The organism is Lysobacter sp. MMG2 (genome assembly GCF_016735495.2).
GTDB lineage: Bacteria > Pseudomonadota > Gammaproteobacteria > Xanthomonadales > Xanthomonadaceae > Lysobacter_J.
Window position 1 is genome coordinate 1,477,767 of the sequence record NZ_JAERQY020000001.1, and the last position, 226,470, is coordinate 1,704,236.

The following is a 226,470-nucleotide window of genomic DNA, read 5'->3' on the forward strand; positions in this document are numbered from 1 at the left end:
AGAACGCGTCCTCGACCACCCACTGCGTGTAGGCCTCGCGCTGCACGGGCCAGGCATCGGTGCAGCCCAGTTCCGCCGCGACGCGCGCGCGCACCGGCTCGTCAGTGGCCGGCGTGATGCTGTCCACCATCGAACGCGGGAAAGCGCCGTTCTCCGCGATCCAGCATGCGAGGTCGCGGTCCAGTCGCTGCGCGAAGGCCACCACCGCGCGACGCAGCTTGCCGCCGTTGTCGGGCAGGTTGTCGCAGCTGAGCACGGTGTACGGCGGCAGTCGCTGCGCCTTGCGACGACGCAGGCCTTCGACGAGGTAGCCGATCGCACTGACCGGCGTGTCGGGGTAGATCAGGTCGTGCGCGATGTCCGGGTGGCCGAAGTCGAGTTCGTTGCCCGAGAGGCAGTAACCCTTCTCGGTGATCGTCAGCGTCACCAGGCGCACGCCGGGGTCGGCGAGTCGATCGAGCACGAGCGCCCCCTGCTCGCGTGCGGCCAGCACTTCGCGCAGCGCGCCGATCACGCGCAGGCGCGGCTGTTCGCCCAGCAGCGCGAGCGTGTACAGGCCGTCCTGCGGCGCCAGCGCGTCGCGCACGTCGCGGCTGTTGAGCGAGACACCGCAGATGGCCCAGTGCGGGTCGTGCGCGAGCATGTCGTCCACGTACACCGCCTGGTGCGCGCGATGGAATGCGCCGACGCCGAGGTGGACGATGCCGATGGTGGCGGCGGCGCGGTCGTAGGCGGGACGCTGGATGGCGTGCGGAAGGTGCTCGAGAGTGGTGTTGCTGAGGCGTTGCATCGGGAATTCGGTCTTCGTCGTTTCGGGTGGTTCGGGTGCGTTGGTGGTGTTGCTGTTGCTGTTGCTGTTGCTGCTGTTCTTTTCTGTCGTCATTCCCGCGAAAGCGGGAATCCAGTGACCTCCCTCGACCGCCAAGGCGCTGGATCCCCGCTTTCGCGGGGATGACGGACTGTCAGACGGGGCCCGAGAGCCCCGCCCGCGCAGGTCTTACTTCGTTACCGTCAACGTCTTCCTCGCACGGATATCCGCGCTGGAAGCGCCCACCTGCACCTCATACGCCCCCGGATCGACGGCGTACGCCTTGCGCGCCTCGTCCCAGGTGCGCAGGTCGTTGGCCGGCGTGATCGTGAAGCTCACCTCACGCGATTCGCCCGGTTGCAGGTGCACGCGCTGGAAGCCGCGCAGCTCCTTGCCCGCGCGCTCGCGCTGCGGCTTGAGCGGATGCAGGTACAGCTGCACCACCTCGTCGCCGGCGCGCGTGCCGGTGTTCTTCACGTTGAATGACACCTTCACCGGCTGCGTCGCATCCGCGCGTGCGCGATCCAGGCGCAGGCCGTCGTAGGCGAACGTCGTGTACGACAGGCCATGCCCGAACGGATACAGCGGCTCGCCCTCGAAATAGCGGTACGTGCGGCCGCGCATCGCGTAGTCGTCGAACGCGGGCAGCTTCTCGTCGCCCTTGTAGAACGTCACCGGCAGGCGCCCGGCGGGGTTGGCATCGCCGAACAGCACATCGGCCACGGCGTCGCCGCCGCGCTGTCCCGGATACCAGGCCACCACAATCGCCGGCAGGTTCTGCTTGGCCCAGTCCACCGCGATCGCCGAACCCGTGGTCAGCACCAGCACCACCGGCTTGCCCGTGGCGTGCAGCGCTTCAAGCAGCTTGCGCTGCGTTTCGGGCAGGCGGATGTCGGTGCGGTCGCCGCCGGCGAAGCCGGGGTAGTTCACCGTCATCTCTTCGCCTTCGACGTCGCCGGTGAGGCCGCCGACGAAGATCACCACGTCGGAGTCGCGCGCGGCCTGCACGGCTTCCTCGAACGGCGGCTTCGCGCCGGGCATGCGCCACGCCAGGCGCACGCCGGCGTCGCGTTCGCGCTCGTAATACTCCAGGCGGATGTCGTAGGCGCGACCGCCTTGCAGTTCGACCGTCGCGTGTTCGGCGTGCAGGCGGTCGGTGTTCTCCCAGTGGTCGATTATCCGCTTGCCGTCCAGGTACAGGCGGAAGCCGTCGTTGCCGGACGCTTCGATCGTGTAGCTGCCGCTCACCGGCGGCAGCAGCTGGCCGGTCCAGCGGATGCTGAAGTCGTCCGCCGGCACGTCCTGCCCGCCCTGCGCTTCGCCGCGCGCCATCAGGTTGTCGGTGGGCGAACCGCGGTCCCAGCGGTAACCGATCTGCGAATCCACGCGCACCAGCACCGGCTTGCCGGTGAGATCGCGGTTGCGGAAGTACTCGCCGCGCAGGCCGCGTTCGGTCGAGCCCGCCGAGGGGCGCAGGTACTGCGGTTCGATCAGCGGCGTCGCGGCGGGATCGTCGCGGCCTTCCACCAGGTCGACGCCGCGCGCGTGCACCACCTGCGCATTCGGCGCCGCCTCGCGGATGCCTTGCAGGATCGTCACCGGCGCGGCCGGCGTGCCGTAGTAATTGCCCAGCAGCGCCATCGTGTCGTCGGCGGTGGGGCCGACGACGGCGATGCGCCTGATGTCGCGCGACAGCGGAAGGATGCCGTCGTTCTTCAGCAGGACGATCGACTCCTGCGCGACCTTGCGCGAGAGCGCATCGTGCGCCGGCGACTGGTTCACCGAGTACGGAATGCCCGCCCAGCGCACCTGCGACGGCGGATCGAACATGCCCAGGCGCATGCGCGCGGTGAACAGCTGCGTGAGCGCGGCATCGATCTCCGCTTCCGGGATCAGGCCCTTGCGCACCGCGACCGGCAGCGAGGGCATGTACGTGTCGCCGCAATCCAGCTGCGTGCCGTTCTTCACCGCGAGTGCGGCGGCTTCCTCGGGCGTGGCGACGATCTTGTGGTGCTTCCAGATGTCCACGATCGCCCAGCAGTCGGACACGACGTAGCCCTTGAAGCCCCATTCCTCGCGCAGCACGTCGCGCAGCAGGAACTTGCTGGCACTGGCCGATTCGCCGTACACGCGGTTGTAGGCGCCCATCACCGCATCGACATCGCCCTCCTTCACCAGTGCTTCGAACGCGGGCAGGTAGGTCTCGCGCAGGTCGCGCTGCGTGGGCTTGGCGTCGAAGGTGTGGCGGTCGGCCTCCGGGCCGCTGTGCACGGCGAAGTGCTTGGCGGTGGCGTCGAGCTTGCGGTACTTCGGATCATCGCCCTGCAACCCCTTCACGAAGGCCACGCCCATGCGAGACGTCAGGTACGGGTCTTCGCCGTAGGTTTCCTGCCCGCGGCCCCAGCGCGGGTCGCGGAAGATGTTGATGTTCGGCGACCAGAACGTGAGGCCCTGGTAGCGGCCGCGCTGATCGTGGCGGGCGAACTCGTGGTGCTTGGCGCGCGCTTCGTCGCTGATGACATCGGCGGTCTTCGCCATCAGCGGCACGTCGAACGTCGCCGCCATGCCGATGGCCTGCGGGAATACCGTGGCACCGCCCGCGCGTGCGACGCCGTGCAGCGCTTCGTTCCACCAGTCGTAGGCGGGCACGCCCAGGCGCTCGATGGCCGGCGCGGCGTTCTGCATCTGCGCAGCCTTCTCTTCCAGCGTCATCTGCGAGACGAGGCTGGCGGCGCGTTGCTCGAAACTTTGGCTGGTGTCGAGCCAGGGGCGCTTGGCGGGGTCGGCCGCGTGCGCGCAGAAGGTCTGCACGCACAGCACCAGCAGTGCCGTCGTGAGCAGCCCGCGCTTGCGCGATATTGCGCGCGCCCTGCCCTCACCGTCATCCCCGCGAAAGCGGGGATCCAGCGTCGTGGAAGCACCGTGCGAGCCGGAAGGCGCTGGGTTCCCGCTTTCGCGGGAACGACGGAGTCGGGCTGCCGAGCCAAACGTAACGTTCGCGAACTCCATTGCGATCACTCCTCACTGTTCCTGCGTGATACGTGCATACGGCCCCACCGTCGCTCCGATGAAGCCACCCGCGACATCGGTGCTCAGCACCGTGCCGTCCACGTCCTGCTCCGACCACTGCCAACCGCTGCCGATGTCGTAGGCGAAGGCGTACTGGCCGCCGTCGCCCTGGACCTTCAGCGTGATGTTCTTCGCCTTCGCCGGCAGCGTCGTCGTCGCCAGCGTCGTCGTCGCCTCGCCCTGTCGCTTGCGCAGCGTCAGTTGCACGCCGTCGCGCGTGCGCTGGACCGTGTACGCGAACCAGTGCTTCTCGTTCTGGAAGGCGGCCATTCCGGCCTCGGTGCCGCCGGCCGCTGGAATCGCCAGCGCGGTGCTCGCCTCGAACGCGACGTGCTGCTGTCGACGCGCGAGGAACGAAGGATTGCGCAACGTGTCCAGGCCCTCGGCCAGCGGCTGGATCGACAGTTTCCCGGCGTGCGAGCGCAGATCCGCCCATGCCTGCTTCGGCACGCGTGCGAACAGCCATGCGGTGTCGAGCGTGGGTTTGTCGAACTCATCGCGCCAGGTGAAGTTGCCGCTCAGCGGCGCCTGCGTGGCGTCGCGCTGCATGAACGAGGGACCGTCGACGACCTGCGGAATGCGCGTGCCGTGCGCCAGAATCGTCGGCCAGCCGTCCTTCCACGTCACCGGCAGCAGGTAGGTTTCGCGGCCGGTGTTGTAGTGCGTGACGCCGTAATTGCGGCTGCCGAGGAACACGGCCCACCAGGTGCCATCGGTGGCTTCGACGATGTCGGCATGACCCGCGTTGGTGATCGGATCCGGACGGTCGTCAGGGAGATCGCGCTGCGTGAGGATCGGGTTGTGTTCGTACGGCGTGTACGGCCCCCAGATCGAGCGGCTGCGCGCGACCACCTGCGAATGCTGCGGCCCGGTGCCGTCCTCGGCGCAGACGAGGTAGTACCAGCCGTCGCGTTTGTGCAGGTGCGGGCCTTCGATCCAGATCGGCTTTTCCGACAGGTCCATGCCGCCGTTGATGAGCACCTTGCGCGGGCCGATGGGTTGGAGCGTGTCGGGCGCCAGTTCCGTCATCCAGATCGCGCGGTGGCCTTCGTACAGCGGCTTGCCTTCGGGCGCGTCGTTGTTGATCAGGTAGATCTTGCCGTCATCGAAGAACAGCGCCGGGTCGATGCCGTCGATGCTCTTCAGCCAGATCGGGTCCGACCACGGGCCAGCGGGGTTCTTCGCGGTGGCGATGAAGTTGCCGCCCGCGTCCACCGACGTGTTCAACACGTAGAACGTGCCGTCGTGGTACTCGATGGTCGGTGCGAACACGCCGCGCGACATGCCCAGACCATCGAAGTCGAGCTGCGACGGCCGGTCGATGACGTTGCCGACCTGCGTCCAGTGCACCAGATCCCGGCTTTCGAACACCGGAATGCCGGGGTAGTAGGTGAACGTCGAGTTGACCAGGTAGTAGCGATCGCCCGCGCGCGTGATGCTGGGATCGGGATAGAAGCCGGTGAGGATCGGGTTGCGGTACTGACCCGGTTTCAGCGGTTGCTCGAGCGTCGCGTCGTGGCCCTTGTACTCGAACCAGTCGAAGAGGACGGGTTCGGCGGCGTGGGCCGATGTCATGCCCACGGCGCCGAGCAGCAGCGCCGCGATCCATGCCGACGCGCGCGCCGCCTTCCTGCTGTCGTTCCCGCGAAGGCGGGAACCCAACTGTCCGCTCCGATTCCGGCTGACGGAATGCGTGATGCCGTCAGCGTTGGATCCCCGCCTGCGCGGGGATGACAGCTGCTGGAGAAGACCGCGTCCTGGTCGCATCATCGCATCACCAATCCCACATCGCGCCGTCTTCCAGCCGCGCGATCGGCAGCTGCTTGGGCGCGTATGGATACTTCGCGGCGAGCTTCTCGTCGATGTCCACGCCATGACCCGGCGTATCGCCGACATGCAGGCGGCCATCGCGGAACGTGTAATCGTGCGGAAAGACATCGTTGGTCTCCTGCGAGTGGAACATCCATTCCTGGATGCCGAAGTTCGGTACCCACGTATCGAAGTGCAGCGCCGCGCCCATGCACACCGGCGACAGGTCGGTGGCGCCGTGGAAGCCGGTGCGCACCGCGTGCAGCGCGGCGAAGTCGGCGATGCGGCGCACGTGCGTGATGCCGCCGCCGTGCACGATGGTCGTGCGGATGTAGTCGATGAGCTGGTTCTCGATCAGGTGCTTGCAGTCCCAGATCGAATTGAACACCTCGCCCACCGCCAGCGGCGTGACCGAGTGCTTGCGGATCAGTTCGAAGCCCTTCTGGTTTTCGGCCGGCGTGGCGTCTTCCAGCCAGAACAGGCGGAAGGGTTCCAGATCGCGTGCAAGGCGTGCGGCTTCGATCGGCGTGAGGCGGTGGTGCACGTCGTGCAGCAGCTCGACGTCGTCACCGTGGTCGGCGCGCAGGCGTTCGAACAGCTTCGGCGCGACGTTGAGGTACTTTGGCGTGTTCCACACGGTTTCGGCCGGCAGCTCGCTTTCGGCCGGCTCATACGGCTTGCCGCCGGTGGAGATGCCGTAGGCCTTCTTCACGCCCGGCACGCCGCACTGCGCGCGCACGGCGAGGAAGCCCTTCTCTATGTACTTGCCGACTTCGTCGCTGGCCTCTTCGATGTCGCGACCGTTGGCGTGACCGTACACCAGCGCGCCTTCGCGCGAGCGGCCGCCGAGCAGCTGGTACAGCGGCAGTCCCGACATCTTGCCCAGGATGTCCCACAGCGCGACGTCGACGGCCGCGATCGCGGTCATCGTCACCGGGCCGCGGCGCCAGTACGCGCCGCGATGGAAGAACTGCCAGATGTCCTCGATGCGGCCCGCATCGCGGCCGATCAGGTTCGGCACGAGGTGGTCCTGCAAATACGAGGCGACGGCGAGTTCGCGGCCGTTGAGCGTGGCATCGCCCAGGCCGGTGATGCCAGAACGCGTGGTGATCTTCAGCGTGACGAAGTTGCGGCCCGGGCAGGTGACGATGACCTTTGCGTCGACGATCTCGCGATCGCGTGCGGAGCCGTGGCGGTTTTCGGTGGTGGCGGTATTCATCGTGCGTGATCGTCGGTGGAGGCGGTGGGGATGGCGATTTCGAAAGGTCCGGCCGGCAGGTTGGCGCCGTCGAACAGCGTGCATACGGGGTTGTCGCCCCAGCAGTAGCGCACGCGCGTGGCCTGGTGCGCGTCGGGCGTGCGCAGCGTGACGGCGGTGCCGCGCACGCTGGCGCTGGCGAAACGGCAGGTGTCGGGCTGCGCGCCGCACAGCTCGAAACCCAGCGCGCCGTCGCCGCCGAACGCGGTCAGCGCACCGTCCACGTCGGCGAAGGTGACGACGACGCCGTCGTCCACGCGACGTGCCGCCTGCGGAATCGGGCCTGACGGTGCCAGCTTCTCGCCGTACACCACGTGACGCGCCGCGCGCGCGAGGCGGCGGCCGAGTTCCTGCTTGTTCGACGGATGGATGTCGTAGCGATCGCCGATGTCGATGGCGACGACGAGGCCGCTATGCGCATCGGCGTCGGCGACGTGTCGCTGCGATTCGCGCAGCTGCGCCCAGCCGCTCTCGGCCGGCGCACTCTTGGGCATGCCGTAACCGGCGAGCTGCACGATCAGGAACGGGGTCTGCGCGCCGAAGCGCGAACGCCAGTCCTCGCGCAGCACGCCCAGCAGGTCGCGATAACGCTGCGCCTCGAAGGTGTTGGACTCGCCCTGGTACCAGAGCATGCCGCGCAGGTTGTAGGGGCCCAGCGGCGCGATCATGCCGTTGTAGAGCGTGGACAGGCCGGCGGCGGTCTGCCATGGCGCGCGCGGCGGCGTGTCGCTGCCGTCGACCTTGCGGTACTTCCACGCGTTGGCGAGCGGTGCGGTGGTGCCGTCCTTGAAGCGCACCAGGTTCGCCGACGCCGGGCCGGACAGCCCGCCGTCGCGGTAGGTGTCGAGCACGTTGACGACGACGGTGTTCTCGCCTTCTTTAAGCAGGCCCGGCGGCAGCGCGTACTCGCGGCCGCTGCCGGCGCCGTAAGTGCTGCCGACGGCAACGCCGTTCACCCACGTCATGTCCACTTCATCGGCAGGCGCGAGTGCGAGCACCGCCTCCTGCTTCGCCTGCGCCGCGGTGAGCTTGACCGTGGTGCGGTACCAGACCATGCCGTCGAATGCGGCCAGCTCCGGCACGCCCCACTTCTCCCACGCGCCCAGCTCGCGCGGCGCGGTGCGCCAGTCCTTGCCCGGTGCGTAGGTCGCGCTCCACGGCTCGTCGCCGGGCTTCGCTCCGACGCGCGCGTTCCACCAGCGCGTCCACACGTCGCCCCAGCGACCGATCGCGCCGACCTCATCGGTGGCGTACTGCGCGAGCACGTCGAGCTCGTCGTTGTAGTAGCCGGTCTTGCGCAGCGCATCCCCGCTGGTCCACGCCTGGATGCGCGATCCGCCCCAGGCCGCGTTGATCAGGCCCATCGGCACATCGACGGTCTTCTGCAACTCGCGCGCGAAGTAGTAACAAGCGGCGGAGAAGTCGCGGATCGTGTCGGAGTTGGTGGCGGTCCACTTCACCGGCGTGGCGAAGGTGTCCTGCGGGGTGACCGCGCCGTTCTGCGGCACGGTGAGCAGGCGGATGCGATCGCTCGATGCGCCGGCGATTTCCGCGCGTGCATCCAGCGTGCGCCACACCTGCAACTCCATGTTCGACTGGCCCGAGCACAGCCAGACATCACCGACGAGCACGTCACCAACTGTCTGCGTCGCGCCGCCCGCACTGGCCGTGAGGGTGTAGGGGCCGCCGGCTTTCATCGCCGGCAACGCGGCGCTCCATCGGCCATCGGCATCGGCGCGGCCGACGGCGCGATTGCCTGCGAAGACGACGCGCACCTGCTCGCCCGGTGCGGCGCGGCCGAAGATGCGGATCGGTTGGCCGCGCTGCAACACGGCGTGATCCTGGAACATCGTGTGCAGCAGCGGCGCGCTGTCGGCTGCGCTGGCGACGAATGCAGCGGCGGTCATCGCCACGCCGCACAGCGCCCGCGTCAGGCGTCCTTTGAACTTGGTGTGCATCTGCATGGTTCAGCCATTCCCCGGGGCGAACGGAAATTCGAGCGACTCGTAGTACTCCAGCGAATGCGCGGGCGGCGCGTAGCCGGCCGGCAGCGGGCGCTGCGAGAAGGTCTGGAAGTAAGCGATGCTGGCGTCGCGCCACCACTGCGCTTCCTTCTCCTGGATCGCCAGGAAGGTCGCGACCTGTGCGTGGCGCTCCGGATCGATGCGGCCGGACAGGCCGTCCCAGGTCTTGCGCATGCCGCGCACCTGCTCGACGCCGTGCGTGTAGCGCACGACCAGCTCGTCCCACAGCGGGCGGCCGGACTTGGTCGTGTAGTCCCACGGCAGGTGGTGGAACCACAGCAGGAATTCCTCCGGCGTCTTCGCCGCATCGTCGAACTGCGCGGCCACCGGCTTGGCGTATTGCGACACGGCATCGCTGCCGCGCGTGGTGCGGTCGAAGCCGATGCCGTCCTTGGATGCGCGGTGGTAGTACACGCTGGTCCAGTCGGCGCGCGGGCCGCCCTGCACCCACGGGCCCGGGCCGTAGTGGTGGCTGCGACCCATCAGGTGGTGCAGGCCCAGCGGCGTCATGTAGTCCACCACCGCTTCGCGCGAGCCCATCATCATCGCGACGATGGGCTGCACGACATCGGTGTCATTGGAGAACGTCATGCGCGTCCATTCCTCGGCGATGTCGCGCGAGGACGCCTGCGGATTCCATGCGAGCCGGCCGAACACGTACCAGTTGGCCTGGTCGAAGTGCGAGCCGCTCCAGTTGCGGTCGCTGCCGATGTTGGCCACGCCGGCCATGCCGGTGAGTTTGTAGCCGTGCAGCGAGCCGTCGACGACCTCCGCCACGGTGGAGCCTTCGCCGCGCACGCGCGTATCGGCGCGCAGCGTCTCCTCGAACATCGGCCCCAGGTACGCCAGGTGCGTGGCGAAGCCCAGGTACTCCTTGGTGATCTGGAACTCCATCATCAGCGGCGTCTTCGGCATCGCGCCGAACAGCGGATGGAACGGCTCGCGCGGCTGGAAGTCGATGGCGCCGTTCTTCACCTGCACCATCACGTTGTCGCGGAACTTGCCGTCGAGCGGGACGAACTCGTTGAACGCCTGCTTGGCGCGATCATCCGGCGTTTCGTGCGAATACACGAAGGCGCGCCAGATCACCTTGCCGCCGTGCGGCTTCACCGCGTCGGCCATCATGTTGGCGCCGTCGGCGTGCGTGCGGCCGTAATCCTGCGGACCGGGCTGGCCTTCGGAATTGGCCTTCACCAAGAAGCCGCCGAAATCCGGGATGGCCTTGTAGATCTCGTCGGCCTTCGCCTTCCACCACGCGCGGACCTTCGGATCGAGCGGATCGGCGGTGTCGAGCCCGCCGATCTCCTTCGGCGCGCTGAAGCGCGCGCTCAGGAACACGCGGATGCCGTAGGGACGGAACACGTTCGCCAGCGCGGCCGCCTTCTCGATGTACATCGGCGTGAGCTGCTGCGCGCTCGCGTTGACGTTGTTGAGTACGGTGGCGTTGATGCCGATGGACGCGTTGGCGCGTGCGTAGTCGGTGTAGCGCGGGTCGACGTAGTCGGGGAGCTTGTGCCAGTCCCAGATGGATTCACCCGCATAACCGCGTTCGACGTGGCGGTTGAGGTTGTCCCAGTGATTGAGCATGCGCAGCTGCGTGCGCGGGACTTCGCGGATGTCGAGCGCGTCCAGCGGCTGGCGCGTCTGCAGCAGGCGCAGGAAGTCGAAGGCGCCGTGCATCGCGCCGGCATCGTCGTTGGCGGCGATGACGGTGGCCTTGCGGCCGTCGATCTCCACGCTGCGGATGCGATAGCCCTCGCGGCCCAGGTCCTTCGTGGCCAGGCGCGAGCGGGCGATGGCCTTCGACGAAGAAGGGGTGCCGACGATCAGCGCGCCATCGGCGTCGACCGCTTCGGCGGTGGCCGGTGCCGTGCCGAGCAGGCCGCCGAGACCGCGCAGGAGTTCATCGCGCGTGGCCTGCTGCGCGGGCGTGGCGGCCGGGGCGACGAGCTGCGCGATGCGGGCGCGATAGGCGGCGGCCTCGCCTTCGGGGATCGGGCGGTAGCGCAGCCACAGGTCGTAACCGTCCTCGGCCAGGGCGGGACGCGGGAGTAGCAGGGTCGCGAGGAGGAACAGCGCGAGGGCAATGATCCCCAGATAGCCGTAGCCCTTGCCGTCATTCCCGCGTAGGCGGGAGACCAACTGTCCGAACCCACTCCGGCCTCCGGAAAGCATGTTGCGGCTGACGCGGGGATGACGGCCAGAGGTACGGGGATGACAGCAAAGGTCACGGGAATCGCCGCTCGGGAAGCCGTGTACGCTGTCGCCGGGCGCGAGGGATGCCCGTACCATGTGCAAAGCTCTCATGCGCAGTCCTGGTTGAACTTGGAAATGGGGGTCCGTCGCTGCGACGGGCTCCACCCGATGCGGCACCCGCGGCCGCCGGCCGACAGAAGGAACGAACGTTGGAGAAGCCGAAGAAGTCGCTGCGCCGCAAGGGCGATGCCGTCACCATCGACGAGGTCGCCGCGCTGGCGAGCGTTTCGCCGATGACGGTCTCGCGCGTGGTCAACGGTCAGGGCAAGGTGCGCGACAGCACGCGCGAACGCGTGATGCGCGCGGTCAAGGAACTGGGCTATACGCCCAACCTCGCCGCCAGTTCGCTCGCCGCCGCGCAGCACACGCGCATCGCGCTGATCTACACCAACCCCAGCTCGGCCTACCTGCGCGAGCTCCTGGTCGGCGCACTGCGCGGCGCGGCGCGCACCGCGGCGCAGCTGATGATCGACAGCTGGGACACCTACAACGCCGAAGCCCAGCGCAACGCCGCGCGCGAACTGGGCAAGAGCGTGGCGGGCGCGATCCTGCCGCCGCCGCTGTGCGAATCCAAGGCGGTGGTGTCGGAGCTGGTGGCGGCAGGCATTCCGGTGGTGGCGATCGCCTCGGGACGTTTCAGCCAGGAAATCTCCTGCGTGCGCATCGACGACTTCCGCGCCAGCCAGGAAATCACCGCGCACCTGATCTCGCTGGGCCACACGCGCATCGGTTACATCAAGGGCCATCCGAACCAGACCGCCAGCGCGCGGCGCTACGAGGGTTTCCAGGCCGCGCACGCGCAGGCCGGGCTCGAAGCCGACAACGCACTGGTGCAGCAGGGTTACTTCACCTACCGCTCGGGCCTGGAAGCCGCGGAAAAGCTGCTCTCGCACAAGAAGCCGCCCACGGCGATCTTCGCCAGCAACGACGACATGGCCGCCGCCGTGGTGTCCGTCGCGCACCGGCGAGGACTGGACGTGCCGCGCGATCTGTCGGTGGTGGGCTTCGACGATACGTCGGCCGCGACCACGGTGTGGCCGGAACTCACCACCATCCACCAGCCCATCGCGTCGATGGCCGACTCGGCCATCGACATCCTGCTGCGCAGCATCCGCCGCAAGGACAAGAGCACGCGCGTGGTGGTGGACCACGTCATCGCGCACCAGCTGGTGACGCGCGACTCGGTGGCGCCGCCCGCGCCGCCGAAGGGCACGCGCGAGACCTGATTGCGGGAAGAAAGGCCGCGCCCGAGTCTGGTTTGGCAAACCCGGGCGCGGCACGTCGTCAGCCTTCCATCTGCTCCAGTTCCTTGCCCTTGGTCTCGTAGACGTACTTCAGGACAAAGAACACCGACACGATCGCGGCGACGGTATAGATGCCGTACGCGCCGGCCAGGCCGATGCCGGCCAGCAGGATCGGGAAGGTCACGGTGATGGCGAAGTTGCTGGTCCACTGCGCGGCGCCGGCGACGGCCAGGCCCGAACCGCGGATCTGGTTGGGGAACATCTCGCCCAGCATGACCCACATCACCGGGCCCCACGAGGCGTTGAAGAAGATCACGTAGACGTTGGCGGCGATCAGCGCCAGCGTGCCCATGCCATCGGACAGGACCAGCTTGCCGGCAGCGTCGAGCGACGCGGTGGCGAAGGCGAAGGTCATCAGCGCCAGCGACACGGCCATGCCGATCGAGCCGATCCACAGCAGCGGCTTGCGACCGATCTTGTCGATCAGCAGCACCGTCACCAGGCAGGCGCCGATGCTCAGCGCACCTGACAGCACGTTGATCAGCAGCGCGTCGCTTTCGGAGAAGCCCACCGCCTGCCACAGCACCGCGCCGTAGTAGAAGACGACGTTGATGCCGACCAGTTGCTGGAACGTCGCCAAGCCGATGCCGATCCACACGATCGGGCGGATCTTGCCGGTGGCCTTGTTGACCAGGTCCGACAGCTGCGGACGGTGGTGGTCGGCCGACAGCGAGGCGTCGATCTCGGTCAGCTTGTTCTGCGCCTCGGTGGCGCCGTACAGGCGCGTGAGCACCGCCAGCGCATCGTCCTTGCGCTTCTTCACCACGAGGTAGCGCGGGCTTTCCGGGATGATCAGCAGCAGCACCAGGAACAGCGCCGAGGGAATGGACATCATCCAGAACATCCAGCGCCAGGCCTCATGGCCCATCCACAGCGGCTGCGTGGAGGCGCCGGCCGTCTTGGCCAGCAGGTAGTTGCTGAGGAAGGCGCTGAACAGGCCGCCGATGATGGCGATCTGCTGCACCGTCGCCAGCCGCCCGCGATAGCGCGCGGAGGCCACTTCGGCGATGTAGGCCGGCGACATCACGCTCGCCGCGCCGACGGCGAAGCCGCCGATGACGCGGGCGATGACGAACATCGTGGAGCTGCTCGCCGCGCCCGAGCCGAGCGCGGAAATCAGGAACAGCACGGCCGAGATGATCAGCACCGAGCGCCGGCCCCAGCGGTCGGCCAGGCGTCCGGCGAAGAACGCGCCGATCGCACAGCCCAGCAGCATGGAAGCGACCTCGAAGCCCAGGCCGGCCTTGGTCGACTGGAACGCCTGCTGCAGGCCGTCGACCGTGCCGTTGATGACGCCACTGTCGAAGCCGAACAGGAAGCCGCCGATGGTGGCGACGCAACTGACCAGGATGATGAAACGGGTGTTTTCCGCGCTCTTCGCGGACGTGGCACTTTCGAGCATGGCGCTATTCATTCGCTTGCACTCGTCGTTGTGACCGGACCCCTCCGCCGCACATGGCGGCGCCCCTACCACGCGCCTTCCCGCTCCGGCGGCGGGAAGGCACCCGTCACATCATGCTGCTTTCTGCTACCTCAGCGCAGCAGGTAGTGGTTCAGCAGGTTCTCGTAGCGCTCCTGCTTGCCGCTGATCTGCTTGGGCTCGCCGTTCTTGACGGCCAGGGCGTGCAGGTCGGCCAGGCCGAGCTTGCCCTTGGCGAAGTCGCTGCCGGCGCCGTTGTCGAAGCTGGCGTAACGCTCCTTGCGCCACGTCTCCCACGGGGAGTCGTTGAGCAGGCCGTAGGCCACTTCCAGGCCGCGCGCGAACGCGTCCATGCCGCCGATGTGGGCGATGAACAGGTCTTCCATGTCGGTCGACTCGCGGCGCGCCTTGGCATCGAAGTTCAGGCCGCCCACCAGGCCGCCCTGGCGCAGCACGACCATCATCGCGCCGACGGTGTCGTACAGGTCGGTCGGGAACTGGTCGGTGTCCCAGCCGTTCTGCGCGTTGCCGCGGTTGGCGTCGATGGAGCCGAGCAGGCCGTGGTCGGAGGCGACCTGCAGGTCGTGCTCGAAGGTGTGGCCCGACAGCGTGGCGTGGTTGGCTTCGATGTTGAGCTTGAAGTCCTTTTCCAGGCCATGCTGGGCGAGGAAGCCGGCGACGGTGGCGCTGTCGAAATCGTACTGGTGCTTCATCGGCTCCATCGGCTTGGGCTCGATGAAGAAGTAGCCCTTGAAGCCGATGCTGCGGCCGTAGTCGCGCGCCATCGTCAGGAAGCGGCCGAAGTGGTCCAGCTCGCGCTTCATGTCGGTGTTGACCAGCGAGGCGTAGCCTTCGCGGCCGCCCCAGAACACGTAGTGCTCGCCGCCCAGTTCGACGGTCGCGTCGATCGCGGCCTTCACCTGCACCGCGGCGCGCGCGACGACGTTGAAGTCCGGGTTGGTCGAGGCACCGTTCATGTAGCGCGGGTGCGAGAACAGGTTCGCCGTGCCCCACAGCAGCTTGACGCCGGTAGCCTTCTGGCGCTCCTTGGCCATCGCGACCATGTGCTTGAGGTTGGCTTCGTACTCGCCGATGTCCTCGGCGTCCGGCGCCAGGTCGACGTCATGGAAGCAGTAGTACGGCACGCCGAGCTTGGTGATGAACTCGAACGCCGCGTCGACCTTGTTCTCCGCCGTCTGCATCGGCGTCGCGCCTTCCCACGGGAACTTGCGCGTGCCCGGGCCGAACGGATCGTGGCCGGCGTTGGTGAAGGTGTGCCAGTAGCAGACGGCGAACTTCAGGTGTTCGGCCATCGTCTTGCCGCCGATCTTCTTGTTCGCGTCGTAGATCTTGAAGGCCAGCGGGTTGTCGGAATCGCGTCCCTCGAACGGGATGCGGCCAATGCCGGGGAAGTATTCCTTGGCGCCGATGAAGTGAGTGCTCATGTTCGTGGGAATCGCTTTGGTCGGTGGATGGGCGTGCTGCGTCGGTGACGTCAGCCGAACGTATCAACGTGTCGCGGTGGCGTGCGGTGCGTACAGCGAACGCGCGGAATCTAGGTGCTTGAGGAACTGGGCGTATTGCGCCGCATACGCGGCGACGGCCTCGGGGTTGGGACGCGCGGCGGTGGTTTCGTCCACGCGGACGTGATCGCGCGCGATGTCGGCGATCGCCGTGTCGCGACCCTGCGCGCGCTCGAACGCCCACAGCGCCTGCAACGCGCCGCCGAAGGCCGCGCCTTCGGCCTGCTCCGGCACCTGCACGGGCAGATCGAACACGTCGGCGACCATCTGCCGCCACGTCGCGCTGTGGCTGCCGCCACCGGTGAGGCGGATCGAATCGAACGTCATGCCCGCTGCACGCAGCGAATCGAAGCCGTTGCGCAGCGCGTAGGTCGCGCCCTCCATCGCGGCGCGATAGACGTTGCCGGGCGTGAGGTTGCCCATGTCCATGCCGTGCAGACTGGCGCGCGCGTTGGGCATGTCCGGCGTGCGCTCACCGTTGAAGAACGGCAGCATCACCAGGCCGTCCGCACCGGGCACGGTGCCGGCGAGGACGGACTCGCCATCGCGGCTGCTGAAGCCGAACAGCTTGGCGACGTTCTCGGTGGCGACGGTGCAGTTCATGGTGCAGATCAGCGGCAGCCAGCCGCCGGTCGAGGAACAGAACGCGGCCCAGCCGGCGGCCTCGTCAACCACCGGCCGGTCCGCGCAGGCGAACAAGGTGCCCGACGTGCCCAGGCTCATCGTCAGCACGCCCGGTGCGACGTTGCCGGTGCCGATAGCGGCCATCATGTTGTCGCCGCCGCCCGCGGACACGCGCACGTCGCCTCGCAGGCCCAGTTCGGTGGCGATGGACGGTGCGAGCGCGAAGCTGGCATCCGCTTCGACCAGCGGCGGCAGGAAATCGGCGAGGTTCGTGTCGGCGTCGGTGGCGGCGAGCATGTCGCGCGACCAGGTGCGCGTGCGCACGTCGAGCCAGCCGGTGCCGGAGGCGTCGCCGTATTCCATCCAGCGCTGGCCGGTGAGCCAGAAGTTCACGTAGTCGTGCGGCAGCAGGATCGTGGCGAGCTTCGCGTAGACCTGCGGCCGGTGCTTGCGCGTCCACGGCAGCTTGGAGGCGGTGTAGCCGGCGAGAATCGGATTGCCCGCCAGTTCGACGCAGTGCTGCGCTCCACCGGCGGCCGACATGATCTCGTCGCACTCGCCGCTGGTGCTGGTGTCGCACCACAGCTTGGCCGGCGCGAGCACGTTGCCGTCGGCATCCAGCGGCACGAAGCCATGCTGCTGCCCGGACACGCCAATCGCGACGACCGCCTCGCGCTGCGCCGGCTCGAGCCGGGCGAAGCAGGCGCGGATGGCGTCGATCCACCACTGCGCTTCCTGCTCGCGGCTGCCGTCGTTGCCGGCGATCAGTTCGAGGGGCTGGCCGTGCGTGGCGACAATGCGCCGGGTCTGCGGGTCATAGGCGACCAGCTTGACGCTCTGGGTGCCCACGTCGAGGCCGACAAACAGGGGTGCCGCCGGAGTTGCTGCTGCGCTCATGCGCGTCGGGCTCCAGAAAAGTTAGCGCTACCATTCTTGCGGCAGGAGAAATCCGCACTGGAAACATCGACCAGCAGTGACATGGGTGGAAATCGGGATCCCGTAGGTGCGTAGCACTCTACCAGCGATGCGAAAAAAGCCTTGCTGCAGTGCAGAATTCCTTTTCCGACAAGCACTTGCAGGTGGTGCGCCGCAGCGATTCAGGTTCGTCCGGCCAAGCAGACCCGCGCCGCTGTGATGGCGGGCACGATCCCCGCGGCGCGTCCCGGACCACTGCGCATACCGCTAGCGCTACCAACCGCTCATAGATTGCGGAAGACCGAGGCCAGCCAGAGCAGCACGAAGGCCAGCGCTACCAGCCAGAACGCCAGCGGCGCCAGGATCGGCACATAGCCCAGGCGTGCGGCGATGCCGGCGCCACCGGCCAGGGTGGAGATGAAGAACATCGAGATGCTGGGAGGTGTCAGGCCCATCGTGTGTCGCTCCTGAGGAATGGTCGGCGGCTCAGCGTTCGGGCAGGACGTCGCGCGGATCGACCAGGTCGCCGTCGTGGCGAAGTTCGAAATGCACCATGTCGCGCTTGGCGCCGACACGGCCCATCTCCGCGATCACCGCGCCGGCCGCCACGCGCTGCCCTTCCGCGACCAGCTGCCTGCGGCTGTGTGCGTAACTCGAAACCCAGCCGTCGTCGTGCTTGATCACGATCAGCTGTTCGTAACCGGGCGAACCTTCGCCGACATAGAGCACCTGTCCGCCGGCCGCCGCGCGCACGGGAGTGCCCGCCGCGCCGGCGATGTCGAGCGCGCGCACGATGGCGTCGTGGCTGGCCGGCATGTTCAACAGCGTGCCGTTGGCAGGCCATTGCCACTTCAATTCGTCGGACGCGGGAGTTGGCTGCGTCACGGTGGCCGGCTTGGCGGCCTTTGCTGCCTCGGCTTTTGCGGCCGCAGCCTTGGCTTGTGCTGCTTTCGTCGCGGCTGCTTTGACTTCGGCGGCCTTCGCGTCTGCGGCTTCCTTCGCAGCGGCCTTCGCGTCAGCGGCCTTCTTCGCTGCGACCTTGGCTTCTGCGGCCTTCGCTGCGGCGGCTTTTGCTTCTGCCGCCTTGACGGCCGCCGCCTTGGATTCGGCCGCCTTGGTTGCCGCCGTGTCGTTCGCCGCCGAATGCCGCGACACACTCGTATCGGGAAGCGGTTCGGTCCGCACGCTTGGCTGTGTCGCTTGCGTTGACGGCAACTGCACGGGCGCAGGCACCGCGGGCGTCGCGCCCGTCGTCGGCAGATGCAGGCGTTGCCCCGGGTGGATGAGGAACGGTTCCTGGATGGCGTTGGCTTCCGCCAGATCACGCACGTTGACGCCATGGCGCCGCGCGATGCCGTACAGCGAATCGCCCATCTGCACCACGACACCGTCGCCCTCCGCGGCCGCAGCGGCTGCAGTCGGCGCAGCGGGATACACCTTCACCAGCGTGCACGCGCACAGGCACAGACAACTAATGGCGATGAGGAAATGGCGCACGGCGGCCTGCCTTCGTATGTCCGTGCGAATCGCGACCGCGTCGCGCCGTGGACGGGCCGCGAGGATAGGGAGACCCCATGCGCGATGGTATGTGCATCTTTCTTGTTGCCTGCGCGCGCAATGCACTCACCGCCCGGTAACGCGGGACTGCCGACGATCGCTGTGGCCCCGGCCCGACGCGCGCGTACACAACCTTACAAATCCGCCCTGGCCCGACACACCGGCGATACGCCTGGCCGTTGCAATGGACCACCCCAACCCCTGGAGGTCCCCATGACCACCTCACGACTCCTCACCGCCGCGCTGCTTGCCTCGCTCGGCGCGTTCGCCCTGCCCTTCGCGTCGCATGCGCAGGGCGCCGGCATCACCCGCACCGATCTGCAGCGCCACGACCTGTCCGTACCGGGTCGCGAAGCGGTCCAGGTACTGGTGGGCTTCGCGCCCGGCGTCGTCGCGGCCAACCATCACCATCCCGGCGAGGAGATCGTGTACGTCGTCGAGGGTGAACTCGAATACCGCCTGGAAGGCAGGCCGCCCGCGGTCGTGAAGGCCGGCGAAGTCCTGTTCATTCCCTACGGCGTGAACCACGAAGTTCGCAACGTCGGCAAGGGCAAGGGCGCGGAGCTGGCGACCTACATCGTCGAGAAGGGAAAGCCGCTGGTCGTGCCGGCCGCATCGCCGAAGGCCGCTGTCGGCGCGAACCCCGCAGCGGGCCCCGTGGAGGGCAAGACGCGCCATGTCGAACTGACGTTCGCCGACGACGCGCCGCTCAAGCCCGGCATGTTCGATTCGCCGACGGCGTGGGAAGACGAGCCGTGAGCGAGCCGATCGTGTAGCCCGCCTGCGCCCGCGCAAGCGGCGCTTGCGGGCCACGGGACCTGCCCAATGCGCAGTGCCGTGGCCGGCCTGTGGTGACAAAGCCCGTTCTCAGGGACGAGCCGGCCGGAACCGCGGCGAGGCCAACATGGACGGACCCCGAACATGGCCACCCCAGACAAGCGAAAGCACGACTCCCTCCGCCATGACGTGCCGATGCGCCCATGGACGGTACTGGCGCAGGACCCGGGCCTGATCAACCGGGAAGGCGGCCTGGTGACCACCCAGGTCATGGTGCCCGCCGAACGACTTGAACGCGGGCCCAAGGGCCACCGCGTGCACGTCATCGACTACGACGCCTCTGCCGATCTGTTCTACCGCTCGCGCGACATCGAGGTCGACACCGACCACTACGAGAACGTGCACGATGCCAATGCATTGCTCGGCGACTGCTACTTCCACCAGCAGAACGTGTACGCCATCGCGATGGCGACGCTGCACCGGTTCGAATGCGCGCTCGGGCGGCCGGTCCAATGGGGTTTCCGCGACGGCCAGCAACTCAAGATCGCACCGCATGCCTACGCCGACGCCAACGCCAACTACTCGCGCGAGTCCGAAAGCCTGAGCTTCGGCTACTTTCCCGACGACAACGGCACGCTCGTGTACACCTGCCTCTCGCACGACATCATCGTGCACGAGACCACGCATGCGCTGCTCGACGGCCTGCGTCCCTTCTACATGAAGCCGTCCTCCACCGACCAGGCCGGCTTCCACGAAGGCTTCGCCGACATCGTCGCGCTGCTGTCGGTGTTCGGTGCGAAGGAAGTGGTCGAAGAGGCGTTGCGCCCGCTGATCGAAGACGACGGGCGCATCCGCATGGAGAACCTCGCGCCGGACAAGATGGCCGACAATACCTTGATGACGCTGGCCAATCAGATGGGACAGGCGCTGCGTGGCGTCCCCACCGCGGCGCTGCGCGCGTCGCTGAAGATCCAGCCCGACGAGTCGCTCTATGCCAGCGAACGCTACGCCGAAGAGCACGACCGCGGCGAACTGCTCGTGGCCGTCATCATGCGCGCCTTCATGGCGACCTGGTACGCGCGCCTGCTGTACTTCAACAACGAGGACAAGCTGGCCTACATCCGCCCCAAGCTCGTCATCGAGGAAGGCTGCACGGCGGCCGAGCAACTGCTGCGCGTGGTGATCCGGGCGATCGACTACCTACCGCCCGTCGACATGACCTTCCCCGACTACGTGAGCGCACTGCTCACCGCGGACATCCAGCTCAATCCCGACGACAGCAAGTACGGCTACCGCGAGATCCTGCTGAAGCTGTTCCGTGGATACGGCATCGAACCGGCCAGCCGCTCGCGCTCGGACGGCGCCTGGGAGCCGCCGCCGAACGCGAGCTCGCTGAACATGTCCGGCCTGCACCTGGAGCGATTGCAGCGCGAACCTACCGAAGCATTCCGCTTCGTGTGGGAGAACCGGGACGCGCTCGGGATCGACCGCGACGCATTCACGCGCGTCACCTCCGTGCAGCCGGTCGTGCGCGTGGGCAACGACTGGGCGATCCTGCGCGAAACCGTGGCCACCTACGTGCAGACGCTGCGCGTGCGCGCCGCCGAACTCAGCCGCCTGGACATCGATCGTCCGCCCGGCCTGGACGACGACAACTACGAGATCGTCCTGCACGGAGGCGGCACGTTGATCTTCGATGAGTTCGGCCGCCTCAAGTTTCACATCGGCACCGGCGTGCGCAGTTCAAAGCAATCCGCGCGCGTGCGCAGCCTCTGGGAGCGCGGCGAGCTCGACGGCCGGGCGAACGTCGGCGTGCGCATCGCGCGCATGCACCGCGACCGCGTGCTGCGCCGCCCGATCTCGCCCATGGGAGTGTGGTGACATGGCCAAGACCAAGACACAGGCCAAGCCCCGTTCGCTGACCCTGCGCAGCTACGACGTCGGCTTCGGCGACTGCTTCCTGCTGAGCTTCCACTACGCCAGCTTCGATCGCCACGTGCTGATCGACTTCGGCTCCACGCGGCTGCCCACCGGCAAGGCGGTGAAGGGCAACTACATGGAGTACATCGCGCGCTGCATCCATCGAGACTGCGGCGGGAAGCTGACGGCCGTGGTCGCCACGCACCGGCACAAGGACCACATCAGCGGATTCGCGATGAAGGACGGCAAGGGCTCGGGCGCGATCATCGCAGCCCTTCAACCCGATGTCGTACTTCAACCCTGGACCGAGGACCCCAACGCGCCCCGCAATGCGAAAGTGCCCAGCAAAACCCTGCCGGGCAAGAAGGTGCCCGTCGCCACGCTGATGGCCATGCACCTGGACGCCCTGGAAGACATGAACCGCTACGCCGGGTTCGTCCTGGACGCCAGCAAGAAACTCACCGCTCCCGGCCTGAAGTCGCTGCGCGATCAGCTGGAGTTCCTCGGCGACGACAACGAGCTGGCCAATCGCAGCGCGATCACCAACCTGATGACGATGGGCAGCTCGCCTGCGCGCTACCTGTATTTCGGTGCGAAGTCCGGGTTGGAAACGCTGCTGCCGGGCGTGACCACCTACGTGCTCGGACCGCCGACGCTGAAGCAGACGGACACCATCACCAAGCAGCGCTCCACCGACGAGGACGAGTTCTGGCTCGCGCGCGCGGACTTCTGGAAGAAGCGGGCGGCCGTCGCGGCCAGGCCCGGCGTTGCCTTCGAGCCCCTGTTCCGCAACCAGCAGGAGCACCGCATTCCGCTCGACGCACGCTGGTACCGGAACCGTGCGCAGCATGAACAGGCCGAGACGATGCTCTCCATCGTGCGATCGCTCGACGCGCAGATGAACAACACCAGCCTGATCCTGCTGTTCGAAGTGGGCGGCAAGTTGCTGCTCTTCCCGGGCGACGCGCAGTACGAGAACTGGATGTACGCGCTGGACCAGGAGGGCGTGGCCGAGAAGTTGCGGCAGGTGGATTTCTACAAGGTCGGCCACCACGGCAGCCGCAATGCCACGCCCAAGCGCCTGTGGGACGGCTTCGAGAAGCGCTACCCACCGCCGCCGGCCGACGATGACGGCGAACATGCTCCCCACGCGCACGGCGAAGGGTTCGTCACCCTGCTGTCCACCAAGGACCACGTGCACGGCCGCGCGAGCGCCGACACCGAAGTGCCCCGGCAGACGCTGGTGGACGCGCTGGAAACGCAGTCGACGCTGGTGGACACCCGCACCACGAAGGACAACGAGATAGGCCAGTGCTGCACCCTCGACCTCTCCTGATGCACCGTGGAGCCCGACCCGTATGAAACGCATCGTGATCTGCGCCGACGGCACCTGGAACATCCGCGACCAGGTGGACGAGAAGGTCGGCAAGCGTCGTCCGACCAACGTGACCAAGCTGGCGCGCGCCGTGCTCGCGCGCGCGGACGGGATCGATCAGGTGGTGATCTACCACGACGGTATCGGCACCGATCCGGGCATGGACAAGTTCACCGGCGGCGCGTTCGGCCGCGGCATCGAGGAGAACGTGCGCGCGTTGTACCGCTCGATCACCTACAACTACGCGCCGGGCGACGAGCTCTATCTGTTCGGCTTCAGCCGCGGCGCGTTCACCGTGCGCACGCTCGCCGGTTTCATGAACCTGGCCGGCCTGCTGGAAAAGGACGACGACTACTACGTGCCCGATCTCTACGCCTGCTACGAGAAGGGCCAGGGCCCGGGCTCGGCGATGTGGACGCAAGCCAACCGCAACATCAGCGGCACCCTGCCCTGCCCGCAGATCCGCATGCTCGGCGTGTGGGACACGGTGGGCGCGCTCGGCGCACCGGGTTTGATGGGCCAGCTGTTCAACAAGGACAAGTACCAGTACCACCGCATCGAACTCAACCCGCGCATCCAGCATGCCTACCAGGCGCTGGCGATCGACGAACGCCGCAAGCCCTTCGCGCCCGATGTCTGGAAACGCCCCCCCGGCTGGACGGGCGTGCTGGAGCAGGCGTGGTTCCCCGGCGTGCACTGCAACGTCGGCGGCGGCTATACGCCCGATGGCCTGGCCAACGGTGCATTGCGCTGGATGGTGGATCGCGCGAAGGCGTTGGGACTGGGCGTGGACGAGGAGTACCTGCGGCACTTCGAGGAGCACTACGACTCCTACCTCGCCGACTCGATGACCGCGATGTACAAGATGATGGGCAGCTTCGTCCGTCCGGTGTGCAAGACAGACCCGGGATCGGAATCCGTCCATCCCTCCACGCGCAAGCGCATGGCCGATCCGAAGTGCAAGTACAAGCCGCCGAATGTGCCGTGAGGGCCGCTTTCTAGCCGATCCACCTGCGGATCTGGTCGATCTTCTCCGCTGTCAGTCGTAACGCGCGGTTATGGGGATTAGCACCGAGGAGGTGAATCCCCACTGCCATCGCCACCCCATTGATCATCGAGAAGACCGGGCTGCCGCTCTGTCCGCCTCCCGTATCGATCGTGTGATGGACCAGAACGGGGTCCAGTCCCTGGATAGAGCCGGACGCCGCATACAGGCCTGCGCCGCGACTGACGGGGTAACCGGCAAGGGCGAAGGTGTTCTCTGCCTCGCTTGACGTCAGGCTGCGCGTACCAAAATGGCCAAGCGAAGTCCCCGGATCCGACGTCAACTGGATACAGGCAACGTCCGATCCGTCGTCTCCGCGGTCCTGCCAGGCGCGCGGCCAGGTGGCGCTCCCCGCCCGGTACGTGTTGCCGCCCGCGCCGGTAACCGACACCTCGCCGGGACCATGTCCAGGCCGACACACGCAATGGGCCGCGGTAAGCAACGTGCGCGGGCCCACCAGGAACGCCGTGCCGCCCTCCGTGTCGCCGCCCGGCCAACGGATCGAGAGTCGAAAGATGCAGCGGTATGGGTAAGCCCGCAATGCATCGACGGCCCAGCGATCGTCATGGCCAATGACAACGTACTTTCGCACGCTGCCATCTCGCGCGTGCGTAGACGCTGCACCGGCATTTCCCGCGGTATGGGCGGCGCGTCGTCGCCGGGTCAGCGCATCGCCCGCTTCCGCTTCCGCGAGCAGTGACCTCAAGGCTTCATCAGTGTCGTCCATGGCGCTCAATCTACGACCGTGACGTCGGGCGCCTCTGCCGGATTTTCGCTCCAACGCGCGAAGCTTTGATTCAGCTGCGTCTTGACCCGCGTTGTCTCGTGCCACAGGACTTGCCCGTTTGACATGTTGGACAGCACATAGTCCACCGTCGCGGACGCAAGGTAGGAGACCTTCGGCGACAGGAAGAACAGATTGGTTCGCTTGTAGATCGCGCCTCCTTGATCCAGCACGCGCACCGTCAGCAATCGCTTTGCGTCGGTCTGTGCCAGCAACTGCGCGGCTTCTGCGATGGCATTTGGCCGCCCGTCCTCGCCAGACGACAGCTGCCCCTTGAGCGCATCTACGCTGGCGACGATAGCCAGCCCTCGCGACTTCAGCGAACCGCCCATGCCTTGGCTGGCCTCATCGGAGAGTTGCGTGCGGATGCGCTCACCTGCCACGAGCAAGGCTGCATAGGTTTTCAGCAGCTCGCTCATCTCCGGTGCCGCCATCTCCGGCAGGCGCCCGCCCGGGCATTTCTTCACTAGCGCGGAGCGGAGCGAATGCGACGGCAGGCTCACCGTGGCCCCCTTGAACTCGATGTCCGTCCGGAAGTACTTCATGAGGTCCAACGTCTGCGTCACCAGGGACTGCGCGACGGTGAAGCCGCTGATCAATCCTGATTCACGCGTGCCGTCACCGTCCTTACGGCCTGCCTTGGACCTCGCCTCGGACAGCCAGGCATCCGCTTCCCGCTGCAACTGATTCACCGTCTCGTTGATCGCCTTGGCGGCCAGCATCTTCCCGGCGAAGTTGCCCTCGCCGACGATCAGCGTCGGCAGATTCGCCGTGCAAGGCGGATCGTCCTTTGGAAGCAGCTTCGGCAAATTAGCCGACAGCGCCCAGTTCGCCAGGAACGCGGTCTGATCGAACGTCGTCGAGTCGCCATTCTTGACATTGGGCACGGCCACCACGGGAAACTCGGCCTGTTTGACCTCGATCAGCTTCTTCTCGAACGACTGTTGCTCTTCGAGCAACGCGATCTGCTTCTTCCTCAGCGCGATCTGCTCGTCCAGCTCCTTGATGCGGGGATCCGGGGCATCCAGGGGAGAGGCACCGACATCGCCGGACACATCGTCCGCATCGGCGCCCGTGGAACCGCTCGAACCGACGGACCCTTGCGTCCCGGCCTGAGCCATCGCCGGCCCAGCGCATGCAAGCAGGACGACGAACGTCATGGACCTCAACATGTCCGACTCCTTGTGAAATCCGTTTTTGGCGTTCGATCGATGGGGCGCGCGGAGCTCAGTTCTGCTGGATGTCGTGCAACGCCTTCAGGATCGCCGGATGATTGTTTCCGGCATGGGCTTCCTTCAGCGCTTCAAACAAGCTGCGCTTGGCCAGCACCGTATGATCGGTGGTGCGCACGCGCGCCTGGATCACGTAGTCGCCGTAGGAGGTCAGCTCCTCGGAGAACAGCGTGGAGGGATCCGTGGCTTCCCGCCGTGGGTCGTAATAGCTGTCGTCCAGTTCGTAGACGACCCGGTAGGCGTCTTCCGGTGCTCCGTCGACTTGCAGCAGGATCTCGTAGTTTCCGGTGGACCGCCCACGGGGTTTGCCGTCTGCGTCGAGAACGAAGCTGGCCTTGATGACGGGTGTGCTCATGGCTGGTCTCCACTGTCCTGCGGCGGGCGGCGATGTCCTGGACGCTGATCATCGGGCGGTGGCGGGGCCCAGTAGTCGGAGAAGTCCTGGACCAGCGAGTCGCACAGTGCATCCGCTTCGCCGCGGTACTGCGCGAAGACCCCTTGCGTGAACACCCCCTCGGCGACATTCCGAGCCACGAGATCATCGAGCTTGAGCTTGACGTCGTTCAGCGCAGGCATCGGATCCGGACCTGACAGCGCGCTTCGCACCGAAAGCTCGATCTGTCCGCTCTGGCTTATGAAACTGGTGATCAGGCTGCACCGCTTCTCCAGGTTCTCGCGCCGCACGTACACCTTGACCATCAGCCAGATGACCAGTGCGATGACGCCGATGATCCCCAGCCTGCTTTCGAGCAGATAGCCCAATGGGGACTGTGTAGCAGGCTCGGCGGCCTTCGCTTCGCCCAAGAGAAACTTCAGGAGGGGGTTGGACAAGCCAATGCTGGCCAGCACGAGGAACAGCTCGCCTACGTACGCGTTCAAGCGATAGATCCGGTACGGCATCCAGCGATGGATGCATTGGCCTGCCGCAAGATATGGGCACATCTCCCTTCGCAATTTTCGTTCGACTGGATGTGGCATGGCCTCTTCCTCGCTGTCGATGAACAGGAAGCGCAGCAGATCGACGCAGGTCCGTATCTGGCGTTGTCAACGTCCCGCTTCGGCGCTGCAGGACAAGGCCAGCGTGTCCAGCCGGGCTGCCCGCGTGAAGAGTGATCTCGCGAGAGCGCGTCGAGACCTGTTCACGGAAGTGGTTCTGTACGAGTTCCAGACAGCATCGCTATCGCAAAAGCGATGCTTGCGTAAGCCGCGTGCGATTGCTGGTGCCACGTACCTGCCGGCAGCCCGACAAAAGAGACCGAATCCCGCTACACGGACAGCGTGCCTTGCCGGCGTTCCAGACTCACCTCCGAATTGCGAAGCCTGGCCGCGAGGCGGTGGTCACCGCGTTGAGCCCTGTGCCCACCCTTCCGGCTTCATGAAGGCAACCACTCCCCATTCCTGGGGACAGCTCCGCAGGAGTACATCGACATGCCGTCCAAGAAGCGCAGCACCGACGCCCCTCGCGAGACGGGGGAACAGTTGGCCAAGGTCGCGTTGGCCCGCAGGAAGAAGGCACTCAGGCGGCGCAAGGCCGCGATCGCCAAGATGCCCAAGACCAAGGCCGCCAAGTCGGCATCGCCTGCGGTGAAAGCCGGCCAGAGCGCCGGCATCCTCGTCGCGGAGGGCGACTCCTGGTTCGACTATCCCTTCAACGACATCATCAAGAACTTGGAAGACGACCACGGCTTCGACGTCGAAACCGTCGCCCATGCGGGCGATCGCGTCGAGGACATGGCCTACTCGGGCGGCCAACTCGACGACTTCATCCGCCGCATCGAGAAGCTCAAGCGTCGGGGCGAGAAACCCCGAGCCATCCTGCTGTCCGGGGGCGGCAACGACATCACGGGCGAGATCGAGTTCGGCATGATCCTCAACCATGCGCTCTCTCCCATCAATGGCCTGAACCCGCTGGTGGTGGAGGGCATCATCGATCAACGCCTGCACGATGCCTTCTCGACGATCCTCGCTGCCGTGACCACGGTGTGCGAGGAACACTTCGGCGAGAAGATCCCGATCGTGGTCCACGGCTACGACTACGCGATACCCGATGGTCGGGGATTCGCCGGCGGATTCTGGCTCTTGCCGGGCCCCTGGCTTGAACCGGGATTCAACCAGAAGGGCTATCACAACATGGTCGTCCGCAGGCAACTCGTCGAGAAGCTCATCGACCGCTTCAACGAAATGCTGAAGCGGCTGACGGGCACTCCCGAGTTCCGCCACGTCAGCTTCGTCGACCTGCGCAGAACACTGAAGAGCGCCAACTACAAGACCGACTGGGCCAACGAACTCCATCCCACCGCCACTGGCTTCGCGGCCGTCACCGCGCGCATCGCTGCTGCGATTCCGTGAGTTTGGAACCTCTCACCCGGCCAATCCAGGCGACCATCCGACAGGACGTTGTGCAATGCCCATCAACTTCATCCCGAATGATCCACTCGCAAGCAAGTTCAACCGTCCGCAGTCGAGGCTGCAACTGAAGAATCGCAGTGCCGCACGCGCCGGGTTCGAGTTCGGCAACATCGGTAGACCAAAACTGTACGCGGTCAGCGACCTGCGCTTCCTGCAATGGCAGGTGCGGCAGGCCGCGCTTTCGGCGCTGGCAGCCTTCGAATCCATCGACGGGGCGCCATTGAAACGATGGGCATCCGGCAAGACACTGGGCATCCAGTATCTCGCCGGCCGCGACATCAACGCCTACTACAACGGTGAAGATCTGGTGTTCTGCCAGGCGCCCGATGGACCCGGCATACGTTTCACGGGCGCCAGCACCGACGTGGTGGCACATGAAGTGGGGCACGCCATCCTGGATGCACTGCGGCCGGATCTGTGGGCCATCGAGTACCTGGAGGTGGCCGCCTTCCACGAATCCTTCGGCGACTGCCTGGCCATACTCACCGCGCTGGCCGATCCTGAGATCCGCGCACACATCACAACCCACGGAGGACTGGGCGGTGTGAATCTCGTGGAAACCTGGGGAGAGCACCTCAGCTGGCTCGCCGGTGACGCTCCGCGCCAGGCCCGGAACTCAGAGAAGTGGTCTTTGCCCGACAAGAACGACGAGTACCACGACTACAGTCAGATCTTCACGGGCTGCTTCTACGATCTGATCCGCTCCCAGTTCGAGGCAGGCACGCGTAGTGCAGCGAATCTCTGGAAGGCGGCGCAAAGCGCAGGCAAGCTTCTGTTTGTTGCCGCGCGCGCGGCGCCGCCGACCCCGCGCTTCTACCAGGCGGTGGGGCGTGCGATGGCACTGCAGGCAGGACAGGGCACCGCGCTGAAGGCGGCGGTGGACGCCGCATTCGAACGGCACGGAATCACACTGGGCAGTTCGGCGATCACCGCCTCGAAGGCGAAGATCGCCGGTGCGATCAAGAAGGAGAAGTCCAGAAACTTCACGCTCACGCCCGCAGCGATGGCCGACCTGCGCAACCGCATGGGCGCCGATGATGCCGCGCCTTCTTACGTGCGCAAGGTGCGTTTCGGGCCGCACGAAATGGCCGAGGCCCGCTTCACGCGCACGGTCCCGCTGCACCTGCCAAATTTCCCGGCCAACAGCGCGACGAATATCCCCGAGTCGGTTCTGGTGCGCGCCGTCGGTGCAATGCCTGCCCGAGGCAGGGGCGCTTCCGTGGAGCTGATGAGCGCGTTGCCCGACGCGGTCGCCATCGACCAGGAGGTCAATGACTTCGTCGCCAGCCTGCGCAAACGCGGGCAGCTGCAACTCGCGCCCAACGCCACCGTCGCACATCCCAGGAGCTATGCAGCGCGGGGCGCGGTGGCCAGTGGCGGTGGTGGCATCCTTCAGGCGGAAATGCCGGACCCGGGCGTAACCCACCGCCTGATAAAGGGCCAGGGGGGACCGCTGCTCGAGCGGATCAGGTTCTCCTGCGCGTGCCATCGAACACCACGCAGGTAGCGTCTGCGCAGCGCATTATTTTTTCGGCGCGAGCGCCGAGAAGCGCCTGCGCACGAGCACCTCGCCGCCTTCATCGTCGCGCTTGCGCACATGCGTGACGCCCGGCTTCAGGTCTTCGTCGTCCTGGACCTGGCCTGACCGCTCCAGGGATTCACGGAAGGTCGCCACTTCGGCGGCCTGCCCGACGCCGGGCTTGCCACCACGTGCCTTCTTCTTCGGGGGGCGCGGTTGTTGTGTCATCGGAACCTCGAACACGTGCATCCACTATAGGCCACACCTGATCACGACGAAGACCAACAATGTGAACAGGACGGTGGCCGGATCACGCCGGCCCGATCGCAGCCTGCACCGCCGCCACGCTGACCGGCTTCTGCAGCACTTCGTCGAAGCCGCTGTCGCGCAGCGTGGCCATTTCCTCCGGCTGCACCGAGGCGGTGTAGGCGACGATGCGCAAGGCGTCGTGCCGGCGCTTGCGCAGTTCCCGGCAGACATCGCGGCCGTCCATGTCCGGGAGGCCGATGTCGAGCAGCACCGTGTCGACCGGCGCCCGATCGAAACTCGCCAGTGCGGACGCGCCGTCCTCGCACTCTTCGACCGTCCAGCCGCTGCGTTCGAGAATGGCGCGCGCAAGCTTCCGGTTGACCAGGTCGTCATCCACTACCAGTACGCGACGCATGGCGATGGCCTCATTGGGTGGGCGACGTGGGCGGCGCGGGCGGTCCGTCCCGCGGGATCCAGAAGGTGACGTCGGTGCCCTGCCCCTGCGTGGATGCGACCTCGATCCCGCCGCCGTGCAGCGCAAGCAGTTCTTTCGAGAACGCGAGCCCGAGGCCGGAGCCCGCCTGCAGCCGCGACTCCGCGTCGCGACCTTCGCTGAAGGGTTCGAACAGGTGCTGCTTGACCTCATCGCTCATGCCGATGCCGGTGTCGGACACGCGAACCATCACGCGTTCATCGGCCGTGAACAGTTCCATCGACACCTTCCCGGCCCGGGTGAACTTGATCGCGTTGTGCGCCAGGTTGTTCAGCACTTCGCGGATGCGCACACCGTCGCAGAGGACGGTCGCGGGGAAGTCGGGCGCGATCTGCAGGCGGTATTCCAGGCCTTTTCCTTCGGCCACGACCGAATGCGTCCTGGACACGCTGGTCGCGATGTCCTTGAGGTCCACCTCGCGCAGTTGCAGTTGCAGCGTGCCGTTCCGAAGCTTGGTCAGGTCCAGGATCATGTTGACCAGATCCAGCAGGTGGCTCGCGCTGTCGTGGATGTATTCGCCGTACTGGCGCGGCTCTTCCTCGTGCGCGGTGATCTTGATGAGTTCGGCGAAACCCAGGATGCCGTTGAGCGGCGTGCGCAGGTCGTGGGAAATCTTGGCCAGGAAGCTGGACTTGAGTTCGTTCGCCCTGCGTTCGCTCTCGGCCAGTTGCTGCAGGATGCGTCGCTGGCGCCGGGCGAGGATCGCGCCCATCACGGTCAGCAGGCCGACGCCAAGGGTGAACGCCGTCGTGCCGGCCAGGTAGAGCTGCCGGCGCCGTTCGAAACCGCGCAGCACCACGCCGCGCGAAATGCCCACGACGATGGTCGCGTCGTAAGCGCGCAGGTATCCGCCCGACCACAGGCGCGGCACAGCATCGAGGCGGGCGTTGGGTCGCGGCTGGATATCGCCGTTGCGCGTGCGGTAGATGGCCGGTCCCTCCGGCCACCGTGTTGCTGCAAGCGCCGCGCCGCCCAGTCGCACGGCACGCAGGCGTCCGTCCATCCCGAGGATGGCGGCCACATCATCGCGACCCAGCTCGATGCTGCCGAACTGACGCGCCATGGGCCCCACGTTCAAGCGCGGCAGGCTGGCCAGTACCTGCTCCGGCCGCACGAAGACGGCCACGTGTCCCGCCAAGGCACCGTCACGACGCAGAATGGGCCGACTGAAAGCGAGCAGATCGGGGCGGCCGCGTTCGGCGCGCAGTGCCGTGGACAACACAGGCCGGTCCACCGCCGGTCCGTCGTTTCGCTGCGGCATCGCCTTCGCCAGCCACTGCGGCGCATCGGGCCCCTTGCCCGCGATGATCCGGTTGGACGCATCCAGCACCGCCACCTGCACTTGGTGCGACTCGCGGAAGCCGGCCTGCGTCAGCATGCGGGCGATGTCGTCCTCGCGCATGCCGGCGACATAGGCCCTTCGAACCACGCGCACGATCTGATCGAGGTCGTCGAGGTTGTGCCGCGCCATTTCCGCGAAGGAGCGACTCAGGCCGTTGGCTTCGCGATAACCCTCCGCCAGCGCGGCGTTCCGGTCCTTCGAGATCTGGTCGAACGTGACGATCCACGCGAAGCAGATCATCAACGGGCTCACCAGCACCATCACCCACGCCGGCTGGATGCGGTTCGCCCAGCGACGCCATCCGGGTTCGCGAGGGGCCGGCGCGTCGACCATCCTATTGCCACTCCATGCGCCAGCCGACGATCGCGTCGAATTCACCGCCCAGGCTGCGGTGTTCGAAGCCGAAGGTGATCGCCTGCCGCGGCGACACCGGCCACACGCCGCGCACGTGCGCGATGACGTTGGACGGATCGGAACCGTAGCCGACGCCGCCGGTCAGCTGCAGGCGTTCGCGCTCGTAGGTGAAGTCGGCGACATAGGCCATGGTGTCGTCACCGAAGCGGGGCTGCGCGTAGTAGGCGATCAGCGTCGCGTAGGTCCGCTGCGACATCGGCACGCTCATGCCCAGATGCCAGAGGCGATTGTCCAGGCCTGACGGAAACTGGCGGCGCACGCCGGCGAATCCCTGCACCTGGCCGAACAACCGGTGGCCCACGTTGAGTTCGACGCGCTGGGTGTCCTGGATCACGTCATGGCGCCGGTACTCGACGGCGATCTCCCAGAAATACTGCGCGGGCACGCGATGGAGCCAACCCACGCGCAGGCTGTCCAGCGGCGTCACCGCGCGGTCGATCGGATCCTGCGTGAACACTTCGCGATCGTTGTTCTGGTATCTGGCATGGAACTCGTCGCGCGCGTTGGGCGCCATCGTCCATTGCGCTGCGACGCTGTTGGATGCGCCCTGCGGCACATCCTCGCGCCCCACGGCCAGGTCCAGGCGATGACGCCAGCCCAGCGCCAGCTCGGTGAGGCCCGCGCGCACTTCCGGATCGTCGGGCTCGGCGGCCTGCAAGAGCTGCAATCGCGCGCGCGCCTCGTCGTAGCGGTGCTGCTGCAGCATCGCCATCGCAAGACCGGTGCGTGCTTCGCGGTCGTTGGGATCCTTCGACAACAGCGCCTGGTAGATGCGCTCGGCCTCTTCGGGCCGGTACTGCTGGCGCGCCACGCGCGCGAGCCCGAGTTGCGCGGCACGCGACGTGGGGTCGATCTCCAGCGCGCGCAGGTAAAGCGGCTTGGCCTTGCCGGGCTGCTGCTGGAATTCGTAGGTCACCGCCAGCTCCAACATCGGCGACAGTTCGGAAGGCGCCTGTGCGTGGGCGCGCGAAAGCAGGTCCACCGCGTCGTTCAAACGCTTGTCGTCGCGGGCGAGCACGCCGGCAAGCAGATCGACGCGGTAGTCCGTGCTGGCCGCCGCGCGGCATGGGTCGAGCATGCCCTGGATGCGCGCGTCCTGCCGCGGTTGCTGCGCCATCAACTGCTGCGCAAGCTCGATCTCGCACGTCGAAGGCGGTGCGGCCAAGGCGGCGATCAGCGGCAGCAGCACGGGGCTCATCGCCCTACCCAATAGCGCAGCACGGCCAGTGCCAGCAGCAGTGCAAGGAGCACGAGTTCGGCGTACAGCAGGCGCCGCTCGCGCCGCATGTCGGCCTTGAGGGCCGTGGAGAATTCCGTCGCCGCCGTGTCGATGTCGTCGTTCATCCCAGCTGCCTCACCTTGCCGACCTTGACGGTCTTGTCCCACTGACGCTCCGCGCCGCGCCACTCGGCCACGTAGGCGGCGAAGGACACCGCGCACAGCACCGGGCCGTAGCCGACCACGGCGAGCAGGGGTCGCACGATCCAGGCCGGAGCGCCGGCGCGTTCGAGCCGGTACAGCCCCCACGCCGCCGCCATGCAGGCGCCGACCCAGGCGTACAGCAGCACCGCGACGACTGCCCGCCAGTCCCAGCGTCCGTCGAATCCCGGGAACGACGCCAGCAGCGATTGCATCTGCGCCGGAAAGATCGACCACACCATCAACCCCACCGACACCAGCCCCGGGAAGAACACGCCTTCCAGCCACGCGCGCCTGGCCGTCGGCGCATCGATCACGCACGAGAACAGCAGCACGAACAGGTAGACGAAGGCGTTGATCAGCCACAGCACGTGGAATGCGCGCCACGCCCAGCCCTGATGGACGAACAGCAACGTCAGGCCGCCCGCCATCGCGGCGAGCATCAGGATCGGCATCAGCAACGTCGAGAACCAGATCAGCCCGAACATCCATCCGCCGATGCCACGGTGGGAGAACGGCCGAAACCAGGCGTGTCGGAACGCCCACGTCAGTTGCAGGTTGCCGCGTGCCCAGCGCAGGCGTTGCTTCCACAGGCTGGCGAGCGCGTCGGGCTCCTCCGCCCACACGATTGCATTGGCGTCGAACAGCGCGCGCCGCCCGCGCAGTTCGGTGAGGAAGGTGCTGTAGGTGTCTTCCGCCAGGGTCGAGGTGTCGATGGCGCCGCCGATGGCGATGAGGTTTTCGCGCGTGTGCAGCTGCGCGCCGCCGGCCAGGCAGGCCATCACGCCCATGACGTTCTGCGCCCGGCGTGAGGCGGCCTGCGCGGTGATGTATTCGAAGGCGATGGAACGCGAGACGAAACCGCCGGGCGCGCTGCCTTCCTTGATGTACGCCGTGACCGCGCCGACCTGCGGGTCGTGGAGGTGGCGCACCATCTTCGACAGCGCATCGCGCGAGAACACCACGTCGGCATCGGTGATCAACACCGCCTGCATCCAGTCGTCGTCGAGCACATGCGCCAGGCCGTGATTGAGCGTGTGCGCCTTGCCCTGCCCGCCGTTCTCGCGGCGCAGGTGGAAGACCGTTCCCGGGTAGCGCAGCGCCGCGGCCTGGGCGACCTGCGGCGTATCGTCGGTGCTGGCGTCGTCGATGATGTACACGCGCAGGGCATGGCGCGGATAGTCCAGCGACATCATGTGTTCGACGGTGTTGTCGATCACCAGGCCTTCGTTCCAGGCCGGTATCAGCACCGCGACGCGGCAGGTCACCGGCGCGCAGAGCGGGTAGTGGTTGCGCACGCCGTGGACGCCGACGAGCAGGAACTGGAGCAGCGCTGCAAGTTGCGGCGTCGCGCCGAGGAACACCGCGACCACACACAGCCACACCAGGATGTCCAGCATGCGCTTTGGCCTCCGGAACGCCTGCCGGCGGACGCATCGGCGATGACCGGGTCCTGTGTACCACACCCCACGCATGCGCCGGGCGAATCCGGAACGCGTGAAGGCAGCCATCACGACGGAGCGGATAGCTTCCCGACATCCATCCACGAATCGCGAACATGCGCGTTCTGGTCACCGGTGCGGGCGGACCCGCAGCGGTCAGCGTATGGAAATCGCTGGCCGCCGAGCACGAGCTCTTCCTGGCGGACATGGATGCGAATTCCCCGGGGCTCTACCTGGTACCGGCGTCGAACCGGTTCCTGATTCCGCGCGGCGAAGATTCCGGGCTGGTGTCCGCGCTGCTCGAGCTGTGTCGCGCGCAGTCCATCGACGTGCTGATCTCCACCGTCGATCCCGAGCTGGCGCCCCTGGCCGAAGCCGAGGCGGCCTTCACCGCGCTGCGCACACGTGTGCCGCTCTCGCCGGCGGCGGTGCTGCATCGCTGTCGCGACAAGTGGGCCCTGATGTCGCACCTGGCCGGCAATCCGTTCGTTCCCGAATGCGTGCTGCTTACCGACGACACGCGCGCCGGGATCGTCCGCTTCCCGTGCTTCGCCAAGCCGCGCGCGGGCGCCGGTTCGCGCGGCATCGCGCTCATCGAACGCGCGGCCGACCTGGATGCCCTGCCCCGGGACGGTTCCTATCTCGTGCAGGAACTGCTGCCCGGGCCGGAGTTCTCCGTCGACGTGTACGTGAGCCAGCACGGCGAACTCGTCGCGGCCGTTCCGCGCGAGCGCATCCGCACCGATTCGGGAATCGCGATCACCGCGCGCACCGTACACATGCCCGAGCTCACGGATGCCGCCGCCGGTATCGCGCGCGAGGTCGGCATCCGCTACGTGGCCAACATCCAGTTCAAGCAAAGCCGCGAAGGGCCGTACAAGTTGCTGGAGATCAACCCCAGGTTCCCCGGCAGCCTGCCGTTGACCGGCGCGGCCGGCGTCGACATCCCGCGCCTGCTGATGGACGACCTGCAAGGCAAGGCGCTCCCCGCGGGCCCGATGCCGTTCAAGGAAATCCTGATGGTGCGCTACTGGACCGAGCGCTACCTGGATCCATCGGAATGGCAGGCGCTATGCCGCCGATGAGCGTTCACCTGGTGCGGCATGCGCAGACCACCGCCAACGCCGGCGAGGCGACGGACAACCATGCCGACATCCGGTTGACGGCACTGGGCGAACAGCAGGCGCGCGACGTGGTGGCTTCGATCACGCAACCGCCCGACCTCATTGTCGTCTCGCCGTACCGCCGCACGCTCGACACCGCGCGCCCGCTGATCCAGGCGCATCCGCACGCGGCCGTGGAGACGTGGCCGATCGAAGAGTTCTCGTACCTGGCGCCCGCGCGCGCGGACCGCACCAGTCCGGCGCAGCGCATGCCGATGGTGACGCAGTACTGGCAGCGCGCCGATCCTTTCCACATCGACGGCGAAGGGGCGGAATCGTTCGCGCAATTCGTCGGCCGCCTGCGCGCGTTCCACCGCCGGCTGTGGCAACAGGAGGGTCACGTCGTAGTGTTCGGGCACGGGCAGTTCCTGCGCGGTTTCATGATCGGCCTGGATGATGGATTCGCCGATTCGCGCGAAGCGATGCGGCATTTCCGCGAGGCGGAAACCGCGCAGCCCGTGCGCAACGGCGAAATCCTCGCCGTGACGCTGCCGCCACCGGACGCAGCCGCCGATGAAGCATGAGGGCGATCTGGATCTGGAACAGGCGGCGCGCCTGCTGGGTGATGCGGGGCTGGTGCCGTTGGTGGTGGAGACCTTCGCCGAGGCCGCGCAACGCCTGCTGCCGCAGCTCAGGCAAAGCATCCTCGCCAATGAGGAAGGCGAGGTGCGCCGGCATCTGCACCGCTTGACGCCGACACTGGCGCTGCTGGCCCGACGCGATATGCAGGATCACTGCGAACGCGTGTCGGCGATGTGGCACGCGCCGGTTTCACCCCAGCGCGAGCCGCACTCCCTCGCGCTGGTGGATCGCATCCAATCGCTGCTGCGCGAAGCAGCGCAGTCGTCGGCCGAGGGAACGGACGGCGCGGCGTGATCAGGGCCCGCGCTGCCGGATCACTTCCAGCGGTTCGGCCATCACGTAGCCGGCGAAACGGCCCCAATAGCGCGCCGTGGCGACGATCAGATCGGGCGCGAGGTACGCGCGCGATGCCGTCTGGCTCGAATAGGCGTCGATCGCGTCGAGCTTGTGCTGCATGTGGCCGGAGATGTCGATGAACAGCCCGGGCCGGAACTCCACCGTCGCCGACGGCGGCTGATAGCAGTAGACATTGCCCACGCTGCGCGCGGCGACCATCGTGGCGCGATGCGTGTTGCGATGATCCTGATGGGTGTCGTACTGCGAATGCGTGTAGACGTGCGTGGGCTGCACCTCGGCGATCGCCTGCTGGATCAGTTCGATGCTGGTGCCGCCTTCGGGAATCTGCGTGTCACGCAGATCGGCCAGGATCAAGCGTGCACGGAGCAACTCCGCTGCCGCATGCGCCTCACGCGCGCGGATCATGGCGTCACCGCCCTGCGCGCCGTGACTGAGGGTCAGGATGGTCACTTCGTCCTGGTTGGCCGCATGCATCGACAAGGTGCCGCCGCATCCGATCTCCACATCGTCGGGATGCGCGCCCACCGCCAGCACCGAGCGGCGCTCATGCCGGCGACGCGTGAGCGTCTGGCCGGCGAGTTTGTGCACTTCCTTCAGGAACACCTCTTTGCTGAAGGGTTTGAAGAGCAGGCCGTCGGCGTTGTTCTGCAGCGCCGTGCGCGCGTACTCCGCGCTGACCACGCCCGTCATCACCAGCACGCAGGTCCATCGATACGCGGCCTTAGCTTCCTGGATGAGGTCCAGCCCGCTGGCGCCCGGCATCTCGACGTCGGTGACCATCATGTCCCAGTGGCGCGAGTGAATCGCGACGCGCGCCTGCACCGCGTCTTCGGCCAGGGTCACCTGCGCCAGGCCGTCTTCCTCGAGCCAACGCCGGACGATCAGCGCGTACTCGGGGCTGTCTTCCACCACCAGGACCTGCAATGGAAGGCTCAGCTTGGAGGCCATCTCGTGCTCCAGGGGCCAGTGCGCCGATGCGCGGCGAGAATCGCGGCGCCGCGTGCAAGGTTAGCGCATGCGTGATGCGGCGCGTCTCTCCAGACCGCTGCGAACAGCCGCGCCACCGCATCGACACACGCCCAACACCCCGCCTTCACTGCCCATCGGCTAAGACTCCCCCGGCTCGGGGCGCACACCAGATCGGGGGCGTTGGGCGGGAGGAGGAGATCGAGCCATGCCGGTTCCGATGATCGCCTACTGCGGGCCAGCCGCCATTCCCGGCGACGTGTGGACGCGCTGGAATTTCGACCCCTGGCTGATCGCGATGCTGCTGTTCCTCGCGGCGGCGCTTACACGTGCGCGCGCACCCCACAGGCGGGCCGGCTGGAGCGCGATCGCGGTGATGGCCGTCGTGTTCGTCTCGCCGCTGTGCGCACTCTCCTCGGCCCTGTTCTCGGCGCGCGTGCTGCATCACGTCCTGCTGGTCGCCGTGGCGGCGCCGCTGCTGGCGATGGCGTTTCCGTCGACGAAGGCAAGCCGCCTGCCGCTGGCCGCCGTGGTCGCGGCCCATGCCGTGATCCTCTGGCTGTGGCACACGCCCGGCGCGTACACGTGGGGCCTGGCCAGCGTGGCCGCGTACTGGCTGATGCAGGTGACGCTGCTGGCAAGCGCGTGGGTGATGTGGCGCGCGATCCTCGCGCCGTCGACGCCGATCGGTTCGGCGCTGGTGGCGTTGGGCGCGACCATCGGGCAGATGGGCCTGCTGGGCGCGGTGATCGTGTTCGCGCCGCGCCCGCTCTATCTGGTGCATTTCGCCAGCACGTATGCGTGGGGGCTGGATCCGATGTCCGACCAGCAACTGGCCGGACTGCTAATGTGGGTCCCGGCCGTGGTGCCCTATCTGATCGCCGGGTTGTCGATCGCGGCATCGGGCCTGCGTCCGCGCGAGAGCGGCGTATGACCACGCTGCTCAAGTTCATCCACCTGGCCGCCATCGCGGTGTGGTCGGGTGGATTGATCGTGCTGCCGTTCCTGTTCTGGCAGCGGGGCGCGCTTGTGCCCGGCACCGAGTTGAACCGCCTGCACCGCATCGCGCGACTGGTCTACGTGGACCTCACCTCGCCCGCCGCCTACATCGCCATCGCCAGCGGCACGGCGCTGATCTTCCTGCAGGCCACGTTCCTGGAATGGTTCTCGATGAAGATGGTGCTGGTCGGCCTGATGGCGATGCTGCACGTCGTGGCGGGGCTGATCCTGGTGAAGCTGTTCCTGCCCAACGGACGACTGGGCCGTCCCTCCTGCATCGCGCTGGCCGTGGCCTACGCGGTGCTGATCACGGCGGTGATCTGGGTCGTGCTGGCCAAACCGCATCTGGATTCGAACCTGTTCGCGGCCGGCCTGTTCCAGCCGGGCGGACTGCAGCGCTGGCTTCGCTAGTCCCTGGACGACGAAACCAGAATTCCCACGCCATGATCGAAGACGAGCTTGCCGCCGTGCCAACCCGCGAAGCCCACCATCACCGAGGCGAGCAACGACAGCGCCAGCCCATGCGGCAGGACGGCCGCGGGGTCGATCAGGCGCACGCCCCAGTTGGCGGCGGTGATGGCGACCAGCGTCATCGCGGCGATGGCGTGCGACCAGCTGGCTTCCAGCAGGCGGATGCCGCGCACGAGCAGCAACTCGCCGGTGCCGACGATGCTCGCGCCCACGCCCGTCCAGAACGCGACGCCGGCCGCCCACACGCCGGCCCGCTGCCAGAACGGATCGCCCGACCACCAGTAGCACACGTCCGCACCGAGCGTGGCCACGACGAACGCGACCGGGAAGTGCACCATCATCACGTGGATCGGATGCCCCACCAGGGCCACGGCCGATCCCATGTCCAGCCGCAGGTGCTCCAGGAAGACCTCGCTCATCTTCGACGGTCGCTTCGCCATGGCCCGCGTTCCTCGATCCTCGACGGTGACGGCGCGGATCGTACGCGCGGTCGCGTGATCGTCCGGACAGGATGGATGGGCATGGCGGCGCTGGCGCTGAGCGGATGCGACCGGCCCTTGTCGACGCTGGATCCCGCCGGCCCGGCGGCCGATTCGATCGCCACGCTGTGGTGGGTGATGCTGGCCGGCGGCGCTGTGCTGTTCCTGCTGGTGATGGCGCTGTGGGTGTTGGTCATCAAGCGCCCGGGATGGGGATCGAGTCTCTCGCCGACGCGCTGGATCGTGCTGGGCGGGTTGGCCCTGCCGGCGGTGGTGCTGCTGCCGCTGCTGGCCTATGCGCTGATCGCGGGCGAGCGGCTGCTTCCGCTGCCGGGGCGTTCGCCGCTCCAGGTCGAAGCGGTCGCCCGGCAATGGAACTGGACCTTCCGCTACCCCGACAACGGCGGCATGGCGACGAACGGCGTGCTGCACCTGCCGGCCGACACGCCGGTCGACATCAACGTCACCAGCGACGATGTCATCCACGCGTTCTGGGTGCCGCGCCTGGCGGGGAAGATCGACGCCCTGCCCGGCCACGTGAACCGCCTGCGCATCCGCGCCCCCGTGCCCGGCCGCTACGAAGGACTGTGCAACGAGTTCTGCGGACTGGGCCACGCGAACATGCGCTTCACCGTGATCGTCCATCCCCGCCAGGACTACGCCGCCGCGCTCGCGCAGGCGGGCACCGGCCAGAAGGAAGCGCCATGAGCGAGCACGTCGATCCGGCATCGAACGAAAGTCCGGCGCTGCGGCTGCATCGCCAGTTGTCGGCGATCTGGGCGACCGGGCCGGGACTGCAGCGCCTGGCGGCGGTGAACCACTCCGTCATCGGCGTGCGGATGATGGTGACGTCCTTCGCCTTCTTCGCCATCGCCGGCGTGTTGGGCATGCTCACCCGCGTGCAGCTGGCCACGCCCAATTCCGATTTCATGACGCCGGAGATCTACAACCAGGTCTTCACCGTGCACGGGACGATGATGCTGTTCCTGTTCGCCATCCCGATGGTGGAGAGCTTCGCCGTCTATCTCACGCCGAAGATCCTGGGCACGCGCGACTTCGCCTTTCCGCGACTGACCGCCTACGGCTACTGGTGCTACCTGTTCGGCGGCTCGATCGTGACGCTCTCGCTGCTGTTCGGCGTGGCGCCCGACGGCGGCTGGTTCATGTACACGCCGCTGAGCTCCAACGTCTACAGCCCCGGCATCAACGCCGACGTGTGGCTGCTGGGCATCACCTTCGTGGAGATATCGGCGCTGTCGCTGGCGGTGGAGATCGTCGTGTCCATCCTGAAGATGCGCGCGCCCGGCATGTCGCTGGACCGCATGCCGATCTTCGCCTGGTACATCCTGGTGACGGCGATGATGATGATCGTCGCGTTCCCGCCGCTGATCCTCGCCTCGATCCTGCTGGAAGCCGAGCGCGCGTTCGGCCTGCCGTTCTTCGATCCCACGCGCGGCGGCAATCCGCTGCTGTGGCAGCACCTGTTCTGGCTGTTCGGCCATCCCGACGTCTACATCATCTTCCTGCCGATGGCCGCCGTGCTGTCGACGATCATCCCGGTGTTCGCGCGCCGCGAACTGGTGGGCTACCGCGCGATCGTGGTGGCGATCATCGCGCTGGCGTTCCTGAGCTTCGGCATCTGGGTCCACCACATGTTCACGGTGGGCATTCCGCACCTGGCACTGGCGTTCTTCTCCGCAGGGTCGGTGATCGTGGCCGTGCCCACCGCGGTGCAGGTGTTCGCGTGGCTGGCGACGCTGGCGCACGGCAAGCCGCGCTGGGACGTGCCGATGCTCTACATCTTCGGTTTCTTCTTCGTCTTCGTGATGGGCGGGCTGACCGGCGTGATGCTCGCCGTCGTGCCGTTCGACTGGCAGGCGCACGACACCTACTTCGTCGTGGCGCACATGCACTACGTCGTCGGAGGCGCGCTGGCCTTTCCGATGCTGGCCGGCCTGTACTACTGGCTGCCGCTGCTGACCGGACGCGCGGCGGTGGGACGGCTGTCGGTGGTCGCGTTCTGGATCATCTTCATCGGCTTCAACCTCACCTTCTTCCTGATGCACCTGACGGGCCTGCTCGGCATGCCGCGGCGCATCTACACCTACCACGGCTTTGAAGGCTGGAACGGGCTAAACCTGCTCTCCTCGCTCGGCGGCTTCGTAATGACGATCGGTTTTGCGGTGCTGGTGATCGACCTGTTCGTGCAGGTCCGCTACGGCCGTCGCGCGCAACGCAATCCGTGGGGCGCGACGACGCTGGAGTGGGCGATGCGTTTGCCACCGCCGTCGTATGCGTTCGCGTCGATTCCGCATCTGGGCGAGGGCGGCGGTCCCGCCGATGCGGACGAACTGCGCCTGTCGCTGGCGCGCGGCGAAGGCTACCTGGGCTCCACCCGCAACGGCTGGCAGGAAGCGCTGGGCGTGCACGCGACCTCGGGCGAACCGGAGCAGTTGATCGTGCTGCCGCAACCCACGTACCTGCCGCTGGTGACCGGCGTGGCCACGGCCGCGGCGGTGCTGGGCTTCCTGTTCAAGGCGTACTGGCTGTCGCTGGGCTGGGCGATCGTGGTGATCGCGCTGCTGGTGCTGGCCGCGCAACGTTCCGGCCATGCGCGCGACCTGGGCCCGCTGCCGATCGGCAAGGGCCTCAGCGTGCCGCCGCATACCGAAGTCGAAGGTTCGCCGCCTTGGATCGCGCTGGTATGCACGCTGGTCATCGACGGCACGCTGTTCACGTCGCTGCTGTTCGGCACGCTGTATGTGTGGACCGGCTTGCGCGGGACACCGCCGGCGATGCCCGCGCCCGACATGGTGCGTGTGGCGATCCTCGCCATCGCCCTGATCGTCGCCGCGGCGATCGCACGGCGCTCGCTGCGCGCGCTCGTCGGCGGCGCGATGCCGATGGGCTCGGTCGCCATGACAATCCTCGCGCTGCTGGTGGCGATCTTCGCCGGCATGGGGCTCATCGCGCGCATCGTGCCCGCGCCGACCGAACACGCGCTGGGCGCCACGGCTTCGGCGCTGGTCGGCTTCGTGATCTTCCACGCCATTGCCGGGCTGGTGTTCCTCATCAGCAACCTGCTGCGCATGCGCGGCGGATACGTGTCGCAGCGGCGCACGCTGGACCTGCGCCTGACGCGAGGCTGGCTCGACTACACGGCGGTTACGGGGCTGATCGCACTGGGGCTGTTCATCGCGCTGCCGGGGCTCGTCGGCGTGCTGGAGCTGCATCCGTGAACGCGCCGCCGCTGGCGCCACGTCGTCTGTGGTGGCTCGGCGCCGGCTTCGCGTTGTGGTGCAGTGCGCTCGTGGTGCTGTATGCGGTGCACGCGATCGGTTGCCGGTTCGCATGGGCGAGCGGTTCGCTGCGATTGACGCTGGCCGCGCTGCTGCTGGCGCACATGATCGCGATCGGCTGGCTGTGGCATCGCTTCAGCCTGGCCATGCGCGGGCCGGGCCAGACGCCGATCAGCGCGTTCGTGCATGCCGTGATCGTGTGGACGCTGGTCGCAGCGCTCGTCTCGGCGATCATCGCGCTGGCGCCGGCATTGCTGTTGACCACCTGCACCTGACACGCGGGGCCCGCGCCGATGAGCCATCGCGATCTCCCACGCCACGCGCTCTGGATCACGATCTACCTGTTCTTCATCCTGGGCCCGTTGTTCGTGCTGCTGATCGGAGCAATGCCGCCAGCCCGCGATTTCGCCACCGAGTTCTCGGTCGCGCTGGGCTATTCGGGACTGGCGATGATGGGGCTGCAGTTCGGATTGACCGCGCGGTTCCGCCACGTCACACAGCCGTTGGGCGAGGACGTGATCTATCACTTCCACCGCCGCATCTCGCTGATCGCGGTGACGCTGGTGTTCGTGCATCCGCTCATCCTGCTCGTCGCCGGCTCCGAGGCGATGCGGCTTCCCGATTCGCTGATGGAACTGCCGCTGGGCGCGGTGTTCGCGGGCATCTCGGTTTGCTCGTTGCTGCTGCTGGTGGTCACCGCGCTGTGGCGCACGCGACTGAAGATCCGCTACGAGGTCTGGCACGCCAGCCACATCGTCCTGGCCCTGCTGGCGATCGGTGCGGGCCTGTTCCACATGATCGCGTGGGGGTTCTACCTCGACAATCCGTGGAAGCGCGCATTCTGGATCGGCGTGGTCGCGCTGTGGATCGCGCTGTTGCTGTACGTGCGCGTGTTCAAGCCGCTCTTCATGCTGCGCCGCCCGTACCGGATCGCGGAGGTGCGCAAGGAACGCGGCGAGACCACGACCCTGGTGATGCGCCCGGAAGGGCATGCGGGCCTGCGCTTCCAGCCCGGGCAGTTCGGCTGGCTCACGCTGTGGGGCAGTCCGTTCAAGATCACCGGACATCCGTTTTCGTTCTCGTCCAGCGCACAGGCGGACGACGGTCGCGTCGAGATGAGTATCCGGCGACTGGGCGACTTCACCGACGCGGTGCAGTCGGTCGCGCCGGGACAGCGGGTGTACCTGGACGGCCCGTATGGATCGTTCACGGTGCGCGACTCCACCGCCGTCAAGGTGATGATCGCCGGCGGCATCGGCATCACGCCGATGATGAGCATCATCCGGACGTTGGCCGATCGCGGCGACAAGCGGCGCCTCATCCTGATCTACGGCAACAAGGACTGGGATTCCGTCAGCTTCCGCGAGGAGCTCGAGGCACTGCAGGAACGCACGCAACTGACCGTGGTGCACGTGCTCTCGCGTCCGCACGTGGGCTGGACCGGCGAGAGCGGCTACATCGACGCGGCGCTGTTCAAGCGGCACCTGCCGGAGGGCTATGCGGATCACGAGTACTTCATCTGCGGCCCGGGCATCATGATGGACGCCATCGAAGCGGCATTGGGCGAGATGGACGTGCCGCTCAGCCGCTACCACTCCGAACGCTACAGCTTCGTCTAGGAGACCGCGATGCGACGCCTGCTGGCCGACAAGCTGACGATCGTGTCCGCGGTGGCGGTGGTGGCGCTGGCGTTGCTGTTCGCATTCCTGCGCACCGCCTAGGCGTGCGCCGCGCGACTCACTTGATCCGCCGCTTCTCCAGCTTGCGGGCCAGCGTGCGGCGGTGCAGGCCCAGTCGTCGCGCGGCTTCGGAGATGTTGAAATCGCTTGCGGCCAGCGCTTCGTGGATGTGCTCCCACTCCAGCGTCTTGATCGAGGTCGTGCGTTGCGTGAGTTCGACCTCGGTGTCGCCGGCGGCGCGCTGGAAGGCCGCTTCGATGTCGTCCGTGTTGGACGGCTTGGCGAGGTAGTGGCGCGCGCCGAGCTTGATGGCTTCCACTGCGGTGGCAATGCTGGCGTAACCGGTCAACACCACGATGACCATGTCCGGATCGAAGGCATTCAGGCGCTTCACGCTGGACAGTCCGGAGGCGCCACCGGCCAGCTTCAGGTCGACGACCGCGTGCGTTGGAACGAACGACTCCAGCAGTTCGGTCATGCCCTCCTCGCCCACCACGTGACGCACCTGGTAGCCGCGGCGCTCGAAGGAGCGCAGCAGCGTGCGCGCGAACGCCTCGTCGTCTTCGACGATCAGCAATCTTCGTTCATTCTTCGCGGTCATCGTCTTCATCCTCGATGGCAATGCTCGCGATCGGGAGCGTCATGGTGACCACCGCCCCGCCCTGCGGCCGGTTCTTCGCCGTGAGGCTGCCACCCAGCGTACGCGCAACGTTGAGCGAGAGGAACAGCCCAAGCCCGCCGCCGGGGCGGCCCTTGCTGGTGTTGTAGGGCGTGCCCAGTCGCCGCAGGATGTCCTGCGCGAAGCCGGCGCCATGATCGGTGACGGAGATGACGAGCACGTCGTCGTCGCAGTCCGCGTCCAGCGCCACCCAGGCCGGCGAGGCTTCAAGGGCATTGTCGAGCACGTTGAACACCATCTGCCGCAGGCCGGCGTCCGAAACGATGAGCGGGTCCACGCTGCAGCGGTTGTTGTACCTGAACGCGGTCGGGTTGCGGCTGTCGCGCCACTCCTCTGCCAGTTCGTCCAGCATCGCGTGAAGCGTGGTCTGCGTGGGTTCCTCTGCACGCGGTCCGCCGGCGGCGAGCAGGATGTTGGTGACGATCGACTTGCAGCGCGCGACCTGCGCCTGCATCTCCAGGACATCGTTGTGCAGTTCGCCGTCCGACGCGATCGTCGGCAGGTGTTGCCAATCGCCCAGGATCACCGAGAGCGTGGACAGCGGCGTGCCCAGCTCGTGCGCGGCGCCGGACGCGAGCAGGCCCATGCGCACGATGTGCTCCTCCTCCACCGCACGCTGGCGCAGTTCCGCAAGCCGCGCATCGCGCTCGCGCAGGATGCGGGCGATGCGGGTCTGGAACACCACCAGCAACGTCGTGACGAGAAGGAAGCAGATCAGCAGGCCTTGCACGTAGTAATCGGCCAGGCCCCGCTCGGGCTCCACCGGCAGCGCGATCTGCGCATGGACCAGCGTCAGCCCGGTGACGCACAGCGCCGCGGCGGCAGCGATCACCCAGCTCAACGGCGAGCGCAGCACCACCGTGCCCAATCCCACCTGCAACAGGTACAGGAACACGAACGGATTGGTGATGCCGCCGGCCAGGTACAACTGGATCGTCAGCGATGCGACGTCCACCAGCAGCGACACCAGCAGCGCGCCGCTGGACACCTGCTCGCGTCGGCGCCACCACAGCTGGCTGACCAGGTTGAAGGCGACGAGCGCGGCCAGCACGGTGAACATGCGCGCCATCGGCAGCGCGATGTCCAGCAGGTAATGCACGAGCAGGATGGTGGCGACCTGCCCGATCACGGCGATCCAGCGCAACTGGATCAGCTGCTGCATGTTGCGCAGGCCCGCGCTGTCACGGGAACCGTTCACGACGGAGTCCCCGCGTGCCGCCTCGTCGATGGCCTCATTCTGGCTCGTTCGTGCCTGCATGACCGGAGCGCGCGTGGTGTCGGTGTCGATCATGGCGCAACCGGCGCTCCGACGCGACCAGGTACGCCCCCGCCACGAGGGCCAGCAACGCCATGCCGAACCAGGTCAGCGCATAGGACAGGTGCGAATCGCGGAACTTCACCACCGTCATGCCGCCGCGCGGCCAGTCGTTCGACGCGTGATCGCGATCGGCGTCGATGAAGAACGGCGCCACGCGATCCGCCGGCAGCCCGTGCGAGCGGGCGATGGCGGCGACGTCGCGCGAGTACCAGCGGCCCTGTGCGGGATCGTTGCGGCGCAGGAAGCCGCCACTGGGCTCGCTGATGCGCAGCAGTCCCTGCACCGTCACGCGACCTTGCGGTACCTCGCCGGCGGCATCGCCCGTCGGCACGAAGCCGCGATTGACCAGCACGTAGTCGCCCGACTCCATGCGCAGCGGCATCAGCGACCACGAACCCGCGCCGAGTTCCGTCACCGCCTGCGTGCGCGTTTCATTGTCCGGCACGAAGGTGCCGGATGCCCGCACATGGCGGTAGCCGTCGGCGGACTCCGATACGGCCGGCCATTGCGCACGCGCCGGTACGGGAACGGGTGCGGCATGCACGCGCGCATCGACGCGGGCGATCAGATCGTGCTTCCACGCCATGCGCTGGAGCTGCCAGACGCCGAGCGAGACGAAGCCTGCGAACGCGGCTGCCAGCAGCGCGGCGAACGTCACGAACACCCAGGCGCGACGCGTGCGCGGCGCGGGGCGGGAGTCGGCGATCGGCCGGCTCATGGCGCGTTCTTGATCATCTCCTGCATCTCGTGCGCGCCCGGCATCATGTTGGTGTTGAGGTGATGCATGACCCACAGCGAACCGGTCAGCACGATCACCACCAGCACCACCGTGAAGATCAGCGCGAGCGCGTTCCAGCCGCCCTCGGACTTCGCGTTCATATGCAGGAAGTAGACCATGTGCACCACCACCTGCACGGCGGCGAACGCCAGCAACACCAGCAGCAGCGTCGGCGTGGCGACGCCCGGGCCGCCCATCACCAGGGCGAACGGAATGGCGGTCAGGATGACCGAGAGGACGAAGCCGGTCAGGTACTCCTTCTTCGAGACGTGCGGAATGCCGGTCTCGAGGAAGTCGTCGTCGTGGTCGTGGTGTGCGTGGTCACTCATCGCAGCGAGCCCATCAGGTAGACGAAGGTGAAGACGCCGATCCACACGACGTCCAGGAAGTGCCAGAACATCGACAGGCAGGCGACGCGGCGCGTGTTGGCGCGCGTCAGGCCGTGCTTGCGCACCTGCAGGCACAGCACGATCAGCCAGATCACGCCGAAGAACACGTGCAGGCCGTGCGTGCCCACCAGCGCGAAGAACGAGGACAGGAACGCGCTGCGCTGCGGGCCGGCGCCGATGTGGATGAAGTGGTGGAACTCGTAGAGTTCGATCGCCAGGAACGTCGCGCCCAGCAGGCCGGTCACGATCAGCCAGGCGATCAGGCCGCGCTGGTTGCGGGCCTGCATCGAAATCATGGCGAAGCCGTAGGTGATCGACGACACCAGCAGCACCGCGGTGTTCACCGCGACCAGCTTCAGGTCGAACAGGTCCGCACCCGACGGGCCCGCCGCGAAGCTGCGGCCCAGCACGCCGTAGGTGGCGAACAGGCAGCCGAAGATCATCAGGTCGCTGAGCAGGTAGATCCAGAACCCGAGCAGCGAGCCGTTCTCCGGATGGTGACGGCCCTGCGTGTCCAGGAACACCGGCGCGCCGTCTTCACGGGTCAATGCGATGGACTCAGCCACGGAAGGTCTCCAGCTGCACGGTGCGCGCGTGCTCGGTTGCGGCCACTTCCTCGGCGGGGATGTGGTAGTCGCGGTCGTAGTTGAAGGTGTGCCAGATCGCGTAGGCGATCACGCCCAGCAACGAGACGGCGGCCAGCCACCACACGTGCCAGATCATCGCGAAGCCGAACACCGTGCTCACCACCGCCAGCACCAGGCCGGCCGGCGTGTTCTTCGGCATGTGCACGGCGAGGAAGCCCGTGCGCATGCGGGTGAACCCGCGCTGCTTCATGTCCCACCACGCATCGTTGTCGTGGACGACCGGCGTGAAGGCGAAGTTGTACGCCGGCGGCGGCGAGGACGTGGACCACTCCAGCGTGCGGCCGTCCCACGGATCGCCGGTGACGTCGCGCAGCTGCTCGCGCTTGCGGAAGCTGACGTAGATGCAGATCAGGAACGCGGCGATGCCGACGGCGATCAGCACCGCACCGAAGGCGGCGATCAGGAACCAGATCTGCAGCGACGGATCGTCGAAATGGCTCATGCGGCGCGTCACGCCCATCAGGCCCAGCACGTACAGCGGCGTGAAGGCAAACCAGTAACCGGCCAGCCAGAACCAGAACGAGACCTTGCCCCAGAAGTCGTCGAGCTTGAAGCCGAAGGCCTTCGGGAACCAGTGCGTCATCGCCGCGAACAGGCCGAACACCACGCCGCCGATGATCACGTTATGGAAGTGCGCAATCAGGAACAGGCTGTTGTGCAGCACGAAGTCCGCCGGCGGAACGGCCAGCAGCACGCCGGTCATGCCGCCCACCACGAAGGTGATCATGAAGCCGATCGTCCACAGCATCGGCACTTCGAAGCGGATGCGGCCGCGGTACATGGTGAACAGCCAGTTGAAGATCTTCGCGCCCGTCGGGATCGAGATGATCATCGTCGTGATGCCGAAGAACGAGTTGACGCTGGCGCCCGAACCCATCGTGAAGAAGTGGTGCAGCCACACCAGGTACGACAGCACCGTGATGCACACCGTGGCGTAGACCATCGACGAGTAGCCGAACAGGCGCTTGCCCGAGTACGTGGACACGATTTCCGAGTACACGCCGAACAGCGGCAGGATCAGGATATAGACCTCCGGGTGGCCCCAGATCCAGATCAGGTTCACGTACATCATGGCGTTGCCGCCAAGATCGCTGGTGAAGAAGTTGGTGCCCACGTAGCGATCCAGCAACAGCAGCGCCAGCACCGCCGTCAGCACCGGGAACGACACCACGATCAGCACGTTGGTGCACAGCGAGGTCCAGGTGAAGACGGGCATCTTCATCATGGTCATGCCGGGCGCGCGCATCTTGATGATGGTCACCAGCAGGTTCACGCCCGATAGCAATGTGCCTATGCCCGCTATCTGCAACGCCCACAGGTAGTAATCGACGCCGACACCCGGACTGAAGGCCAGGCCCGACAGCGGCGGATACGCCAGCCAGCCGGTCGCGGCGAACTCGCCGAAGAACAGCGACATCATCGTCAGCACGGCGCCGGACACGGTCATCCAGAAGCTGAAGTTGTTGAGGAACGGGAACGCGACGTCGCGCGCGCCGATCTGCAACGGCACCAGGTAGTTCATCAAACCCGTGACCAGCGGCATGGCCACGAAGAAGATCATGATCACGCCGTGGGCGGTGAAGATCTGGTCGTAGTGGTGCGGCGGCAGATAGCCCAGGTTGTCACCGAAGGCCATGGCCTGCTGCAGGCGCATCATCAGCGCGTCGGCGAAGCCGCGCAGCAGCATCACCAGACCCAGCACGATGTACATGATGCCGATCTTCTTGTGATCGATGCTGGTGAACCACTCGTTCCAGAGGTAGCCCCACAGCTTGTACTTCGTGATCACGCCCAGCAGTGCGAGGCCGGCGATCACGGTGCCGATGAAGGTCACCGCGAGGATCGGCTCATGGAACATGGGAATGGATTCCCATGACATGCGTCCGAAGATCGGTGAGGACGGTAGGGTGGCGCTTTCGAGGGACATCGCGGAATTCCGGGGCTTTCAGGCCAAGAAACAGGTCGGCACGACAGGGTGGATCGACGGCGGGACGCTTACTGCGCCTTCATGCCGACGATCGAACCCGACAGGGACTGGGGCACCACGTCGTCGACGGCGCACACCTGCGCCGACACGTACGCGCCCAGGCGCGGATCGCCGCGACGCGGCGTCGCCAGCGGCTTCAGGCCGTCCAGGCCCAGGCCACCGGCGGCGTCGATCGCCATCATCTGGTTCATGCACAGGCGGTCCATGTCGACGCAGCGGTTGAGCACGGCATCGAACAGGCCGTTGTCGACGCGGGCGAAGTGACGCACCGGCTCGCGCTCGGACGGCTTTTCCAGTTCCAGATACGTCGCGCGCGTGAGCGAATCGCCGCTGGCACGCACGTCATTGAGCCAGCGCTGGTAATCGGCGTCGCTCTTGCCATGGAACTTGAAGCGCATGTGCGAGAAGCCCGCGCCGCTGTAGTTGGCCGAGAAGCCGTCGTACACGCCGGGCGCGTTGATCACCGCGTGCAGCTCGCTCTCCATGCCGGGCATGCCGTAGATCATGCCGGCCAGCGCGGGCACGTAGAACGTGTTCATCACCGACGAGGACGTGATGCGGAAGTGCACCGGGCGATCGACCGGCACGGCGATCTCGTTCACCGTCGCCACGCCTTCTTCCGGATAGACGAACAACCACTTCCAGTCGAGTGCGACGACCTGGATTTCCAGCGGTTTCACGTCGGCCGGCACGGGACGGCCTTCCGAGATTCGGTCGAGCGGGCGGAACGGATCGAGCAGATGCGTGCTGATCCACGTGATCGCGCCCAGCGCGATGATGATCAGCAACGGGATGCCCCAGATCACCAGCTCCAGCTGGGTCGAATGATCCCAGTCGGGCTTGTACGTGGCCTCGCGGTTGGACGCGCGGTAACGCCACGCGAACAGCAGCGTGAGCGCGATCACCGGAATGATCACGATCAGCATCAGGACGGTCGCCACGACGATCAGCTGCCCCTGACGGGCGGCGATGTCGCCGGCGGGATTGAGAACCAACAGGTTGCATCCTGACAAAACGGCCGTGCCGAGGAGCAACACGGCGGCCTGCAGGAATCTGCGCGCGATGGACATGTGGGTGGGGGCTTACGGATTGAGCATGATCAATGTATTCCCGACATTACTCCGGGAGAATTGGACGTTTTGTCCTATCGCCCGGCCCGGTTGCCTCTGTCAGGCTATCGTCGCATCCTCCTATGTCCAACCGGCCCTCCTTCCATCGGCCGGTCCATCCGAGTGTCCCGGCGATGACCTCCCTCAGCCCCACCGCTTCCTCCCACGATCACGGCACCAAGGCCCAGCACGACGTCGCCCCGGGCGAAATCGCCGTCGGCGTGGTCATCGGACGCGCGTCCGAGTACTTCGATTTCTTCGTCTTCGGCATCGCCTCGGCGCTGATTTTCCCGGCGGTTTTCTTTCCGTTCGTCGGCAGGCTCGAAGGCGCGTTGTGGTCATTTGCGCTGTTTTCACTGGCGTTCGTGACACGACCGCTGGGCACCGTCCTGTTCATGTCGATCCAGGAACGCTGGGGCCGCGGCATCAAGCTCACCATTTCCCTGTTCATGTTGGGCACCGCGACCGCGGGCATCGCCTTCCTGCCGGGCTACGCCACGCTGGGTACCGCATCGATCGTGATGCTGGCGTTGCTGCGCATGCTGCAGGGCCTCGCACTGGGCGGTTCGTGGGACGGCCTGCCGTCGTTGCTGGCGATGAACGCACCGAAGGAACGCCGCGGCTGGTACTCGATGCTGGGCCAGCTCGCCGCGCCGATGGGCTTCATCGTCGCCGCCAGCGTCTTCGCATTCCTGTATGCCAGCCTCAGCGAGGCCGACCTGCTTTCGTGGGGCTGGCGCTATCCGTTCTTCGTCGCGTTCGCCATCAACGTCGTGGCGTTGTTCGCGCGGTTGCGCATCGTGGTCGCCGACGAGTACCAGAAGAAGATGAGCGAGCTGGAGCTGGAGCCCACGCCCATCCGCGAGCTCTTCCAGGCCAAGGGCCGTCACGTGGTGATCGGCGCCTTCGCGGCGCTGGCCAGCTACGCGCTGTTCCACATCGTCACGATTTTTCCGCTGTCGTGGATCCTGCTGTATTCGCAGAAGTCGATCGTGACCTTCCTGATCATCCAGATCATCGGCGCGTTCATCGCCTGCGGCGGCGTGGTCGCATCGGGCCTGATCGCCGACCGCGTGGGCCGCGCGCGCACGCTGGGCGGCTTGGCGATGCTGATCGCGATGTTCAGCGGTTTCGCACCCACGCTGATGGGAAGCGGCAACGTTGGACAGGCGGCCTTCGTGCTGATCGGCTTCGCCCTGCTGGGCCTGTCGTACGGCCAGGCGGCCGGTGCGGTGACCGCCAACTTCGGCCGCCGCTATCGTTACACCGGCGCGGCGCTCACCTCCGACCTGGCCTGGCTGATCGGCGCCGCGTTCGCCCCGCTGGTCGCGCTGGGCCTGTGCTCGCAGTTCGGTCTGGCCTGGCTGGGCGTCTATCTGCTCTCCGGCGCCGTCGGCACGTTGGCCGCGCTGGGCATCAACCGGGCGATGAACTACAAGAGCTGACGCATTGCGAGCCCGCGCCGACGGCGCGGGCTCACGCACGATGTGATCCATGCGCGCGAAAGCGCGTCGCCTCCGGCGCGCATGGCGCGAGCCCTTCTGCCTTGAAGCCTGCGGGCGCAGACCCCGCCCCGCTTCGGTGTTGACACAATTCGATAATTCCATAATCATGGAATTATGAAGACCGACACCGCCCTCAAAGCCCTCGGCGCCCTGAGTCACGACGCCCGCCTTGCCGCGTTCCGCGAGCTGGTCCAGGCCGGACCGGACGGCCTGCCGGTCGGCGACCTGCGCGATCGCCTGGGCCTGCCCGCCGCCACGCTCACCGCGCAGCTCAACATCCTGCGCAACGCGGCACTGGTCCACGACCAGCGCGAAGGCCGCGTCATCCGCGTGCGGGCCAACTACCTGCAGATGAACGAGCTGATCGCCTACCTCACCGAAAACTGCTGCAGCGGCAATGCCGTCTGCGAGCCCGCCGCCGTGTGCAAGCCGCAAAGCAAAGGAGCATCGAAGTGAACCGCTTTCATGTACATCTCAACGTATCGAACCTTGACGACAGCATCCGCTTCTACTCGCAGCTCTTCGCCCACGCCCCGGTCGTGGTGAAGGCCGACTACGCGAAGTGGATGCTCGAGGATCCGCGCATCAACTTCGCCATTTCCACCACGGGCCGCGCGACGGGTATCGACCACCTCGGCATCCAGGTCGACAGCGCCGACGAACTCGCCGCGCTCGGAACGCGCCTGGATGCGGCCGGCAGCGCGGTGATGCCCGAACCCGATGCCACGTGCTGTTACGCGCGCTCCGACAAGATGTGGACCGAAGACCCGCAAGGCACGCGCTGGGAAACGTTCCATACCTTCGGCGATGCCGTCACCTACTACGCCGCCGACAGCGCCTGCGCCACCGACGGCGCCGCGTGCAGCCCGGCCATGCCCGCTGCACACCAGACGCCCGCCGCGGCCTGCTGCGCACCCGCAGCCGGCTGCTGCTGAGGCGCGCATGATCGTCCGCCCCCTGGCGCATGACGAGGAGCCGCGCGTGCGCGCGCTCCTCGTCGAGGCAGCGCTTCCCGTCGAAGACCTCGATCAGTCGAACGTGCATTTCATGGTCGCCGTGGATGACGACGCGACCATCGGCGCGATCGGACTGGAAGTCTTCGGGCCCGTCGGCTTGTTGCGTTCGCTCGTCGTGCGCCCGGAGGCGCGAGGCGACGGCACCGGCGGCCGACTCGTGGATGCCCTGGAATCGTTTGCGCGCACGAACCGCGTGAGTCAGCTGGTGCTGCTGACGCAGACGGCCGCTGCGTTCTTCGCCCATCGCGGCTACGCCGTGATCGATCGCGCAGCCGCCCCCGCCGAGGTACAGCGCAGCGCCGAATTCCGCTCGCTGTGTCCTGCCTCCGCGACCTGCATGATCAAGGTTCTGGAACAGACCCCATGAACAAGCCCGCCTACAACGCGTTGTTCCTGTGCACCGGCAATTCCGCGCGCAGCCAGATGGCCGAAGCCCTGCTCAACATGATGAGCGACGGACGCTTCCGCGCCTACAGCGCGGGCAGCCATCCGTCCGGATTCGTGAAGCCGCACGCGCTGGAGTTGATCCAGAGCGTCGGGTATCCGACGGATTCTCTGCGCAGCAAGAGCTGGGATGAGTTCACAGGGCCCGACGCGCCGCGCATGGACCTGGTCATCACCGTGTGCGACAACGCGGCCGGCGAAACCTGCCCGATCTGGCCCGGACACCCGGCGGTGGCGCACTGGGGTGTGCCCGACCCGGTGGATGGCGACCCGCACTCCTTCAAGGCCGCCTGGTGGATCCTGCGTCGTCGTGTCGAACTTCTGCTCGCCTTGCCCATGGAGAAGCTGGATCGCCTCGCCCGAGAGCAGCGGCTGAACCAGATTGCCGAAACCACCCAACCCACCGAGACGTCCCAAGCATGAAGCGCGTCCTGTTCGTCTGTGTCGAAAATGCCAACCGCAGTCAGATGGCGGAAGCCTTCGCGCGCATCCACGGTGGCAGCACCGTCGAAGCGCTCAGCGCGGGATCGCGCCCGTCCGGCGTGATCAATCCCAAGGCCATCCGTTTCATGTCCGAGCTCGGTTACGACCTGAGCAAGCACGATTCCAAATCACTCGATCGCATCGAAGGCGAGTTCGACGCCGTCATCACCATGGGCTGCGGCGACAACTGCCCCTGGGTTCCCGCCGTTCGCCGCGAGGATTGGGCCCTGCCCGACCCCAAGCACATGGACGACGACGCCTACCGTGCCGTGCGCGACGAGATCTCCGCGCGCGTGAAAGCCTTGCTGGCGCAGCTTTGATGCCCATCGCCCGCAGACTTCTGGCGGAATTCCTCGGCACCTCGTTGCTGCTCGTGGCAGTCGTCGGCTCGGGCATCATGGCCGCGTCGCTTTCGCGCGGAAACGACGGCGTCGCCCTGCTCGCCAACGCCGCGGCCACCGCCGGCGCGCTCTATGTGCTGATCACGCTGCTCGGCCCCATCTCCGGCGCGCACTTCAATCCGATGGTCACGCTGACCATGCGCCTTCGTGGCGAGTTGTCCACGCGCGATGCAGTCGCCTACATCGCGGTGCAGTTTCCGGCCGCCGTGGCGGGCGTGCTCATGGCGCACGCGATGTTCGGCCTCGAACTGCTCCAACCCGGCACGCACGCGCGCACCGGCCTTCCGCAATGGACCAGCGAAGTCGTGGCGACATTCGGATTGCTGATCACCGTGCTGCTCGGCGCGCGGCAACGTCCTGCATCGATGCCCGCGCTCGTGGCCAGCTACATCTTCGCGGCGTACTGGTTCACGGCCAGCACCTCGTTCGCCAACCCGGCCGTCACCGTCGCGCGCGCCTTCACGCAGACGTTCGCCGGGATACGGCCGGAGGACGTCGCCGGCTTCATCCTCGCGCAGGGCATCGGCACACTGCTTGCGCTGCCGGTCGCCAGGCTGCTTGTGCCCAGAGAAGGACTCGCGACGCAGGCGTGAAGCAACGCGTTGCGTTCCGATCCGCAGAGCGGTGGCGCTGCGCGAGCGCCATCATGGCTCATCGAGAGGCGGCCGCGTATCACCGTGGCCGTACACCCAACGATCGAAGAACGCCGACAGATCCTTGTCGCTGACGCGCTGCATCGCCTGCTGGAAGTCCGCGGTGTTCACCGATCGGCCGTAGTACGCGCGCGTGTACTCGCCGATGCCGCGCCAGAACACGTCCTCGCCCAGTTCTTCGCGTAGCAGGTGGATCACGTAGGCGCCCTTCTGGTACACCACCGCGCGATCGTCCGCCGTGGGCTTGTCCCAGTTGTCGAACACCAGCGCACGATCAGTGCCCGCCGCACGCAACCGTTCCAGGCGCTGCATCCAGCCCTCGACCTGCTTGCGGTACTCCTCGTCGCCAAATCGATGCTGCAGATACGCCGCTGCCATGAAACTGGCGAAGCCCTCGTTGAGCCAGAAGTGCGTCCAGTCTTCGCAAGTGACCATGTTGCCCCACCACTGGTGCGCGGCTTCGTGGGCGATCAACCCCTGCGCGGTGGGCCGTTCCAGCACCTGCAGACCGTAGGACTCGGACATCAGGGAGAAGCCCGCCAGTTCCTGACCGACCGTCCTTGCAACCAGCGCCTGGGTATAGTCGCCACGATACGGACGCCCTGCGCGCTCACCGAAGAAGCGCAGCATGTCGCCCGTGTCGGCGAACACCTGTCGCAACTGCTGCGCGTCCAGGTCCACGGACAGGTAGCGCAGTCGCGCGGGGCCGGCGCGCTCATGCACCTGCGTGTAACGGCCGGCAGCGAAACCGTACACATAGCTGGGCACCGGCACGCTCTGGCGCCAGCGATGCAGGCTCCGCCCATCGGCCAGGCGGCGCACCGGAAGCGCGCGGCCGTTGCCGACGGCCGTCACGTCGGCCGGCAACACCACCGACAGATCCAGCGTCGCCCGCTCACGCGGCGCGTTGATGCACACCAGCCACTGGTCGGTCGAGAAGATCGTGTACAGCTCACCACGCTGCGGCTGGAACTGAAGTCCGAAGCGCGGCGTACCGTGGTAGCCGATGTCCAGTGCATGCCGCTCACCGGGACGCGCGGCACGCGGCAGAGTGATGCGCAACCGGCCGCCTTCCATTGCGAAGGGCAATGCCACGCCGTCCTCGCGCACTGCATCGATCACCAGCTCACCGGCGTCGAATTCCAGCTCCGGCGCCGCGGTCAGCACGCGCAGGTCAATGCGTACTTGGCCATGCAGACTGCCGCGGGCGAGGTCCGGCTCAATTCGCGCCGAATAGCTCCGAACGTCAATCGCTGCGACCTCAGCCGATGGAAGCTGTGAGCCGGCATACGCGGGCAGGACGACGAGCAGCCACGTTGCAAGCAACAGCGACGTGGCACGCGCGATGACGCCGACTTGCAACCCGGGAAGGGTGAAGCGCGCCACCAGCCCAAGCGCTGTCGCACCCAGCGTCAGCGCGATACCGAAGTCCATGAAGCCCCTGCACAGAAGATCGGCCTGCAGCTTACACAGGGCGGCATCACGCTTGGATGGCAGGCGATGCTTACGCATGCAGTCAAAGTCGCAGCTCGCACCCGGATGGTCGTCAACGGGCATCGAAGATGCCGCTGCGCCCTTGTCCCGTCCAACAACCGCGACTCGCATGCGATCCTGCACGCCACCGCAAACGAGCCTGCACGGATGACGCCACGCCTTCGCCCCGTATTCGCGACCTTCGCCGCACTCGTGCTCTGCGCGACAGGGACGCCCGGCGTCGCCGCGCCGCGCGTCGCATACGCTGCACCCACCGGCACCTGCGACGGGTATCCCCGGCTCGACATCGGCATGGCGAAGGGCTTCTGCGCCGGCCTCGTCATCGGCCCCACCGCCGCCGACCGCACGCGGCCGATGCGCCTGCCGCGTTCCCTGCTGCAACTGGACGACGGCTCGTGGCTCGTCACCGACCTGGGAAGCTGGGACGGTGCGAACGGCGCGATCTTCAGGCTCCGCACCGCACCCGGCGGCGTGCCGGCGCTTACGCGTGTGCTCGATGGCCTGCACATGCCGCACGCGATCGCGAGGGGGCCGGACGGCAAGGTCTACGTCGGCGAGATGAGCCGCATCTTCCGCTTCGATCCCGACGCCGTCGACGCCCGCGCAAGCATCGAGCCCGTCGTGACCGGCCTGCCCGACAACCGCCTGCACGACAACCGCCATCCGCTGTCGAAATTCGTCTTCGCACCCGATGGCGCGCTGCTGGTGAACGTCGGCGCACCGTCCGACCAGTGCCTGCGCGCCGACGGCACACCGCCCGGCCGCACCTGCCCGGAAACCGATGGCGACGAACACGCCGCGTCGATCCGCCGCTACGCATTGCAGTCGCCCGGACAATGGAGCCGCGACTACACCGTGCACGCGCGCGGCCTGCGCAACTCGGTCGCGCTGGCGGTGCATGCTTCCGGCACGGTGCTGCAGGGCGAGAACAGCTACGACTTCACCACGCGCTGGTTCCCCTTCGACGAGATCAACGTCATCACCGGCGGACGCCACTACGGCTGGCCCTACTGCGCCGATGTCGCCGCGCCCACGCCGGGCTGGAAAGCCGCCCGCGCGATGGATTGCACGTCGAACGCGCACACGCCGCCCGCACTGCTGTTGCCGCCGCACAGCGCGCCGCTGGACATGCTCTGGTACGACGGCGCCATGTTCCCCGCGCTGCGTGGCCGCCTGCTGATGACCTGGCATGGTTACCGCAGTGTCGGCGGCCGCATCGTCTCCTACGCCACCGATGCCCGCGGCGTTCCCGTTCCAGACCGCAACGCCCGCTATCCCCTGTATGGCGCCAGCTCCCGCGCCTACGGCGCCGCGCCCGCCGCGAACGCCGTGGTCATGACACCGGGCTGGAATCTCGCCGCCGGACGTCGACCGCAGGGATCACCGGTCGGACTGGCCGTGGCGAAGGACGGCGCGATCTGGACCGCGGACGATCGCGCCGGGCTGGTGATCCGGATCGCCGTTGATCGGCCCTGAGTCGCGACGCCGAAGCTCGGCATCGAACGACCTACCCGCGACGCGCCGCCTCGATCTTCGCGATGTCGATCTTGCCCATCTCCATCATCGCCTCGAACGCGCGCTTGGCGGCAGCCGGGTCCGGATCGGTGATTGCGTCGGTCAGGGCGCGCGGCGTGATCTGCCACGACAGGCCCCACTTGTCGCGGCACCAGCCGCAGGCGCTTTCCTCACCGCCGTTGCCGACGATGGCGTTCCACAGGCGATCGGTTTCGGCCTGGTCCTCGGTCGCCACCTGGAACGAGAACGCCTCGGAGTGTTTGAACGTGGGTCCACCGTTCAAGCCCAGGCATGGAATGCCCATCACCGTGAACTCCACGGTGAGCACATCGCCCTGCTTGCCCGAGGGATAGTCGCCCGGTGCGTGGTGGACCGCGTTCACCGCACTGTCGGGGAACGTCTTCGCGTAGAACGTCGCCGCATCCAGCGCGGTGCCGTCGTACCACAGGCAGATCGTGTTCTTGGCGACCATTGCGTTCTCCATTGCTCCAGGGCGGGCATCGGGGCGCTACTGTGCCACCTCGCGCACGCCAACGACGATGCACGATCTTCACAACGCCAAAGCCCCTCTCCGCTTGCACTAGCCCCTCTCGCGCTTGCGGGAAAGGGGTTGAGGTGAGGGGAACAACGATCCCGCTGCCTCCGCGCCCTACTCTTCGCCCGCTGCCGGCGCCTGACGCCGGGGCCGCTGCGCGAGCCAGCGATCGAGCTGATTGGCGAACGCCTGCCGGTCGCGTGCATGGAACGCCGCCGGCCCGCCGGTCTGCACGCCGGCGCCGCGCAGCTCTTCCATGAAGTTGCGCATCGACAACCGCTCGGCCATGTTCTCCGGGCTGTAGCGCTCGCCGCGCGGATTCACTGCCATGCCGCCCTTCTCGATCACGCGCGCCGCCAACGGAATGTCCTGCGTGACCACCAGGTCGCCACGCTGCATGCGTTCCACGATCTCGCTGTCGGCCACGTCGTAACCGCCCTGCACCTGCACCGAGCGGATGTAGCGCGAGGCAGGCACGCGGATCCATTGATTCGCCACCAGCGTGACCTGCACCTGCGCGCGCTCGGCCGCGCGGAACAGGATGTCCTTGATCACGCCGGGGCAGGCGTCGGCGTCTACCCAGATTTGCGGCGGCGGGGTGTCGGCGGTGGTCATGGGCGCGTCGTGGTTGCGTTGCGCGGATTTTCGCTCATTCCACGGCGCCGCGTGCACATCGCTCACACCCCGTGCGCAGGCTGCGTCCTAGAGGAAGTTGTCCTTCACCGGCGGGCTGGCAATGAGCTGCCTGAGCTTGTCCGGGTCGTTCGTGTACTGGATGGTGGCCTGCGTCGGCAGATAGGTCATGCGCATGCTCTCGGCCGACGCCACGAAGACGAAGAAGTTCTGCGCGTTCACCCGGACTCCTATCTTCCCGTAGAAGAACGGTAGGTCCGACAGCTGGCGGAAGCTGATGTCGGGATGCACCAGCGCAACGAGATTGCGCGCGCACTGCCTGCGGATGACATCCAGTGCGCTTCCTTCCGGCACCGCCGCACCATTGACCGCGAGCGCGTAGCCATCGCCCCGTTTGGCGGGCGTCATCTCCACGACCAGAATGTCGCGACTCTCACAGCCGGCGGACCACGCGGGGCCCGCCACGACGACGGCCAGCCAGGACAGTGCGATCACGGTGCGCTTCATGGTCTTCCGCTCCCTTACGAAGGTCCAGTTCAGGGCCGCAAGGCGGTGATCGCTCATGCCCGCTGGCCGTCCACTTCCATCAACCGGCGCAGCATCGATTCTACGACACGCCTTCGAGGTACGTGCCGTCCTCAAGCGCAGCCGGAGCCGGGCAAGTTGCTTCTCATCGGGTTCGACGATGTCGGGCTCGTACACCTCGCCACGCAGCGTGAGGTCCATCACCTCGCGCGTCGGCAGGCGCCTGACCACGTCGAAGTCGGTGGTGGGGAAGAACACGGCGATGTAGACAAACGAACGACGCGAACGCGATGGCGCCGCCGAACATGTACACGAGGGCGGCGCTCAGGCGCAGCAGGGAGTCAAGGCCCGGTGAGAGTGTCATGTCGCTTCCTGCGCAGTGTTGTCGTGGTGTTCGTCGGTGATGCCGTGGACCGGCGATCTTCAGACGTATCCGCCGTCGGCTTCGCGCCCCATTTCGTAGCCTTCCAGTTCATCGAGACAGTGGCACCCGGCTTTGGTGTGGAAGGGCTACGCGATGGGCTGCCCGCAGGCGCCCCGGGTGCGCTTCGCTTACCCGGGCTACGCGCTGGTCGGACGCGGCCTGCTTTGGTGTGGAAGGGCTGTGCGATCGACTGTCCCGCTAAGGACCCGGATCGTAACCATGATCGGCCTGGATCCACTCGCGCGCCTTCTCGTCGGGGTCCAGGCGCCACGCGATGTCCGACTCCGTGACCAGGCAGCCATCGCCCGCCGGTGTCGCGACCACTTTCAAGCCGTTGTCCGGCGAGGTCGACGTCAGCAGCGTGGCCTCTCCCATCGGCTGCCCCTGCACGCCACGGTCGCGCACGTAGCGCTCCACTACGTCCTTGCAAGGCTGCTTCCAATGCCGCGCTTCCGTCCAGGACAGTGCGCACAAGCCGCTGGCGTCAGGCCCGGCCACCCATTGCAGGTGGGCCTGGTCGCCGTTGGGGTAGGTGGTCACGTACAGCCCCATGTAGGGCCTGCGCTTCTCGTCGCCCACCGGATAGAACGCGACGCCCTGCCCTTCGCGATCGCCGAGCGCGTGGATCAGCATGTCTTCCAGGTTGTAGCGGCAGGACGTGGCGCCACGGGCCACCGCTTCCTCGATGATGGCCGGATTCGGGCGATCGTCCGGATAGGTCTTGAGTTCGCTTTCGGCGAAGCCGACGAGCCACGGGAGCGTGGCAAGCAGAGCGATCGTTGCGGGATTGAGCTTCATGCGTTCCCCGGGGCATCCGTCAGAAGGCCAAACGCCCCCTCCCTCGTCCGCGGCCTTGGCGCAGGCCGGCAGGGTCGCAAGCGGCATGCGGCGATGGTACTTCGTGTTGAAGCCGCCCGGGGCGTCCGCGCGGGCGCAGCGCGTAATCGCGCTACGCCGAGAATCGACGAGGGGCGCTCAAGGCGCCCCTTATTCTTTCGTTCGCACTACGGCCTTGCGTGATCGAGCGCTGCGGGCCTTTCGGCTACTCCGGTTCCTGCCAGTTGGTTTCGGCCAGGACGTCGCTCACGTCGTTGGCCAGGCGCTGGAAGCAGGTGACCATGGCGTTGGCGGAAAGCTCCAGTTCGCGTGCGTCGTATTGCACGCGCGCGGCGCACACGCTGGACAGCAGCAGCAGGTGTTCTCGCGCGCGGTACAACGTGTCGCGCGAGGCTTCGCTGATCTTGAACCGCGGGGTATTGAAGGTCGGCGGACGGTGGGACCCGGTACGACGGGGTTTGCTCATGAGTCGCTCCATTGACTGCGGTTGCCCCTGCGGCGAAATGCCGAAGGGGTGTCGGGAGGCTAAGAACCGCACGAAGTCGGTGGGCAGTTTTCCCCTTGCGGGTGTTGTATGACTGCCGCCCTCCCGACGCAGAACGACTGCATCGGATCTTGCGCCCAAAAATGTACAGGCACAAAAAACCCACCGGTTTGTCGGAGGTGGGTGCCGCTTCGTGTGGAGTTCTTAGTCTCCGGCGGCGAGTCTCCTTTCGCCGTGCGCACAAGATCAACACGAAGAAGTCGCGAACGTTCTTCGTAGCCCGGGTAAGCGAAGCGCACCCGGGGAAGCCTTCCCGCATCCACGAAGCGCAACGCTCGGCACGCCGGGCTCCGAGCTCGGACGACGGAGCTATTTGCTCGGCACGCCGGGCTCTGAGCTCGGATGACGGAGCTATTTGCTCGGTGCGCCGAGCTCCGAGCTCGGATGACGGAGCTATTTGCTCGGCACGCCGAGCTCCGAGCTCGGATCACGGAGCTATTTGCTCGGCGCGCCGAGTTCCGAGCTCGGACGACGGAGCTATTTGCCCGGCACGCCGAGCTCCGAGCTCGGATGACGGAGCTATTTGCTCGGCACGCCGAGCTCCGAGCTCGGATCACGGAGCTATTTGCCCGGCACGCCGAGCTCGGAAGCTCGGAACACCTCCCGGTCGCGTCCCACGTCGCCGTCCGGGTAAGGCCAAGACCGCCCCCGGGGAAAGCCGAATTGTCATGTCAGGGAAAGCCCCGGGTCGCTGTCGGCGTTACGGTCGCAGGGGCCCGGTGGCCGGGTTGGCCGGTGCCGTTGCGTTGGGCTGTATACGAGTGCCGGCCGACGCGCCGCCCCCCTTTGTCCGCCGCGCACGCCGGGTCGGCGCGACCACCCCACGCTTTCGGAGAGACACGATGACCAAGTGGACGGCACTGGGAGCCACCGCAGTCCTGGCCTGCGCCTGCGCGGCCGCGGCCCATGCGCAGACCGGGGCGGCCGCCGCGCCGGCGGCCGGAACCGCCACCGCCGACAACCGCATGGTGCTGGCGGACAACGAGTCGTTCCTGATGCCGCTGGACGACATGAAGAACGCCCGGCCGAGCTACCCGGAGACGCTGCTCGCCTCCAACCTGCCGCCGCGCACGGTCTGCCTGATGGTGGGCATCAACGAGAAGGGCGCCGTGACCGTGGTGGCCAAGGCGCAGCCCTCGCCGTACTGCGCCACGGACGCGGAGCGCGAGTTCGTGGCCGCCTCCGAAACGGCGGCCCGGACGTGGAAGTTCGACCCCGCGCTGCGCTGCGTCTTCCGCAACGCGAAGGACAAGGAGCGCGCCCACGCCAGTTGCGACGGCGGCAAAGGCGTTCCGCAGGCGGTCACGCTGACCTACCGGATCCGGTTCGAACAGGTGGACGGGAAGCCGCAGGTGCATGTGGTGGGCGGGTAGCGCGACGCGTGGCGACTGCGCGGCTTCGGCAGCGAGCCTGTTGGTGAGGACCCATGGCGGAGCTGATCAAAACGTGGGCGCCGGTACTGGTTCCATTGCTCGGGCTCATCGCCGGAACTGGATGGCTCCAGTACTTCCTCGCGCGAAGGCGTGAAAAGCGGGCGGAGGAGCTCAAACGCATCGAGGGCTTTCTACGCCCGTTTCAGGCCACGCTCAAAAGCACCGCGAAGCTCGCGGGCCAACTGCGCGAGAACGGCGAGCTTTCCGCGCTTGAGTACAACCCGGCGCACCTGAAGAAGCACTTCGCCAATCTCCCCGCCGGCGATGTGCGCAGGACCGCGTGGAAGGCCTACATCTCGCTCCTGCACGACGAGAACCGTCACGGCATTGCGCTTGTCGAAGCGAACATAGGCACGGCGTCTCCCGAGTTCCGCACTGCACTTGAGGATTACCTCCTGCACGTCAAGAAGTGGAGATACGTGTGGGATGCCCTCGACGCGGACGCAGGGGCAGAAGAACCCCCGGACGAAGCGGGCATGCTGATTGCCGATCCATTTCCAAAGGACGTTGAGCGTCTGTTGGAGACGGAGCTTGAGGCGGCCTTGCGCAAGGTCGGGCGTCGCGGATCGACATAGGCGACGAAAGCTCCGGCGCGCCTTCAGCACACGCGGCGGCGCGCGAACGCCACTACGCGTCCGATCACCGTTCGATGGTGAACGTCCACCCGCCGTCCTCGAAGAGGCAGTGGCCCGTGATCTTGTTGATCGCTTCGTTCGCCCGTGCGGTGCACGAGCCGGTTTCGCCGGACAGCATCTCGAATGTATGCGTGAGGTCGCGCCCGGAAATCGTGCCCTTGCCGGCCGAGATCAACGTGCCGCTGATGGCGGTGTGGCTGTATTCATACGCGTTGCCAGCCTGCGTGAAGTGGATGCGGGAGCCGTCGTCGTCGCGCCATTCACCTGCGATGTCGATGGGCCCGGCGGGCGCCGCCGACACTGGAGCGGACGGCGCATCGGCGCCTTCGCCTGGCACCGATACGGAGGTCGGCGCCTGCGCGGCCGCTGGCCGTGCGGCCGTGGCGCCGGTCGCGGGCGCGGCGCCCTGCGAAGCCACGTCCGTCGCGGGCGCCGCCGAAGATGGCGCGACATGGGGCGGACTTGCCGCCGCGGGCGTGGCGGTTGCCGCGGCGGCGGGCTTCTCGTCGCGGGGGGCCCACTTGTCCACGTTGACGATGAGGGCGGTCAGCAACCCACCCAGCACCGTAATCAACGTCACCCAGATCTGCGTCCTGTTGATCCTGGAGTCTTCGGCCATGTGACGCTCCTTGATGATGCTGCGCGGCGGTCGTGCCGAACCGACGCTGCCTAGGAGGTTCTACGTTTTCGGCGGCCCATCGCGGTCGCCCGGCGCGGCGGTCCGTGTTCACGGTGCGCCCGGCTGCCGTGGGCAGGTCGGAATCTACCCGATTACGGCGCGCAGGGGCGGCGGACACGTCGTATCGCCGCAGGCGGCACCGCGACTTCGACGAAGGCTCATGCGCCTGGCGTATCCAGACTTCGCCGATTACTCGGCCGGCTTCGCCTTCAGAAAGAGCGCATTGAATGCGGGCACGCCCACCGAGGTGACCAGCGTCAGGAGCATGCCGCCATTGAAGATGCCGTGGCTGGCGTAGCGCATCAGACGGAACAGCACGAAGGCCGCCAGCGCCGCATTCGTCCACCGCACGACGGTGGTGAAGATGGGATTGGAAATCCACAGGCTGGCCGCCACGGCCAGCGCGAGCGGTCCGCAGCCGAACAGGAACGCCCCGAAGCGCATGCCGCCCTTGAACCCCACGAACAGCAGGATCACGAACAACACGACCATGTTCACCACGGGCAACAGCGTGGCGCGCTGCGATGACGCGTTCGACCTGGCGGCTTGTCTCGGCACTCGCACCGCAGGGCGGCTGACGGGCGGAACATCAGCCGGCGCTTCGGGCCGGGGCGCGTGCGCGCTTGCGGTGTTGTAGGGGTCGGTCATTTCAGGTCCTTCTGAGGTGGGCGCGCGGGTGGCGTCCGGCATCCTACTTCGTCACGGCGACCCCGGGTGCGCTTCGCTTACCCGGGCTACGTTGCTGCGTCGTCGCGTCAGGGGGCGCCACGCTGGCGCCATCAATCGCACCACTGCTGTTCGCATGGCACGCCGTCGCCGTTACCGTCCATGGCGGTGTGGGGGCAATGTTGAAGGAAGTACTTCGCCTCTGCGCAGGAGTTCATCTGCGAGCACATGGTGCGGCCGTCGCAAGTGAACGCCGGAGACGCGGCGGGTTGTGCCGCTGCCGCGGCGGGTTGTACCGCGACCGTGGCGGGCGCAACGGCCTGTGGTTGTGCGGCGCCATCCAGCTGCGTGTACGCATAGGCGCCAATGGCCGCGATGGCGAGCACCGAGAGGATCGCGGACACAAACCGCGCGGGACGCGCCGGGCGTTCGGAATGTCTGCGAGGACGCGTCGTTGATTGCGCACCCGGCCGCATGACGCTCGTCGCGCGCGGTTTGCCATTGGCATCGCGTTCGATCTCGAACGAAATCAGTTCGCCCAGACGCGGCCGCTGGCCGTCGCGCGGGAATGCGGAAACATGGACGAACACCTTCTCGCCCCCTTGCGCCGCGGCAATGAAGCCGAAGCCACGGTCGTCATTCCATTCCGCCAGGGTGCCGTGTGCGCGCATCGGGAGGTCCCAGAATCCGTAGCCAGGAAGGCTAAAGACTGCACGCGGGAGCGGCGTGTTGTCACGTCGGGGAAACCCCGGGTGCGCTTCGCTTACACGGGCTAGGGTGGCTGCGGGACCTCGCCGAAATGGGCGGTCGACGCCGCGACGGTTCCGCCCCAATCCGCCTCCAACTCACCATTGCGCACGTAACGATGGAAGGAGGAATGCGGCCAATCGATCACGCGCCTGACCAACCCGTGCTTCACCGGATTGAAATGCACGTAGTCCACATGCGCGCGAAGGTCGTCATGGTCCCGAATCGTGTGCTCCCAGAATCGCGGCTGCCACAGCGATGGTCCCGCGACGGGCAATCGCCGGCTGAAGCCCTTCTTGATCTCCTGCCAGAGCCGCGAGTAGTCCGCGTCGGCGTCGGCCATCCGGATGACGGCATGAAGGTGATCCGGGAGTACGACAGCGGCCACGACTTCATGCGGAATGCGCGGCCGCGCGCGTAGCCAGGAGACGCGCAGCAGATCGACATGCCGCACCAGCGCGTCGTCGCGTCGATCGCGAAGTGTCACGGTGAAGAAGTAGGTTCCGCCCGCAACGCGGTTTCGCCGATACCGCACCATCCAGGAGTTACCCACGTCGAAAGAGTGGGATAACCGTAGCCCGGGTAAGGCCAAAGGCCGCACCCGGGGAAGCCGCGTCATGACGTCAGGGAAAGCCCCGGGTGCGCTTCGCTTACCTGGCCTGTGGCATCGCGTTACTGGGCTCGGAAAGAAGGGACATCATTAGCCGCCGACGCCTGATCTCGCATCAACCGTAGCCCGGGTAAGGCCGAAGGCCGCACCCGGGGATGCCGGGCCATCGCGTCATGGAAAGCCCCGGGTGCGCTTCGCTTACCCGGGCTACGCTGGCTACGGTGTCTGCGTTCGGCGACGGAATGAACCACGTCGTGACGCGAATCACTAACCCGGAAGCGGACCTTGCGAGTTGCACGACCTGCGAAGCAGAGCCTGGCGACGAACGGCCGAAAATGCGGCGCAGATGCTGTCCGCCGCGCTCAACCCTTGACGTGCCTTTCCAGTGGGCGACTGTTCGCCCGCAAACAAGGACGACACATGTACCACCAGGTCAGCAGATTCAAGCTATGTCTCAAATGGCTCAAGGGCATGTGTGTGCGGTGGATTTGGATTCCACTCTATGCGGAGATCTGGATCCCTCCGATCCCTCACAATGACCCGCCGCCGGGCCCGCCGCCGTGGTTGGAAGGCGAAGGCATTCCGCGGGAGCTTGCCCGTGATCTCCAGGTTCTCGCGACGATTGATGCATTAGCCGGTGTGCTTTCAGAACGACACCGGGACAGTGTGCGGAAGTTGATCGAAGAACAGTTGAGGACTCTCGAACTCCCCGACGACATGCGTGTCTTCGCTGAACCGATGCCGGGCCGTTCGAGCGCATGAATCTAGGGCGCCACCTGCGCACTTAAGAGCATCAGAAACGTAGCCCGGAAGGCCGAAGGCCGCACCGGGGGAAGCCGTGTTGTCTCGTCAAGGAAAGCCCCGCGTGCGCTTCGGTTACCCGGGCTACGTTGGCTGCCCAGCCGCGTCATGACGTCAAAAACGTAGCCCGGGTAAGGCCAAAGGCCGCACCCGGGGAAGCCGTGCCGTCGCGTCATGGAAAGCCCCGGGTGCGCTTCGCTTACCCGGGCTACGCTGGCTACGCTGGCTGATCTCGCATCAACCGTAGCCCGGGTAAGGCCGAAGGCCGCACCCGGGGATGCCGGGCCATCGCGTCATGGAAAGCCCCGGGTGCGCTTCGCTTACCCGGGCTACGCTGGCTCGGGAAGCGCGACGACGGCCACGACTTCGTCGTGGGAGGCGCGACAGCGCGTGTCGCCAGGATGCGCGCAGTAGATCGACATGCCGCACCAGCGCGTCGTCGCGGCGGTCGCGAAGCGTCACGATGAAGAAGTAGGTTCCGCCGGCAATGCGGTTTCGCCGATATCGCACCATCCTGCAGTCACTCCCATGTCGCAGAGATGACCGTAGCCCGGGTAAGGCCAAAGGCCGCACCCGGGAATGCCGTGTCGTCACGTCAGGGAAAGCCCCGGGTGCGCTTCGCTTACCCGGGCTACGCTGGCTGGAGCGTTTTCTCACACAGCCGACGGTGACCTGAACCCCTTCGCTGCGTATTTGTTCTGGACGTACTCAAAAAATCCCTCAACCGGACTCGTCTGGCAAATCTCAGCGAGCTGCATGCCTGCATTCGTTAGGAGACAGTGTCCCAATGGCAGGAAGTCTTCGGTCGCTGGCTGTACTTCCATAGCCAGCGGACGCCCGCGGTAGTGAATTGCGAACTTCGCGGGAATCTCGTTGCGCTGATATCCACCCAAGTTATCAAGGTGAACTAGGCCAAGGCTTTCAAGATGCGCGAGCCCGGCGAAGTGAATGCCGTTCTGGGAATAAATGCTGTCTTTGAGATCAAAGATCAGCACGGTTGGCCCAGCAATCATCCAACAAAATCTGACTAGGTTCGCGAATAGCTCGGCGTCGCTTTTGTCCAGATCGGAAAGAAGATTGATGGTCCTCTTTGAGAACTTTCCAGGCGAGTTCGATTCGCCTGCGAGAATGCGGGACCAGAGGCCCTGCATTTCATTGTCAGAAACTATTCGTGACTTATCAAAGAAGTTTGCAACCCAGTCATCATCCATTCTCTCGGGCTCCGACTTGTCCTCGAGGAGGGGAATCGCTTGCCTGGTAATCTCTTCGATGTTTGACTGTCGCTTCGACTCTTCGGCCACGAAGCGCTGCATCGCGCGTGCTTGCAGCTCGTTAATCTCGACCTGCGATTGCGCTGCAATCAGGTCAGCTTTGGCTTGAGCGCGCGCCACCCTGACCAGCTGCGTCGGTCGGAATACGCCTCCAATGCCGTCAGCGACCTTCTCAACAAGCGCAGCCCCAACCTTAGAAAGCCCTTTTGCATCAATGTTAACTATTGAGTTGCTGTCGCCCATCCCTGCCGTCCCGCAATTCTGCCCTGTGAGATGTCACGGCATATGCAGTCGCCTTTAGCCGCACTTGCTGTAACCACAATTCAAGCAAGTAGCACACCCATCCATAATCACCACCGCCTTCGTGCTGCACTTGTGGCACATCGTCGCGCTCGGCGGGAAGGCGGCGCCTTCGCCGGTGACTTCGACGTCTTCGCTGCGCGGGGTGTCGGTGACGCGCGGGTCGGGGAACAGGTCGCCGTGGTCGCTTACTTCACTGTTTTTTTTTGAGAGCTGCGCGTAGGCCGCGCGCTTCTCGGCGATCAGCGCGCGCTGCGCGTCGCTCAGTTCCGGGTCGATGATCAGGCCGATGGACTTCAGGTGGTCTTCGACGATCGCGCCCAGCTCGGCCACCAGCGAGGGCATGTAGACGCCGCCCGGCTTCCAGTAGCCGCCGCGCGGGTCGAACACGGCCTTCATTTCGTCGACCAGGAAGGTGACGTCGCCGCCCTTGCGGAACACGGCCGACATGATGCGGGTGAGCGCGACGATCCACTGGAAGTGGTCCATGTTCTTCGAGTTGATGAAGATCTCGAAGGGACGGCGCAGTTCGTGTTCGGTACCGGCGTTGAGCACGATGTCGTTGATGGTGACGTACAGCGCGTGCTCGAACAGCGGCGACTTGATCTTGTAGGTGGAGCCGATGAGGATCTCCGGGCGCTCGATGCGCTCGTGCATCTGGATCACGTCGGCCGTGGGCAGGGCGTCCACGCTGGATGCGACGGGCGCGCTCTTGGCGGCAGCAGCCGAAGCCTTGTCTTCCGGGGTGACGACGCTGTAGCCCTTGATTTTCTTGTCGATCTTGACGGCCATGTGACCCGCTCCTGGTGCGGTAGTGCTGATCTAGTTATGTGTTTAATGCGGTGGCCGCGCCGCGAGGGCGCGGCCACCAATCGGGGCTTGCTGTTACCTGGCAGCTTTCTTCGCAACCTTCTTGGCGGGTCGCTTGGCTGCCTTCTTCGCGACGGCCTTGCGGGCCGGCGCCTTCTTCGCCGTCGTAGCGGCGGATTTCTTCACGGCCTTGCGCACGGCCGCCTTGCGGGTGGCGGTGCGCTTGGTCGCGGTCTTCTTCGCTGCGGCCTTCTTCGTGGCCTTCTTGGCGGCGGCTTTCTTCACGGCCTTGCGCGCGGTGGTCGTCTTCTTGGCAACCTTGCGCTTGGCGGCGGCGACGTCGCGCTTGACCGTGCCCTTGGCCTTGGCGACGGCGGTCTTGCCCGCCTTGCGTGCGGCCTTGACCTTCTTGGCCGCCTTCTTCTTGGCGGCCGTGGCTTCGCGGCGAATGTTCGCCACTTCCTTCTTCGCGTCCGCCGAGGCCTTGGCGAGCTTCTTCTTCGCATTGCCGACGGCCTTCTTCGCCGCCTTCTTGGCGGTGTCGGCCTTCTTGCGCGCGGTCTTCACCGCATCGTCGGCGCGCGCCATGACGGCGCTGCTGAAGCTGGTCACGGTTTCCTTCACGTTCTCGGCGGCCTGCGTCAGGGTCGCCGTGACTCCGTTGCCATTGCTCATGTTTGCCCTCCTGACGGGCGTCTCATTCGTTTGGCGGTTCGGTAATCGGGGTCGAACAAAGCAAAAGCACGTGTTGCGAAGTCGATGCTATACCCGCGGCGGGCCTGAACATGAACGCGGAAGCGGCCCACGGCGTTGAAGCCGGTACTTCTGCGTGGAGGCGGTGGGCCGCCTCCTGCCTTTTCGGTAAAGCTTCCAAAGTCGCTGGAGAGTGCCGCCATTCGGCGGCCCAACTGCCCCCGCTTTCGCGGGAATGACGAGCGAGTTTAGAACTTGCCGTAATAGCCTTCCTTCAGTGCATCGAACAGGTTGGCGGCGGTGTGCATTTCACCGTCGTATTCGATCTGTTCGTTGCCCTTCACTTCCAGCACGCTGCCGTCTTCCAGTTCGAAGCGGTAGGTGGTGTTCTCCAGGTCCGCTTCCTTCACCAGCACGCCCTGGAAGGCGGCGGGATTGAAGCGGAACGTGGTGCAGCCCTTCAGGCCCTGCTGGTGCGCGTAGCGGTAGATGTCCTTGAACTGCTCGTACGGGTAATCCGTGGGCACGTTCGCGGTCTTGGAGATGGAGCTGTCCACCCACTTCTGCGCGGCGGCCTGCACGTCGACGTGTTCCTTCGGCGTGATGTCGTCGGCGGCGATGAAGTAGTCGGGCAGCTGCGCGCCGGCGTCTTCGGCGAAGGGCATGGCCTTGGCGTTGATGAGCTCGCGGTAGGCCAGCAGCTCGAAGCTGTAGACGTCGACCTTTTCCTTGGACTTCTTGCCTTCGCGGATCACGTTGCGGCTGTAGTGGTGCGCGAACGAGGGCTCGATGCCGTTGGAGGCATTGTTGGCCAGCGACAGCGAGATCGTGCCGGTCGGCGCGATGGAGCTGTGGTGGGTGAAGCGCGCGCCGGTCTCGGCGAGCTCGTCCACCAGCTCGGGCGCGACTTCGGCGATGCGCTGCATGTAGCGGCTGTACTTGGCGTGCAGGACGCGGCCCGGGATCTCCTGGCCGATCTTCCAGCCATCCTTCTTCATTTCAGGACGCTTGCGCAGCATCTCGGCGGTGACTTCGAAGCGCTCTTCCATGATCGGCGCGGCGCCCTTTTCCTTCGCCAGCGCCAGGCCCATTTCCCAGCCGGCCACGGCCATTTCCTGTGCGATGCGCTCGGTGAACTCGCACGATTCCTTGCTGCCGTACTTCATGCGCAGCATGGTCACCGTGGAGCCCAGGCCGAGGAAGCCCATGCCGTGGCGGCGCTTGCGCATGATCTCCTCGCGCTGCTGCGGAAGCGGCAGGCCGTTCACTTCGACGACGTTGTCGAGCATGCGGGTGAACACGCGCACGACTTCCTTGTACTCCTCCCAGTCGAAGGAGGCCTTGTCGGTGAAGGCGTCGCGCACGAACTTGGTCAGGTTGACCGAGCCCAGCAGGCACGCGCCGTACGCCGGCAGCGGCTGCTCGCCGCACGGATTGGTGGCGCGGATGTTCTCGCACCACCAGTTGTTGTTCATCTCGTTGACGCGGTCGATGAGGATGAAGCCCGGCTCGGCGTAGTCGTACGTCGAGACCATGATCATGTCCCACAGATGACGGGCACGGATGTGGCCGTAGATCTTGCAGGCCACCAGGCCGTCGTCGCGCACGATGTAGTTGCGGTGCGTGGGCCACTCGCGCCACACGACCTGCGTGGCGTCTTCGATGTCGAGGTCGCCGCGCTCCTTGATGTTCACCGGGAAGACCAGCGGCCAGTCGGCGTCGGTTTCGACCGCCTGCATGAAGCCGTCGGTGATCAGCAGCGACAGGTTGAACTGGCGCAGGCGGCCGTCTTCGCGCTTGGCGCGGATGAAGTCCTTCACATCGGGATGCGCGACGTCGAACGTGCCCATCTGCGCGCCGCGACGGCCACCGGCCGAGGACACGGTGAAGCACATCTTGTCGTAGATATCCATGAAGGACATCGGCCCGGAGGTGTACGCGCCGGCGCCGGCGACGAACGCGCCGCGCGGGCGCAGCGTGGAGAACTCGTAGCCGATGCCGCAACCGGCCTTCAGCGTGAGGCCGGCTTCGTGGACCTTCTCCAGGATGCCGTCCATCGAGTCTTCGATGGTGCCCGAGACGGTGCAGTTGATGGTCGAGGTGGCGGGCTTGTGCTCCAGCGCGCCGGCGTTGGACGTGATGCGGCCGGCGGGAATGGCCCCGCGGCGCAGCGCCCAGACGAAACGCTCGTTCCAGTACTGCTGCTTTTCGGCGGTGGGCTCGGCCTCGGCCAGGGCCTTGGCGACGCGCTGGTAGGTGGCGTCGATGTCCGCGTCCACCGCCTGGCCGGTCTTGGTCTTCAGCCGGTACTTCTTGTCCCAGATGTCCTGGGAGGCGGGCTGCATGGGGACGTCCCTGTTGGGATCGGCCCGATCCGCCGCGGCTGTCTTGACCGCCTCGAGGCGCACTGTGCTCATGCCTGTCCTGTCTCCTTGCTGTGGCGTCGCCGTATCGGTCCGGCACGCCGGTGGATTCTTATGTTGGGTACTGCACCGTCGTGGCCACGTGCCTGGAGGCCGCCGACGGCTATGCCCGCAACCGCGTTTTCAGCGGGCGCGACGGCATGGGTTTTTCTGGAAATCTCCGCTCATCCTGCTCCGCCATGCGCCCTCCCCCGAAAGCGCCGCCAGTCAAGCAACTCCAAGCACGGAACCCCAAATTTGGGTCCTCGCCACCGCCATGACCACTAGATGTAGTGGCGGCAGCGAAGGCTCAAGCTACCCCCGGCCCCGGGAAGTGTCAACGATTTTTTTGATGGCAGTCACATCACTGTGATGGCGGTCAAGCAGCTTGATTCGCACGCTTGCCGCCTCCGTGCAAACGTGCACGACGCACCGTCGGCACGCTTGGATCGGGCCCTGGAGGGGCAAAACTTCATCGCATATTTAATGCCGTTCACGGACACTGACCGTCTCCGCGGTGGGGACGCGGTGCCCCGTTGCCGACGCCTCCCACGCCCATTCACCTTTTCCCAGAACGACGCGATGCGCCCTCTGCCGACCTTGCTCACCCTGTCCCTCGCCGCCGCCTTCGGTGGCTTCGTCGCCATCGCGGTGCGCGACGGCCTGGAGGCGCCCGCCCAGGCCGCCCCGGCGACCGCCGTGACCACGCCGACCGTGGCCGCGCTGCCGGCGATCGTGGGCGGGCAGCCGTTGCCCTCGCTGGCGCCGATGCTGGCCAAGGTGACGCCGGCGGTGGTGAGCGTGCACACCAAGCAGCGCGTGCGGGTGAGCCCGTTCGGCAACGATCCGATGTTCCGGCGCATGTTCCCGGAGCTGAGCCAGGAGCGGATCAACGAGTCGCTGGGCTCGGGCGTGATCGTCGACGCGCAGCGCGGCTACGTGCTGACCAACCACCACGTGATCGAAGGGGCCGATGAGGTGTCCGTGACGCTGGCCGACGGGCGCACGCTCACGGCCGACTTCGTGGGCTCCGATCCCGACACCGACGTGGCGCTGATGCGCATCAACGCTTCGAACCTGACCGCGCTGCCGATGGCCGATTCCAGCGCGTTGCGCGTGGGCGACTTCGTGGTGGCGGTGGGCAATCCGTTCGGGATCGGCCAGACGGTGACGTCCGGCATCGTCTCGGCGGTGGGGCGTACGGGCCTGCGCGGGCTGGGCTTCCAGAACTTCATCCAGACCGACGCGTCGATCAATCCGGGCAATTCCGGCGGCGCGCTGGTGAACCTCAACGGCGAGCTGGTGGGCATCAACACGGCCAGCTTCAATCCGCGCGGTTCGATGGCGGGCAATATCGGGCTGGGCTTCGCCATTCCCACGAGCCTGGCGCGCAACATCATGGGCCAGCTGATCGCCAACAACGGCGTGGTGATCCGCGGCTCGCTGGGTTTGGAGTCGCAGGACGTGGACGACCGCCTCGCCAAGGCGCTGGGCCTGAGCGAGACGCGCGGCGCGGTGGTGACGCAGGTGTTCTCCGGCAGCGCGGCGGCGGCGGCGGGCGTCAAGGTGGGCGATGTGATCCTTGCCGCCAACGGCGAGCGCATCGACAGCCACGACGAACTGCGCAACTACGAAGGCCTGCAGGCCGTGGGCAGCCGCATCGCGCTGGACGTGCGCCGCGACGGCAAGCCGCTGACGCTCAATGCGTCGCTGCGCGAGCAGCCCAAGTCGTTCCAGGGCCTGGAACTGGATCCGCGCCTGTCGGGTGCGGTGTTCGCTGAATTGCCCGAGCGCCTGCGTCAGGCAGGTCTATCCGGCGTGATGGTGGCGTCCGTTGCCAGCGGCAGCCGCGCCGAAGCGAACCGTTTGCGCAAGGACGACGTGGTGATCGCGTCCAACACGGGCAATTTCGATGATCTGCCGGGCTTCCGCGCGAGCTTCACGCAGCGTCCTGCACAGTTGGTGCTCCGCATTCTCCGCAGCAACCGCTCGGCCGACCTGCTGATGCAGTGACGCCGTGGCGGCGGTGCGGATCCGCAATACCCAGTCACACAGGAGCCGTTCGATGAACACCAGCCCCACCGATCCCACCAACCCCGGCGACAACAGCTCGGCAGCCTCCGGCGCCGCGAGCTACCGCGACGGCCTGCGCAGCAACCTCAGCGAGGCCGGCGGTCATGTGAAACAGGCCGCCAGCGATGCGGGCTCCGCGCTGCGCGGTGCCGCCGCGGCAGCGGGCGAAGAACTGCGCGTGGGCAAGGCCCACGTCAAGGCGGACCTGGCCGACAGCGCGCTGGCCGGAATCGCCGCGGCGGAGAACGCCGGCGGTGCCGCGCGCGAGCAGATGGACGCGCTCATGGACAAGGGCCGCGATCTGGTCGACAGCGCCGCCGAACTGATCCGCGAACGTCCGCTGGCCTCCTTCGGCGTGGCCTTCGCGGCGGGATGGATCCTCGCCAAGCTCGCCCGCAGCGGCGACAAGTAAGCCCCCGTGAGCGAGGCCGACGAGCGTCGCGAACACGAAGACCCGGCGGCGCCACCGCCGCCGGACCTGGCCGAGTCGCTGCGCGACATCGGCAGTACGGCAAAGGCCAGCCTGGGGGCGGCGGCCGATTCGGCGCGTGCGTTCCGCACGCTGGTGGCCGCGGACCTGTCGCTGGCACGCAGCGCGCTGGGGCGTGCGCTGACCTTCGCCGGTGTGGCGGTGGTGTTCGGCGCCTCGGCGTGGCTGTTCCTGATGGCCACGCTGGTGGCGCTGCTGCGCAGCTTCGGCATCTCGTGGCTGGTTTCGATGCTGATCGCCGCGGGCCTGAGCCTTGTCGTCACCGTCTACGCCGGACTGCGCGCGGCGCACTATTTCGAATACACACGCATGCAGGCCACGCGCCGTCAGCTGGCGCGGTTGGGCATCGGCGAGCTGGCCGACCTCATGCCCACGCCCGACTCCGCCGAATCGGCGCGCGCGGCGGCGAAGGATCTGCGGCAGGATGCCGAGAAGCTGAAGCACTCCGGCAACGGCACCCACATCACTCCGCCCTGACCATGGCCGACCGCAAGCCCCATAAGACGCTGAGCTTCAAGCAGCTCGTCGCCAAGGTTCACCAGGCCGAGGACGTGCTCGAGGAGAGGGAGCGCACCGTCGCCGCCGACCTGGGCCAGCTCAAGTCGTCGTGGCTTGCGGCGTGGACGCCGTGGCGCATCGTGACGGCGGGGCTGGTGAGCGGCTTCGTGGTCGGTCGCGCCGAGCCGCTGCGTGCGATCGGCAAGAGCGGCGGGCTGATGCAGATGGTGTCGATGGTCGCCAGCCTGGTCGCGGGCGGCAGCGCGAAGGTCGCCGCCGAGGAAGCGACGGAGGCGAACGAACAGGTGCAGGCCGAAGCGGCGGAAACCTCGGCGACCGGGGCCGGTTTCGCGCAGCGCGCGGTGCCGCCCGACGCGGTCGCGCCGCCTGGCGAGGTCGACGAAGCGCTCGCGCTGGCGCAGGCCGAACTACGCATGCGCGCGGCGCGCACCGCCACGGTCGACCAGGTGGCGCCATGAGCGCGCTGCCACCGGCGCCTCCCGCCTCCGACGACATCGTCCACGCCGACGAAGGCGACGAACTTCCTCCCAGTCCCGTCTCGCCGCGTCCGCGCTCCTCGAGCGCGGCGATGGTGCTGGCGACGCTCGCGGTCGGATTCACGTTGTGGGCGGCGCAGGAGCTGATCCTGCCGATCCTGCTGGCGATGTTCTTCGCGCTGATCGGCAACCCCATCCTGCGCGGGCTGCAACGTTTGTACGTGCCGCGCTTCCTCGGCGCGCTGCTGGTGCTGCTGGGCGGATTGGCCGCGGCCGGTGCGCTGGGCAATCAGCTGATCGAGCCGGCCAGCGAGTGGGTGCGCCAGGTGCCGCGCGAGATGAAGCAGATCGCGCCGAAGCTGCGCGACCTGACCAAGCCGATGCTCGATGCGAACAAGGCCGCGCAGAACATCGCGCGTGCGGCCGGTGGCGAAAGCACCAGCAAACCCGTGCAGGTGATCCGCACCGAACTCAACGAGCCCTACAAGGCGCTGACCGCGACGCCGCGACGCGTGGCTTCGGTGCTGGCGGTGGTGCTGCTGACGTTCTTCTTCATGGTCTACGGCCAACAGTTGCAGCGCAACGCGATGGCGCTGCTGCCCACGCGCCAGCAGAAGAAGCTGACGGTGGACATCCTCACTTCGATCGAGCGCGCGATCTCGCGCTACGTGCTCACCATCACCGTGATCAACACCGGCGTGGGCCTGGCGCTGGCCGGTTCGCTGTACTGGCTGGGCGTGCCGATGCAGGAAGCGCTGCTGTGGGGCACGATGGCGGCGATCCTCAACTTCGCACCGTATGTCGGTCCGTTGATCGGCATCGTCATCATGCTGCTGATGGGGTTCGTCGCCTTCGACGAACTGTGGCCGTCGCTGCTGCCGGCGGGCCTGTACCTGGCGCTGCACACGCTGGAAAGCCAGATCATCACGCCGATCGTGCTCGGCCGCAGCATGCGCTTGTCGCCGCTGGTGCTGATCCTGGCGCTGATGGTGTTCGGCTGGCTGTGGGGCATCGTCGGCCTGCTGCTGGCGGTGCCGATGCTCGTGTGCGTGAAGCTGGTGCTGGCGCGCATCGAGGGGCTGACGGGGTGGGCGAAGTTGTTGGAGTGAGCCTCGTCATGGGCCCTATCCCGCGTTGAGCCCCTCTCCCGCTTGCGGGAGAGGGGTTGGGGTGAGGGCTCGGGGAGAGCAATGCAGTGATGCTCGCGGTCAGGCTCCTGCGCTGTGCACTTCACCCCTCCCCAACCCCGCGGCCTCCGGGCACAGCCCGGAGGCGTTCGTCGGGACGCGCGCCAGTGGCGCGCAAACGTCCCTCCTCACCCCTGCAAGCAGGGGAGGGAGCGAAAAACTACAGATCCGGGCACTGCAACCGTTCGATCGTGTACACCGGCGTGCGCACGCCGTGGAAGCTGTAGCTGTTGTCGCAGTGGCCGATCTGCCAGCCCACCGCGTTGCCGGCTTCGTCGTAGAACGTCTGGATGTAGGGCCAACGTCCGGCGCTGGCGGTGCCGGCGAGCACCAGCACCAGCGCGGCGATGCCCAGCAGGCGGGCGAGCGTGGATCGGCGTGGAATGCGCATGACTTTCCTCCTTGAGGCGGCACAAGCCGCCGTGGACCGCGGCGCGCGAGCCGTCCTGGGCGCGCCCGGCGACAGGGCCGTCGGCACGCACGCCGGTGGGCCGGAACGGGCTCCGCGCGTGCCGTGAGCTGGATACACCCCCGCGCACCGGGGAACCGGGACCGCGTCCGCAAACCCCGTCTCGCGGGCTCGCGCATGCGACGAACGGGCGGGCGGCGCAGTAAGGCTAAAATCGGGGAATGGCTTTCCCCGTCCGCGCGATCACCCTCGACCTCGACGACACCCTGTGGCCCTTCGCGCCCATCGGCGCGCGGGTCGAGCGCGTGCTGCACGACTGGCTCACCACGCATTGCCCGCGCACGGCGCAGCGCTTCCCGATCGAGGCCATGCGCGAGCTGCGCGAACGCATCTACTTCGAACGCCCCGACCTCGCCCACGACTTCAGCCTGCTGCGCAAGCTGAGCCTGGTACGCGCGATGGAGCTGGCCGGCGACGACCCGCTGCACGCCGACGCCGCGTTCGAAGCCTTCTACGACGAGCGCAACCGCGTGGAGTTCTACGACGATTCGCTCGATGCCCTCGCGCGCCTGGCCGCGCGCGTGCCGCTGGCGGCCATCAGCAACGGCAATGCCGACCTGGCGCGCGTGGGCATCGGCACGCACTTCGTCTTCCAGCTGGGCGCGCGCGAACACGGCACGCCCAAGCCGGCGGCGAGCATTTTCCACGCCGCCTGCGAGCGTTTTCCGCTCGCGCCCGCCGACGTGCTGCACGTGGGCGACGACATCGAAATGGACGTGCTCGGCGCGCAGCGCGCGGGCCTGCGCAGTTGCTGGATCAACCGCACCGGCGCGCACTGGCCGCACGCGGACGTCCGCCCCGACCTTGAATTCACCACCCTCGCCGGGCTGGCCGACTGGCTGGACGCGGCGCAATCACCGGAAACCGCTGCCGCATGAGCCTGCCGACTGGATTCGTCGACATCACCACCACCGCCGCACTGCCGCTGCACGTCGTCACGCGCGACGGACTGGCCCAGTGGCGCTCGACGCAGCCGGCCGCGGTCGGCGCCTGGCTCGACGCGCAGGGCTTCGACGGCTCGCCGTTCTCCACCATCACCTTGCCTGCGGCCGACGGCGGCATCGCCGCCGCGGTGATCGGCGTGGGCGATCCGCTCGACCCGTTCGCCTACGGCCATGCGCCGTTCGCACTGCCGCCGCGCGCATTTTCGCTGGCGACCGAGTTGCCGGCCGAGGCGCAGGCGGCGTTCCAGCTCGGCTGGGGCCTGGGCTGCTACCGCTTCAACCGCTACCGCACGCCGTTGCGCGCGCCGGCGCAGCTCGCGCTTGCGCAGGGCGATGCGGACGCGTTCGCGCAGTTGGCCGCCTGCATCCGCGTGCGCGATCTGGTCAACACGCCGACCGAGCACATGGGCCCGGACCAGCTGGAACAGGTGGCGTGCGAGATCGCCGAACGCTTCGGTGCGCACATCGAAGTGTTCAGCGGCGACGACCTGCTCACGCACAACTTCCCCGCGATCCACGCCGTCGGCCGCGCCAGCCACCGCGCGCCGCGCCTGATCACCCTGCGCTGGGGCGACGAGTCGCACCCGCACGTGGTCATCGTCGGCAAGGGCGTGTGCTTCGACACCGGCGGCCTGGACCTCAAGCCCGCCGACGGCATGCGCAACATGAAGAAGGACATGGGCGGCGCGGCGCACGCGATCGCGCTGGCCGAGCTGGTGATGACGCAGCGCCTGCCGCTGCGCATCACGTTGCTGGTGCCGGCGGTGGAGAACGCGGTCGGCCCCAACGCGTTCCGCCCGGGCGAAGTGGTGGACACGCGCAAGGGCATCACGGTGGAAATCGACAACACCGATGCCGAAGGCCGCGTGATCCTCTGCGACGCGCTGACCTACGCCGTGGAAATGCAGCCGCAGCTGCTGCTGGATTTCGCCACGCTCACCGGCGCTGCGCGCATCGCGCTGGGCCCTGACCTGCCGGCGCTGTACAGCAACGACGAAGGCGTGGCGCAGCAGTGGCTCGAGGCCGGCATGCAGCTGCGCGATCCGCTGTGGCGCATGCCGCTGTGGCGTCCGTACGTGCGTTACCTGCTGAGCAACGTGGCCGACATCGCCAACGGCGGGCCGTCGAAGATGGCCGGCAGCATCACGGCGGCGGTGTACCTGGACCGCTTCGTCCCGCCCGCGCAGAAGTGGGCGCACCTGGACGTGTACAGCTGGAACGACAGCGATCGCCCGGGCCGTCCGGCCGGCGGCGAGGCGCAGGGGCTGCGCGGGGCGTATGCGTTGTTGAAGCGGCACGCGGGCGTTTGATTCCTGCCTCCCGCCCCACTGCGCCGATGGCGCGATGAGCCCCTCTCCCACCGGGAGAGGGGTTGGGGTGAGGGGCAACGGAGGCAGACGCGCTGGCTCTCGCGCACGCATGTCCGCGCTGCGCTGTTGCTTGGATCAAAGCGAAGGTGGCTTCCAGCTTCGCTGGAATGACGGCATAGGATGCGGACGGCGTGACGGCCTGGGTCCCGGCCTTCGCCGGGATGACGGGTGCGCGAGGCAATCGCCCCTAACGGGACGCCAAGACACTGGCGCCCCTACAACCACCCCTTCTGCCGCGCCAACCGATACGCCTCGATGCGATTGCCGACGCCGAGCTTGCCGATCGATTCGGACAGGTAGTTGCGCACCGTGCCCTGCGACAGATGCAGGCGCGCGGCAATCTCGCCCGCCGTCAGCCCCTCGCCCGCCAGGCGCAGCACCTGGCGCTCGCGTTCGTTGAGCGGATCGGCCTCGCCCCAGGCGTCCACCGCCAGCTGCGGGTCGATCGCGCGGCCGCCGCGATGCACCTGCCGGATCGCCTCGGCCAGTTGTTCGGCCGGCGCGTCCTTGAGCAGATAACCGCTGGCGCCGGCTTCCAGCGCGCGGCGCAAAAAGCCCGCGCGGGCGAAGGTGGTGACGATGATGACCTTCGTCGCCCAGCCGTGGCGCTGCATGCGCTGCGCGAGTTCCAGGCCGCTCAGGCCGGGCATCTCGATGTCGGTGACCAGCACGTCCGGCACGCGGCCCTCGCGCTGCATGCGCTCCAGCAGGCTCCATGCGGCCTCGCCGTCGGTGGCCGTGCCGAGCACGTCGATGTCGGACTCCAGACGCAACAACGCCGACAGCGCGCCCAGCACCATCGCCTGATCTTCGGCCAGCACCACTCCGATCATCGCCTGCGCCTCCAGCGGACTGCGCGCACGTTAGCACTGCGCGCGCAGGTCAGGCCGCGGCGGGCGGCACCTGCGTGCGCAGCGCCGTGGCGTCGGGCGCATCCATCGTCATTCGCGGCAACGGCACCTGCGCCTGCACGCAGGTGCCCTGCCCCGGCGTGGAGTCCACGCGCAGGCGACCGCCGAGCGCCTCCAGCCGTTCGCGCATGCCGCTCAGTCCATTGCCGGGCGCGATCGCGCCGCCGCGTCCGTCGTCCTCGATGTGCAACACCGCTTCCTCGCCCTGCGTGTGCAGGCGAACGCGTGCGTTGCGCGCGCGCGCGTGGCGCTGGATGTTGGTCACCGCTTCGCGCAGCGTCATCGCCAGCACGGTTTCCACCTCGGCCGGCAATGCCATCGGCGCGAACTCGTAGTGGAACACCACGCCGTCCGATTCCAGCAGCAGACGCGCCGACGCCAGTTCCGACGCCACGCCCGCCGCGCGGATGCCGGTCACCGCGCTGCGCACCTGGCCGAGCGCGTCGCGGGCGATGCGCGTCACCTCCGACAGTTCACGCACGGCCGCTTGCGGATCGCGCTCCACCAGCTTGCCTGCGAGCTCCGACTTCAGCGCCACCAGCGACAGCGTGTGGCCGAGCAGGTCGTGCAGGTCGCGGCCGATGCGTTCTCGTTCGGCCAGTGCGGCCAGCCGGCGCACTTCGTCGTGCGAGAGCTGCAGCGCGGCCTGCTTGCGGCGGCTTTCCAGGAAATGGTGGTTTCCGAAGAACACCGCCACCGCGACGATCAGCGTGATCAGGAACACGAACACCGGATAGCGCAGCAGCACGATCTCCACCAGCAGGCCGGCGAGCATCGCCGCCATCCACGCCAGTCGCTGCCACAGCGGGCCACCCACGGTCGCCGCGAAGCCGCACGCGTAGATCAGGTAGGTGTTGGCGAAGGGATTGCTGGGCAGCACCAGGTAACCCAGCGCGGCGATCGCCAGCATGCAGGCCACCTTCCTCGCGCCGATCTGCCGATACGCGGCGAAGTACAGCGGCAGGAACAGCGCGATCGACACCAGCGTCGGCCACAGCTGCGTGCGCCCGCCGAAGACGCGATCGTTCTCGCCGATCCACGCCAGCAGCGTGGGCAGGAACAGGAAGCTCAGGTAGCCCAGCAGGAAGAACGGCGTCCAGCCCAGGCCGAGCGCTTCGGGGATCAGGCGTCCCCGCCAGCGCAGCAACGCCGGTTTGATCGATCCGGACATGGCGCGGACTCCGTCGGTGTGGCGCGTGTTCATGACTGTAGCCCCGGGTTCGTCAGCGCGAAAGACGGCGGCGCGCGAGCAGGAAGAAGACGACGGTGATCGCCGCCAGCACGGCGACGTGCATCACCGCCGATGCGCCGGCATCGCGCCCGACTACCTTCAGTGCGAGCTGCCCCAGGTGCCACGCCGGCCACAGCGGTGCGAGCTGGACGAACACCGGCGGCAGCACGCTCAGCGGCATCCACAGGCCGGACAGGAATGCCATCGGCATGTACACCAGGTTGACCACGGCCGGGGCGCCGCTGCCGCCGACCAGGCTGCCGATGTACAGGCCGATCGCGCAGAACGGCAGCGCGCCGGCGATGTTCACCAGCCACAGCATCGCCCACTGCCCCGGCGCCAGCGACACGCCGCCCAGCGATGCGCCCAGCACCGCGAGCAGCAGCGAGATGATCGCGCAGAACAACGCCGCCATCGCCATCTTCGCCAGAAGGTACGCGCCGGGCGGCATCGGCAGTGCGCGCTTGAGTTCCAGATACCCGTTCTCGCGCTCGATCGCCACGCTCACGCCGAAGCCGAACAGCGCCGCGCCCATGACGCCGAACACGCCGTAGGTCGCCAGCAGGTATTGCGACGCCGCGACGCCACCGCGCGAGCCGGCCAGCAGCACGCCGAACAGCACGTAGAACAGCGTGGGAAACAGCAGCGTCGGCACGGCGAACATCGGCGTGCGCAGCAGGCGCAGGAACTCGTACTTCGCTTCCAGCCGGTAGCTGCGCAGCGTGGTGTCCGGCCTGGATGCAATGCTGGCAAGGGTGTTCATCACGCAGCCTCCCGGTTGTCTTCGCGGGTGAGTTCGAGGAAGGCGTCGGCCAGTCCGGCGCGCGACACTTCCAGTTCGGTAAGCGCCGCGTCCTCGGCGAGCAGACGGCGCACGACGGGTTCGGCGGATTCGGCGATCACTTCCAGGCGCGCGCCGTCGCGACGCGCTTCCATCACGCACGGCCATGTCGCCACGCGCTCGGCGGCCACGGCGCTGAAGCAGCGGATGCGACGCTGGGCGAGATGGCCGCGCAGTTCGTCGACCGATCCCTGCGCGATCACGCGCCCGCGCTGGAGCACGACGACGCGATCGGCCAGCGCTTCGGCCTCCTCCAGGTAATGCGTCGTCAGCAGCACGCCGCAGCCTTCGCCGACCAGTTCGCGGATCGCGCGCCACAGCATCCGGCGGGCCTCGATGTCCAGGCCCGTGGTGGGTTCGTCGAGGAACAGCAGCTTCGGTCGTCCACAGATCGCCAGGGCGAACTGCACGCGCCGCTGCTGTCCGCCGGAGAGGCGGCCGTAGCGCCGGTCCATCAGACCGTCGAGTCCGGCAAGCATCACGCAGTCGGCGACGCTGCGCGGCTGCGCGTAGTAGCTGCGGGTGAGCGCTAACAGTTCGGACACCTTCAACATGTCGGGAATGCCCGCGCTCTGCAGCATCACGCCGATGCGGCGGCGCACGGCGAGTTCGTGCGGCGACGCGCCGAACAGCGACACCGTGCCCGCATCCGCCCTGCCCTGGCCGAGCAGCAGTCCGATCGCGGTGCTCTTGCCTGCGCCGTTGGGGCCCAGCAATGCCAGCATCTGGCCGCCGCGCACCGTGAGGTCCACGCCCGCGAGAGCCTCAATGGGGCCGAACGACTTGTGCACCCCGTCCAGCCGCGCCAGCACCGCGTGTTCGCTGTTCATCGCCTGCTCTCCATGCGGGATCGTCCCGAGTGAAGGCATCCTGCGCGGGTGCGTTCTGGCGCGGCAGTCGCAGCCGTCACGGCGAACACATGACAGACATCAGGTGACCGCGCGGGCCCGCATCGAATAGGCTTGGCGCTGTCCTGGCCGCCCTGGCGGCAGAAAGTTACTTCCGGCCCCTAGCGCAGGCGCGGTCGGACTGCCCACACTTCTCCCCTTTCACATCGTCCGGATCGTCGATGAACAACTCTGCCGACCTGCTGAAGGAATTGCGGATCGACCGCTCGACACCACCGCCCCCGGCATCGCGCCGCGGGCTGTGGATCGCATTGGCCGCCGTGGCCGCACTCATCGTGCTGGTGCTCGTCGCATGGGCGGTGTTCGGCCGCTCACGCGGCGTGGAAGTCCAGACCGCCACCGTCACCGCGATCGGCAACGGCGGCAGCAGCGCGTCGGTGCTGGATGCCACCGGCTATGTGGTCGCGCGTCGCATGGCGACGGTGTCGGCGAAGATCACCGGCAAGGTACGCGAGGTGTTCATCGAGGAAGGCATGCGCGTGGAGGAAGGCCAGGTGATGGCCACGCTCGATCCGCTGGACGCCGACGCCGAACGCACGCTCGCCAGCGCGCAGCACAGCGCATCGCGCAGCCAGGTGGAAAGCGTGCGAGCGCAGCTGTCGGAGGCCGAGGCCAATGCGCGTCGCCTGTCGACGCTGGTGAACCAGCAGCTGGTGTCGAAGGCGCAGTACGACGAGGCCATCGCCGCGCGCGATTCGCTGCGCGCCGAGCTCATCACCTCCGAGCGCAACGCCAAGGTCGCCGGCGACCGCCTGCGCATCGCCGACATCGGCGTGGACAACACCATCGTGCGCGCGCCGTTCGCCGGCGTGGTCACGGCGAAGGCGGCGCAGCCGGGCGAGATCGTCTCGCCGCTCGCCACCGGCGGCTTCACCCGCACCGGCATCGGCACGATCGTCGACATGGATTCGCTCGAGATCGAAGTGGAAGTCGGCGAGGCCTTCATCGGCCGCGTGCAGCCGAAGATGCCGGTGGAAGCCACGCTCAACGCGTACCAGGACTGGAAGATTCCGGCCGAGGTGATCGCGATCATTCCCGCCGCCGACCGCGGCAAGGCCACGGTGAAGGTGCGCGTGGCGCTGAAGCAGAAGGACCCGCGCATCGTGCCCGACATGGGCGTGCGCGTGAGCTTCCTGGAAGCCAGGAAGCCCGACGCGCCGGCGCAGAAGCCGGGCGTGCTGGTGCCGGCCGCGGCGATCGCCTCGCGCGATGGCAAGCAGGTCGCCTTCGTCGTCAACGACGATCGCGCGCAGCGCCGCGAGGTCACCGTCGGCCGCAGCCTGGGCGAGGACCGCGAGGTCACGCAGGGACTCGCAGGCGGTGAGACGGTGGTGCTGGATCCTCCCGAACGTCTCGCCGACGGCGACCGCGTGCGCGTCGCCGCGGCGGACGCCGAGTCGGCGTCCGATTCCGCAAGCGAGTAAGGCCTTACGAACCGCAGGACGCAGTCCCCCTTTCATCGTTTCGAGGACGTCGCAATGGCTACGCTGGTTTCGATCCGCAACCTGAGGAAGACCTATCAACGCGGTCCGGAGAAGGTCGAGGTGCTGCACAGCATCGACCTGGACATCCCCAAGGGCGATTTCGTCGCGCTGATGGGTCCGTCCGGTTCTGGCAAGACCACGCTGCTCAACCTCATCGGCGGGCTGGATTCGCCCACCGGCGGCGAGATCACCGTGGACGGCCAGCGCATCGACACGATGACGGCCGGCCAGCTCTCGCACTGGCGCAGCCAGAACGTCGGATTCGTGTTCCAGTTCTACAACCTGATGCCCACGCTCAATGCGCAGAAGAACGTGGAGCTGCCGCTGCTGCTGACCAAGCTGTCCTCGGCGCAGCGCAAGCGCAATGCGGAGATCGCATTGCAGCTGGTGGGCCTGGCCGATCGCGGCAAGCACCGTCCGAACGAATTGTCCGGCGGCCAGCAGCAGCGCGTGGCGATTGCGCGGGCGATCGTGTCCGACCCGACGCTGCTGATCTGCGACGAGCCCACGGGCGATCTGGATCGCCAATCCGCCGAGGAGATCCTCGCGCTGCTGCAGTCGCTCAACCGCGACCACGGCAAGACCATCCTGATGGTCACGCACGATCCCAAGGCCGCCGACCACGCGCAACGCACGATCCATCTGGACAAGGGCACGCTCGTGGAGCGTGAGCTTGCGGTGGAGCACTGACATCGATTCCTTGCTCCTCCCCCTGCATGCAGGGGGAGGTTGGGAGGGGGTCCGAGGCGCGCAAGCGCCGAGCTCGCCGCTAAGCGGCTCGCAACCCCTCCGCAACCCTCCCCTGCGCCGCAGGGGAGGGAGTGAAATCACCTTGAGGACGCGCAGATGAAATACCTGCACCTGATCTGGGCCGCGCTGTTCCGAAGCAAGACGCGCACCTTCCTGACGCTGCTGTCGGTGGTGACCGCGTTCCTGCTGTTCGGCATGCTCGACTCGGTCCGCGTGGCGTTCAACACCAGCGCCAACGTTTCCGGCTACAACCGCCTCATCACCACCTCGCGCCTGTCGATCACGCAGTCGCTGCCGTACCGGCTGCAATCGCAGATCGAAAGCGTGCCGGGCGTGACGAAGGCGTCCTACGCGACGTGGTTCGGCGGCATCTACCAGGATCCGAAGAACTTCTTCCCCAACTTCGCCGTCGGCCCGGGCTACATCGAGCTGTACCCGGAGTACGTGATCCCCGCCGACCAGCTCAAGGCGTTCTACGCCACGCAGGACGGCGCGATCGTCGGCGAGGCGCTGGCCAAGCTGCACGGCTGGAAGATCGGCGACACGATCCCGCTGCAGGCCACCATCTTCCCGACCAAGGGCAGCAACAACTGGAACTTTAAGCTGGTCGGCATCTTCCGCATGAACGACAACAAGCGGAAGGGCGAAGAAAAGCAGCTGATGTTCAACTGGAAGTACTTCGACGAAGCCAACGACTACATCAAGGGCCAGGTGCACTGGTACGTGGTCGATGTCGCCAAGGCCGACCAGTCCAACCAGGTGGCGCAGGCGATCGACAAGCTCTCCGACAACTCCGACCACGAAACCAAGACGCAGACCGAGCAGGCCTTCAACCAGGCCTTCTTCAAGCAGATCGGCGACATCGGCCTGATCGTCACCTCGATCATGGGCGCGGTGTTCTTCACGCTGCTGCTGCTGACCGGCAACACGATGGCGCAGGCAGTGCGCGAGCGCATCCCGGAACTGGCGGTGCTCAAGACGATCGGCTTCTCCAATCGCAGCGTGCTGTGGCTGGTGCTGGCCGAAGCGACGCTGCTGGTGGTGCTGGGCGGCCTGATCGGCCTGGGACTGGCGGCGTTGATCATGCCGGCGGTGAGCCAGGCCAGCATGGGCCTGATCCAGCTGCCGAACGTGCCCGCCGCGACCTGGGGCCTGGGTCTGGTGCTGATGGTCGTCATCGGCGTGGTCGTCGGCCTGCTGCCGGCGATGCGCGCGATGCGCCTGAACATCGTCGATGCCCTCGCGGGCCGCTGACAGGAGACACGACATGAGCCGTGCAAGAAAGTGGTTGGGCAACACCGGCGTCGTGCTGGCGCTGGTCGCGGGACTGGCCGTGTGGACGATGCTGCCGTGGTACGCGGTGCTGGCGCTCGTCGTCGCGCTGGCGCTCTGGCTGGTGCTCACGCGCACCGGACGCCTGGCGCTGGAGGCCACGCGCATCGGCATCGCCAGCCTGCCGCAGCGATGGGGTGCTTCGAGCGTGATCGTGGTCGGCATCGCCGGCGTGGTCGGCGTGCTGGTGGCGATGCTGGCGATGGGCGCGGGCTTCGAGGCCACGCTCAAGCAGACCGGCAACGACAGCACCGCGATCATCCTGCGCGGCGGTTCGCAGGCGGAGACCAACTCGGTCATCACCCGCGACCAGGTGCCGCTGGTGAGCGCATTGGCCGGCATCGCAAAGGGCCCGGACGGACGTCCGGCGATCTCGCCCGAGCTGTCGCAGGTGGTGAACATGGTCACCCGCGCCGACCACACCGACGCCAACGCGCAGCTTCGTGGCGTGGGCGAAGCGGCGTGGGCGCTGCGTCCGCAGGTGAAGATCGTCGAGGGCCGCAAGTTCAACCCGGGCATGCGCGAGCTGGTGATCGGCCAGGGCGCGCGCAAGCAGTACGTCGACCAGCAGTTCAACGATCTCAAGCCGGGTTCGCAGATCGAACTGGCGAACCAGATCTGGACCGTGGTGGGCTTCTTCGCATCGGGCGATTCGCACGACTCGGAACTGTGGGCCGATGGCGAGACGCTGGCTTCGACGTACCGCCGCAGCGCCTACCAGTCGGTGACGGTGAAGCTGGACGGCAAGGACGGCTTCAACCAGCTCAAGGCCGCGATGGCCGCCGACCCGCGCCTGAAGCTCGACGTCGACACCACGCGCCACTACTACGCCAAGCAGTCCGAAGGGCTGAGCAAGTTCCTGCGCGTGCTGGGCATCGTGATCGGTTCGATCATGGCGGTGGGCGCGGTGTTCGGCGCGCTCAACACGATGTATGCGGCCGTCGCCGGCCGCGCGCGCGAGATCGCGACGATGCGCGCCATCGGTTTCCGCGGCCTGCCGGTGGTGGTGGCGGTGATGCTGGAGACGATGCTGCTGGCGCTCATCGGCGGCCTCCTCGGCGGCGCGGTGGCGTGGCTGGTGTTCAACGGCTACAGCGTGTCCACGCTGGGCAACAACTTCAGCCAGGTGATGTTCCAGTTCAAGGTTTCACCGGCGCTGCTGTGGAACGGCATCATGTGGGCGTTGGGCATCGGCCTGGTCGGCGGTCTGTTCCCGGCGCTGCGCGCGGCGCGATTGCCGGTGACGGAGGCGTTGCGGGCGGCGTGATCGCCACTTGTGGCTGAAGACGGAAAGGCCGCGAGCAATCGCGGCCTTTCTTTCATTCCCGCGCAGGCGGGGTCTTTTGGGCCGCCGTATGGCGGCACCATCCAGGCGTCAGCTGCGCCACCACTGCCGAAGAGCGTCACACGCCTGAATGTTGGATTCCCGCCTTCGCGGGGATGACGGCTTGAACAAGCCGCAGCGGCGACTGCGCCTTACACCACCACCCGCTCCGACTCGATCTTCCCCAGCAACCACTGCAATCCCGCCAGGTGCTGCTGATCATGGCTGCACAGGTAGTGCACGAGGCTGCGCAGCGTCAGCGGCCCATAACCTTCGAACTGCGCCGTGCGCGCCAGCTGCGCCGCGTCCAGCCGCGTGATCGTCTCCACCGTGCGCGCACGCGCATCGCGGAAATCGTGCAGCACCGCATCCGCGTCCGCATCGCCGTAGCGGCGCTCCACGGCCAGCGGTTCGCTGTCGATCGACGGGAGTAGCGGATGCGATTCTTCCAGCGTGCGGCGGATGCGCTCGTGGTAACCCTCGATCTCGATGTCGCGCACGTGGCACAACTGTTCGATCGCAGTGAAGTGCTCGCTGGGAATACCGTCCCAGCTGGGCGGCGTCCAGTGGCGGTATTCGGCCGGAATCGCCTTGTAGTGCGCTTCCAGTTGCAGGGGGAATAGCGCCAGCGCGCTCAGTGTCGTCTTGTCCATGACGTAGCTCCTCTTATGCCGTGGCGGGCAGCGCCGACTGACGCCGCGCACGCCACAGGCCTTCGCCGGCGAAGATCACCAGCGCGATCCAGATGAAGACGAAGCCGGTCGCGCGGTCGCGATCGAAGGCTTCACCGAAGAACAGCACGCCGAGCAGGAACTGGATCGTCGGCGCGATGTACTGCATCAGGCCCACCACCGACAGCGGCACGCGGCGCACGGCGTAGGCGAAGCCGATCAGCGGCAACGCAGTCAGCGCGCCGGCGAAGATCAGCAGCAGGTCCGCGCCCAGGCCGTAACCGCCGACGAAACCGCCGCCGCCGTGCGTCTCGCTCCACAGCAGCAGCGCCAGCGCGGGCAGGAACAGATAGACGCTCTCCACGCCCAGACCGCTGACCGCATCCACCGCGACCAGCTTGCGGATCAGTCCGTACAGCCCGAACGTCAGCGCCAGTCCCAGCGCGATCCACGGCGGCTGCCCGTATTGCCAGGTCAACCACGCCACGCCGAGCCCGGCGAGTGCGACCGACACCCACTGCACGCGGTTGAGGCGCTCGTGCAGGAACACCACGCCCATCACCACGCTGATCAGCGGGTTGATGAAGTAGCCCAGGCTGCTCTCGACGACATGCCCGGCGTTCACGGCCCACACGTACAGGCCCCAGTTGGCCGAGATGAGCAGGCCGCTCAGCCCGAGCATCCACGCCGCACGCGGGCGCGCCAGCGCCGCGCGCAGCCAGCCGCGTCCCTGCTTCCACGCCAGCCAGCCGGCGACGAGCAGCGCGCTCCACACGATGCGATGCAGGACGATCTGCAGTGACGGCACCGCCTTGAGCAGGTGCCAGTACAACGGCATCAGGCCCCACAGGACGAATGAGGCCGCCGCGATCCACAGCCCGTTGCGGGTGGCGTGGGCGTCGTTCATGCCGCCGGCTCCGAGGTCGGCGCCGGTGCGACCGGCCGCGATGCGCGCGCCTTCGCCAGCGTGATGATGACCACGCCGACCAGGATCACCGCCATCGCGCCCAGATCGTGCGCGGTGAAATGCTCGCCGCCGAGCAGCGCGCCGAACATCACCGCGATCGGCGGATTCACGTAGGCGTAGCTGGTCGCCAGCGCCGGGCGCACGTGATGCAGCAACCAGATGTAGGCGGTGAAGCCGAAGATGGAGCCGGCGACGACGAGGTAGAGCATCGCGCCGGTGGCCGACAGCGACGGCATCTGCGTCATGCGCTCGCCGTGGATCATCGCGGCGATCAGCATCCAGATGCTGCCCGTGAGCATTTGCCCGGCGGCGGACATGAAGGGCTGCGGCAGGTCCTGGTCGCGGCTCCAGATGGAGCCCCAGGCCCAGGCGATCGGCGCGATGACCAGGCACACCAGGCCCAGCATCGACGACGACAGTTCGCTGCCCGCGTTGAGCCACAGCACGCCGAGGAAGCCGATGATCAGGCCGACCCATTCGATCTTCGACGGATGCCGCCCGCGCAGCATCGCGAACACGCCGGCGAACAGCGGCATGGAAGCCACCGCGATCGCGGCCAGGCCGGAGCCGACCTCGGTCTCGGCCAGGTTCACCAGGCCGTTGGACAACAGCACCATCCAGATCGAGAGGATCCACAGCGTGCGCCACTGCTTGCCGGTGGGCGACGGCACGCCGCGCGCGCGCAGCACCGCATACATGATCAGCCCGGCCAGGAACATGCGACCGGCACCGAGCAGGAACGGCGGGTAGCTCTCCAACGCGAAGCGGATGGCGAGGTAGGTCGAGCCCCAGAGGATGTAGACCGAGGCCAGGGCGAAGGCGACGGCCAGCGCGCCGGGCGCGGCCCGGTCGACGGTGGGTGCAGCGGTGCTCATGCGGGTTCCGGACGTGGGGGGAGGTGAGGCACTGCAACTGCTTTCGTGAACAGCGGGCCGTCGAAACACAGCGTTGCGGCCCGTCTGCACCGAAGACACCACGGGCACCGCGCTGGTCGGAGCATCCTTTGCGAAGGACGCTGCGCGCGCGGTGCCTGGGGTCGTTCGGATGCATCAAGCGTAACGCCACCGCCCCGCGACATGCTTGATTAATCATGCGCTTGCGCGCAAAAATTTTGCATGCCCGCATCGCCGCTCGCACTGGATGAATTCGACCATCGCCTGCCGGAGCTCCTGCAGCGCGATTCGGCCGCTACGCTGACGACGCTCGGCGAGGCGGTCGGGCTGTCGGCCAGCGCCGTGCAGCGGCGCATCACGCGCTACCGCCGGCATGGACTGATGCGCGAGATCGCGGTGCTCGACCCGGCGCTGCTGGGCACCACCACGCTGGCGACCGTGCTGGTGGCCATGGAGCGCGAGTCGGCCAAGCTGCACGCCGCGTTCCACCATCGCATGCGCGCCGCGCCGGAGGTGCAACAGTGCTACTCACTGGCCGGCGAGTGGGATTACCTGGTCATCCTGTGCACCACGGGCGTTGCGCATTGCCGCGAGATCGCCGATCGGCTCTTCATGGACGAAGGCAACATCAAACGCTACGAGACGCGGATGGTGTTCGACGTGGTGAAGACCGGGCTACACGTGCCGACGCGGGCGCCGGTGAAGCGGAAGCGGTAGCGGGGCGAGGCGCGCTGCGCGTGGACCTCTCCTGCAATGGGAGAGGTCGGGCAATGTCGGCAGGAAACGTTGCTGGGCGCGGAGGCGCCTTCGTCACGCCATCATGCTTCGGCGCGATACACCAGCACGGGAATCGCGGAGTGCGTCAGCACCTTCAGCGTTTCGCTCCCCAGCACCAGCGCCTTGATGCCGCGACGCCCGTGCGAGGCCATGGCGATCAGGTCGCAGCCGCGATCGGCGGCGGTGGCGATGATGGCCTGGTACGGAAATTCGTCTTCCACGACGATCGGCTCGCACGGCACGGCCAGTTCATGCGCGCGGCTGATCACGGTACGCAGGTGGCGCCACGCGGCCTCCTGCGCGCTGCGCCCGTACTCCTCGCCGCTGACGACCAGTTGCTCCGGCGTCACCGCAAAGACGTGCAGCGGCTGGGTCACGCACAACGCCGTCACCCGCGCGTGCAATGCATGCGCCAGTAACAAGGCCTGTTCGACCGCGTGATCGGACAGCGGCGAACCATCGGTCGGGATGCAGATGTGGTGGTACATGGCGCACTCCGGGGTGGATGTACCCCCACCTTCCCGCGGCCTGCGCACCGATGTTTGATCCGGATCAATCCCGCGTCATCGTCGCGACGGACGGCGGGGCACTACGCCGCCTGTTCGCGCTCCAGCACCCGCTGCTTGAGCGGAAGCCCCCAGCGATAGCCGCCGAGCGACCCGTCGCCGCGGATCACGCGATGGCAAGGCACGACGATGGCGACGTGGTTGTTCGCGCACGCGTTGGCGACAGCGCGCGACGCACTCGGATGGCCGATCTGCTGCGCGATCTGCGCATAACTGCGCGTCTGCCCGCGCGGGATCTTCATCAGCGCATCCCACACCTTCTTCTGGAACGCGGTGCCGATCAGGTCCACCGGCACCTGCGCCTGCTTGCCGGCCAGCGCATCGGCGACGGCGCGCAGGCGCGGCGCAAGGAATTCATCGCGACCGGCATCCACGCGTTCGAGCTGCGCCTTGGGGAATTCCTCGTGCAGACGCGCTTCCAGCACCGCCGCATCGTCGCCGAGTTCGATCGTGCAGATGCCGCGCTCGGTGGTGGCGACGAGCGCCTGCCCCAGCGCGGTGTCGGCGATGCTCCAGCGGATCTGCTCGCCCGCACCGCCGGCGCGGTAGCGTGCGGGCGTCATGCCCAGCTTCGCCGCGCCGCCTTCGTACACGCGCGAAGGCGAGCCGTAGCCGGCGTCGTACAGCGCGGCACTGACGTCGCTGCCTTCGCGCAGCGCGCCCTTCAGCGCGCCGAGCTTGCGCTGGGCGAGATACTGCGCCGGACTGAGGCCGAAGCGCGCGGCGAACTGGCGTTGCAGGTGCGAGGCACTGAGGCCGACGGCGACCGCGAGGTCGGCCAGCGTCGGCTCGCCGTCGTCGAGCAGGCGGCGGGCGTGGTCGAGCTTGTCGCGAAGTTGGCGTGCCGTGTTCATGGCCCAAAGCGTAGCGGGCGCCCTGAGGCGCCCGCTATCCGTTCTTTGCGATGTCCGCCTCGGATGCACTGGCGGCCCGCGAGACGTAGCCCCCTGAGTCAGGGGGCGATTCGCGCGCAGCCTGGGAACCCGTCAGTCGGCCCAGTGGCCGGCCGTCGTGGCCGTCGGCAGCACCTGCGCCGAGAGCTGGCGGTCGTTGTTCAACAGGCGCACGGCATCGGCCAGGATCGCGGCCGATTCGCGCAGCAGCGGGTCCGGACGCTTGTCGGCCAGCTTCTCGCGCTCGGCATCCTTGGCGATGTCGCGCTCGTTCGCGGCCAGGCCGTCGTCGTTGTAGTCGTCGGCCAGCGGGTCCAGGTCCAGGCCCAGCGCCTTGCGCTGTTCCTGGCGCGTCTTGCGCTTGGCGTCCTCGTTGTCACGCTCGGCGCGACGCTCGGCTTCGTTGAGGCTCACCCACTTCTTGGCGCGCTCCTCGCGGAACTGCGCGACGTCTTCGCTCCACCACTGGAATTCCTTGTCGTTGGCGATGCGCGTGGTGTGCAGCGTTTCCAGCTTCGGCAGCAGCGGGCTGAAGTTGCCGTAGGTGGTGTGCGGCACGGCCGAGATGCGCGTCCACGGCAGCGCGTTGTCGTACGTGCTCTCGCCGTACTCACTGGCGTCGACCGAAACCGGGAAGGCCACGTCCGGCACCACGCCCTTGTTCTGCGTGGAACCGCCGCTGACGCGGAAGAACTGCGCGATGGTCAGCTTCACCTGGCCGAAGCGCGCTTCTTCGTTGGCCGGCCAGCGGTCGAGGTCGACCAGGTTCTGCACCGTGCCCTTGCCGAAGCTCGTCTCGCCGATGACCAGGCCGCGACCGTAATCCTGGATCGCGCCGGCGAAGATTTCCGATGCCGAAGCCGAACCGCGGTTGATCAGCACCGCCAGCGGGCCTTCCCAGGCGATGCCGGTGTCGCTGTCGCCTTCCACGCTCACGCGGCCGCCGGACTCGCGCACCTGCACGACCGGGCCGCGGTCGATGAACAGACCGGTGAGTTCGATGGCTTCATTGAGCGAGCCGCCGCCGTTGTTGCGCAGGTCGAGCACGACGCCGTCGACCTTCTTGCCGCGCAGCTCTTCCAGCAGCTTGGCGACGTCACGCGTGGCCGAGGCGTAATCGTTGCTGTTCTTCCGGCGACCTTCGAAGTCCTGGTAGAAGCCGGGCAGTTCGATCACGCCGATGCGCTGCTCGGGTGCGCCGTCCTTGCCGGGGATGGTGATGACCTTCGACTTGGCGGCCTGGTCTTCCAGGCGCACCTTGTCGCGCACCAGCACCAGGCGCTGCGGCTGGCTGTCCAGGCCGGCTTCGGCCGGGATCACGTCCAGGCGCACCTTCGTGCCCTTGTTGCCGCGGATCTTGGCGACGACATCGTCGATGCGCCAGCCGATCACGTCTTCCATCGGGCCGCTGTCGCCCTGGCCCACGCCGACCACGCGGTCACCGGGCTTGAGCTTGTTGGACTTGCTGGCCGGGCCGCCGGGCACGATCTCGCGGATCGCGACCACGTCGTCCTGCTTCTGCAGCACCGCGCCGATGCCTTCCAGCGACAGCGACATCGACACGTTGAAGTTGTCGGCCGTCTTGGGCGTGAAGTAGTCGGTGTGCGGATCGACCGAGTTGGCGTAGCTGTTGAGGAAGGTCTGGAACACGTCCTCGCCCTTGAGCTCGGCGATCGACTTGCCCATGTTGGTGTAACGCTTGTCCAGCGTCTTGCGGATCTCCTCCGGCTTCTTGCCGGCGAGCTTCAGGCGCAGATAGTCGTTGCGCACCGACGCCTTCCAGAGCGAGTCCAGCGCGGCATTATCGGTCGCCCACGGTGCGTCCTCGCGGTCGTACTCGTAGCGGTCGCTGCCGGTGAAATCGAACATGTCCTGCTTGAGCAGGTTGCGCGCATAGCCCACACGCTGATCGACGCGCTGCTTGTAGGTCGAGAAGATCGCGTAGGCCGGCGCGAGGTCGCCGCTCTTGATCGCGTCGTCGAACTTCAGCTTGTAGGCATCGAACTTGGCGATGTCCTGCGCGGTGAAGAACTGCTTGCCGCCGTCGAGCGCTTCCAGGTAACGCTTATAGATGTCGGCCGAGAGCATGTCGTCCAGCGTGACCGGGCGGTACGCGTAGCGGCTGTCGGAAAGCAGTCCGTAGACGAGCTTGGCGGCCGTGGTCTGGTCGGCGGTCGCCGCGCGCGGCAGCGGCGACGGTTCCATCGACTTGATGAGGTTCGGCTTCTCGCGCTCCGGCAGTTCGACCTGCGAGGTCTTCTTGTCGGCAGCACTGTCGGACTGCGCGAGCAACGCCACGGGCGTGGTCAGCAGGAAGGCGACGAGGACGGAGGCAGGTGCGGTTTTGGCTTTCATCGAGAGGCTTCGCGCGGCCGAGGAGCAGCCGTCATAGGGGTTGCAGATCAGGAAGAACCTGAGGAGTCAAACGCAGAATGGACGGCGTTTGGACAATCCCACAGTGCCGAAAGTTGCGGCGGCTGTCACCCGCCGTCCACGGGAATTAGCGTGCCGCCAGCCGCATTTCGCCCATTCATGGCTGCGTGTTCAGCTGGGCGACGGGCAGCGGTCAGGCAGGGGTAAGCCTCGGGCTTTCCCGATCAAAGGCGCGTGAGCGGAACAAGGCCGATCAGGCGGCGACGAAGCCGGCTTCCATCGCGGAGCGATCGGCGTGGTACGAGGAGCGGACCAGCGGGCCGGAGGCGACGTGGGTGAAGCCCAGGCTCATGCCGTACTCCTCCAGCGCCTTGAACTCCTCCGGCGTCCAGTACCGCAGGACCGGATGGTGGTGCGGGCTGGGCTGGAGGTACTGGCCGATGGTGATCATGTCCACGTCGTGCGCGCGCAAGTCGCGCAGCGTGGCCTGCACCTGCTCCATGGCCTCGCCCAGGCCCAGCATGATGCCGCTCTTGGTCGCCACTTCCGGGTGCTGCGCCTTGAACTTCTTCAGCAGGGTCAGCGACCACTGGTAGTCGGCGCCCGGGCGGACGTTGCGATACAGGTCCGGCACGGTCTCGACGTTGTGGTTGAACACGTCCGGCGGGTTCGTCGCCAGGATTTCCAGCGCGCGCTCCATGCGGCCCTTGCCGCGGAAGTCGGGCGTGAGGACCTCGATCTTGGTGCGCGGGCTGTGGTGGCGGATCGCCGCGATGCAGTCGACGAAGTGCTGGGCACCGCCGTCGCGCAGGTCGTCGCGGTCGACGCTGGTGACCACCACGTACTTGAGGTTCATGTCGGCGACGGTGGTCGCCAGGCTCAGCGGTTCGGCCGGATCCGGCGGCTTCGGACGGCCGTGGGCGACGTCGCAGAAGCTGCAGCGGCGGGTGCAGACCTCGCCGAGGATCATGAAGGTCGCCGTGCCGTGGCTGAAGCACTCGTGGATGTTCGGGCAGCTGGCCTCTTCGCAGACCGTGACCAGGCGGTTCTCGCGCAGCTTGGCCTTGAGCTGCTGCACCGAGTTGCCGGAGGGAATCCGAACGCGGATCCACGACGGCTTGCGCAGCACCGGCGCGTCGGCGAACTGCACCGGCGAGCGCGCGATCTTGTCGCCGGCGACCTGCTTCACGCCGGGCTGCAACGTGGACGGCGCGGCGTCGCCACTCACCACCGACAGCGGGATGGTCTTGGAAGCGGACTCGGTCATGGCGTGCGTGGATCTCTGGAGCGGCGGCCCCGGTCTGCGGAGCGCGTCGGAATGGGGGTCAGAACGTCGGCGGCGGGGCCGGTTGGACGTCGAGGCCGAACTGGCGGGCGACGTGCTCGATCAGCACCGGCTTCACCGCATCCAGCCCGGACGGGCCGCCCAAGTCTAGCATCGAGGTCACCTGCAGCCCCTGATAGCCGCAGGGGTTGATGCGCTGGAACGGCTCCAGGTCCATGGCGATGTTGAACGCCAGGCCGTGGAAGGTGCAGCCGCGCCGCACGCGGATGCCCAGCGCGCCGATCTTGGCGTCGTTGACGTACACGCCCGGGGCGCCGTCGCGGCGCTGGGCGAGGATGTTCCAGTCGGCCAGCGTGTCGATCATGGCCTGCTCGATCCGGTGGACGTATTCCTTGACGCCCACCTTCAGCCGCTTCAGGTCGAGCAGCGGGTACAGCACGATCTGGCCGGGGCCGTGGTAGGTCACCTGGCCGCCGCGGTCGACGTGGATCACCGGGATGTCGCCGGGAAACAGGACGTGCTCGTCCTTGCCGGCCTGGCCGAGGGTGAACACCGGGTCGTGCTCGACCAGCCACAGTTCGTCGGGCGTGTCCGCCGTGCGCGCGTCGGTGAAGGCTTGCATGGCGTGCCAGACGGGCTCGTAGGCACGGCGGCCCAGGTCGCGCAGGCGGGCCGAGGGCACGGTGGGCGCCGGCTCGGGCGCGACGACGACCGGCTCGCTCAGAGCGTCCACTTCACTTCCGGGTGTTCGCGCAGCACCTGATGCGCCAGGTCGTACTGCTCGCGGCTGGTCGCACGGAAACTGATCCGCACGGACACATAGCGCCCGTTGCTCGACAGCTTCCAGTTGACGGTTTCGTGCAGGACTTCGATGCCTGCATCCAGCAGCAGCGTCGGCAGCACCGTTTCCAGGTCCTTCTCGGCCGCGCCCATGGCGCTCAACTCGAACGTGCCGGGGAACTGGAAGCCGTGTTCCGGGTTGTCGGATTTGATTTCCATGGCGGTCATTATGGGTCTGCCCCCCGGCAAACCCAACCCGGTTTCCGGCCTGCACAGGCGTTGCAGCGTCAGGCCGCCAAGCGCACTTCCTGTTCATCCGGACGAAGACGGACACGTGCCGACCGCCCCTCGTTCGCGACGCGGCGCCTGCCTCGCGGCCTCTTCAGACTTCGTCCTATTTCGACGGACGGCGCGCGCGCCGAGACTTCGCGGGCTCGAACACCGGCCCGGCCCATGACCCCTGCGTTCTCCCACCGCGCGCTGATCGCGCTGCTGGCCGTCCACACCTCGGCCCTGGCCGCGCTGGCGCTGATCCTGTCGCTGATGGTCGCCGGCTATGGCGAGACCGGCACGGCAGACGCGCTCGCGATCGCGGCACCGTGCATCGCTTTGTTGTACGCCCTGGCCATGGCGACGTACCTCGTCACCGCCCGGCTGCTGCGACAGGGCCGCCACAGCGCGGTGATCGGCTGGCTGTTCGGCTACGCCTGCGTGCCTTTGCCGATGCTGGCCGCGATGCTGCTCTGACGCCGGTTCCACGCCCAACAAGACACGCCCAACAAAAAAGGCCGGCTTGCGCCGGCCTTTTTGCTATGTGAGTGCGAGGTCGGATCAGTCCGACTCCCACCACATCCAGAACTCGTCCCACAGGCGCTTGAAGAAGCCGCCCTGCTCGACCGCGTTGAGCGCGACCAGCGGACGCTGCGAGACGACCTTGCCGTCCAGCATCACCTTCACCGTGCCGATCTTCTGGCCCTTGGTGATCGGCGCGACCAGCGTCTTGGGCACGTCCATCATCGGCTTGAGCTGGTTGTACTTGCCGCGCTGCACGGTTACCAGCAGCGGTTCGTCGACGCCCAGCTGCACTTCGTCGGACGCGCCCTTCCACACCTTCTGCTTCGCCACGGCCTTGCCGGTGTCGTAGAGCTTGTGCGTCTCGAAGAAGCGGAAGCCCCAGTTGAGCAGCGCCTGGCTGTCGTTGGTGCGCTGGTCGTCGGACGTGGAGCCCATGACGACCGAGATCAGGCGCTGGTCACCGCGCTTGGCCGACGCCATGAGGCAATAGCCGGCGCCGGAGTGATGGCCGGTCTTGATGCCGTCCACGGTGGAATCGCGCCACAGCAGGCGATTGCGGTTCGACTGGGTGATCGGGCCGACCGTGAATTCCTTGATCCGGTTGTACGAGTACGCGACCGGGAAATCGTGCACCAGCGCGCGGCCCAGCAGCGCCAGGTCGCGCGCGGTGGAGAAGTGCTCCGGATCCGACAGGCCCGTCGGGTTGACGAAGTGGCTGTTCTTCAGGCCGATGCGCGCGGCGTACTGATTCATCAGCGCGGCGAAGGCGTCGGTGCTGCCGGCGACATGCTCGGCCAGCGCGATGGCGGCGTCGTTGCCCGACTGCACCACCATGCCCTTTTCCATCTCCAGCAGCGGCGCGGTCTTGTTGACCTCGAAGCCGGAGTAGCTGCCGTCGGTGCCGGCGCCGCCGACGCGCCAGGCGTTCTCGGTCATCATGACCTGGTCGTCGCCCTTGACCTTGCCGGCGGCCATTTCCGCGGCGATCACGTAGCTCGTCATCACCTTGGTGATGCTCGCCGGCTCCAGGCGGGTGTCGTAGTTCTCGCCGGCCAGGATGTTGCCGCTGGCGGCGTCCATCAGCACCCAGGCGGTGCCGGTGATCTTCGGCGGCGGCGGCACCGGCAGCGATTCGCTGGCGGCCGGCAGCGCGGTGCGCGGCGCGGGCGTGGTCTGGGCGAGCGCGAGGCCGGCCACGAGGGTGGCAGCGGCCGCGACGACGGCGGCTCTGGCGAGAGCGGGGACTTTCATTTTCGGTACGGCTCCGGGCGCCGGCGTCAGGCCGGCCATTGGCAAGAGTGGGAAGAATTCTAGTCGCGGACGCGCTGCGGCTGCCCGAATCCCAGACCGGCGATGCGGGCGGCGAGTTCCGTGGCCTGGGCGGCCTGCAGCGGACCGACGCGCAGGCGCCAGATGGTCTGGCCGTTGGCGCTGGCGTCGCTGAGCTGGGCGGTGTCGATGCCGGCCTCGCGCAGGCGGGTCAGCGCGCGGTCGGCGTTGGCGCGGGCGGTGAAGCTGGCGACCTGGAAGACGACCTTGTCGCCACCGGCCGACGCGGGGGCCGCGACCGGCACCGTGGCGGCGGGGAGGGCGATGGGCGCGGTGACGGCCGGGCTCGGGGCAGCGGACTGGACCGATGCGACGGCGCCGGCAAACTTGCCACCGTTCGCGTTCATCGGCGTGGGCTTGCCGGTGGCGATGCGCACGCCCGGAGGCAACACGGCGGCGCCGGCGGTGCCGACCGGGATCGCGGCGACAAGGCGGTCCATAGCGCTGGGCGACTTCTGCGGTGCGGGGGGCGTGGGCTGAGGCGTCGGCTGGGCAGTCGGCCGCTCCGGCGCGGAGGCGTAGATCGGCGCGTCGTCGCCCGGCTTCAGCGCACGCACTTCGACCTTGCCCGTGCCCTTCTGGGTGATGCCCAGCTTCACCGCGGCGGCGTAGCTGAGGTCGATTACGCGCCCTTCGTGGAACGGGCCGCGGTCGTTGACGCGCACCACCACCGACTTGCCGTTGTCGAGGTTGGTCACGCGCGCGAAGCTCGGCAGCGGCAGCGTCTTGTGCGCGGCGGTGAAGGCGTACATGTCGTACACCTCCAGGTTGGACGTGCGGCGTCCATGGAACTTCTGCCCGTAGTACGAGGCCGTGCCGCGCTCCACATACCCCTTGGTGTCGTCCATCACCTTGTAGGTCTTGCCGAGCACGACGTAGCTGGGGCGATTGCCCACGGCCGAACGCGGTTCGTTCGTGACCTCGGGCTCGGGGATGGAATCGACGTCGGGCACGTAGTCCGGCGTGGTGTCCTTCACGCCCGGCTTGTAGAGCCCGCCGGCGGTGTAGTGGCCGCGCGTGTTCGGGTCTTCCTGGGCCGGGGCGTAAGGCGATTTCTTCTTGCTTCCGGGAAGCGGTGCGTGATGCACGCCGCCACGATCCGGCGCGGCTGTGGGCCGCGAAGCAGACTTCTTCGGCGAACTCGCGCAGGCGGCGAGACAGACCACCGCGACCGCCAGGAGCGTCCGGGCGGCCACGGTGCCGAGGGCAGGCAGGCGCATCATGCGGACGGCTGTCCTGCGGGTGCGGCCGCGACCGGCGCATCACCGTTGCCGGCGATCGCCTGGCTCAACTGGTACACCGCCATCGCGTAGTGCTTGGAGATGTTGTAGCGGGTGATCGCGTAGAAGTTGCGGAAGCCGAACCAGTACTCCGGCCCGGCATCGCCGTCGAGCTTCACCACCGTGGCGTTCTGTTCCGGCGGCGTCACCGGCTGCAGCGGGCGGAAGCCGCGCGTGGCCAGGTCGCTCATCGTGTACAGCGGATCCAGGCTTTCCGGCTCGATCGGCTGCGCATTGGCCGACGCATTGGCGCGCACCGTCACCGGCCCGCCGCGCACCCAGCCGCCCTTCTGCACGAAGTAATTGGCGATGGAGGCGAAGACGTCGTCGAGGTTGTTGAACAGATCGCGCTTGCCGTCGCCGTTGCCGTCCACCGCGAACTCGCGGTAGCTCGACGGCATGAACTGGCCCCAGCCCATCGCGCCGGCGTAGCTGCCCTTGAGCGCGGTGATGTCCAGTCCGGTTTCCTTGCCCAGCGCGAACAACTGGGCCAGCTCGCCGCGGAAGAACGCTTCGCGGCGGTTCTCGCGATCCAGCTTGGCCGGATCGCCGCTGCGCGGATAGGCGAAGGCCAGCGTGTACAGCGCATCGAGCACCGGATAGGAACCGGTGTTGCGGCCGTAGTTGGTTTCCACGCCAATGATGGAGACGATCACTTCGGCGGGGACGCCGTACTTCTCCTGAGCGCGTGCGAGTTCTTCGCGGTGCTCGGCCAGGAAGGCGCGGCCGCCGTCGATGCGCGACTGGGTGATGAAGATCGGCCGGTAGTCGCGCCACGGCTTGGCTTCGGCCGGTTTGGACATCGCGGCGACGATGCTGTCGCGGATCTGCGCCTTCGCCAGCACCGATTCGATGTAGGCCGGGTCGATTCCGTACTGCGCGGCGGTCTCGCGAACGAACGCGGCACGCGCGAGGTCCAGCGGCTGCTGCAGCACCGGATCGGGCAGCGCAGGCGTGCCCGGCACCGGCCTGGCCGGAGCGGCGGGGGTGGAAGTCTGCGGAACGGGCGCGGAGGCCTGGGTGGCGCAACCGGCCAACGCGAGAAAGGACGCGCTGATCACGGCGCTACGGATTAAGTGGCGTCGGGTCATCGACGCGAGGGTAGCACGCGCTCCGGATGGCCAGAACCGCACGTTCATGCAGGACAGGGCATCGAGTCAGGTTCGCGCGGCCCTGCCCTGCACGATGAACAGGTGTGTCAGCGCGCGTAGATCGGCCGGTGCGCGCGAACGGCCATCACCACGCCCAATCCCGCCAGCAGCGAGACGGCCGACGTGCCGCCGTAACTCAACAGCGGCATGGGCACGCCGACCACCGGCAGCAGGCCGGAGATCATGCCGCCGTTGACGATCACGTACACGCAGAACGCCAGGCCGAGCGCCCCGGCGATCAGTCGCGAATAGCCGTCGCGCGCCTCCGCCGCGATCCACAGGCAGCGGCCGATCACGAACAGGTACAGCGCCAGCACCGTGCCCACGCCGATCCAGCCGAACTCTTCGCTCAGCACGGCGAAGATGAAGTCGGTGGTGTGCTCGGGCAGGTAATTGAGGTGCGACTGCGAGCCCTGCCCCCAGCCCTTGCCGGTGAGGCCGCCCGCGCCGATGGCGATCTTCGACTGGATGATGTTCCAGCCGGTGCCCAGCGGATCGGACTCGGGATTGAGGAAGGTGAGGATGCGGTCCTTCTGGTACGGGCGCAGCAGCCAGAACCACGCGACCGGCGCCACGGCCGCGACCGCGCCGAACGCCATGCCGAACCACCACCACGGCAGTCCCGCCAGGTACAGGGCGAACGCGCCGCTGGTGGCAACCAGCATCGCGGTGCCGAAGTCGGGTTGGAGCAGGATCAGGCCGGTCGGCACGGCGATCAGCACGCCGGCGATCAGCACCGTGCGGAACCGCGGCGGCAACGCCTGCCGATCGAGGTACCACGCGACCATCATCGGCAGGCTGAGTTTGAGCAGCTCGGCCGGTTGCACGTAGACCACGCCGAGGTTGATCCAGTGGCGGCCGTGCTTGCCGGTGCCGATCAGCAGCACCAGCACCAGCGGCAGCAGCGAGGCGCCGAACACCAGCGGCGTCCAGTTGCGCAGCTGGTTGGGCGGCACGCGCGAAAGCGCCCACATCACGCCCAGACCGGCGACGAAGAACGCACCCTGGCGCACGACCAGCCCCATGGCGTGATCGGCGGCGCTGTACAGCACCGCCAGGCCGATCACCATCAGCGCCAGCAGCGCGCCGAGCAGCGGCAGATCGAGCGTGCGCGCGAAGCGCACGAGCAGGTCGAACAGCCAGCGCAGGATCAGCCTCATCGGGTGGGTTCCTGCGGTGGGGTGGGTTGCGGTGGCTGTTGCGACAGCGGTTGCGATTGTCCCGGCTGCGGCGCTTCCCTTCTCCCGCTTGCGGGAGAAGGTGCCCGGAGGGCGGATGAGGGCAAGGGCGCCGGCGGCGTTGAAGTCACCACGGCCGCTTCGTTCGCCCTCACCCCTCTCCCGCCAGCGGGAGAGGGGCTCGATACAGCCGTGGCGCCCGCCGCGACGGGCGTTCCCGCCACCGGCAGCAACGTCGGCACCGGACCGGCCGCCGTGCCGGCGACCGCAGTCACCGGCGCCGCATGCGGCTGGGCCGGGCGCGTGTACTTGGGATCGGTCGGCACCGGATCGGGCATCTTGCCCAGCAGCCAGGCATCGAAGATCTTGCGCGCGATCGGCGCCGCGGTGCTGCCACCGAAGCCGCCGTGTTCGACCGAGATCGCCACCACGATGGTCGGGTTGTCGGCCGGCGCATAGCCCACGAACAGCGCCTGGTGGCGCAGGTGGTAGGGCAGCGAATGCGGATCGAAGCTCTGGCTGCCCTTGCGGCTGATCTTCTGCGCGGTGCCGGTCTTGCCGGCCATCATGTACGGCGCGCCGATCGCCATCGCGCGGCCGGTGCCGCCGGCGCCATGGATGGTCTGGATCATGCCTTCCTGCACCGCGCGCAGGTTGCTGGCGTTGTCGGTGATGCGCGATGGCGCGGGCTGCGGCAACGGCACCCACGGCGTGTCGTAGCCGTCGCGGCGCTCCGAGACCAGGTGCGGTCGCATCAGGTCGCCGCCGTTGGCGATCGCTCCCGTGCCGCGCACCAGCTGCAGCACCGTGGCGATCCAGTAGCCCTGGCCGATGCCGGCGTTGACCGTCTCGCCCGCGTACCACGGCTCCTTGGTTCGCTTGCGCTTCCAGTCCGGCGACGGCACCACGCCCTTGTTCTCGCCCGACAGGTCGATGCCGGTGGGCGCGCCGAATCCATACTTGCGCATGTATTCGTCGAATCGCTCGATGCCCATCTCGTAGGCGAGCTTGTAGTAGTAGAAGTTCACCGACGCGGCGATCGACTTGCGCAGGTCCGTCCAGCCCGCACCGCCGTGCGCGTCGCGCCAGCCGCGCTTCTGCCCGGGGATGTAGAACGTGCCGGTGGAGAACACCTTCGACTCGGGCGTGCGCAGCCCGCTGTCCAGGCCGGCCAGCGCGATCAGCGGCTTCACCGTCGAGCCCGGCGGGCCGCCGCCGAGCACGTTGCGGTTGAACAGCGGGCGCGACGGGTTGTCCATCAGCGCGCGGTAGTCGACGTTGGAGATGCCGTTGACGAACAGATTGGTGTCGTAGCCCGGCAGGCTGACCATGGCGAGGATTTCGCCGGTGCGCGGGTCCATGGCGACGGCCGAGCCGTCCATGTCGCCGAACGCCGTCACCATCGCCTGCTGCAGGTCCAGGTCGATGCTGAGCTTGAGGTCGGCGCCCGGCGTGGCCGGAACATGCCCGACCTGGCGCATCGGCCGGCCGTCGACGTTGGTCTCGATCTGCTCGTAACCGACCTTGCCGCGCAGCGCTTCCTCGTAATAGCGCTCCAGGCCGGTCTTGCCGACGTGGGTCAGCGCGGCCCCGCCCTCGCCCAGGTCCTTGAGGTCGTCGGCGTCGATGCGGCCGACGTAGCCGATCACGTGCGAAAGCAGTTCGCCGTAGGGATAGCGCCGGTTGAGGTAGGGCACCAGGTCCACGCCGGGGTAGCGCCAGCGGTCCACGGCGAAGCGCGCGGCCTCGTCCTCGGTGACGCGCAGCTTGAGCGTGATCGGCTTGAAGCCGCGCGTGGCGCGACGCTCGTCCTCGAACCGCGCCTTGTCCTCGGGCGTCAGCGCGATGATTTTCGCCAGCGAGGGCAGCCAGGTGTCGGTCTTGCCGGCTTCGAACGGCGTCACTTCGATGCGGTACGCCGGCACGTTGTCGGCCAGCACGCGGCCCTTGCGGTCCAGGATCAGCCCGCGGCCCGGCACCACCGGACGCAGCTTGATGCGGTTGGCTTCCGAGCGCGTGGCGTAGTCGGCGTGCTGCAGGACCTGCAGGCGGAAGTACCAGAAGCCCAGCCCGGCCAGCGCCGCCAGCACGCAGATGAAGGCGATCGCGGAGCGCAGGCGGAACTGGTTGGCTTCGGCTGCGCTGTTCTTCAGGACGCGACGACGCGGGCCCATCTCAGCGCGCCCTCCAGCGGCCGTGACGGAGGGAATCCAGGCCAACGTACACCAACGGCCACAGCAGCAGGCCCGTCAGCGGCGACAGCCAGGTCAGCGGCAGCGGCGTGCGTTCGCCGACGGCGAGGTGAATCGCCGCGATGACGATGCAGTCGTTCAACAGCAGGCCGCCGATCGCCAGCGCCTGCTGCGACATCGGGAAGAAGCGCAGCCGCGCGCGGAAGCGCTGCAGGATGTAGGCCATCACGACCAGGCGCAGCGCGTGTTCGCCGAACAGGCTGCCGTACACCAGATCGCCCAGCAGCCCGACGATGAAGGCGACGCCCAGGCCGACGTGGTCGGGGTCTTCGATCACCCAGTAGGCCAGCACGAGCGCCAGCCAGAACGGCCGCAGCGGCTGCAGGGCCGGCGGCAGCGGCAGCAGGCCCAGCATCAGCGCCACGACGATGCTGAGCGGCAGCACCCATTGCGGACGGACGCGGCTCATCGGCGGGCCTCCGGCGGCGCGTTGGGGCGCGGCGGTTGGACCGGCGCGGACGCGGGCGCATTCGGTGCGGCCTGCGTGGCCGGCCCGCTGGACGGGGTCGGGGTCGCTGGCGCGGTTCCGCCCGTCGCAGCAGGCACGACCGGCGACACCGCCGTCGCGGCTCCGCCCGCGGCAGGCGCTGCGCCGGCATCCGACGGGGTGAACGCCGTGGCGGCCGGCAGCGGGTTCGGCATCGACAGCAGCACCAGCACCTCGCGGCCGCGGTCGAGCTGCGCGGCCGGCGTCACCTCGCCGACGAGGAAGGCGCGGCTGTCGTCGGGCTTGAGCGAGGCGATCGTGCCGACCGGGAACCCCGGCGCGAAGCGGCCGCCCAGGCCCGAGGTGACCAGCACGTCGCCGACCTTCACGTCGCTGGAGAGCGGCACGCTGGTCAGGCGCAGCCGGTCGCTGCGCCCTTCGCCGTACACCACCAGCCGCACGCCATTGCGCGCCACGGCCACCGGCACCGCGTGCGAGGGATCGGTGAGCAGCAGCACGTTCGCGTACATCGGCGTCACGGCGATGATCTGGCCGAGCAGGCCGCCGGAGTCGATCACGTTCTGCCCGACCTCCACCCGGTCGCGCGTACCGGCATTGAGCACCAGTCGCTGCCGCGTGGGGTCCAGGTCGATGTCCAGGATCGGCGCCAGCTTGACGTCGAGGCGACCGCGCTCGGCGGCGTCGAGCAGTCCGCGCAGGCGCGCGTTGTCGGATGCCAGCGTCTGCAGGCGGGCCATGCGCGCCTGATTGAGCATCAGGTCGTTGCGCAGGCGGCGGTTCTCGGCGGTGAGCTGGGTGAGCGTGCCGGCATCCTCGCTGATGCGCTCCACCACCTGCCCGGGCCAACCGGCGACCATCCACAGCGGCTGCACGAGCAGGGTCACCTGCTGGCGCGCCTGCGCGAGCCAGCCGCCCCGGTGGTCCAGGACGATCAGCACCACCGCCAGCGCGAGGTAGGCCAGCAGCTTGAGCGTGCCGGCCACGTCACCGGGACGTGCTGAGGTGGGTGGGCCGGCGTAGGTGGGCATGGGGCCGGGAATGGGGAATCGGGAATGGAGAGTAGGAGAGCGTCGCGCCTGTGCGCTTGCCATGCCGGCGGAGCACCCCGCCCCGCCCGGCATGCTTGTACTGGGACCAGGCCGGGAACGCCGCAGCGCAGCCGCAACGATTCCCGATTCCCGATTCCCCTTCTGCGGCTTATTCCGGCGCGAAGAACTCGTTGCCGTGCATGTCGACCAGTTCCAGCGCGCGACCGCCGCCTCGGGCCACGCAGGTCAGCGGGTCGTCGGCGACCTGCACGTGCAGGCCGGTTTCCTCGCTGATCAGGCGGTCCATGTCGCGCAGCAGCGCGCCACCGCCGGTGAGCACGATGCCGCGCTCGGCGACGTCGGCGCACAGTTCCGGCGGGGTCTGCTCCAGTGCCAGCTTGATCGCCGAGACGATGCCGGCCAGCGGCTCGCGCAGCGCTTCGAGCACTTCATTGGAGTTGATGGTGATCATCTTCGGCACGCCCTCGGCGAGGTTGCGGCCGGAGACTTCCACCGTGGCGGCCTTCTGCTGCGGGTAGGCGCAGCCGATCTCGAGCTTGATGCGCTCGGCCGTGGCCTCGCCGATCAGCGTGCCGTAAGTGCGGCGCACGTAGCTGATGATCGACTCGTCGAAGCGGTCGCCGCCGATGCGGACCGAGGCCGAATAGACGATGCCGTTCAGCGCGATGACCGCCACTTCCGTGGTGCCGCCGCCGATGTCGACGACCATCGAGCCGCGCGCCTCGGTCACCGGCATGCCGGCGCCGATGGCGGCCGCCATGGGCTCCTCGATCAGGTAGACCTCGCGGGCACCGGCTTCTTCGGCCGATTCCTTGATCGCGCGGCGCTCGACCTGGGTCGAGCCGCAAGGCACGCAGACCAGCACGCGCGGGCTCGGGCGCAGGAAACGGCTCTTGTGCACCTTGCGGATGAAGTGCTTGAGCATCTCTTCCGTATAGGTGAAGTCGGCGATGACGCCGTCCTTCATCGGGCGGATGGTCGTGATGTGGCCCGGGGTGCGCCCGAGCATCATCTTGGCCTCGCTGCCGACCGCGGCGACGGTCCGGTTGCCGCCGATCAGGCGGTCCTGGCGGACGGCGACCACCGACGGCTCGTTCAGCACGATGCCCTGGCCGCGCACGTAGATAAGGGTGTTGGCCGTGCCCAGATCGATGGACAGGTCGTTGGAGAACATGCCGCGAAACTTCTTGAACATCGAGGATCGGCCGTGGAATGAGGGGCGAGCGAGGGGTTCGCTAGCCTAACAACGCCCCCCTTGTCGAGCAAGGAAAAAACCCGGATTTCCCGGTACTTCCTGCGCCTTCAGTCACCTTTCGGATATGTCCTAGGCCAGTTCGCGGTGGCGGGCCGCTCCCGGCGGCTGGCCGTGGACGCCCCCAGCGGCTACCCTAGCGCCCGCGCGGCACTGGGCCGCCTCCCGCGATTTTCTCGCAACCGCCGTACGCCGCCTGCGCGGCCGGCCTCCTCGACCTGGGTACTTCCGATGTCTGCACTGATCTGCGGATCCATGGCCTACGACACCATCATGGTGTTCCCGGACCAGTTCAAGAACCACATCCTCCCGGACAAGGTGCACATCCTGAATGTGTCCTTCCTCGTGCCGCGGATGCGCCGCGAGTTCGGCGGCTGCGCCGGCAACATCGCCTACAACCTCAAGCTGCTGGGCGGCAACCCGATCCCGATGGCCACCGCCGGCCAGGACTTCGGTCCGTACCGCGAGCACTTCGAGCAGCAGGGCATTCCGCTGGATCACGTCAAGATCATCCAGGAACTGTTCACCCCGCAGGCCTTCATCACCACCGACCACGACAACAACCAGATCACCGCGTTCCATCCGGGCGCGATGATGCGGTCGTACGAGAACCACGTTAAGGACGTGAAGGGCGTGACGTTCGGCATCGTCAGCCCCGACGGTCGCGAAGGCATGCTGCAGAACGCGCAGGAATTCGCCGACGCCGGCATCCCCTTCATCTTCGATCCGGGCCAGGCGATGCCGTTGTTCAACGGCGAAGAGCTGCGCAACTTCATCGAGCTGGCGCAGTACGTCACCGTCAACGACTACGAGTCCAACCTGCTGCAGGAACGCACCGGCTGGAGCGAGGGCGACATCGTCAAGCGGGTGAAGGCCTACATCACCACGCGCGGCCCGAACGGCTCGCAGATCCACACGCCGGAGAAGACCTTCGACATCCCGCCGGCGCACGAGCGCCGCGTGACCGATCCGACCGGCTGCGGCGACGCGTTCCGCGCGGGCCTGATCTTCGGCATCGAGAAGGGCTACGACTGGCTCACCATCGGCCGCATGGGCAACCTGATGGGCGCGCTGAAGGTCGAGCATCCGGGCACGCAGAACCAGCGCTTCGACTTCGACGAGTTCAGCGAGCAGTTCAAGCAGCAGTTCGGTTACGCGCTGTAAGGCCGGGATTCGAGAATCGGGATTCGGGATTCGCAAGAGCAGCGCTTCTTCGAATCCCGAATCTCCAATCCCAAATCCCGACGCCGCGAAGCGGCGTCACATCATGTGCGCCAGCCAGAGCATCTCCGGCGCGGCCAGGCGCTCGAACTCGCGATACGGCATGCGCACCACTTCGGTGTGGTTGCCGGCGTTGAACGCGATCTCGTCCTGGTGCGCCAGGCGCGAATCGACGTACACCGGCATGCCGTACAGATGCCCGAACGGCGGCATCGCGCCGGGCTCGCAGTCGGAGAACGCCTCGCGGAACTCGCTCTCTTCGGCCAGTTCCACCGGCACGCCGCCCAGCGCCAACGACAGGCGGTAGAGATCGGCCCGATACGCAGATGGCATCACCACCATCGCCAGCCGTCCATCGGCCTTGATCATCACCGTCTTGGCGAAGTGATTGGGCTCCACGCGCGTGGCCGATGCGGTCTCGTGCGCGGTGACGGTGCGCGGGTGCGTCAGCGTCGTGTAGGGCGCCTGGCCCTGGTCCAGCAGATTGTGCAGACGTGGGGAGAGCATGGCGTCCTCCACCCAATGCGATGCCGCGCCGACTGCGATCCGATCGCGTCGCATGCGGCTGGCGAACCGGCGCGGGCTTCCGTGCTCGCGTCGCCCGATACACGGCACATGGCCGGCATCGGGGAGGAGCTTACGAATGCAGCGCGTAAGGCAGTGTGGAGACGCGGACCTTCAGCCGCGCGCGTCACGCGACGCCGCCAGCGCGATGCCGGCGCGTTGCAGGATCGCGTTCAACGCCTTCTCGTCGCCCATCGTAGGTCTGGTCGGCTTCCAGCGCCACGGCTCCATCGATGACGATACCGACCTGCCCGCAGCCGTAGCAAAGCAGGACTTCGTAGCGGTGGTCATGCGCCTGGAAAGCGATCGCATGGCGATACTCGGGGATGCAAGCGGCCGCATAGCTGGGGACCTTGGACAACGACGCATGCAGCGCGTCCCGAACGGCCGCCGCATCCGCCGCACCAACGACTGTCCTGCCCAGGATCTTGTTGCGATCCAGACACGCATCGCGCGTGCACCACTCCTTCTCGCTGCGTCGCCACGCGGCGGTCTGCTCGCGATCGAAGATCTCGCGCTGCGGCGTGCCATAAGCGGGCGGGGGGCCCGCCGGTGCAGGCGGCTGCCACGGTTGCAGCGAGTACAGCTCGAACCTCTCGGCCTTTGCCATCGCCTCCAGCGCCTGCGCGCGCGGCGAGCCGGGCTCGGGCGCGGACACACGGGTTTCGGGCAGGACCGCGGGCTCGTCGGAAATGCGCAGCCCCGCCACGACGTCCTCGGGCGCCGCGGATCGTCCGGACTCCCGGCACCCGGCCAGCGCGACGAGCAGCAGCGCCAGGCCCAGCGCACTGGCCGAAGCCTTGCGCCTGCTCAGTTCCACTTCGGCATCCGCGACGAATCCAGCCCAGCTACTTCGAACACCGCCGTGCGCGTGCCACCCGCCTTCACCGGGAATTCGATCGCGATGACCTTCGCGCCTTTGACCGTCTTCCACAGCATCTTCTCGTCCTCGATGAACATGGCGATGGCCTCGTCGGTCTTCGGGCGGCTCGCGTCCACCGGCTTGGGCGCGGCATCGTCGACCTTCAGCTTCACCTTGCAGCCGCCGTAGCAGTCGAAATCGCCCTTCTCCAGCACGAGGTAGCTGCTGCGGCCCCAGTCGGGCCGGTCGCGGAAGATCAGCTGCACCGGACGCGGGCCGCTGCCGTCGGTGTCGACGTGATCCTTGGCGTAGATCGACGCCGAAACCTGCTCGCCCTTCTCCACCGGCTGCGTCTGGTACGTCCACAACGCGGCGGTGCGGCGCTGCTCGCGTTCCTGCGCGGCCTTGTCCTTCACCTCGCCATACCGCGCTTCGATGCGGGCGAACGCGGCACTGGCGGGATACTTCGCCGCGAGCACGTCGCCGTGCGCGCGTGCCAGCGCCCAGTTCTGCTTTCCGTATTCGGTCTCGAAGGACTTCGCCATTTCCTCGGCCGCCTGCTCCTGCGCGGCGGCCTGTGCGGCGGCTTCGGCCTTGGGATCGGCCGCCGGCTGGCACGCGACGAGCGCGCCGGCGAGCGCGAGAACGGACAACTGCAATGCAGCGTGCTTCATCGTGATGTTCCTTGTTCGATCAGCGCGATCACCGCACGAGCGACCGCGTCGGGTTGTTCCAGGATCGACATGTGGCCGCAGCCGTCGAGCATGACGCGTTGCGCCTGCGGAATGCGTCGGGCGTACAGCTCCAGTGCGCTGGCGTCGATCACCGCGTCCTGGCGGCACCATAGCAGCAGCGTCGGCTGGCGGATGCGCGCGGCGTCTTCGCCGGGCAGGAAGCGCTCGCTGCCGCGGCCGATGCGATCGAGCACGTGCTGCTCGAAGGCCGCGTCCGCCCGGCGGCGTTCGATGTAGATGCGATCCACCGGCCACGGGATCACCGGCTTGGCTGCATCGTCGAAGAACACCGTGTCCAGGTAGCGTTCGAGCGTGCGTGCATCGCTGACGCCGAACGGATTTCGTCCGGCCAACACGTCCAGGCCGAAGCGGTTGTCGGCGAAGCGCACGCCGGCCGCGTCGATCAACCCCACGCGCGCGACCTTCCCCGGATGCCGCGCGGCCGTGAGCGCGGCGATGCCACCGCCCATCGAATGCCCCAGCAGCACGACGCTGCGCTCCGGCGACACGGTATCGATGAAGCGCGCGACGCGTTCGCTCTGGGCGAGGAAGCCGTAGTCCGCGCGCTCGATGCGCCGGCTTTCGCCCCAGCCGGGCAGATCGGGAATGACGAGTCGGTACTTCCCGCGCAGCCTGCGCGCGACGGAATACCAGTTCTCCTTGCTGCCGGTGAATCCGTGCAGCATCACAACGGTGGGTGCATCGGCCGGCGCGTCGTCGCTGTAGGCGTAGACCCAACGTTCCTCGCCGATCTGCACGCTCGCCTTCGACAGGCCGGCGATGACGCGCTGACGCGTGAAGTCGCCGCTGATGAGGGCGTAGGGGTTGCGCCAGAGGAACGCGGCGGCGGCGAGCAGCAACGCGAGAAGGACGATGGCGAATGTACGCAGCGTTCGACGGCGCAAGCGCGACCTCCCTCCCATCCTCCCCCTGCGAGCAGGGGGAGGGGCAAACGCACGGCTTCGAGCCGCTTACGACTTCGCCGGCTGCTTCGCCTTGGCGATCGTCTCTTCCACCGACTGCGTCGTGATCGGGTGGTAGCCCGCACGCGCCTTGGCGAAGGTGTCCTCGGCCAGCTTCAGGCCTTCGGGCGTCTTCACCAGTTCGACGTAGGTCGGCATTATCAGCTTGCGACGGCCGACGCGGCTGATGAACTCCGCCGCTGCCGCGTTCGCCTGCGTGTAGCCGCTGCGCACCGCCAGCGGGTACCAGCGCTGCGCGATCTCGCCGTTCGGCGTGCCGGTGAACTTGAACGCCGCATCCAGCGCAGCCAGCTGCTCGGGCTTGAGCGTCTGCGGCATGCCGTCGATGAAGTGCACCCACTCCTGCGTGCTCCACTTCGCCGTCGCGCCCGATGTCGGCAGCGTGCCGCCGTCCAGCCACGCCTTGCGCGCGGCATCCACCGCGTCGAAGCGCGGCGACACGGTCTTCGGCGCGCTGTCCGGCACGCCCGGCTCGTAGATCCACTGGTCGAGCTCGGCTTCGGTGACCTTGCCCGGGTACTTGGCGAGCAGGTTGGCCTTGGCGTACTCGATGAACGTCGTGGTCGGGATCGACTGGAACGCGAAGTGGTTGAAGTATTCCTTCAGGAACGGATCGAACGCTTCGCGACCGTAGCGCTCTTCCAGGAATTGCAGGAACCACGCGCCCTTGGTGTAGACGGTCGAGCTGCTCTGGCCGTCCGGATCGGACAGCGTGCCCGGTCGCAGCGCCATCACCTGCAGCTTGGGATCCAGCTCCTTGTACTCGGCGGCCAGCTCGTTACGCGAGATCACCTTCTCCATGTCGGCCGCTTCCTTGCCGTACAGGTCCTCGACGATGCGGTTCTCGACGTAGCTGGTGAAGCCTTCGTTGAGCCAGCTGTCCTTCGGCGTGGAGAACGTCACCAGGTTGCCCGACCAGCTGTGCGCGAGTTCATGCGCCACCAGCGAGACCAGCGACTTGTCGCCCACGATCACCGTCGGCGTGGCGAACGTCAGGCGCGGGTTCTCCATGCCGCCGTACGGGAACGACGGCGGCAGCACGAGGATGTCGTAACGCTCCCAGCGGTACGGACCGTACAGGCGTTCGGCCGTCTGCATCATCTTGTCTGTGTCGGCGAACTCGGCGGCGGCCTTCTTCACCATGCCCGGCTCGGCCCACACGCCGGCGCGCTCGCTGATCGGCTGGAACGTGAGGTCGCCCGCGGCGATCGCCAGCAGGTACGACGGGATCTTCTGCGGCATCTTGAAGCTGTAGTCGCCATCGCGCGCGGCCTTGGGATCGTTGTCGGCGCTCATCAGCACCATCGCGTCCTGCGGCGAGGTCACGTGCGCGGTGTAGGTGAAGCGCACGCGCGGCGTGTCCTGCAACGGCACCCACGAACGCGCGTGGATCTGCTGCGACTGGCTGAACATGAAGGGCGTCTTCTTGCCCTGCGTCATCTCCGGCGTGAGCCACTGCAGGCCCGAGGCTTCCGGCGAGGTGTGGTAGGTCACGCGGATGCGCGCATTGCGCTGCGGCGATTCGATGGTGAACTTGTTGCCGAGCACCTTGTCCTTGTCGGCGACCGTGAACTTCAGGTCTTCCCACTTGCCGTCGCTGCGCTCGCCGACGACCTTCTCGACGGTGATGTCGCGCGTGTCCAGGATGAGCTGCGTCGCCTTCGGATCGAGCCAGTCCAGCGTGTAGGTCGCGCTGCCGCCGAGTTCCTTCTTGTCGAAATCGACCTTGAGTTCCAGTGCGAGGTCGTTGATGCGGACCTTGTCGGGTTCGGAGTACGAGTACTCGTCCACTTCGGCGACGTTCTTCTGGTCGGCGGCGGCGGTCACGGCGGCATCCTTGTTGGCGGTGTCGGCGGGCGGCGCGGCATCGCGCGAACAACCGGCGGCAAGGGCAGCGGCGAGGCACAGGGTCAGGATCGAATAACGCATGCGTGGAACCGTTCTGGCGGGTGAGCGGCCGAGTTTAGCGCCTCCGGGAGGGCTCACGGCAGGACCGCGGCGGTCTTGCGGCATGCCGTACGGCAGCCGATGCCGTATTCACTCTTCCCATTCCCGGCCAGGCGCCAAACCGGCAGTGTCGGACCTTAGGCAAAACCAACGCCCTGCCCACTCGGACGCAGCGGTCCCTTTGGGGCGCGACATGCGGGGAAAATAACCAACTGCACGGCACGGCGGCAGAGACTAGCCTGCGCCCCTTCGTCGAGATCGTAAGGAAGGCACCGTGACCCACCTCATCGCCATCGCCGCCACCGCTCGCGCCAAGGCGAACCGATCGGAAGAACTTGGCGCTGCGTTCATGGCGCTGGTAGCGCCGTCCAGAGCAGAGCCCGGATCAATCGTCTATGAGTTGCATCGCTCGACGCAGGACGCGGACCTGTGGATGGTCTACGAGGTCTGGGCGAGCCAGGAGGCCTTCGACGCCCACCTCGCTACTGCGCACCTCCAGGCGTTCCTCGGCCGGGCCCCCGAGCTCGTCGAGGGGGACATCGACATCCAGCCCTTCGTTCCGCTGACTCGCGCCCCGTAGGCAGAACAGCTCCGATCCTTCCGGGCCCGACTCCGCCGAAATCCGGCTACCTCGGGTCCGAAAGGAACATGACGGCTTACACCTTGTACCCGGTATGGATCGCCACGATCCCCGCCGACAGATTGCGGTAATCGCAACGCGCGAAGCCCGCCGCCTGCATCATCGATTTCAGCTCGTCCTGCGGCGGGTGCTTGCGGATGCTTTCGGCGAGGTACTGGTAGCTGTCGGCGTCGTTGGCGAACAGCTTGCCCAGGCGCGGCAGCACCTGGAAGGAATGGAAGTCGTAGATCGGCTTGAACCAGTCGGCCTTCACTTCCGAGAACTCCAGCACGCGCGCCTGGCCGCCGACCTTCAGCACGCGGTTCATCTCGCGCAGGGCGGCGTCCTTGTCGGTGACGTTGCGCAGGCCGAAGGCGATCGTCACCAGGTCGAACGTGCCGTCCGGGAACGGCAGCTTCTCGGCGTTCATCTGCACGTATTCGAAACCGCCAACCTTGCCCATGTCGGTCATGCGGTCGCGCCCGGTGCGCAGCATCGCGCCGTTGATGTCGCCCAGCACGATGCTGCCCGATGCGCCCACGCGGTCGCGCAGCAGCAGCGCGATGTCGCCCGTGCCGCCGGCCAGGTCGAGCACGCGGTCGCCGCGCTTCACCTGCGCCGTGCCGACGAAGTAGCGCTTCCAAACGCGGTGGACGCCCAGCGACATCAGGTCGTTCATCAGGTCGTAGTTGCGCGCGACCGACGAGAACACCTCGCCGACGAGCTTCTGCTTCTCGCCCGTGGGCACGTCGCGGAAACCGAAGTGGGTCGTGCCGGAGTTGGCGTCTTGCTTCTGGCTGGGATCGTTCATGCGGCGATTATCGCACCCCGTGCCAAACTGCGCCCCACCGGCCGCGCGCATCGAGGCGTCCCCGCCGGCCCCGCGCCCAGGGAGGACCACCGCGCCCATGAGCCGTTACGCGCCGCGCGACTGGCTGCCGCACGAGCGGCCGACGCTGCCCGGATCGCCCTCGACCCCGCTGCACACGCCGGCGCGCCGCGTGGCCTTCGGCCTGGTCGGCTTCCTGGTCGCCATCACGGGCGGGCTGGGCAATGCGCTGGTCACGGCCAACCTGCTGAACCTGCAGGGCGCGATCGGCGCGACCTCGGCCGAGGTCCAGTGGCTGCCCGCCGCCTACGTGATGACCAACGTATCGGCGAATTTGCTGCTGGTGAAGTTCCGCCAGCAGTTCGGCCTGCGTCTGTTCACCGAAGTGTTCCTGGGCCTGTACGTGCTGCTGACCTTCGCGCATCTGTTCGTGCACGGGCTGGGCTCGGCGATCGCGGTGCGTGCGGCGCACGGCATTGCCGGCGCGGCGCTGAGCACGCTGGGCCTGTACTACATGATGCAGGCCTTCCCGGCCGCGCACCGGCTGCGCGGGCTGGTGGTGGGCATCGGCGTGGCGCAGCTGGCCACGCCGCTGGCGCGGATTTTCTCGGCCGAGCTGCTGGAGTTCGGCGAATGGCGCGGCCTGTACCTGTTCGAGCTGGGGCTGGCGCTGATTTCGCTCGGCGGCGTGCTGATGCTGCGGTTGCCGCCGAGCGACCGCATGAAAGTGTTCGAGAAGACCGACTTCCTCACCCTGGCCTTGTTCGCGCCGGGCATCGCGCTGCTGTGCGCAGTGTTGTCGCTGGGGCGCATCGACTGGTGGTTCGATGCGCCCTGGATCGGCTGGGCCCTGGCCGGTTCGATCGTGCTGCTGACCGCGGCCATCGCGGTGGAGCATTTCCGCGCGAACCCGCTCATCAACACGCGCTGGCTGGCGAGCGGGACGATGGTGCGGCTGGGCGTGTCCGTGCTGCTGATCCGCTTCGCGTTGTCGGAGCAGAGCACCGGCGCGGTGGGCTTCATGCAGGCACTGGGGTTGAACAACGACCAGATGCACAGCCTGTTCGCGATGGTGGCGCTGGGCTGTGCGGCGGGCATCGTCGCCAGCGCGATCACCATCCGCCCCAACCGGATGATCATCCCCTCCTCCATCGCGCTGGCCTGCATCGCCATCGGCGCACTGCTGGATGCGCAGTCCACCAACCTCACGCGCCCGCAGAACATGATGCTGAGCCAGTTCCTGATCGGCTTCGGCAGCACCTACTTCCTCGGCCCGGCCATGGTGCTGGGCATGGGCCAGGTCATCGGCCAGCCGCGCAACCTGATCACCTTCGTCGTGCTGTTCGGCATGGCGCAGAACCTGGGCGGGCTGATGGGCACGGCGGCGCTGGGCACGTTCCAGACGGTGCGCGAGAAGTTCCACTCCAGCCAGCTCGTCGAGCCCCTCACGTTGCAGGACCCGCTGGTGGCCGCACGCGTGCAGGCCGGCGCGTCGGCGTATTCGCGGGCCATCACCGACCCGGCCCTGTTGAACCAGCAAGGCGTGCGGGCGCTCGGCGCGGCCGCTTCACGCGAGGCCAACGTGCTGGCCTACAACGATGTCTTCATGGCGATCGCCGCGATCGCGCTGCTCACGCTGGTCTGGATGCTCGTGCATCGCCTGCGCCTGCTGCAGCGCGACCGCGCCGCCGCCCGTGCCGCCTCCCCCTCCACGCCCGCCGCCACTGCCGCTCCATGAACACACCCGCTCCAACTCCCGCCGCGCCCGACCCGTCCGCCTCGCGCCGGCGCCGGCGGCGCTGGCAGATGGCGGCCTTCGCCGGCGTTGCCCTGGCAGGCGTGCTCGTCGTGCTCTACGCCTGGCGCCTGCCGCCGTTCCGCAGCGCCATCCAGAGCACAGAGAACGCGATGGTGCGCGGCCAGGTGACGATCATTTCGCCGCAGCTCGGCGGTTACATCACCAAGGTCGCGGTGCAGGATTTCGACCATGTGCGGCGCGGCCAGCTGCTGGTGCAGATCGACGACCGCATCTACCGGCAACGTTTGGAGCAGGCGCAGGCGCGGCTGCAAAGCGAACGCGCGGCGCTGGCCAACGCGACCCAGGCGCGGCGCAGCGCGGAGGCGTCCGTGGTGCAAAGCGACGCCGCCGTGCGCAACGCGCAGGCGCTGGCGCAGAAGACCCAGGCCGACCTGCGCCGCATCGATCCGCTGGCGAAGCAGCAGCTGCTCTCGCAGGCCGATCGCGACCAGGCCCGCGCGGCCAGCACGCAGGCGCAGGCCGGCGTGAGCGAGGCGCTGGCCGGCGTGGAGATCGCGCGCCAGAGCGTGCGCAGCGTGTCGGTGAACATGGCGGTGCTGGAGGCGGCGGTCGCCAATGCGGAGGCGGCGTTGCAGCTGGCGCGCATCGACCTGGACAACACCCAGGTTCGCGCACCGCGCGACGGCCAGCTCGGCCAGGTGCAGGTGCGGCTGGGCGCGTTCGTCAATCCCGGCACGCAGTTGATGGCGCTGGTGCCCGAACGCATGTGGGTGGTGGCCAACATGAAGGAAACGCAGATGGAGCACGTGCGCATCGGCCAGCCGGTGACGTTCAGCGTCGACGCACTGGGCGGCGCGCGCCTGCGTGGACGCGTGGAGGAGATCTCGCCCGCCACCGGCTCGGAGTTCAGCGTGCTCCCGCCCGACAACGCCACCGGCAATTTCGTCAAGATCGCCCAGCGCATCCCGGTGAAGGTGTCCATCGACGCCGACCAGGCACCGGCGGCGCGGTTGCATCCGGGCATGTCGGTGGTGGTGAGCATCGACACGTCGGGCGACCGCTGAGGCGCGCGCTGGCATCATGCGCGCATGACCGCTCCGCTCAACGCCCTGCGCTGGCAGGCCCGCCTGTTCCGCGAACTCGACGCCGGCACGCTGTACGCGCTGCTCAAGCTGCGTTCGGAAGTGTTCGTCGTCGAGCAGCAGTGCGTGTACCTGGATCCCGACGGCAAGGACACGCATCCGGACACGGTGCATGTGTTCGCGACCGACGACGACGGCGCCATCGCCGCCTACCTGCGCATCCTCGCGCCGGGCCTGAGCTACCCGCAGGTGAGCTTCGGCCGCGTGCTCACCGCGCCGGCCTGGCGCGGCCGCGGCCTCGGCGATCCGCTGGTGCATCAGGCGCTGGCGCAGATCCAAGCGCGCTGGCCCGGCTGCGACGTGCAGATCGGCGCGCAGGCGCATCTGCAGCACTATTACGCGCGGCACGGTTTCGTGCCGTCTTCCGAACCCTACCTCGACGACGGCATCGCGCACATCGACATGCTGCGTGCCGCTGGAGCTTCCGCATGATCCACACGCCCGACTACCGCGCCCTGCTCGCCACCGCCGTCGAGGAAGCCCGCAAGGGGCTGGCCGAAGGCGGCATTCCGATCGGCGCGGCGCTGTACCACGACGACGGCCGCCTGCTCGGCTGCGGCCACAACCGCCGCATCCAGGAGAACGACCCGTCGGTGCACGGCGAAACCGACGCCTTCCGCAAGGCCGGCCGCCAGCGCCGCTACCGCGACACCATCATGGTCACCACGCTGGCGCCGTGTTGGTACTGCAGCGGACTGGTGCGCCAGTTCAACATCGGCACGGTGGTGGTGGGCGAATCGGTGAACTTCCGCGGCGGCATCGACTGGCTGCGCGAGAACGGCGTCAAGGTGATCGACCTGGAAGACGCGCAGTGCATCGGCATGCTCGGCGATTACATCGCCGCGAACCCGGACGTGTGGAACGAGGACATCGGCGAGGATTGAGCGCATGCCGGCGTGGTCCTGCCCGAACTGCGGTCGCGTCTTCAACCGCGCCAACGTGAAGCACAGCTGCGGCACGGGCGACCGCGCGGCGATGCTGGCGAACAAGCCGGCGGCACTCGTGGCGCTGTACGAGGAACTGGAACGCACGGTGCACGGCTACGGCGACGTCGAGATCGTGCACAAGGATCGCTACGCGCTGCTGCGCACCACGCGCATCTTCGCCGACGTGGTGTTCATGAAGGACGCGTTGCGCCTGGCGTTGCAGCTGGACCGCGAGTTCGACCACCCGCAGTTCTTCAAGACCGCGCGCGATGAACGCGGCCGCGTGCAGCAGGTCGCGAAGCTGCGCGATGCGGCCGACCTGCGCGCCATCGAACCCTGCCTGCGCGCGGCCTGGCAGTTCGCCGCCGGCTGAGGGTTTCAACCCGGCGCCGCGCTCGTGCATCCCAGGACGGGCTGACTTCCGCCACTGGCCCGTTCCGTCCCGCGTCCCTCAGGATTCCCGCATGCACGCCCACGCCGGTTTCGAAACCCGCCATGACGCCCGCGACGTGCTCGGCACGCACCGGCACGGCGGCGCGTACGCGGCACTGGTGATCGACGGCAGCCACGTCGAGGCCAGCCCCGACGGCCCCATCGCCTGCGAACCCGGCACGCTGGTCCTGCACCCGCGCTGGCATGCGCACGGCAACCGCTTCGGGCGGCTCGGCGCGACGGTGGCGAACCTCGACCTGGCCGATGCCGCCGCGCCGGACACGCTGCGCGTGCTGCGCGTACCGGACGCAAGGCAAGCACGGGCGGTGTTCACCGATGCGCCGCAGCGGCTGGGCGAACTCATCGCCGCGTGCACGCCGGTGCGCGCGCCCGAGCTGCATGCGTGGCAGGCGGAGTTCCTGCGGGAGCTGGAGCTGGGCGAGCTGGACGTCGCCACGCTGGCGCGCCGCGCGGGTGTCTCGGCCGCGCATGCCTCGCGCGTGTTCGCGGTTTCGCACGGAATGCCGCCTCAGTTGTTGCGCCGCGAACTGCGCTGCCGCCGCGCTCTGCGCCTGCTGGCCGATGGCCTGGCACTGGCCGACATCGCCGCGCTCGCCGGATTCGCCGACCAGGCACACCTCAGCCGGACGCTGCGCGCCGCCACCGGCGCCACGCCGTCGCGGTTGCGGGGGCAGATCAAATGCGTTCAAGACGCCCCGCCCCGCCCCGCGCTGCAATGAGCGTGAAGACGGCCGCCGGCCGTCGACCGAACGGATTCCCCATGCCCCACGCCATCCGCATCGCCCCACTGTTCCTCGCCGCACTGTTGCCGGCCGCGTACGCCGCCGAGCCTGAAACGTCCACGCCGGCCGCGACCGCCGCGATCGCCGAGTCCACCAACGCGATCCTGCAGGGCGATGGCCCGCGCGCCGTGCGCGCACTGCGCGAATCGCCCATCGACGGCTTCCGCGGCAAGGACGCCGTCTACCGGGCCTGCATGCTGGCGCGCCACGCGGATGCGCCGGTGTTCGCCACCGACGCCATCACCGACGACTTCGCCCGCGGCGTGCTGCACGATTACCAGGACTACTGGTGGCACGCGATGAAGTCGCCGTCGCAGCGCGCGGCACTGGAAGGAAAACTGCTGGAAACCCTGCGCAAGCGCATCGGCGCCGATGCTGCGGGCGCGAAGGACATGGACGCGCTGGAACCGATCCTGCAAGGCCAGCTGCTCGCGCACGGCTACCGCGCGCAACTGGGCCGCACCCTGCCGCTGCGCGAGCTGATGATGTGGCGCAAGCAGGACACCCGTCCGTACAACGTGGAACTGCCGGAAGGCCCGTACACCGTGAAGGTGGAGCTGCTGGACGACTGGGTCAGCCGCGGCTGGACGTCGTACGGCCGTTGCGAGCGCGGCTCCGCCGGTGGCTGGGCGACCGCCGAAGCGCTGTACGCCGTGGTGCCCAGCTACAGCGAAGGCCTCGACAGCGAAGCGTTCCGCGTCGTGTTCCTCGGCCACGAAACGCAGCACTTCGCCGACCAGAACGCGTTCCCCGGCATGGCCTCGTGGGAACTGGAATACCGCGCCAAGCTGGTCGAACTGGCGCAAGCGCGCGAAGTCAGCGCCAAGCGCCTGGGCTCGTTCATCTCCGCGCAGAGCGACGACATGGATTCGCCGCATACGTACGCCAACAAGCGCGTCGTCGCCGACCTCACCGCGCGGCTGGGCGAATCGCCGGACAAGGTGAGCATCGAGCGCCTGCAACAGGCCGCGCGCGATCAGCTCATCGAGGACACGCGCCGGCGCAAGGCCGCAGGTGCGCACGCCGATCCTGTCGCCCGCTGAGCGCGCTGTGGCATGGTGGCGGCCCGCCCACACGGAAGCCGCCGCCATGTCCGAACACCTCGCCTCGATCCGCTGGACCCGCAACGGCCAGCCGTTCGACTACGAGCATTACCCGCGCGATCACGAGGTGCGTTTCGAACGCGGGCAACGCATCACCGGCTCGGCGGCGCCGGCCTACTTCGGCAGCGCGCAGGGCGTGGATCCGGAGGAGATGCTGGTCGCGGCGCTGTCGTCGTGCCACATGCTGACGGCGCTCGCGATCGCGGCGAAGAAGGGCTGGACCGTCGATGCCTACGAGGACGATGCGGTCGGCACGCTGGGCAAGAACGACGAAGGACGCGCGGCGGTCACGCATGTGACGCTGCGTCCGCGCATCGTGTTCGCCGACCAGGCGCCGAGCGCGGAAGAGCTCAAGAAGCTGCACGAGTCCGCGCATCGCAATTGCTTCATCGCGAGCTCGGTGAAGACGGTGGTTGCGGTGGAGCCGCGCTGATTACAGCCCCTCCCCCTGCTTGCAGGGGGAGGTTGGGAGGGGGTCGAGGCGCGTCAGCGCCGAGCTCGCCGCGATGCGGCTTCGCCACCCCTCCCCACCTGCGCGCAGGGGAGGGAGCATTCGTGGAGTTTGGGCTTACAGAATGTACCGGCTCAGATCCGGATCCTGCACCAGCTCGCCCAGGTGCTGGTCGACGTAGGCGCGGTCGATGCGCACCGCCTGTCCGTCGCGATCCGGCGCCTCATAACTGAGTACATCGAGCAGACGCTCCAGCACCGTGTGCAGGCGACGCGCGCCGATGTTTTCCTGGCGCTCGTTCACCTGCGCTGCGATTTCCGCCAGGCGCTCCACCGCGTCCGGCGTGAATTCCAGGCCTACGCCTTCGGTGCGCAGCAGTTCGATGTACTGCGTCGTCAGCGCGGCCTTGGGCTCGGTGAGGATGCGCACGAAGTCGTCCTTGCGCAGCGCGCTCAGTTCCACGCGGATCGGGAAGCGGCCCTGCAATTCGGGGATGAGATCGCTCGGCTTGGCCAGATGGAACGCGCCCGACGCGATGAACAGGATGTGGTCGGTCTTCACCGGGCCGTACTTGGTGCTCACGGTGGAGCCTTCCACCAGCGGCAGCAGATCGCGCTGCACGCCTTCGCGGCTGACGTCGCCGCCGCTCAGGCCCGCTTCGGTGCGCTTGGCGACCTTGTCGATCTCGTCGATGAAGACGATGCCGTGCTGTTCGCAGGCCTCGATGGCGGCCTCGCGCACTTCGTCTTCGTTGACCAGCTTGCCGGCTTCCTCTTCCGTCAGCTGCGAACGCGCGGTGCGGATCGGCAACGTCTTCTTGTGCGTCTTCGCTCCGGCCACCTGCGAGAACATCTGCCGCAGCTGCTGGCCCATTTCCTCCATGCCGGGCGGCGCCATGATGTCGACGCCGACGTTCACCGCCGTCTCGATCTCGATCTCGCGGTCGTCCAGCGCGCCGCTGCGCAGCTGCTTGCGCAGCTTGGCGCGGGTTTCGTTCTCCTGCGACGAGGGTTCGTCCTTCGCCGCTTCTTCGGCATTGAAACCGAACACGGTCGTCGCACCCTGGCGGCGCGGCAGCAGCGCATCGAGGATGCGCTCCTCGGCGCGCTCTTCGGCCTGCGTGCGCACGCGGTGCTTGGCCTGCTCGCGATACAGCTTCACCGCCGTGTCGGCCAGGTCGCGCACGATCTGCTCCACGTCCTTGCCGACGTAGCCGACCTCGGTGAAGCGCGTGGCTTCCACCTTCACGAACGGCGCGTTGGCCAGCGTCGCCAGGCGGCGTGCGATCTCGGTCTTGCCCACGCCGGTCGGGCCGATCATCAGGATGTTCTTGGGCATGACCTCGTTGCGCAGCTCGGCCGGCAGCTGCATGCGGCGCCAGCGGTTGCGCAGGGCGATCGCGACCGCGCGCTTGGCCGAATGCTGGCCGACGATGTGTCGATCCAGCTCCTGCACGATCTCGCGCGGCGTCATGGTGGCGTTGGAGTTATCAGGCTTGATGGGCATTTTTCGGGATTCGGGATTCGGGAGTGGGGATTCGCAAAAGCAAGGCGGGACGGGCTTCGAATCCCGAATCCCTAATCCCGGCTCTACAGTTCTTCCACCACCACGTTGCGGTTCGTGTAGATGCACACGTCGCCGGCGATGTTGATCGCCTCGGTGGCGATGGTGCGTGCGTCCAGCTGGGTATGCGCGATCAGCGCGCGCGCGGCGGACAGTGCGTACATGCCGCCGGAACCGATGGCGATGATGCCGTCCTCGGGCTCGATCACGTCGCCCGTGCCGCTGATGATCAGCGAGGTTTCCCTGTCGGCGACCGCGAGCAGCGCTTCGAGCTTGCCCAGGCGTCGCTCGGTGCGCCAATCCTTGGCCAGTTCCACCGCTGCACGCGTGAGCTGGCCATGCTTCTCCAGCTTGGCTTCGAACAATTCGAACAGGGTGAAGGCATCGGCGGCGGCGCCGGCGAAACCGGCCAGCACCTGGCCGTCGCGGCCAAGTCGTCGCACCTTGCGTGCGTTGGCCTTCATCACCGTGTGGCCAAGGGTGACCTGACCGTCGCCGGCGACCGCGACGCGACCGTCGCGGCGCACCGACACGATGGTCGTGGCGTGGAAAACGTTGGGGTTCTGACTCGGATCCATGCGACCTCCGGGGGATTCCCAGTGGGTGGGGGCATGGACGGGCGGGTTCAAGCCGGCGGGTTGCGCGACGATGCCGATGCGCATGCGTGAAGACGCACGCGCGCGACCGAATGCCTAGAGCAACGCCATGCGTGGATTGTCCGGGGAGGGCTCGATGCCCCACTCCTCGTACCAGTGTTCGCCCTGCGATTCGGCCGGGTGCATGACGCGTCCGGAGCCGTTGCCGCAGGCCAGCGATTGCGCCGGGCAGTAGCGGTCGCAGCCCCAGCAGATGCGCTCGGGGTGTTTGGGATTCAGGGGGAAGTTCTTCGCCATGGCCCGGGTCTCCACTGGATATTTGCCCGTGCAAGCAAAGCTACGGACGAGGCCCGGCGGGAGATTTGAGACGAATCAGAAAAGTTCCTGGACCCTCTCCAGGAGGCCTCGCGAGAGCGGTCGGTACGGAAAGCGTTCAGCCTTCGCCGGTCTTGCGGCGGGCACGCGGGTGCGCGGCGTCGTACACCTTGGCCAGGTGCTGGTAGTCCAGGTGGGTGTAGATCTGCGTGGTGGCGATGTCGGCGTGGCCGAGCAGCTCCTGCACGCCACGCAGGTCGCCGGAGGATTCCAGGATGTGGCTGGCGAAGGAATGCCGCAGCAGGTGCGGATGCACGCGCTTGAACAATCCCTGCTGCTGCGCCAGATGACGCAGCCGCAACTGCACCGCGCGCGGCGTGATCGGCGCGCCGCCGCGACCGGGAAACACCGGTGCGTCGTTGCCCGCGCCCGTGGACGCGCGCCATTCGCCCAATGCGTTACGCGCATGCGAACCCAGCGGCACGCTGCGCTGCTTGCTTCCTTTGCCGAGCACGGTGACCAGCGCATCGGCCAGGTCGAGGTCGCGCCAGCGCAGCGCGCACAGTTCCGACAGACGCAGGCCCGAGGAATAGAACAGTTCCAGCAGCGCGCGATCGCGCAGGCCCAGCGGCGCATCGGTCGGCACTTCGACCAATGCCTTGGCTTCGTCGGGATCGAGCACCTGCGGCAATTTGCGCGGTGCCTTGGGCGAACGGATCGACGCGGCCGGGCTCGCTGCGATGCGCCCCTGCTTCACCAGCCAGGCATAGAAACTGCGGCATGCGGAAAGCCGCCGTTGCAGGCTCTTGGGCGACAGGCCGCGGCGGTGTTCGGCGGCGACGAAGCCGCGGATCTGCTCGCCATGCAGCGATGTCACCTCGCTGCCTTCGCGCTGCGCCCACTGTGCGAGCGCGAGCAGATCGCGCCGGTACGCATCGAGCGTGTGCGCGGACATGCGGCGTTCGACCTGCAGATGTGCGAGGTAGTCCTCGATCTGCGCCACGCGCGGCGCCTCGTCCGGTGCATCCGGTGGAAGCGACACCGCGCCGGCGCGCGCGCGCGGCATCAGCCCGGGAAGCGCTTGAGCGCGGTGGCGAGCGATTCGCCCATCATGCGCAGGAACAATGTGCCCATGCCGGGGAAGAAGCGGTTCGCATCGCGACTGCCCACCGCCACCAGGCCCACGCCCGGCAGCGGCAACAGCGCGGTGGACTGCACTTCCTCCGCGCGAACGCCGTACAGCAGCGCGTGCTTCTCCGGCTGCAGACGGCCGCACAGCGGTTCGCCGTCGGCCAGGCAGTCGCGGAACGGATGCAGGCGCGCATCGTCCTGCGCGATGACCTGCAGCCAGTCGGTATCGCCCAGGCCGTCGATCGGACGGAACACCACCAGCCGCACCAGATCGCCGTTGAAGTCTTCGGCGAGGCTGGCGGCCATCGCGCGCAGCGTGTCGGCGGCGCTGCCCTGGCGCATCAGCGCCAGCGTGAGCTGGTGCGTGCGCACCGACAGGCGCTCGTTCTCCTGCGCGTTGACGAACAGTTCCTGGAGGCGGCGCGAAAGCTCGCGGTTCTTGTCGCGCAGCACTTCCAGCTGATAGCTCGCCAGCGACGATGCCGAACCTTCCTCGCGCGGGACGACCAGGCTCAACGCGAGGTCGGGGAACTGCTGCAGGAAGCGCGGGTGCCGGCGCAGCCAGGCGGCGACTTCGTGGGCGCCGAGCTTTTCCAGCGTGTCAGTCATGAGTCCACTCTCCTTCGAAGACGAACGCAGCCGGCCCGGACATCGTCAACGGGGCATCGTCCGCAGGCCAGGCGATGCGCAGTTCGCCGCCTGGCAGCGCGACGGTGACCTCGCGATCCACGCGTCCGCGCCGCATCAGCACCGCCGCCGCGGCGCAGGCGCCGCTGCCGCAGGCCAGCGTCTCGCCGACGCCGCGCTCGTACACGCGCAGGCGGATGCGATCGCGCGATTCGACCTGCGCGAAGCCGACGTTCACCGATTCCGGAAAGGCCGGATGCGATTGCAGCAGGGGCGCGACGGCTTGCACTGGCGCGTGATCCACGTCGTCGACCTCGATCACCGCGTGCGGGTTGCCCATCGACACCGCGCCGAAGGTGAATACCGAGTCGTCGTGGTACAGCACGTATTCGTCCTGCGCGCCTTCGAAGCCGCGCAGCGGGATGCTGGCCGGCGCGAAGCGCGGCAGGCCCATTTCGATGCGATAGCCGCCGCCGTCCAGGCGCGTGACGGCATGCGCGCCGACGGGGCTGTCGAGGACGAACTCGCCGCTCAGCGCTTCGCCGCGCGATTGCGCGTCGCGCATCACCCACGCGGCGATGCAGCGCGCGCCGTTGCCGCACTGCTGCGACGAGGAACCGTCGGCATTCCAGATGCGGTAACGCGCGGCGGCACCGTTGTCGGCGCGTTCGACGGTGAGGATCTGGTCGCAGCCCACGCCGGTGTGGCGGTCGGCCAGCGCGCGGCATACCTCGGGCGAAGGCGGCGGCGTATCGCCGCGCAGGTCGAGCACGACGAAGTCGTTGCCCGCGCCGTGCATCTTGGTGAAACGCAGGGTCATGAGCGCGGCGTGTCGGTGTTTTCCGGCGGATCGGAGTCGTCGTCGTCCAGGTCCGATTCGGCGTTGGTGGCGTCGGCCTTGGGCGTTTCGTCGATGGCGTCGCTGGCGTCGCCGATTTCCTGTGCCGGCGCCGCACCGACCTGCGTGTCCACGGGGACCTTCGGCGGCAGGATCAGGGGGCCCTTGTTGCCGCACGCCGACAACAGCAGCGGCAGGGCAAGCAGGGAAACGGCGGCGAGCAGGCGGACGGGATTCATGCCCGAAGTGTAGCCCGGGGCGCGCGCGATGGAACCTCAGGCACGCGGATGCGGCGGCGGTTCCGGGCGTCGCCACAGCCAGACTGCGACCACGGCCATGATTCCGGTGCCGGTCGCGGCCATCCACCAGCGCGGCGCGGTGAGGAACATGATCACCGCGCAGACGGCCATCATCGACACCGCCAGGCGCTTGGCGCGCCGCGAAACGGCGCCGTGCGCCTCCCAGTCGCGGATCATCGGCCCGAACTGGCGATGCGCGAGCAGCCAGTCGTGCAGCTTCCGCGAACCGCGCGCGGCGGCGAAGGCCGACAGCAGCACGAACGGCACGGTCGGAAGCCCGGGGACGACGATCCCGATCACGCCCAGCGCGAGGCTGGCGTAGGCGAGCAGCCACCAGGCCCAGCGGAAGCGGGCTTTGGGGCGTGGCGTGGGCGATGGAAGCGGGGTAGTCACGTGGTGGTCTTGACGTTCCGGGGGCTTTGCGAAAGCAGTAGCGGCATGTGGCGAGCGGCGCCTCACCGCACGCCCCGGCCCTCACCCCAACCCCTCTCCCGGCGGGAGAGGGGCTTAACGCTCGGCACTGCCGGGCTTACTTCGAAGCAGTCGCCGCAGGCGCCGCGGCCAGGCCCAGCTGGTCGAGCATGAACGCATACATCTCCGACAGCTCGCGATAGCGGCGGAAACGGCCCGACTTGCCGCCATGGCCGGCGTCCATGTTGGTGCGGAACACGACGGTGTTGTCGGAGGTGTCCACGTCACGCAGGCGCGCGACGTACTTGGCCGGCTCCCAGTACTGCACCTGCGAATCCCACAGGCCGGTGCCGATGAACATCGCCGGATACGCCTGCCTGGACAGGTTGTCGTACGGCGAATACGACAGCATGTAGTCGTAGTAGTCCTTCTTTTCCGGGTTGCCCCACTCGTCGTATTCGTTCGTGGTGAGCGGGATGGTCGGATCGAGCATCGTCGTCACCACGTCCACGAACGGCACCTGCGAGAGGATCACGCGGTACGTGTCCGGCGCCATGTTGGCGATCGCGCCCATCAGCAGGCCACCGGCGCTGCCGCCGTACGCCGCGACGCGATCCTTCGCTGCATAGCCCTGCTTCACCAGGTCGTGGGTGACGTCGATGAAGTCGGTGAAGGTGTTCTTCTTGTGGAACAGCTTGCCGTCGTCGTACCACTTGCGGCCCATTTCCTGGCCGCCGCGGATGTGGGCGATGGCGTACACCATGCCGCGATCGAGCAGGCTCACCACCGGACCGTTGAAGCGCGGATCGGTGGAGGAGCCGTAGCTGCCGTAGGCGTATTGCAGCATCGCGGCCTTGCCGTCCTTCTCGAAGCCCTTGCGATACACCAGCGACACCGGGATCTTCACGCCGTCGCGCGCGGTCGCCCACACGCGCTGCGTGACGTACCTCTCCGGGTCGTAGCCGATGACGGGTTCGCGCTTGAGCAGCTTGCGCTCGCCGGTTTCGACGTTCACTTCGTACGTCGTGCCCGGCGTGGTCAGCGAGGTGTAGCTGTAGCGCAGCCACGGCGTGTCGTGTTCGGAATTGACCGACAGGCCCATCGAATATGCCGGCTCGTCGGCCTTGACGTACTCCTCCTTGCCGTCCTTCTTCAGCACGCGCAGGCGCTCCAGCGCGTCGGAACGTTCGGCGATGGTGGTGAAGCCGTCGAACAGCTCGAAGCCTTCGATGAACACGTCGTCGCGGTGCGCCACCCAGTCCTTCCACTGCTTGCGCGAGGTGGCATCCGACGGCGCGGTCATCAGCTTGAAGTTCTTCGCGCTGCCTTCGTTGGTGCGGATCACCCAGCGTCCGTCGAGGTGATCGGCCTGGTATTCCACGTCGCGCTCGCGCGGCGCGAGCACGGTGAACTTGTCCGGGTTCGCGGCCGGCGCGCAGCGCATCTCGCTCGAGACGGTGCTTTCCACGCCGATGCAGATGAACTTGTCGTCGCGCGAGCGATCGATGCCCATGTAGAAGCTGTCGTCCTTCTCCTCGTACACCAGCACGTCCTGCGAGGTGGGCGTGCCGAGCACGTGCTTCTTCACGCGCACGGTGAGCAGGGTTTCCGGATCGTTCTCGACGTAGAACAGCGTCTTGTTGTCGTCGGCCCAGACCAGGTTGGGCGAGACGCCCTTGATCTCGTCGGGGTAGACCTCGCCGGTTTCCAGGTTCTTGAAGCGGATGACGTACTGGCGGCGGCCCACGGCGTCGTCGGCCCAGGCGAGGATCTTGTTGTCCTGGCTGACTTCCCAGTCGCCGACGTTGAAGTAGTCCTTGCCCTTGGCCATGACGTTGACGTCGAGCAGCACCTGCTCGGTGGCGTTCATGTCGCCCGCGCGGCGCGCGTAGATCGGGTAGTCCTGGCCGGTCTCGAAGCGGCTGTAGTACCAGTGGCCGCGCTCGCGGTACGGCACGGAGGCGTCGTCCTGCTTGATGCGGCCGACGATCTCTTCGTACAGCTTGTTCTCCAGCGGCTTCAGCGGTGCCATCACCGCGTCGACGTAGGCGTTCTCGGCGTTGAGGTACGCCAGCATGTCGGGATTCTTGCGCTCGTCGTCGCGCAGCCAGTAGTACTCGTCCTCGCGCTGCGCGCCGAACGGGGCCTTGACGATGTGAGGCTTCTTCGCCGCATCGGGCGGGGGGGCGGTGGCGGCGAGGCTGGGGGCGGTGGTGCTCATGATCAGGGCCGAAAGCAGGAGATGGGTCGGTTTCATGGATGGGGTCCGGTTGTGCCAATGACAACGTGCGGCTCTTGGAACCCCTCCCCCTGATTGCATGGGGAGAGGCAGGACTGCTTGCGCGCCACTGGCGCGCGTCCCGGCGAACGCCATCGGGCTGTGCCCGCTGGCCGCGGGTTGGGAGGGGGTGGTGAGGCGCGTCAGCGCCGAGCTCGCCGCTGCGCGGCTTCGCCCCCCTCCCCAACCCTCCCCTGCACGCAGGGGAGGGAGAAACAGCAGCGGCTTACTTGCCGCTCAATTCATTCCACAGGAACGTAAACGCCAACGCACTCATATGCGCCGCCTGGGCGTTTTTGGCCGAACCGCCGTGGCCGCCCTCGATGTTCTCGTAGTAGCGCACGTCCTTGCCGGCGTCGAGCATCTTCGCCGCCATCTTGCGTGCATGGCCCGGGTGCACGCGGTCGTCGCGCGTGGAGGTCATGAACAGCGCCGGCGGATAGGTGCGCTTCGCGTCGAACAGGTGGTACGGCGAGAAGGTGCGGATGTAATCCCAGTCGGCCGTGTCCGGATCGCCGTACTCGGCCATCCACGAGGCGCCGGCCAGCAGGTGGCTGTAGCGCTTCATGTCCAGCAGCGGCACCTGCACGACCACCGCGCCGAACAGCTCCGGGTACTGCGTGAGCATGTTGCCGGTGAGCAGGCCGCCGTTGCTGCCGCCCTGGATGCCCAGGTGCGGGGTCGAGGTCACCTTGCGCGCGATCAGGTCCTGCGCGACCGCGGCGAAGTCCTCGTAGGCCTTGTGGCGATTGGCCTTCAGCGCGGCCTGGTGCCAGCGCGGGCCGTACTCGCCGCCGCCGCGGATGTTCGCGACCGCGTACACGCCGCCTTTCTCGAGCCAGCCCTTGCCGACGCCGCCGGAATACGCGGGCGTCAGCGAGATCTCGAAGCCGCCGTAGCCGTACAGCAGCGTCGGCGCCTTGCCGTCGAAGGCCAGGTTCTTCGGGCGCACCAGGAAGTACGGCACGCGCGTGCCGTCCTTGGACGTGGCGAAGTGCTGTTCGATCGCATCCCGGGACGCATCGAAGAACACCGGCATCGTCTTCAGGACTTCCGGCTTCGACCCCAGCTGCGCCAGCGACAGCGTCGTCGGCGTGAGGTAGTCGGTGGCGGTGAGCCAGACCGCGTCGCTTTCGTCCGGATCCACCGCCGACACCGCCAGCGTGCCGAAGGTCGGCGCGCCGGTGAATTCCTTGCGCGTCCATTCGCCCGCGCCCGGCGTCAGCACGCTCAGGCGGTTCTTCACGTCGTCCAGCACGTTCAGCACCAGGCGCGACTTCGTCCAGGTGTAGCTGGACAGCGAGGTCTGCTCGGTCGGCGTGAACAGCGCGGTGAACTCGCGCTTGCCGGCCATGAAGTCGTCGAACTTCGTGGCGACGAGGCTGCCGGCCGGCCAGGTCTTGCCGCCGGCTTCATAGGGCTCGCGCAGCTCCAGCAACAGCCACTCGCGGTGCGCGGACTTGTTGGCGGAGTTGGGCGCGTCAATCTTCGCCAGCGAGCCATCTGCCTTCCGCAGATAGAGTTCGTCGTTGTAGAACGCCAGCGTGCGGCTGACGAAATCGCGCTCGAAGCCCGGCGTGTGATCGCGCAACGCCGCGATGTACATGTCGGTCGGCTTGCCTTCGTACACCACGCGCGCCTGCTCGATCGGCGTACCGCGCTTCCATTCCTTGACGATGCGCGGGTAGCCCGAGCTGGTCATCGAGTCGGCACCGAAGTCGGTGTAGACGTACACGGTGTCGCGGTCGATCCAGCCCAGCGCGCCCTTGGCCTCGGCGCGGAAGAAGCCGTCCTTCACCCAGCTCTTGGTGGACAGGTCGAACTCGCGGGTGACGTCGGCATCGGCGCCGCCGCGCGAGAGCGCGATCAGGCAGCGCGTGTAGTCCGGGCGCAGGCAATCCACGCCGTGCCAGACCCAGTTTTCGTTCTCGGACTTGTTCAGCGCGTCCAGGTCGATGACCGTTTCCCAGCGCGGCTTCTCCTTGCGGTATTCCTCCAGCGTCGTGCGCCGCCACAGGCCGCGCTCGTGCTGCTTGTCCTTCCAGAAGTTGTAGTAGTACTCGCCGATCTTCTCCACGCCCGGGATCTTGGCGTCGGAATCGAGGATGGCGCGGATGTCGGATTCCAGCTGCTTGAACTGCGGCGTGGACGCCAGTTCGGCCTCGGCCTGCGCGTTATGCGCCTTGACCCAGTCGAGCGAACGCTCGCCGGTGACATCTTCAAGCCAGGCATAGGGATCGGCGGACACGGCGGGGGACTCCTTGGCGGGTGCGGCGCCGGCCAGCGAGGCGACGGCAAAACCTGCGGAGATCGCCAGGGTCTGGCAGGCAAGCGACAACTTCGGCATCGGCGTTCAGGCGTGGTGATCGGAGCCGGAAACCTAGCACAGCGCGCGCGGCCCGCCGGGCGGACGGGGGCCGGACGGGGCGCGGGTGGTGTACGACGTCGCAGGGCTCGTTCGAACCCGTCTTCGGGCCGGCGGCCGGCCCGGCTGGGGGCTCAGGCCGCCTGCGAGTGGCGACGATGCAGCACCGACGGCCGGCGGCGACGCGCCTGGGCGCCGCTGCGGCGACGCGTGCGTACGGTGGCGGCCTCGTCGGCCTCGCGCGCGGGCAGGCGGAAGCGGTGCAGCGCCCACCACGCGGCCAGCGGCATCGCCACCAGCCACAGCGGCATCCAGCCGAAGGTGGGGCTGAAACCGCGCGCGGCCGGCAACAGCAACACGATCGCCACGCCGATGGCGACGGCATGACGCATCAGGACGTCGAGGTCGGGGTGGATCGAGGGGCGGGTCGGCTGCATGGCACGGGCTCCGTGGACGATGGGGCCAGCGTGCGGCGGGAGGATCTCATGGGTTGCGACGGTCTGCCGGGAGACCACACGCGGCACGCACCCCTGCCCTCGCACCTCCTGGCCCAAGGGCTGGTCTGACCCTGCCCACCTCACCCCACTCCGTTCGTCCTGAGCGTAGGCGCGAAGCGCCGAAGTCGAAGGATGAGCGGGCATCACGGCCCGTCCGCCCTTCGACTTCGCTTCGCTCAGGACGAACGGGGACACGTACGACCCCGACCCGATGCTCCGCGACTGCCTGCGCGTGCTGCTACTGCGCCCGCGCCTCAGCGCTCGTAATTGCTCAACGCCAACTGCAACAACGCCCGCGCCTGCTCGCGCAGCACCTGCGGCTCGACGATTTCCGCATCGCTGCCGTAATGCATCACGTCCATCAGCAGTTCGCGGCCGGCGCTGTAAGGCACCTTCAGCTCGTAACGGCCGTCGGGCAGGAAGCGCCCCTGCTGCTGCGAATGCCAGTGCTCGTCGGCCACCCAGCGCGCCGCCTTCGGCGTGAACACGATCGTCGCCCAGCCCTTCGGCGTGCCGGAGAAGATGCCATAGCTCGACGCCAGATGCTGGTCGAGCTGCTCGTCGGGGAGGTCGCGCGCCGCGTCCTCGCCGAGCTTGGCCGAGCTGATGCGATCCACGGCGAAGCTGCGTAGCGCCTCGCGGTTGTGGTCCCAGGCGTCCAGGTACCAGTTCTCGCGGTAATGCGTCAGGCGCTGCGGCGAGACGAGGCGACGCGTCTGCTCGTCGGTGGAACGCGCGCGGTATTCGAAGCTCAGCTGCTTGCGATCGAGCACCGCCGTGGCGACGGTGCGGAAGGCGGTTTCGTCCAGGCGCCGCGTGCGGTGCGGGATCACGCGCACGCGCTCCACCGGCACGCGCCGGCCGCCGGCGTGTTCGTCCAGCAGCTTCTCGATGCGGTGCTGCAACGGCGCCAGTGCGTTGGACAGCACGCCGCCGCCGCTGCGCACCAGCAGCTGTTGCGCGGCCAGCAGCGAATGCAGTTCTTCCGAACTCAGCCACAGGCCGGGCAGTTCGAAGCGTTCGCCTTCGCTGTGGTCGTAGCGGAAACCCGCCTCGCCGTTGCCCACCACCGGCGCCATCAGGTAATCGCGCAGATAGGCCAGGTCGCGGTAGACCGTCGCGCGCGAACACTCCAGATCTTCCTGCAGCCGCTGCACCGTGACCGGGTAGCGCGCGGCGCTGAGGATGCGGTGCAGGGCGTGGATGCGTTCGATGCGTTCCATGGCTCGCGGGTCGAAGAATGCGGAGAGAAAGGATCGCACCGCGCCCCGATGACTGCCAGCGCCCGGCTAACTCCGGTTTAACCGGGTGCCCACGATACTGCGGCCACGACGTCAGGGGGCGTGATGGATTTGGCGCAGGGAACGCGATGGGAAGCCGCGCTGGCGGCGGGAGTGGCGGTAACGGTGACGTTCGGGATGTTCTGGAGCCTGGCGCGGCTGATGCGGCCCGCGCCCGTGCCCGCGCCGGCGCGCGTGGCGGCGACCTCCATCGAAGTGACATGGATCGTGCGCCCATCCGCGCCGACTGACGACGTCCGTCACGAATCGCAACGCCGCGCAGCGCGCACGACCGGGCGCGCCACCGCTCCTCCCGCGCGCGACGCCCGCTCCGTGAACGAGCCGGAAACGCCGACCGCGAACGCGCCCACCGGCGGCCGCACGCTCTCGGCGGTGTACCTGTCGCAGGCGCGCGCCGAGCCTGTCGCGCCGACGTCTGCGGACCCCTTCGCCAACCGCAGCGCGCGCCTGCCCGGCGAAGGCCGCGAACGCTTCCGCATGCGCACGCAGACCAGCGTGGCCACGGTCGTCAACGGCATCGGCCGGATGTTCGGCGGTCGCGATCCGGACGAGCCCTGCCGCGAGAATCGTCGAAACATCGGCGATCTGGCCCTGGACGGCGACAGCGCCGCATTGCAGCAACAGCTGGATTACGAACGCCGACTGTGTCGCCCCTAGCCGCACGCAGGCACAATGTCGGGATGCGCGCGCCCCAGCCAGCCATCGACACCTCGCCCGTCATCGGCGACGAGGTCAAGACCACGACGTGCTACATGTGCGCCTGCCGTTGCGGCATCAAGGTCTGGCTGAAGGACGGGCAGATCCGCTACATCCAGGGCAATCCCGATCACCCGGTGAACCAGGGCGTGCTCTGCGCCAAGGGCTCGGCCGGGATCATGCAGCACTACTCGCCCGCACGGCTGGACAAGCCGCTGCTGCGCGTGGGCGAGCGCGGTTCGGGCGAGTTCCGCCAGATCGAATGGGACGAGGCGCTGCAGATCGCCACCTCGTGGCTGGAACCGATCCGCGAGCGCAATCCCGACGAACTGGCCTTCTTCACCGGCCGCGACCAGTCGCAGGCGTTGACCGGCTGGTGGGCGCAGCAGTTCGGCACGGTGAACTACGCCGCGCACGGCGGCTTCTGCTCGGTGAACATGGCCGCGGGCGGGCTGTACACCGTTGGCGGCAGCTTCTGGGAGTTCGGCGAGCCCGACTGGGACCACACGCAGTACCTGATGCTGTGGGGCGTGGCCGAAGACCACGACTCCAATCCGATCAAGCTCGGCCTGGGCAAGCTCAAGGCGCGCGGCGCGAAGATCGTCGCGGTCAATCCGGTGCGCTCGGGCTACGGCGCCATCGCCGACGAGTGGATCGGCATCCGGCCCGGCACCGACGGGCTGTTCGCCTTCGCGCTGGTGCACGAGCTGCTCAAGGCCGACCGCATCGACCTGGATTACCTGGTGCGTTACACCAACGCGCACTGGCTGGTGGTGCGCGATCCCGGCGGCGCGGAGGACGGCCTGTTCGCGCGCGACCTCGACGGGCATCCGCTGTGCGCGGTGGATTCGCACCGCTTCGCGCGCGCCGACGAGGTCGGCATCAGTCCGCGCGTGGTCGGCGAGTACACGCTGCGCGACGGTCGCACCGCGGTGCCGTCGTTCCATCTCGTCGCCGAGCGTTACCTCGACCCGCAGTACTCGCCCGATGCGGTGAGCGAACGCTGCGGCATTCCCGCCGACACCATCCGCCGCATCGCGCGCGAGCTGGCGCAGGCCGCGTTCGATCGCGCGTTCACGCTGCCGATCCGCTGGACCGATGCCTGGGGCCGCGAGCACGCGGAAATGCAGGGCCGTCCGGTGTCGATGCACGCCATGCGCGGCATCAGCGCACACAGCAACGGCTTCCACACTTGCCGCGCGTTGCACCTGCTGCAATTGCTGCTGGGCGCGGTGGATGCGCCGGGTTCGTTCCGCTATCAGCCGCCCTTCCCCAAGCCGCTGCCGCCGCCGAACCGGCCCGGCAAGGCGCGCCAGGCCAACGGCGTGCTCGACGCGGCGCCGCTGGGTTTCGTGCACGGGCCGGAGGATCTGGTCGTCGACGACGCCGGGCAGCCCCGCCGCATCGACCATGCATTCTCGTGGGCGTATCCGCTGTCGGCCCACGGGATGATGCACACCGTGATCCGCAACGCATGGGCGGGCGATCCGTACCGGATCGACACGCTGATGATGTTCATGGCGAACATGAGCTGGAATTCGTCGATGAACACCGCGCAGACCATCGCGTGGCTCACCGACAAGGACGAAGCCGGCGAGTACCGCATCCCGCGCATCATCTACGCCGATGCCTACGCATCGGAGATGGTCGCCTATGCCGACCTCGTGCTGCCCGACACCACGTACCTTGAGCGTTTCGACGCGATCAGCCTGCTCGATCGCCCGATCTCCGACGCCGATGGCGCGGCGGACGCGATCCGCCACCCCGTGCTCGACGCGGCGAAGCAGAACCCGGGGCGCGACGTGCGCGGTTTCCAGTCGGTGCTGATCGAACTGGGTGCGCGGCTCGGCCTGCCGGGTCTGGTCAACGAGGACGGCTCACCGAAGTACCGCGACTACGCCGACTACATCGTGCGCCACGAACGCGCGCCGGGCGTGGGCCTGCTCGCCGGTTGGCGCGGCGCGCACGGCGAGGTCGAGGCCAAGGGCCAGCCGAATCCGGAGCAGTTGCAACGCTACATCGACAACGGCGGGTTCTGGCGCAGCGAGATTCCCGAAGAGGCGCGCTACTTCAAGATGGCCAATCGCGGCTATCTGGACTGGGCGCAGCGCATGGGCTTCCTCGGCCATGCCGATCCGATCGTGCTGCAGCTGTATTCGGAAACGTTGCAGAAGTTCCGGCTCGCGGCGCAGGGGCATGGCGCGGTGCAGCCTCCGGAGCAGCATCGTGAGCGTGTGGCGACGTACTTCGACCCGCTGCCGATTTGGTATGAGCCCTTCGAAGGGGCGCAGATCGAACGCCGCGCCTTCGATGATCGCCGCAGCGCGGACGAAAGCCGGACCCGCACGGCGATCACTTCCCCTCTGCCGCTTGCGGGAGAGGGATGGGGTGAGGGCGAAGCGCCTTCAGCGTTGACTGCTGAGGCTTCACACCCCTTCCCCCTCAGCGCCGTCACCCAGCGCCCGATGTTCATGTATCACGCGTGGGGTTCGCAGAACGCGTGGCTGCGGCAGATCGCCACGCGCAACTGGCTGTACCTGCATCCGGACACGGCCGCGCGCCATGGCATCGCCGACGAGGACTGGATCGAAGTGACCTCGCACCACGGCACCATCACCGTGCAGGCGAAGTTCGCCGCCAACGTGCAGCCCGACACGGTGTGGACGTGGAACGCCATCGGCAAGCGACGCGGCGCGTGGCGCCTGCGCAAGGACGCACCGGAAGGCCGCGAGGGCTTTCTGCTCAACCACCTGATTTCCGACATCACGCCCCGCGGCGATTACGCCAACGCCGACCCCGTCACCGGGCAGGCGGCGTGGTTCGACCTGCGCGTGCGCATCGCCAAGGCGCCGCGCGCGCAGGCCAGCTCACCGCAGTTCGCGCCGCTCGACATGGGCCAGGCCGACGACGCACCGCTGCGCTACGGCGCGCAGTTCCGCAAACAACGGGAAGACGCTTCGCAATGAAATCCGTCCGCCTCCTCGCCGGCTGGCTGTGCATCGTGCTCGCCTTCGCCGTGATGATCCTGATCAGCTTCGGCGTGTTCGATCCGCTCGCGCCGGCCGGGACGACGACCTCGATCGTGCCCGTGCTGGTGGGCATGCTGCCGAGCGTGACCTTCGGCATCGCGCTGTTCGCGATCGGCGTGTGGCTGATCAGCACCCGCAAGCGATGAGCGATCACGCATGACCGACCTGCCGCCGCCGTCGAAGAAAAAACTTGGCCTGGTCATCGACCTGGACACCTGCGTGGGCTGCCATGCCTGCGCAGTGAGCTGCAAGGAATGGAACGCCGGCGGTTTCGCCGCGCCGCTCACCGACGAGCAGCCCTACGGCAAGGATCCGTCGGGCGTGTGGTTCAACCGCGTGCACAGCTACGAGGTCGCCGCCACCGAAGGCTGCGCGTCCAGCGCGACGCCGCAGCCGGCGATGACGCTGCACTTCCCGCGCTCGTGCCTGCACTGCGAACAGCCCGCGTGCGTGACCGTGTGCCCCACCGGCGCCAGCTACAAGCGCGCCGAGGACGGCATCGTGCTGGTCGACGAGGACAAGTGCATCGGCTGCAAGCTGTGCTCGTGGGCCTGCCCGTACGGCGCGCGCGAGTACAGCCCGGTCGAAGGCGTGATGAAGAAGTGCACGCTGTGCGTGGACCGCATCTACAACGAGAACCTCGCCGAATCAGAACGCCAGCCCGCATGCGTGCAGGCGTGCCCGACGCGCGCGCGTCACTTCGGCGACCTGGGCGATCCGGAGTCGAAGGTGTCCAAGCTGGTGGCCGAGCGCGGCGGCGTGGACCTGCTGCCGCAGCTGGGCTATCAACCGGTGAACAAGTACCTGCCGCCGCGCCCGCGCCGCACGGGCGAGGCGAGCGCCGTTGCGCCGCAGGCCGAACCCCTCGACACCGCCGCGCTGCCGCCCGTGCTGCGCTGGCTCGACCGCGTACTCAGCCGCTGAGTCCTTCCGCATGCATCCTGCGTTCTCCGTCCTGTTGTTCACCACGCTGTCCGGTGCGGGCTACGGCCTTTTCATGTGGGCTGCCGCGCTGATCCTGTTGCCTTATCTGCAGGGCCGGCCGCCGCAGCAGGGGATGATGCCTGCGCTCTGGGCGGTGCTGCTGGTCCCGGGGCTGATGCTGACCACCATCGGGCTGGTCAGTTCGATGTTCCATCTCGGAAAGCCCATGCGCGCATGGCGCGCGTTCTCGCAGTGGCGCAGCTCGTGGCTGTCTCGCGAAGGCGTGTTCGCGGTGGCGACGGCTCTGCCCGCGGTGGGCGTGCTCGGGTTCGTGGCGGCGATGATCGCGACCAATTCGTACGCGGTGCTGGGCAGCATCATGGTGCCGCTGATGGCCGCGGCGCTGCTGCTGCTGTCCGTGGCGACCGTGGTGTGCACGGCGATGATCTACGCATCACTCAAGCCGATTCCCGCCTGGCGGCAGGCACTGGTCGTTCCGGTGTATCTCGCCTTCGCGGTGTTGAGCGGCTGGCTGCTGGCGATGGCGCTGCTCACATGGGGCGCGCTGGGCGATGAAGCGCTGGGCGTGATCGTGCTGATCACGTTCGTACTCGCCTTTACCGTTGCCGTGCTGAAGCTCGTTTATTGGCATCGCATCGATCGCCAGGCGCTGGGAGCGACACGCGGCGATGCGGTGGGCCTGCCCGGTCGTGAGATCGGCGTGTTCGAACGCCCAAGCACGCAGGACAACTACATCAACCGAGAAATGGGCTTCGTGCTGGCACGCAAGCATGCGCGTGCGCTGCGCGCGATCGCGCTGGTGCTATTCGCCGTCGTGCCTGCCGTGGCCTCGTGGCTTGCGTGGGCCCACCCGGACTGGGCCGGCCCGGTGTTCACGCTGGGAGCGTTGTTGACGCTGACCGGCGTGCTGGTCGAACGCTGGCTGTTCTTTGCCCAGGCCCGGCATCTCGTCACGCTTTATTACTGACGTCGCTGAACAAACACCGGGTTTTTGTGCAGGCGCGATTGCCTGTAACCGTTTCCATCGGCAACATGGGGCATCCCTGCTGCCCCATTCACGACGATGCTCGGTGCACTCGGGCTCGCCCTGCTCGGCGGTCCCTTCGTGACATTGCCGCTGCCGGTCTCTCCCGGCGACCCGACGCTGATGGCCATCGCGGCCGATCCGGCGCAGATGCGGCTGTACTGTTTTTCCACGCGCTGCGGCGATGCGGAATGGCAGGTGGCGATGTCCGCGCCGATGCCGGTGGAGCGCAGTAATGCGGGTCGCCGCTCGCTTCGCCTGCCAGGCAGCCAGAGCTACGCGCCGTTGAGTGCGCCGGCGACGCCGCGCGAGAGCCAGACGCTGTACTCCAACGATTTCCGCATCGGCACCCGCTACAACGTGCAGGCCATGCGCGACGGCCCGACCCAGGTCGGCCTGGCGCTCGGCGCGGGCTATCGCCTGGCGCCGCTGTACGACGACGGCATCAACCAGGCCGGCCCGGTGCTGCGCGGCGAACTCAATCTGGGCCAGCAGTTCGGCGACCGCGCACGGCTCACGCAGCGCGTGCAGTTCGAGAGCGGCCGCGGCGAAGCGTTCGTGAAGCAGTCGATGAGCCTGGACGTGAACCTGTGGCCCAACTGGACGCTGGAAAGCGACTTCGCCATCCGCCACGACACGCAGAGCGGCGGCGGCAAGGAAACGGCGGAAAGCAGCATCGAGCTGCGGCGGCGGTTCTGAGGAGCGGGAATCGGGATTCGGGATTCGGGATTCGGGATTCGGGATTCGGGATTCGGGATTCGGGATTCGGGATTCGGGAAAGCGTCTCCAAAGTCGTCATCCCGGCGAAGGCCGGGATCCAGGCTGTCACGCCGTCCGCTACGTCACGTCATTCCAGCGAAAGCTGGAATCCATCTTGCTGTTGATGGCCAGCCGGGAAAGCGTGGAACGTCCCTGGAGAGTGCCGCCATGCGGCGGCGCAGAAGCCCCTGCCTACGCGGGAATGACGATGAGTAGGTTCATCGCAATGGGAGTGCCCGGATGCTGCGGGCCTGGGTCCCGGCCTTCGCCGGGATGACGATGAAGGGGCACGCCTGGCGTCGCCAGGATGACTGGCGAGCTCGCCGCTGCGGTCGCACACAGCTCCGCTCGACCGCCTCACACCGCCCCGATCAACTCCCGCGCGCCCTGCGCCAGCAGCTGCTCCGCCACTTCCAGCCCCAGCGCATCCGGTGCGTCGCCGCGACCTTCGCCCTGTGCCCGGACGAAGCGTCCATCCGCGGCCGAACCCACCAGGCCGGACAGATGCAGATGCTCACCTTCGAGCCGCGCGAATGCCGCCACCGGCACATGGCAGCTGCCGTGCAGCGCGCGGTTCATCGCACGCTCGGCTTCGGCGCAGGTGCGCGTGGCGGCATCGTCCAGGCGCGCACACAGCTCGCGCGTGGCGATGTCGTCCTCGCGGCATTCGATCGCCACCGCGCCCTGCGCCGGCGCCGGCAACCACTGCGGCGCCTGCAGGCGATCGCGGATGCGCGCGTCGAAGCCCAGTCGCTGCAGCCCCGCGCAGGCCAGCACGATCGCGTCGTACTCGCCGGCATCCAGCTTCGCCAGGCGCGTGTTGACGTTGCCGCGCAGGTCCAGCAGCTCCAGGTCCGGCCGCAGCGCGCGCAGTTGCGCCTGGCGGCGCAGCGAGGACGTGCCCACGCGCGCGCCCTGCGGCAGCGCGGCGATGTTCGCGAACGCATTGCTGACGAAGGCGTCGGCGTAATCGGCCCGCGCCAGGATCGCCGGCAGCGCGAAGCCCGGCTCCAGTTCCATCGGCACGTCCTTGAGCGAATGCACGGCGCAGTCGGCCTCGCCCCGCAGCATCGCCAGCTCCAGTTCCTTCAGGAACAGGCCCTTGCCGCCGATGGCGGCCAGCGAGCGGTCCAGCACTTCATCGCCACGCGTGCTCATCGGCACCAGCTCGACCGCCAGGCCCGGGTGGGCGGCGCGAAGGCGGTCGGCGACGTGCTCGCTCTGCCACAGGGCAAGCGGGCTCTTTCGGGTGGCGATGCGCAACGGGTTCATCCCGGCATTATCGCCGGGATTTCCGCGCCGGGCCGCCTACAAGTGCTTGAGCGTGTCCTTCAGCCCCGCCACGCAGCGGCGGCTGACTTCCAGCGGCGCCTTGCCATGGCGCAACACCGCCTGGACGTGGCCATCGGCCGCGCGGCGCAGTTCGACGATCTCGTGACGCGCCACCAGGCAATTGCGGTGGATGCGCACGAACCGCTCACCGAACTCGTCCTCCAGCGACTTGAGCGACTCCTCGATGAGGTCCTCGCCACGCGCATGGTGGACGACGACGTACTTCTCCTCGGCATGAAGGTAGTGCACATCCTCGATCGGGATCAGGCGCAGGCTGCCGCGCAGGCGCGCGCACAGGTGGCTGCGGCGCTGCCCGCCGGCGGGGCCGGCGCCGTTGTCGCCGGCCTTCTCGCGGCCGGCGGCGAAGGTGCGCACGCGCTCCAGCGCGGCGGCCAGACGCTCGGCGCGCACGGGTTTGACGAGGTAGTCGATGGCTTCGGCCTCGAAGGCCGACAGCGCATGGGCGTCGTAGGCGGTGCAGAACACCACGGCCGGACGCGGATCGAATGCCGCCAGATGGCGCGCGGCTTCCAGTCCGTCGATGCCCGGCATGGCGATGTCCAGCAGCACCAGGTCCGGGCGATGCTCGGCGCAGGCATGCAGGGCGTGCTGGCCGTCGGCAGCTTCGGCGACGACTTCGACGCCGCGCTGCTCGGCCAGCAATCCTCGCAGGCGCTCGCGCGCCAGCGGTTCGTCATCGGCGATCACTACCCTCATCGGCGCCTCCATCCCCCAGGCCGGCTGAGCCGTATTGAGAGGGATACTAGCCCCGGGCGGGGCCCGCTACCAATTATCGGGCGGGCCTAGCCGGCAAAACGGGCGGACAGCCAGTCGCCCAGGTCGCGGATCTCCTCGGCGCAGACCTGGTGGGCCATGGGGTAGCGGTGCCATTCCAGCCGGAATCCCAGCGATTCCATCGTCCCGGCGCTGCGCTCGCCGATGGCGGCGGGCACCACCGGGTCGAACTGGCCGTGGGCCATGAACAACGGCTGCGCCTTGGCCGCGGCCTGCAGCGCGGCGGCCGCCTGCTGGGGCGGCTCGGGCAGATAGGTCGAAAGCCCGGCCAGGCCGGCCAGCGGGACGCGCCGGCGCAGGCCCGCCGACAGGGTGATGGCCCCGCCCTGCGAGAAGCCCACCAGGACGATCCGCTCCGGCGGAATGCCGCGTTCGTTCTCGCGCGCGATCAGCGCCTCCACCTGCGCCACCGATTCGGCCACGCCGGCTTCGTCGGCGCGGTTGCCCGCGTTCAACGCATCGAAATCGAAATGGACGATGTCGTACCACGCGCGCATGCGCATGCCGTTGTTGATCGTCACCGCACGCACCGGCGCGTGCGGGAAGACGAAGCGCAGCGCCGGCCAGTCGCGGCGAACGAGTTCGGGAACGATCGGCGCGAAGTCGTTGCCGTCCGCGCCCAGGCCGTGCAGCCAGAGCACGGTCCACGCGGGGTTCGGCGCGGTTTCGAATTCGACGGTTTCCAGCAGCGGGGCGGTGGTGTTCATGCCGGCATTGTCGCCGCTGCCCGGCGATGCCGCCAGCCGATCAACCGTTGGGCTGAGCAGGCAACCGGAACGTCAGCGTGCGCGTCGTGTTGACGCGACGCGAGGTGGCCTCGAACTGCCAGCGCGATGCGGCCGCCAGCGCGGCCTGTTCGAACAGGCCTTCCGGTTGTGCTGACACCGTGTGCACATCGGTGACGCTGCCGTCGGGCTGGATGGTGAAGGCGACCTGCACGCTGCCTTCGATGCGGCGGTTGCGCGCGGCCAGCGGATAACGCGGCGCCGCATCGCGCAGCAGGCGCGGCAGGGCCTGCGGCGCGGGTTCGGCGCGTGCGGTCGCGACGGGCGGCGGCGGTGTTTCGGCGAGTGCGGGCGGCGGTTCGACAGTCGCCACCGGGGCCGGCGCGACCTGCGGAGCCGGCGGCGGCGAGGCGATCGTGGGCGCGATGGTGGATGCAGGCGTCGACGGCGCGATGGGCGCAGGCAGCGGCGCGGTTTGCGCGATGCGCGCACCCTCCTCGCGATCCGCACGCTCCTGCGCCACGCGCAGCCCGTCACGCAGTCGCGGCAGCGCAGGCGCATGCGGGTCCATGCGCGCGAGCAGGGCGAGCAGGCGGCGCGCTTCATCACGCTGATCCAGCGCGAGCGACTGCTCCGCGGCGATCAGCACGTAAGGCTGCAGTTCCGCCAGCGCCGCGCTGACACCGGCATCGGCCTCGCGTTCGCGCAGGGCGAGGTAGTACTCCACGGCGTTGTCGCCTGCCGGCGTGTGGATGCGCTGCTCGCGCAAGGCGGCCTGCGCACGATCGCGCAGCGGCTGCGTGTCCAGTTGCTCGAGCACCGGCGCCGGCAGCGCCACATCGTCCTGCCGCGATGCGGCTGCATCGTTGTTCGTGCGCGCCGCATCGCAACCGGCCAGCGCCAACATCAGCAAACCCGCACACGCCAGACCGGACCGCATTGCCCCTATCCCCTTGCGAAAACCCGCACAGGCTAGGGAGCGCATGTGACGGCAATGCGGCAGGGGGCCGGAAGGGCGGTGTGGATCGCGCCTGCGTTCTCCGTCTGCGATCCAGCGGCGGCACGTTGGATTCCCGCCCTCGCGGGAATGACGTGAGGGGCCGGATGGCGTGAGGACCTGGATCCCGGCCTTCGCCGGGATGACGGCTTCGGTGACGCTTTCCCGATTCCCGATTCCCGATTCCCGATTCCCGACGAAATTGTGTATCGCCACCTCCGCCGCGTACCCTTGGCCGCATGTCGCGCGTGCCCGCCCCCTTCGCCCAGGCCTTCCGGCTTCTGTTGCTGGGCCTGCTGCTGTGTGGCGTGGTGCTGAAGCCGTCGCTGGCGATCGCGGAGGAAATGCACGAACTGCTCGCACACGCGGCCGTGGCCGGCGATGGGCACGTGCACACCGATACGCAAGCAGTCGAGGTCGTTGCGCCATCGGGCAACGACGGTTCAAAACCGCACGACGACAGCCACTTCCACCTCACCCACTGCTGCGGCCAGCAAGCCGCCGTGCTGCCGCGCATGGAGCTGACGCTGCCGCGCACGCACGCCGATTCGCCGCTTCCGGCGCAGACGGTCGCCTTCGCGCCCGCACCGCACATCGCACCGTTCCGTCCTCCGATCACGGCCTGACGTCGCCGCCGGCATGTGCCGGCGTTCCGTCCGCCTTTCCATCGGAGAACCACCATGCTTTCGCGACCCGCGGCTTTGGCCGCGCTGGTCGTCGCGCTCGTTGCGGGCTCGCCCGCGCGCGCCGACGATCGACTCACCCTGGACGATGCGTTCGCGCGCGTCGCCGCCACCCACCCTGATCTTCGCCTGCCCGCGCTGCGCGAGCAGGCGCTCGCCGCCGAGCTGGAGACCGCATCGCAACGTCCTGCGCTGCGCGCCGGCATCGAGCTGGAGAACGTCCTGGGCACGGGCGACTACGCCGGGCTCGACAACGCCGAACTGACGCTCAGCCTCGCCTCGGTGCTCGAACGCGGCGGCAAGCGCGACGCCCGCCGCGCGCTCGCGCAAAGCCGCATCGACGCGCTCGCGCCCGAACGCGAAGCCGCGCGGCTTGATCTGCTCGCCGAAACCGCGCGCCGTTACCTCGACGTGGTCGCCGCGCAACGCCAACGCGACCTCGCCGATGCCGACATCGCCCAGCGACGCCGCACCGTCGTCGCCGCGCAACATCGATTCGACGCCGGTGCGTCGCCGGAGTCGGTGGTGCTGACCGCGCAGGCCGCCCTCGCCCGCGCGGAGCTCGAACGCCGCCGCGCGCAGCAGGCGCAGGAGGCAGCGCGTCAGCACCTCGCCGCGCTGTGGGGCGAGCGCGAACCGCGTTTCGATCTGGCACCGCAAGACCCACTGGCGCTTCCGATGATCGCGGACTTCGACGTCCTCGCCTCATTGCTCGAACGCACGCCGGACCTCGCGCGCTTCGCCGACCAGCGCCGCATTGGCGAGGCGCGGTTGCAACTCGCCCGTTCGCAGGCGAAGACAGACCTCGACTGGCAGTTCGGCGCTCGCGCCTTCAACGGCACGGACGACGTCGCGCTGATCGCTGGTGTGTCCATGCCGCTGGGCGGCACGCGTCGCGCGCAGCCGGAGATCCGCGCCGCGCAGACGGAGCTGGCGATGCTGGAGGTCGAACGCGAGTCGCGCGGTCTCTCGCTGTATTCGACGCTGGTGGAAGCGCACGGCCGTTACCGCGTGGCGCAGCTGGAAGTGCTGCGGCTGCGCGACGACGTCCTACCAAAACTCGCGCGCGCCGAAGCCGCCGCCGAACGCGCCTACCGCGCCGGTGCGATCAGCTACCTGGAATGGGCGCAGCTCCAGTCCGAACGCACCGCGACCGCACGCCAACAGCTCGACGCCGCGCTCGACGCGCGTCGCGCCCTCATCGAAATCCAGCGCCTGACCGGCGAAGCCCTCGTGCTGCCGGCCCGCTCCATGGAACAGGGAGTTTCCCCGTGAACATCCGACCGATCCTGTCCGTTCTCCTCACGCTGGCGCTGGCCGGCTGCGGCAATTCCGGCGAGGCCGGACACGAACACGAAGCCGGCGACGGCCACGCCGAAACGGAAATCGCACGCGGCGAACACGGCGGGCGGCTATTGCAGAGCGACGGCTACACCGTCGAACTCGCGATCGCCGAAGACGGCACGCCGCCGAAGTACGAAGCCTGGCTGTACCGCGACGGTAAGCCGCTGCCCGCGGCGACCGGCGAGGTCGACGTCGCGCTGGTGCGCTTGGGCGGCGCGACCGAGCGCCACGCGCTGCGCGCGCAGCGCGATGGCCGCCTGATCGCCACGACCGTCGTCGGCGAGCCGCATTCGTTCGACGTCGCCGTCACCGCACGCATCGAAGGCCGCACGCTGCGCTGGGAATTCCCGAGCTACGAAGGCCGCACCGCCATCGCGGCCGACGTCGCGCGGCAATCCGGCATCCGCGTCGCCGCCGCCGGCCCCGGCGTGATCGCCGACGAGCACGAGGTGCAGGGCCTGCTCACGCCGGTGGAAGGACGTGTCGCCAACGCGATGGCGCGCTTCCCCGGGCCGATCCGCGCCTTGCGCGCGAACGTCGGCGATCGCGTGCGCGCGGGGCAACCGCTCGCCACCATCGAAAGCAACCTGAGCCTGTCGCAGTACAGCGTGACCGCGCCGATCTCCGGCGTGGTGCTCTCGCGTAACGCTGCGGTCGGCACGGTGGCCGCCGAGGGCGCACCGCTGTTCGAGATCGCGGACCTGTCGAGCCTGTGGGTGGACTTGCATGTGTTCGGCGCCGATGCCACGCACCTGCGCCCGGGCGTGCCGGTCACCGTCACGCGCATGAGCGACGGCGCGAACCTGCGCACCACGCTCGAACGCGTGCTGCCCGGCACGGCCACCGCCAGCCAGAGCACCGTCGCGCGCGCCACCATCGACAACGCCGACGGCCTGTGGCGGCCGGGTTCGGCGGTGACGGCGAAAGTCACCGTCGCCGAACAGCCCGTCGCACTGGCCGTACCGCTGAGCGCATTGCAGACCTTCCGCGACTGGGACGTGGTGTTCGTGCGCGTGGGAGACACCTACGAGGTGCGCCCGCTGGAGCTCGGCCGCCGCGACGCCACGCGCGTGGAAGTGCTGTCGGGTCTTCGTGCCGGCGACGCCGTCGTCGTGGAGCAGAGCTATCTGGTGAAGGCGGACATCGAAAAGTCCGGCGCTTCGCACGATCACTGAGGCCATCGACATGCTCGAGAAAATCATCCGATTCGCCATCGCCCACCGCTGGCTGATGATAGCGTTGACCGCGGCGCTGATCGCGCTGGGCGTGTGGAGCTTCCAGCGCCTGCCCATCGACGCCACGCCCGACATCACCAACGTGCAGGTGCAGATCAACACCGAAGCGCCCGGCTACTCGCCGCTGGAGTCCGAACAACGCGTCACCTTCCCCATCGAAACCGCGCTCGCCGGGCTGCCGAAACTCGACTACACGCGTTCGCTGTCGCGCTACGGGTTGTCGCAGGTGACGGTCGTCTTCAAGGACGGCACCGACCTGTACTTCGCGCGCCAGCAGGTGGCCGAACGGCTGCAACAAGTGAAGTCGCAGCTGCCCGAAGGACTGGATCCCGAGCTGGGCCCGATCTCCACGGGCCTGGGCGAGATCTTCATGTACACCGTCGAGGCCGACCCCGCCGCGCGCAAGCGCGACGGCACGCCGTGGACGGCGACCGACCTGCGCACGTTGCAGGACTGGGTGGTGCGGCCGCAGCTGCGCAACACGCCGGGCGTCACCGAGGTGAACACCATCGGCGGCTATGCGCGGCAGATCCACATCACGCCCGATCCAGCGCGGCTGGTCGCGCTCGGTTTCTCGCTGCGCGACGTCGTGGCCGCGCTCGCGGCGAACAACCGCAACGTCGGTGCGGGTTACATCGAACGCAACGGCCAGCAGTTTCTGGTGCGCGTGCCGGGCCAGGTCGCGGACCTGGAGGCGATCGGCAACATCGTGCTCGATCGCCGCGACGGCGTGCCCATCCACATCCACGATGTAGCGCAGGTGAGCGAAGGCCCCGAACTGCGCAGCGGCGCGGCGACGCAGAACGGGCGCGAAGTCGTGCTCGGCACGGTGTTCATGCTGGTCGGCGCGAACAGCCGCGATGTCGCGCAGGCCGCCGCGGCGAAGGTGGAAGCCGCCAACGCGAGCCTGCCCGCCGGTGTGAAGGCGCATGCGGTGTACGACCGCACGTCGCTGGTGGATCGCACCATCGCCACGGTTACACGGAACCTGGTCGAAGGCGCGCTGCTGGTGATCGCGGTGCTGTTCCTGCTGCTGGGCAACATCCGCGCGGCGCTGATCACCGCCGCCGTCATTCCGCTGTCGATGCTGTTCACGATGGCCGGCATGGTGCGCGGCGGCGTGTCGGGCAACCTGATGAGCCTGGGCGCGCTCGATTTCGGCCTGATCGTCGACGGCGCGGTGATCATCGTGGAGAACTGCCTGCGCCGCTTCGGCGAGGCGCAGCACGCGCTGGGTCGTGCACTGGACGACGAGGAACGATTCGACCTCACCGCCTCCGCCACCGCCGAGGTGATCCGCCCGAGCCTGTTCGGCATCGGCATCATCACCGCCGTGTACCTGCCGATCTTCGCCCTCACCGGCATCGAGGGAAAGATGTTCCACCCGATGGCGATCACGGTCGTGCTGGCGCTCACCGGCGCGATGCTGCTGTCGCTGACTTTCGTACCGGCGGCGATCGCGCTGTGCATGCGCGGCAAGGTGGCAGAGAAGGAAAGCCGCCTGATCACGTGGGCGCAGCGCGGTTATCGACCCGCGCTGGCGTGGTCGCTGGCGCATGGGCGCATCGTCATCGGCACTGCCGTCGCGCTGGTCGCGGGGTGCGCATTGCTGGCAACGCGACTGGGCACGGAGTTCATCCCGAGCCTCGACGAAGGCGACGTCACCGTGCATGCGATGCGCATTCCCGGCACCAGCCTGACCCAGGCGGTGACGATGCAGGCGCAGCTGGAGCGCGGCTTCGCCTCGCGCCCGGAAGTGGCGCGCGTGTTCAGCAAGATCGGCACGGCGGAGATCGCCAACGATCCGATGCCGCCGTCGGTGACCGACACCTACGTGATGCTCAAGCCGCGCGATGCGTGGCCCGATCCGCGCAAGCCCAGGGCCACGCTGCTGGCCGAGCTCGAAGCCGTCGCCAAGCGTCTTCCCGGCAACAACTACGAGTTCACCCAGCCCATCCAGATGCGCATGAACGAGCTGATTTCCGGCGTGCGCGCGGACGTCGCGGTGAAGGTGTACGGCGACGACCTCGACACGCTGGTGCGCGTGGCGGAGGAAGTGGAAGGCGTGATGCGCACGGTGCCGGGCGCGGCGGACGTGAAGACCGAACAGACCACGGGCCTGCCGTTGCTCTCGGTCACGCCGGACCGGCGCGCGCTTGCCGGTTACGGATTGAACCCGGGCGATGTGCAGGACACGGTGGCCACCGCCGTCGGCGGCGAGGTCGCCGGCCAGCTGTTCGAAGGCGACCGGCGTTTCGACATCGTCGTGCGTTTGCCGGAGTCCATGCGCAGCGATCCCGCACGCCTGGCCGATCTGCCGATCCCGCTCCGCGACGAGGCCAACGCCGACGAATCCAGTCGCAGTGCGGACTGGGCCGTCGGCACGCCGCGTACGGTGCCGTTGCGCGAGGTGGCGAAGATCGAAACGGTGCTCGGGCCGAACCAGATCAACCGCGAGGACGGCAAACGCCGCGTGGTGGTCACCGCGAACGTGCGCGGGCGTGATCTGGGCGGCTTCGTCGACGAGTTGCAGCAACGCCTGCAACGCGACGTGACGCTGCCGTCCGGCTACTGGCTCGGCTACGGCGGCACGTTCGAGCAGCTGATCTCCGCCAGCCAGCGCCTCGCGGTGGTCGTCCCGGTCACGTTGGTGGTGATCCTCGCGCTGCTGTTCTGGGCGTTCGGCTCGGCGAAGGATGCGGCGATCGTGTTCAGCGGCGTGCCGCTGGCGCTCACAGGCGGCGTGATCGCACTGGCGCTGCGCGGGATTCCGCTTTCGATCTCAGCAGGCGTGGGCTTCATCGCGCTGTCGGGCGTGGCGGTGCTCAACGGCCTGGTACTGGTGAGCTTCATCCGCCGCCTGCGCGAGTCGAACGCGCCGCTGGGCGAAGCGATCTTCGATGGCGCACTCGGCCGCCTGCGTCCGGTGCTGATGACCGCGCTGGTGGCGTCGCTGGGCTTCGTGCCGATGGCGTTCAACGTCGGCGCCGGCTCCGAGGTGCAGCGCCCGCTGGCGACGGTGGTGATCGGCGGCATCGTCTCCTCCACGCTGCTCACCCTGCTGGTGCTGCCCGCGCTGTATGCGTGGGCGCATCGGCGCGGGGCGGTGCGCTGACGCACCCTTGGCATCGCCCGGGCGTGGCGGGTTGCGCCCGGGCAATGGCTTGATCTCGCCAGCGACGACGGCCTGCGTCAGTGCGGATCAGCTAGTCGGCTCACTTCTGCGATCGTTCTAGCGAGGCACCGATAAACTTCACATGGTTCCGCGCGTTTCCGACGGGTATTGAGCATCGAACAATCGCACCATCGCGATCCGTTTGTTGCCGCAGTCGAAGGCGAAGTCCACCTTGAGTTTCGCCTTTGCAGGAACGGTGAACTCGTTGATGGCGGAAACTGTCTTGCAGGCATATCCGTCATCGTCGAGTGCGGTCACATGGCCTCCCATCGCCAGACCCGTCACCCGCACCGGAGCATCGGCGGCGTTGGAGAAGCCCAGCGTCACCGCCGACGAAGCGCCCGGCACGGAGTCTAAATGCAGCACTTCGCCATGGAGCGCGGATTGGAGTTCCTTTCCGCTGCTGACAACCAATGCGCCATCGGCGCTATTGCTGGCCTTTCGGCCTTCTTTCACGCCCTTCTCGACGCCTGTCATCGCCCCCTTGGCCAGTTCGACTGCCTTGGATGCGGCGCCAGCGGCCGCGTTCTCTGCATTGTCGCCAGAGCAACCTGTCACCAACCCAAGCCCGACTCACCGCCGCTGTCCCCACAGACCATGTCGTTCTCATACATGGGCATGACGGGCCTCAATTCGCTCGGAACCAAGGATGGCGAGCACTACACCCTCTACCTGCCCACCACCACGACCCTGAGCGGTTGGAGCGCAAGCCGGCCCAAGGGTGCACACAGCGCCATCGGTGCCGGTGTGTACAGCGGCACGCTCGATGCGGAAGACAAGCAACTGCTGGAAGCCATGCGCGGAAAGCTCTGCCGCGACCTGAAGTGGCCGGCGATGCGCAGCCCGGAGTACATGTTCAGCTACTACATGCAATGCGATGGCAAGGTTTACACCAACTCGGTGGACCTCAGCGCCGGGTTTCCGCAAGGCACCGAGGGGATGATGTCGACCTTCGGCGAGTTGATGGACCATTTCTATGCCAAGGCCACTCGCACACCGGTCAAGCTCGACGTGGACTACGAGGTCACGCTGCAAGCCGATCAGTTCCTGGTGACGCTGCGGTTCATCAACAACGGCGAAGAGACGCTTGTACTGGAAAGCCCGGCCACCTGGGACGGCATGTTTCCGCGACCGCCGATTCCGATGGGCACTGCGGCGGACCTGTACGGAAACTTGAACTTCCTGCTGGGCGGTCAGCAGATGATCAACGCCAAGGACTTCCATATGGACGTATTCCAGTCATACGAGCCGCATTCCTCTCCCCAGGCGGCCGCGTTGGCACGCGCATTGCGCGGGTACATTTCGATGGTGTGATGCGGTGCCTTTGCGTACGCCTGGTCATGCCGCTGAAGCTCCACGCCGAAGCTCACTGGAATCAGGCAGCTACAGCCATTTCCCTGAGGACACCCATCGATCGTGAGCTTGTAATTGTCCTGGTTGAGCGTTTTAGTGATCTTGTCTGCCAGGACATTGAGATCTGTTGTCACCTGCGGTCTATCTACCTTTCGATGATTCGCGTTCGAGATCTCCGCCTGAGTCCAGTGTTTGTCACTGTCGAAGGGCACGGAGATCGGCGTTCCGTTCGAGTCCAGCTTCGGTCGCCTCGCGGCGGGCGTCGCGCCAGTCGCCACGTCCAGTTCCACCATGTCCTTGGGCACCACCTTGATGCGGACCGTGGCGGTAATCACCTTTGCCGCCTCGTCATAACGAAGATCGAACTTTCCCTCAAACGTGGAGTACCGAAGCAGGTGCGGAAGCCGTGTCGTCGGGTCCAACACTCGGTTCTTGAGTTTGTCCAACATGTAGTAGTCGGCGCCCTCCATGTTCATCCGGCAGTTCGTCTGCTCGACGGACGGGATGCGCCATTGGCACTCATGCGGCGTGGGCGCAGGTGACGGAGGCGCCGTGGTTGGAGTGGCGCCCGGACTTGGGGGCGGCGTCGCAGGATTCGCCGGCAGCGGCACGGCCGGGGCGACTCCATGCGCAGGCTGCGCGGCATCGGTGGGCGATGCGAGCTGCAGGTGGCCTGAGGCTGCGGGTAGCAGTTGCTCCTTCTTCGGCCGGAACGCGGCAACGCTGCCCCACGGACATGCCAGTTCCAGCGGCACGGCGGGCAACAGCGTTCCCTCTACCGTGAACTCGTTGCCACGGCCCTCACCTTCGATCCGCACCGGACCCTTGAGGCGGATTTGAAGGGCATCGAGCTTGATGCCGCTATCATCGATGGTGATGCTGCCGCCGGGGCCGCGCAGGATGACGCGCCGACTGCCGTTGATTTCGGCGATCTGCGTGCGCTCGGTGATGGACTGGCCGGCTTCGATGTCGCTGCGGCCGGCGATGTTGTGCTCGTAATGCCCGCCGGTCTCGGCCTTGCGATCGGTCGCGGTCTTCTCGATGCGGACGTTGCCGATGTCTTCGATCAGGTCTTTGGCGATCGTGACGTGGCGACTGCGGCCGATGTCGATGGTGTGATCGCGGCCTAGCGTCTCGCGACGGTCCTGACCGATGCTCAGCGTTTCGTCGTTGCCTACGGTTTCGGTGCGATCGTGGCCGATGACGATGGTTTCGTCGTTGCCGACGTCTTCGCTGCGGTCGTGGCCGACCTTGGTCGTCTCGTCGTGTTCGACGACGATGTTCTGGTCTTTCTGCGCATGGACGAAGATTTCTTCCTGTCCCGCCTCGTCCTCGAAGCGCAGTTCGTTGTAGCCCTCGCCCTTGTGGGTCTGGGTTTTGAACGTGGTGCGGGTCTTGTGGTGCGGCAGCTCGTACGGCGGGCGATTGGCGGCGTGGTAGGCCCGTCCGGTAACGATGGGCTGATCCGGATCGCCTTCCAGGAAGCTGACGATCACCTCATGGCCGATGCGCGGAATCGCCTGGAAGCCGTACATCGCGCCGGCCCAGCCCTGGCTTACGCGAATCCAGCAGGTGGCATTCTCGCGCGGGCCTTCGCGGTCCCAGGGGAACCACACCTGCACGCGGCCGTGTTCGTCGCAGTGGATTTCTTCGCCTTGGGGCCCGACGACGTGGGCGATCTGCGGGCCGTCGACCACCGGGCGCGGCGCCGGTTCGGGTTTCCAGTCGTAGTGGGCCGGGACGACGGTGGCTTCGTACCGGTAGCGGCTGCCGTGCTCGGCGTCTGCGGCGTCGGTTTCCTGCGAGGTCGCCTGCTCGCCGGTATGGCGCATCGAAATCACGCGCCAGCGGTCGTTGAGCTTGGTGGTCGGGTGGCCGATCAGGTCGAACGCCAGTCCGGGCCACAGGCGTGCGTCGTCGCCTTCGATTCGCGCGTGCTCGGCCGCGTTCCGCAACCCCGACAGCTTGCTGCGTGTGAACGGCTTTCCGGCTTCGTCGCGTTTGTAGCGGGCGGCGTAGTCGTAGTGCTCGTAGTCGCCCATTGCGTGCTCGGCCGCCCACGCCCTGGCCTCGTGCTGCAGGTCGTAGCGTGGGTTCTTGAAGGTGTATTCGCGGTTCGTGAGCCGCGTCGGCGCGAGTTCCCGGCGGTACCCGACGTGCCACAGGTGCGGGCCCGGCGCGTCACCCGCGGGTGCGGGCTGGTAGACCACCGGACCATCGAGCATCGGCACGCTGTCGATGCGGTCGCTCAGCACCAGCGTGCCGTGACCGTCCTGCGCCTCGCTCCAGTGGACGATGCCTTCCTCGGTTGCGATGCGATGGAAGAACGTCGCATCGGTTTCGCGGTATTGAACGCAATACTCGCGCGGCTCGTGCGTACTCCGGAACGCCGTGCGCGTTCCCGCCAGGCGATGCTCCTTCAGCAGTGTCGCCAGGATCTCCGGCGCCGCGACCTGCTGGAAGATGCGGCTGCCATGACGCAGGCCCAGCCGCGCCAGCGGCGATTCGACCGTGGCCCGGTACCGCGTCCGCTGGAAGCCGGTTTCGTCCTGCTCGAAGGCCGTGACGATGCCGTGCACCCGGCGTTCGACGATACCGTCGCGCGCGATGGCGAACGTCGCATCCCGATCCAGCAGCGCCGTGGCGTCGATGGCGTCATCGAGGCTGGACAGCTCCAGCTCCAGGCGGAAGGGCTGTGAAACCCCTTCCCTCAACTCGAAGCGGACGACGTCGAATGCGCTACCGCCTCCTTCAAAGGTGAAACGTACTTCCGATCGCGCTGCCATGTTCCATTTCCCTGGAAGACATGGCGCGCACGTTAGGCGGCAGACGAACCCGCTTCACAGCGGAATTTTTCGCAGATTCCAACTCGCACTTCCGGTCGAATGCGTCATTCTCGTGGAGATCACCCCTGCGCCTGCGGGCACGGCGCGCCCGCATCCATCCAGGTGCGGAACGCCTTGACGAACTCGTCGTGCGGCACCGGCACGGCGACGCGGTTGCCGCCCGGTGCCCAGCCCCACAGCACCAGCTTGTCTTCGGCGACGTGCTTGAACATCGCTTCCATGTCGCGATCGCCGTTGCGCTTGCGGTCCTGGATCATCGCGCACAGCTCGTGCGCGGGTACGCCGATCCACGCCATCTTCTGATCCGGCGGCGGCAGTGCCCAATGCGGCGCGCCCGGTGGTGCGTTGGGGCCGTAGCTCGCGGGCAGGTTGGCTTCGCCGTGGCACGACAAGCACGGAAGGCCCGTAGCGCCCTTGCCCTCGGGGCCGCGCACGACGTTCATCATGTGCGGCACCTGCGTGTCGAACTGCAACGGCTGGTCGCCCGGAATATGGCAATTGCTGCAGCGCGGGTGCTGGAACACCTTCTCCACCGTGGCGAAGGCCGCCAGCCCCTGGGCCTGCTGCTCCGGGCTCGGGCGCTTCGCGCATGCGGCGAGGAGGACGACGGCGAGCAACACGACAACGCGGTTCGCGAATGCAAGGCGCATGGTCGTCTCCTCAGACGTTGGCGTTTTCGGCGGGAAGACGCAGCGGCAGTTCGCGCAGGCGCTGGCCGGTGAGCGCGAACAGCGCGTTCGCCACGGCCGGCGCGATCGGCGGCGTTCCCGGTTCGCCCGCGCCGCCCATCTTCTCGGTGCTCGGGACGATGTGCACTTCGATCTTCGGCATCTCGTCCATGCGCAGCACCACGTAGTCGTGGAAGTTCGATTCCTGCACGCGCCCTTCCTTGAACGTCAGCGCGCTGTGCAGCGCCGCGCCGAGGCCGAAGGCGATGCCCGACTCCATCTGCGCGCGCACGCCTTCGGGATTCACCGCGATGCCGCAGTCGATCGCGCAGACCACGCGATGCACGCGGATCGGATGGTGCGTGCCGGGCGTGCGATCGATCGACACCTCCGCCACTTGCGCGATGAAGCTGCCGAAGGATTCGTGCACGGCGACACCGCGCGCCTGCCCCTGCGGCAGCGGCGAGCCCCATCCGGCCTTGTCGGCGACGAGGTTGAGTGCGGCCAGATGGCGCGGGTGTTTCTGCAGCAGCGCGCGACGGTATTCGACCGGGTCCTGTTTGGCCGCGTGCGCGAGCTCGTCCACCAGGCTTTCCATGACGAAGCCGTTGTAGCTGTGCCCCACCGAGCGCCACCACAGCACGGGAATGCCGGTGCGCGGCGAATGCAGTTCTATTCGATGGTCGGTCAGGTCCTTGATGTAAGGCGAATCGGCGACGCCTTCGACCGAAGTCGCGTCGATGCCGTTCTTCACCATCGCCGCCTCGAACGGCGAGCCGGCGAGGATCGACTGGCCGACCAGGACGTGGTGCCACGCGATGGGCTTGCCCGCGTCGTCCAGCGCGATGCGTGCCTGCTGCAAATACATGGGCCGGTAGTAGCCGCCGCGTATGTCGTCCTCGCGCGTCCAGACCGTTTTCACCGGGGCGCCAGCGGCCTTGGCGACCTGCACCGCTTCGCTGACGAAGTCCGAACTCGGCGTCGCACGCCGACCGAAGGCGCCGCCGAGGAAGGTGGTGTGGATGCGCACCTGTTCGGGCGCAAGGCCGAGGATCTTCGCCGCGACCTGCTGGTCCAGCGTCTGGAACTGCGTGCCGGTCCAGATGTCGCAGCCCTCGCCGTCGACCTTCACCGTGCAGTTGAGCGGTTCCATCGGCGCGTGCGCGAGATAGGGAACGTGGTATTCGGCCTCCAGCGTGCGCGCGGCCTTCGACAGCGCGGCCTTGGCGTCGCCGCCCTGGGCGGCCGGCGTGCCGTCGGTGAGCGCCAGCGTGCGGAACTGCTCGCGCAATGCGGGCGTGTCCAGTGCGGCGTTCGGGCCGAGGTCCCACTCGATCTTCAATGCATCGCGGCCGAGCTTCGCCGCCCAATAGTGATCGGCCACCACGGCCACGCCGCTGGGCACCTGCACGACGTTGCGCACGCCGGGCACGGCCTTCGCGGCCGTGGCGTCGAAGGATTTCACCGAGCCGCCGAACACCGGCGCACGCGCGACCAGCGCCGTCAGTAGGCCATCGAACTGCACGTCCATGCCGAACTGAGCGCGGCCGGTGATCTTCTCCGGCGTGTCCAGGCGCTTGGTGGGATGGCCGATGAGTTTCCAGTCCTTCGGATCCTTCAGCGCGACTTTCGCCGGCGCCGTCAACAGCGCGGCGGCGGCGGCGAGTTCGCCGTAGCGCGCACGCTGGTCGCCGGCGATCGCAATTCCCTTGTCGGTGCGTACCTGCGCCACCGGCACGCCGAACTTCGACGCGGCCGCCGCCACCAGCAACGCGCGCGCGGTGGCGCCGGCCTGGCGGTAGCGGTCGAATTCCGACCATGTGGTCGTCGAACCGCCGGTCATCTGCATGCCGAAGGCCGTGTGCGCATACGGCGGCGCGGCCGGTGCGTGTTCGACGCGAAGCTTGGTCCAGTCGGCGTCGAGTTCCTCGGCCACCAGCATCGCCAGCGTGGTCCACACGCCCTGCCCCATCTCCGAATGCGCGATCAGCACGGTGACGGTGTCGTCCGGTGCGACGCGGAGGAAGGCATTGGGCACGAAGCCGTCGGCCACCGCGCCCGCCTCCCCGGGCGCGGCCTGCGCGAAGCGCTTCGCGCCGGGCACTACGAAGGCGACGACCAGGCCCGCGCCGAGCGTTGCGGTGGCTTTGAGGAAGTTGCGGCGGGATGGGTTCAATCGAGCGTTCATCACATGCTCCGCGGATTCTTGCTTTTTCCTTCTCCCCTCGGGAGAAGGTGCCCGGAGGGCGGAAGAGGGGTAACGGAGCTTCAAGGCTCGAACTCCCAGCGCGGTAGTGCACTGGCTGTTCGACGGTGATGCTTCGTTGCCCCTCACCCCAACCCCTCTCCCGGTGGGAGAGGGACTCAAGAGCAGGGCCCCGATCAGGACTTTCCGATCTCCGCCGCGCGATGCACCGCCGCGCGGATGCGCTGGTAGGTGCCGCAACGGCAGAGGTTTCCGGACAGGGCCTGGTCGATGTCGGTGTCGCTGGGCGCGGGCACCTTCGCCAGCAGCGCGGCGGCGGACATGATCTGGCCCGACTGGCAGTAGCCGCACTGCACGACGTCCAGCTCCGCCCATGCGCGCTGCACGGGATGCGTGCCGTCCTTCGACAGGCCTTCGATGGTGGTGATCGCCTTGCCTTCCACGGTGGACACCGGCGTGACGCAGGCGCGTCGCGGCGCGCCGTCGACATGCACCGTGCAGGCACCGCATTGCGCGATGCCGCAGCCGAACTTGGTGCCGGTGAGGTGGAGCAGATCGCGCAGCACCCACAGCAGGGGCATGTCGGGATTTGCTTCGACGTCGTGCTCGGTGCCGTTCACAAGCAGCTTCATGGGGTCCCTCGCGGCGGCTGGGGTATCGGCAGCCTACGCCCGGCCCCGTGAGGGCGCCAAGGCACGGCATGTCCGTGGCTACAGTAGACGCCGGCCATCGCGCGGCCTCCAGCCCGATCCTCGCCGATCCTTGCCCGATCCTCCGGCGCGCCCTCGTCGTCGGCCTCGAACGCTCGCGCGGCCACATAATCGGCACGATCACGCCGGCACTCCGTCGTCTCGCCCAAGCTCAGTCCATGGACCAGCCCCGCCTGACCACCCTGATGCCCACCGCACTGCCGACCGGCGGTGCGCGCGCGGTGCTCGAAGCCTCCGTCGCGGCGCTGTCCCGCGACGATCCGGCGGCCCTGGCGCTCGTGCTGGAAACCAGCGGTTCGACTTACGTGCGCGCCGGTGCGCTGGCGTTGTTCGACGGCGATGGCGCGCAGGTCGGCTGGCTCAGTGGCGGCTGCCTGGAGCCGGAAATCCAGCAGCGCGCCGACGACGCCGCACGCGCGGGGCGCATCGATTTCCTGGAGATCGACACGCGCAGCGACGAAGACCTGCTTTCCGGTTCGGCGATCGGCTGCCGCGGTCGCCTGCGCATCGCGCTGCTGCCGGTAGCGGCGCTGCACGCTTGGCCGGCACACGTGGCGGCGTGGCGTGCGGGCGAGCCGCTGCACATCGCAGTGCACGCCGACGGCACGCTGGAAACAGGAGCCGGTGCGCACGTCGCCTCGCTGCGGTTGCCCGCGCACGCGCCGGACTGGACCGATGCATCGGCACGCTGGACGCTGTCGATCCCGCCGGCACCGTCGATCACGGTATTCGGCGCCGGCCCGGAAACGCCGGTGCTGCTGCCGCTGCTGCGCGCGCTGGGCGCGACGACGACGCTGGTCGAACGCCGCCCGCGCTGGATCGCTGCGGGTGCGTTGGCCGACGTCGCGATCACGCAGACGCCGACGCAGGCGATCGCCGATACCGCGCGGCTGGGCGACGTCGCGCTGGTCATGCACCACCATTTCGAACTCGACCGCGAGGCGCTGCATGCGCTCGCCGACACGCCGGTCGGCTTCATCGGCCTGCTCGGCCCGGTGCGGCGGCGCGATGACCTGTTCCGCGTGCTCCCGGCCAGCGCGCGCGACGTGCTGCAGCCGCGCCTGCACTCGCCCGTCGGCCTGCACCTGGGCGGCAACGGGCCGGAAGCGATCGCGCTGAGCATCGCCGCGCAGCTGCAACGCCACCTGCACGGTGCGCCATGAAACACGCGGCGGTGGTGCTGGCGGCCGGCGGAAGCACGCGCCTGGGGCGGCCGAAGCAGTTGCTCACGCGCGACGGCGAAACGCTGGTGCACCGCGCCGTGCGCCTGGCGGCGGCCACGCATCCGGCGCGCCTGATCGCGGTCATCGGCGCGCACGCGCAGGCCGTGGCCGGCGCACTGGGCATTATCGCGGTGGACAACCGGCTGGAATGCGTCGTCAATCCGCATTGGGGATCCGGGCTGGCCGGCAGCCTCATCGCGGCGGCGGACACGCTGCAGGACTTCGACGGCGCCGTGCTGATCCTGGTCTGCGACCAGCCGGCACTGGAGGAACATCACCTGCGCGCACTGCTCGACGGCACCGTGGTTTCACCGTCCGGCTGCGCGGCGACCCGGCACGGCGCGCGCCTGGGTGCGCCGGCGGTGGTTTCCATGCAGGTGCTTGCGTCCGCGCGTGCGCTGCACGGCGACTCGGGCCTGGGAGCGCGGTTGAGCGTGCTGCCGGACGTGTGGACGCTGGACGCGCCGGAACTGGCTTACGACCTCGACACGCCCGAAGACGTGCGCGACGCACAGGCGAGGAAGTGGCTGGATCCCTGAGAAGGCGCGAACGCGCGCGGGATCGTGCTCTTACATCGTGGGTCTTACTTCGGCGGTCTACATCGACGGCCGCACATCACCGACGTGCGTCGGCGATGCGGCACCACAACGGCGCCCGGTACGTGAGCGCCGGAAAGGATGCGGCGGCATTGCGCACGCCGCATCCCGGCGGTCATCAGGCCGCGGCGTCCTTCAGCTTCTTCAGCGGACGGACCTTGACCTTCACCGTGGCCGGCTTGGCAGCAAACCACTGCTCTTCCTTGGTGAACGGGTTGATGCCCTTGCGCTTCGGCTTGGCCGCAACGCTGACGGCGGTGATCTTCAGCACGCCCGGCAGGGTGAACGCACCGGCGCCCTTCTTGCTGACCGACGCGTGCACGGCGCCTTCCAGTGCGGCCAGGACGTTGCGAACGTCCTTGGCGACCACGCCCGTCGCCTCGGCGATGTGCGCGACCAGGCCGGACTTGGACAGCACTTCCTTGATCGGCTTCGGAGCGGCCGGCTTGGCAGCGGCCTTCTTCGGGGCGGCTTTCTTTGCCACTTTCTTCGTCTTCGCCATATGTGTCTCGTGATACTCGATGGTTGATGGATGCCCGGAAACCGCAGCTAGGCAAGCGGAATGTAGGGCAACGCAATCGCGCCGCCAAGTGGGTTTGCGCAAAAAATCACGGGAAATTGGCGACTTTGGCGAAGCAGGCCACATCCGGGCGTGCGCAATGACGCCCGGACGGCCGCTTCTGACGCGCCAGGTCAGTCCGCGACGAGCGCCACGGCCTCGCGCGCAAGGCCCTCGATGCGTGCCCAATCGCCCGCGCGCAGCGCGTCGGACGGAGTCAGCCAGGAGCCGCCCAGGCAGGCGACATTGGGCAGGCGCAGGTATTCGCGGGCGCGCGCGGCGTCGATGCCGCCCGTCGGACAGAAGCGCGCCTGCGCGAACGGTCCGCGCCAGGCGTTGATCAGCTCGAAGGCGTTGATCGGTTCGGCCGGGAACACCTTGAGCAGGCGATGGCCCGCGGCGAGCGCGGCCATGACTTCGCTGCCGGTGGCCACGCCGGGCAGGTAGGCGATGCGCATCTCCACCGCGGCCTGGAGCAGCTCGCGCGAGCTGCCGGGCGAGACGATGAACGTCGCGCCCACGTCCTTCGCACCGCGCATCTGTTCCACGTCGAGCACGGTGCCCACGCCCACCCGCATGCCCGGCAGCTCGCGCGCGATGGCGGCCACCGCGTCCATGGCGACCTGCGTGCGCAGCGTGACTTCGATCGCACCGATGCCGCCAGCCTTCAGCGCGCGCGCCACCGCGAGCGCCTCGTCGACGCTGGCGGGCGTGTACACGGGCACGATGCGGTGCCCCTGCAGCACGGCCTGGGCGTCAACGGCGGACATGGAAGCCCGCCTGCGAAATGACATCGCTGATTTCCTGCGCCGTGGCGAGACAGAAATCGCCCGGGATCGAATGCTTCAGGCACGCCGCGCCCAGGCCGAAATGCAGCACGTCGGGTGGCTCCATGCCGCTGATCAGGCCGTGCAGCACGCCGCCTGCGAAGGCGTCGCCCGTGCCGATGCGGTCGACGATGCCTTCCAGCGCGTAGTCGGGCGCCCGGCGACGCGCACCGTCGCGTTCGACCATCACCGCCGACAGCGTGTGGCGGTCGACGCTGTGCTGCGTGCGCAACGTGCAGGTGAGCCAGCGCAGGTTCGGGAACGCGGCGAAGGCGCGCGTGGCCGCCTCGGCGACGGCCTTCTCGCCCTCGGAAGGCACGCGCTCGTTGAGCACGACGGCGATGTCGCGGTGGTCGGCGAAGACGAGGTCGGCCTCGGCGAAGATCTGGTACAGCAGCCCGGCCGCGTCGCCGTCCCACGCCTGCCAGAGCTTGCCGCGGAAGTTGCCGTCGAAGGACACCTTCACACCCAGTCGGCGCGCGGCGCGCGCAGCGGCGATGGTCGCCTCCGCCGTGGCCAGACCCAACGCCGGGCTGACGCCGGACAGGTGCAGCCAGTCGGCGCCTTCCAGCAGCGCGTCCCAGTCGTAGTCGGCATTGCGCACGAAGGCGGAGTCGGCGCGGTCGTAGAGCACTTCGCTCGGTCGCTGCATTGCGCCGTGCGAGAGGAAGTACAGGCCCATGCGGCCGGGGGCCTCGCGCACCGGGCGGGTGTCGACGCCGTAGCGGCGCAGCTCGCCCACCGCCGATGCGCCCAGCGCGTTGTCGGCGACGGTGGACACCATCGCCGCGTCATGGCCGAGCTGGGCCAGCAGCACCGCCACGTTGGCTTCCGCGCCCCCGATATGGACATCCAGGCGCGGCGACTGCAGCACCCGTTCGCGACCGGGCGCCGACAGGCGCAGCAGCAGCTCACCGAAACACACCACTCGACTCACGTCCCGTTCCTCGTCATCTGATCCGTCCCCCGGTAGCAAACGCGTCGATTCTGCCTGCTTGCCGGCCACTTGCACCCCGTCGGCGCCCCCTCGGGCCGGGTCATGGCGCACCGCAGCATGCGGTCGGCCATCCCTTTTGCTAGGGTTTTGACCATCGGTGTCATTTCACCGCCGGAACAACCATAGCAAGCGTCGCAAGCCAGTCAACACGCACCTTACAAGCTGTATATGCCATATGGGAGGGGAGAACCTATGCAATTTCAGCGTGCCGCCAAAAAGACACCGGTTACCTTGCTGGCCGCATCCATCGGCCTGGCGCTCCAGCTGAGCGCCGTCAGCGCGCTCGCGCAGGAAGCCGCCGCACCCGCCGCGGCCCCGGCCGCCGCGCAGTCCACGGACCAACCGACCGAACTCGACACCGTCACCGTCACCGGCTTCCGTGGCGCGCTCGAAAAGGCGCTCGACAAGAAGCGCAGCGAGATTGGCGTCGTCGACGCCATCGTCGCCGAGGACATCGCGGACTTTCCAGACTTGAACCTGGCCGAATCGCTGCAGCGCATCCCGGGCGTGTCGATCGCGCGCGATGCGGGCGAAGGCCGGCAGATCTCCGTGCGCGGCCTGGACAGCCAGTTCACCCGCGTGCGCATCAACGGCATGGAGGCGCTGACCACCACGGGCGGCACCGACAGCTCGGGCGGTGCCAATCGCGGCCGCGGCTTCGACTTCAACGTCTTTGCCTCGGAGCTGTTCAACAGCATCACCGTGCGCAAGACCTCGTCGGCCGAGATCGAGGAAGGCGCGCTCGGCGCCACCGTCGACCTGCAGACCGCGCGTCCGTTCGACTACGACGGCTTCACCTTCGTCACCGGTGCGCAGCTGGGCTACAACGACCTGGCGTCGGACCTCGATCCGCGCGCGACCATGCTGATCAGCAACACCTGGGCCGACAACAAGTTCGGCGCGCTGCTCTCGGTGGCCTACACCAAGCGGCGCCTGGTCGAGGAAGGCCACAGCACCGTGCGCTGGGACAACGGCCCCAGCAACGGCACCACCGGCGCGACCGGCAGCGGCGGCTTCAACGGCTGCCCCACCGCGGCCCGTCCGACCAACACCTCGCCCTTCCCCGCCGCCTGCAGCGCCAGCGTGTTCCACCCGCGCATCCCGCGCTACGGCGTGCTGGAGCATGAGCAGGAACGCCTGGGCGTGACCGCGTCGCTGCAGTTCGATCCCACCGACAGCACGTCGCTGGGCCTGGACATGATGTACGCCGACCTGGACGCGACGCGCACCGAGAACTTCCTCAACGGCCTGTCCTTCAGCCGCGGCGGCGCCGCCGGCAAGGCGCAGTCGCGCGTGCTGGAAGGCGCGGTGGACGGTCGCGGCAACCTCGTCTACGGCCGTTTCGACGATGTGGACGTGCGTTCGGAAGCGCGCTACGACGAACTGGAAACCAAGTTCACCCAGTTCAACTTCTACGGCGACCACAAGCTCACCGAGGACTTCAGCCTCAATTTCGAGGCGGGACGCGCCAAGTCGGAATTCTCCAACCCGATCCAGACCACCATCACGATCGACCGCCTCAATGCCGACGGCTACGTCTACGACTACCGCGGCGACAACCGCCTGCCCGTCATCACCAACGGTTTCGACGTGAACGACCCGTCGCAATGGGCGTTCATCAACGGCACCACGGCGGTGCCGGGTTCGGAAATCCGCCTGCGCCCGCAGTACGCCGACAACACGATCGACAACGCGCAGCTCGGTTTCGCCTGGCAGCTCACCGATGCGGTGCGCCTGAAGGGCGGCGGTCAGTACAAGGAATACACCTTCGACAGCCGTGAGGAACGTCGCGCGTCCGAAGTGCTGGTGCCCGCCTTGCCGGCCGGCGTGACGCTGGCCGACCTGACCCGTCAGATCGGCCTGGAGGACATCAGCGGCGTTGGCGACAGCACCTGGCTGATTCCGGACATCGACGCATTCAACCGCGTGTTCAACATCTACAGCGACAGCGGCATGTTCGCCGTCAGCGACCAGGTGGCGGCGGTGCTGGGCAACAACCGCAGCGTGGAAGAGAAGGACCACGGCTTCTGGCTGCAGGCCGACTTCACCACGCAGATCGGCAGCCTGCCGCTGAGCGGCAACGTCGGCGTGCGCCAGGTCGAGACCAAGCAGACCTCCACGGGCTATTCGACCGTCGGCACCGGCGCGGCGCAGCTGACCACGGTCCGTCGCTCGTATGACGACACGCTGCCCTCGTTCAACCTCGTGCTCGACGTGACGCCGGACTTCCTGATCCGCGTGGCGGGCGCGAAGGTGATGGCGCGTCCGGGCCTGGGCAACCTCACGCCGGGCGTGACGGTGAACGTGAGCGGCGGCAACCGCGTGGTCAACGGCGGCAATCCGATGCTGGATCCGTTCCGCGCCACCACGGGCGACCTCAGTTTCGAGTGGTACTTCGCCGAGGAATCGCTGCTCGCGCTGGGCCTGTTCTACAAGGACATCGACAGCTTCGTGCTGACCTCGCGCGAGACGCGTCCGTACTCCAGCTCCGGCCTGCCGGCGAGCTTGCTCGAAGGCACCACGGCGACGGTCAACGACGACTTCCAGTTCAACGTCCCGATCAACTCCAAGGGCGGTCCGCTGAAGGGCCTGGAGTTCACCTACCAGCAGCCGTTCGTGTTCCTGCCCGGCTTCTGGAGCGATTTCGGCGTGCAGCTGAACTACACCTACGTCGATTCGAAGATCCAGTACGTCACCGCCACCGGCGCGCCCTCGCTGCGCACGGACCTGACGGGCCTGTCGAAGAACGCCTACAACGCGACGCTGTACTACGAGGGACCGAAGTTCGGTGCACGCGTGTCGGCCGCCTACCGCGACGACTTCCTGACCACGGTGCCGGGCCGCAACAACAACGACGTGGAAGGCACCGCCGAGACGCTGACCATCGACATGTCGGCCTCCTACAAGATCAACGAGCACTTCGAGATCACGCTGGAAGGCCTGAACCTCACCGACGAGTACCAGGACCAGTGGGTGGATTCCATCGGCGATCGCGCCTCGGTCTACCACCACACCGGCCGCCAGTACTTCCTCGGCGCGCGTTACAAGTTCTGACCGTTTGACGCGATGACCCTTCTCCCGCTTGCGGGAGAAGGTGCCCCGCAAGGGGCGGGTGAGGGCGAGCGAACGCCCTCACCCAAACCCCTCTCCCGCACGCGGGAGAGGGCTGCATTGCACGCTGGCAGTTGCGTTGTGATCCCGCGGACGCCGCGCCGCCGCCCGACGCCGACGTCCGCTCCCTCCACTCACGAAGGAGCGGTACCGATGAGCCACCGCACGCAGATCTTCCTGTCCGTACTCGCGCTCGCATTGCCGTTGAGCGCGCACGCCGGCCATGGCCTGGAACGTCAGACCATCGCAGCCAACGACGGCTGGGCCGCACAAACCACCACCGCGCTGCCACAGGGCACCACCGGCGGATCGGCCGCCGACGCGGCGCACGTGTTCACCGTGTCCGACCGCAACGCACTGGTCGCGGCGCTGAACTTCCCCGATGCCACACCGAAGATCATCCGCATCGAAGGCATGATCGACGCGAACGTCGATGCCGACGGCAACCCGCTCACCTGCGAGGACTACGCGCGCGCGGATGCGACGACGGGCGAGCTGTATTCGCTGCCCGCCTTCCTCGCCGCCTACGATCCGACCACCTGGGGCCGCGTCAATCCCAGTGGCCCGCAGGAGCGCGCACGCGTCGCCTCTGCCGCTGCGCAACAGGCGCGCGTGCGCATCCGCGTGCCGGCCAACACCACGATCATCGGCGCAGACCACGGCGATGGTCTGCGCGGCGCGTGGCTCGACATCCGCCCCAGTTCGACCAGCGGCAACCAGCCGATGAACGTCATCGTGCGCAACCTGCTGCTGGTGGACAGCTACGACTGCTTCCCGCAGTGGGCGCCCACCGATGGTGCGGATGGCAACTGGAATTCGCTGTACGACGCCATCTCCGTGCGCAACGCCACGCACGTGTGGATCGACCACAACGCCTTCCTCGATGTCGCCACGCGCGACGAAGACGCGCCCACGTACTTCAACCGCCTTTACCAGCGCCACGACGGACTGGTGGATGTCACCAACGAATCGGACAACGTCACCGTCTCGTGGAACCTGATGGCCAACCACGACAAGGCGATGCTGATCGGCTCCTCCGACGGTGCCAGCGCCGATCGCAACAAGCTGCGCGTGACGCTGCACCACAACCTCTTCCACGACCTCGGCCAGCGCGTGCCGCGCGTGCGATTCGGGCAGGTGCACGTGTTCAACAACCAGTACACGCTCACCAACGAAGGCGCGCTGACCTACGGTTACAGCTGGGGCGCGGGCATCGAGTCGCAGATCGTCGCGCAGAACAACCACTTCCTCGTGCCCGAAGCGGTGACGCCGGACCTGTTCGTGGAGCGCTTTAACGGCACCGCGCTGCGCGCGGAGGGCACGCTGCGCAACGGGCTGCTGCGCCATGCGCGCGTGGATGTGGTCGCGGCATTCAATGCGGTCAATCCGGTGCCGCTGGACCCGAACGTCGCCTGGACGCCGACGCTGTACCGCCGCATCGACCCGACTGCGCTGGTGCCGCTGGCGGTGATCCTGGGTGCGGGTCCGTTCAAGTGATGTCGCAGGATTCCTTGCTGCAACGGCGTCGAATGCTGCGCGGGTTGGCGTCCTCCACCGCGCTGCTGCTCTTGCCCCCTCCCCTGCTTGCTACGCCCGAAGGCCGGGCCGGTTGGGGAGGGGTCGCGAAGCCGCAACGCGGCGAGCTCGGCGCTGACGCGCCTCACACCCCCCTCCCAACCTCCTCCTGCCAGCAGGGGGAGGAGGCCTGTCACTTCGACGCCATCGTCGCAACCGCTCCACGCGACGGCCATCGCACGTTCGCCACCGTCAGCGACGCCATCGCCGCCGCGCCGGTCGATGGCACGCGTCCGTTCCGCATCCTCGTCACCCGCGGCCGCTGGCACGAGAAGCTCGTCATCGACCGCCCATTCGTCCACCTGATCGGCGAGGACCGCGCGACCAGCGTGCTCACCTACGACGCGGCCGCCGGCATGAAACGTCCCGACGGCCAACCCTGGGGCACATGGGGATGCGCCAGCGTGACCGTGCGCGCGCCCGACGTGCGCATGGAGAACCTCACCGTCGAGAACGCCTTCGACTACGTCGGCAACCTCACCGCACCGAAGTTCGAGCCCATCGGCCCGAACGGCGCGCAGGCGGTGGCGCTGATGCTCGATGCCGGCTCGGACCGGTGTTCGTTCGAACGCGTCGATCTTTCCGGTCATCAGGACACGCTGTTCACCGATGCCGGACGCAGCCACTTCCGCGCGTGCCGCATCGCCGGCAGTGTCGATTTCGTGTTCGGCGGCGGCAATGCCTTGTTCGAGCAGTGCGAGCTGCATTCGCGTCACCGCCCCGGCAAGGCGCGGCAGGGCTACGTCGCCGTGCCGTGCACGCCGTCGGCGCAGGCGTATGGCCTGACCTTCGTGCGCTGCCGGCTCACGCGCGAGGCGCAGGTGCCCGACGGCAGCGTCGCGCTGGGCCGCGCGTGGCGCCCGGGCCGCACGTTTCCCGACGGCAAGTACGGCGATCCCGACGCGATCGGCGCCGCGGTGTACCTGGACTGCTGGATGGATGCGCACATCGACGCGCGCGGCTGGGACGAGATGGGCTACACCGCGCGCGACGGACGCCGCGTGATGCTGCAGCCCGCGTCGGCACGCCTGTTCGAGCATGCGAGCTCGGGTCCGGGCGCTCATCGCTCCACCTCCCGTCGTGAACTTCCGCGCGAACGCGTGGAGGCGTATGCGCGTGAACGCGTGCTCGATGGCTGGCTATCCGTCTGAGTGCCGCGTCGCCAACGGATCTCTCGTGCTTACACCACCCTCAACCGTCATCCCGGCGAAGCCCGAGACCCAGGCCCTCACCGCATCCACTGCCATGCGCCATCTCCGTCGTCTCCTCACCCTCGCAACATTGCTCTGCGCCTTCGCCACCCACGCAACACCGCCGATCACGATCCACCTCGCCGGCGATTCGACGATGGCGGAGAAGCTGCCCGAAAAGCGCCCCGAGGCCGGATGGGGCGAACACCTCGCCGCGCAGTTCCGCCCGGGCAGCGTGATCGTGGACAACCGCGCGAAGAACGGCCGCAGCACGCGCACCTTCATCGAGGAAGGCCGCTGGGCGGCGTTGCTGGAGGCGACGAAGCCGGGCGACGTGGTGCTGATCCAGTTCGGCCACAACGACCAGTCGGTCGAGAAGCCCGACCGCTACACGCCGCCCGCGGACTACGCACGCAACCTCGAGCGCTTCGTCTCCGACGTGCGCGCGAAGGGCGCCACGCCGGTGCTGTTGACGCCGGTGGCGCGCCGGCGCTTCGACGAAGCCGGGCATGTGGTGCCCAGCCACGGCGAGTATCCGGACCTGGTGCGGGCGCTCGCAGCGCGCGAACGCGTGGCGTTGATCGACATGGAGCGGCGCAGTTCGGCGGTATTGCAGGAGGCAGGCGCGGAAGAATCCAAGGCGCTGTTCCTGTGGATTCCGGCAGGAACCCAGGCGAACTATCCCGCCGGCTTGCAGGACAACACGCACTTCTCGCCGAAGGGCGCGGCGCGGATGGCGCGGGAGTTCGCGTTTGCGTTGCGGGAGTCGGGGCTGGCGCTGGCTGGAGCGTTACGCGCGGAATGAAGCGCTGCGCGCGGCCTCTCCTCTCGCGTATCGCCCTCTCCGCTTGCGGCGACCGTCGCTTACTTCAACGGCTCCCGACGCGGCAGCGCCTTCAACGGCTCCATCGTGTCCATGTCCCAGTCGGCGGGCACGAACGCCTGGCGCGTTTCCTTCTGCTTCGGATAACCGCCCACCTGCTCCTGGCTGTCGATGATGCGGCCACGGCCTTCGATGGTGTCGGCGAGGATGCGGCGGTCCACGTCGTCGCGATCCCACGGACGCGCACCGGCATTGGCGATCACCGCGTCCTGCACCTTCGCCGACGGCAGCAGCGTCACGCCGAACGGCAGCGCGGGTGCGCGCTTGGTCGCGGCGACGTCGATCGGCGTGGTGGTGTAGCGGCCCTGCTGCGGCAGCGGATTGCCCAGGCGATCGACCGCGAGGTTGTCGTCCAGGTAGACGTCCACGTCGCCGGAACCGCCCACGCTGAAGAATGCGACGTCTTCCGTCGAGATCCCCGCGCGCATCACGTTGCCGCGCGCGATCACCTGCCCGCGCGAGTACGGATGGCCCAGCCACTCCTCGGCGATGAGGTTGTAATGCACGCCGCGCTGGCCCGGATCGTAGATGAGGTTGTTGAGAACCTGCCCACGCGCGCCGCCCTTGAACAGCGGGTTGCGCTCGTAGTTGTGCGCGTAGAGGTTGCCAACGATCAGCACGTCGTTGACGTGGTCGTGGATGAGCGAGCCCTTGGAATGCTCGCCCTTGGGGTGCGTCGCATTCGCCAGGCCCTCGGCGATGATGTTGTTGCTGAAGGTGATGCGGCGCGAGGCCGCGTCCATCCACGCCTTCTCGTCCTCGCCGTGGAAGCGCGTGCTCGACGCCGACAGGTTCTCGTCCGTCGCCCAGGTCAGCGAGCAGTGGTCGACGATCACGTCGCGCGCACCGCGCACGGTGGTGATCGCATCGATATCGCCCGACCACTTCGGCATCGCGCCGTCGCCCGGTCGCATGCGGATGTGGCGCACCACCACGTCGTGCGTGGCGATGGTGAGGCCGCCCTTGATGAAGGTGATGCCCGGCTGCGGCGCGGTCTGGCCGGCGATGGTGAGGAAGGGCTCGGTGATGCGCAGCTCCTTCATGCCCAGGTCGATCACGCCGCCGACTTCGAACACGACGATGCGCGGACCCGGCGTCGCCAGCGCCTGCGCGAACGAGCCCGGCCCGCTGGCCGCGAGCGTCGTCACGCGGATCACCTGCCCGCCGCGACCGCCCGGCGTATGCGCGGCCCAGCCCTGCGCGCCCGGAAACGCCAGCGGCCCTGTCCCTTGGGACAACGAGGTCTGCGCCGCCTGCACCGCCAGCGATACGCCTCCGACCACCGCTCCGGCCAGCAGCGCCCCCGCTGCCGCCCGTGCAAACCGCGTAAAAACGCCCCTTCCGCGCTGCTGCCCCATCCGTACTCTCCCCGAGTCGTGCGCCGAGTGTAGACCCCGATTGTCAATGACACCGGTTTCCTATACAACAGTTCCAATCAGTCGATCTGCAGGGGACAGCCGCCGCATGGACAGACACGCGCCCGACGCGGGCAGCGCCGACAGTGCAACGATCGCCCGGCGGCTGGTGGACGCGCGCCGGCAGGCGCAGGCGCTGCCCCAGTATCCGGGCGAAGTCCCGCAGACGCTGGCGGCGGGCTATGCCTGCCAGGACGAAGCCATCGCGCTGTGGGGACGGCCGGTGGTGGGATGGAAGGTCGGCAAGATTCCGGCCGACTGGGAAGCGAAGCTGGGCGAGGAACGGCTGGTCGGGCCGATCTTCGAAGGCGCCGTGCAGGCGCCGGGCGCCAACGACAGTGCAACGCTCCAGGGTGCGACGTTCGCGGTGATTCCGGGGGGATTCGCCGCGGTGGAAGCGGAGTACGTGTTCCGCATCGGGCACGACGCACCGGCGGACAAGACCGACTACACGGCGCAGGAAGCCGCCGCGCTGGTCGACATGCTGATGGTGGGCGTCGAACTGGCCGGCAGCCCGCTGCCGCTGATCAACGTATTGGGGCCGCCGGTGGTGGTGTCGGACTTCGGCAACAACACCGGGCTGATCCTGGGCGCGGAAATCGAAGGCTGGCAGCGCCTGCCCGCCGAGGACCTCACGTGCGAAACCTTCATCGACGGCCACCTCGTCGGCGAAGGCGGCGCGGCTTCGATCAGCGGCGGCCTGCTCGCGGCGCTGGCCTTCGCGTTGTCGCGTTGCGCGTCGCGCGGATACCCGCTGAAGCAGGGCATGCTGGTGACCACGGGCGCGGCGACCGGCATCCACGACATCGTGGCCGGCCAGCGTTCGCGCATCAGTTTTGGCCGTTGGGGCGACATCCTGTGCAATGCCGTGGCCGCAACGCCTTCGCAGGAGCACGCATGAGTGCAGGCACGATGGGACGCCGCCGTTTCCTTGCCGGACTCACCGGCGCCTGTGCGCTCGGCGCGGCGCCGCTGCTGCGCGCCGACGGCGCCACGCGCGTGCTCACCGCCACCGACGTGCACGTCAAGGATTACCCGACCGTCGAAGCCGTGCGCTGGATCGGCGAGCAGCTCGAACGCCAGACCGACGGGCGCGTGCGCCTTCGCATGTACCACGCGGGCCAGCTCGGGCGCGAATCCGAGGCGATCGACATGGCGCGTTTCGGCGCCATCGACATCACCCGCGTCTACACCGGCGCGCTCAACAACGCTTTCCCGCTGACGCAGGCGCTGTGCCTGCCGTACGTGTTCGATTCGGTGCCGCACCTGCGCCGCGCGCTCGACGGCGACGTCGGCGCGCAGGTGCTGCACGGCTTCCAGGCACGCGGCCTGGTGGGCCTGGCCATCTATGACAGCGGCCCGCGCTGCTTCTACAACATCAAGCATCCGATCGTGGAGCCGGCCGACCTGCACGGTCTGAAGATCCGCGTGCCGGTGTCGGACATCTTCATCCGCATGATGCGTTTGTTCGGCGCCAATCCCACGCCGTTGCCGCTGGGCGAAGTGTTCTCCGCGATGGAGACGCACATGATCGACGGTGCCGAGAACAACATCCGCAGCTTCCAGTCCAGCCGCCATTTCGAAGCCGCGCGCTACTGGTCGCACAGCGATCACTCCTATGCGCCGGACGTGCTGCTGATGTCGCGCCAGACGCTGGATTCGCTGGCACCGCGCGACCGCGAGCTGCTGCTGTCGCTGGCACGCGAATCGGTGCAGGTGATGCGCCGCCTGTGGGCGCAGCAGGAAGAGCAGGCGCGCAACACCGTCGTCGAGTCCGGCGTGAAGTTCAACGAGGTGGACATTCCCGCGTTCCGCGCCGCCGCGCAGCCGCTGATCGCGCGGTACCGCCAGGATCCGTCCATCGACGCGCTGTACCGGCGCATCCGCGAGCTTGCCTGAGGACTCCATGGCCGACACCGCAATCGCGTTCCCTTCTTCCTTACTGCAGCGCGTCACCGGGCGGCTGGCCGACTGGGCCATCGCGACCGCCGCGCTGGCGTTGCTCGGCCTGGTGGTCGTGCAGGGCTGGCAGGTCATCGCCCGTTACGTGCTCAACGATTCGCCCAGCTGGACTGAACCGGTCACGCTGCTGCTGCTGAGCACGGCAATGAGCCTGGGCGCCGCCGCCGGCGTGCACACGCGCCGGCACTTCGCTTTCTCGCTGCTGGCCGAAGCACTCAAGCCGCGTGCGCGGCATGCGATGCACCTCCTGCAGTCGGCGGTGATCGTGCTGATCGGACTGGTGCTGCTGTACTGGGGCGCCGTGTTGTTCATCGACGGCGTGCACATCCCCACGGCGGGCGCGCCGATGCCCGAGAGCATCGAGTACCTGCCGCTGGCCGTCAGCGGCGCACTGATGGCGCTGTTCGCGCTGGCACAGATGATCGCCTCGCCCGATGCACCCGCCGCCCCGGAGGCCGACTGAGATGGCCATTGCGATCCTCTTCAGTGTGTTCGCCCTCCTGCTGGTGATGGGCGTGCCGGTGGCCTTTGCGCTGGCGGCGGCGTCGCTGGCGACGCTGATGTACCTGGACGTTCCGTCGATCGTGATGGTGCAGCAGGTCTCGGCCGGCTCGGGCTCGGCCAGCCTGATCGCCATTCCGCTCTTCATCTTCGCCGGCGAGATCATGCTGCGCGGCGGCATTTCCGAACGCCTGATCGGACTGGCGTCCTCGCTGGTCGGACGCATGCGCGGCGGGCTCGGCCAAGTGAGCATCCTGTCCTCGCTGTTCTTCGGCGGCGTGTCGGGTTCGGCGCTGGCCGACGTTTCGGCGGTGGGCGGCACGATGATCCCGCAGATGGTGCAGCGCGGTTACGACCGCGACTTCGCCGTGAACGTGTGCATCACCGCCGCGCTGGTCGCGCTGCTCGTGCCGCCTTCGCACAACCTGATCCTGTATTCAGCCGCGGCCGGCGGCGGGCTGTCGATCGCCGACCTGTTCGCGGCCGGCATCCTGCCCGCGCTGCTGATGACGGCCACGCTGATGCTCACCTGCTACGCGGTCGCGCGGCATCGCGGGTATGGCGTGGAGATCTTCCCCGGCTGGCGCGCGGTGGCGCTGCGCCTGGTGTCCGCGTTGCCGGGCCTGGGCCTGGTGGCGCTGATCTTCGTCGGCATCCGCGCGGGCATCTTCACCGCGGTGGAAAGCGCCGCGATCGCCGTCGTGTACGCGCTGCTGGTCACCAGCGTGCTGTACCGGCAGCTGCACTGGCGCGAGTTCCTCGGCACGGTCGTGCACGCCGCGCGCAGTGCGGGTGCGATCCTGTTCGTGATCGCCGCCGCCGCCGTGTTCGGCTGGCTGCTGGCCTACCTGCAGGTGCCGGCGGCGTCGGTGGAGTTCCTCACCGGCCTCACCCAGGACCGCAACCTCATGCTGTTGCTGATGATCCTGGTGCTGCTGGTGCTGGGCACCTTCCTGGACCTGGCGCCGATGATCCTGATCTGCACGCCGATCTTCCTGCCGGTGGCGCGCGCCATCGGCATCGATCCGGTGCATTTCGGCGTGATCCTCGTGCTCAAGGGCGGCCTGAGCCTGATCAGCCCGCCGCTGGGCTCGGTGCTGTTCGTCGGCACGGCCATAGGCAAGATCAGCATCGGCCAGAGCATGCGGACGATCTGGCCGTTCTGGCTGGCCGGGCTGTTCGTGCTGCTGGTGGTGGCCTTCGTGCCGGCGCTGTCGCTGTGGTTGCCGGCGGCGCTGAAATCGTGAGGGCCCGGGGCGGGCGCGAACCCGGCGGGCGGCTAGAATTGCCGGCATGACCGAACCCGCGCCGCGCTCCCGCCGTTCCCGCTCCGCCACCTCGCCGCTGCCCGCGCCGGAGGACGTGACGCTGACGGGCAAGGCGACGATCAACGACATCGCGCGGCTCACCGGCGTGTCGAAGAAGACCGTCTCGCGCGTGATCAACAACTCGCCGCTGGTGCATCCGGAGACGCGCGAGAAAGTGCTCGCGCTGATGAAGCAGCTGGGCTACGTGCCCGACCCGCAGGCGCGCGGGCTGGCCTTCCGGCGCTCGTTCCTGATCGGGCTGGTGTACGACAACCCGACCGCGCAGTTCATCGTGAACATGCAGTACGGCGCGCTCGACGCGCTGCGCGATTCGGGTTACGAGCTGGTGGTGCACCCGTGCGATTCCTCCAAGGAGGATTACATCGAGAGCGTGCGCCGCTTCGCCCAGCAGCAGAAGCTGCACGGCGTGATCCTGATTCCGCGCGTGTCGGAGGACGAGCAGCTCGCCACGGCGTTGCGCGAAATCGGCGTGCGTTACGTGCGCATCGCCTCCATTCCGCTGGACCAGGCCGCGAGCATGGTCGTCACGCACGACCGCCAGGCCGGCACGGAAGCGGCGAATTACCTTGAATCCCTGGGCCATCGCATCATCGGCCTGATCACCGGCCCGCGCCGTTACCGTTCCACCGTCGAGCGCGGCGGCGGTTTCCTGGGCGGCCTGGACGCGCGCGGCATCGAGCTGTCGCCGGATTACATCTACGAAGGCGGCTACACGTTCGATTCGGGCGTGGCCGGTGCGGAGTACCTGCTCGCCAAATCGCCGCGCCCGACCGCCATCTTCGCCTGCAACGACGAAATGGCCGCCGGCGTGTACAAGGCGGCGATGCGGCGGGGGCTGTCGATTCCCGGCGATCTGTCGGTGGTCGGCTACGACGACAGCCCGCTGGCGTCGCAGCTGTGGCCGGCGCTGACCACGATCCACTCGCCGATCCGCGACCTGGGCCACATGGCCGCGCAGATGCTGCTGTCCGACGAACCGGCCGCATCGGCCGAGCCGCCCGCCGCGCCGCGCACCGTGACGCCGCACCTGGTCGTGCGCGATTCGAGTCAGCGGCCGAAGGTCTGAGCGCCCCCTCTCCCCTTGCGGGAGAGGGACAGGCCGCCGGAGGCGGCCAGGTTGAGGGGTAGGACCTCTTGTAAAGGCACGCGCTACGCGCGCCCCTCTTCGCCCTTTGGGCACCTTCTCCCGCAAGGGGAGAAGGGACAAACGTGCCATGGCCAACCCCTTTTGACACCGGTTACCAAAACCCGGCTATCATCGCCTCATGACCCCGCCAGGCGCCGTCCGCACTGGCCCGAACCACCGGAGAGGCCCGATGTTCCGCAAGACCTACCACGCCACCCACCCGGACATGATGGCCGGCGCCAGCAACGACCAGCTGCGCGAGCGCTACCTCATCGATGGCCTGTTCGTGCCGGGCCAGGTGGTCCTGAACTACTCGCACAACGAGCGCTTCGTGATCGGCGGCGCCGCGCCGACGACCGCGCCCGTCTCGCTGCCGCAGCAGACCGAGCCGGCCTCCGCCGCCGGCAAGCCGTTCCTGGAACGCCGCGAACTGGGCATCGTCAACGTCGGCACGGGCACGGGCTCGGTGACGGTCGACGGCACCGCTTACACGCTGGAGCCCAAGGACGGCCTTTACGTGCCGATGGGCAGCAGCGACGTGCAGTTCGCGTCGAACGACGCAGCCAATCCCGCCAAGTTCTACCTCGCGTCCACGCCGGCGCATGCGCGCTTCGAGGCCAAGCACATCTCCATCTCGCAGGCCGTGCCGCTGGAGCGCGGCGCGCTGGAGACGTCGAACGAGCGCACGATCTACCAGTACATCGTCCCGGCGACGGTGAAGAGCTGCCAGCTGCTGCTGGGCCTGACCATCCTCAAGCCGGGCAGCGTGTGGAACACGATGCCGCCGCACCTGCACGATCGCCGTTCGGAGGTCTATTTCTACTTCGACCTGGGCGACCAGCGCGTCATGCACTTCATGGGCGATCCGGCCGACATGCGCCACCTGGTCATCGCCAACGACGAGGCCGTGGTGTCGCCGCCGTGGTCCATCCACATGGGCTCGGGCACGAAGAACTACTGCTTCATCTGGGCCATGGGCGGCGAGAACCTGGACTACACCGACATGAACCAGCTGGACATCTGCCAGCTCAAGTGAACCCGCGTCATGCCCGCGAAAGCGGGCGTCCGTTCGTCCTGAGCGTAGGCGCACAGCGCCGAAGTCGAAGGATGAACGGAGCGGTGCCTGGCAGTCCTTCGACTTCGCTTCGCCACGCCCGGGACGAACATCGTCTTGCGCGCGATCATCCATTGCATTGAAAGGGGAAGTTTTCATGGCCAATCCGTTCAGTCTCCAAGGCAAGGTCGCGCTGGTCACCGGCGCCAACACCGGCCTGGGTCAGGGCATCGCGCTCGCACTGGCCGAAGCCGGCGCGGACATCGCCGCCGCCGGCATCGCGCCGCCGACCGAGACCGAAGCGAAGGTGCGCGCGCTCGGCCGCCGCTTCGTCGCCATCGAGGCGAACCTGTCGAGCCTGGAGCCGATCGACCGCGTCGTGCGCGAAACGGTCGAAGGCCTGGGCGGCCTGCACATCCTGGTCAACAACGCCGGTCTGATCCGCCGCGCCGACGCGGTGGATTTCACCGAGAAGGACTGGGACGACGTCATGAACGTCAACATCAAGGGCGCGTTCTTCATGGCGCAGGCGGCCGGCCGGCAGATGATCGCCAACGGCGGCGGCAAGATCGTCAACATCGCCTCGATGCTGTCGTTCCAGGGCGGCATCCGCGTGCCGTCGTACACCGCCAGCAAGAGCGGCATCGCCGGCATCACGCGGCTGCTCGCCAACGAGTGGGCCAGCAAGGGCATCAACGTCAACGCGATCGCCCCGGGTTACATGGCCACCGACAACACCGCGCAACTGCGCGCCGACGAACAGCGCAGCGCGGAGATCCTCGGGCGCATTCCGGCGGCTCGCTGGGGCACGCCGGCCGATCTGGGCGGTGCGGCGGTGTTTCTCGCTTCGCGCGCGTCGGATTACGTCAACGGCGCGATCCTGCCGGTGGATGGCGGCTGGCTGGCGCGGTGATGTGACGCCGTGAATCCTCCCCTGCTTGCAGGGGAGGAGCGAAGAGCAAGGGAGTGGAGTAAACGCCATGATCCGCATCGCCGCCTGCATCCTCCTGTCGACCGCCTGCGCCGCGACGCACGCCGCAGAACCGCGCCGCGACTCCTACGTCGAAAATGCCCGCGACGTCGCCGTGCAGCAACCCGGCCCGCACGAGGGCCAGGGCACGACCACCGCGTACCCGTTCTTCGAGGACGCGCAAGGTTTCGACATCGTCTTCCGCCAGCGCGCACTGCACAAAGGCGCGACCATCGGCGAGCACCGCAACGACAAGGACGAGATCTATTACGTGCTCTCCGGCCGCGGTGAACTGCTGCTCGACGGAACACGTCGCGAGGTCGCTGCCGGCGATGCGATCCTCACGCGCGACGGCAGCACGCACGCGCTGGCGCAGCGCGGTGAGGAAGACCTCGTCATCCTCGTCGTCTATCGCAAACGCACCGCACCCGCGAAGCCCTGAGTCGATCGCCTCGCGCGAAACCGTGCGTTCATGGTGAAGGCACCGTGACGCAATCACGTCGAACGCGTTAACGATGCACGCATTCGCCCGGCCTTAACCCGCGCCCCACGAGCATGCAGCCACACCACCGTGGAGGCCCAGGCCGATGGCGTCGAGCAAGCGCGAACTCATCTCCCCCAATGGCGACAAGCGCTACGTGCGTCGCGACGAGAAGGGACGTTTCAAGGAATCCGACGACGTCGGTCGATCCCTCTCGCAGGACCGCAAGCGCTCATCCGACACCACCGTACCGTCCGGACAGGGCGATCACGGCGACCAGAAACGACGCTGAGCGAAGCGGGCCGATGAACAGACGCCAGATCTTCTTCCTGATGGCGGCCATCCTCATCGTCGCCCTGGCCGGCTACCTGTACTTGCACAGCCGGCAGGCCGCGCCGTTGCAGGATGCGTCGCCGAACGCCACCGGTTCGCTCGGGAAAGCGCCGCTGCAGGCGTGGACGTAAGCGTCCGATCCGTCCTAGGCGATGAACTTCAGCCCGACACCCGGCTCGGTCGCGATGTAACGCGGCCGCGCCGCGTCGTCGTGCAGTTTGTGACGCAGCTTGCCGACCAGCACGCGCAGGTAATGTGTGTCTTCCTGGTGCGTCGGGCCCCACAGTTCGCGCAGGATCTGCGGCTGCGTCACCACGCGCCCGGCGTGCTGCACCAGAAGTGCGAGCAGTGCGTACTCCTTGCGCGCCAGCACCACTGCGGCACCGTCCAGGGTCACCTCGCGGCGGACGAGATCGATGTGCAGATGGCCGTCGTCGAATACCGGCGGCGCCTCGGCACTGGTCACACGCGTGCGCAGCAGCGCGCGCACGCGCGCCATCAGCTCCTGCGCGCCGAAGGGCTTGGTGACGTAGTCGTTCGCGCCGCCGTCGAGGCCGGCGACCTTCTCGGCTTCATGCGATCGAACGGTCAACAGGATCACCGGCACCGTCGACCACTGGCGCAGTTCGCGCAGCACCTGCTGGCCGTCGCGATCGGGCAGGCCGAGGTCGAGGATCACCAGATCCGCGCCATGCGCGGCCAAGGCCTCCAACCCGCCCTGCCCCGTCTCCGCCGTTTCCACCGCATAGCCCTGCGCGCGCAGGCTGATGTCGAGGAACCGGCGGATCTGCGGTTCGTCGTCGATCACCAGAATGCGCGGCGGCGTGGTGGCGGAAGGGTCGCTCATCGGTGCGTTGCGTTCACGGCTCCAGGCGGGGCAGCGTAATCCGGATGGTCGTGCCGCGGCCACCCGGCCCCGGCAGCGCCTCCACGCTGCCGCCGTGCGCGCCGATCATGCCCTGCGTGATCGCCAGCCCCAGGCCCGTGCCCTGCCGCCCGCGGTCGCCGCGCTCCACGCTGTAGAACATGTCGAAGATGCGCCGGCGTTCGTCCTCGGGAATGCCCGGGCCGCGGTCGCGCACGTCGATGCGCAGCGCGCCGTCGACGTCGCGCGCCTCCACTTCGACCGCTTCGCCGGCCGGCGAGAACTTCGCCGCGTTCTCCAGCACGTTGAACAGCGCTTGTTCGACCAGCGCCGGATGCACCCAGATCGGCGCCATGTCCGGCTGCACCGCTACCTCGAAACGCGCCTGCGGCTCGTAACGCGACAGGCGCGTCACCGCCGAGCCGATCAGCTCGTCCACGCCGATCCAGTCGCGATTGAGCGTGAGGCCGCCGTGGCCCAGGCGCGTCATGTCGAGCAGGTTCTGGATGTAGCGGTCCAGCCGCTCGCCCTCGATGCGGATGGTGTCGAGCAGGCTGCGCCGGTCCTGCGGGCCCATCGCGTCGCCGTAATGGTCCAGGCTGCTGGCCGAACCGATGATCGAAGCCAGCGGCGAGCGAAGGTCGTGCGACACCGACGACAGCAACGCCGAACGCAATCGCTCGGTCTCGCTGCCCACGCGCGCGTCTTCCAGGTCGGCGACCAGGCGCGTGCGCACCAGGGCCTGCGCGATGTCTTCGGCCATCGCCTCGGCGAGGCGGCGTTGCTCCGCGCCCAGACGCGTGCCGTCGGGCAGACGCAGGCCGACCACGCCGGTCTCACGCTCACCCAGCGCCAACGGCAGGAACCACCAGTCCGAGCCGGCCAGCGTGTCGGTGAAATGGCCGGAAGCCTGGCGATGACGCATCGCCCAGTCGGCCGCGGCGCGGTCCTTTTCGTCGAGCACTTCGAAGTGCAGCGACTGCGCACCGGCATGCAGCACGACGTCCGCGTCCAGCGCACGACGCAACGCATCGCGGCCGGCATGCAGCACCTGGCCCAGGTCGGCCGCGGTGGACAGTTGCCGGCCCAGCGTCTGCAACGCCGTCGCCTGCGCGTTGGCGGCGCGCAGCGCGAGCACCTGCATGCGCAGCTTCGACGCGAGCCTGCCCGCCACCAGCGCGGCGATCAGGAACAGCACGACGGTGATCGCACCCTGCCGCGCGCCGATCATCAGCGTGAAGCGCGGTTCGATGAAAAAGAAGTTGTAGGCGAAGAAGCACAGCACCGCGGCGATCACCGCCGCCGTCATGCGCGTGCGCGCGGCGACCAGCACGACGGCGACGATGAAGATCAGCGACAGGTCGTCCAGTCCGATCCAGCGTTCGGCGAACCACGCCAGCGCGGTCGCCGCTGCCGCGGAAAACACCGCCAGCGCCGCATCGCTGCGCGTGAGCAGGCTGCCCGTGCCGCGCCAGGAGCGGCGCGCGCGGGCGCGCGCCTCCGGCGTGCTGACGATGGTCAGCTCGTAATGCGCGCCGCGCTGGATCAACTGCTGCGTCAACGTGCGGTTGAACATGCGCGCGACCGGCCGCTCGCGCGTGCGGCCGAGCACGATCGCGCTGGCGCCCGAGCGCGCGCCGTGGTCCAGCAACGCATCGACGATGTTGTTCCCGTGCAGCACCAGCGCATCGCCGCCGAGGCGCCGGGCCAATGCGAACGCGCGGTCGAGTTCGCGCTGTCGCGCGTCGTCCGTGGCCTGGCTGCCCTGCACGGTGACGACCGTCCACGGCGCATCGCGGCGTTCGGCCAGGCGGCGCGCCACGCGCACGAGGTACTCCGACTGCCCGCGCCCGTCGATCGCCACCATCACGCCGCGCCGCAGCGGCACACCGGGCAATCCGCGCGCGGCCTGCGCCTCGCGCAGATCGCTGTCGACGCGGTCGGCGGCGGTCTGCATCGCCAGCTCGCGCAGCGCGGTGAGGTTGCTCGGCGAGAAGAACGCCTGCAGCGCCTGCGCCGCCTGCTCCGGCACGTAGACCTTGCCCTGCTGCAGACGCTCGATCAGCTCGCGCGGCGGCAGGTCGACCAGCACGATGTCGCGCAGCCGGTCGAACACGGCGTCCGGCACGGTCTCGCTCACCCGTATGCCGGTGATGCGGTGGACGACGTCGTTGAGGCTTTCCAGGTGCTGGATGTTGATCGTGGTGTAGACGTCGATGCCGGCGTCGAGCAGTTCCACCACGTCCTGCCAGCGGCGTTCGTGGCGACTGCCGGGCACATTGCGGTGCGCCAGTTCGTCCACCAGCGCCAGCGCCGGCTTGCGCGCGAGCAGTGCGTCGAGGTCGAGTTCCTCCAGCGCGCGTCCGAGGTACTCCACGCGCCTGCGCGGCTGCAGCTCCAGTCCGTCGAGCAGCGCCGCGGTCTCGCCGCGACCGTGCGTTTCGACGATGCCGACGACCACGTCGAGGCCGCGCCGCTGCAACTCGCGCGCACGGGCGAGCATGGTGTAGGTCTTGCCGACGCCCGGCGCCGCGCCGAGGAAAATCGTCAGCCGCCCCGCGCCTTCGCGCCGGAGTTCGCCGATAAGGGCGTCGGCCTGCTGCTCGCGTCGGGCGTCGTGGGAATCGGTCATGCGGGCATTGTGCTGGATGGTGGCTGCGGTTGCGTCGCTCGGCATACGGAGTAGGTGCCTGCGTTCTGGACTGGGCGTTCGGCGCGCTCGGCCCGACCTCCGCGCCGGCCTGTACCGTTCGTCCTGAGCGTAGCGAAGCGGAGTCGAAGGACGGGCGGGCGGCAGCGCTCCAGGCCCGTCCATCCTTCGACTTCGCGGCTTCGCCGCTACGCTCAGGACGAACGGGGTGAGATTGCGCGATCCGCCACGCCTCAGCGTGCGCGATCCAGCGCCACATTCAACTCCAGCACGTTCACCCGCGGCCGCCCGAGCACGCCGAACGTCGCCGGCTCCGTATGCCCGGCGACCAGCGCGTTCACCTGCGCCTCGCTCAGCCCGCGCGCCTTCGCCACGCGGGCGATCTGCACGCGCACGCCTTCGGGCGACAGGTGCGGGTCCATGCCGCCGCCGGACATCGTGACCAGCTCGGCGGGCACCTGCGCGGGTGCGATGCCTTCGCGCTGCGCGACCTGCTGGCGCAGTTCGTCCATGCGCTTGCGCAGGTCCGGATTGCTGCGCGCCAGGTTGCTGCCGGCGGCGGCCATCGGGTCGTAGTTGCCGGCCGATGGGCGCGGCTGGAAATAGCGCGCATCGACGAACGGCTGCGCGACCAGCGCCGAGCCGCGCGGCGTGCCGTCGACTTCGACCATGCTGCCGGTGGCCTGGTGCGGAAACAGCACGCGCCCGAGGCCCGCGCCCGCGAGCGAATACAGGAAGCCGAAGCCGGCCAGGATGACGACGGCGAAGCCGACGCTGGCGCGCAGCGTGGAGCGGTCGTCGATGGTGCGGGCGCGCGAGTCGTGTGAAGCGGATTCAGCGATTGCGTGATTCATTTGGAGTCCTTCGAGCGGTTGGCGGGTTCGGGCGCGGCCCTCGCCCCAACCCCTCTCCCGCAGGCGGGAGAGGGGCTTTCATCACAGGCCGAGCGCGACCAGCGCCATGTCGATCAGCTTGATGCCGGCGAACGGCAGCAGCACGCCGCCCACGCCGTACATCAGCATGTTCCGGCGCAGCAGCGCGACTGCGCTGGCCGGTCTGAAGCGCACGCCCTTCAGCGCGAGCGGGATCAGCGCCGGGATGATGATCGCGTTGAACACCAGCGCCGCCAGCACGGCGTTGCGCGGGCTCGACAGCGCCATGACGTTGAGCGCCGCCATCTGCGGGATCGCCGCGGCGAACAGCGCCGGCAGGATCGCGAAGTACTTCGACACGTCGTTGGCGAGCGAGAACGTGGTCAGCGCGCCGCGCGTGATCAGCTGCTGCTTGCCCACTTCCACCACGGCGAGCAGCTTGGCCGGATCGCTGTCGAGGTCGACCATGTTGCCGGCTTCCTTCGCCGCCTGCGTGCCGGAGTTCATCGCCAGGCCGACGTCGGCCTGCGCCAGCGCGGGCGCGTCGTTGGTGCCGTCACCGACCATCGCGATCAGGCGTCCGCCGGCCTGCTCGGCGCGAATGCGGGCCAGCTTGTCTTCCGGCCGCGCTTCGGCGATGTAGTCGTCCACGCCGGCTTCCGCGGCGATCGCGGCGGCGGTGAGCGGGTTGTCGCCGGTGATCATCACGGTGCGGATGCCCATCGCGCGCAGTCGCGCGAAACGTTCCTTGACGCCGTGCTTCACCACGTCCGACAGCTCGATCACGCCGAGCACGTGCCGGCCTTCGCTCACCACCAGCGGCGTGGCGCCGCCGCGCGCGACCTGTTCGATGCGACCGCGCAGCTCCGCCGGCACACTGCCGCCAAGCGCCTTGACGTGGCGTTCGATCGCATCGCCCGCGCCCTTGCGGATCGTGCGCGGCGCACCGTCCTCGCCGTCGAGCAGGTCCACGCCCGACATGCGCGTCTGCGCGGTGAACTGCACGTAGTGGGCGCGCTCCGGATCCTGCATCGGTGCGCCCTGCTCGCGCGCCAGCTTGACGATCGACTTGCCTTCGGGCGTCGGGTCGGCCAGCGAGGACAGCAGTGCGGCGTTGCGAAGCTGTTCGGCGTCGATGCCGGCAAGCGGGTGGAACGCCGTCGCCTGTCGATCGCCGTGCGTGATCGTGCCGGTCTTGTCGAGCAGCAGCACGTCGACGTCGCCAGCCACTTCCACCGCCTTGCCCGACTTCGCCAGTACATTGGCGGCCAGCGCGCGGTTCATGCCGGCGATGCCGATGGCCGGCAGCAGGCCGCCGATGGTGGTCGGGATCAGACACACCAGCAGCGCGATGAGCAGCAGCGGATCGAGCGTGGCGTTGACGAAGCCCGCCAGCGCCGGCAGCGTCGCCACCACGATCAGGAACGTCAGCGTCATCGCCGCCAGCAGCATGGTCAGCGCGATCTCGTTCGGCGTCTTCTGGCGATTGGCGCCTTCCACCAGCGCGATCATGCGGTCCAGGAAGCTCTGGCCCGGTTCGGCGCTGACCTGCACGACGATTTCATCCGACAGCACCTTGGTGCCGCCGATCACGCCGGAACGGTCGGTGCCGGCCTCGCGCAGCACCGGCGCGGATTCGCCGGTGACGGCGGCCTCGTTGATGGTCGCCACGCCTTCGACGATCTCGCCATCGGCGGGAATGAACTCACCGGCGGAGACGATCACGTGATCGCCCGGCTTCAACGTGGCGGCGGCGACGCGCGACTCGCCGCCCACGCGGGTTCGACCGTTGAGGCGGCGCGCGATCAGGTCGCGCCGTGCCGCGCGCAGCGAAGCCGCCTGGCCGCGACCGCGCGCTTCGGCGATGGCCTCGGCGAAGTTGGCGAACAGCACCGTCACGAACAGGATCAGCGTGACGGCGATTCCGAAGGCGCGGCCTCCGGAAAGCGCATCGCCCGGCGTCACCGCCGTGATCAGCGCCGACAACAGCGTGCCGAGCAGCACGATGGCGATGATCGGGCTCTTCAGCGCCTGGCGCGGGGCCAGCTTGCGGAAGGCGTCGAGCATCGCGGCGCGCAGAACGGCCGCGTCGAACATCGCCGCCTGCCTGCGCGCGGTGCCGAGATGGGATTGGGTCATGTCGTTCATCGTTTCGTTTCCGTCTTCGTCATTCCCGCGAAAGCGGGAATCGAGTGCCTTCGTGCGGTGCGGGGAACGTCGCTGGATCCCCGCGTTCGCGGGGATGACGACCAAGGGTCATTGCGCCGCGAGCGTCAGGTGGTCCGCGATCGGCCCCAGCACCAGCGCCGGGGTGAACTGCAGCACCGTGAGGATCACCACCACCGCCACCAGGGTGAGCGCGAACGTCGGTGTTTCGACGTGCAGCGTGCCGCTGCTTTCCGGTGCGACGCGCTTGCGGGCGAGCAGGCCGGCGACGGCCAGCGGCACGATCAGCGCCGGGAATCGGCCGAGCGCGAGCACCACTGCGCAGCTGAGGTTCCACCAGTACGTCGCATCGCCCAGACCCTCGAACCCCGAGCCATTGTTGGCGAACGCCGAGGTGTACTCGTAGAACACCTGGCCGATGCCGTGGAAGGACGGATTGGAGTTGCCCGTGATCGACGGGATCGCCAGCGTGACCGCGCTGAAGCCCAGCACGACCAACGGTTGCAGCAGGATGAGCAGCGCGAGCAGGCGCACTTCCGGCGCTTCGAGCTTGCGGCCGAACAGTTCGGGCGTGCGGCCCGTCATCAGACCGGCGAGGAACACGCTCAGCAGCAGGTAGACGAGGAACTGCTGCAATCCGCAGCCGATGCCGCCCCAGATCGCGTTGATCAGCATGTTGACCATCGCCACGCCACCGGTGAGCGGCGCGAGCGAGTCGTGCATCGCGTTCACCGAACCGTTGTTGACCTGCGTGGTCAGGCCCGACCACAGCGCGGAGGATTCCACGCCCAGGCGCACTTCCTTGCCTTCCATCACCGCCGGATCGCTCGTCGTGGACGAGTACGCTTCCGACCACATCGACATTCCGGTGGACGCCACCGACATCAGCAGCATCGTGCCGAACACCATCGCGGTGAGGCGACGGCGTCCGACCAGCGGGCCGACCATGAAGGTGATCGCGATCGGGATCAGGACGATGCCGAGCATCTCGATGAAGTTGGACAGCGGCGTCGGGTTCTCCAGCGCGACCGCGCTGTTGGGGCCGTACCAGCCGCCACCGTTGGAACCCAGCTGCTTGGCCGCGACCATCGGCGACACGGGGCCGAGCGGGATCTTCTGTTCCTTCATTTCCGCGCTGGCGTCGATCGGCGCGACGGTCGGGCCGCTTTCCAGCGTCGAAGGCACGCCTTGCCAGGTCAGCAGCGCCGACCACAGCAGGCACAGCGGCAGCATGAAGCGCAGCGTGGCGCGGGTGACGTCGGCCCAGTAGTTGCCGAGGTCGCGGTCGGTGTCGGAGGCGCTCACGGCCGCAGGCGATGCTGACGCATCGCCAAGGCGCGCGGCCGTTCGCCCACCAAACAAGCCTCTCAGCGTCGCCACCGCGACCGCCAGCCCCATCATCGGCGTCACCACCTGTAGGCCGACGATGCCGACCATCTGCGAGAGATAGCTCAGCTGCGCCTGGCCGGAGTAGTGCTGCTGGTTGGTGTTGGTGAGGAAGGACACCATGGTGTGCAGCGCCGTGTCCCAGCGCATGTTCGCGATGCCGTCGGGATTGAGCGGCAACCACGCCTGGGTCATGAACTGCACCCACACCACCAGCCCGACGACGAGGTTGCTCAGCGCGAATGCCTTCGCATAGCCGCGCCAGGTCATGCCGCGCGCGGGGTCGGTGCCGAGCAGTTTGTAGATCGCGCGCTCCACGGGACCGAACACCGCGTCCAGCGGTGAACGATCGCCGCGCATCACGCGCGCGAGGTAGAGGCCCAGTGGCCATCCCAGCAGGATGGCGAGCAGCAGTACGAGAAGAAATTCGGTCATGGGAACAGTCCCGTGGTGTTGCCCCCTCCCCTGCTTGCAGGGGAGGGTTGGGGAGGGGTTGCGAAGCCGCAACGCGGCGAGCTCGGACGCTGACGCGCCCTCACTACCCCCTCCCAACCTCCCCCTGCAGGCAGGGGGAGGAGCAGGTGATTAGAAGTCTTCGGGGCGAAGAATCACGTACAGCAGATACGCAGCGGCCATCACCACCGCGATGCTGCAGACGAAGGCAAGCCAGCCGGGCATGTCGGTGTCTCCGGTGAGATCAGAAGGAGGCCTGGATCGCCGCTTCGATGCGGCTTCCGGCGAAGTCGTCGCCAAAGATCCGCTTGGCGCCCGAATCGGTTCCGTGTGCGGTCACGCGCAATTCCAGCGGTGCCTTGACCGCCCAGATCGCGCTGAGCTGGCCGTGCGCGTAGCGCTCGTCGTACACGTCGTCGAGGAAGTAGTAGCCGGCAGCGGCTTCGAAACGCAGCGTGTCGTTGACGGGGAAGCGCGCACCGAGCTGCGTGTAGGTGCCGCTTTCCTCGCTACCGAGCGCTTCCGGCGACCAGCCAACCGACAGCCAGTAGTTGCCCGCGTAGGTCAGCGTGCCGTTGAGCTCGGTCCAGTTGAGGTCGACCGTGGTCGAGGGGTACTGGTAGCGCAGCACGTTCACGTCGACGGCCCAGTCCGGCGCGATCTCGCCGGCCCAGCCGACGGTGAAATCCAGTTCGCTGCTCGCGTGGGTGTCCGGCGCGAACTCGACGTTGGAGCCCCACACCGAGCCATAGAAGCCGGAATCGCCGGCCAGCTTGAAGCCCGCCTGCACGGCGGCGTCGCCCTGGGTCTGGGTGGTGCCGCGCCACACGTAGTCGCTGGTGAGCGCCGCGTTGCCGCTCAGCTGCGCCGCCTGCGCGGTCGCGCCCAGCGACATCGCGCCGACGATGGCGAACGCGGCAAACGGCAAGTACGCGCGCAATTCCTGCGCGCGGAAGATCGCGTGTTTCATAACCCTGCTTGGTATCGACGAGGCCATCCGGCCACGGCGCAAATTTTCGGCAGCAGGGGCGTAAAGCCTCTATTCGCGGGGCCGGCGGGGGCGTAAAGCGCGCGTAAACTCCGCGGGTTGCCCACCGGCATCCATGCGGTGACGCGAGGGAGGCATGCATTCCCGCCTTCACGGGAATGACCGTCATCGGGCTGCGTCTAGCCCGGCGGGTGATCCGCCCCGTCACCGTCCGCATCCGCGCGCCTGGCCGCTTCTGCGCGCGGCCCCAACCGCTCGCCCGCCTGCTGCGACACCGATCGCAGGTGCACGTCCTGCTGCGGGAACGGCAGCTCGATGCCGGCCTTGTTCAACGCGATGAACATGCGCGTGACCATGTCGCTGCGGATGTTGGCCGAGTTGTCGTAATCGTACGTCCAGGCGCGGATGCTGAAATTCAGCGCACTCGCACCGAAGCCGGTGAACAGCACCGCCGGCTCCGGATTGGAAACGATGCCCGGCGTCTGCAGGATGGTGTGCGTCAGCACCGAGGTGACCTGCGCCGGGTCGGAGCCGTAGCCCACGCCGATGTCCACGTCGAGCCGGCGATTGCGGTCCAGCAGTGTCCAGTTGGTCAGCTTCTCCGACAGCAGCGTGCCGTTGGGGACGACCACGTCGGCGCCGTCGAAGGTCTTGATGGTGGTGGCACGCATGCCGATCTCGCGCACGCGGCCGGACGTGCCGGTGATGTCCACCACGTCGCCGGGCTGGATCGGCCGCTCGAACATCAGGATCAGGCCCGAGACGAAATTGTTGACCACGTTCTGCAGGCCGAAACCGATGCCCACGCCCAGCGCGCCGAAGATGAAGGCCAGCTGCGTCATCTTGAAGCCCGCGGCGGACAGCGCGACCAGCACGCCCAGCAGCAGCACTGCGTAATACGTGAGCGATGCCACCGAATTGCCCACGCCGCGCGGCAGCGACATGCGCGTGAGCACGGCCTCCTGCAACAGGTAGCGCGTGGTCTTGGCCGCCCAGAACGCCACGTACACCGACACCATGAACACCAGCACGTGGCCGAGGCTGATGGAGAGCTCGCCGAGCTGGAAAGCGTGCGTGAGGATCGACTCGGCGAAGGCGTACAGCGGCCGGAAGATGCGGAACCGGTTCGTCGTGAAGACGACCCAGCCGATCACCGCGACGAACGTGAGCAGGCGCACGGTCAGCGTCAGCAGCGGCGTGGCGTGGTCGCGCACGATCTGCGAACGCGCATCGCCGCCGCGCGCGAACAACAGTTGCAGCAGGGCCACCGCCACGGTCATGCCGGCGTACAGCACCAGGCCGAAGTAGCCGCTGTCGATCACGCCGCTGTTGAGCATCTCGGCCATCGAGACGTTGCCGATGACGTTGGAGACGATCGACGCCGCCAGCAGCAGCACGCTCACCCAGGCCGCGACGTGCACGGCGCGGCCGATGCGCCCTTCCAGTCCGGAATGCTCCATCGCGCGCGCGCGCCACAGCAGCCACAGCGTCATCGTCAGCGCCAGCGTCGCCAGCACCAGGTGATACCAGCGATACACCAGCGAGTTGGAGAGAAAGAAGAAGCTCAACCGCTCCAGCAGGTACAGCGCAGTGGCGACATACGGCCAGCGACCGAGCAGCCGCGTGCTCTGCGGCGGCAGCAACCGCAGCACCGGCACCAGCGCGACCAGCATGGCGAACTGGTGCAGCAGCAGCGGCGCGTCGGGCTCGAAGGCCAGCACGCCCATCATCGACAGCAGCAGCCACGACGATATGGGACGTCGCAACACGCGCGTGGTGGCGTCCGTATCGACCGTCGGCGCCGCCGATGCATCGGGCGCATCTGCCGTATCGGGTGCAACCGCCGCCGCGCGACGCGTGCGCAGCGCCAGCCACAGCAGCACGGGCAGCAGCAGCAACTGCAGGATGTGCAGGAAGCGCTGGTTGCCGAAGTCCGCCGCGCCGTACTCGGCCATGAAGCGCGCTTCGATGCCGATGCCGTTGGTGATGGAGGTCATCGCGTCGCCTTCGTCGCTGGCGCGCGGCGCGGCCGCCCACAGCGGCTGGGCGTCGAACCGGATCAGGCGGCTGTCGATGAACTCGATCGCATCGGCCACGGCACGCAGGCCGGCCTGGATGCGCGCATCGATGAGGTTGGCGCGGCGCCCGAGCGCGATCTGCCGCGCCAGTGGCGTGGACAGCGACTGCTCGGCCGCCTTCAGCTGCGCCACCAGCGCGTCGACACGATTGGCCAACGCCGCGGGCATGTTGCCGGCGCGCGCGGCGACCTGCGTGGCCTCCCAGTCGGCGCGACGCTGCGCAAGCTGCGCGGCGTCCATCGCGTACGGCTGCGTGGCGCGGCGCATGTCGTCCTGCCAGCGCGCGAAGCGGCGGGCGTCGAATTTCCAGTGGCGCTCGAAACTCTCCAGCCGCATCACCGGCAGCGCGCGCAGCTGGGAGGCGCGGAACAGCTTGGCCTTCTCGTCCACGGACTTGGCGATGGCGTCCAGGCGCGGCGACAGCTGGTCGGTGGGATCGACCTCGCGCGCACGCAGGATCACCGATTCGGCGAAACGCTCGTCGGCATCGGCGCGCAGCGGGATGTCGGCCACCGGGATCGCCGCCGGGGCCTTCGGCGCACTGGCCGTGATGTCCGGGAGCGCGGTCTTCTCCTGCGCGAACGCGGGCGCCGCGGCCATCGTCAGCCACAGCAGTGCGCACAGCCAGCGCGTGATTCCTCGCATCGTGCCTCCGGCGACGTCTGGGCGGAGTCTAGGCGAAATGGCCGTGGCAGGCGGTGCACGACGTGAGGACCGCGCCTGCCGCACCCCGGACGCGGTCGTGACCCACCTCAGCGGGCCTTCGCGACGGTGCCGCGCTGCGTGCGTATCCAGTCGTCCACCGAGGCCTCCAGCACCGCCAACGGCATGGCGCCGTTGCCGAGCACGAGGTCGTGGAAGGCACGGATGTCGAAGCGTTCGCCCAGCGCGGTGCGCGCACGTTCGCGCAGTTCGACGAACTTGAGGTGGCCGATCTTGTACGAACACGCCTGGCCGGGCTGCACCAGGTAGCGGTAGACCTCGATGCGCACTTCGTCCAGGGGCATGCCGGTGTGTTCGTGCATGTAGGCGATGGCCTGCTCCGGCGTCCAGCGCTTGCGGTGCAGGCCCGTGTCCACGACCAGACGCACGGAGCGGAACAGCTCGGCGCGCAGCCGGCCCAGGTCGCCCCACGGGTCGTCGCGGTACAGCCCCATCTCGGAGGCGAGTTGTTCGGCATACAGCGCCCAGCCCTCGCTGAAGGCGCTGGGATTGAGGCTGCGGCGCAGCATCGGCAGGTCGGTCAGCGTCTGCCCGATCGCGATCTGGAAATGATGACCGGGCGAGCCCTCGTGGTAGGTCAGCGTCGGCAGGCTCCAGCGCGTATTCGCTTCCAGGTTGCCCAGGTTGATGAAGTAGATGCCCGGGCGCGATCCGTCCATCGCCGGCTGCACGTAGTACGCGCCGGGCGCGGTGGCCTGCGATTCCTTCGGTACCGGGCGCACGTCCAGCGGTTGCGGCGGCGTGCGGCCGAAGTAGTCCGGAATGTGCGGCGTGAGCGCCGCGAGCGTGCGCTTGATGTCGCCCACCAGCTCGGCCCGGCCCGCGTCGGTATCGGCGTACTGGAAGCGCGGGTCCTTCACCAGCGCGGACATGCGTTCGCCGACGCTGCCGGTGCGCCGATCCTGCGCGACCAGCAGCGCGTCCATCGCCTTCTCGATGCGCGCCACTTCGTCCACGCCGATGCGGTGGATCGCATCGGCGCCCAGATCGGTGCTGGTGTTCCAGCGCAACGCTGCGTCGTAGTACGCATCGCCGCCGGGCAGCGCCCACATCCCGCGACTGCCGGGCTTGCGCGCGATTTCCTCGTCCAGTCGCGCCAGCAGGCGCGCATAGGCGGGATTGGCGTCCTCGCGCACGGCCCGAGCCGCCTGCGCGAGCAGTGCCTCGCGCTGCTGCGCCGTGAAGGCGCCCACCTTGTCGAGCTTGCGCCGGAACGATTGCACCAGCGGGCTCGATGCCGGATCGGGCTGCGTCAGCGCGCGGATCTGCGAGGCCGCGCCTTCCATCGCCACCTGCGGCGGCAGCACGCCGTGCCTGGCCTGCAGGTCGAAGTTCGCGCGCACCTGGTCGATCTTCGTCGCCACCGCATGCAGGCGGGAGATGTACGCGCGCGCGCTGGCTTCGTCGCGCACGGCGTGCTGGTTTTCGAGGAACGCGGGCAGTTGCACCGGCACGCTGAACAACTGGTCCACCGCATACGTCGACGCGCCCACGGGCAGCCACGCCGGCGCCCAGTCGGGTTGCATCAGTTCGATCTGGCGCTGGTAGAACCACACCGCCAGCCCGTGGCTCCAGCGATCCTGCCCGGTGAGGCGGCTGGCATCGATGCGTTCGAGCGCGTCGAGATTGCCCTGCATCTGCGCACGCAGTTCGGCGCGGCGCGGCAGCGAGACGTCGGTGAGTTGCCCGGACAGGTCGATGCCGTCGCCGGACAGGCCCAGCAACGTGCGCAGTTCGGGATCGTGACGCACCGATTGCATCGTCTGCGCGTCGATCAGCGCACCGACACCGGCCGGTGGCGTGTCCGCGCTCGCGACATGGACGGACAGGGCGAGACTCAACGCGGCGCTCAACAGCAGCGCTTGGGACGCAAGACGCATGGGCACTCCGGGGAAGGGAAGATCGGCGCGAGCGGACGCATCCGCGCAGGCGCGCCATCGTGGGCGCAGGCGGCGCGGCCGTCGAGTGTAGCGGTCACGTTCCGTGGTGCGACCCGTCGATCTCCTGCGTCGATGCGGTGCGCGCGGCGAACTCGCGCGCCGCCCAGTCCAGGAACACGCGCACGCGCGGCGACAGCTGCCGCGTGCGCGAATACAGCAGCGACACCGGCACCGACGGCGGCGGCATGCGCGGCAGCAACTCCACCAGCGCACCGCGGCGCAGGTCGTCCTCGACATGGAAGCGCGGCACCTGCGCCAAGCCGAGGCCGAGGCGGATGCCGGCCAGGTAACTCTCCGTGCCCGTCACCGAGAACGTGCTGGGCAGCGACACGGCCTGCAGCTGTCCGTCGACCATGAACTCCAGCGGCGTCACCGCGCCGGTGGTGATCGAACGGATGCCGACGACGCGGTGGCCGTCGAGGTCGTCCAGACTCGCGGGCGTGCCGTGGCGTGCCAGGTACTGCGGCGTGGCGCAGGTGAGGCGATCGAGCATCGCGACCTGCCGCGCAACCAGTTCGCTGTCGCGCAGGCGTCCCCAGCGCAGCGCGCAGTCCACGCCCTCCTGCACCAGATCGACCCAGCGGTCGCTCTCGCTCATCGACAGTTCGATGTCCGGGTAGCGCTCGAAGAACGCCGGCAATGCAGGCACCAGGAAATGACGCGCGATGGTGCCCTGCACTTCCACGCGCAGCAGGCCCTTGGGACGGGCGCCGAGGAAGGCGCCGTCGGCATCCTCGATGTCGCCCAGGATCCCCAGGCACCGGTGGTAGTAGGCCTCGCCGTCCAGCGTCGGCCGCACCACGCGCGTGGTCCGTTGCAGCAGGCGCGTGCCAAGGCGGGTTTCGAGGTCGCGGATCACCGTGGTGCAGGTGGAGCGCGGCACCTCCATGTCGTGCGCGGCCTGGGTGAAGCTGCGCCGCTCCACCACGCGGACGAACAGGCGCATCGCGTCGAAACGGTCCACGGCGGGCCTCCGATTGTTCGAATTGATTGAACAGTCAGGCCAATCCTAGCCCGATTATCTCCGAACGACGGAGTTCCAGACTGTGCCCACGCCGCCGATCTCGGCCGGCGCCAGACCCGGAGCCCCCATGAACACCCCGACCCGAACCGCCCTCGTCACCGGTGCCTCGCGCGGCATCGGCGCCGCCATCGCCCGCCGCCTTGCGGCGGACGGCTTCACCGTCGTCGTCAATTACGCCGGCGCCTCCGCCGACGCCGACGCCCTCGTGGCGGAGATCGAACAGGCCGGCGGCCGCGCCGTCGCCGCGCAGGCCGACGTCTCCGATGCCGCCGCCGTCGCCCGCCTGTTCGACAACGCTCAGGCCGCGTTCGGTGGCGTGGACGTGCTGGTCAACAACGCCGGCATCATGCGCCTGGCGACGCTGGCCGAAAGCGACGACGCGCTGTTCGACAGCCAGGTCGCGATCAACCTCAAGGGCACGTTCAACACGCTGCGCGAAGCCGCGCGCCGACTGCGCGACGGCGGCCGCATCGTGAACCTGTCCAGCAGCGTGGTCGGCCTCACGCCGCCGACGTATGCCGTCTACGCCGCGACCAAGGCCGCGGTGGAAACGATGACGCAGATCCTCAGCAAGGAACTGCGCGGCCGCAACATCACCGTCAATGCCGTCGCGCCCGGCCCGACTGCGACGCGGCTGTTCCTGGACGGCAAGCCGCAAGACGTCATCGAGCGCCTGGCCAAGCAGGCGCCGCTGGAGCGCCTGGGCCAGCCGGAGGACATCGCCGCCACGGTCGCCTTCCTCGCCGGCCCCGACGGCGGCTGGATCAACGGCCAGGTGCTGCGCGCCAACGGCGGCATCGTCTGATGTCACTTTCACGCGCGCCGCCGCCGCGCGGCGCCCGTTCGTGGAGAACCACATGAACACCGCAACCAAATCCGTCGTCCTCATCACCGGTGCCTCCAGCGGTTTCGGCCGCCTCGCCGCCGAAGCGCTCGCCCGCGCGGGCCACACCGTCTACGCCTCGATGCGCAACACCGCCACGCGCAATGCGCCGGTGGTCGAGCAGATGCAGGCGTTCTCACGCCAGTACGGCGCCGACCTGCGCACGGTCGAGATGGACGTGCAATCGCAGCCTTCCGTCGACGAAGCCGTCGCCCGCGTCATCGCCGACGCCGGCCATATCGACGTGGTGATCCACAACGCCGGCCACATGGCCTTCGGCCCCGCCGAGGCCTTCACGCCGGAACAGTACGCGCAGCTGTACGACATCAACGTGCTCAGCACGCAGCGCGTGAACCGCGCCGTCCTGCCGCACCTGCGCGGTCAGCGCGACGGCCTGCTGCTGTGGGTGTCCAGCAGCAGCGTTGCCGGCGGCACGCCGCCGTACCTGGCCCCGTACTTCGCGGCGAAGGCGGCGATGGATGCGATCGCCGTGCAGTACGCGCGCGAGCTGTCGCGCTGGGGCATCGAGACTTCGATCATCGTGCCCGGCGCGTTCACGCGCGGTACCAATCACTTCGCGCGCAGCGGGCAGCCGGACGATGCAGCGCGTGCGGCCGAGTACGACGACGGCCCGTACGCCGGATTCGGCGAGCAGGTGCGCGAGGCGTTCGCCGAGATCGTGCCGGAGGACGCGGACGTCGCGCTGGTGGCCGAGGCGATCGTCGCCATCGTCGATGCGCCGCGCGGCCGGAGGCCGTTCCGCGTGCACGTGGATCCCACGCAGGACGGCGCGGACGTGGGCTTCACGGTAACCGACCGGTTGCGTGCGGAGATGCTGCATCGCGTGGGCTTGTCGGATCTGCTGGCGGCGCGGATCGAGGCGCATTGAAAGCTCGGCCCTTTCCCGCTCCGCCCTCACCCCAACCCCTCTCCCGCAAAGCGGGAGAGGGGCTTTCTTTCTTCCTTCTACAACGCCCTTACTGCATCGCGAACTCCAGCCCCACGTACACCGAGCGCCCATCGCCCGGCAGGAAATTCGCCTGGTCCATGCCGCGCGCGTCGGCGACGACGTTCGTGCTGGAGATCCACTTCCGGTCCGCCAGGTTGCGTGCGTCCACGAACCACGACCAGCGCGATACGACGCGTCCGCCCACACGCACGCCCACCAGCGTGTAGCCCGGTGCGCGGAAGGTGTTGGCGTGGTCGATGTAGTAGTCCTGCGGCACCCACTCCAGATTCGGCGCGATGTACAGCGACTCGCCCGGCGACCAGCGCAACGACGCGCGCAACTGCTGAGGCGGGATGCCCGCCAGTGCGTTGTCGCCGTACACCGCGTCATGGTCGAAGCGGAAATCGTTCCACAAGTAGTTCGCCGACAGCCGCCATTGCTCGGCCAGGCGCCAGCCCAGGCCGAGTTCCAGCCCCTGATGGATCGTGCGATCGGCATTCACCGTGCCCAGCGGATTGCCGTTGCCGTCGGTCAGCGCCAGCAGTTCGCCGTCCACGCGCGCGCGGTACAGCGCTGCATCCAGCGACAAGCGCTCACGCTGCACGCGCACGCCGATCTCGGCCGTGGTCGCCTTCTGTTCGTCCACCTGCGTCACGCCGGGGCCGCCGGTGAGTTCGCCGAAACTCGGCGGTTCCAGGCTGCGGCTGACGTTGGCGAACAGCTGCGCCGTATCGTCGAACAGATAGCGCACGCCCAGCTTCGGACTGAAGCCGGAGTAGGCCACGTCGAAACTCTCGTCGCGTCCGCCGGTGATGAAGCCGTCGCGTGAGCGGCGCGTTGAGTGCAAGCCCTGCGCACCGACGGCGAACGTCCACTTCGCATCCAGCCAGGTCTGGTCCTCGACGTAGGCCTTGGCGTTGCTTGCGCGCTGGTCGAAGCGGTTGGTGCGCGCGCCTGCGTGCCCGGCGACGTTGACGAAGCGGTCGTCGTCGATGTCGCCGCGCACGTAGGTGATGCCGGCGATCAGCACGTTGCGATGGCCGGCGAGTTCGCCTTCCTGGCGCCAGCGCGCATCGATGCCGACGTCGCGGCTGTCCTGGTCTAGCACCTGGTAGATCGGATGGTGCAGAGACTTGTCGGACAACCACGTGGAGACCGTCAGCGTGCGGCCCAGCGACGGCGCCCAGCCCAATGTGCCGGCGATGCGGTCCAGCCGAAAATCGCGGCGCTGGTCGAGCGCGACGTTGCCCGGGTTGGCCACGCGCGGATCGGACTTGGCCTGCGCGAGGGTGAGGTTGCCGGGCAGTTCGGAGCGCGTGTCGACATGCGTGAGGTAGACGCGCGCATCGAGCGTGTCGCCGAAGCGATAGCCGGCATTGCCGAAGAGGCGGTAGTTCTCCTGCTGCGAGTGATCGCGGTAGCCGTCCTGCTGTAGTCCGGTGAGACTGAGGTAACCATCGGCGCGCAGCGAAGCACCGGCCAGCGCCAGCTGCTCGCGGCGATAGCCGAAGCTGCCCGCTTCCATGCGCGCGTCGAGCATGGGCGCGTCGAAACCGGTCGGCGAGACGAAGTTGATCGCGCCGCCCAGTGTCGCCGCGCCGTACTCCAGCGCGTTGGCGCCGCGATAAACCTCGATGTAGCGGGCCGCCAGCGGTTCGATCGCCTGCATGTCGAAGGCGCCGTCGGCGAGGTTCAGCGGTGCGCCGTCCTGCAGCACTTCCACGCCGCGCCCGTGGAAGGTGCGCTGCACGCCGGAGCCGCGGATCGACAATCGCGCCTCTTCCGCGCCGAAACGCGACTGCACGAACACGCCAGGCGCATACCCCAGCGCATCGGTGAGCGTGCTGACGCGGCCGTCGCGGTACGCGTCGGCATCGACCAGCGCGGTGGCGCCGGCGCGCTGATCCAGGCGTTCACGCGCCTGTTGCAGCGATTCGACGCTGGCGATCGAGGGGCGGGCGCCGTGCACTTGCACTGCATCCAGCGTGGTCGCGGGCGCAGGCTCGGGTTCGGCGAAGGCGGAGGCACAGGGAAGCAGGACCGCGGCGACGGCCACGGCCAGACGCGACGCATGCGGCGTCGCGGAGAAAGGAATAGGCATGGAAACTCCAAAAGCACGGGACGCGCGCGAACGACGTCGCGCACGCAACTCAGGGGATGAGGGACGTGACTTTCAGAGGGCGAGCGGCGGGCCGCGTGAGCCCAGGCCGCTGGGATGCAGGAACGCGCGCAGCGGCGATCTGCGCCACGGCGGCAACGCGCGATGCGTGGCCTGCGGCGCGACGAACAGCGTCCACACCAGCAGCAGGACCAGGCCGGCGAGCACCGGGCAGTACGCGCAGTCTTCGCCCGACATTCCGGATGGCTTGGGCGTGGGCGGATCCAGTGGATGGGCGTCGCCGGGTGCGATCTTCACCAGCTTCAGCCCCGCCATCGTGCACATCTGCGCCCACACGCCGCGCGAATCCGCCGACGAGCCCGACAGCACGCGCCCCACCGTCGGCAACGCAAACAGCAGCAGCATGGCGAACAGCGCCAGCAGCGTCATGCGTCGGTGGAAGGCGGGGGTGCGCACGGGGCGCATTGTAATGACGCGATCGTCGTCGGTCCTGACGTGGGTCAAGAGCACCCGCCTCGGCAAACCGCGCCGCGCCGTGCGGCGGAATCAGGCGCTGGCGAGCCGCGCCGTGCGCCGCAGGGCCTGCGGTGGTTGCCCGAACGCGCGCAGGAAGGCGCGGCGCATGCGTTCGGTGTCCGCGAATCCGGTTTCGGCGGCCACTTCGTCCATCGTGTGCCGGCTCTGTTCGATCATCACGCGCGCCGCCTCCACGCGCATGTGTTCGACCGCCTTGGCCGGCGACTGCCCGGTTTCCGCACGGAACGCGCGGCTGAACTGGCGCGGGCTGAGGTGCGCGGCGTCGGCGAGTTCCTCCACCGTCAGCGCCGCGCGCAGGTGGCTGCGTGCGTAGCTGAGTGCGCTCTGGATGCGGTCGGTCTTCGCATCCAGTTCAAGCAACGCGGAATGCTGCGATTGCCCGCCCGCGCGGCGATGGTAGACCACGAGTTTCTGCGCGACCGCGCGCGTGAGCTCGGCGCCGAAGTCCTTTTCGATCATGCCCAGCGCCAGGTCGACGCCGGCGCTCATGCCGGCCGAGGTCCACAGCGCGCCGTCGATGATGAAGATGCGATCGTCCTCGACGATGGCGTTCGGGAACTGCGCCTGCAACTGGCGCGCATGGAACCAGTGCGTGGTGACGCGATGCCCGTCGAGCAGTCCGGCTTCGCCCAGCAGAAAAGCACCCGTGCACACCGACGCGATGCGGCGCGTGGATTGCGCGGCGCGGCCGATCTGGCGGATCAGACCGGGACTGGTCGGTTCCGGATGCAGCAGGCCGGTGACGATCAGCGTGTCGAGCTTCTGCCGCGACAGCGTCCGCGACTCGATCGGCACGCCCAGCGAACTGGGCACGGCGCCGCCGTGCTCGGAGACGATGCGGATGCCGTACAGCGCCTCCTTCGCAGTCACGTTCGCCAGTTCGAAGGCCGACGCCGCGGCCATCCCCATGATCTGGAAACCGGGCGGCAGGGCGAATCCGATGGTGAGCATGGCAGCCTCCGGGGACATGTCCTGAAACGAGGTATATACGACATTTGAGACATGGGCAAGGCGGTCTAGATTTCAACCCGCACCCGGCATCCGCCGGACTTACCGGACCTCCCCCATGAACACCCGCATTCATCAAGGCACGGCGCTGATCACGGGCGCCTCTTCCGGCATCGGCGCCCTGTATGCCGACCGCCTGGCCCGCGCCGGCCATGACCTGATCCTGGTCGCCCGCCGCGCCGACAAGCTGCGCGAGCTGGCGCAGGAGCTGACCACGCGCACCGGCCGCTCGGTGGAAACCATCGCCGCCGACCTGACCCGCCCCGAAGACCTGGCGCGCGTGGAAGACGTGCTGCGCCGCGACGCCAGCATCACCGTGCTGGTGAACAACGCCGGTGTGGGCGCGACGGCGCCGCTGCTGCAATCCGACGTCGCCGCGATGGACCGCATGATCACCCTCAACGTGAACGTGCTTACGCGCCTGGCCTATGCGGCAGCGCCGGCCTTCGTCGCGCGCGGCACGGGCACGATCATCAACATCGCCTCGATCGTCGCGCTGGCACCGGAGCTGCTCAATGGCGTGTACGGCGGCAGCAAGGCGTTCGTGCTGGCGTTCTCGCAGTCCTTGCAGCACGAGCTGGCCGACAAGGGCGTGCGCGTGCAGGCCGTGCTGCCGGGCGCGACCGCCACCGATTTCTGGGACGTGGCCGGCACGCCAGTGACGCATCTGCCGCAGGAGATCGTAATGCCGGCCGACGCGATGGTCGACGCCGCACTGGCCGGGCTGGCGCAGGGCGAGACCGTGACGATCCCGGCCCTGCCCGACATCGCCGACTGGAACGCGTTCGAGCAGGCACGCAAGGCCATGGCCCCGGGGCTGTCGCGCTCGCGTCCGGCCGCGCGCTACGCCGTCGCCACTTCGTGATCCACGCCGATCGCCGGCGCGGCCGTACCGTGCCGGCGATCGCGCATCGCCTCTTCTCATGCCATGAACGCACAGGTCGCCACCGCCGTCTCCGTCGACGAAACGCGCTTTCCGCCCGCCGTGATGGTCGCGCTCGCGGGCTCGTTCCTCGCGAACATGACCGCGCAGTTCGCGTCGGCCAATCTCGCCGACATCCAGGGCGGCCTGGGTGCTTCCGCGGACGAAGCATCGTGGATCACGACGGTCTACACCGTCGCCAGCTTCGTCGGCATCGCCGTCTCACCCGTGCTGCTGCGAACGCTCGGCCTGCGTCGCTACTTCATCGTCAGCGCCGCGTGGTTCGCCGTGTGTGCCTGGCTGTGCGCGATGGCGACGTCGCTGCCTTCCCTGCTGGCGGTGCGCGCACTGCAGGGACTCGCGGGCGGCACGTTCGGGCCGATGGCCTTCGCCGCCGTATTCCTGCTGTGCAAGGGCACGCAACGACTGCAGGCGATCGCGCTGCTGTCCTTCGTACTGCTGGTGTCCGCGAACGCCGGCCCGGTCGTGTCCGGCCCGCTCGAAGCGATGCTCGGCTGGCGCGCCTTGTTTCTCGCGCAGTTCTGGGCGATGGCCTTGCTGGCGCTTGCCGCGCTGCGATGGATGCCCGTCGCGCCGGTGAATCGCGAGGGCCTGCGGACCCACTGGCCCGCGATCGCGCTGTTCGCGCTCGCATCGGGCGCGTTGATGCTGGTGCTGAGCCAGGGCGCGCGCCGGTTCTGGCTGGAAAGCCCGGTCATCGCGTGGTCGCTGGCGCTCGCCATCGGCGCGGCGGTGGGTTTCGCCGTGGTGCATCGCTTCTCGACGCTGCGCATCCTCGATGCCGCCAAGGTCGTCGAGCGCCGGTTCGGCCTCTCGCTGCTGCTGAACCTGCTGTTCCGCTCGACCTTCGCCGTCAGCGCCTATCTGATCCCGCTGCTTCTCGTGCAGACGCAGTCCGCGCGACCGCTGGATCTCTCGCAGACGCTGGCGTGGTCGCTGCTGCCGCAGATCGCGACGTTCCCGCTGGCATGGCGCCTGCTGCACCGCGTGGACAGCCGCGTGTTGATGGCGGCGGGCGTGACGTTGCTGGCCGGCGGCGTCGCGCTGGCGGGTTCCTCCACCTCGCTCGTCGCGGGCGAGCAGTTGCGCGCGAGCCTGGTGCTGATCGGCGTGGGGCAGATGCTGTTCGCGGTGCCGAACCTCGTCGTCGGCGCACTCACGCTCAAGCCGCAGGACGGGCCGACCGCGACGATCGCCTTCAATCTCACCACGCTGGGCGGCATGACGCTGGGCACTGGCTTGCTCTCGCATTTCACGATCGAACGCGAGAAGCAGCACTCCAGCGTGCTCGTCGAACACGCCTCGTGGCTCGCGCCGGATACGGCCGAGCGCCTGTCGCTGCAGGCGGCCCCGTGGTCCTCGCGCTTCACCGACGACCTGGCGGGCGCGGCATCGCTGGCGCAGCTCGGCGGTGCCGTGCGCCGCCAGGCGTGGGTGCTGGCAGCCAACGACGCGTTCGCGCTGATGGCCGCCGTCGCACTGCTCGGCCTGGTCGGCATCGTACTGCTCGGCCGCTGCCCGCCCCTCTCCCGATCCATTCCCGGAGCCGCTTCATGAAACTGCGAACTTCCACTCTCGCCGGTCTTGCGGCGGCCGCTCTCGCGACGGCCGCGGTCGGCACCACGCTTTCACCCGGCGGACTCGTGCAGGGCTGGGACCGGCATTACACCGACAACGCCTACGTGCGCGGTGACGTCACGCAGATCAGCCCCAAGGTCTCGGGCCACGTCACGCAGGTGTGGGTGCGCGACAACCAGCGCGTGAGGGCCGGTGAGGTGCTGTTCCGCATCGACGATCGCGATTTCCGCGCACGCGTCGAACAGGCGGAGGCCGCGGTCGCCGCACGCACGGCCGCGGTGGGCAATCTCGACGCCCAGTTGGAGTTGCAACGCGCGGTCGTGCGACAGGCGCAGGCCGCACTCAACGAATCCTCCACCGACGCCGCACGCGCCGCGCGCGATGCGGGACGCGCCCGCCAACTGGCCGGCGAGCGCTTGATCGCCGCATCGCAGTTCGATCAGCTGGTGTCCGCGGCGCAGGGTGCGTCGGCGCGCGTGGCCGAGATGCAGGCCAACCTGATGGCCGCGCGCCAGCGCATCGAAGTGCTCGAAAGCCAGCGTCCGCAGCTGCGCGCCGACATCGAAGCCGCGCGCGCCAACGTCGCGTTGGCGCGCATCGACCTGGACAGCACGGTCGTGCGCGCGCCGGTCGACGGCCGCGTGAGCGAACGCGCTGCGCGGCCGGGTCAGTACGTGAAGGCCGGCACGCCGCTGATCGGGTTGGTGCCGCCGGAACTGTGGGTGGTGGCGAACTTCAAGGAAACACAACTGGAAGGAATGCGCGTCGGCGCGGGCGTGGACGTGGCCATCGACGCAGTGCCGGGCGTGGAATTCCGTGGCCGCGTGGACAGCCTGTCGCCTGCAAGCGGCGCCCAGTTCGCGCTGCTGCCTCCGGACAACGCGACCGGCAACTTCACCCGCGTGGTGCAGCGCGTTCCCGTGCGGATCGCGCTGGTGGATGCACCGGCGCACCTGGTCGACCTGCGGCCGGGCATGTCGGCCACCGTCCGCGTGCGCGACTGAGCGCGACCGTTAACCGATGTAGTGGCGGTCGGCGACGTGCAGCGCTTCGTCGATGATCGCCAGGCCCGCGCGAAGGTCGGCCTCGTCGATGTTCAGCGGCGGCACGACGTGCAGGCGGTTGCCCATGACGAGCGGCCACAAGCCCAGGCGTTTGCATTCACCGGCGAATTCGGCCATCGGCGCATACGCCGCGCCCGACGCATTGAAGGGCACAAGCGCTTCGCGCGTGGCGCGGTCGCGCACCAGTTCCACCGCCCAGAAGGCACCGAGCCCGCGCACGTCGCCCACCGACGGGTGACGATCCTGCATCGCGCGCAGGGCCGGGCCGATGATCGTCTCGCCCAGCGCGCGGGCGCGCTCGATCAGGCTCTCTTCCCGGTAGATGCCGATGCATGCCACCGCGGCGGCGCACGCCAGCGGATGGCCGGCGTACGTCAGCCCGCCGGGATACGCGCGCTTGGCGAAGCTGGCGGCGATCGAATCGCGCAGGATCACGCCGCCCAGCGGCACGTAGCCGCAGTTCACACCCTTGGCGAACGTGATCAGGTCCGGCACCACGTTCCAGCGATCGATCGCGAACCACTCGCCGCAGCGGCCGAAGCCCGACATCACTTCGTCGGCGATCATCACGATGCCGTGTTCGTCGCACAGATCGCGCACGCCTTGCAGGTAGCCGTCAGGTGGCACGAGGATGCCGTTCCCGCCCACGACGCTTTCGAGCAGGATCGCGGCGATGGTCTGCGGCCCTTCGACCTGGATCGTGTTGGCCAGATGGGCGAGCGCGCGTTCGCCTTCCTCTCGCGCGTCCGAGGCGTGGAACGCAGAACGGTACGGATACGGGCCCCAGAATCGCGCAAAGCCCGGCGCGCCCGGTTCGGAGGGCCAGCGCCGCGGATCGCCCGACGCCGTGAGCGCAGCGGCCGTCGCGCCGTGGTAGCTACGATATGCGGTGAGCACCTTGTGCCGCCCGGTGTGCAGGCGTGCCATGCGGACGGCGTTCTCCACGGCCTCCGCGCCGCCGTTGGTGAAGAACACACGGTTGAGATCAGCGGGCGCCGCTTCTGCGATCAGCCGCGCGGCTTCGCTGGTCGCGGGGTTGGCGTGGTACGGCGCGATCGTGCACAAGGTCTGCGCCTGCGCCTGGATGGCCGCGACCAGCCTGGGATGCTGGTGGCCGACGTTGACGTTGACGAGCTGGCTGGAGAAATCGAGCCAGCGTCGTCCGGTCTCGTCCCAGAAGTACGCGCCCTGCGCACCGGCGACCATGGTGGGCGCGGGCATCTCGATGGCCGACCAGGAGTGCAGCACATGCGCGCCATCGTCGCGCCGCGCGGCCGACACCGCGAACGCATCACCGTCGGCGGGGATACGGGCCTCACGCATGGTGGCTTCCTCTAAGGGATGAAGGTCTGCTCGGGATCGTCGAACGACTTGAACTCTAGCGCATTGCCCGACGGATCGAAGAGAAACATTGTCACGTGCTGACCGGGCTTTCCCTTGAGGCGCAGATGCGGTTCTTCCTGGAAATCGACGCCGGCGTCCCTCAGGCGTATGGCCAGTGTCTCCCACTGCTCGCGATCGAGGTTCATGCCGAAGTGCGGCACCGGCACGGCCTCGCCGTCGAAGCGACTCTCGTGCAGCGCGCCAGCGTCGGGCGCGATGTGCGCGACCAGATGATGGCCGAAGAAATCGAAGTCCTGGTACATCACGTCGGTGCGCCCTTGCGGGCAGCCGATCACCTCGCCATAGAATCGGCGCGCTTCATCCAGATCGCGCACCGGGAAGGCCAGGTGGAACTGGGTGATGCGGCTCACGAGGCGGCCCTCTGCGGCGGAACGCAGGCGTCGAAGATGTTCTGCCAGAACTGGTTCCAGGCGGTGATGCTGCGCTCGTAACCCTGCGCGAGATCGGGAAGCGCGCCGGGCTCGTCCTGGATGTAGCGGTCGATCGCCGCACGCGTGAGCTCGCCGTGGACGATGTCCTCCTCGCCGGTGTGGATCGTCCAGAACTCCCAGTCGATGCGGTCGGCGTTGTCGCGCATGTACGGATGCTCGCGCAGATGCTCGAACATCACCGACAGGTAGGTCTGACACAGGCATTCGCCGCCCATGCCGCGCAGGCCCACGCCGAAGGCGGGATCGCGACGCCATAATTCATCGGTAAGGGTGCCGAGGATCTCGCGGTTCGCGCTCAGGCCGCGCTCCAGGCGTTGTGGCGCCACGCCGATGCTGGCGAGGAAGCGGTCGTAGATCTCCGGATGCGCACGTGCCGCGTCGCCTTCGCCGAGTTCTTCCGACAGGATCTGGCTCAGCAGGCTGCGCAAACCGCCGAACGGAAGCTTGGCGAGCAGCAGCGCGAGGTCGCTGATGTATTCGATGGTGAAGAATCGATACTGCGTGCAGAACTCGCGCAGCGCTTCCACGGGAAGGTGCTCAAGCGCCTTCATCTTCTGCGCCGCCAACGCTTCGGTCGCCTCCTTGGCCGCGTCGGCGAACTGCCAGAACGTGCGTCTGTCCCATTCGCCCGCATGCATCGCGACGGCGGAGAACGAAGGAGCGACGCGAGGGTTCAGGCTTCTTTCCAATGACATGCATCCGGTCCTGTTGAGGCCGACATGCGACGACAATGCATGCGGCGTGAGAGGGACGAACCACGAAATTCGGCTGGAGCATACTCTGCGGGAACGATGGCAAAGTTCACTCTCCCTTGACCATGAAGTCTCGTTTCTCCCGGAATTTCAGCCACTTCGCTGACGCTCATCACGTTTGCGAAGACGCGCTTCACGCCTGTGCGTATTCATGTTGTCGCGAGAACAGCGACGATTCATCTTCCTTTACGGACGACGTGCGAGGCTCGCATCAAGGATCGCCGCGCATGTGCGATCGCCGCTGGAGAACGTTCGCTCGATGCAGGCCACGCATCCCATCGGCGACGCAGGTGTGAACCTGCTGTGGACCGGAGGATGGGATTCCACGTTTCGACTGCTCCAGCTGCTGCTGGTGCATCGCGTGCCGATCGTTCCCTACTATCTGGAAGATCCAACGCGGGCGTCGACCGGTGTCGAGCTAGAGACGATGGCGCGCATCGCTGCGGTCCTGCACGAGACATACCCGCATACGCGCGATCTGTTGCATCCGTTGCGCCGGGCCGCGGTGACCGACATCGTCGTGGAGGCGGACATCGCCGAGGCCCTGCACGATATCCGCAGGCGCTCCTTCATCGGCAGCCAGTACGCGTGGCTCCCGGCGTTCTGCAGGCACCATGGCCTGACCGGCATGGAGCTGGGCGTGCATGTGGACGACAAAGTGCAGGCGCTGGTGCGCGCATTCGCGGTGGAGTTCGACCATCCTGCCGGCTTCTGCAGCGTTCGCGTCGATCCGGCGCGCGCGGATTCGGTCGAGTACACGCTGTTCGGCTGCTTCAGCTTTCCGCTGTTCCGCGTCGACAAGCGGGAGATCGAACGTCAGGCGCGCGCCGGTGGATGGACCGGAATCATGGAAATGACGTGGTTCTGCCACACGCCGGTGCGCGGCCGGCCCTGCGGCATATGCGCGCCGTGCGTGTACACGATCGAGGAGGGACTGGCGCGTCGCGTGCCGTGGCCGCGACGCGTGCTGTCGTTCTTCTACCGGCGGCTTGCGCTGCCGCTGAAGGCACCCGCGCGACGACTTCGCGCAACGCTGCGCAGTGCCCGCGCACGACGGAGCCGCCCACCCACGCCGGGGTTCGGCGGCACCTGAAGCGCGACGCGACGGACTACGCCGCGCCGCGCGGCTGCATCACCAGATGCGAACGCGCTGCTCCGGCGGCAGGTAGAGCGCATCGCCCGGCTTCACGTCGAAGGCCTGGTACCACGGATCGAAGTTGCGCACGGGGCCGTTCGCGCGGTACATGCCGGGCGAATGCGGGTTGGTCTTGACCTGGTTCAGCAGCGCTTCGTCGCGGTACTTGCCCTTCCAGATCTGGCCGAACGCGAGGAAGAAGCGCTGGTCGCCGGTGAGGCCGTCGATCACCGACGCGGGCTTGCCGTGCAGGCTGAGGCGGTACGCGGTGTAGGCCATCGAAATGCCGCCGAGGTCGCCGATGTTCTCGCCCATCGTCAGCGCACCATTCACGCACTGGCCCTGCAGCGGGCAGTAGCTGTCGTACTGCGCGCCCAGCGCCTTGGTGCGCTCGTCGAAGCGGGCGCGGTCGGCGTCGGTCCACCAGTTGCGCTGCACGCCATCGGCATCGGACTTGCTGCCCTGGTCGTCGAAGCCGTGGCCCATTTCATGGCCGATCACCGCGCCGATGCCGCCGTAGTTCACGGCCGGGTCGGCGTTCACGTCGAAGAACGGCGGCTGCAGGATCGCTGCGGGGAAGACGATCTCATTGAAGGTGGAGTTGTAGTACGCGTTGACCGTCTGCGGCGTCATGCGCCACTCGTCGCGATCGGTCTTCTGGCCGACGCGACGGTTCTCGTCGGCGCGGTCGAAGCGGCGCATCGCGATCACGTTGGCAACCAGATCGCCCGGCACGATGCTGACGCTGGAGTAGTCGGTCCACTTCTCCGGATAGCCGATCTTCGGGCGGAACGTGGACAGCTTGCGGTAGGCCTCGGCCTTGGTGGCCTCGCCCATCCAGTCCAGGTTCTGGATGTTCTGGCGCAGCGCGGCGCGCAGGTTCTCGACCAACTGGTCCATCGCGGCCTTGGATTCGGGCTGGAAGTAGCGCGCGACATACAGCTCGCCCACTGCATCGCCGAGACCGTCCTTCGCGCCGACCATCGCCACCGCACGCTTCCAATCGTCCTTCTGCGCCTTCTGTCCGGCCAGCACCTTGCCGTTGAACTGGAACGAAGCGTCGTCGATCGCGCGGCTGAGCAGTTCGGCGTTGCCGTCGATGGCGTGGAACGTTAGGTAGTCGCGCCAGACCGGCAGCGGCGTGGCGGCGATCACGTCGAGCACCGGCTGCACGGCATCAGGCGTGACGACATTGACGCGGTCGGGCTGCGGCATTTCCTGCGCCTTCAGGTGCGCCGCCCAGTCGTAGGACGGGAACTGCTGCTGCAGCTGCGCGAAGGTGGAAACGTTGTAGGTCTTGTCGCGGTCGCGGCGCTTGGCGCGCTCCCACTGCGGCTTGGCCAGCGCGGTTTCCAGTGCGAGCACTTTCTCCGCGCGCGCCTTGCCGTCCTTGACGCCGGCGAAGCCGAGCATGCGCTGGATGTGTTCGAGGTAAGCGCTGCGGATGGTGACGAAGCGCGCGTCCGGATTGACGTAGTAATCCTTGTCCGGCAGGCCCAGGCCGCCAACATTGAGACTGACCAGATGCTGGTCGGGGTTCTTGCGGTCCAGATCCACGCCCAGGCGGATGGGCGAGGCGCTCGCGTCGAGGTCGCTGTTGGCGAACGCGGCGATGAGCTCGGCCTTCGAATCGATCGCAGCGATGCGCTTGAGCACCGGCGTCAGCGGGGCGATGCCCGCGGCGTCGCGTGAGGTGCGATCCATGTAGCTGGCGTAGTAGTCGCGCACCTTCTGGCCGTTGCTGCCCGGCGCGAGATCGTTGCGCTTGCGCAGGTCTTCGATCAGGCCGTGCACCTGCTCCTCGGCGCGGTCGCGCAGCTGGTTGAAGGAGCCGTAGGAGGTCTCGTAATCCTTGAGCTCGTACGTCTTCAGCCAGGTTCCACTGACATAACTGTTGAAGTCGTCACCGGGCTTCACCGTGAGGTCGCGCGCGCTCAGGTCGACGCCGAAATCGCCGAGCTGGGCTTTGCCCGCCGGACTGCCCGCGGCAAGGGAAGCGGTGGAGGCCAGGCCCAGCGCGATGGCGAGGCTCAGGCTCAGATGCGAAGACTTCATGGAGAGGTTCCGGCTGACAGGAAGGTCCCGAGGCTAGCGGCCACGCGGCGGGCGGTCGAGTGGCATTCGTCCGTGCAGGCACGGACGGGCCGGAGCTCGCGCGCGATGGACCGCTTCGGCAAAGCCTGCGGCGCACGCCCCGGGAGCGCCCTTCCCCGCCATTCAGGCGCGTTCGGCTTGCCGTTCGTCGGTCGGTGCCACCCTCGGCGTTGACACCATGGTGCATATACACCATAGTCCGACCCATGAAGACGAAGCCCAACCCTAAAGCCGAAGCACTGGCCGGCCTGGTCAATGAAGTCACCGGCGGTTGCCTGATGACGCGCACGCGCCGCATCTCGCGCGTCATCACCAACCTGTTCGATCAGGAGTTGCGGCCCTTCGGCTTGAATGCCTCGCAGTTCTCGCTGCTGGTGCTCATCGCGCGCATGGACGGCGCCAGCCGCGCCGAGATCGGTCGCGCCAACCATCAGGAACGCTCCACTTCCACCCGCAACCTGCAGCTCGTGCTCGATCAGGGCTGGGCCGACGAGCTCGTCCCCGACAAGGGACGCAGCCGCCCCATCGTGATCTCCCCGGCCGGACGCGAGCTTCTGGCCCAGGCCATGCCCGCATGGCGTGCCGCGCAGGCCAAGGCCAAGCGTCTTCTGGGCCAGCACGGTGCCGCCGCCATCGTGGATCTCGCCTCCGGCCTGCCAGCGGAAACGCTGGCCGGCTGATCCGCTCTCAATGTTGCATATACACCACACAGGAAGCAACCCCATGTCGATCGTCAAAGCCGCCGCCGTCCAGATCAGTCCCGTGCTCTACAGCCGCGCGGGCACTGTCGAGAAGGTCGTCAACAAGATCCGCGAACTGGGCCGCCTCGGCGTGCAGTTCGCGACCTTCCCCGAGACCATCATTCCTTACTACCCGTATTTTTCCTTCGTGCAGTCGCCGTTTCAGATGGGCAAGGAACACCAGCGCCTGCTGGAGCAGTCAGTCACCGTGCCTTCGGCCGATACCGATGCGATCGCCGCCGCTGCACGCGAGGCGAAGATGGTCGTGTCCATCGGCGTGAACGAGCGCGACGGCCACACGATCTACAACACCCAGCTGTTGTTCGATGCCGACGGCACGATCGTGCAGCGCCGTCGCAAGATGACGCCGACGTACCACGAGCGCATGGTGTGGGGCCAGGGCGATGCTTCGGAGCTGCGCGCGGTGGACACCGCGGTCGGCCGCATCGGTCAGCTTGCATGCTGGGAGCACTATCTTCCGCTGGCGCGCTACGCGCTGATCGCCGATGGCGAGCAGATCCACTCGGCGATGTACCCGGGATCGTTCGCCGGGCCGCTGTTCGCGGAGCAGACCGAGATCAACATCCGCCAGCACGCGCTGGAATCGGCGGCCTTCGTCGTCAATGCCACGGCATGGCTCAATCCGGAGCAGCAGGCGCAGATCGTCCGGGACACCGGCGCGCCCATCGGGCCCATCTCCGGCGGCTCCTTCACCGCGATCGTCGATCCGGAAGGCCGACTGATGGGCGAGCCGCTCACCTCGGGCGAAGGCCACGTGATCGCCGATCTGGATTTCTCCCTGATCAGCGCGCGCAAACGACTCATGGACGCGCGTGGGCATTACAGCCGGCCGGAGCTGCTCAGCCTCATGATCGATCGCACGCCGGCCTCGCATGTGCACGACCGCAGCGTGCGCACCGACAATGGCAATGAGGGCAGGACGATCGAACTGCTGTGAACGCGATGCGCGCGGCCGCAGCCGCGCGCATCGGACTGCGATCGGCTACTTTGCCGCCGCCGCGCTTCCGGTCGAGCTCCCCAGCTCGTACAGGTAGTCCACGTAGGACATCACCGCGCCGTCGAAGCCCTGCACTTTCGGATTGCTGGACTCGATGAGGAAGAACTCGTCCGGCGCATGTGCGCCGCCGCCGTGCCCCAGGCCGAAATGGCCCGCCGGAAGCGACAGCGGCGGCTGCGTGAACACGAAGCCCGGATACGAACCCGCCAGGCGCGGCCACATCAGCGGCTCCACACCGTTGCGTCGCAGCACGGCGACCTGCGCCTGGATCAGGCGCGAGTCGGCGTCGGTCGAAGTCGGGTCGTAGCCGCCGCTGACGTTCACCGCGATGTCGCCGTAGCCGCGCTTGGCCAGATGCGCCTTCAGCGCTGCGACGGCGCCGTCTCGCGTCATCGGCGGGACCAGGCGCATGTCGATCTTCGCCACCGCGCGATGCGGCAGCACGGTCTTGCCGCCCACGCCCGTGTAGCCGCCGACCAGGCCCTGGATGTTGACCGTCGGCTGCGAGACGAGGCGCTCGTTCGCCTTCTCCCACGACAGATCGTCGATCCAGTGCGGCACGCCCAGAGATTTGCGCGCCGTAGCCTCATCGCGTGCGCCGGTCGAGCGGGCGATCATCGCGCGGTCTTGCGCGCTCAGCGGTGCGGGCTTGGGGAAACCGTCGATCGTCACGGTGTTGCCGTCTTCCGAGACCAGCGTGTCCAGCGCCTTCACCAGCCGCCAGGCCGGACTGTCCACCATCGCCTTCAGCGAGGAATGCACATCCTTCGACGGCCCGCGCCCCCAGGCCTTGCCGTCGGCCACCAGCTCCAGTTCGACCACGCCCTTGGCGCCGAGGTTGACGGTCACCGCGCCGGCGGGATCCTGCAACCCCATCGGCATGAACACGCCGATGCTTTTCTTCAGTGCGGCCTGGATGTCGGGACGCAGGACCAGCTTGCCGATGTTGGGCGAGCCGATCTCCTCCTCGCCCTCGGCCACGAGCACGAGGTTGACGGGCATCGTCTGCTTCGCATCACGGATCGCGTGCAGTGCCGTCAGGAAGGCCATCTCGGGCCCCTTCTGGTTGGTCGCGCCGCGACCGACGACGGCCTTGCCCAGCCCGGGCTTGTCGATCAGTCGCGCTTCGAGCGGCGGCGAGGTCCATTCGGCCGGGTCGTACTGCTTCACGTCGTACATGTAATACACGCCGACGGTAGTCGGCGCGCCGGCGTCGAGCGTGGCGAACACGCCCGGCTTGCCGCCGGTGTCGACGACCTCGACATGCTGGAAGCCCGCTTCGCGCGCAAGCCGGGCCATGTACTCGGCCCCTTGTGCGGGGTTGCGGTCCTCGGCGGCGATGGACGGCAGCGCGATCCACTCCTGCAGCGCCTTCACCGCCGTGCCATGGCGTTGGGCCACCTGGGCCTTGATCGCATCGCGATCCGGCGGAGCCGCGTGCGCGGTCATCGCCATGCACGCGGCGAGCGTGGCCAATCCAAGTGCGCGCACGCGCGCACGACGTCCCAAACCCGTTGCTGCCATGCATCGCTCCCAGCGGTGGTCGTGGGGCGAGTCTAGCCGAGCCGGCCGGAGCGCCGGCGTGCCCGCGCTCACGTCGTCGCGGGCGATCGCAGGATGGCCTGGCGCGCACCCGTCACGCGTACGGATGCGTATGCGAAAACGCGGCGGCGATTACAGCGCGCAGCCGTCCGCGTTACCGAACGATGCCAGCGTCTGGCCATGCACTTCGACAAGGCGGTCCAGGCGGATCGTTTCGCCGGAGTCCATCGACAGGAACTCCTCGCCTTGGCGGGCGTAAACGTCGGTGATCACGCCATCGCCGCGCCGCATCGTGCCCGCATCATCGAGATACGCGACGCGGGTGAGCCGGCGCGCGGTGGCGAGGTCTTCCAGCAGGTCATGAAACTCGCAGTTGATCGGTCGATAGGACTGGTAGGTGGCGTTCATGGCAATCACCGGGCGATGGCATGCCGCCGGCGTAGGCCGGCGCGCATGCGATTTGGAGGGGCGTGCCGCGCGATCTGGCACGCGTGTGCGGGTGGTGGTCAGCCGCGCTGCGGCAGCGTCCAGTCCGGGCGGATGAAATGGCAGGTGTAGCCTTCCGGATACCGCTCCAGGTAGTCCTGATGCTCCGGCTCGGCTTCCCAGAAGGGGCCCGCGGGGGCGACTTCCGTGACGACCTTGCCCGGCCACAGGCCGGATGCGTCCACGTCGGCGATGGTGTCCAGCGCGATGCGCTTCTGCTCGTCGTCCTGGTAGAAGATCGCCGAGCGGTAGCTGGTCCCGATGTCGTTGCCCTGCCGGTTTCGCGTGGTCGGATCGTGGATCTGGAAGAAGAACTCCAGGATCCTGCGGTAGCTGATCGTGGCCGGATCGAAGGTGATCTCGATCGCCTCGGCGTGGGTGCCGTGGTTGCGGTAGGTGGCATTGAGGACATCACCGCCGCTGTAGCCCACGCGCGTGGCGACGATGCCCGGGATGCGGCGCAGCAGATCCTGCATGCCCCAGAAGCAGCCACCGGCGAGCAATGCGGTTTGGGTGTGGGCGGTCATGGGGTTTCCTCTGGTCTCTTCCTGGAAGGTGGCCGGCTGGCGCATGGCCAGCCGGCCACGGGTGCAGTTACGAAGTGGTGACGTTCACGGCCACATCAATATTGCCGTGGACCGCCTTGGAGTACGGGCAGATCTGATGCGCCGCGTGGGCGATCTTCTCGGCTACGTCCTGGGCCACGCCCGGCATGCGCACATCGAAACGGGCGGCCAGCTGCCAGGCCGCGCCGGACTGGCCGAGGACGACCTCGATGTCCACCGAGAGGTCGGCCGGCAAGCTCACGCGCTTCTGCGCGGCCACCAGCCCTACCGCCGTGATGTAGCAGGCCGACCACGCGCCGGCGAACAACTGCTCGGCCGTCGGGTGCGGCGCGACGTCGGTGAAGGCCAGCGCCTGGCCGTCGACAGCGGTGAGTTCCAGGTTCACGCTGCCATGGTCGGCAGCGGACGGCGGCGGGTTGACGGTGGTGTGCGTCTTGCCGGTGAAGAGGATTTTGTCGATGGCGTTCATGAGCGTGTACCGTGTCTGGCGGGGGAGGTTGTTTTACATCGCATGCGATTGAATCGTTTGCGATGGCGCGCACTCTAGACGCGCCCCTGGCGATTGCCAAGGGTCGCGGCAGGGATGGTTCAAGCTTCATTCATCGCTTGCGCTTAGATCGCACGCGATTTATTACGATATGCTCCCTGACTGGGCTTGAGCGGGCATCGCAGGCTGAACCGGGCACTATTGACCGGATTCACATCGCTCCCGATTCCATCGCAAGCGATATAATCATCCGGTCAGCCGCTCCGGAGCCCTCCATGAAATCGAAAGCCGATGCGCCCGACCGCAAACTGTCGGACTTCCTGTGCTTTGCGGTCTATTCGGCCAACCTCGCCTTCGGCAAGGTGTACCGGCCGGTCCTCGACGAACTGAGCCTGACCTACACCCAGTACGTCACCCTCGTCGCGCTGTGGGAAGAGGATGACCTGACCGTCAGCCGCCTCGGCGAGAAGCTCTTCCTGGAATCCAACACGCTTACGCCCATCCTCAAGAAGCTCGAAGGCATGGGCTATGTGGAGCGTGCGCGCGATCCGGCGGACGAGCGTCAGGTCCGTGTGCGCGTGACCCGGAACGGTCGCCGCCTGCGCGAGCGCGCCGTGATCGATCTGGGCGATGCCTGCGGCCTGAGCACCAAGGATTTCGCCAGATTGCAGAAGGAGATCGTCACGCTGCGCAACAGCCTCCTCGACGCGGTGGACCGCACGGAGTAAGGCCCGCCGCTCTCGCCCATCGCAATCGTTGCGGTGGGTCGGAGCGACTGCGCACCTCTGTCACTCATACGTTCTACGCCGCGCGATCCCTCGCCGCAACCGCCATTCGTCGGTGTGTTGCGCGCCTCGCGCAAGGCGGATTCGACCGCATTGCATCGCGTGATGCAGCGATGCCGCGAAGTCGTGATGACGCTGCATGCATCGCACGCGCGCACGCTCCCAGCCCGCTTCAGCCCTTCGGCAGCTTCGCGGCAATGCGCGCGAGCATGTACGAATGGAACGGGTTGAAGCCAAGCCTGACCAGGCTGTCCTGCGAGACCATCAACGCATTGCGCTCGCCGCGTACCGCGATGGCGCCCAGCTGCAGGCCACCGCGCCCCGACGGTATGTTTCCGTAGAGGGGATCGTCCTGCGGGAATGGCAATGCGACGTGTGAGAGCGAGTACACGTCGGCGGGATAGCGCATGCCGATGGGTTCGGCGACGATCGCCTCCGCGGTGGCCGGACGCGAGCGCGCCAGAACGTTCGCATCGCTGTCGGAGGTGGCGCCGACGATGGTCACCGCGTACCGGCGCGGCGACTGCAGTACATCGCGTGACCAGTCGCTGGCGGCGCTGCGCAGGATCGGCGCGATCACGCGGCTGCGATTCACGTCGAACAGCACCAGCTCGCTGCCATTGGACGGCAGCGCTTCGAACAGCCGCGTCATCACGGCGCGCGCCGATACGGTGTCGTCCACGACGGACTGGAAGGCGAGGATCGGCGGAAGCTGGTTCATCCGCTGCTTCGCGGCAACCTGCGTGAGCGTCGCCTGGAGATCGGAAGTGACCAGGTAGGATTCACGCGCCGCACGCACCGGGAACGAGTTGTACTTGAATGCGTTGAACTCGGGCATCAGGTCCAACCACGCCGACTTGGCCCAGCGACCGAACAGCGCCGGCAGCCCCGCCAGCCCGGCATAGCGCGCGAAGCGGTTCACCTCGATCATCGGCGAGAGCAGCACGATGCGCTGCACGCCGGCCGATTCTCCGCGTTCCAGCCGCCTCAGCACGTGCGTGAGCGCCAGTGCACCTCCGTTGGAGTACCCGACCAGATGGACCGGCAGCTTCCCCGCCGTGCGCCGCTGCGCTTCGCCCATCGCCATGTCTACGGCCGCGTACCACTCCTTGCGGCCCTCGCGCGTCAACCCGGCGGGCACGGTGCCGTGCCCCGGCATGCGCGGCACGAGGGCGACGAAGCCGTGCTCGCGGTACAGCTCGGCCAGGCTGAGCATGCTGTACGGCGAGTCCGTGAGGCCGTGCAGCAGCACGGCGACGCCGCGTGGCGCCCCACGGGGTTCCAGTACGAACGAGCGGTTCCAGTCGCGCTCGAAGCGCAATGGCGACACGATGCTCGCGTCGTAGTAGCGGTTGAGCGGCGTGCGGTCGCCCGGCTCCATCTTCTTTTCGAGCTTGCCGTGCAATTTCGCGTACATCGCGTCTTCCGCACGGACGTAGGCTCGCCAGTCGCCGTGGGCGACGGTGTCGGCGCTGGGCTCCTCCGGCACGATCGTCTGCCATGGACGCAACGGCGGTCCCTGCGTCGACAGATACGCGCGCACGCACACCAGCACGAGCAGCACAAACGCGATGAACCAGACGGCCTTGCGCAGCAGCGTCCACAGGCCGCTGAAGGATTGCCGCACGAGGCTGCGCAGCGGGCGATGGGGCCCGGGTCGCCCCTCGTCGCCGTGCGCTTCGTCTTCCGGCGTGATTGCCATGCACAGCCCCCGCTCCGACGGATGCGCAGGCATGGTGCACGCGACCGGCGGCCGGTATCAACTTCGAAGGTGCGCCCTGCCCTTCTTGTCGCAGGCCGGGCCCGGGCGTATCGCCGCGGCCCGGCCTGCGGCCCGGGCTGGACCCGGGCCGTGTTGCGTTACAGCACGCCGTCGATGCGCTGCGCGAGCGCGGTGGCTTCGGCGTCGCAGTCCACGTCGGGCCGGGCGCCACTGGCGCGCAGCTGTGCGATCTCCGTTGCCGCGGACGCCATGTCCGCCCGGAAGTCGGCATTGGCGTGCAGCGCGGCAACCGTCGAAGACGCCGTCGTGCGTCCTTCGAGGATGTCGCTCTGCCAGTGCGCATTGCAGACCAGGCGGCTCTCGCCGAACGAGCGGCCGCGCGCCAGCAGTGCGTCGGCGCGCTCGGGCGCCAGTTCGGTGAGGATCAACGCCCAGGCCCAGCCGATGGACGTATGCCCGGACGGGTACGAACCGTCTTTGCGCAGCGCGGCTTCGTCCTCGGGTCGGCACGTTCCCTCCTTGTAGTGCACGAAGGGACGGATGCGCTTGTACTGGTTCTTCGCACCGTACGTCGCAAGCGCCGCATCGGTCAGCGTCCGCCGCAGCAGTTGGTACAGATACGGCGACTGTTGCTGCGTCACCGGCACGCCCAGTGCGCAGGAGAACACCGAGGCCACGTGCGGAAAGGCGAGGTCGGCATCGGACGCGGCCAGTGTGTAGCGCGGCGTATCGCGCAGCTTCTGCGAAGCGCGGCTCACCGCCTGGTCGTTGCGGAACGCCGCCGAACCTTCCGCCGGCGGCGGTGGCAGCAGCTTCAAGCTGTCGGGCAAGTTGCGGCCGAGGTAACCGGCGAGCACGCCCGGATGGATCTCGGGAACGGTGGGCGGAACCGCCGGGCGGGCGTCGGCGGCCGGTGTCGCCTTGGCATCGACGGACGGCGCGGCCGTCGGCGACGACGCGCATGCGCCCGCCAGCACCGCAGCGAGCGCAATCCACCCACGCATCGCCGGATGAATCGCGCAGCGCGTGGAATCCATCGAACGTGGGGCGATAGGCATGGCGAGTCTCCGCGAAGCGTGTGGCCGCCGTGGATTGTCACGGCGGATCGGTGGCGAGCGTAACCGCCCATCGGTGCGGCCCGCGTCGCGGTAGAACATTTCACCCAGTCATAACGTCGACGAAGCGGTCTCCCCCTCCCGCACCCGGGACGCCGCATGCCCTGCTCAATTGTTGCGCGTGGGACAACACCGGATGTCCGCGCCCAGGCCTTCCGCCTCCTGCACGCGACGCCCTATCGTCGCCCTCAAGGTCGAATCGATGCTCCATCCGATCGACCGCGATCTTGCGCACCCTGCGGTGTGGAAGATGTTCCTATGCTTCTTGTCCGCCGTAACGAAGAGGACGGATGTCAGTTCGTCGAGGCGGCTGTAACGGGCGTGCACTTTCCATCCGTTCGTGCACGGGACAACCCCACGTCGGCGCGGCGTCCCCGCGGAATCCGATCAGCTACACGACGAGACGGCGGACAAGAAGCACTCCATTGTTTCCACCCCACGCGGGCCATCGTTCCATCGGGTCGAGCTGCCGCTGCGACGATCCGCGATGACGCGCTCCTGATCGGGAGTCCGAACCATGAAGGTTGTAGTTGCAGGCGGAAGTGGCCTGGTGGGATCCAGGCTGGTCACGCGACTGAGCCAGCTCGGCCACGACGTCGTCGCCGCCTCGCGGCGCACGGGCGTGGACACCGTCACGGGACACGGACTCGACGACGCACTCAGCGGTGCGCACACCGTGATCGACGTGACGAACGCGCCTTCGTTCGAAGACCCGGAGGTCACCGAGTTCTTCCGCCGATCCACTGAGAACCTGCTCGCGGCGGGCGCGCGCGCGGGCGTTTCGCATCACATCGCGCTGTCGGTGGTCGGCACGCAACGCCTGCAGGGCAGCGCGTACTTCCGCGCGAAACAAGTCCAGGAGCGTCTGGTCGGCAACGCCACGGTGCCGCACACGCTGGTGCGCGCGACGCAGTTCTTCGAGTTCATGGCCACCATCATCCCGCCGGGCAGCGGCAAGGACATCGTCCACCTCTCGCCGGGTACGGTGCAGCCGGTGGCGGCCGACGACGTGGCCGCCCGCCTCGCGGAACTGGTGTCCGCGCCTGCGTCGCATGCGGTGCTGGAGATCGCCGGGCCCGACACATTCCACCTCAACGAACTCGTGCAGTGGGTCATGTACAGCTACCAGGACGACCGGCCCGTCGTTGCCGATCCCGCTGCCGGTTACTACGGCGCGATCCTCGACGACCACACCCTCACGCCGGGCCCCGATGCGGTCATCGCGCAGACGCACTTTCGCGAGTGGCTCGAAGGCTACCTGTCCGGCGGAATCGAGATCCCGCACGTGCACCATCCCAGCCCGATCGCAGGCGTGCGTTAACGGCGCCTCGGCGCGGATTTCACGGTGGCGACACGTCCGGGGTGAAGAATCCATGAACCGCTCGGTCACTCGAGCCGGGCGGCGCCCTCACCTCGGGAGATCCTCATGGCACAGAAGAAGGCCGCCCCCAAGGGCGCACGCGGCACGCCCCCTGCAGCCTCAGGCAAGCCGAACATCCTGGTCATCTTCGGCGATGACATCGGCATCCCGCAGATCAGCGCCTACACGCGCGGCCTGATGGGTTACCAGACACCGAACATCGATCGCATCGCCAACGAAGGCGCGCTGTTCACCGACTCCTACGGCCAGCAGAGCTGCACTGCAGGACGCGCATCCTTCATCCTCGGCCAGGAGCCATTCCGCACCGGCCTTCTCACCATCGGCATGCCCGGCGATCCGCACGGCATCACCGGCTGGATGCCGACGATCGCCGACGCACTGAAGACGCAGGGCTACGCCACCGGCCAGTTCGGCAAGAACCACCTCGGCGATCAGGACCAGCACCTCCCGACGAATCACGGATTCGACGAGTTCTTCGGCAATCTCTATCACCTCAACGCCGAGGAAGAACCCGAAGGCTACTTCTATCCCAAGGACCCGAACTTCAAGAAGAAGTACGGTCCGCGCGGCGTGATCCACTCCTACGGCGGCGGCAAGATCGAGGACACCGGGCCGCTCAACATCAAGCGCATGCCGACGGTGGATGAAGAGTTCCTGGAGGCGGCGGAGAAATTCATCAAGAAGAGCGCCAAGGCCAAGCAGCCGTTCTTCGTGTGGTTCAACACCACGCGCATGCACGTATTCACTCACCTGAAGAAGGACTCGGTGGGCAAGACGGGCAAGGGCCTGCACGCCGACGGCATGGTCGAACACGACGGCCATGTCGGGCAGTTGCTCGATCTGCTGGACGAACTGGGCCTGGACGACAACACCATCGTCGTCTACACCACCGACAACGGCGCCGAGATCGCGCTGTGGCCCGACGGCGCCATGACGATGTTCCGCGGCGAGAAGGGTTCGACCTGGGAAGGCGGCTTCCGCATTCCGATGGCGATCCGCTGGCCGGGCACGATCAAGCCCGGCACGGTCTACAACGATCCGATCTCGCTGATCGACATGTTCCCCACGCTGTGCGCGGCCGCCGGTGTTCCCGACATCAAGGAACAGCTGGCGAAGGGCACCACGCTCAACAAGAAGAAGTTCAAGGTCAAGCTCGACGGCTTCAACTTCATGCCCTACTTCCAGGGCAAGGAGAAGAAGGGACCGCGCGATGCCATCTTCTACTTCGACCAGGGCGGCAACCTCAACGCGCTGCGTTTCCAGGACTGGAAGCTCAGTTTCGCCAGCCAGCACGGCAACATCGCCACTGGCACGCGCGCCGTGACCAACTGGGCCATGATCACCAACCTGCGCATGGACCCCTATGAACGCGGGCTGGAGGATGGCGGCGGTGCAATCGATTTCCTCGCGCGCCAGATGTGGCTGATCGTGCCGGTGATGGGCGCCATCAAGGCGTTCTTCTCCGACTTCATGGATTACCCGTACCAGGCCGGCAGTTCGCTCAACGCCGGCAGCATCAACTACGGGTTGCTGAAGCAGTCCGACGCACTCAAGCGGCTCAAGCAGCTGGAATCGCTGCACCCGAGCAGTTGAGACATCGCGGCGCCCGGACGCGCAATGCGTCCGGGTTCCGCAGTGCGCGTGCGAACCCGCTCAGTCCTCGCCGTCGTCGGCGAGCTTCATGTCACGCAGGATCGCGCCCAGCTCGGTATGCACCGACTCGACCATGTCGGGCGGCGCGCGTTTGAGGATGAAGTCCGCCTTGCCGGCGAACGTGTCGAAGAACGTGGCGGTGTCGGGCGTCTCGCGCAGCATCGAGGGAACGTCGTCCCGCAATGCCTGCAGTTGCGATTGGAGTTCGGGCCAGGTGGGCATTGGCATGGATTCGCTGGAAAGGGCCGTCACCGGATGATGACCGCGACCGTGTGTCGCGCCGTGAACGAGGCCGGCATCCCGTTCATCCGGCCGGAAGCCTCGACCGCGCACTGCGTCCCGTGGCGCAACGCCGATCGTAGGCCAGCGCAGCCAGTGTTCTGTAAGCGCGTGCGAGGCAACAGCGCGTTTCCGCGCGCGGCCGCAGCGCCAGCAGCGCGGACGAACCGGTTTGTGCGCATTGGTGCGATTTCCTCAACACCGCATGCCCTTCCATCGGGCTACACGCGGGCCGTGCACTCGCCTAGAACAGTGGGCGGATCCGCATCAACGCAAGGCAGGAGAACGGACGTGACGATCGGCAAAGAAACCAAGGGCATGGGCATGCCCTGGGAAGACGCCTACGGCTATGCGCAGGCGGTGAAGGTGGGCGACACCATCTACGTGTCGGGACAACTCAGCCATGACGCCGAAGGCAACATCGTCGGTGCACCTGCGCTGGATGCGAAGGGCCGGATCCTGGATCACTCGAACATGGAGATCCAGATGCGGCAGACGTACGCGAACGCGCGCGCCCTGCTCGGCCAGTTCGGTGCATCGCTCGACAACGTGGTCGAAGAAGTCCTGTACGTCACCGACATGGACGCCGCTTTCGCCGTGGCCGGCACCGTCAGGAAACAGGCGTACGGCACGGACAAGCCGAGCGTTGCCAGCACCATCCTGGTCACGCCGCGCCTGGCGCTTCCCACGCAGCTCATCGAGATCAAGTTCATCGCCCGGGTCTAGCGACGCCACACGGCCCGGCCGGCCTTCCGCGAGAGGCTGCCGTTGCAGGCCGCGCAAACGCCGATCGATCGCGAACTGGCGCCTCTGCTCGCCGCCCATTCCGGGCAGTCCGGCGCGATCTTCCAATAGCAGCTTCAGGGCGCCTGCATTCGTGCGTCCCGGTCAACAACAGGTGTCCGACGAACGACCTTCCTGCGCGGGCTCCCACGACCTAGAGTGATCGGACCCGATCCGCGCCCATCGGGCCGGCGCGCAGGCCGGCTCCCGGAGACTCCCATGCCCGCAGGCGATCCGCGTCCGCTCGATTTCCACCATCCGGTCCTCAACGCCTCCGACCGCATCGCCTACGGCACCACGCGGGCGCTGCGCTTCTTCGCGGACACGCTTTTCGCCAAACGCTATGGAAACCGGGCCATCGTCCTGGAAACCGTCGCGGCCGTGCCCGGCATGGTCGGCGGCGCGCTGGTGCACCTGCACTGCCTGCGCTGGCTGCACGACGACGAAGGCTGGATCCACACGTTGCTGGACGAAGCCGAGAACGAGCGCATGCACCTGATGACCTTCATGGAAATCGCGCGGCCGAGCTGGTTCGAACGCATGATGGTGCTGGTCGCCCAGGCGCTGTTCTTCACGTTCTACCTGGCCCTCTACGTGGTTTCCAGCCGCACCGCGCACCGTCTCGTCGGCTATTTCGAAGAGGAAGCGGTGGTGAGCTACACGCGGTACCTGGCGGAAATCGACGCCGGCCGCATCGACAACGTGCCCGCGCCGGCCCTCGCGATCGGCTATTGGAAGCTTCCCGCCGACGCGCGCTTGCGTGACGTCGTCATCGCGGTTCGCGACGATGAAGCCGGCCATCGCGACGTGAACCATGCCTTCGCCGAGGAGAAGACGCGATCGCGGCACCCGCACGCCCAGGCGGCATCGGCCGACGCGGGCCCACGCGACACCGCATGAGGTGAGGCGCGCGCGGCGGGCAGCGCAGGGTTGACCGCAGATCGCGAATCGCGCGCACCGCACGCCCTGGCAGCGCGGGCGGTGCATTGGTGCCGGACAGGCAACATGATGTCCACGCGAAGTCGGCTTCCGGTGCCGCGTGCGCGGTACTAGCGTCAGTGCAGGGTTGGACGAGTCGGGGTGCCGCCGGCATCCGAGGAGTGTTCAATGAGCACCGACGCCCGTTTTCGCGCCTGGATGTTCGGATCGCTGGCGCTGATCGGCCTGAGCTTCGTGTATTACCTCGTCGCCGACATCCACATGCCGGTGTCTCCGGAAGCGCGCCTGACTTACCACGTCACGCAGGTTGCACCGGAGGTGAGCGGTCGCGTGGTCGACGTGCAGGTGCGCAACAACCAGCGGGTCGAGAAGGGGCAGCTGCTGTTCCGGGTGGATCCGGAAACCTACCGCACCGCCGTGCACGACGCCGAGCTGCAGGTCGAGCAGGCCGGGCAGGACAACGCGCAGCTCGACGCCTCCATCGCGGCGGCCTCGGCCGAAGTCACGCGCATGAAGACCCAGGTGGATGACGCCCTGCGCGAACTGCGCCGTTTGCAGGGCCTGGTGAGCGAACGCTACGTGTCGCGTTCGGCGCTCGACCAGGCGCAGGCCCGATACGACGTCGCGCGCGCCGCGTTGCAGTCTTCGCGCGCGGCGTTGAACGCGGTGAGGGTGCAACGCGGCAGCGACGGCGACCGCAGCCTGCGCCTTCGACGCGCGCGCAACGCGCTCGCCCATGCCGAACTCGACCTGCGCCGCTCGGACGTGGTGGCGGCCGCGCCCGGCATCGTCAGCAACATGCGGCTGGCGGCGGGCACCTACGCGCAGGCCGGCGTGCCGAAGCTGGTGTTGATCAGCACGGCCCCCAGCCTCCAGGCGGATTTCCGCGAGAAGGCGCTGCTGCATGTCAGCCCGGGCACGCGCGCGCAGGTGGCGTTCGACGCGTTCCCGGGACGGCTGTTCGACGCGGAAGTGAGTTCGCTCGACGCGGGCGTGGTGCGCGGGCAGATCGATCCGGACGGACGCCTGGCTGCGCCCGACCAGGACGACCGCTGGGTGCGCGATGCCGAGCGCGTGCGCGTGAATCTGCAATTGCTCGAGATCCCGCCGCGCCCGCTGATGACCGGCGCCCGCGCCACGGTGCAGCTGCATCCGCAGGCGCGGGGCCTGCGGCATTGGCTGGGTAACGTGCAGATTCGCCTGATCACCCTGCTCCACTATGTCTACTGACGCGCTGTCGCAGTCCCGGCAGGCGCGGCCCGCGCTCGGCGAGGACGCGTGGCGGCAAGCGTGCCGGCTGGCGATCGGCACCACCGCGGCGCTGGCCGTGGCCAAGGCGATGAGCTGGCCGTTCGGCGCGTTCTTCGCGCTGTATCCGGTGCTGTTGCTGGGCCTGGTGCCGATCTACAACCTTCGCATCGCGGCACAGTTCGTGGCCAGCAGCCTGGTCAGCATCACCGCGGCCAACCTGCTTGCGATCCTCGGCAAC

211 protein-coding genes and 2 pseudogenes (2 of these 213 running past the window's edge) are annotated in these 226,470 nt (G+C 67.8%); 92 read left to right on the forward strand and 121 right to left on the reverse strand.

The window, feature by feature from the left end; all coding sequences use genetic code 11:
* The 6 genes from JI752_RS06725 to JI752_RS06750 form a co-directional block, all read right to left on the reverse strand.
* On the reverse strand, positions 1–790 hold the 5' portion of the coding sequence (locus tag JI752_RS06725; protein ID WP_216961858.1) for a mannitol dehydrogenase family protein. 668 nt of this gene lie to the left of the window's left edge; 790 of the gene's 1,458 nt are visible here — the first part of the coding sequence; it begins with the start codon at positions 788–790; its stop codon lies beyond the left edge, outside the window.
* A 207-nt stretch (positions 791–997) separates the two neighbouring features.
* On the reverse strand, positions 998–3,619 hold the full coding sequence (locus JI752_RS06730) for a glycoside hydrolase family 3 C-terminal domain-containing protein (protein ID WP_345777326.1): 2,622 nt from the start codon (positions 3,617–3,619) through the stop codon (positions 998–1,000).
* 210 nt (positions 3,620–3,829) lie between these two features.
* Positions 3,830–5,452 (reverse strand): glycoside hydrolase family 43 protein, encoded by a 1,623-nt coding sequence (locus JI752_RS06735; protein WP_254200447.1) that lies wholly within the window; start codon positions 5,450–5,452, stop codon positions 3,830–3,832.
* A 199-nt stretch (positions 5,453–5,651) separates the two neighbouring features.
* On the reverse strand, positions 5,652–6,905 hold the full coding sequence (gene manD / locus JI752_RS06740; protein WP_216961034.1) for a D-mannonate dehydratase ManD: 1,254 nt from the start codon (positions 6,903–6,905) through the stop codon (positions 5,652–5,654).
* A complete protein-coding gene (locus tag JI752_RS06745; RefSeq protein WP_216961863.1) occupies positions 6,902–8,851 on the reverse strand; it encodes a sialate O-acetylesterase in 1,950 nt (649 codons plus the stop codon). The genes manD and JI752_RS06745 overlap by 4 nt, the downstream gene beginning before the upstream one ends.
* Positions 8,852–8,911: 60 nt before the next feature.
* Positions 8,912–11,065: an alpha-glucuronidase family glycosyl hydrolase gene (locus JI752_RS06750; protein WP_254200449.1), complete on the reverse strand. Its 2,154-nt coding sequence runs from the start codon at positions 11,063–11,065 to the stop codon at positions 8,912–8,914.
* Positions 11,066–11,373: 308 nt separating this feature from the next.
* On the opposite strand from JI752_RS06750, the gene JI752_RS06755 reads away from it, so the two are divergent.
* Positions 11,374–12,450: a LacI family DNA-binding transcriptional regulator gene (locus JI752_RS06755; RefSeq protein WP_254200210.1), complete on the forward strand. Its 1,077-nt coding sequence runs from the start codon at positions 11,374–11,376 to the stop codon at positions 12,448–12,450.
* A gap of 58 nt (positions 12,451–12,508) precedes the next feature.
* On the opposite strand, the gene JI752_RS06760 is transcribed toward JI752_RS06755, so the two are convergent.
* From JI752_RS06760 to JI752_RS06780, 5 genes are all read right to left on the reverse strand, one after another.
* Complete coding sequence (locus JI752_RS06760) at positions 12,509–14,002, reverse strand: sugar porter family MFS transporter (RefSeq protein WP_342316829.1); 1,494 nt, start codon at positions 14,000–14,002, stop codon at positions 12,509–12,511.
* A 59-nt stretch (positions 14,003–14,061) separates the two neighbouring features.
* Positions 14,062–15,393: a xylose isomerase gene (gene xylA, locus JI752_RS06765; RefSeq protein ID WP_216961045.1), complete on the reverse strand. Its 1,332-nt coding sequence runs from the start codon at positions 15,391–15,393 to the stop codon at positions 14,062–14,064.
* 63 nt (positions 15,394–15,456) lie between these two features.
* Entirely contained in the window at positions 15,457–16,992 is a 1,536-nt protein-coding gene (gene xylB / locus JI752_RS06770; protein ID WP_216961048.1) for a xylulokinase, read from the reverse strand.
* Positions 16,993–17,294: 302 nt separating this feature from the next.
* Entirely contained in the window at positions 17,295–17,465 is a 171-nt protein-coding gene (locus JI752_RS06775; protein ID WP_216961050.1) for a hypothetical protein, read from the reverse strand.
* Between the two features lie 31 nt (positions 17,466–17,496).
* Positions 17,497–18,633: a peptidoglycan DD-metalloendopeptidase family protein gene (locus JI752_RS06780; RefSeq protein WP_216961053.1), complete on the reverse strand. Its 1,137-nt coding sequence runs from the start codon at positions 18,631–18,633 to the stop codon at positions 17,497–17,499.
* Positions 18,634–18,780: 147 nt separating this feature from the next.
* Here JI752_RS06780 and JI752_RS06785 point away from each other — a divergent pair, with 147 nt between their 5' ends.
* From JI752_RS06785 to JI752_RS06800, 4 genes are all read left to right on the forward strand, one after another.
* Entirely contained in the window at positions 18,781–19,326 is a 546-nt protein-coding gene (locus JI752_RS06785) for a cupin domain-containing protein (RefSeq protein ID WP_216961056.1), read from the forward strand.
* 162 nt (positions 19,327–19,488) lie between these two features.
* On the forward strand, positions 19,489–21,225 hold the full coding sequence (locus tag JI752_RS06790; RefSeq protein WP_216961059.1) for a hypothetical protein: 1,737 nt from the start codon (positions 19,489–19,491) through the stop codon (positions 21,223–21,225).
* Position 21,226: 1 nt separating this feature from the next.
* Positions 21,227–22,600: a hypothetical protein gene (locus tag JI752_RS06795; RefSeq protein ID WP_216961062.1), complete on the forward strand. Its 1,374-nt coding sequence runs from the start codon at positions 21,227–21,229 to the stop codon at positions 22,598–22,600.
* Between the two features lie 22 nt (positions 22,601–22,622).
* A complete protein-coding gene (locus JI752_RS06800) occupies positions 22,623–23,627 on the forward strand; it encodes a DUF2235 domain-containing protein (RefSeq protein ID WP_216961065.1) in 1,005 nt (334 codons plus the stop codon).
* A gap of 10 nt (positions 23,628–23,637) precedes the next feature.
* On the opposite strand, the gene JI752_RS06805 is transcribed toward JI752_RS06800, so the two are convergent.
* The 4 genes from JI752_RS06805 to JI752_RS06820 all read right to left on the reverse strand — a co-directional run bounded on the left by JI752_RS06805 (position 23,638) and on the right by JI752_RS06820 (position 26,579).
* Positions 23,638–24,411, reverse strand: coding sequence for a trypsin-like peptidase domain-containing protein (locus tag JI752_RS06805; RefSeq protein WP_216961068.1), 774 nt, complete (start codon positions 24,409–24,411; stop codon positions 23,638–23,640).
* Positions 24,412–24,416: 5 nt separating this feature from the next.
* On the reverse strand, positions 24,417–25,628 hold the full coding sequence (locus JI752_RS06810; protein WP_216961071.1) for a hypothetical protein: 1,212 nt from the start codon (positions 25,626–25,628) through the stop codon (positions 24,417–24,419).
* 67 nt (positions 25,629–25,695) lie between these two features.
* A complete protein-coding gene (locus JI752_RS06815) occupies positions 25,696–26,055 on the reverse strand; it encodes a pYEATS domain-containing protein (protein ID WP_216961074.1) in 360 nt (119 codons plus the stop codon).
* On the reverse strand, positions 26,052–26,579 hold the full coding sequence (locus JI752_RS06820) for a hypothetical protein (protein WP_216961079.1): 528 nt from the start codon (positions 26,577–26,579) through the stop codon (positions 26,052–26,054). Before JI752_RS06820 ends, JI752_RS06815 begins: the two co-directional genes overlap by 4 nt.
* A 27-nt stretch (positions 26,580–26,606) precedes the next feature.
* Here JI752_RS06820 and JI752_RS06825 point away from each other — a divergent pair, with 27 nt between their 5' ends.
* The 3 genes from JI752_RS06825 to JI752_RS06835 all read left to right on the forward strand — a co-directional run bounded on the left by JI752_RS06825 (position 26,607) and on the right by JI752_RS06835 (position 29,616).
* Positions 26,607–26,813 carry a hypothetical protein gene (locus tag JI752_RS06825; RefSeq protein ID WP_216961080.1) on the forward strand — a complete coding sequence of 69 codons (207 nt, stop codon included), beginning with the start codon at positions 26,607–26,609 and terminating at the stop codon, positions 26,811–26,813.
* A 315-nt stretch (positions 26,814–27,128) separates the two neighbouring features.
* Complete coding sequence (locus tag JI752_RS06830) at positions 27,129–28,049, forward strand: SGNH/GDSL hydrolase family protein (protein ID WP_216961083.1); 921 nt, start codon at positions 27,129–27,131, stop codon at positions 28,047–28,049.
* 55 nt (positions 28,050–28,104) lie between these two features.
* On the forward strand, positions 28,105–29,616 hold the full coding sequence (locus JI752_RS06835; protein ID WP_216961086.1) for a hypothetical protein: 1,512 nt from the start codon (positions 28,105–28,107) through the stop codon (positions 29,614–29,616).
* A gap of 15 nt (positions 29,617–29,631) precedes the next feature.
* Here the strand turns inward: JI752_RS06835 and JI752_RS06840 are convergent, their stop codons facing one another.
* The 6 genes from JI752_RS06840 to JI752_RS06865 form a co-directional block, all read right to left on the reverse strand.
* Entirely contained in the window at positions 29,632–29,856 is a 225-nt protein-coding gene (locus JI752_RS06840; RefSeq protein WP_216961089.1) for a hypothetical protein, read from the reverse strand.
* Positions 29,857–29,938: 82 nt separating this feature from the next.
* Positions 29,939–30,292: a response regulator gene (locus JI752_RS06845; RefSeq protein WP_216961093.1), complete on the reverse strand. Its 354-nt coding sequence runs from the start codon at positions 30,290–30,292 to the stop codon at positions 29,939–29,941.
* A 10-nt stretch (positions 30,293–30,302) separates the two neighbouring features.
* On the reverse strand, positions 30,303–32,045 hold the full coding sequence (locus tag JI752_RS06850) for an ATP-binding protein (RefSeq protein WP_216961096.1): 1,743 nt from the start codon (positions 32,043–32,045) through the stop codon (positions 30,303–30,305).
* A gap of 1 nt (position 32,046) precedes the next feature.
* Complete coding sequence (locus JI752_RS06855; RefSeq protein WP_216961099.1) at positions 32,047–33,324, reverse strand: tetratricopeptide repeat protein; 1,278 nt, start codon at positions 33,322–33,324, stop codon at positions 32,047–32,049.
* The gene (locus tag JI752_RS06860; RefSeq protein WP_216961101.1) at positions 33,321–33,470 is read right to left on the reverse strand and encodes a hypothetical protein; all 150 of its coding nucleotides are present in this window, start codon (positions 33,468–33,470) and stop codon (positions 33,321–33,323) included. Before JI752_RS06860 ends, JI752_RS06855 begins: the two co-directional genes overlap by 4 nt.
* Complete coding sequence (locus JI752_RS06865) at positions 33,467–34,945, reverse strand: glycosyltransferase family 2 protein (protein ID WP_216961104.1); 1,479 nt, start codon at positions 34,943–34,945, stop codon at positions 33,467–33,469. Before JI752_RS06865 ends, JI752_RS06860 begins: the two co-directional genes overlap by 4 nt.
* A 158-nt stretch (positions 34,946–35,103) precedes the next feature.
* Between JI752_RS06865 and JI752_RS06870 the strand changes: the two genes are divergently transcribed.
* From JI752_RS06870 to JI752_RS06880, 3 genes are read left to right on the forward strand one after another with little or no spacing between them, the layout of a single operon-like run.
* Positions 35,104–36,072 carry an ATP-grasp domain-containing protein gene (locus JI752_RS06870; protein ID WP_216961107.1) on the forward strand — a complete coding sequence of 323 codons (969 nt, stop codon included), beginning with the start codon at positions 35,104–35,106 and terminating at the stop codon, positions 36,070–36,072.
* Positions 36,069–36,674: a phosphoglycerate mutase family protein gene (locus tag JI752_RS06875; RefSeq protein WP_216961109.1), complete on the forward strand. Its 606-nt coding sequence runs from the start codon at positions 36,069–36,071 to the stop codon at positions 36,672–36,674. Before JI752_RS06870 ends, JI752_RS06875 begins: the two co-directional genes overlap by 4 nt.
* Positions 36,664–37,026: a hypothetical protein gene (locus tag JI752_RS06880; protein ID WP_216961112.1), complete on the forward strand. Its 363-nt coding sequence runs from the start codon at positions 36,664–36,666 to the stop codon at positions 37,024–37,026. Before JI752_RS06875 ends, JI752_RS06880 begins: the two co-directional genes overlap by 11 nt.
* On the opposite strand, the gene JI752_RS06885 is transcribed toward JI752_RS06880, so the two are convergent.
* Positions 37,027–38,037: a PIG-L family deacetylase gene (locus JI752_RS06885; protein WP_216961115.1), complete on the reverse strand. Its 1,011-nt coding sequence runs from the start codon at positions 38,035–38,037 to the stop codon at positions 37,027–37,029.
* A gap of 226 nt (positions 38,038–38,263) precedes the next feature.
* Between JI752_RS06885 and JI752_RS06890 the strand changes: the two genes are divergently transcribed.
* Complete coding sequence (locus JI752_RS06890; RefSeq protein ID WP_216961118.1) at positions 38,264–38,989, forward strand: cytochrome c oxidase assembly protein; 726 nt, start codon at positions 38,264–38,266, stop codon at positions 38,987–38,989.
* Positions 38,986–39,465, forward strand: coding sequence for a hypothetical protein (locus JI752_RS06895; RefSeq protein WP_216961121.1), 480 nt, complete (start codon positions 38,986–38,988; stop codon positions 39,463–39,465). The genes JI752_RS06890 and JI752_RS06895 overlap by 4 nt, the downstream gene beginning before the upstream one ends.
* On the opposite strand, the gene JI752_RS06900 is transcribed toward JI752_RS06895, so the two are convergent.
* The gene (locus JI752_RS06900; protein WP_216961123.1) at positions 39,462–39,965 is read right to left on the reverse strand and encodes a DUF2231 domain-containing protein; all 504 of its coding nucleotides are present in this window, start codon (positions 39,963–39,965) and stop codon (positions 39,462–39,464) included. The two genes, JI752_RS06895 and JI752_RS06900, sit on opposite strands and share 4 nt — an antisense overlap.
* 81 nt (positions 39,966–40,046) lie before the next feature.
* On the opposite strand from JI752_RS06900, the gene coxB reads away from it, so the two are divergent.
* The 4 genes from coxB to JI752_RS06920 are packed head-to-tail and all read left to right on the forward strand — an operon-like array spanning position 40,047 to position 44,922.
* Complete coding sequence (gene coxB, locus JI752_RS06905) at positions 40,047–40,712, forward strand: cytochrome c oxidase subunit II (protein WP_216961126.1); 666 nt, start codon at positions 40,047–40,049, stop codon at positions 40,710–40,712.
* A complete protein-coding gene (gene ctaD, locus JI752_RS06910; protein ID WP_216961129.1) occupies positions 40,709–43,243 on the forward strand; it encodes a cytochrome c oxidase subunit I in 2,535 nt (844 codons plus the stop codon). Before coxB ends, ctaD begins: the two co-directional genes overlap by 4 nt.
* Entirely contained in the window at positions 43,240–43,578 is a 339-nt protein-coding gene (locus JI752_RS06915; protein WP_216961131.1) for a hypothetical protein, read from the forward strand. The genes ctaD and JI752_RS06915 overlap by 4 nt, the downstream gene beginning before the upstream one ends.
* An 18-nt stretch (positions 43,579–43,596) precedes the next feature.
* The gene (locus tag JI752_RS06920) at positions 43,597–44,922 is read left to right on the forward strand and encodes a ferredoxin reductase family protein (protein ID WP_216961134.1); all 1,326 of its coding nucleotides are present in this window, start codon (positions 43,597–43,599) and stop codon (positions 44,920–44,922) included.
* Positions 44,923–45,040: 118 nt separating this feature from the next.
* Here JI752_RS06920 and JI752_RS06925 read toward each other — a convergent pair whose 3' ends face one another.
* From JI752_RS06925 to cyoA, 7 genes are all read right to left on the reverse strand, one after another.
* A complete protein-coding gene (locus JI752_RS06925) occupies positions 45,041–45,583 on the reverse strand; it encodes a response regulator transcription factor (RefSeq protein WP_216961136.1) in 543 nt (180 codons plus the stop codon).
* Positions 45,567–46,859 (reverse strand): ATP-binding protein, encoded by a 1,293-nt coding sequence (locus tag JI752_RS19515; protein ID WP_216961139.1) that lies wholly within the window; start codon positions 46,857–46,859, stop codon positions 45,567–45,569. Before JI752_RS19515 ends, JI752_RS06925 begins: the two co-directional genes overlap by 17 nt.
* A 34-nt stretch (positions 46,860–46,893) precedes the next feature.
* On the reverse strand, positions 46,894–47,697 hold the full coding sequence (locus JI752_RS06935; RefSeq protein WP_216961142.1) for an SURF1 family protein: 804 nt from the start codon (positions 47,695–47,697) through the stop codon (positions 46,894–46,896).
* Positions 47,694–48,086: a cytochrome o ubiquinol oxidase subunit IV gene (gene cyoD, locus JI752_RS06940; protein ID WP_216961145.1), complete on the reverse strand. Its 393-nt coding sequence runs from the start codon at positions 48,084–48,086 to the stop codon at positions 47,694–47,696. The genes JI752_RS06935 and cyoD overlap by 4 nt, the downstream gene beginning before the upstream one ends.
* Positions 48,083–48,712, reverse strand: coding sequence for a cytochrome o ubiquinol oxidase subunit III (gene cyoC / locus JI752_RS06945; RefSeq protein WP_342316810.1), 630 nt, complete (start codon positions 48,710–48,712; stop codon positions 48,083–48,085). Before cyoC ends, cyoD begins: the two co-directional genes overlap by 4 nt.
* Complete coding sequence (gene cyoB / locus JI752_RS06950) at positions 48,705–50,684, reverse strand: cytochrome o ubiquinol oxidase subunit I (RefSeq protein ID WP_216961869.1); 1,980 nt, start codon at positions 50,682–50,684, stop codon at positions 48,705–48,707. Before cyoB ends, cyoC begins: the two co-directional genes overlap by 8 nt.
* Before the next feature lie 104 nt (positions 50,685–50,788).
* Complete coding sequence (gene cyoA / locus JI752_RS06955) at positions 50,789–51,850, reverse strand: ubiquinol oxidase subunit II (RefSeq protein WP_216961148.1); 1,062 nt, start codon at positions 51,848–51,850, stop codon at positions 50,789–50,791.
* Between the two features lie 173 nt (positions 51,851–52,023).
* Here cyoA and JI752_RS06960 point away from each other — a divergent pair, with 173 nt between their 5' ends.
* From JI752_RS06960 to JI752_RS06990, 7 genes are all read left to right on the forward strand, one after another.
* A complete protein-coding gene (locus JI752_RS06960; RefSeq protein WP_216961151.1) occupies positions 52,024–53,334 on the forward strand; it encodes an MFS transporter in 1,311 nt (436 codons plus the stop codon).
* A gap of 174 nt (positions 53,335–53,508) precedes the next feature.
* Complete coding sequence (locus JI752_RS06965; RefSeq protein ID WP_216961153.1) at positions 53,509–53,850, forward strand: helix-turn-helix domain-containing protein; 342 nt, start codon at positions 53,509–53,511, stop codon at positions 53,848–53,850.
* Positions 53,847–54,329: an ArsI/CadI family heavy metal resistance metalloenzyme gene (locus JI752_RS06970; protein WP_216961156.1), complete on the forward strand. Its 483-nt coding sequence runs from the start codon at positions 53,847–53,849 to the stop codon at positions 54,327–54,329. The genes JI752_RS06965 and JI752_RS06970 overlap by 4 nt, the downstream gene beginning before the upstream one ends.
* Before the next feature lie 7 nt (positions 54,330–54,336).
* Positions 54,337–54,777: an arsenic resistance N-acetyltransferase ArsN2 gene (gene arsN2 / locus JI752_RS06975; protein WP_216961159.1), complete on the forward strand. Its 441-nt coding sequence runs from the start codon at positions 54,337–54,339 to the stop codon at positions 54,775–54,777.
* The gene (locus JI752_RS06980; protein ID WP_216961162.1) at positions 54,774–55,277 is read left to right on the forward strand and encodes an arsenate reductase ArsC; all 504 of its coding nucleotides are present in this window, start codon (positions 54,774–54,776) and stop codon (positions 55,275–55,277) included. The genes arsN2 and JI752_RS06980 overlap by 4 nt, the downstream gene beginning before the upstream one ends.
* The gene (locus JI752_RS06985) at positions 55,274–55,657 is read left to right on the forward strand and encodes an arsenate reductase ArsC (RefSeq protein WP_216961165.1); all 384 of its coding nucleotides are present in this window, start codon (positions 55,274–55,276) and stop codon (positions 55,655–55,657) included. Before JI752_RS06980 ends, JI752_RS06985 begins: the two co-directional genes overlap by 4 nt.
* On the forward strand, positions 55,657–56,331 hold the full coding sequence (locus JI752_RS06990; protein ID WP_216961167.1) for an MIP/aquaporin family protein: 675 nt from the start codon (positions 55,657–55,659) through the stop codon (positions 56,329–56,331). Before JI752_RS06985 ends, JI752_RS06990 begins: the two co-directional genes overlap by 1 nt.
* A 51-nt stretch (positions 56,332–56,382) precedes the next feature.
* Here the strand turns inward: JI752_RS06990 and JI752_RS06995 are convergent, their stop codons facing one another.
* Positions 56,383–57,903, reverse strand: a complete 1,521-nt coding sequence (locus JI752_RS06995) for a M1 family metallopeptidase (RefSeq protein WP_254200215.1) — start codon at positions 57,901–57,903, stop codon at positions 56,383–56,385.
* A gap of 129 nt (positions 57,904–58,032) precedes the next feature.
* Here JI752_RS06995 and JI752_RS07000 point away from each other — a divergent pair, with 129 nt between their 5' ends.
* Positions 58,033–59,361, forward strand: a complete 1,329-nt coding sequence (locus JI752_RS07000) for a PQQ-dependent sugar dehydrogenase (protein ID WP_216961170.1) — start codon at positions 58,033–58,035, stop codon at positions 59,359–59,361.
* A gap of 31 nt (positions 59,362–59,392) precedes the next feature.
* On the opposite strand, the gene JI752_RS07005 is transcribed toward JI752_RS07000, so the two are convergent.
* From JI752_RS07005 to JI752_RS07025, 5 genes are all read right to left on the reverse strand, one after another.
* Positions 59,393–59,872 (reverse strand): VOC family protein, encoded by a 480-nt coding sequence (locus JI752_RS07005; protein WP_216961172.1) that lies wholly within the window; start codon positions 59,870–59,872, stop codon positions 59,393–59,395.
* A 177-nt stretch (positions 59,873–60,049) separates the two neighbouring features.
* Entirely contained in the window at positions 60,050–60,550 is a 501-nt protein-coding gene (locus JI752_RS07010) for a YaiI/YqxD family protein (protein ID WP_216961175.1), read from the reverse strand.
* 87 nt (positions 60,551–60,637) lie between these two features.
* On the reverse strand, positions 60,638–61,351 hold the full coding sequence (locus tag JI752_RS07015; RefSeq protein WP_216961177.1) for a hypothetical protein: 714 nt from the start codon (positions 61,349–61,351) through the stop codon (positions 60,638–60,640).
* 364 nt (positions 61,352–61,715) lie between these two features.
* Positions 61,716–62,315, reverse strand: coding sequence for a hypothetical protein (locus tag JI752_RS07020; protein ID WP_216961179.1), 600 nt, complete (start codon positions 62,313–62,315; stop codon positions 61,716–61,718).
* A 244-nt stretch (positions 62,316–62,559) separates the two neighbouring features.
* Positions 62,560–62,820, reverse strand: coding sequence for a hypothetical protein (locus tag JI752_RS07025; RefSeq protein WP_216961181.1), 261 nt, complete (start codon positions 62,818–62,820; stop codon positions 62,560–62,562).
* 920 nt (positions 62,821–63,740) lie between these two features.
* Here JI752_RS07025 and JI752_RS07030 point away from each other — a divergent pair.
* On the forward strand, positions 63,741–64,271 hold the full coding sequence (locus JI752_RS07030; protein ID WP_216961183.1) for a hypothetical protein: 531 nt from the start codon (positions 63,741–63,743) through the stop codon (positions 64,269–64,271).
* Positions 64,272–64,324: 53 nt separating this feature from the next.
* A complete protein-coding gene (locus tag JI752_RS07035; protein WP_216961186.1) occupies positions 64,325–64,906 on the forward strand; it encodes a hypothetical protein in 582 nt (193 codons plus the stop codon).
* A 64-nt stretch (positions 64,907–64,970) separates the two neighbouring features.
* Here JI752_RS07035 and JI752_RS07040 read toward each other — a convergent pair whose 3' ends face one another.
* The 4 genes from JI752_RS07040 to JI752_RS07055 form a co-directional block, all read right to left on the reverse strand.
* A complete protein-coding gene (locus tag JI752_RS07040) occupies positions 64,971–65,585 on the reverse strand; it encodes a hypothetical protein (RefSeq protein WP_216961189.1) in 615 nt (204 codons plus the stop codon).
* A gap of 249 nt (positions 65,586–65,834) precedes the next feature.
* Complete coding sequence (locus JI752_RS07045) at positions 65,835–66,335, reverse strand: hypothetical protein (protein ID WP_216961192.1); 501 nt, start codon at positions 66,333–66,335, stop codon at positions 65,835–65,837.
* An 89-nt stretch (positions 66,336–66,424) separates the two neighbouring features.
* Complete coding sequence (locus JI752_RS07050) at positions 66,425–66,982, reverse strand: cold shock domain-containing protein (protein ID WP_216961194.1); 558 nt, start codon at positions 66,980–66,982, stop codon at positions 66,425–66,427.
* 101 nt (positions 66,983–67,083) lie between these two features.
* Complete coding sequence (locus JI752_RS07055; protein ID WP_216961197.1) at positions 67,084–67,596, reverse strand: transposase; 513 nt, start codon at positions 67,594–67,596, stop codon at positions 67,084–67,086.
* A gap of 492 nt (positions 67,597–68,088) precedes the next feature.
* On the opposite strand from JI752_RS07055, the gene JI752_RS07060 reads away from it, so the two are divergent.
* A complete protein-coding gene (locus JI752_RS07060; protein ID WP_216961199.1) occupies positions 68,089–68,430 on the forward strand; it encodes a hypothetical protein in 342 nt (113 codons plus the stop codon).
* A gap of 692 nt (positions 68,431–69,122) precedes the next feature.
* Here JI752_RS07060 and JI752_RS07065 read toward each other — a convergent pair.
* The 4 genes from JI752_RS07065 to JI752_RS07080 all read right to left on the reverse strand — a co-directional run bounded on the left by JI752_RS07065 (position 69,123) and on the right by JI752_RS07080 (position 73,960).
* Positions 69,123–69,983, reverse strand: a complete 861-nt coding sequence (locus JI752_RS07065) for a DUF2806 domain-containing protein (RefSeq protein ID WP_216961202.1) — start codon at positions 69,981–69,983, stop codon at positions 69,123–69,125.
* Positions 69,984–70,037: 54 nt separating this feature from the next.
* On the reverse strand, positions 70,038–70,832 hold the full coding sequence (locus JI752_RS07070) for an NrdJb (protein WP_216961204.1): 795 nt from the start codon (positions 70,830–70,832) through the stop codon (positions 70,038–70,040).
* A gap of 93 nt (positions 70,833–70,925) precedes the next feature.
* Positions 70,926–71,525, reverse strand: a complete 600-nt coding sequence (locus JI752_RS07075) for a hypothetical protein (protein WP_216961207.1) — start codon at positions 71,523–71,525, stop codon at positions 70,926–70,928.
* A 266-nt stretch (positions 71,526–71,791) separates the two neighbouring features.
* Positions 71,792–73,960, reverse strand: coding sequence for an adenosylcobalamin-dependent ribonucleoside-diphosphate reductase (locus JI752_RS07080; RefSeq protein ID WP_216961210.1), 2,169 nt, complete (start codon positions 73,958–73,960; stop codon positions 71,792–71,794).
* Between the two features lie 567 nt (positions 73,961–74,527).
* On the opposite strand from JI752_RS07080, the gene JI752_RS07085 reads away from it, so the two are divergent.
* From JI752_RS07085 to JI752_RS07105, 5 genes are read left to right on the forward strand one after another with little or no spacing between them, the layout of a single operon-like run.
* Positions 74,528–75,958, forward strand: a complete 1,431-nt coding sequence (locus JI752_RS07085; protein ID WP_216961213.1) for a trypsin-like peptidase domain-containing protein — start codon at positions 74,528–74,530, stop codon at positions 75,956–75,958.
* A gap of 52 nt (positions 75,959–76,010) precedes the next feature.
* On the forward strand, positions 76,011–76,430 hold the full coding sequence (locus JI752_RS07090) for a hypothetical protein (RefSeq protein ID WP_254200217.1): 420 nt from the start codon (positions 76,011–76,013) through the stop codon (positions 76,428–76,430).
* 6 nt (positions 76,431–76,436) lie between these two features.
* Entirely contained in the window at positions 76,437–76,985 is a 549-nt protein-coding gene (locus tag JI752_RS07095; RefSeq protein WP_345777327.1) for a phage holin family protein, read from the forward strand.
* A 2-nt stretch (positions 76,986–76,987) separates the two neighbouring features.
* A complete protein-coding gene (locus tag JI752_RS07100; RefSeq protein WP_216961215.1) occupies positions 76,988–77,485 on the forward strand; it encodes a hypothetical protein in 498 nt (165 codons plus the stop codon).
* The gene (locus tag JI752_RS07105; RefSeq protein ID WP_216961218.1) at positions 77,482–78,612 is read left to right on the forward strand and encodes an AI-2E family transporter; all 1,131 of its coding nucleotides are present in this window, start codon (positions 77,482–77,484) and stop codon (positions 78,610–78,612) included. Before JI752_RS07100 ends, JI752_RS07105 begins: the two co-directional genes overlap by 4 nt.
* Before the next feature lie 238 nt (positions 78,613–78,850).
* Here JI752_RS07105 and JI752_RS07110 read toward each other — a convergent pair whose 3' ends face one another.
* On the reverse strand, positions 78,851–79,081 hold the full coding sequence (locus JI752_RS07110) for a DUF6289 family protein (RefSeq protein ID WP_216961221.1): 231 nt from the start codon (positions 79,079–79,081) through the stop codon (positions 78,851–78,853).
* 239 nt (positions 79,082–79,320) lie between these two features.
* Here JI752_RS07110 and JI752_RS07115 point away from each other — a divergent pair, with 239 nt between their 5' ends.
* Both JI752_RS07115 and JI752_RS07120 read left to right on the forward strand, forming a co-directional pair.
* Positions 79,321–80,037 carry an HAD-IA family hydrolase gene (locus tag JI752_RS07115; RefSeq protein ID WP_216961223.1) on the forward strand — a complete coding sequence of 239 codons (717 nt, stop codon included), beginning with the start codon at positions 79,321–79,323 and terminating at the stop codon, positions 80,035–80,037.
* Positions 80,034–81,413: a leucyl aminopeptidase family protein gene (locus JI752_RS07120; protein WP_216961227.1), complete on the forward strand. Its 1,380-nt coding sequence runs from the start codon at positions 80,034–80,036 to the stop codon at positions 81,411–81,413. Before JI752_RS07115 ends, JI752_RS07120 begins: the two co-directional genes overlap by 4 nt.
* 275 nt (positions 81,414–81,688) lie before the next feature.
* Here JI752_RS07120 and JI752_RS07125 read toward each other — a convergent pair whose 3' ends face one another.
* Genes JI752_RS07125 through JI752_RS07140 form a run of 4 tightly spaced genes read right to left on the reverse strand, consistent with a single transcriptional unit; the run spans position 81,689 to position 85,286 of the window.
* The gene (locus tag JI752_RS07125) at positions 81,689–82,306 is read right to left on the reverse strand and encodes a response regulator transcription factor (RefSeq protein ID WP_216961230.1); all 618 of its coding nucleotides are present in this window, start codon (positions 82,304–82,306) and stop codon (positions 81,689–81,691) included.
* Positions 82,307–82,355: 49 nt separating this feature from the next.
* On the reverse strand, positions 82,356–83,555 hold the full coding sequence (locus JI752_RS07130) for a sensor histidine kinase (RefSeq protein ID WP_216961232.1): 1,200 nt from the start codon (positions 83,553–83,555) through the stop codon (positions 82,356–82,358).
* 52 nt (positions 83,556–83,607) lie between these two features.
* On the reverse strand, positions 83,608–84,378 hold the full coding sequence (locus tag JI752_RS07135) for an ABC transporter permease (RefSeq protein ID WP_216961234.1): 771 nt from the start codon (positions 84,376–84,378) through the stop codon (positions 83,608–83,610).
* Positions 84,378–85,286 carry an ABC transporter ATP-binding protein gene (locus tag JI752_RS07140; protein WP_216961237.1) on the reverse strand — a complete coding sequence of 303 codons (909 nt, stop codon included), beginning with the start codon at positions 85,284–85,286 and terminating at the stop codon, positions 84,378–84,380. The genes JI752_RS07135 and JI752_RS07140 overlap by 1 nt, the downstream gene beginning before the upstream one ends.
* Positions 85,287–85,525: 239 nt before the next feature.
* Between JI752_RS07140 and JI752_RS07145 the strand changes: the two genes are divergently transcribed.
* The 4 genes from JI752_RS07145 to JI752_RS07160 all read left to right on the forward strand — a co-directional run bounded on the left by JI752_RS07145 (position 85,526) and on the right by JI752_RS07160 (position 90,197).
* Entirely contained in the window at positions 85,526–86,788 is a 1,263-nt protein-coding gene (locus tag JI752_RS07145; protein WP_216961240.1) for an efflux RND transporter periplasmic adaptor subunit, read from the forward strand.
* Positions 86,789–86,842: 54 nt separating this feature from the next.
* A complete protein-coding gene (locus tag JI752_RS07150) occupies positions 86,843–87,538 on the forward strand; it encodes an ABC transporter ATP-binding protein (protein WP_216961243.1) in 696 nt (231 codons plus the stop codon).
* 156 nt (positions 87,539–87,694) lie between these two features.
* Complete coding sequence (locus JI752_RS07155) at positions 87,695–88,852, forward strand: FtsX-like permease family protein (protein WP_216961246.1); 1,158 nt, start codon at positions 87,695–87,697, stop codon at positions 88,850–88,852.
* Between the two features lie 13 nt (positions 88,853–88,865).
* Positions 88,866–90,197 (forward strand): ABC transporter permease, encoded by a 1,332-nt coding sequence (locus JI752_RS07160; protein WP_216961250.1) that lies wholly within the window; start codon positions 88,866–88,868, stop codon positions 90,195–90,197.
* A 209-nt stretch (positions 90,198–90,406) separates the two neighbouring features.
* Here JI752_RS07160 and JI752_RS07165 read toward each other — a convergent pair whose 3' ends face one another.
* From JI752_RS07165 to yedA, 3 genes are read right to left on the reverse strand one after another with little or no spacing between them, the layout of a single operon-like run.
* Positions 90,407–90,907 (reverse strand): DinB family protein, encoded by a 501-nt coding sequence (locus JI752_RS07165; protein WP_216961253.1) that lies wholly within the window; start codon positions 90,905–90,907, stop codon positions 90,407–90,409.
* Positions 90,908–90,920: 13 nt separating this feature from the next.
* On the reverse strand, positions 90,921–91,832 hold the full coding sequence (rarD, locus tag JI752_RS07170; protein WP_216961255.1) for an EamA family transporter RarD: 912 nt from the start codon (positions 91,830–91,832) through the stop codon (positions 90,921–90,923).
* On the reverse strand, positions 91,829–92,767 hold the full coding sequence (gene yedA / locus JI752_RS07175; protein ID WP_216961258.1) for a drug/metabolite exporter YedA: 939 nt from the start codon (positions 92,765–92,767) through the stop codon (positions 91,829–91,831). The genes rarD and yedA overlap by 4 nt, the downstream gene beginning before the upstream one ends.
* Positions 92,768–93,007: 240 nt before the next feature.
* On the opposite strand from yedA, the gene JI752_RS07180 reads away from it, so the two are divergent.
* Positions 93,008–93,502 (forward strand): Lrp/AsnC family transcriptional regulator, encoded by a 495-nt coding sequence (locus JI752_RS07180; RefSeq protein WP_216961262.1) that lies wholly within the window; start codon positions 93,008–93,010, stop codon positions 93,500–93,502.
* Positions 93,503–93,603: 101 nt separating this feature from the next.
* Here the strand turns inward: JI752_RS07180 and JI752_RS07185 are convergent, their stop codons facing one another.
* The 6 genes from JI752_RS07185 to JI752_RS07210 all read right to left on the reverse strand — a co-directional run bounded on the left by JI752_RS07185 (position 93,604) and on the right by JI752_RS07210 (position 99,678).
* Positions 93,604–94,050, reverse strand: coding sequence for a universal stress protein (locus JI752_RS07185; protein ID WP_216961265.1), 447 nt, complete (start codon positions 94,048–94,050; stop codon positions 93,604–93,606).
* Positions 94,051–94,151: 101 nt separating this feature from the next.
* A complete protein-coding gene (locus tag JI752_RS07190) occupies positions 94,152–94,982 on the reverse strand; it encodes a methylated-DNA--[protein]-cysteine S-methyltransferase (RefSeq protein ID WP_216961268.1) in 831 nt (276 codons plus the stop codon).
* Between the two features lie 132 nt (positions 94,983–95,114).
* On the reverse strand, positions 95,115–97,376 hold the full coding sequence (locus tag JI752_RS07195) for a carboxy terminal-processing peptidase (protein ID WP_216961271.1): 2,262 nt from the start codon (positions 97,374–97,376) through the stop codon (positions 95,115–95,117).
* A 271-nt stretch (positions 97,377–97,647) separates the two neighbouring features.
* The gene (lipA, locus tag JI752_RS07200; RefSeq protein WP_216961273.1) at positions 97,648–98,661 is read right to left on the reverse strand and encodes a lipoyl synthase; all 1,014 of its coding nucleotides are present in this window, start codon (positions 98,659–98,661) and stop codon (positions 97,648–97,650) included.
* A gap of 58 nt (positions 98,662–98,719) precedes the next feature.
* Entirely contained in the window at positions 98,720–99,412 is a 693-nt protein-coding gene (lipB, locus tag JI752_RS07205; RefSeq protein ID WP_216961276.1) for a lipoyl(octanoyl) transferase LipB, read from the reverse strand.
* Positions 99,400–99,678 (reverse strand): DUF493 family protein, encoded by a 279-nt coding sequence (locus JI752_RS07210; protein ID WP_216961279.1) that lies wholly within the window; start codon positions 99,676–99,678, stop codon positions 99,400–99,402. Before JI752_RS07210 ends, lipB begins: the two co-directional genes overlap by 13 nt.
* Positions 99,679–99,912: 234 nt before the next feature.
* Here JI752_RS07210 and JI752_RS07215 point away from each other — a divergent pair, with 234 nt between their 5' ends.
* A complete protein-coding gene (locus JI752_RS07215; RefSeq protein WP_216961281.1) occupies positions 99,913–100,206 on the forward strand; it encodes a hypothetical protein in 294 nt (97 codons plus the stop codon).
* Between the two features lie 84 nt (positions 100,207–100,290).
* Here JI752_RS07215 and JI752_RS07220 read toward each other — a convergent pair whose 3' ends face one another.
* From JI752_RS07220 to JI752_RS07255, 8 genes and pseudogenes are all read right to left on the reverse strand, one after another.
* Positions 100,291–101,505: a D-alanyl-D-alanine carboxypeptidase family protein gene (locus JI752_RS07220; protein WP_216961284.1), complete on the reverse strand. Its 1,215-nt coding sequence runs from the start codon at positions 101,503–101,505 to the stop codon at positions 100,291–100,293.
* Between the two features lie 59 nt (positions 101,506–101,564).
* Positions 101,565–102,803 (reverse strand): septal ring lytic transglycosylase RlpA family protein, encoded by a 1,239-nt coding sequence (locus JI752_RS07225; RefSeq protein ID WP_254200219.1) that lies wholly within the window; start codon positions 102,801–102,803, stop codon positions 101,565–101,567.
* Positions 102,803–103,924, reverse strand: a complete 1,122-nt coding sequence (mltB, locus tag JI752_RS07230; protein WP_345777328.1) for a lytic murein transglycosylase B — start codon at positions 103,922–103,924, stop codon at positions 102,803–102,805. Before mltB ends, JI752_RS07225 begins: the two co-directional genes overlap by 1 nt.
* A 137-nt stretch (positions 103,925–104,061) precedes the next feature.
* Positions 104,062–105,174, reverse strand: coding sequence for a rod shape-determining protein RodA (gene rodA, locus JI752_RS07235; protein WP_216961289.1), 1,113 nt, complete (start codon positions 105,172–105,174; stop codon positions 104,062–104,064).
* A gap of 332 nt (positions 105,175–105,506) precedes the next feature.
* Positions 105,507–107,366: pseudogene (gene mrdA / locus JI752_RS07240) on the reverse strand (penicillin-binding protein 2); the annotation flags it as partial.
* A 1-nt stretch (position 107,367) separates the two neighbouring features.
* A complete protein-coding gene (gene mreD, locus JI752_RS07245) occupies positions 107,368–107,853 on the reverse strand; it encodes a rod shape-determining protein MreD (RefSeq protein ID WP_216961295.1) in 486 nt (161 codons plus the stop codon).
* Positions 107,850–108,920 (reverse strand): rod shape-determining protein MreC, encoded by a 1,071-nt coding sequence (gene mreC / locus JI752_RS07250; protein ID WP_216961296.1) that lies wholly within the window; start codon positions 108,918–108,920, stop codon positions 107,850–107,852. Before mreC ends, mreD begins: the two co-directional genes overlap by 4 nt.
* A gap of 169 nt (positions 108,921–109,089) precedes the next feature.
* Positions 109,090–110,136 (reverse strand): rod shape-determining protein, encoded by a 1,047-nt coding sequence (locus JI752_RS07255; protein WP_137833221.1) that lies wholly within the window; start codon positions 110,134–110,136, stop codon positions 109,090–109,092.
* A gap of 288 nt (positions 110,137–110,424) precedes the next feature.
* Between JI752_RS07255 and JI752_RS07260 the strand changes: the two genes are divergently transcribed.
* Complete coding sequence (locus tag JI752_RS07260; RefSeq protein WP_216961299.1) at positions 110,425–111,357, forward strand: carbohydrate kinase family protein; 933 nt, start codon at positions 110,425–110,427, stop codon at positions 111,355–111,357.
* A 96-nt stretch (positions 111,358–111,453) separates the two neighbouring features.
* Here the strand turns inward: JI752_RS07260 and JI752_RS07265 are convergent, their stop codons facing one another.
* The 5 genes from JI752_RS07265 to JI752_RS07285 form a co-directional block, all read right to left on the reverse strand.
* Positions 111,454–111,921 (reverse strand): YbaK/EbsC family protein, encoded by a 468-nt coding sequence (locus JI752_RS07265; RefSeq protein ID WP_216961302.1) that lies wholly within the window; start codon positions 111,919–111,921, stop codon positions 111,454–111,456.
* Between the two features lie 184 nt (positions 111,922–112,105).
* Positions 112,106–112,798 (reverse strand): hypothetical protein, encoded by a 693-nt coding sequence (locus JI752_RS07270; protein WP_216961305.1) that lies wholly within the window; start codon positions 112,796–112,798, stop codon positions 112,106–112,108.
* Positions 112,789–113,514: a hypothetical protein gene (locus tag JI752_RS07275; protein ID WP_216961307.1), complete on the reverse strand. Its 726-nt coding sequence runs from the start codon at positions 113,512–113,514 to the stop codon at positions 112,789–112,791. Before JI752_RS07275 ends, JI752_RS07270 begins: the two co-directional genes overlap by 10 nt.
* The gene (locus tag JI752_RS07280) at positions 113,511–114,479 is read right to left on the reverse strand and encodes an alpha/beta hydrolase (RefSeq protein WP_254200221.1); all 969 of its coding nucleotides are present in this window, start codon (positions 114,477–114,479) and stop codon (positions 113,511–113,513) included. Before JI752_RS07280 ends, JI752_RS07275 begins: the two co-directional genes overlap by 4 nt.
* 66 nt (positions 114,480–114,545) lie before the next feature.
* Positions 114,546–116,486 (reverse strand): M1 family metallopeptidase, encoded by a 1,941-nt coding sequence (locus JI752_RS07285; protein ID WP_216961312.1) that lies wholly within the window; start codon positions 116,484–116,486, stop codon positions 114,546–114,548.
* Positions 116,487–116,778: 292 nt separating this feature from the next.
* Here JI752_RS07285 and JI752_RS07290 point away from each other — a divergent pair, with 292 nt between their 5' ends.
* Positions 116,779–117,084 carry a putative quinol monooxygenase gene (locus JI752_RS07290; protein WP_216961314.1) on the forward strand — a complete coding sequence of 102 codons (306 nt, stop codon included), beginning with the start codon at positions 116,779–116,781 and terminating at the stop codon, positions 117,082–117,084.
* A 76-nt stretch (positions 117,085–117,160) separates the two neighbouring features.
* Here JI752_RS07290 and ubiE read toward each other — a convergent pair whose 3' ends face one another.
* The gene (ubiE, locus tag JI752_RS07295; protein WP_216961317.1) at positions 117,161–117,934 is read right to left on the reverse strand and encodes a bifunctional demethylmenaquinone methyltransferase/2-methoxy-6-polyprenyl-1,4-benzoquinol methylase UbiE; all 774 of its coding nucleotides are present in this window, start codon (positions 117,932–117,934) and stop codon (positions 117,161–117,163) included.
* 97 nt (positions 117,935–118,031) lie between these two features.
* Between ubiE and JI752_RS07300 the strand changes: the two genes are divergently transcribed.
* The 8 genes from JI752_RS07300 to JI752_RS07335 all read left to right on the forward strand — a co-directional run bounded on the left by JI752_RS07300 (position 118,032) and on the right by JI752_RS07335 (position 124,550).
* Positions 118,032–119,690, forward strand: a complete 1,659-nt coding sequence (locus JI752_RS07300; protein WP_216961320.1) for an MFS transporter — start codon at positions 118,032–118,034, stop codon at positions 119,688–119,690.
* Positions 119,687–120,775, forward strand: coding sequence for an HlyD family secretion protein (locus JI752_RS07305; RefSeq protein WP_216961322.1), 1,089 nt, complete (start codon positions 119,687–119,689; stop codon positions 120,773–120,775). The genes JI752_RS07300 and JI752_RS07305 overlap by 4 nt, the downstream gene beginning before the upstream one ends.
* Positions 120,776–120,799: 24 nt before the next feature.
* Positions 120,800–121,285 carry a GNAT family N-acetyltransferase gene (locus JI752_RS07310; protein ID WP_216961326.1) on the forward strand — a complete coding sequence of 162 codons (486 nt, stop codon included), beginning with the start codon at positions 120,800–120,802 and terminating at the stop codon, positions 121,283–121,285.
* Positions 121,282–121,737 (forward strand): nucleoside deaminase, encoded by a 456-nt coding sequence (locus tag JI752_RS07315; protein WP_216961328.1) that lies wholly within the window; start codon positions 121,282–121,284, stop codon positions 121,735–121,737. The genes JI752_RS07310 and JI752_RS07315 overlap by 4 nt, the downstream gene beginning before the upstream one ends.
* 4 nt (positions 121,738–121,741) lie before the next feature.
* Positions 121,742–122,152: a DUF5655 domain-containing protein gene (locus JI752_RS07320; RefSeq protein WP_216961330.1), complete on the forward strand. Its 411-nt coding sequence runs from the start codon at positions 121,742–121,744 to the stop codon at positions 122,150–122,152.
* 91 nt (positions 122,153–122,243) lie between these two features.
* Entirely contained in the window at positions 122,244–122,951 is a 708-nt protein-coding gene (locus tag JI752_RS07325; protein ID WP_216961332.1) for a helix-turn-helix domain-containing protein, read from the forward strand.
* A 41-nt stretch (positions 122,952–122,992) separates the two neighbouring features.
* Complete coding sequence (locus tag JI752_RS07330; RefSeq protein ID WP_216961334.1) at positions 122,993–124,057, forward strand: hypothetical protein; 1,065 nt, start codon at positions 122,993–122,995, stop codon at positions 124,055–124,057.
* Between the two features lie 46 nt (positions 124,058–124,103).
* Positions 124,104–124,550, forward strand: coding sequence for an OsmC family protein (locus JI752_RS07335; RefSeq protein ID WP_216961335.1), 447 nt, complete (start codon positions 124,104–124,106; stop codon positions 124,548–124,550).
* A 135-nt stretch (positions 124,551–124,685) separates the two neighbouring features.
* On the opposite strand, the gene hslU is transcribed toward JI752_RS07335, so the two are convergent.
* The 12 genes from hslU to JI752_RS07395 form a co-directional block, all read right to left on the reverse strand.
* Positions 124,686–126,074 carry an ATP-dependent protease ATPase subunit HslU gene (hslU, locus tag JI752_RS07340; RefSeq protein ID WP_305799223.1) on the reverse strand — a complete coding sequence of 463 codons (1,389 nt, stop codon included), beginning with the start codon at positions 126,072–126,074 and terminating at the stop codon, positions 124,686–124,688.
* An 83-nt stretch (positions 126,075–126,157) separates the two neighbouring features.
* Positions 126,158–126,709, reverse strand: coding sequence for an ATP-dependent protease subunit HslV (gene hslV, locus JI752_RS07345; protein WP_158982858.1), 552 nt, complete (start codon positions 126,707–126,709; stop codon positions 126,158–126,160).
* Positions 126,710–126,823: 114 nt separating this feature from the next.
* Positions 126,824–127,024 carry a DUF3079 domain-containing protein gene (locus JI752_RS07350; protein ID WP_216961337.1) on the reverse strand — a complete coding sequence of 67 codons (201 nt, stop codon included), beginning with the start codon at positions 127,022–127,024 and terminating at the stop codon, positions 126,824–126,826.
* Between the two features lie 136 nt (positions 127,025–127,160).
* Entirely contained in the window at positions 127,161–127,997 is an 837-nt protein-coding gene (gene xerC / locus JI752_RS07355) for a tyrosine recombinase XerC (RefSeq protein WP_254200459.1), read from the reverse strand.
* A gap of 110 nt (positions 127,998–128,107) precedes the next feature.
* Positions 128,108–128,782, reverse strand: coding sequence for a DUF484 family protein (locus JI752_RS07360; protein ID WP_216961343.1), 675 nt, complete (start codon positions 128,780–128,782; stop codon positions 128,108–128,110).
* On the reverse strand, positions 128,775–129,620 hold the full coding sequence (dapF, locus tag JI752_RS07365; RefSeq protein WP_254200223.1) for a diaminopimelate epimerase: 846 nt from the start codon (positions 129,618–129,620) through the stop codon (positions 128,775–128,777). The genes JI752_RS07360 and dapF overlap by 8 nt, the downstream gene beginning before the upstream one ends.
* Positions 129,617–129,877: a lipoprotein gene (locus JI752_RS07370; RefSeq protein WP_216961346.1), complete on the reverse strand. Its 261-nt coding sequence runs from the start codon at positions 129,875–129,877 to the stop codon at positions 129,617–129,619. The genes dapF and JI752_RS07370 overlap by 4 nt, the downstream gene beginning before the upstream one ends.
* A gap of 36 nt (positions 129,878–129,913) precedes the next feature.
* Positions 129,914–130,330, reverse strand: a complete 417-nt coding sequence (locus JI752_RS07375) for a YbaN family protein (protein WP_216961349.1) — start codon at positions 130,328–130,330, stop codon at positions 129,914–129,916.
* A gap of 136 nt (positions 130,331–130,466) precedes the next feature.
* Entirely contained in the window at positions 130,467–132,605 is a 2,139-nt protein-coding gene (locus JI752_RS07380) for a S9 family peptidase (protein ID WP_216961351.1), read from the reverse strand.
* Between the two features lie 247 nt (positions 132,606–132,852).
* Complete coding sequence (locus JI752_RS07385) at positions 132,853–134,973, reverse strand: prolyl oligopeptidase family serine peptidase (RefSeq protein WP_216961354.1); 2,121 nt, start codon at positions 134,971–134,973, stop codon at positions 132,853–132,855.
* 152 nt (positions 134,974–135,125) lie between these two features.
* Complete coding sequence (locus tag JI752_RS07390) at positions 135,126–135,428, reverse strand: hypothetical protein (RefSeq protein WP_216961357.1); 303 nt, start codon at positions 135,426–135,428, stop codon at positions 135,126–135,128.
* Between the two features lie 314 nt (positions 135,429–135,742).
* Positions 135,743–136,711: a YafY family protein gene (locus JI752_RS07395; protein WP_216961360.1), complete on the reverse strand. Its 969-nt coding sequence runs from the start codon at positions 136,709–136,711 to the stop codon at positions 135,743–135,745.
* Between the two features lie 123 nt (positions 136,712–136,834).
* Between JI752_RS07395 and JI752_RS07400 the strand changes: the two genes are divergently transcribed.
* The 6 genes from JI752_RS07400 to JI752_RS07425 all read left to right on the forward strand — a co-directional run bounded on the left by JI752_RS07400 (position 136,835) and on the right by JI752_RS07425 (position 143,182).
* Positions 136,835–137,446, forward strand: coding sequence for a hypothetical protein (locus tag JI752_RS07400; RefSeq protein WP_216961362.1), 612 nt, complete (start codon positions 136,835–136,837; stop codon positions 137,444–137,446).
* 23 nt (positions 137,447–137,469) lie between these two features.
* The gene (locus JI752_RS07405) at positions 137,470–140,451 is read left to right on the forward strand and encodes a molybdopterin oxidoreductase family protein (RefSeq protein ID WP_216961365.1); all 2,982 of its coding nucleotides are present in this window, start codon (positions 137,470–137,472) and stop codon (positions 140,449–140,451) included.
* Positions 140,448–140,660 (forward strand): hypothetical protein, encoded by a 213-nt coding sequence (locus JI752_RS07410; RefSeq protein WP_216961368.1) that lies wholly within the window; start codon positions 140,448–140,450, stop codon positions 140,658–140,660. Before JI752_RS07405 ends, JI752_RS07410 begins: the two co-directional genes overlap by 4 nt.
* Before the next feature lie 10 nt (positions 140,661–140,670).
* A complete protein-coding gene (locus JI752_RS07415; RefSeq protein ID WP_216961372.1) occupies positions 140,671–141,438 on the forward strand; it encodes a 4Fe-4S dicluster domain-containing protein in 768 nt (255 codons plus the stop codon).
* Positions 141,439–141,448: 10 nt separating this feature from the next.
* On the forward strand, positions 141,449–142,426 hold the full coding sequence (locus JI752_RS07420) for a DmsC/YnfH family molybdoenzyme membrane anchor subunit (RefSeq protein WP_216961375.1): 978 nt from the start codon (positions 141,449–141,451) through the stop codon (positions 142,424–142,426).
* Between the two features lie 96 nt (positions 142,427–142,522).
* A complete protein-coding gene (locus JI752_RS07425; protein WP_216961378.1) occupies positions 142,523–143,182 on the forward strand; it encodes a DUF481 domain-containing protein in 660 nt (219 codons plus the stop codon).
* 417 nt (positions 143,183–143,599) lie between these two features.
* On the opposite strand, the gene hemC is transcribed toward JI752_RS07425, so the two are convergent.
* The 4 genes from hemC to JI752_RS07445 form a co-directional block, all read right to left on the reverse strand.
* Positions 143,600–144,514: a hydroxymethylbilane synthase gene (hemC, locus tag JI752_RS07430; RefSeq protein ID WP_216961381.1), complete on the reverse strand. Its 915-nt coding sequence runs from the start codon at positions 144,512–144,514 to the stop codon at positions 143,600–143,602.
* Positions 144,515–144,550: 36 nt separating this feature from the next.
* The gene (locus tag JI752_RS07435; RefSeq protein WP_216961384.1) at positions 144,551–145,303 is read right to left on the reverse strand and encodes a LytTR family DNA-binding domain-containing protein; all 753 of its coding nucleotides are present in this window, start codon (positions 145,301–145,303) and stop codon (positions 144,551–144,553) included.
* Positions 145,304–145,377: 74 nt separating this feature from the next.
* Positions 145,378–146,076, reverse strand: coding sequence for an alpha/beta hydrolase (locus JI752_RS07440; RefSeq protein WP_216961387.1), 699 nt, complete (start codon positions 146,074–146,076; stop codon positions 145,378–145,380).
* Positions 146,077–146,116: 40 nt separating this feature from the next.
* Complete coding sequence (locus tag JI752_RS07445) at positions 146,117–147,001, reverse strand: energy transducer TonB (RefSeq protein ID WP_216961390.1); 885 nt, start codon at positions 146,999–147,001, stop codon at positions 146,117–146,119.
* A 338-nt stretch (positions 147,002–147,339) separates the two neighbouring features.
* Between JI752_RS07445 and JI752_RS07450 the strand changes: the two genes are divergently transcribed.
* From JI752_RS07450 to JI752_RS07465, 4 genes are read left to right on the forward strand one after another with little or no spacing between them, the layout of a single operon-like run.
* Positions 147,340–147,717, forward strand: coding sequence for a hypothetical protein (locus JI752_RS07450; RefSeq protein ID WP_216961393.1), 378 nt, complete (start codon positions 147,340–147,342; stop codon positions 147,715–147,717).
* A gap of 54 nt (positions 147,718–147,771) precedes the next feature.
* Positions 147,772–149,049 (forward strand): TolC family protein, encoded by a 1,278-nt coding sequence (locus JI752_RS07455; protein WP_216961396.1) that lies wholly within the window; start codon positions 147,772–147,774, stop codon positions 149,047–149,049.
* On the forward strand, positions 149,046–150,293 hold the full coding sequence (locus JI752_RS07460; RefSeq protein ID WP_216961398.1) for an efflux RND transporter periplasmic adaptor subunit: 1,248 nt from the start codon (positions 149,046–149,048) through the stop codon (positions 150,291–150,293). Before JI752_RS07455 ends, JI752_RS07460 begins: the two co-directional genes overlap by 4 nt.
* A gap of 10 nt (positions 150,294–150,303) precedes the next feature.
* Positions 150,304–153,468, forward strand: coding sequence for a CusA/CzcA family heavy metal efflux RND transporter (locus tag JI752_RS07465; RefSeq protein WP_216961401.1), 3,165 nt, complete (start codon positions 150,304–150,306; stop codon positions 153,466–153,468).
* Between the two features lie 138 nt (positions 153,469–153,606).
* Here JI752_RS07465 and JI752_RS07470 read toward each other — a convergent pair whose 3' ends face one another.
* The 5 genes from JI752_RS07470 to JI752_RS07490 all read right to left on the reverse strand — a co-directional run bounded on the left by JI752_RS07470 (position 153,607) and on the right by JI752_RS07490 (position 161,233).
* Positions 153,607–153,894 (reverse strand): hypothetical protein, encoded by a 288-nt coding sequence (locus tag JI752_RS07470; protein ID WP_216961404.1) that lies wholly within the window; start codon positions 153,892–153,894, stop codon positions 153,607–153,609.
* An 827-nt stretch (positions 153,895–154,721) separates the two neighbouring features.
* Entirely contained in the window at positions 154,722–157,667 is a 2,946-nt protein-coding gene (gene tssI / locus JI752_RS07475) for a type VI secretion system tip protein TssI/VgrG (RefSeq protein WP_216961407.1), read from the reverse strand.
* A 119-nt stretch (positions 157,668–157,786) separates the two neighbouring features.
* On the reverse strand, positions 157,787–158,377 hold the full coding sequence (locus tag JI752_RS07480) for a hypothetical protein (protein WP_216961411.1): 591 nt from the start codon (positions 158,375–158,377) through the stop codon (positions 157,787–157,789).
* Between the two features lie 10 nt (positions 158,378–158,387).
* Entirely contained in the window at positions 158,388–160,583 is a 2,196-nt protein-coding gene (locus JI752_RS07485; protein ID WP_216961415.1) for a xanthine dehydrogenase family protein molybdopterin-binding subunit, read from the reverse strand.
* A 194-nt stretch (positions 160,584–160,777) separates the two neighbouring features.
* Positions 160,778–161,233, reverse strand: coding sequence for a (2Fe-2S)-binding protein (locus tag JI752_RS07490; protein WP_216961417.1), 456 nt, complete (start codon positions 161,231–161,233; stop codon positions 160,778–160,780).
* Positions 161,234–161,469: 236 nt separating this feature from the next.
* On the opposite strand from JI752_RS07490, the gene JI752_RS07495 reads away from it, so the two are divergent.
* A complete protein-coding gene (locus JI752_RS07495) occupies positions 161,470–162,474 on the forward strand; it encodes an XdhC family protein (RefSeq protein WP_254200225.1) in 1,005 nt (334 codons plus the stop codon).
* Entirely contained in the window at positions 162,471–163,073 is a 603-nt protein-coding gene (locus JI752_RS07500; RefSeq protein WP_216961420.1) for a nucleotidyltransferase family protein, read from the forward strand. Before JI752_RS07495 ends, JI752_RS07500 begins: the two co-directional genes overlap by 4 nt.
* 175 nt (positions 163,074–163,248) lie before the next feature.
* Here JI752_RS07500 and JI752_RS07505 read toward each other — a convergent pair whose 3' ends face one another.
* The 3 genes from JI752_RS07505 to JI752_RS07515 form a co-directional block, all read right to left on the reverse strand.
* A complete protein-coding gene (locus tag JI752_RS07505; protein ID WP_216961423.1) occupies positions 163,249–163,632 on the reverse strand; it encodes an HU family DNA-binding protein in 384 nt (127 codons plus the stop codon).
* Between the two features lie 191 nt (positions 163,633–163,823).
* Complete coding sequence (eda, locus tag JI752_RS07510; RefSeq protein ID WP_216961427.1) at positions 163,824–164,459, reverse strand: bifunctional 4-hydroxy-2-oxoglutarate aldolase/2-dehydro-3-deoxy-phosphogluconate aldolase; 636 nt, start codon at positions 164,457–164,459, stop codon at positions 163,824–163,826.
* Positions 164,446–165,453, reverse strand: a complete 1,008-nt coding sequence (locus JI752_RS07515; RefSeq protein WP_216961430.1) for a sugar kinase — start codon at positions 165,451–165,453, stop codon at positions 164,446–164,448. The genes eda and JI752_RS07515 overlap by 14 nt, the downstream gene beginning before the upstream one ends.
* A 252-nt stretch (positions 165,454–165,705) precedes the next feature.
* Between JI752_RS07515 and JI752_RS07520 the strand changes: the two genes are divergently transcribed.
* The 4 genes from JI752_RS07520 to JI752_RS07535 all read left to right on the forward strand — a co-directional run bounded on the left by JI752_RS07520 (position 165,706) and on the right by JI752_RS07535 (position 172,194).
* On the forward strand, positions 165,706–168,567 hold the full coding sequence (locus JI752_RS07520; RefSeq protein WP_216961433.1) for a TonB-dependent receptor: 2,862 nt from the start codon (positions 165,706–165,708) through the stop codon (positions 168,565–168,567).
* A gap of 210 nt (positions 168,568–168,777) precedes the next feature.
* On the forward strand, positions 168,778–170,121 hold the full coding sequence (locus tag JI752_RS07525) for a hypothetical protein (RefSeq protein ID WP_216961436.1): 1,344 nt from the start codon (positions 168,778–168,780) through the stop codon (positions 170,119–170,121).
* Entirely contained in the window at positions 170,121–171,350 is a 1,230-nt protein-coding gene (locus JI752_RS07530; RefSeq protein WP_216961439.1) for a pectinesterase family protein, read from the forward strand. Before JI752_RS07525 ends, JI752_RS07530 begins: the two co-directional genes overlap by 1 nt.
* Before the next feature lie 94 nt (positions 171,351–171,444).
* Positions 171,445–172,194 (forward strand): rhamnogalacturonan acetylesterase, encoded by a 750-nt coding sequence (locus JI752_RS07535; protein ID WP_216961442.1) that lies wholly within the window; start codon positions 171,445–171,447, stop codon positions 172,192–172,194.
* A 59-nt stretch (positions 172,195–172,253) separates the two neighbouring features.
* On the opposite strand, the gene JI752_RS07540 is transcribed toward JI752_RS07535, so the two are convergent.
* On the reverse strand, positions 172,254–173,555 hold the full coding sequence (locus tag JI752_RS07540; protein ID WP_216961443.1) for a hypothetical protein: 1,302 nt from the start codon (positions 173,553–173,555) through the stop codon (positions 172,254–172,256).
* 181 nt (positions 173,556–173,736) lie between these two features.
* Here JI752_RS07540 and JI752_RS07545 point away from each other — a divergent pair, with 181 nt between their 5' ends.
* The 10 genes and pseudogenes from JI752_RS07545 (at position 173,737) to JI752_RS07590 (ending at position 181,573) form a co-directional block, all read left to right on the forward strand.
* Entirely contained in the window at positions 173,737–174,588 is an 852-nt protein-coding gene (locus JI752_RS07545) for a 2-keto-4-pentenoate hydratase (RefSeq protein ID WP_216961446.1), read from the forward strand.
* A gap of 11 nt (positions 174,589–174,599) precedes the next feature.
* The gene (locus JI752_RS07550; RefSeq protein WP_216961888.1) at positions 174,600–175,586 is read left to right on the forward strand and encodes a TRAP transporter substrate-binding protein; all 987 of its coding nucleotides are present in this window, start codon (positions 174,600–174,602) and stop codon (positions 175,584–175,586) included.
* A gap of 7 nt (positions 175,587–175,593) precedes the next feature.
* Positions 175,594–176,112 carry a TRAP transporter small permease gene (locus JI752_RS07555; protein WP_216961449.1) on the forward strand — a complete coding sequence of 173 codons (519 nt, stop codon included), beginning with the start codon at positions 175,594–175,596 and terminating at the stop codon, positions 176,110–176,112.
* Between the two features lies 1 nt (position 176,113).
* Positions 176,114–177,397, forward strand: coding sequence for a TRAP transporter large permease (locus tag JI752_RS07560; RefSeq protein ID WP_216961452.1), 1,284 nt, complete (start codon positions 176,114–176,116; stop codon positions 177,395–177,397).
* Positions 177,398–177,443: 46 nt separating this feature from the next.
* Entirely contained in the window at positions 177,444–178,544 is a 1,101-nt protein-coding gene (locus JI752_RS07565; RefSeq protein WP_216961454.1) for a LacI family DNA-binding transcriptional regulator, read from the forward strand.
* 250 nt (positions 178,545–178,794) lie between these two features.
* Positions 178,795–179,640 carry a 5-dehydro-4-deoxy-D-glucuronate isomerase gene (gene kduI, locus JI752_RS07570; protein WP_216961457.1) on the forward strand — a complete coding sequence of 282 codons (846 nt, stop codon included), beginning with the start codon at positions 178,795–178,797 and terminating at the stop codon, positions 179,638–179,640.
* A 175-nt stretch (positions 179,641–179,815) separates the two neighbouring features.
* Positions 179,816–180,571: a 2-dehydro-3-deoxy-D-gluconate 5-dehydrogenase KduD gene (kduD, locus tag JI752_RS07575; protein ID WP_216961459.1), complete on the forward strand. Its 756-nt coding sequence runs from the start codon at positions 179,816–179,818 to the stop codon at positions 180,569–180,571.
* 109 nt (positions 180,572–180,680) lie between these two features.
* Positions 180,681–181,070, forward strand: a pseudogene (locus tag JI752_RS07580) (cupin domain-containing protein); the annotation flags it as partial.
* A 145-nt stretch (positions 181,071–181,215) separates the two neighbouring features.
* A complete protein-coding gene (locus JI752_RS07585) occupies positions 181,216–181,401 on the forward strand; it encodes a hypothetical protein (RefSeq protein ID WP_216961465.1) in 186 nt (61 codons plus the stop codon).
* Positions 181,402–181,414: 13 nt separating this feature from the next.
* Complete coding sequence (locus tag JI752_RS07590) at positions 181,415–181,573, forward strand: hypothetical protein (RefSeq protein WP_216961468.1); 159 nt, start codon at positions 181,415–181,417, stop codon at positions 181,571–181,573.
* A gap of 14 nt (positions 181,574–181,587) precedes the next feature.
* Here JI752_RS07590 and JI752_RS07595 read toward each other — a convergent pair whose 3' ends face one another.
* The 10 genes from JI752_RS07595 to JI752_RS07640 all read right to left on the reverse strand — a co-directional run bounded on the left by JI752_RS07595 (position 181,588) and on the right by JI752_RS07640 (position 196,527).
* On the reverse strand, positions 181,588–182,289 hold the full coding sequence (locus JI752_RS07595) for a response regulator transcription factor (RefSeq protein ID WP_216961471.1): 702 nt from the start codon (positions 182,287–182,289) through the stop codon (positions 181,588–181,590).
* Positions 182,290–182,302: 13 nt separating this feature from the next.
* Positions 182,303–184,939, reverse strand: coding sequence for a sensor histidine kinase KdpD (locus JI752_RS07600; RefSeq protein WP_216961473.1), 2,637 nt, complete (start codon positions 184,937–184,939; stop codon positions 182,303–182,305).
* Positions 184,940–185,190: 251 nt separating this feature from the next.
* The gene (gene kdpC / locus JI752_RS07605; protein WP_216961476.1) at positions 185,191–185,811 is read right to left on the reverse strand and encodes a potassium-transporting ATPase subunit KdpC; all 621 of its coding nucleotides are present in this window, start codon (positions 185,809–185,811) and stop codon (positions 185,191–185,193) included.
* A gap of 81 nt (positions 185,812–185,892) precedes the next feature.
* Positions 185,893–187,968, reverse strand: coding sequence for a potassium-transporting ATPase subunit KdpB (gene kdpB / locus JI752_RS07610; protein ID WP_216961479.1), 2,076 nt, complete (start codon positions 187,966–187,968; stop codon positions 185,893–185,895).
* 117 nt (positions 187,969–188,085) lie between these two features.
* A complete protein-coding gene (gene kdpA, locus JI752_RS07615) occupies positions 188,086–189,816 on the reverse strand; it encodes a potassium-transporting ATPase subunit KdpA (protein ID WP_216961483.1) in 1,731 nt (576 codons plus the stop codon).
* A gap of 150 nt (positions 189,817–189,966) precedes the next feature.
* A complete protein-coding gene (locus JI752_RS07620; RefSeq protein ID WP_216961486.1) occupies positions 189,967–190,059 on the reverse strand; it encodes a potassium-transporting ATPase subunit F in 93 nt (30 codons plus the stop codon).
* Positions 190,060–190,078: 19 nt separating this feature from the next.
* Positions 190,079–190,804: a TorF family putative porin gene (locus JI752_RS07625; protein WP_216961489.1), complete on the reverse strand. Its 726-nt coding sequence runs from the start codon at positions 190,802–190,804 to the stop codon at positions 190,079–190,081.
* A gap of 197 nt (positions 190,805–191,001) precedes the next feature.
* Positions 191,002–193,545, reverse strand: a complete 2,544-nt coding sequence (locus JI752_RS07630) for a mechanosensitive ion channel domain-containing protein (protein ID WP_216961493.1) — start codon at positions 193,543–193,545, stop codon at positions 191,002–191,004.
* A 107-nt stretch (positions 193,546–193,652) separates the two neighbouring features.
* Complete coding sequence (locus tag JI752_RS07635) at positions 193,653–195,503, reverse strand: DUF885 domain-containing protein (RefSeq protein WP_216961496.1); 1,851 nt, start codon at positions 195,501–195,503, stop codon at positions 193,653–193,655.
* A 94-nt stretch (positions 195,504–195,597) separates the two neighbouring features.
* Entirely contained in the window at positions 195,598–196,527 is a 930-nt protein-coding gene (locus JI752_RS07640) for a LysR family transcriptional regulator (protein WP_216961498.1), read from the reverse strand.
* A 127-nt stretch (positions 196,528–196,654) separates the two neighbouring features.
* On the opposite strand from JI752_RS07640, the gene JI752_RS07645 reads away from it, so the two are divergent.
* Positions 196,655–197,392, forward strand: coding sequence for an SDR family oxidoreductase (locus JI752_RS07645; RefSeq protein ID WP_216961501.1), 738 nt, complete (start codon positions 196,655–196,657; stop codon positions 197,390–197,392).
* 52 nt (positions 197,393–197,444) lie between these two features.
* The gene (locus JI752_RS07650; protein ID WP_216961504.1) at positions 197,445–198,359 is read left to right on the forward strand and encodes an SDR family NAD(P)-dependent oxidoreductase; all 915 of its coding nucleotides are present in this window, start codon (positions 197,445–197,447) and stop codon (positions 198,357–198,359) included.
* An 88-nt stretch (positions 198,360–198,447) separates the two neighbouring features.
* On the opposite strand, the gene JI752_RS07655 is transcribed toward JI752_RS07650, so the two are convergent.
* The 3 genes from JI752_RS07655 to JI752_RS07665 form a co-directional block, all read right to left on the reverse strand.
* Positions 198,448–200,520: a TonB-dependent receptor gene (locus JI752_RS07655; protein WP_216961507.1), complete on the reverse strand. Its 2,073-nt coding sequence runs from the start codon at positions 200,518–200,520 to the stop codon at positions 198,448–198,450.
* Between the two features lie 72 nt (positions 200,521–200,592).
* Positions 200,593–200,994, reverse strand: coding sequence for a DUF2946 family protein (locus JI752_RS07660; protein WP_216961509.1), 402 nt, complete (start codon positions 200,992–200,994; stop codon positions 200,593–200,595).
* Between the two features lie 90 nt (positions 200,995–201,084).
* A complete protein-coding gene (locus JI752_RS07665; protein WP_216961512.1) occupies positions 201,085–202,026 on the reverse strand; it encodes a GlxA family transcriptional regulator in 942 nt (313 codons plus the stop codon).
* A 115-nt stretch (positions 202,027–202,141) separates the two neighbouring features.
* Between JI752_RS07665 and JI752_RS07670 the strand changes: the two genes are divergently transcribed.
* From JI752_RS07670 to JI752_RS07680, 3 genes are all read left to right on the forward strand, one after another.
* Positions 202,142–202,948, forward strand: a complete 807-nt coding sequence (locus JI752_RS07670) for an SDR family oxidoreductase (RefSeq protein ID WP_216961515.1) — start codon at positions 202,142–202,144, stop codon at positions 202,946–202,948.
* Between the two features lie 63 nt (positions 202,949–203,011).
* Complete coding sequence (locus JI752_RS07675) at positions 203,012–204,583, forward strand: MFS transporter (RefSeq protein WP_216961518.1); 1,572 nt, start codon at positions 203,012–203,014, stop codon at positions 204,581–204,583.
* The gene (locus JI752_RS07680; RefSeq protein WP_216961521.1) at positions 204,580–205,608 is read left to right on the forward strand and encodes an HlyD family secretion protein; all 1,029 of its coding nucleotides are present in this window, start codon (positions 204,580–204,582) and stop codon (positions 205,606–205,608) included. The genes JI752_RS07675 and JI752_RS07680 overlap by 4 nt, the downstream gene beginning before the upstream one ends.
* 9 nt (positions 205,609–205,617) lie before the next feature.
* On the opposite strand, the gene JI752_RS07685 is transcribed toward JI752_RS07680, so the two are convergent.
* The 3 genes from JI752_RS07685 to JI752_RS07695 are packed head-to-tail and all read right to left on the reverse strand — an operon-like array spanning position 205,618 to position 208,198.
* Positions 205,618–206,991 (reverse strand): aspartate aminotransferase family protein, encoded by a 1,374-nt coding sequence (locus tag JI752_RS07685; RefSeq protein WP_216961523.1) that lies wholly within the window; start codon positions 206,989–206,991, stop codon positions 205,618–205,620.
* An 11-nt stretch (positions 206,992–207,002) separates the two neighbouring features.
* Positions 207,003–207,422, reverse strand: coding sequence for a VOC family protein (locus JI752_RS07690; protein WP_216961526.1), 420 nt, complete (start codon positions 207,420–207,422; stop codon positions 207,003–207,005).
* A complete protein-coding gene (locus JI752_RS07695) occupies positions 207,419–208,198 on the reverse strand; it encodes an iron-containing redox enzyme family protein (RefSeq protein ID WP_216961529.1) in 780 nt (259 codons plus the stop codon). Before JI752_RS07695 ends, JI752_RS07690 begins: the two co-directional genes overlap by 4 nt.
* Positions 208,199–208,484: 286 nt before the next feature.
* On the opposite strand from JI752_RS07695, the gene JI752_RS07700 reads away from it, so the two are divergent.
* Positions 208,485–209,348 carry a hypothetical protein gene (locus JI752_RS07700; RefSeq protein WP_216961533.1) on the forward strand — a complete coding sequence of 288 codons (864 nt, stop codon included), beginning with the start codon at positions 208,485–208,487 and terminating at the stop codon, positions 209,346–209,348.
* Positions 209,349–209,387: 39 nt separating this feature from the next.
* On the opposite strand, the gene JI752_RS07705 is transcribed toward JI752_RS07700, so the two are convergent.
* Positions 209,388–211,445, reverse strand: coding sequence for a M13 family metallopeptidase (locus JI752_RS07705; protein WP_216961536.1), 2,058 nt, complete (start codon positions 211,443–211,445; stop codon positions 209,388–209,390).
* Positions 211,446–211,690: 245 nt separating this feature from the next.
* Here JI752_RS07705 and JI752_RS07710 point away from each other — a divergent pair, with 245 nt between their 5' ends.
* Positions 211,691–212,164 carry a MarR family winged helix-turn-helix transcriptional regulator gene (locus JI752_RS07710; RefSeq protein ID WP_216961539.1) on the forward strand — a complete coding sequence of 158 codons (474 nt, stop codon included), beginning with the start codon at positions 211,691–211,693 and terminating at the stop codon, positions 212,162–212,164.
* A 43-nt stretch (positions 212,165–212,207) separates the two neighbouring features.
* Positions 212,208–213,182 (forward strand): nitrilase-related carbon-nitrogen hydrolase, encoded by a 975-nt coding sequence (locus tag JI752_RS07715; RefSeq protein WP_216961542.1) that lies wholly within the window; start codon positions 212,208–212,210, stop codon positions 213,180–213,182.
* A 45-nt stretch (positions 213,183–213,227) separates the two neighbouring features.
* Here JI752_RS07715 and JI752_RS07720 read toward each other — a convergent pair whose 3' ends face one another.
* The 4 genes from JI752_RS07720 to JI752_RS07735 form a co-directional block, all read right to left on the reverse strand.
* A complete protein-coding gene (locus JI752_RS07720) occupies positions 213,228–214,766 on the reverse strand; it encodes a M20/M25/M40 family metallo-hydrolase (protein WP_216961544.1) in 1,539 nt (512 codons plus the stop codon).
* 150 nt (positions 214,767–214,916) lie between these two features.
* Entirely contained in the window at positions 214,917–215,192 is a 276-nt protein-coding gene (locus JI752_RS07725) for a hypothetical protein (protein WP_216961547.1), read from the reverse strand.
* A 98-nt stretch (positions 215,193–215,290) separates the two neighbouring features.
* Complete coding sequence (msrA, locus tag JI752_RS07730; protein ID WP_216961551.1) at positions 215,291–215,797, reverse strand: peptide-methionine (S)-S-oxide reductase MsrA; 507 nt, start codon at positions 215,795–215,797, stop codon at positions 215,291–215,293.
* A gap of 67 nt (positions 215,798–215,864) precedes the next feature.
* Complete coding sequence (locus JI752_RS07735; protein ID WP_216961552.1) at positions 215,865–216,305, reverse strand: Ohr family peroxiredoxin; 441 nt, start codon at positions 216,303–216,305, stop codon at positions 215,865–215,867.
* A 293-nt stretch (positions 216,306–216,598) separates the two neighbouring features.
* Here JI752_RS07735 and JI752_RS07740 point away from each other — a divergent pair, with 293 nt between their 5' ends.
* Entirely contained in the window at positions 216,599–217,051 is a 453-nt protein-coding gene (locus tag JI752_RS07740) for a MarR family transcriptional regulator (protein WP_216961556.1), read from the forward strand.
* Between the two features lie 229 nt (positions 217,052–217,280).
* On the opposite strand, the gene JI752_RS07745 is transcribed toward JI752_RS07740, so the two are convergent.
* Positions 217,281–218,810, reverse strand: coding sequence for an alpha/beta fold hydrolase (locus JI752_RS07745; RefSeq protein WP_216961559.1), 1,530 nt, complete (start codon positions 218,808–218,810; stop codon positions 217,281–217,283).
* Positions 218,811–218,968: 158 nt separating this feature from the next.
* Positions 218,969–219,889, reverse strand: a complete 921-nt coding sequence (locus JI752_RS07750) for a phosphatase PAP2 family protein (RefSeq protein WP_254200227.1) — start codon at positions 219,887–219,889, stop codon at positions 218,969–218,971.
* A 574-nt stretch (positions 219,890–220,463) separates the two neighbouring features.
* Here JI752_RS07750 and JI752_RS07755 point away from each other — a divergent pair.
* Both JI752_RS07755 and JI752_RS07760 read left to right on the forward strand, forming a co-directional pair.
* On the forward strand, positions 220,464–221,267 hold the full coding sequence (locus tag JI752_RS07755) for an SDR family oxidoreductase (protein WP_216961563.1): 804 nt from the start codon (positions 220,464–220,466) through the stop codon (positions 221,265–221,267).
* A gap of 105 nt (positions 221,268–221,372) precedes the next feature.
* Positions 221,373–222,920, forward strand: coding sequence for an arylsulfatase (locus JI752_RS07760; protein ID WP_216961566.1), 1,548 nt, complete (start codon positions 221,373–221,375; stop codon positions 222,918–222,920).
* Between the two features lie 60 nt (positions 222,921–222,980).
* On the opposite strand, the gene JI752_RS07765 is transcribed toward JI752_RS07760, so the two are convergent.
* A complete protein-coding gene (locus JI752_RS07765) occupies positions 222,981–223,202 on the reverse strand; it encodes a hypothetical protein (protein ID WP_216961567.1) in 222 nt (73 codons plus the stop codon).
* A gap of 348 nt (positions 223,203–223,550) precedes the next feature.
* On the opposite strand from JI752_RS07765, the gene JI752_RS07770 reads away from it, so the two are divergent.
* The 4 genes from JI752_RS07770 to JI752_RS07785 form a co-directional block, all read left to right on the forward strand.
* Positions 223,551–223,985, forward strand: coding sequence for a RidA family protein (locus tag JI752_RS07770; RefSeq protein WP_342316715.1), 435 nt, complete (start codon positions 223,551–223,553; stop codon positions 223,983–223,985).
* Positions 223,986–224,261: 276 nt separating this feature from the next.
* Complete coding sequence (locus tag JI752_RS07775) at positions 224,262–224,942, forward strand: alternative oxidase (RefSeq protein WP_216961570.1); 681 nt, start codon at positions 224,262–224,264, stop codon at positions 224,940–224,942.
* A 207-nt stretch (positions 224,943–225,149) separates the two neighbouring features.
* A complete protein-coding gene (locus JI752_RS07780) occupies positions 225,150–226,211 on the forward strand; it encodes an HlyD family secretion protein (protein WP_216961573.1) in 1,062 nt (353 codons plus the stop codon).
* Positions 226,201–226,470 carry the 5' end (the start) of a DUF2955 domain-containing protein gene (locus JI752_RS07785; RefSeq protein ID WP_216961576.1) on the forward strand. Its footprint extends 780 nt past the window's final position, so only the first 270 of its 1,050 coding nucleotides appear in the window; its start codon is at positions 226,201–226,203; its stop codon lies beyond the right edge, outside the window. Before JI752_RS07780 ends, JI752_RS07785 begins: the two co-directional genes overlap by 11 nt.

What these genes read in the sequence shown, in the direction of transcription:
- JI752_RS06735 (WP_254200447.1), bottom strand. Translation starts at nt 5,452, where the DNA reads ATGACATCGGCCCACGCCGCCGAACCCGTCCTCTTCGACTGGTTCGAG.
- manD (WP_216961034.1), bottom strand. Translation starts at nt 6,905, where the DNA reads ATGAATACCGCCACCACCGAAAACCGCCACGGCTCCGCACGCGATCGC.
- JI752_RS06745 (WP_216961863.1), bottom strand. Translation starts at nt 8,851, where the DNA reads ATGACCGCCGCTGCATTCGTCGCCAGCGCAGCCGACAGCGCGCCGCTG.
- xylA (WP_216961045.1), bottom strand. Translation starts at nt 15,393, where the DNA reads ATGAGCACTCACTTCATCGGCGCCAAGGAATACTTCCCCGGCATTGGC.
- xylB (WP_216961048.1), bottom strand. Translation starts at nt 16,992, where the DNA reads ATGAGCGCAGCAGCAACTCCGGCGGCACCCCTGTTTGTCGGCCTCGAC.
- JI752_RS06775 (WP_216961050.1), bottom strand. Translation starts at nt 17,465, where the DNA reads ATGGGCCTGACACCTCCCAGCATCTCGATGTTCTTCATCTCCACCCTG.
- JI752_RS06785 (WP_216961056.1), top strand. Translation starts at nt 18,781, where the DNA reads ATGACCACCTCACGACTCCTCACCGCCGCGCTGCTTGCCTCGCTCGGC.
- JI752_RS06790 (WP_216961059.1), top strand. Translation starts at nt 19,489, where the DNA reads ATGGCCACCCCAGACAAGCGAAAGCACGACTCCCTCCGCCATGACGTG.
- JI752_RS06795 (WP_216961062.1), top strand. Translation starts at nt 21,227, where the DNA reads ATGGCCAAGACCAAGACACAGGCCAAGCCCCGTTCGCTGACCCTGCGC.
- JI752_RS06800 (WP_216961065.1), top strand. Translation starts at nt 22,623, where the DNA reads ATGAAACGCATCGTGATCTGCGCCGACGGCACCTGGAACATCCGCGAC.
- JI752_RS06805 (WP_216961068.1), bottom strand. Translation starts at nt 24,411, where the DNA reads ATGGACGACACTGATGAAGCCTTGAGGTCACTGCTCGCGGAAGCGGAA.
- JI752_RS06810 (WP_216961071.1), bottom strand. Translation starts at nt 25,628, where the DNA reads ATGACGTTCGTCGTCCTGCTTGCATGCGCTGGGCCGGCGATGGCTCAG.
- JI752_RS06815 (WP_216961074.1), bottom strand. Translation starts at nt 26,055, where the DNA reads ATGAGCACACCCGTCATCAAGGCCAGCTTCGTTCTCGACGCAGACGGC.
- JI752_RS06825 (WP_216961080.1), top strand. Translation starts at nt 26,607, where the DNA reads ATGGATGCATTGGCCTGCCGCAAGATATGGGCACATCTCCCTTCGCAA.
- JI752_RS06830 (WP_216961083.1), top strand. Translation starts at nt 27,129, where the DNA reads ATGCCGTCCAAGAAGCGCAGCACCGACGCCCCTCGCGAGACGGGGGAA.
- JI752_RS06835 (WP_216961086.1), top strand. Translation starts at nt 28,105, where the DNA reads ATGCCCATCAACTTCATCCCGAATGATCCACTCGCAAGCAAGTTCAAC.
- JI752_RS06840 (WP_216961089.1), bottom strand. Translation starts at nt 29,856, where the DNA reads ATGACACAACAACCGCGCCCCCCGAAGAAGAAGGCACGTGGTGGCAAG.
- JI752_RS06845 (WP_216961093.1), bottom strand. Translation starts at nt 30,292, where the DNA reads ATGCGTCGCGTACTGGTAGTGGATGACGACCTGGTCAACCGGAAGCTT.
- JI752_RS06850 (WP_216961096.1), bottom strand. Translation starts at nt 32,045, where the DNA reads ATGGTCGACGCGCCGGCCCCTCGCGAACCCGGATGGCGTCGCTGGGCG.
- JI752_RS06855 (WP_216961099.1), bottom strand. Translation starts at nt 33,324, where the DNA reads ATGAGCCCCGTGCTGCTGCCGCTGATCGCCGCCTTGGCCGCACCGCCT.
- JI752_RS06860 (WP_216961101.1), bottom strand. Translation starts at nt 33,470, where the DNA reads ATGAACGACGACATCGACACGGCGGCGACGGAATTCTCCACGGCCCTC.
- JI752_RS06865 (WP_216961104.1), bottom strand. Translation starts at nt 34,945, where the DNA reads ATGCTGGACATCCTGGTGTGGCTGTGTGTGGTCGCGGTGTTCCTCGGC.
- JI752_RS06870 (WP_216961107.1), top strand. Translation starts at nt 35,104, where the DNA reads ATGCGCGTTCTGGTCACCGGTGCGGGCGGACCCGCAGCGGTCAGCGTA.
- JI752_RS06875 (WP_216961109.1), top strand. Translation starts at nt 36,069, where the DNA reads ATGAGCGTTCACCTGGTGCGGCATGCGCAGACCACCGCCAACGCCGGC.
- JI752_RS06880 (WP_216961112.1), top strand. Translation starts at nt 36,664, where the DNA reads ATGAAGCATGAGGGCGATCTGGATCTGGAACAGGCGGCGCGCCTGCTG.
- JI752_RS06885 (WP_216961115.1), bottom strand. Translation starts at nt 38,037, where the DNA reads ATGGCCTCCAAGCTGAGCCTTCCATTGCAGGTCCTGGTGGTGGAAGAC.
- JI752_RS06890 (WP_216961118.1), top strand. Translation starts at nt 38,264, where the DNA reads ATGCCGGTTCCGATGATCGCCTACTGCGGGCCAGCCGCCATTCCCGGC.
- JI752_RS06895 (WP_216961121.1), top strand. Translation starts at nt 38,986, where the DNA reads ATGACCACGCTGCTCAAGTTCATCCACCTGGCCGCCATCGCGGTGTGG.
- JI752_RS06900 (WP_216961123.1), bottom strand. Translation starts at nt 39,965, where the DNA reads ATGGCGAAGCGACCGTCGAAGATGAGCGAGGTCTTCCTGGAGCACCTG.
- coxB (WP_216961126.1), top strand. Translation starts at nt 40,047, where the DNA reads ATGGCGGCGCTGGCGCTGAGCGGATGCGACCGGCCCTTGTCGACGCTG.
- ctaD (WP_216961129.1), top strand. Translation starts at nt 40,709, where the DNA reads ATGAGCGAGCACGTCGATCCGGCATCGAACGAAAGTCCGGCGCTGCGG.
- JI752_RS06920 (WP_216961134.1), top strand. Translation starts at nt 43,597, where the DNA reads ATGAGCCATCGCGATCTCCCACGCCACGCGCTCTGGATCACGATCTAC.
- JI752_RS06925 (WP_216961136.1), bottom strand. Translation starts at nt 45,583, where the DNA reads ATGACCGCGAAGAATGAACGAAGATTGCTGATCGTCGAAGACGACGAG.
- JI752_RS06935 (WP_216961142.1), bottom strand. Translation starts at nt 47,697, where the DNA reads ATGAGCCGGCCGATCGCCGACTCCCGCCCCGCGCCGCGCACGCGTCGC.
- cyoD (WP_216961145.1), bottom strand. Translation starts at nt 48,086, where the DNA reads ATGAGTGACCACGCACACCACGACCACGACGACGACTTCCTCGAGACC.
- cyoA (WP_216961148.1), bottom strand. Translation starts at nt 51,850, where the DNA reads ATGTCCATCGCGCGCAGATTCCTGCAGGCCGCCGTGTTGCTCCTCGGC.
- JI752_RS06960 (WP_216961151.1), top strand. Translation starts at nt 52,024, where the DNA reads ATGACCTCCCTCAGCCCCACCGCTTCCTCCCACGATCACGGCACCAAG.
- JI752_RS06965 (WP_216961153.1), top strand. Translation starts at nt 53,509, where the DNA reads ATGAAGACCGACACCGCCCTCAAAGCCCTCGGCGCCCTGAGTCACGAC.
- arsN2 (WP_216961159.1), top strand. Translation starts at nt 54,337, where the DNA reads ATGATCGTCCGCCCCCTGGCGCATGACGAGGAGCCGCGCGTGCGCGCG.
- JI752_RS06980 (WP_216961162.1), top strand. Translation starts at nt 54,774, where the DNA reads ATGAACAAGCCCGCCTACAACGCGTTGTTCCTGTGCACCGGCAATTCC.
- JI752_RS06985 (WP_216961165.1), top strand. Translation starts at nt 55,274, where the DNA reads ATGAAGCGCGTCCTGTTCGTCTGTGTCGAAAATGCCAACCGCAGTCAG.
- JI752_RS06990 (WP_216961167.1), top strand. Translation starts at nt 55,657, where the DNA reads ATGCCCATCGCCCGCAGACTTCTGGCGGAATTCCTCGGCACCTCGTTG.
- JI752_RS06995 (WP_254200215.1), bottom strand. Translation starts at nt 57,903, where the DNA reads ATGCGTAAGCATCGCCTGCCATCCAAGCGTGATGCCGCCCTGTGTAAG.
- JI752_RS07000 (WP_216961170.1), top strand. Translation starts at nt 58,033, where the DNA reads ATGACGCCACGCCTTCGCCCCGTATTCGCGACCTTCGCCGCACTCGTG.
- JI752_RS07005 (WP_216961172.1), bottom strand. Translation starts at nt 59,872, where the DNA reads ATGGTCGCCAAGAACACGATCTGCCTGTGGTACGACGGCACCGCGCTG.
- JI752_RS07010 (WP_216961175.1), bottom strand. Translation starts at nt 60,550, where the DNA reads ATGACCACCGCCGACACCCCGCCGCCGCAAATCTGGGTAGACGCCGAC.
- JI752_RS07020 (WP_216961179.1), bottom strand. Translation starts at nt 62,315, where the DNA reads ATGAAGCTCAATCCCGCAACGATCGCTCTGCTTGCCACGCTCCCGTGG.
- JI752_RS07025 (WP_216961181.1), bottom strand. Translation starts at nt 62,820, where the DNA reads ATGAGCAAACCCCGTCGTACCGGGTCCCACCGTCCGCCGACCTTCAAT.
- JI752_RS07030 (WP_216961183.1), top strand. Translation starts at nt 63,741, where the DNA reads ATGACCAAGTGGACGGCACTGGGAGCCACCGCAGTCCTGGCCTGCGCC.
- JI752_RS07035 (WP_216961186.1), top strand. Translation starts at nt 64,325, where the DNA reads ATGGCGGAGCTGATCAAAACGTGGGCGCCGGTACTGGTTCCATTGCTC.
- JI752_RS07040 (WP_216961189.1), bottom strand. Translation starts at nt 65,585, where the DNA reads ATGGCCGAAGACTCCAGGATCAACAGGACGCAGATCTGGGTGACGTTG.
- JI752_RS07045 (WP_216961192.1), bottom strand. Translation starts at nt 66,335, where the DNA reads ATGCCGGACGCCACCCGCGCGCCCACCTCAGAAGGACCTGAAATGACC.
- JI752_RS07050 (WP_216961194.1), bottom strand. Translation starts at nt 66,982, where the DNA reads ATGCGCGCACACGGCACCCTGGCGGAATGGAATGACGACCGTGGCTTC.
- JI752_RS07055 (WP_216961197.1), bottom strand. Translation starts at nt 67,596, where the DNA reads ATGGTGCGGTATCGGCGAAACCGCGTTGCGGGCGGAACCTACTTCTTC.
- JI752_RS07060 (WP_216961199.1), top strand. Translation starts at nt 68,089, where the DNA reads ATGTACCACCAGGTCAGCAGATTCAAGCTATGTCTCAAATGGCTCAAG.
- JI752_RS07065 (WP_216961202.1), bottom strand. Translation starts at nt 69,983, where the DNA reads ATGGGCGACAGCAACTCAATAGTTAACATTGATGCAAAAGGGCTTTCT.
- JI752_RS07070 (WP_216961204.1), bottom strand. Translation starts at nt 70,832, where the DNA reads ATGGCCGTCAAGATCGACAAGAAAATCAAGGGCTACAGCGTCGTCACC.
- JI752_RS07075 (WP_216961207.1), bottom strand. Translation starts at nt 71,525, where the DNA reads ATGAGCAATGGCAACGGAGTCACGGCGACCCTGACGCAGGCCGCCGAG.
- JI752_RS07080 (WP_216961210.1), bottom strand. Translation starts at nt 73,960, where the DNA reads ATGAGCACAGTGCGCCTCGAGGCGGTCAAGACAGCCGCGGCGGATCGG.
- JI752_RS07085 (WP_216961213.1), top strand. Translation starts at nt 74,528, where the DNA reads ATGCGCCCTCTGCCGACCTTGCTCACCCTGTCCCTCGCCGCCGCCTTC.
- JI752_RS07090 (WP_254200217.1), top strand. Translation starts at nt 76,011, where the DNA reads ATGAACACCAGCCCCACCGATCCCACCAACCCCGGCGACAACAGCTCG.
- JI752_RS07100 (WP_216961215.1), top strand. Translation starts at nt 76,988, where the DNA reads ATGGCCGACCGCAAGCCCCATAAGACGCTGAGCTTCAAGCAGCTCGTC.
- JI752_RS07105 (WP_216961218.1), top strand. Translation starts at nt 77,482, where the DNA reads ATGAGCGCGCTGCCACCGGCGCCTCCCGCCTCCGACGACATCGTCCAC.
- JI752_RS07110 (WP_216961221.1), bottom strand. Translation starts at nt 79,081, where the DNA reads ATGCGCATTCCACGCCGATCCACGCTCGCCCGCCTGCTGGGCATCGCC.
- JI752_RS07115 (WP_216961223.1), top strand. Translation starts at nt 79,321, where the DNA reads ATGGCTTTCCCCGTCCGCGCGATCACCCTCGACCTCGACGACACCCTG.
- JI752_RS07120 (WP_216961227.1), top strand. Translation starts at nt 80,034, where the DNA reads ATGAGCCTGCCGACTGGATTCGTCGACATCACCACCACCGCCGCACTG.
- JI752_RS07125 (WP_216961230.1), bottom strand. Translation starts at nt 82,306, where the DNA reads ATGATCGGAGTGGTGCTGGCCGAAGATCAGGCGATGGTGCTGGGCGCG.
- JI752_RS07130 (WP_216961232.1), bottom strand. Translation starts at nt 83,555, where the DNA reads ATGTCCGGATCGATCAAACCGGCGTTGCTGCGCTGGCGGGGACGCCTG.
- JI752_RS07135 (WP_216961234.1), bottom strand. Translation starts at nt 84,378, where the DNA reads ATGAACACCCTTGCCAGCATTGCATCCAGGCCGGACACCACGCTGCGC.
- JI752_RS07140 (WP_216961237.1), bottom strand. Translation starts at nt 85,286, where the DNA reads ATGAACAGCGAACACGCGGTGCTGGCGCGGCTGGACGGGGTGCACAAG.
- JI752_RS07145 (WP_216961240.1), top strand. Translation starts at nt 85,526, where the DNA reads ATGAACAACTCTGCCGACCTGCTGAAGGAATTGCGGATCGACCGCTCG.
- JI752_RS07150 (WP_216961243.1), top strand. Translation starts at nt 86,843, where the DNA reads ATGGCTACGCTGGTTTCGATCCGCAACCTGAGGAAGACCTATCAACGC.
- JI752_RS07155 (WP_216961246.1), top strand. Translation starts at nt 87,695, where the DNA reads ATGAAATACCTGCACCTGATCTGGGCCGCGCTGTTCCGAAGCAAGACG.
- JI752_RS07160 (WP_216961250.1), top strand. Translation starts at nt 88,866, where the DNA reads ATGAGCCGTGCAAGAAAGTGGTTGGGCAACACCGGCGTCGTGCTGGCG.
- JI752_RS07165 (WP_216961253.1), bottom strand. Translation starts at nt 90,907, where the DNA reads ATGGACAAGACGACACTGAGCGCGCTGGCGCTATTCCCCCTGCAACTG.
- rarD (WP_216961255.1), bottom strand. Translation starts at nt 91,832, where the DNA reads ATGAACGACGCCCACGCCACCCGCAACGGGCTGTGGATCGCGGCGGCC.
- yedA (WP_216961258.1), bottom strand. Translation starts at nt 92,767, where the DNA reads ATGAGCACCGCTGCACCCACCGTCGACCGGGCCGCGCCCGGCGCGCTG.
- JI752_RS07180 (WP_216961262.1), top strand. Translation starts at nt 93,008, where the DNA reads ATGCCCGCATCGCCGCTCGCACTGGATGAATTCGACCATCGCCTGCCG.
- JI752_RS07185 (WP_216961265.1), bottom strand. Translation starts at nt 94,050, where the DNA reads ATGTACCACCACATCTGCATCCCGACCGATGGTTCGCCGCTGTCCGAT.
- JI752_RS07190 (WP_216961268.1), bottom strand. Translation starts at nt 94,982, where the DNA reads ATGAACACGGCACGCCAACTTCGCGACAAGCTCGACCACGCCCGCCGC.
- JI752_RS07195 (WP_216961271.1), bottom strand. Translation starts at nt 97,376, where the DNA reads ATGAAAGCCAAAACCGCACCTGCCTCCGTCCTCGTCGCCTTCCTGCTG.
- lipA (WP_216961273.1), bottom strand. Translation starts at nt 98,661, where the DNA reads ATGACCGAGTCCGCTTCCAAGACCATCCCGCTGTCGGTGGTGAGTGGC.
- JI752_RS07210 (WP_216961279.1), bottom strand. Translation starts at nt 99,678, where the DNA reads ATGGAAATCAAATCCGACAACCCGGAACACGGCTTCCAGTTCCCCGGC.
- JI752_RS07215 (WP_216961281.1), top strand. Translation starts at nt 99,913, where the DNA reads ATGACCCCTGCGTTCTCCCACCGCGCGCTGATCGCGCTGCTGGCCGTC.
- JI752_RS07220 (WP_216961284.1), bottom strand. Translation starts at nt 101,505, where the DNA reads ATGAAAGTCCCCGCTCTCGCCAGAGCCGCCGTCGTCGCGGCCGCTGCC.
- JI752_RS07225 (WP_254200219.1), bottom strand. Translation starts at nt 102,803, where the DNA reads ATGCGCCTGCCTGCCCTCGGCACCGTGGCCGCCCGGACGCTCCTGGCG.
- rodA (WP_216961289.1), bottom strand. Translation starts at nt 105,174, where the DNA reads ATGAGGCTGATCCTGCGCTGGCTGTTCGACCTGCTCGTGCGCTTCGCG.
- mreD (WP_216961295.1), bottom strand. Translation starts at nt 107,853, where the DNA reads ATGAGCCGCGTCCGTCCGCAATGGGTGCTGCCGCTCAGCATCGTCGTG.
- mreC (WP_216961296.1), bottom strand. Translation starts at nt 108,920, where the DNA reads ATGCCCACCTACGCCGGCCCACCCACCTCAGCACGTCCCGGTGACGTG.
- JI752_RS07255 (WP_137833221.1), bottom strand. Translation starts at nt 110,136, where the DNA reads ATGTTCAAGAAGTTTCGCGGCATGTTCTCCAACGACCTGTCCATCGAT.
- JI752_RS07260 (WP_216961299.1), top strand. Translation starts at nt 110,425, where the DNA reads ATGTCTGCACTGATCTGCGGATCCATGGCCTACGACACCATCATGGTG.
- JI752_RS07265 (WP_216961302.1), bottom strand. Translation starts at nt 111,921, where the DNA reads ATGCTCTCCCCACGTCTGCACAATCTGCTGGACCAGGGCCAGGCGCCC.
- JI752_RS07275 (WP_216961307.1), bottom strand. Translation starts at nt 113,514, where the DNA reads ATGAAGCACGCTGCATTGCAGTTGTCCGTTCTCGCGCTCGCCGGCGCG.
- JI752_RS07285 (WP_216961312.1), bottom strand. Translation starts at nt 116,486, where the DNA reads ATGCGTTATTCGATCCTGACCCTGTGCCTCGCCGCTGCCCTTGCCGCC.
- ubiE (WP_216961317.1), bottom strand. Translation starts at nt 117,934, where the DNA reads ATGAACGATCCCAGCCAGAAGCAAGACGCCAACTCCGGCACGACCCAC.
- JI752_RS07300 (WP_216961320.1), top strand. Translation starts at nt 118,032, where the DNA reads ATGAGCCGTTACGCGCCGCGCGACTGGCTGCCGCACGAGCGGCCGACG.
- JI752_RS07305 (WP_216961322.1), top strand. Translation starts at nt 119,687, where the DNA reads ATGAACACACCCGCTCCAACTCCCGCCGCGCCCGACCCGTCCGCCTCG.
- JI752_RS07310 (WP_216961326.1), top strand. Translation starts at nt 120,800, where the DNA reads ATGACCGCTCCGCTCAACGCCCTGCGCTGGCAGGCCCGCCTGTTCCGC.
- JI752_RS07315 (WP_216961328.1), top strand. Translation starts at nt 121,282, where the DNA reads ATGATCCACACGCCCGACTACCGCGCCCTGCTCGCCACCGCCGTCGAG.
- JI752_RS07320 (WP_216961330.1), top strand. Translation starts at nt 121,742, where the DNA reads ATGCCGGCGTGGTCCTGCCCGAACTGCGGTCGCGTCTTCAACCGCGCC.
- JI752_RS07325 (WP_216961332.1), top strand. Translation starts at nt 122,244, where the DNA reads ATGCACGCCCACGCCGGTTTCGAAACCCGCCATGACGCCCGCGACGTG.
- JI752_RS07330 (WP_216961334.1), top strand. Translation starts at nt 122,993, where the DNA reads ATGCCCCACGCCATCCGCATCGCCCCACTGTTCCTCGCCGCACTGTTG.
- JI752_RS07335 (WP_216961335.1), top strand. Translation starts at nt 124,104, where the DNA reads ATGTCCGAACACCTCGCCTCGATCCGCTGGACCCGCAACGGCCAGCCG.
- hslU (WP_305799223.1), bottom strand. Translation starts at nt 126,074, where the DNA reads ATGCCCATCAAGCCTGATAACTCCAACGCCACCATGACGCCGCGCGAG.
- hslV (WP_158982858.1), bottom strand. Translation starts at nt 126,709, where the DNA reads ATGGATCCGAGTCAGAACCCCAACGTTTTCCACGCCACGACCATCGTG.
- JI752_RS07350 (WP_216961337.1), bottom strand. Translation starts at nt 127,024, where the DNA reads ATGGCGAAGAACTTCCCCCTGAATCCCAAACACCCCGAGCGCATCTGC.
- xerC (WP_254200459.1), bottom strand. Translation starts at nt 127,997, where the DNA reads ATGTCCGCGCACACGCTCGATGCGTACCGGCGCGATCTGCTCGCGCTC.
- JI752_RS07360 (WP_216961343.1), bottom strand. Translation starts at nt 128,782, where the DNA reads ATGACTGACACGCTGGAAAAGCTCGGCGCCCACGAAGTCGCCGCCTGG.
- dapF (WP_254200223.1), bottom strand. Translation starts at nt 129,620, where the DNA reads ATGACCCTGCGTTTCACCAAGATGCACGGCGCGGGCAACGACTTCGTC.
- JI752_RS07370 (WP_216961346.1), bottom strand. Translation starts at nt 129,877, where the DNA reads ATGAATCCCGTCCGCCTGCTCGCCGCCGTTTCCCTGCTTGCCCTGCCG.
- JI752_RS07380 (WP_216961351.1), bottom strand. Translation starts at nt 132,605, where the DNA reads ATGAAACCGACCCATCTCCTGCTTTCGGCCCTGATCATGAGCACCACC.
- JI752_RS07385 (WP_216961354.1), bottom strand. Translation starts at nt 134,973, where the DNA reads ATGCCGAAGTTGTCGCTTGCCTGCCAGACCCTGGCGATCTCCGCAGGT.
- JI752_RS07390 (WP_216961357.1), bottom strand. Translation starts at nt 135,428, where the DNA reads ATGCAGCCGACCCGCCCCTCGATCCACCCCGACCTCGACGTCCTGATG.
- JI752_RS07395 (WP_216961360.1), bottom strand. Translation starts at nt 136,711, where the DNA reads ATGGAACGCATCGAACGCATCCACGCCCTGCACCGCATCCTCAGCGCC.
- JI752_RS07400 (WP_216961362.1), top strand. Translation starts at nt 136,835, where the DNA reads ATGGATTTGGCGCAGGGAACGCGATGGGAAGCCGCGCTGGCGGCGGGA.
- JI752_RS07405 (WP_216961365.1), top strand. Translation starts at nt 137,470, where the DNA reads ATGCGCGCGCCCCAGCCAGCCATCGACACCTCGCCCGTCATCGGCGAC.
- JI752_RS07410 (WP_216961368.1), top strand. Translation starts at nt 140,448, where the DNA reads ATGAAATCCGTCCGCCTCCTCGCCGGCTGGCTGTGCATCGTGCTCGCC.
- JI752_RS07415 (WP_216961372.1), top strand. Translation starts at nt 140,671, where the DNA reads ATGACCGACCTGCCGCCGCCGTCGAAGAAAAAACTTGGCCTGGTCATC.
- JI752_RS07420 (WP_216961375.1), top strand. Translation starts at nt 141,449, where the DNA reads ATGCATCCTGCGTTCTCCGTCCTGTTGTTCACCACGCTGTCCGGTGCG.
- JI752_RS07425 (WP_216961378.1), top strand. Translation starts at nt 142,523, where the DNA reads ATGCTCGGTGCACTCGGGCTCGCCCTGCTCGGCGGTCCCTTCGTGACA.
- hemC (WP_216961381.1), bottom strand. Translation starts at nt 144,514, where the DNA reads ATGAACCCGTTGCGCATCGCCACCCGAAAGAGCCCGCTTGCCCTGTGG.
- JI752_RS07435 (WP_216961384.1), bottom strand. Translation starts at nt 145,303, where the DNA reads ATGGAGGCGCCGATGAGGGTAGTGATCGCCGATGACGAACCGCTGGCG.
- JI752_RS07440 (WP_216961387.1), bottom strand. Translation starts at nt 146,076, where the DNA reads ATGAACACCACCGCCCCGCTGCTGGAAACCGTCGAATTCGAAACCGCG.
- JI752_RS07445 (WP_216961390.1), bottom strand. Translation starts at nt 147,001, where the DNA reads ATGTTGGCGCTGGCCGGTTGCGATGCGGCGCGCACGAACAACGATGCA.
- JI752_RS07455 (WP_216961396.1), top strand. Translation starts at nt 147,772, where the DNA reads ATGCTTTCGCGACCCGCGGCTTTGGCCGCGCTGGTCGTCGCGCTCGTT.
- JI752_RS07465 (WP_216961401.1), top strand. Translation starts at nt 150,304, where the DNA reads ATGCTCGAGAAAATCATCCGATTCGCCATCGCCCACCGCTGGCTGATG.
- tssI (WP_216961407.1), bottom strand. Translation starts at nt 157,667, where the DNA reads ATGGCAGCGCGATCGGAAGTACGTTTCACCTTTGAAGGAGGCGGTAGC.
- JI752_RS07480 (WP_216961411.1), bottom strand. Translation starts at nt 158,377, where the DNA reads ATGCGCCTTGCATTCGCGAACCGCGTTGTCGTGTTGCTCGCCGTCGTC.
- JI752_RS07485 (WP_216961415.1), bottom strand. Translation starts at nt 160,583, where the DNA reads ATGAACGCTCGATTGAACCCATCCCGCCGCAACTTCCTCAAAGCCACC.
- JI752_RS07490 (WP_216961417.1), bottom strand. Translation starts at nt 161,233, where the DNA reads ATGAAGCTGCTTGTGAACGGCACCGAGCACGACGTCGAAGCAAATCCC.
- JI752_RS07495 (WP_254200225.1), top strand. Translation starts at nt 161,470, where the DNA reads ATGGACCAGCCCCGCCTGACCACCCTGATGCCCACCGCACTGCCGACC.
- JI752_RS07500 (WP_216961420.1), top strand. Translation starts at nt 162,471, where the DNA reads ATGAAACACGCGGCGGTGGTGCTGGCGGCCGGCGGAAGCACGCGCCTG.
- JI752_RS07505 (WP_216961423.1), bottom strand. Translation starts at nt 163,632, where the DNA reads ATGGCGAAGACGAAGAAAGTGGCAAAGAAAGCCGCCCCGAAGAAGGCC.
- eda (WP_216961427.1), bottom strand. Translation starts at nt 164,459, where the DNA reads ATGTCCGCCGTTGACGCCCAGGCCGTGCTGCAGGGGCACCGCATCGTG.
- JI752_RS07520 (WP_216961433.1), top strand. Translation starts at nt 165,706, where the DNA reads ATGCAATTTCAGCGTGCCGCCAAAAAGACACCGGTTACCTTGCTGGCC.
- JI752_RS07525 (WP_216961436.1), top strand. Translation starts at nt 168,778, where the DNA reads ATGAGCCACCGCACGCAGATCTTCCTGTCCGTACTCGCGCTCGCATTG.
- JI752_RS07530 (WP_216961439.1), top strand. Translation starts at nt 170,121, where the DNA reads ATGTCGCAGGATTCCTTGCTGCAACGGCGTCGAATGCTGCGCGGGTTG.
- JI752_RS07535 (WP_216961442.1), top strand. Translation starts at nt 171,445, where the DNA reads ATGCGCCATCTCCGTCGTCTCCTCACCCTCGCAACATTGCTCTGCGCC.
- JI752_RS07545 (WP_216961446.1), top strand. Translation starts at nt 173,737, where the DNA reads ATGGACAGACACGCGCCCGACGCGGGCAGCGCCGACAGTGCAACGATC.
- JI752_RS07550 (WP_216961888.1), top strand. Translation starts at nt 174,600, where the DNA reads ATGGGACGCCGCCGTTTCCTTGCCGGACTCACCGGCGCCTGTGCGCTC.
- JI752_RS07555 (WP_216961449.1), top strand. Translation starts at nt 175,594, where the DNA reads ATGGCCGACACCGCAATCGCGTTCCCTTCTTCCTTACTGCAGCGCGTC.
- JI752_RS07560 (WP_216961452.1), top strand. Translation starts at nt 176,114, where the DNA reads ATGGCCATTGCGATCCTCTTCAGTGTGTTCGCCCTCCTGCTGGTGATG.
- JI752_RS07565 (WP_216961454.1), top strand. Translation starts at nt 177,444, where the DNA reads ATGACCGAACCCGCGCCGCGCTCCCGCCGTTCCCGCTCCGCCACCTCG.
- kduI (WP_216961457.1), top strand. Translation starts at nt 178,795, where the DNA reads ATGTTCCGCAAGACCTACCACGCCACCCACCCGGACATGATGGCCGGC.
- kduD (WP_216961459.1), top strand. Translation starts at nt 179,816, where the DNA reads ATGGCCAATCCGTTCAGTCTCCAAGGCAAGGTCGCGCTGGTCACCGGC.
- JI752_RS07585 (WP_216961465.1), top strand. Translation starts at nt 181,216, where the DNA reads ATGGCGTCGAGCAAGCGCGAACTCATCTCCCCCAATGGCGACAAGCGC.
- JI752_RS07590 (WP_216961468.1), top strand. Translation starts at nt 181,415, where the DNA reads ATGAACAGACGCCAGATCTTCTTCCTGATGGCGGCCATCCTCATCGTC.
- JI752_RS07595 (WP_216961471.1), bottom strand. Translation starts at nt 182,289, where the DNA reads ATGAGCGACCCTTCCGCCACCACGCCGCCGCGCATTCTGGTGATCGAC.
- JI752_RS07600 (WP_216961473.1), bottom strand. Translation starts at nt 184,939, where the DNA reads ATGACCGATTCCCACGACGCCCGACGCGAGCAGCAGGCCGACGCCCTT.
- kdpC (WP_216961476.1), bottom strand. Translation starts at nt 185,811, where the DNA reads ATGAATCACGCAATCGCTGAATCCGCTTCACACGACTCGCGCGCCCGC.
- kdpB (WP_216961479.1), bottom strand. Translation starts at nt 187,968, where the DNA reads ATGACCCAATCCCATCTCGGCACCGCGCGCAGGCAGGCGGCGATGTTC.
- kdpA (WP_216961483.1), bottom strand. Translation starts at nt 189,816, where the DNA reads ATGACCGAATTTCTTCTCGTACTGCTGCTCGCCATCCTGCTGGGATGG.
- JI752_RS07620 (WP_216961486.1), bottom strand. Translation starts at nt 190,059, where the DNA reads ATGCCCGGCTGGCTTGCCTTCGTCTGCAGCATCGCGGTGGTGATGGCC.
- JI752_RS07625 (WP_216961489.1), bottom strand. Translation starts at nt 190,804, where the DNA reads ATGAAACACGCGATCTTCCGCGCGCAGGAATTGCGCGCGTACTTGCCG.
- JI752_RS07630 (WP_216961493.1), bottom strand. Translation starts at nt 193,545, where the DNA reads ATGCGAGGAATCACGCGCTGGCTGTGCGCACTGCTGTGGCTGACGATG.
- JI752_RS07635 (WP_216961496.1), bottom strand. Translation starts at nt 195,503, where the DNA reads ATGCGTCTTGCGTCCCAAGCGCTGCTGTTGAGCGCCGCGTTGAGTCTC.
- JI752_RS07645 (WP_216961501.1), top strand. Translation starts at nt 196,655, where the DNA reads ATGAACACCCCGACCCGAACCGCCCTCGTCACCGGTGCCTCGCGCGGC.
- JI752_RS07650 (WP_216961504.1), top strand. Translation starts at nt 197,445, where the DNA reads ATGAACACCGCAACCAAATCCGTCGTCCTCATCACCGGTGCCTCCAGC.
- JI752_RS07655 (WP_216961507.1), bottom strand. Translation starts at nt 200,520, where the DNA reads ATGCCTATTCCTTTCTCCGCGACGCCGCATGCGTCGCGTCTGGCCGTG.
- JI752_RS07665 (WP_216961512.1), bottom strand. Translation starts at nt 202,026, where the DNA reads ATGCTCACCATCGGATTCGCCCTGCCGCCCGGTTTCCAGATCATGGGG.
- JI752_RS07670 (WP_216961515.1), top strand. Translation starts at nt 202,142, where the DNA reads ATGAACACCCGCATTCATCAAGGCACGGCGCTGATCACGGGCGCCTCT.
- JI752_RS07675 (WP_216961518.1), top strand. Translation starts at nt 203,012, where the DNA reads ATGAACGCACAGGTCGCCACCGCCGTCTCCGTCGACGAAACGCGCTTT.
- JI752_RS07680 (WP_216961521.1), top strand. Translation starts at nt 204,580, where the DNA reads ATGAAACTGCGAACTTCCACTCTCGCCGGTCTTGCGGCGGCCGCTCTC.
- JI752_RS07685 (WP_216961523.1), bottom strand. Translation starts at nt 206,991, where the DNA reads ATGCGTGAGGCCCGTATCCCCGCCGACGGTGATGCGTTCGCGGTGTCG.
- JI752_RS07695 (WP_216961529.1), bottom strand. Translation starts at nt 208,198, where the DNA reads ATGTCATTGGAAAGAAGCCTGAACCCTCGCGTCGCTCCTTCGTTCTCC.
- JI752_RS07705 (WP_216961536.1), bottom strand. Translation starts at nt 211,445, where the DNA reads ATGAAGTCTTCGCATCTGAGCCTGAGCCTCGCCATCGCGCTGGGCCTG.
- JI752_RS07710 (WP_216961539.1), top strand. Translation starts at nt 211,691, where the DNA reads ATGAAGACGAAGCCCAACCCTAAAGCCGAAGCACTGGCCGGCCTGGTC.
- JI752_RS07715 (WP_216961542.1), top strand. Translation starts at nt 212,208, where the DNA reads ATGTCGATCGTCAAAGCCGCCGCCGTCCAGATCAGTCCCGTGCTCTAC.
- JI752_RS07720 (WP_216961544.1), bottom strand. Translation starts at nt 214,766, where the DNA reads ATGGCAGCAACGGGTTTGGGACGTCGTGCGCGCGTGCGCGCACTTGGA.
- JI752_RS07725 (WP_216961547.1), bottom strand. Translation starts at nt 215,192, where the DNA reads ATGAACGCCACCTACCAGTCCTATCGACCGATCAACTGCGAGTTTCAT.
- msrA (WP_216961551.1), bottom strand. Translation starts at nt 215,797, where the DNA reads ATGACCGCCCACACCCAAACCGCATTGCTCGCCGGTGGCTGCTTCTGG.
- JI752_RS07735 (WP_216961552.1), bottom strand. Translation starts at nt 216,305, where the DNA reads ATGAACGCCATCGACAAAATCCTCTTCACCGGCAAGACGCACACCACC.
- JI752_RS07740 (WP_216961556.1), top strand. Translation starts at nt 216,599, where the DNA reads ATGAAATCGAAAGCCGATGCGCCCGACCGCAAACTGTCGGACTTCCTG.
- JI752_RS07745 (WP_216961559.1), bottom strand. Translation starts at nt 218,810, where the DNA reads ATGGCAATCACGCCGGAAGACGAAGCGCACGGCGACGAGGGGCGACCC.
- JI752_RS07750 (WP_254200227.1), bottom strand. Translation starts at nt 219,889, where the DNA reads ATGCCTATCGCCCCACGTTCGATGGATTCCACGCGCTGCGCGATTCAT.
- JI752_RS07755 (WP_216961563.1), top strand. Translation starts at nt 220,464, where the DNA reads ATGAAGGTTGTAGTTGCAGGCGGAAGTGGCCTGGTGGGATCCAGGCTG.
- JI752_RS07760 (WP_216961566.1), top strand. Translation starts at nt 221,373, where the DNA reads ATGGCACAGAAGAAGGCCGCCCCCAAGGGCGCACGCGGCACGCCCCCT.
- JI752_RS07765 (WP_216961567.1), bottom strand. Translation starts at nt 223,202, where the DNA reads ATGCCCACCTGGCCCGAACTCCAATCGCAACTGCAGGCATTGCGGGAC.
- JI752_RS07775 (WP_216961570.1), top strand. Translation starts at nt 224,262, where the DNA reads ATGCCCGCAGGCGATCCGCGTCCGCTCGATTTCCACCATCCGGTCCTC.
- JI752_RS07780 (WP_216961573.1), top strand. Translation starts at nt 225,150, where the DNA reads ATGAGCACCGACGCCCGTTTTCGCGCCTGGATGTTCGGATCGCTGGCG.